The organism is Bradyrhizobium sp. I1.14.4 (assembly GCF_050435825.1).
GTDB lineage: Bacteria > Pseudomonadota > Alphaproteobacteria > Rhizobiales > Xanthobacteraceae > Bradyrhizobium.
Genome location: NZ_JBNDLA010000013.1, coordinates 1 through 168,052 on the forward strand (window position 1 = coordinate 1; position 168,052 = coordinate 168,052).

Consider the following 168,052-nt stretch of genomic DNA (forward strand, 5'->3'; position numbering starts at 1 on the left):
ATGAGATTAGGTTGAATCGTCATCACGCTCTAGCTTGTTGTCAAAGCATGATCTTTTCGGAAAACCGCTTCGCACTTTTCCGGATCATGCTCTAGGCCGGGACGACGGCGAGTGTGTGGCGCGGTCTGCGAGTCATACATCCGCATTCTCGCGACACAATCTGCCCGAGCTTTGCTCTTCGTCTCGCCCTCTCCGTAAACAGAGGGCGCAAGGGGGGAGCCCGGGAAGCGCGCTCACCTTACTGTCATGCAGCGACGCGCATTGTCTAACGATGACTGAGAGAGCGAGGTTCGCCTACTCCGCCCCATCACTGATCACGAAATCCCCGTCAGAATATTTCTGCCGGATTGCCTTCGCGGCCTGATATTCGGGGCAGGTGTAGCATTCCATCGCGGTGGCGCGATCCTTGAACTCGATGACGAAGTTGCGCTGGCGGGTAGCACCTTCCATCACCTCATACGGGCCATTGCGCACGATGAAATTGGCGCCGTATCTGGCGAATACCGGCATCGCGGCGGCGAGGTATTCGGGATAGCGGGCTTCATCGTGAACCGTGACGTGCACGATCCAGTAGGCTTTCGGCATGATGTTCTCCGGCTGAGGCTAGTCGCGGAACTGAGGCGCACCTCCCGCGGGACGCGCCACAGCATCAGAGAATTCCTGAAGCCGAGATTCAATTCACGATCGCGCGGGCGGTGTGTGACGTGCAGGTCAATTACCGCCCGCGAGCCGCGCGCTTGCGGAGATCGCCGTGACGACGTCACGGACCAGGTCGAATACGCCGTCCGCCTCGGGCGGCATGTTCGGCGAGCGGCCGAGCCGCACGATAACGAGCCGCCGTGACGGCACGATAATCACATATTGCCCGATCGTACCCTTGGCGAAGAAGGCATCGCGCGGCATGCCGTGCTCGACACGATAATTGGCGCCAAAGCTGTCGCCGAGATTGGTCCAGAAGCCCGCGCCGATGCCGACCCAGGCGTTCGGCGTCGGCGATGCCGAATATGTCACCCAGCCTTCGGGCAGGATGCGCTTGCCGCCGGCCACGCCGTCATCGAGATAGAGCTGGCCGAAGCGCGCCCAGTCGCGTGCGCTCGCCATCATCGCGCCCGATCCTTCTGGCGTGCCCGCAGCATCGAACTGCATCACGACATTGCGCATGCCGAGCGGACAGAAGAGCCTTTCACGCGCGAAGCGGATGACGTCCGCCGCGTGCCCGCCGGCGGCCTTGCGGATCAGATGCGAGAGGATGAGGTAGTTGCCATCATGATAATTCCAGACCTGGCCGGGCGCGCTCTCCAGCGGAGAGCTCTCAGCGAAGGCGGCCATATCCGATTCCATGAACTTCATGCGGTTGACCGGCTCGAGCACGGACGCCAGCGACGCCTGCAGCGAGCTGCCGAGAGCAAGGCCCGCGGTGTGGTGCAGCAGTTGATCGACCGTGATCGCGTGGCGCGGATCCTTCGGATCCTGCCAAGCGGCGATCGGCACCGGCTGGTCGACCGCAAGCTTGCCGTCGCGCACCAGAATGCCGATCAGCGCCGAGATCACCGATTTGGTCGCGGAGAAGCCGAGCAGCGGCGTGTCGGTGCCGATGCCGTCGGCGTAGCGCTCGGCGACGATGTGGCCATCCTTCATCACGACGACCGCGCGAGTGCGGCGAAACGGCGGCTCGGCCGGCTCCACGAAGGCGCGATCCAGCGCGGCCGCAAGCTGCTTGGTCTGCGGCGCGACAATCGCGGGACCCGCGATCTCGGGCAGCAACGCGGCTTGCGGCCTCGAAGGCGGCAGCGAGCCATCGGCAAGCACCGCGCCATGGTCGAGCGTGCAGCCCAAACCCTCGCGATAGACTGCGTGGCTGCGGCCGAGCCCGAACAAAGTCACGGTGACGTCCTTGCGATCGAGGTCGACCTCGGTGTCCATCGCCCAGGTGATCAGGCCGGCCCCCGGCATCGCGTCGGTGGTCTCGGCCAGGTTTCGCCTGGGGTCGAGCCCGCTGACGAAGGTCTCCGAGCAGATCACGTTGGCGACAAACCCGGTCGCGATATCAGGCACGTCGCGGGCGCGGGCGGCGGACAGCGCCAGCGCACCGCAGGCGGTGGCGGCAACGAGAACGAAGACGAGCTTTCGACGGGTCACGGGATCCTCCGGCATGATGCGATGGGTGCGTGGCCGGGATCAGGCCGGAGCGGACGCGGACACGCTCGCCGGATTTGGAAATGAGGCTAGTCGAGGACTCGGTGCGGCTCGCCGATTTTGGAATTATCGCGTGATTACAATAGGCTGCGTAGCGAGCCTCCTCTTCCTTTCTCCGCTTGTGGGAGAAGGTGGTGTGGACGCAGTCCACGCCGGATGAGGGTCTATATGCTACCGCATCGAATCCACCCTCTCCCACAAGGGGAGAGGGTGCAGCGGTATGCGCTGAAGCCAATCACACCACACCCGCCTTCAGCTTCCGGTACTCCGTCGGCGTCACGCCGGTGGTCGCCTTGAAGGCACGGTTGAAGGGGCCGAGCGACTGGAAGCCGGCGTCCATCGCAATGGTGATGACCGGGACCTCCACCTGCGCGGGATCGGCGAGCGCCGCCTTGGCCTCCTCGATCCGGTGGTTGTTGAGGAAGACGTTGAAATTGCGGTAGCCGAGCCGCTGGTTGATCAGCCGCCGGAGACGATATTCGGGGATCTTCAGCCGGGTTGCCAAGGTGCCGATCGTGACGTTGTCGTGGCGATAGACCCGCTCGTCCGCCATCAGCCGCATCAGGGCATCGACCAGTCTCTGGTCCGCCGCCTCCTCGACCGCGGCCGGCTTCGTCAGCACGACGGCCTCCGCCGGCGCCGTGAACAGGTCGGCGCCGTCGACGTGCATCATCGCCCAGGTGATTGCGGCCACGATGGCGGTGAGTACGGCCGCGTTCAGCAAATTGGCCCATTCCACGGTCACGCGGCTGCCGGCATAGGCGATCTGAAGCAGCGCGTTCATGCCGCCGTAGAGCGCAGATGCGGCGACGATGAAGACACGGACACGGCGGCGGCGCTCGACCAGATCCGCCGACCACGATCCGATGGTTTGCACCACCGCGAGCGCAAGGAATACGAGCGTGAGCGAATTGACCATGATGATCGCGATCCGCGCGTGACCGGCGGGTGCGATCCACATGCAATTGACGAAGCTGTAGGCCACGACCGCGGTCCAGATCAGACCGTGCCACCAGCGTAGCTGAAACGCGTCATCAAACAGCGCGCGCGTGAACAGCCAGAACACCACGATATCGCCGGTCGAGAGCGCGATGAGTGGCGCATGCCAGGCCGACGCCAAAGGCGCAGCGCCGATCGATGCGGTGACCGCATGCGCCGCCGAGCCGAGCGCGAAAGCGGCCGCAAGCCGCCCCGACAGTGCCTTGTGAAAATCAGTGAGCAGCAAGGCGGCAAGCACCAGCAGCAGCGCCACGCTGGCGCTGCGCAGGCAGAGTTCAAGTGCGGCCCAATCTGAAGCAGCCGATGTCATCGCCGAACAATCGTCGGTCGGACAAGGTTTTTCAAGATGGCTCGTGCTGCCAGCGCTGACGTGTCGTCACCCAGATATCGACGACATCACCCTCAAGCTCGCCCGGCCCCTCGTTCACGGCACCGAGCCGCCGCGCCACGGCCTGAGAGGCCACGTTGGCCGGACCGATGCAATGGATGATGCGGTCGAGCGTGAAGTTTGCGAACACAAAATCGATCGCGGCGCGCGCCGCCTCCACTGCATAGCCCTTGCCGCGGTGCTCCCTGGCGATGCCCCAGCCGACCTCGAAGCCCGGCCAGCCCGGCGGATAATATGGACCGACGCGGCCGATGTAGCGGCTGGAGGATTTCTCCTCGACCGCGAACATCCCGAAACCGTGCAACGCCCAATGACCTGAGATGATAGCGGCGTTGCGCCAGCCCTTCAGCTCCGACGTGACCGGCTGATGATCCGGCGTGATGAAGCGCGCCGTCTCGGGATCGGACAGCATCCGCGTGTTGTCGGCGACATCGGACGCCCGCCACGGCCGCAGGATGAGCCGGGCGGTCTCGATCACGGGACCATCGACCTGCAACAGCTTTGCGCCCGGCCTGATCAGAGAAACCATCGTCACTCCCGGTTTCCAAGTTTGCTCTCGCCGATATCGCACACGAGCCGCAAATAGACCATCGCGACCGGACAGTCGGTCGCGCGACGGGGCGATCAAATCCTGTTACGATCGCGGCAAACGAGAAGGAGTTTTTCCATGAGCTGGCAGCCCTCGACCGATCCCGAACTCGGCGATCCCCAAACCTGCGACGCGCTGGATCTGATCATCGTGCCGCGCACCCGCGATCTCGGCGACGGCTTTGCCGTGCGCCGCGCGCTGCCGCACGGCAAGCGGCAGATGGTCGGCCCCTTCATCTTCTTCGACCATTTCGGCCCGGTGCAGTATCTCGCCGGCAAGGGCATGGACGTGCGGCCGCATCCGCATATCGGGCTCGCCACCGTCACCTATCTGTTCGACGGCAGCATCATGCACCGCGACAGCGAGGGCAACATCCAGGAGATCCAGCCCGGTGCGATGAACCTGATGACCGCGGGCCGCGGCATCGCGCATTCCGAGCGCACCCCCGAGGTGCAGCGCCGCGACGGCCAGAAGATGCTGGGGCTGCAGAGCTGGATTGCACTGCCTGAAGGTAAGGAAGAGATCGCGCCGTCGTTCCAACATTACGGCGCCGGCGACCTGCCGATGATCTCGGAGCGCGACTTCACCGCGCGCATTATCGCCGGCTCGGCGTTCGGCATCAGCTCACCGGTCAGCATGGTCTCGCCGTGGTTCTACACCGAGGTGACCGCGCAGGCCGGCACTTCGGTGCCGCTCGACCCCGACCACGAGGAGCGCGCGATCTATCTCGTCGACGGCGAGGTCGAGATCGCGGGCGACCGCCATGAGGGGCCGCGGCTTCTGATCTTCCGGCCCGGCGACCGCATCACCGTGAAGACGCTGCGGCCGACGCGCATGATGTTCCTCGGCGGCGACGCCCTGGAAGGTCCGCGACACATCTGGTGGAATTTCGTCTCGTCCTCGAAGGAGCGGATCGAGCAGGCCAAACAGGACTGGAAAACCGGGCGTTTCGCGCAGGTTCCGCACGAACACGAGTTCATTCCGCTGCCGGCGTGAGCTATTTCCTGTGCTAGTCTCTGGCGCCCGCACGCCTCGTGCGGGCGCTCGTCTTTGCAAGCCACCGATTTTGAATAGCCACCCGGAAAGACCCCGCCATGACCGCGATGCTATCCAGCGATTTGCCCCTGCCCCGGGTCGGCCGCGGCAAGGTGCGCGATATCTACGCCGTCGGCGACGACCGCGTGCTGCTGCTCACCACCGACCGCATCTCGGCATTCGACGTGGTGATGGCGGAAACCATTCCGATGAAGGGTGCGGTGCTGACCCAGATCAGCGCCTGGTGGTTCCGGCAGCTCGAAGGCACCGTGCCGCATCACATGATCAGCGCCGACGCCGACGAGATCATCCGCGCGGTGCCGGCATTGAAGGATCATCGTGCCGACATCCTCGGCCGCGCGATGCTGTGCAAGCGCACCACCGTCTTCCGGATCGAATGCGTGATCCGCGGCTACATCTCCGGCTCGGCCTGGAAGGAATACGCCGCCGAGGGCACCCTCGCTGGTGAGAAGCTCCCGGCGGGCCTGGCCGAGAGCCAAAAGCTCGAACCCGCGATCTTCAGCCCGGCGACCAAGGCCGAGGCCGGCCATGACGAGAACATCACGGTGGCGCGGGTGCGCGAGATCGTCGGCCCCGACGTCGCTGCGGCGCTGGAGAAGATGGCGCGCGACGTCTATGGCTATGGCGAGCAGACCAGCCGCGCGCGCGGCATCATCATTGCCGACACCAAGTTCGAATTCGGCCGCGACAGAGATGGCCGCATCATCCTGATCGACGAGGTGATGACGCCGGATTCCTCGCGCTTCTGGGCGGTCGACGCCTACAAGCCCGGCCAGCCGCAGCCGAGCTTCGACAAGCAACCGCTGCGCGACTACCTCGACATCGAACGCCGCGCCGGCCGCTGGAACGGCGACGCTCCGGCCCCGCGGCTGCCCGCCAGCGTCGTGGACGCAACCAGCAAGCGGTATCTCGAGGCGTATCGCCGCGTCACCGGGACCGAGCTGAAGGTCTAGCTGCCGTCCCTGCACGGGGATGACGGAGACCAATGAGAGCTCGCCTCACTTTGCCCATCCTGCGCAATTGCGCTTTCTGTCGCGGGATTGCGCGCGCATCGCCACTGATGTCACTCTCCGGGCACAACAAGAACAGCCCAGGGAGCGCCCCATGTCTGATGCCGATACCGTGCTCGTCGAGCGCGATGGTCCTGTTACCGTCATCTCCATCAACCGTCCGCACAACCGCAACGCCGTCGATGGCGCCACGGCACGCAAGCTGTATGATGCGTTCCTCGCTTTCGACGCCGATGCGAGCGCGTCGGTCGTGGTGTTCACCGGCACCGGCGGCACTTTCTGCGCCGGCGCCGATTTGAAGGCGGTGGCGGCGGGCGATCCCGACAAGAAGCGCGAGATCGGCGGCCACAACACGATCGCGCCGATGGGACCGAGCCGGCTGCGCCTCTCGAAGCCGGTGATCGCCGCGATCGAGGGCTTTGCGGTCGCCGGCGGCATGGAACTCGCGCTGTGGGCCGACATGCGCGTCGTCGCGGAGGACGCGACCTTTGGCGTGTTCTGCCGCCGCTTCGGCGTGCCGCTGATCGATCTCGGCACCATCCGCCTGCCGCGGCTGATCGGCCATTCGCAGGCGATCGATTTGATCCTCACCGGGCGCCCGGTCGGCGGGCCTGAGGCTTATCGCATGGGGCTCGCGAACCGGCTGGTGCCGAAGGGCGAGACGCGGGCGCATGCCATTGCGCTCGCCAAGGACATCGCGAAATTCCCGCAAAACTGCATGCGCGCCGACCGGCTGTCGGCGCTGCGGCAGTGGGATCTCGAAGAGGAAGACGCGATCCGGAACGAGATGCGCGGCGGGCTCGAGGTGATCGCCTCGGGCGAAACCCTGGCGGGCGCGGCGCGCTTTGCCTCCGGCGTCGGCCGTCACGGCGCCTTCGGCAAGGACGACGGGCACGGCTGAAGGACTTCACTTTCCGCATCGCGTTGCGCCTGTCCCGTCGTGGGAAAGGTGAAGCGTGTGCGCACGTCGAGACCGCGCGGCAACAAAAATCCTGTTGTCGCCTGGCGCCGCGGTCGTCTACCACTGATTGCGGTAGTCTGGGGCATTTTTCAACGTGATCAATCGATCGCTTTATTTCGGCTTGCGGACGCGGCGGGCCATGCATGACGTTCTCGGCGGCAGCGCGGCCAGTGTGCTCGGCATCACCTTCGGCCTGTCCTACGCGCTGCTGATCTTCGCCGGCCCCTTGTCGCCCTATCTGTCCTACGGCGTGGCAGCGACATTCATCTCCTCAGCGGTGCTCGCGACCTTCATCGCGCTCGGCAGCTCGCTGCCGTTCGCGGTCGCCGGCCCCGATTCCTCCACCGCGGCGGTGACGGGAATCCTGATGGCCTCGCTGGCCGAGCGCATCGGTGCCGCCAACCCGGCGGCGCCGCTGCTCGCGCCGGTGCTGATCACGCTCGGGCTCTCGACCATCGTCACCGGTATCCTGCTGTGCTGCCTCGGGCTGACCCGGCTCGGCCGCGCCATCCGCTACGTGCCTTACCCCGTGGTCGGCGGATTCCTCGGGGCGACCGGGCTGCTGATCGTGCTCGGCGCAGTCCGGGTGATCACCGGTTACCCCGTGCAGCTCAGCACCCTCTTCCACTTCACGAATGTCATCACGATCTCCGAGCTCAGCGCCGCCTGCGCGATGGCGCTGGTGCTCTATCTGACCTGGCATCGCTCGCGCACCCCGTTTGGCCTGCCGATCATCCTGGTCGGCGGCGTGATCGTGGCGCATCTCGCATTCTGGATCATCGGCATCACGCCCGAGGAAGCTCATCTGACCGGCTGGACCTTCGAGCCGCCGCCGGCATCGACCTTCAGGCTGCCGTGGCACGCGGCCGAGCTTGCGCAGTATCCATGGTCGGCGGTACCGGACCTGCTCGGCAATCTGATTGCCGTCGTCTTCGTCACGGCGGCGAGCACGCTGTTCAACACCACCGGCATTGAGGTCGCGGTGCATCGCGAGGCCAATCTCGAGCGCGAGCTCAACATCACCGGCTTCGCGAATATCCTGACCGGCGCGCTGGCCGGCTACGCCGGCTGCATCTCGGTCAGCCGCTCGATCCTCAATTTCTCCAGCGGCGGGCGCGGCCGGCTGTCGGGGCTGACGGTTGCGGCGATCTCGCTGCTGATGCTGGCCGTGGCGCCGCAGCTGCTCGGCTACATGCCGAAATTCGTGCTCGGCGGGCTTCTGATCTATCTCGGCGCCGACCAGCTGCACAAATGGATGATCGAATCGCGCAAGCGGCTGTCGCAGACCGAATATCTGTCGCTGCTCGCGATCATCGTCATCATCGTGGCCTGGGGCTTCGTGCCCGGCATCCTGATCGGCGTCATCATCGGCTGCGCCACCTTTGCGCTCAGCGCGGCGCGGGTCGAGGCGATCAAATACGGTTTTGACGGCTCGGAATATCGCAGCTCGCTGGATCGCTCCCGCGACGACCGCGCGGTGTTGTCGGCCCATGGCGGCAAGATCCAGGGGTTGACCCTGCAAAGCTATCTGTTCTTCGGCTCCGCCAACCGGCTCTACCAGCACGTCAAGGCGCTGCTGCGCGAGCATCCCGAGTGCCGTTTTCTGCTGTTCGACTTCAAGCTCGTCACCGGCGTCGATTCATCGGCGGCCTACAGCTTTGCGCAGATCAAGCGCAGCGCGCACGAGGTCGGCGTCGAGCTGGTGCTGGTGCATCTGTCGGCCAAGGCCGAACAGGTGCTGCGCGCCAGCGATTTCATCACCGATGGCGTCACCGTGATCGACGAGCTCGATCACGCACTGGAGTGGTGCGAGAACCAGATCATTTCGCAGCACCAGGAGCTGGCGCAGGAGGAGGCCGACCTGCGCGGCTGGTTCACGGGAATGCTCGACAGCGAGACCGACGCCGACGCGCTGATCCGGCGCTGCCAGCGGATCGAGGTCGACGCCGGCGAGGTCATCGTGCACGCCGGCGACGCCGCCGATTCCATGCACTTCATCCTCGACGGCCGCGTCGGCATCATGGTGCCCGCCGAGGACGGCCGCACCACGCGCGTGCGCAGCCTCGGCCGCTACACCACGATCGGCGAGATGGGCCTCGTCGCGCACACCCCGCGCAGCGCGACCATCCAGGCCGAGATGGCGAGCGTGCTCTATGTGCTGAACACCCACCAGTTCGCCGCGATCCGCGACGAGGACCCCGACCTCAGCCACAAGCTGCTCACTTACTTCGTCGCCGTGATGGCGGAGCGGCTAACCTTCGCCAACCGCACCATCGCGGTGCTGCGGCGTTAGCAAGCGACGAGGTGAGTTTCGTTGTCAGCCAGGTCGGGATTCGGCTCCCGCTTGCGGGGGAGGGTTGGGGTGAGGGTTTTCACCACGCGTCGCCCAGTGGAGAGAGCCCCGACACGCACCGCGTCTTCGACGCGATGCGACCTCCTCCGCACGCGGGAGCAGGAGGCCGAAAACGTGGATGCACTACAGCAACCCGCGGCTTTCGCTTGCCGCAAGCTGATCCATCAGCGCCTTGTCGTCATAGCGCGCGAGCGAAAGGCTGCGGGCGAATTCGGGCACCGGCGCGCCGGCCACGGCGCGGGCGCAGAGGTCGCCGGTGGCGCAGGCGCCCATCGTGCCGTAGCCGGAGAGCGCGGTGGCAAGGAACACCCCCGGCGTCTTCGCTGCACCAATCAGCGGCCAGTTCTCCTTCGTCATCGGATAATAGCCGCCGTAATGCACGCGATCGCGCGGCAGCGCGCCGAGATACTGCGCGAGGCGGGGCTGCAGCCGGCTCGCCGCGCGCAGCACGACTTCGGGAAAATAGGGATTCAGCTCCGGCTCGCGGACCGGCGCCGTGGTCTGCTCGGCGTTGAAGGCCCAGCCGAGCTTGATCCACTCGCCGTGATCCCCGCGGTCGGGTCGGCAATGGATGCTGCCCGGCATCGGCGCCAGCAGGCGCGCGAATTCCGGCGCCGTTGACAGCGCCTCGCGCTCGTCATCGGACCAGGCCAGGGTCTGGCCGTCGAGATCGATCGCGAACGGCATTTTGCGATCGACCGCGCGGTTGCGATCGGCGAAAGCGATCTTCTGCTGCAGCACATTGACGATCGGAAGATCTTCGTCGTGCATCGCCGCGACGCGCGCGGCGAACGGGCCCGCGGCATTGACGATGATGTCGGCCTTGATGGTCTGCCTCGCGCCGTCGGCCAGCACATCGATGGTGAAGCGATCGGCCTTGGCGATACCGACGACCCTCGCCTGCTGGAACTGTGCGCCGAGCGGACGCATGGTCTCCAGCATGTACTGGCCGAGCTGCTGGCCGCTGATGTCGCCCGCCCTGCGGATATGCAGCGCGGTCGCGACCTCCTGGTCGAAGGTCGGGTAATACGCCCCGATCAGATCGCGGCCGAGCAGGACGTCGACGCCGTCGGGCGCCGTCTGCCAGTCGGCCGAATGCGGCGGCAGATAGCCGCGGCTTGCGCCCTCATGCAGGCGGATCAGCCTGGCGGCCTGCTCGCCGTAGCCGGCGTACAATTGCTGCAGCAATTCCTCGGGCTTCTCCTCGCGCGTGACCAGAAGATATCCGCGCCGCGTCATGTGGATGCGGTTGCCGCTGCGCCGCGCGATCTCCTCCATCAGGTCGGTGGAGTGATTGGTGAAATCGGCCATCGTCGGATGCGGCCACCAGTTGCGGTAGTTCTCGCCCGACTGCGCCGAGGTCAATGCCATCGGCTGGCCTTCATCAACGATCAACAGACGCGAACGCTTGTGCTGGACGGCGAGGTAGTAGGCCGTGACGATGCCGACGATGCCCGCACCGATCACCAGGATCTCGACGTCATTGGTCTTCACGTGCGTTCTCCAGAGGCCCGCAGCAGGCCCGCGATGGTTGACATTGTCCTGATGTCGATCAGACGGCGCGCTCCGGACCCGCATCGCGCAACACCTGGCGCTGCGCCGAGCGCAGCGTCTTCTGCGTTTCCTCGATGTGATCGCGCAACAGGCGGATGGCCTTCTTGACCTCGCCGTCGCGGCAGAATTCGAGCAACCGGTAATGCTCGCGTTGCGGACGCTCCTTGCCGGTCGCTTGCGACACCAGCGCCCGCGTGAAGCGGCCGACATGGCCGTAATTCGCCTCGATCATCGCGAGCAGCCGCGGGCGATTGCACGGCGCGTAGAGCGTGGCGTGGAATTTCCAGTTGAAGGCGCCCCATTGCGCCGGATCGGGCTCGGCGTCGTAGGCGCGGAGGATCTTCGCCGCTTCCTCGAGATCGATCTCGCCCATCGCCGGGATCGCCAATCGCAAGGCGTGGCACTCGAGCGCGATACGAATCTCGAGCAGCTCGATCACCTCGTCGATCGACAGGTCGGAGACGACAGCGCCGCGGTTAGGCAGGATGGTGACAAAGCCCTCGGCCTCGAGTTGGCGCAGCGCCTCGCGCACCGGGATGCGGCTGGTCCCGAACCGCGCGGCAAGCTCGTCCTGGCGCAGCTGCAATCCGGGGGCGAGCTCGCCCGAGCTGATCGCGGCCCGCAGCGCCTCACGCACGGCATCCGGCGCGGAACCGTGAGGTCCGGCTCCTCGATGGCTGGCAGCGGTTGCAGGTTCCATCCGGCCTCCCTCTCGCTGGGTGACCCCCGGCCGAGATATCCGACGGGGGCATTATTGTATAAAATATCTTTGCAGATTATGCAACAATAGGGCATAAAATCTGGCTGGATTGTATCCAATCTTGCCGACATTCACGAGCACCCTATGAATCAAGCCACCAAGCAATTGATCTACATAGTCTTTCTCGCGACGACGGCATCCGCCCCGGCGCAGGCCCAATCGCCCGGCGGCACGCTGGCGAAGATCCGCGACACCGGCGAAATCCGGCTCGGGCACCGCGATGTCTCGGTCCCGTTCTCCTATCTCGACGACAACCAGAAGCCGGTCGGCTTCGCGATGGACCTCTGCGCGCGGATCGTCGATGCGGTGAAGAGCGAGCTCAAGCAGCCCGCGCTGCAAACCAGGCTGCAGCCGATCCAGCTCTCCACCCAGATTCCGCTGATCGAGAACGGCACCATCGATATCGTCTGCGGTCCCGCCACCAACACGCTGGAGCGGCAGAAGGTCGTCGCCTTCAGCAACACGATCTTCGTGTCGAGCATCCGCGCGGTGGTGCAGAAGGACGCGCCGATCAAGACCTTCGAAGATCTCGGCGGCCGGCCGGTCTCGCTGACCTCGGGTTCGACCTCAATTGGTCTCTTGAGCGCGCGCGCCCAGGAGAAGAATTTTCAGACCAAGAACATCCTGACCCCGGACCATGCCGCATCGTTCCTCGCGCTGACCACCGGGCGCAGCGACGCCTTCGTGATGGACGATATTTTGCTCGCGAGCCTGATCGCCGGCAGCCGCAATCCGGCGGACTGGCGCATCATCGACGACAGCCTGCGCACCGAGCCCTACGGGCTGATCATTCGCAAGAGCGATCCGGAGTTCAAGGCGCTGGTCGACAAGACCCTGGTTGCCATGATGAAGAACAACGAGTTTCAGGAACTCTACGCGAAATGGTTCACGCGGCCGATTCCGCCGAAGAACCTGAACGTGAATTTCCCGATGACCGCACCGCTGAAGGACGCCGTCGCCAATCCGAACGACAAGGGCGTGTGATCGGCAATCGCGGGCGCGCGGCGGATGTTTCGCAGCGAAATCGCGACAACGAATGGCCACCGCGCACCAGCTTGTGGCACGCGACAGCCTTTCGACGCTTCCCTAGAAGTCAACCGTCATGGAAAGCCACAGCGTGCGCGGCATGCCGCTGATCACGTAGCCGGTTGGATTGCCGATCCAGTAGTGCTTGTCGAACAGATTGGTCAGTGACGCCCTGAACGTGGTCGGGCGCCCCGCGAGGCTCGTCGCGTAGCGCGCACCGATGTCGAAGGTCGCCCAGGCGGGGACGCTCTGGAAATTGTCGGCGCTGACATAGGCCCGGCTGGTGTAGATGGCGCGCGCCGTCGCGGTGAGGCCCGGCACGAAGGGCGTGTCCCATTCGACGCCCAGATTGCCCTGCAGGTCAGGCGCGCCGATCGCTCGATTGCCGTCGTAGAGGTGGCCTTGCGTCTGGGTGAGCCGGGCATCGAGCCAGGTCACGCCACCGAGGACGCGGACGCCGGGCGCGACCTCGCCAAAGGTATTGAGCTCAATGCCGCGGTTTCTCTGTTCGCCATCGAGGCTGTAGATCTTGGAGACGGGATCGATCACACCGCTCGGCAGGCTGATCTGGAATGCCGAGAGGCTCGCGCCGAAGCCTTCGAGATCGAGCTTCGTGCCGACTTCCACCTGTCGGGTCTTGAAGGGTGCGAACACCGCATTGGTGTTCACCGCGCCGGAAGGCGGCGTCGGTCCCGGCGTCAGGCCTTCGATGTAGTTGGCATAGAGCGAGAGCTGCTTGATCGGCCTCACCACCAAGGCAATCGAAGGCGACGTTGCGCTGTCGTCGTAGTGCGTCGTTTCCAGCCCGCTGACGGGATTGAAGCTGTTGGCGATCACCTGCTGTTGGCGCGCGCCCACGATCAATTGCAGCATGCCCCCCATGGTCGTGATGGTATCGGCAACGCCGACGCTGCGCAGTCCGAGGAATCCCGACTTGCCCTCCGGGAACGTCGATACCGGAGTGCCGGCGGTCGCCAGCAAGGTCGGTCGGTAGATGTTGGTCAGGTAGGTCGCGTAGTTGGTCTGGCCGAGCCAATCGGTCCGGTCGAGCGCGCTGCCGCTGACAACGACCTCGTGGCCGACGGGTCCCGTGTCGAAACGCGCGCGGACGCCCGCCTCGCCGGAGACGCCCTCCGACTTGCCAGTCTGGAATCGGGACGTGCCCAAGGCGTCGCCCGCGGTGTTGAGAATCGTCGCGCCCGGATCTTCCTGCTTGTCATAGCGGAACTGGTTGGCGCCGATCGCGCCAAACACGGTCACGCTGTTGCTGAGATCGTATTCGGCCCTGGTCAAGCCGGTCAGGCTCTGCGAGCGCGCACGGTCAAACGGCTGCGCGAGATTGATCCGCGGATCGGGAGCCTTCGGCATGGCGATGCCGGGCAGCGGCGTGTAGCCGCGCTGGGCCGCCTTCATCCAGTCGTCCTGGGAGATAATGTCCGCGGACCAGCGAAAGCGTTCGCCATGATAGTCGACGCCGAGCGAACCGACGCCGTTGCGCGTGGACTGCCGATCGATGGAGGTGTGACCGCCATCAATCCCGCCGTTGAAGCGAACGCCCCACTCCTTCTGTGCGCCATAGCGGCGTGCGAGGTCGAGCTCCGTTCCGAAACGTCCGTCCGAGATATAGCCCGCGGTCAGGCGCGTGAGGTCTTCCGCCGCCCGCTTGGTCACGACATTGACGGTGCCGCCGATGCTGCCTTGCGGGGCCATACCGTTGAGGAAGGCACCCGGTCCCTTGAGCAGCTCAATGCGCTCGATGGGAGCCGGGTTGACGCGATAGGCCGGAACGAGGCCGTAAAGTCCGTTCAAGGCGATTTCGCTGTTCTCGACCCGGAAGCCGCGGATGGTCAGCGCGTCGTAACGGTTGCTGCTGCCGATCGCAGCGCGCACCGACGGATCGGAATTCGTCAGCACTTCCGCAACGCTGGTTGCCTGCTGATCGCGGATCGTCTTCTCCGTGTAGCTCGTCAGGCTGTACGGCGTATCCATATAGTCCTTGTTGCCGAGCAGGCCGAGTTGTCCGCCGCGCGCGACCTGGCCGCCGATATAAGGCACGGGCAACGCCGCCTGCTGCGCGCCGGCTGTGAGCGTGGCCGCAGGTGCCTGCGCGTGCTCACGCCTGCTCGCTTGATGCGATGCCGACGAGCGCGCAGATCGTGTCGATGACGGCCTCCGAACCGGCGCGGCCCGATGCTGTGGCGCGGCCACGACGACCGGCGGAAGCGGCGCCGCGCTGCTTGCGGGTGGTTGCTCTGGCGACTGCGCGAGCGAAGGGACCGCAGTCAGGAGGAGAGACGCGCACGCGAGTCGGAATGCGCATGAAACATTTGAGGTGACGAGCATGAGGTCCCCGGATTCTTCTTGGCTTCGTCCCGAACATCGTCAGAGTTCGAGCGCGACCACCGGGGCATAAGCAGCATGCGCTGTGACACCAACTAGAACGCATCTAAGAGAGGGGATGAAGCTTGCTGCGCGAGGCGACATCGATGCGGAAGATTCCGCGTTTCGATTATTCTTTCGTTGAGTGGCGTCGCGCGTATGCAGCTTGATTCTGAAAGCTCGCTTCGAGATTAGAAAGATTCTTGATTGCGATCGCCGTCGCGATCGGAGCGCCATCATTCGGCGGACGCGGTGAATTGTCGCACGCCGGCCGCCGGAGCGATCGACGAGGACGACTGACGGGCTCGCCGGCATGCGTCCCCTCGCCCGCAAAGGGCGAAGGGACGCGGCTCGGCGATCAGACGCCAGCCATCATCACGTATTTGATCTCGACATATTCATCCATGCCGTGACGCGAGCCTTCGCGGCCGAGGCCACTTTCCTTGACGCCGCCGAACGGTGCGACCTCGGTCGTGATCAGGCCGGAATTGACGCCGACCATGCCCGCCTCCAGCGCCTCGGCGACACGCCAGACACGGCCGATGTCACGCGAATAGAAGTAGGAGGCGAGGCCGAACGGCGAGGCGTTGCACATCGCGATCACGTCGGCCTCGTCCTTGAAGCGGATCACCGGCGCGAGCGGGCCAAATGTCTCCTCATGCGAAACCAGCGCGTCCGGCCGCACATCCGACAGCACCGTCGGCTCGAAGAAGCTGCGGCCGAGCGACGAGCGCTTGCCGCCGGTCACGATCTTGGCGCCGCCCTTCACGGCGTCGGCAATGTGCCGCTCGACCTTCTCGATCGCTTCCATGTTGATCAGCGGCCCCTGCGTCACGCCCTGCTCGGTGCCGTCGCCGATCTTCATTTCCGCGACCTTCTTCGACAGCCTCGAGACGAACTGGTCGTAGATCTTGTCCTGGGCATAGAGACGGTTGGCGCAGACGCAGGTCTGGCCCATGTTGCGATACTTGGAGACGATGGCGCCTTCGACCGCGGCATCGATATCGGCATCGTCGAACACCACGAACGGCGCGTTGCCGCCGAGCTCGAGGCCGAGCTTCTTCACGCCGACCGACGCCTGCCGGTACAGGATCTTGCCGACCTCGGTCGAACCGGTGAAGCCGACGAAGCGCACCGCCGGATGCTCGCACAGCACCTTGCCGATCGGCGGCGCATCACCGGTGATGATGTTGAACACGCCCTTCGGCACGCCGGCCTTCTCGGCCAGCACCGCGAGCGCGAGTGCCGACAGCGGTGTCTCGTTGGCGGGCTTCAGCACCACCGTGCAGCCGGCGGCCAGCGCCGGCGACACTTTTCGCGTGATCATCGAGTTCGGGAAATTCCAGGGCGTGATGGCGCCGCAGACGCCGATCGGCTGCCGGATCGCGAGCAGGCGGGCATCCGGACGCTGCGTCGGGATCGTCTCGCCATAGACGCGGCGCGCTTCCTCCGCGAAGAACTCGACATAGGCAGCGCCGATATCGACTTCGCCGAGCGCTTCCGCCAGCGGCTTGCCCTGCTCGGAGGTCAGGATCAGCGCGAGGTCCTCGCGATTGGCGATGATCAGGTCGAACCATTTGCGCAGGATGTTGGAGCGCTGCTTGGCGGTCAGCTTGGCCCAGGCCGGAAACGCACGCTCGGCAGCCTCGACGGCCTTGGTCGCATCGTCGGCGCTCAGCTGCGGGATCTTGATCAGCTCGGCGCCGGTCGCCGGATTGTTGACGGCAAATTCGGGGGTGCCGACCCAGGCGCCGTCGATATAGCAGCGGTCGCGCAGCAGCGACGGGTCCTTCAGGCGGCCATGGAGGGAAGATGCTGCGGATTGCGTGGCGCGTGCGGCAACGGACGGGGTCATGGCGTTACTCCTGGAACTTCCTTGAACTTCCCTTGGGGGGTATTCGCCGCCTATATAAGCGGAAAGCCGCGGCGATGCACCGGCGGCCGACGCGACCCTGCTTCAAGCAATATTGAGGGCTGGTGCGCGATCGTTTTCGACGCGCCGCGCGGCGGCTGTCAGACGGCGCCGCCGGACATATAGGCTTCGCGGCGGCCGATCATGCGTTCGGCTGCGGCCTTGGCATCAGCCTTGGTCGAGGTCGCGCAGGTGCGGTATTCGAGGTCGGCCTGCGCCCGCGCATCACGGCGGCCGAACCAGGATTTGGTGCCGCTCAGCAGCAGCGCCAGTGCCCGTGCGACATTGTCGACTGCCTCGAACGAGTGCAGCGCGCCGGTACCCGCGTAGCGGACTTCATAGAGACCTGGGCTGATCGGCGCCTCGATATTCTCACCGCGGCCCGGCCGCGGATAGCGTTTCCATTCACTCCATGTCGAAATCATTGCTGCGTCCCCGCAAGGCGCTAAATGACGATGCTTTTCGTCAAATCCATCCCAATCCGCCGCACCGTTTATGCAGCGATCTGAATGCGTTAATGCAAATAATCAGGTACGAAAATCAATCTGCCGATCACGTTACCGTGGCCACCTTTCCGGGTCACCGGGACTTGTGTGGAGTCCACCGCAAAATCTGCGCGCGTGGTGAACACCTGTTGAGCGTGGCCGTTCCTAACGGCCCGGCCTTCACGACATCGCGACAGTATCGCATCGCGCCCGCCTTGCGGGAGCGGAAAAGCGGGAGGATGATCCGCCCACTTCAAAACAATAAACCCCACCGGAGGAAGCCCCCAATGCAGAGCAAGGCTCAGATCGATCAGGTACTGCGTCAGAAGAGCGAGGCAAAGGAGATTCCCGGCGTCGTCGCAGTCGCGGCCACCGGCAACGACGTGATCTACGAGGGCGCATTCGGCAAGCGCGACCTCAGCAAGAGCGATCCGATGACCGCGGACAGCGTGTTCTGGATCGCCTCGATGACCAAGGCGGTGACATCAGCGGGCGCGATGCAGCTCGTCGAGCAGGGCAAGCTGTCGCTCGATGAGCCGATCGGCAAGCTGCTGCCCGATCTTGCCGCACCACAGGTGCTGGAAGGCTTCGACGCCAACGGCGAGCCCAAGCTGCGGCCGGCGAAAACGCCGATCACACTGCGCCAACTCATGACCCACACCGCCGGCTTCTGCTACGACCTGTGGAACGCCGACATGGGCAAATACATGGAAAAGACCGGCACGCCCGGGATCATCTCGTGCCTCAATGCCGCCCTGAAGACGCCGCTCGCCAACGAGCCCGGCACACGCTGGGAATACGGCATCAATATCGACTTCGTCGGCAAGGCCGTGGAAGCCGCATCCGGCAAGAAGCTCGATGCCTATCTGCGCGACAACATGTTCGCGCCGCTCGGCATGAGCGACACCGCATTCAAGATCTCGGACAACATGCGCAAGCGCCTGGTCGCCATGCACGCACGCGGTGAGGACGGCACGCTGGCGGCGATCCCGTTCGAGCTCGAGCAGAACCCCGAATTCCACATGGGCGGCGGCGGCCTCTATTCGACCGCTGCCGACTACATCAAGTTCTGCCAGATGATCCTCAACAAGGGCAAAGGCAACGGCAACCAGCTGCTGAAGCCGGAGACCGTCGCGACAATGGGGCAGAACCAGATGGGCGACATCAATGTCGTCAAGATGACGACGGCGGCGCCGCCCTACACCAACGACGTCGATCTCTATCCCGACATCGTCAAGAAGTGGGGACTGAGCTTCCTGATCAACACCGCCAAGACGCCGGAAGGCCGCAGCGCCGGCAGCCTCGCCTGGGCGGGCCTTGCCAACACCTATTACTGGATCGATCCGTCGCGCGACGTCTGCGGCGTAATCCTGACCCAGCTGTTGCCGTTCGCCGACAAGCACAGCCTGGAGGCGTTCGCAGGCTTCGAGAAGGGCATCTATGCCGGGCTCGACGCCGGCAGCGGGCAGAGAGCGGCCTGAAGTTCCAAAGGTCGAACGACAGAATCGGTCGCTCCATCAACTCGTCATGCCAGGCCTTGTGCCGGGCACCCACGTCTTTGCTTCCCCGTGAGGAAGACGTGGATGGCCGGGACATAGGCGAGCGGAAGCGACGCCGTCCTTCAGACGGCTATGCCCGGCCATGACGAGCCTGGAACAGCAAGCTTGCAGGAAGGGATTCTTTACACCCGCCATAGGTCGGGCCTGTCCCATCGGTGCCAAACGACTAAAATCGCGCAAAAAGGCGCGGCGACACGACACGACACGACACGACCACGACCACGACCACGAGGAGGACGATCTTGGCACCCAAGATCTTGATGCCCAAGGCAGACAGCTATGTCTGCGGCATTTCCGATACGCCGCTGCTCGGTGAAACCATCGGCCGCAGCCTCGACCGCGCACGCGCGCGCTGGGGCGATCGCGAGGCGCTGGTCTCGCCCAGCCACAATGTGCGCTGGACCTGGAACGAATTCGCCTGTCACGTCGAGGCCTTGGCGGCCGGCTTCCTCGCCCTCGGGCTGCAACGCGGCGAGCGGATCGGTATCTGGTCGCTGAACCGGCCGGAGTGGACGCTGACGCAATTCGCCGCCGCGAAAGCCGGACTGATCCTCGTCACCATCAATCCCGCCTACCGGCTGAGCGAGCTCGAATTCGCGCTCGGCAAGGTCGGCTGCGCGGCGATCGTGACCGCGACCGCGTTCAAGACCTCGGCCTATATGGAAATGCTGAACACGCTGTTGCCTGAACTTGCGAGCTCGGAGCCCGGCCATTTGCGATCGGCGCGGCTGCCGCAATTGCGCGCCGTGATCCAGATCGGCGGACCGGCGGCATCAGGTACGATTCCGTTCGACCAGGTGTCGCAGATCGGCGGGGAACGCCACCGCGAGCAGCTTGCGGCGCTCGGCGCGAGCTTGCAGTTCGACGATCCCGTCAACATCCAGTTCACCAGCGGCACCACCGGCTCGCCCAAGGGCGTGACGCTGACCCACCACAACATCCTCAACAACGGCTATTTCACCGGCCGCGCCATGCGCCTGACCGAGCAGGACCGCATCTGCATTCCGGTGCCGCTCTATCACTGTTTCGGCATGGTGATGGGCAACCTCGCCTCGGTCACGCTCGGCACCACCATGGTCTATCCTGGCGAAGGCTTCGATCCGCTGGCGACGCTGACGACGGCCGCACAGGAGAAATGCACGACGCTGTACGGCGTGCCGACCATGTTCATCGCCGAGCTCGACCATCCGGAATTCGCGCGTTTCGACCTGTCCTCGCTGCGCACCGGCATCATGGCTGGCGCGCCCTGCCCGATCGAGGTGATGAAACGCGTCAACACCGAGATGAACATGCGCGAGGTGACGATCGCCTACGGCATGACCGAGACGAGCCCGGTGAGCTTCCAGAGCGCGACCGACGATCCGCTGGAACGCCGCGTCTCGACCGTCGGCCGCATCCATCCGCATGTCGAGGTCAAGGTCGTCGATCTCGACGGCAAGGTGGTGCCGCGCGGCGAACGCGGCGAGCTCTGTACCCGCGGCTACAGCGTGATGCTCGGCTATTGGGATGAGAAGGAAAAGACATCAGACGTGCTCGACGCCAATGGCTGGATGCACACCGGCGATCTCGCCGTGATCGACGACGAGGGCTATTGCAACATCGTCGGCCGCATCAAGGACATGGTGATCCGCGGCGGCGAGAACCTCTATCCCAGAGAGATCGAGGAGTTCCTCTATCGTCATCCGAAGATCCAGGACGTGCAGATCTTCGGTGTCGCCGACCAGCGCTATGGCGAGGAGCTGTGCGCCTGGGTCAGGGTGCGCCAGGGCGAGACGCTGACCGCCGACGAAGTCCGCGCCTTCTGCCAGGGCCAGATCGCCCACAACAAGATCCCGCGCTATGTCGAGTTCGTCGACGAATTCCCGATGACGGTGACCGGGAAGATCCAGAAGTTCGTGATGCGCGACGCGGTCGAGAAGCGGCTGGGGCTGAAGGCAGCGAAGACGGCGTGACCGGTTTCTTCTCCCTCTCCCCGTTCTTTACGGGGAGAGGGTCGGGGTGAGGGGCTCTATCAGCGTACACCGCGAGTTCGAATCCGCGGCGACTCCCCCTCACCCGGAACGCATCTACGATGCGTTCCGACCTCTCCCGCAAGCGGGGCGAGGTAAGAAGCGCCAGCTACACCAGCAGCCCGTTCTGCTGCGCCAGATCCTTCAGCGACACCAGCGGGCGGGCGCCGATGTGCTGGATCACTTCGGCGGCGGCGAGCGCGCCGAGGCGGCCGGCGTTCTCATGGCCGACATTGCGCACGAGACCGACCAGGAAGCCGGCGGCGAACAGATCGCCGGCGCCAGTGGTGTCGACCAGCCTGTCGACCGGAGAGGCCGGCGCCGACGTGACGCCGTCCCCGGAGATCACCACGCAGCCCTTCTCGCTGCGGGTGACGACGCCGAGCTTCGTGTCCTTGCCGAACTGCTTCAGCGCGGTGTCGAAATCCGAGGTCTGGTACAGCGAATGCAGTTCGGACTCGTTGGAGAACACCAGGTCGACCGTACCCTTGCGCATCAGATCGAGGAATTCGTCGCGGTAGCGATCGACGCAGAACGAATCCGACAGCGTCAGCGCGACCTGGCGGCCCGCGCCATGCGCGATATCAGCCGCCTTCACGAAGGCGTCCTTGGCGTTCTTCGGATCCCAGAGATAGCCTTCGAGATAGATGATGCCGGCGGCTGCGATCTGGGCCGGATCGATGTCGTCCGGCGTCAGGTCCTGCGCGGCGCCGAGATAGGTGTTCATGGTGCGCTCGCCGTCCGGCGTCACCAGGATGTAGGAGCAGCCGGTGGCCGGGCCGGCCTTGGCCGGCGCGGTATCGAAGGCCACGCCGGCGGCGCGGATGTCGTGGACGTAAAGCTTGCCGATCTGGTCGTCCTTGACCTTGCCGACATAGGCGGCGCGGGCGCCGAGATTGCCGACGCCGACGATGGTGTTCGCGGCCGAGCCGCCCGACATCTCGGTCGCCACCCCCATGTCGCCGTAGATCGCGGTGGCGCGCGCTTCGTCGATCAGCTGCATCGAGCCCTTGGTCATGCCGTGACGGGCAAGGAATGCCTCGTCGGTCTGCACCAGCACGTCGAAGATCGCGTTGCCGATCCCGAGAACGTCATATTTTGCGTCAGCCATAGACCTGCCCTGTGTTAACGCCACCCAACAAGAGCCGCGACCTATCACGTTACGCCTTGGAGCAGCAAGCTGCGCCCTGCGTTCCGTCATCCTGAGGTGCGAGCGGAACGAGCCTCAGGATGACGGGTCTAACAGGGCGCTGGTGGCACCAATGAGCGCGACTGCTATACAGGCCCGATGTTCCGCTCCTTCCTCACGGTCTCCTCGGGAACGCTGGCCTCGCGACTGCTCGGCTTCGTGCGCGATTCCGTGATCGCGGCGCTGCTGGGCGCGGGGCCGGTGGCGGATGCCTTTCTGGCGGCATTTCAGCTTGTGAATGTCGTGCGACGGCTGCTGGCCGAGGGCGGATTGAATGCCGCCCTGGTGCCGGCTTGGCTGAAGGCACGCGATGCCGATGGCATGGCCGCGGCGACCGCCTTTGCCGGCCGCGTGCTCGGCACCGTCAGCGCCGCTGTCATCGCGGCAGCGCTCGTGATCGGCGTGCTGATGCCGCTGGTGATCGCGGCGATCGCGCCCGGCTTCGTCGGCCGCGACACGCTGCAATTTGCTGTCGACGACGCAAGGCTGATGCTGCCCTATCTCGCCTTCGCCGGCCCCGTCACCGTGATGATGGCACTGCTCAACGCGCAGGGACGCTTTGCGCTGACGGCGTTCTCGCCGCTGCTGTTCAACATCGCGCTGATATCAGTGATGGTTGTGCTTCTGGCGCGTCGGCAGGAGCCGGTGCAGGCCGCGCTTGTCATGGCGGCCACGATCGGCGTCGCCGGATTCCTGCAGCTGTCGATGCTGGCGCTGCGCGGCGCGAAACTCGCCGCGCCGCTCCGCATCTCGTTCGATTCGGACATGCGCAGCTTTCTCGGCCGCGCGGTCCCCGGCATGGTCGCGAGCAGCGCGCCGCAATGGCTCATGGTGGCGGGCGCGGTGATCGCCTCGACCTCGCCGTCGGCGGTGTCCTGGCTCTATTTCGCCAACCGTCTGCTCGAGCTGCCGCTCGGCATCGTCGGCGTCGCCACGGGCACGGTGTTGATCCCGGAGATGACCCGCGCGGTGCGCAGCGGCGAGCCTGCCGCTATCGCGCATGCGGAATCGCGCGCCCTCGAGCTCGCGGCCGGGCTGGCGCTGCCGGCAACACTCGGCCTGATGGTGCTGAGCGAGCCGATCGTGCGGATGCTGTTCGAGCACGGCGCGTTCACCGACCAAGATACCGCGGCCACCGCGCAGGCCCTGATCTGGCTGACGCTCGCGCTCCCGGCGCATGTGCTGGTGAAGGCGCTGTCGCCGGCGTTCTTTGCGCGCGAGGACACGCTGACGCCGCTGTTTGCGACGCTGAAGGCCGTCGTGGTTGCGATCGCGGCGGCCTTCCTGCTTGGCCATATGTTCGGCGCGGGCGGAATCGCCGCGGGCATTGCGCTCGGCGCCTGGAGCAATGCGCTGTCGCTGATCCGCAAGGGCGCCGCGACCTTCGGCTTTTCGATCGATGTCGAGGCGCGCCGCCGGCTGCCGCGCATCCTGGCCGCAGCGCTCGCGATGGGCGCCCTGCTCTGGCTCGCGGAAGGCGCGCTGCCGGCCGCCGGCAGCCACGGATTCGTGCAGGCGGCTTCCCTCCTCATGCTGATCGCGGCAGGTATCGCTGGTTACGGGCTGCTTTTGTCGGCTTTCGGCGTCACCGGCTGGCGCGCAGCGGTTAACGCCATCAGGCAAAGGCTCCCCGCCTGACTTGCGCGCGCAGGGCTTAAGTGGCAAACGACGCGGCAAAAGCGGCCATTTCCGGGAATCGAGACCATGGCGTTCGTTGAACGGGTTTTCTCAGGCGTCCAGCCGACGGGCAATCTGCACCTCGGCAACTACCTCGGCGCCATCGTCAACTTCGTGAAGATGCAGCAGACCCATAACTGCATCTATTGCGTCGTCGACATGCACGCGATCACCCAAGGCGTCGAGGTCTGGGGCGGCCCGGCCGAGCTCGCGCGCAACACCCGCGAGGTGACCGCGGCCTTCATCGCCGCGGGCATCGACGCGAAGAAGCACATCGTCTTCAACCAGAGCCAGATCGCCGGCCATGCCGAGCTGACCTGGATCTTTAACTGCGTCGCACGCATCGGCTGGCTGAACCGCATGACGCAGTTCAAGGAAAAGGCCGGCAAGGACCGCGAGAACGCGTCTATCGGCCTCTATGACTATCCGGTGCTGATGGCCGCCGACATCCTGCTGTACCGCGCCACCCATGTGCCTGTCGGCGAGGACCAGAAGCAACATCTCGAACTGTCCCGCGACATCGCACAGAAATTCAACAACGACTTTGGCGATTCAATTCGTGGTCATGGCTTTGCCGACGGCCTGTTGTTCCCGCAGCCGGAGCCGTTGATCACGGGGCCGGCGACGCGGGTGATGAGCCTGCGCGACGGCACCAAGAAGATGTCGAAGTCGGATGCGTCCGACAATTCGCGCATCAACCTCACCGATGACGCCGACACCATCGCGCAGAAGATCCGCAAGGCAAAGACCGATCCGGAGCCGCTACCGTCGGAGGAAAAGGGCCTCGAGACCCGCCCCGAGGCCGACAATCTGGTCGGTATCTACGCGGCGCTCGCCGGCGTCTCCAAGCAGGAGGTGCTGACGCAGTTCGGCGGCGGGCAGTTCTCCAGCTTCAAGAACGCGCTGGTCGAGGTTTGCGTTGCAAAACTGGCGCCGATCGCCTCCGAGATGAAGAAGCTGGTCGCCGATCCCGGCCATGTCGACGCGATCCTGGTCGACGGCGCCAACCGCGCCCGCGGCATCGCCGACGAGACCATGCGCATCACCAAGGACATCGTCGGCTTCATCCGCCCGCGCTGACACGCAAGGCAGGAACTGCGCACTCCCTCTCCCAAACGGCGAGGGAGTATGGCACCATGGATTGGTTTGGTTCAGCACCGGGACATGCATGACCACCCAGCGACGAAGCTACGAGACAGGTCACAAGCCGAAGTGCCTCGTCATCGTTGACGACACTGCGGAATGGGACCGCGCGGTCTATTACGCCAGCCGGTGGGCCATCCGGGTCGGCGGCGGCGTCGTGATGCTGCGGGTGATCGAGACCGAGGACCAGAACCAGCAATGGCTCGGGGTCGCCGACATCATGCGCGCCGAGGCCGAGGAGGCCGCCAATGAGGCGCTCGACCGCGCCGCCGGCCGCGCCAACGGGATTGCCGCGATCACCCCGGAGCGGGTGATTCGCGAGGGCGACCCGATCGAGCAGATCCTCGATGTGATCGACAAGGACTTCGATATCGCGATGCTGGTGCTGGCCGCCAATCCGGGCGCCGAGGGGCCCGGCCCGATCATCACCACCATGGCCAAGACCATGGGGGCGTTCCCGATCCCGGTGACCATCGTGCCCGGCGGCCTGACCGACGCCGAGATGGACGCCTTGTCCTGACGTTATCGGCCCCAAAACGCTCCAGAGCATGGATGCAGGCCCGGAACCTTGGTTTTGCGGCTTGATTGCCGGCTTTTTAGTTGCCATCTGACTCCTTGATTTGACGCGTTTTCTTCCGCGAACCGGTGTCGCTTCGCTGGAAAACGCTATAATGGAACCCAACGCGCCGGCCTTGAACCGGTGACGCCGGAGACAGCAGATGTTCATTCAGACCGAAGCCACGCCCAATCCCGCCACCCTGAAATTCATCCCGGGCCGCATGGTGCTCGACAGCGGGACCCTGGAGTTTTCCTCGCCCGAGTCGGCTCACCGCTCGCCGCTCGCCGAACGGCTGTTCGCGGTGTCCGGCGTCACCGGCGTGTTCTACGGCACCGACTTCGTCACCGTGACCAAGGCGGACGGCGACTGGCAGCACCTCAAGCCCGCGATCCTCGGCGCGATCATGGAGCATTATATGTCCGGCGCGCCGCTGCTCGCCGACGGCACCGCTGGAAGCGACGACGCACGCGATGAGGCAGACGAGTTCTTCAATGAGGAAGACGCCGAGACCGTCGCGCAGATCAAGGACCTGATCGAGACTCGGGTGCGTCCCGCGGTTGCCAATGACGGCGGCGACATCACCTTCCGCGGCTTCAAGGACGGCATCGTCTATCTCAACATGAAGGGCTCCTGCGCCGGCTGCCCGTCATCGACCGCAACCTTGCAACACGGCATCCAGAATCTGCTCCGGCACTTCGTGCCCGACGTGCAGGAAGTCCGGCCGATGTGATGGAGGCGAATGGTGGGTAGCGAATGGCGAATAGGGATCTACCCTGATAGTCCATTCGCTATTCGCTATCAGCCATTCGCCCTCCCATGATGATTCTCGCGATCGATACGGCGCTCGACGCCTGCTCCGCGGCGGTGCTCGACACCACCTCGGGCAATACCATCGCGATCGAATCGCAGGCGATGCAGCGCGGGCATGCCGAGGCGCTGATGCCGCTGATCGCGCGCGTGATGAACGAGAGCGGCATCGGCTTTGCCGGGCTTGACCGCATCGCCGTCACCACCGGCCCCGGCAGTTTCACCGGCCTGCGCGTCGGCCTCTCGGCAGCGCGCGGCATCGCGCTCGCCGCTGCAAAGCCGGTGGTCGGGCTGTCGACGCTCGCGGCCTACGCCGCGCCTGTGGTCGCCGAGAATGGCGGGCATGCCATCCTGTCGGCGATCGATGCGCGGCACGATCACGTCTATTTCCAGCTGGTCGGCGGCGACGGCGGACCACTGCTCAAGCCGAAGGTGGCACCGATCGCGGAAGCGCTCGAGGCCTCCCAATTCGGTGCGCTGCACCTGGTCGGCAACGCCGCAAATATCCTTGCCGAACGCTGGCCCGCCGACGCAACGCCGCCGGTCAAGATCGACCGGCAGCCCGCGCCCGACATCATTTGGGTCGCCTGGGTCGGCGCAGCCGTGGATCCCGAAACTGCGCCGCCGCGGCCGTTCTATCTGCGCGCACCCGACGCGAAGCCGCCGAAGGATCGGCTCGAAATCAGCGCGCCGCCATCGTCATGATCGGCTGGCTTTCACGATGGTGGGGCGGCGGCACCCCCGCGGTCGAGCCCGCATCCCTGCGCGATGCGGCGCGGCTCGCGCAATTGCACGGCGCGTCGTTTCATCGCGGCTGGGGCGAAGGCGAGTTCGAGGCGATGCTGACCGAGCGCAACACGCTGGTGCACCGGCTGCGCCAGGGACGCAAGGTGATCGGCTTTGCCGTCTCGCGGATGGCGGCGGACGAAGCCGAAATCCTGTCGATCGCGATCGACACCGGCCAGCGCGGGCGCGGCCTGGCGCGCGACCTGCTCCTGACCCATCTCGGCCATCTTGCCGGCCGGGGCATCCGCACCATCTTCCTCGAAGTGGAAGAGAACAATCAGCCGGCGCGACGGCTCTATGAAAGGGCCGGATTCGGCGTGATCGGCCGCCGCGAACGCTACTACAAGCAGCCCGGTGGGGAACATTTGAACGCGCTTCTGATGCGGCGCGACTTGTCGTAACATCGGCGCAATGGCAGAAGGGCGCCTGCTCTGCGATCCAAGGCCCGAGGACTCGGCAAGGACCCATGACGACGGTGAAAATCACGCCTGCGCAGAAGAATAATACCGGCATCGAGGCGCGCTGCGCCGCGACCGGCATGCGCATGACCGAACAGCGACGTGTGATCGCGCGCGTGCTGGCGGAGGCCATGGATCATCCCGACGTCGAGGAGCTCTACCGCCGCTGCGTGGCGGTCGACGACAAGATCTCGATCTCGACGGTCTATCGCACCGTCAAGCTGTTCGAAGATGCCGGCATCATCGAGCGTCACGACTTCCGCGAGGGCCGCGCGCGCTACGAGCAGATGCCCGAGAGCCATCACGATCACCTGATCAATCTGCGCGATGGCAAGGTGATCGAGTTCACCTCCGAGGAGATCGAGAAGCTGCAGGCCGAGATCGCGCGCAAGCTCGGCTACAAGCTGGTCGATCACCGTCTCGAGCTCTATTGCGTCCCGCTCGACGACGACAGCAAGTCGTAGGCGCGTGCGCTCCAACAAAGCAAGCGCCGGATCGCGTGAAAGAAACGCATCACCAGACCATGGGCTTTGATCTCGTCATCTTCGATTGCGACGGCGTGCTGGTCGACAGCGAGGTGATCTCCTGTCGCGCGCATGCGGAAACGCTGACGCGGCACGGCTTTCCGATCACGCCCGACGGCGTGCTGAAGCGTTTCATCGGCGTGTCCGACCGCGAGGCGCGGCGGATCGTGGAAAGCGAGATCGGCCGCGCGCTGCCCGACAGCTTCGAGGCCGAGGTCAAGCACGCGACGCTCAGTCTCTATGCCGACGATCTGAGCGCGATCGCGCATGTCGGCGAGGCGATTGCCGCACTCGACTTGCTGAAATGCGTGGCGTCCAGCGGCACGCCGGAGAAGATCCATCACGGCCTGACCTGCGCCGGGCTTTTCGACCAGCTCGCGCCGCATATTTTCTCCGCCACCCAGGTCACGCGCGGCAAGCCGGCGCCCGATCTCTTCCTGTTCGCGGCCGAGCAGATGGGCGTGCCCCCTGCGCGCTGCGTCGTGATCGAGGACAGCGTGGCCGGAGTCACCGGCGCCCGCGCCGCCGGGATGATCGTGCTCGGTTTTTGCGGCGGCAGCCACTGCACGGCGGAACACGAGGACATGCTGCGCAAGGCCGGCGCGGCCATAATCTTTGCCGATATGCGCCAATTGCCAGATTTGATCGCCCAGGCCGGCCAAAAACACGGCTCGATCGCTGGATTTTCGCCCGTTTAAGCTATATTTGAGCCCCGGCGCCCTGATGGCGCCGTTTCCTTTCGCATTCAGGGTTCCATGACGACGCCGCGCAAGCTGCATATCAAGTCCTATGGCTGCCAGATGAACGTCTACGATGCCCAGCGCATGGTGGACACGCTGGCCGGCGAGGGCTTTGTCGAGACCGCGAGCGCCGAAGACGCCGACCTCGTGATCCTCAACACCTGCCACATCCGCGAGAAGGCGTCGGAGAAGGTCTATTCCGAACTCGGGCGGCTCCGCGTCGTCAAAGACGAGGCAGCCCGCCAGGGCCGCGAGATGAAGATCGCGGTCGCCGGCTGCGTCGCGCAGGCCGAGGGCGCCGAGATCATCCATCGTGCGCCCACCGTCGATATCGTGGTCGGGCCGCAGAGCTATCATCATCTACCTGCGTTGCTGAAGCGCGCCAGGGAAAGCGGCCGCGCGCTCGAAACCGAATTCCCGGTCGAGGACAAGTTCGGCTTCCTGCCGCAGCCGAAGCCCGCTGCGATCCGCGCCCGCGGCATCTCCGCCTTCGTCACGGTGCAGGAAGGCTGCGACAAGTTCTGCACCTTCTGCGTGGTGCCCTATACGCGCGGCACGGAAGTCTCGCGTCCAGTTGCGAAGATCATCGACGACGTGAAGCAGCTCGCCGACAACGGCGTGCGCGAGTTCACGCTGATCGGACAGAACGTCAACGCCTATCACGGCGAGGGCCCCGACGGCCGCGCCTGGCCGCTTGGCAAATTGCTGCAGCGGCTCGCCGGGATTCCAGACGTCACGCGGCTGCGCTATTCGACCAGCCATCCGCGCGACGTCGACGATTCCCTGATCGCAGCGCATCGCGATTTGCCCGAACTGATGCCGTTCGTGCACCTGCCGGTGCAATCGGGGGCGGACCGGGTCCTTGCCGCCATGAACCGCAAACATACCGCCGACGACTACCGCCGTGTCATCGACCGTTTCCGTACTGCGCGGCAAGACATTGCTTTTTCATCAGATTTTATCGTGGGCTTCCCCGGCGAGACCGCGGAAGAATTTTCCGCCACCCTCGCGCTTGTCACGCAAATCGGGTACGCTGCGGCATATTCATTCAAGTATTCGCCACGGCCGGGCACGCCGGCGGCGGAGATGCGGGAGACGGTGTCAGCAGCCGAGATGGACGAGCGCTTGGGGCGGCTTCAGGAACTGATCGACAGCCAGCAATCGGCTTTCAACCGTGCTGCGATTGGCACAACGGTCGATGTGCTGTTCGAGCGCGCCGCGCGCAATCCGGGCCAGATCGTCGGCCGGACCGCCTATCTGCAGCCCGCCCATGTGATGGCATCGCCTGACATCATCGGCCAGGTCCTCCCGGTGAGGATCGACAGCCTCGAGCGCTATAGCCTGATCGGCGAGCTTGCGGCGCCGACAGCGCCGCACCTCATTTCGCAGACCATTGGAGCCTGAACTCCTTGCCCAAAAGCGCATCGGATTCGCCTTCGCTCGCTCCCAGCCGCAAACCTGACCGCGACATGCAAATTCCACCTGAGACCCAGGTCGTCATCGATTTCGACGACAACCGCGCCGCATCCGCGCTGGTCGGCCCCTACGGACAGAATCTGGCGCTGATCGAGCGGCGGCTCGGCGTCGTGGTCGATTCCCGCGGCAACCACGTCAGTATCGCAGGCTCCCGCGACGGCTGCGACGCGGCGCGGCGCGTGCTCGAGACGCTCTATGCCCACGCCGTCGCAGGGCACGATCTCGATCAGGGCGAAGTCGAAGGCGCGATCCGCGCCGTGCTCGCGCAAGGTTCGCTGTTCGAGTTCGACAACAAGACCGCCAAGCCGACTTTCGAGACGATCAATCTGCGCAAGCGTCCGGTGCGCGCCCGTACAGCGGCGCAGGATTCCTACATCCGCGCGCTGAAGCGGCATGAATTGGTGTTCGGCATCGGCCCGGCCGGCACCGGCAAGACCTGGCTCGCGGTCGCCCACGCGGCGCAGCTGTTCGAGCGCAAGGAAGTCGATCGCATCATTCTGACGCGGCCCGCGGTCGAGGCCGGCGAGCGGCTCGGCTTCCTGCCCGGCGACCTCAAGGAGAAGGTCGACCCGTATCTGCGCCCGATCTATGACGCGTTGTACGATTTGATGGATGCCCGCGTCGTCGAGCGCGCGCTGCAGGGCAACGAGATCGAGATCGCGCCTCTCGCCTTCATGCGCGGCCGCACCTTGACCAATGCCGCCATAATCCTCGACGAGGCTCAGAACACCACGTCGATGCAGATGAAGATGTTTTTGACGCGTCTCGGCGAGAACAGCCGGATGATCGTCACCGGCGACCCCTCGCAGGTCGACCTGCCGCATGGCCAGACTTCGGGGCTCGCAGAAGCCGCGAAGCTGCTCGACGGCGTCGATGGCATCGCGCAGGTGCATTTCAAGGCCGAGGACGTCATCCGCCATGAATTGGTGGCGCGCATTGTGGCCGCCTATGAGGGATTGCCGCAAAAGCCGGCAAACGCCAGATCTTGAGACCAACAGCTTCGGCCGCGGGCCCGCGCGATGCGGGTTCCGGCCATAACGCAGATTTTGAAACGAACGTGTCTGCTTTTCCTGCAACCGAGGTTCTCGTCACCGCCGAATGCTGGCAGGCCGAGCCCAATGCCGACGCGGTGATCCATCGCGCCATCGAGGCTGCCGCCGAAATCGCCGACGCCGATGTCGCCGGCGCCGAACTTGCGGTGATGCTGACCGACGACGCCGGGATCCGCACCCTGAACGCCAACTGGCGCAGCATCGACAAGCCGACCAATGTGTTGTCGTTTCCGGCACTGCAGCCGGAAGGCGCCGGCCGACCAGACGATGCTCCGCGCATGCTCGGCGATATCGCGATCGCCTATCAGACGACGCGGCGGGAGGCCGATGACGAACAGAAACCGTTCGATCATCATTTGAGCCATCTCGCGGTGCATGGCTTCCTGCATCTGATCGGCTACGACCACGAGAACGATGGCGATGCCGAGGACATGGAGGCGCTCGAGCGCGAAATCCTCTCCTCCCTCGGCATTCCCGACCCCTATGCGGATCGGATCGCCTGACATGCCGGATTCCGACCCGACCCATGACAATCCGCGCAACGTGAGCAACCTGCCTGCCGTGGTGCACGAAGGCGAGGTGCAGCGCCCGGCGGCCGAAGGCTGGCTGGTGCGCGCGATCCGCACGCTGTTCGGCTGGAAGGCCGGCTCGGTGCGCGACGATTTGCAAGTGGTGCTCGACGCCTCGACGCCCGACGATGTCGGCTTCTCGGCGATAGAGCGCACCATGCTGCGCAACATCCTGTCGCTGAACGAGCGGAGAATCGCCGACGTCATGGTGCACCGCGCCGACATCGTCGCGGTCAAGCGCGACATCCCGCTCGGCGAATTGATGAGCCTGTTCGAGAGCGCGGCGCATTCGCGGCTCGTTGTCTACAACGAAACCCTCGACGATCCTGAAGGCATGGTGCACATCCGCGACCTGCTCGCCTTCATGACCGCGAGGGCGCGCGTCACCGATACGACCAAGACGAAGCGCAAGAAGCCGTTCCCGGCGGGGCTCGATCTGCGCAGCGTCGATCTTGCGCTGCCGCTGTCGGAAGCCAATATCATCCGCAAGCTGCTCTACATCCCGCCATCGATGCGCGCGATCGACCTGCTGGCGCAGATGCAGGCCTCGCGCATCCATCTCGCGCTGGTGGTCGACGAATATGGCGGCACCGACGGGCTGGTATCGATCGAGGATATCGTCGAGCAGATCGTCGGCGAGATCGACGATGAGCACGATTCCGACGAGCCGCCGTCCATTGTCCGCCAGCCGGACAACTCCTTTATCGCCGACGCGCGCGCCAGCCTCGACGATGTCCGTTCAGTGATCGGCGAAGACTTCGTGACCGGCGAGGCCGGCGAGGAGGTCGAGACGCTGGGCGGCTATCTCGTGTCGTTCGTCGGCCGTCTGCCGGTCCGTGGCGAGGTGATCTCGGGACCCGGCAATTACGAAGTCGAGGTACTCGACGCCGATCCGCGGCGGGTGAAGCGTGTGCGAATCACGACGCGCAAGGAACGGCCGGCGCCGCGCAAGGAACGCGAGCGGCGCCGTGAGCAGGCACCGGACTCCGGAAACCCGCAGGCGAATGACAACATGCCGCCGCCCGGCGAGGAAGCCGGTCCGCAGTGAGGCTCTCCGACAAGCTCCGATCGATCGGCCTTGCGGTCATCCTGACCTGGGGATGGAAGCGTGCCGTCCTCGCGCTCGCGGCGGGCGCTTTGTCCTCGCTGGCGATGGCGCCGTTCAATGCCTGGCCGGTCCTGTTTCTGACCTTTTCCATCGCGGTCTGGCTGATCGACGGCAGCGCAGCCGGGCGTTGGCGCGGCGTGCCTGCCGCGGCACTGTCCGGTTTCTGGTTCGGCCTCGGCTATTTCGTACCGGGACTGTACTGGATCGGCTACGCCTTCTTCGTCGATGCAGACACCTTCGCCTGGCTGACGCCGTTCGCGGTGCTTGGCCTGCCCGCCTATCTCGCCTTGTTCACCGCCTTCGGCTTCGCGCTGGCACGGCTGATCTGGCCGCGCGACGCCTCGCGCGTGCTGGCGCTGGCGGTCAGCCTGACGATTTCGGAATGGCTGCGCGGCCATCTCCTCAGCGGTTTTCCGTGGAATGCGTTCGGCTACGCGCTGACCGAGCCTCTGGCGCTCGCGCAGACCGCGTCGCTGATCGGGCTGTGGGGCATGACGTTCCTCGCGGTTGCGATCTTCGCAAGCCCGGCCGTGCTGATCGACGGCGTCTCACGCGGCCGCAAGCCGTGGCGCGCGCCGGCGGCCGCGGTGCTGGTTCTGGCGGCGATGCTGGCATTCGGCGCGGTCCGCCTCTCGCGAGAGCCGACCAGAATGGTCGACGGCGTCAAGCTGCGCATCATGCAGCCCGATTTGCAGCAGGACGCCAAGTTCAACTACTCCGCCAAGGCGGCGGTGATGCAGAAATATCTCACTCTGTCGGATCGTGCGTCCGGGCCGCACTCCACCGGCGTGAGCGACTCCACCATCCTGATCTGGCCGGAATCCGCGTTTCCATTCTTCCTGACGCGGGAAGCCGATGCGATGGCGCAGATCGCCGACCTCCTGCCGAAGGGAACCGTGCTGATCACCGGCTCGGTGCGGGCGCCGGATCTGCCGCCCAACGTCCGCGTCACGCGCGCCTACAATTCCATCTACGTCATCGACCATGACGGCAGCGTGCTCGCGGTCTACGACAAGCTGCATCTTGTGCCATTCGGAGAATATCTGCCGTTTCAGGACTGGATGGAGAAGCTTGGCTTCGTGCAGCTCACCAAGGTGCAGGGCGGCTTCATTCCCGGCACGATCCGCCGGACGCTCGATATTCCGAATGCGCCGCGCGCACTGCCCTTGATCTGCTACGAGGCGATCTTTCCCGGCAATGTCGTGAGCCGCGACGATCGCCCCGGCTGGATCATCAATGTCACCAATGACGGCTGGTTCGGAATCTCGACCGGCCCCTATCAGCATCTGCAACAGGCCCGGCTGCGCTCGATCGAGGAAGGCCTGCCGATGGTGCGTGCCGCAAATACGGGCATCTCGGCCATCATCGACCCGCTTGGGCGGATTGTCGCGCAACTCGGGCTCGGCATCGAAGGCGTTCTCGATTCCGGTCTGCCAACGGCGATCGCGCCGACGATCTACGCGCGTGTCGGGAACATCCCGGCCGCTGTGATTGTGATCACAGCACTGGCGCTCGTGTTGCGGCGCCGGTTTGTAAGGCGAAAAGCCTGACGGCTGCATATCGCCGGTTGTCGCGAACCCGAAAAGACGTCGAAATTTACCTCAGCGCGATTCCACCAGTTGACAGATCGACCGTACACTTCGCATTGTACGGGTCCACGCGAAATCACAAGCCAAGTCAGCCCCTTTGCGCAAATTGTCCGCATTTCGTCCCGATCCTCCTTGCAGGATTTGACGGCACCGGCGCCTGAGGCATACTCCACGTCCAACTTGCCTCAACCCCCGGGCGCGCAATCCCTTAGGAGAGTTGGAGATGTCCATCAAAGCGCCCAATCCTGTTGACAAATATGTCGGCAGCCGCGTCCGTATGCGACGCATCATGCTCGGCATGAGCCAGGAGAAACTGGGCGAGGCATTAGGCCTGACGTTCCAGCAGGTGCAGAAATACGAGAAGGGCACCAACCGCGTCGGCGCCAGCCGGCTGCAGCAGATCTCGGAAATCCTGCAGGTGCCGGTCTCCTTCCTGTTTGACGGCGGCCCGAGCGGCGTCAAGACCGCCGACGGCTTCAGCGAGGGCTCTTCGCCGACCTACGTCTCCGATTTTCTGGCAACCGCCGAAGGCCTGGCCCTGACCCGCGCCTTCACGCGCATCGCGGACGCCAAGCTCCGCCGCAGCATCGTCGAACTGGTCGAGCAGATCGCAGCACGCGAGGCGGCCGAACAGGTCTGATTCGGCCATATCCGTTTGAGAGATTGTCAAATCTGGAATATGTCATTGCGGCGCACGCTCAAGCGCTGCGCTCAGGATGAAGTGTCATCGCGCTCTAGCTCGTTGTTTGAGCATGATCTTCTCGGAAAACCGCTTCACGCTTTTCCGGATCATGCTCTGAGCGCGTGCGCTGAATGACAAGGCGAATTCAGAGGCGACGACCACAGCATGGCCAGCAACCCGTTCGAAACCGCTGATATTCTCGACGGCATCCGCCGGTGGGTCGAGATCGAGTCTCCGACGGAGCGGCCAGATCAGGTCAACAAGCTCGCTGATCTCGTCGCGTCGGGCTATCGCGACCTGCCGGCCAGCGTCGACCGCGTTGCGGGACGCGACGGCTGCGGCGACCACCTGGTCACGCGCTCGTCCTGGGGGCAGGACGCGCCGGGCATTCTGGTGTTGAGCCATCTCGACACAGTTCATCCAATGGGATTCATCGAACGGTTACCATTCAAGATCGAAGGTGACAGCGCGTTTGGCCCGGGCATCTACGACATGAAGGGCGGCGCATATCTCGCCTATCATGCGTTCCGGCAGATCTGCGCCGACGGCGCGCGCCCGCCGCTCGGCATCACCCAGCTCTACGTATCGGACGAGGAAATCGGCAGCCCGACCTCGCGCAGGCTGATCGAGGCCGAGGGACGCAAGGCCAAATACGTGCTGGTGACCGAACCCGCGCGCGACGGCGGCAAGATCGTCACCGGGCGCAAGGGCGTCGCGCGCTTCGACGTGTTCATCAAGGGCGCGCCCGCGCATGCCGGCACGCGCCCCGAGGATGGCCGCAGCGCGATCCGGGAACTCGGCAATGTGATCCAGACGCTGGAGGCAATGAACGATCTGAAGCGCGGCATCACCGTCAATGTCGGCGTGGTCCGCGGCGGCACCAAGCCCAACGTGATCGCCGAAGAGGCCTATGCGGAAGTCGACATGCGCGTGCCGACCATGGCCGATGCCGACGAGTTGGTGCCGAAGATTCTCGCGATCTCGTCGCGCACCGAGGGTGTCACCGTGAAGGTTACCGGTGAACTGAATCGTCCGCCCTACGAGAAGAGCAATGCCGGCGCCGCGCTCTACGAGCACGCCAAGGGGCTTGCCGCCGAACTCGGCTTCGAGCTGATCGACGTCTTCACCGGCGGTGGTTCCGACGGCAATTTCACCGCACCGCATACCGCGACCCTCGACGGCCTCGGCGTCGACGGCAAGGGCGCGCACACCCATTACGAGCAGCTCTACATCTCGTCGATCGAGCCCCGCGCGCGCCTGCTCCACCGCATCTATCAGACGCTGCGATGACTCCAGCTCCGAACGACACCGGCGATCGCGATTCCCCCGACGACGGCGCAATGGCCCATTCGCGCGGCTCGTTCTTCGGGCGGCGCAAGGGCCACAGACTGCGCGCGCACCAGGCCGACCTGATCGACAATCTGCTGCCGCATCTTTCGATCGACATCTCGGTGCCCGCGCCTGAGGCGTTGACCGAATTGTTCGATGACGGCACCGAGAATGTCAGGCTCGAAATCGGCTTCGGTGGCGGCGAGCATTTGATCGCGGAAGCGCAGGCATTTCCGACGACCGGCTTCATCGGCTGCGAGCCCTATGTCAACGGGATGGCGAAGATCCTGACCCGGATCGAGGCGCAGAATATCGGCAACATCCGCCTGTTCGCCGGCGATGCGGCGGAGCTCTTGGCCTGGGCGCCGGCGCGCTCGCTCGCGCGCATCGACCTGATTCATCCCGATCCCTGGCCGAAGCGGCGGCACTGGAAGCGGCGCTTCGTGCAGGATGCAACGGTCGCCGCAATGACACGATTGCTCCCGCCCGGCGGCGAATTCCGCTTCGTCAGCGACATCGACGATTATTGCGCATGGACTCTCGCGCATCTGATGCGCTCGCCCGACTTCGCCTGGCTCGCCGAGCGCGCGATCGACTGGCAGCAGCCGTGGCCGAACTACACGATGACGCGCTACGGCGCCAAGGCCGAGCGAGAAGGGCGCAAGGCGGCGTATCTGCGATTCAAGCGCTTGCCTTGACGCGCCTTCCGCGCTCGACCCCTATCGCGACTTCCAGAAATCGACGACGCGCTGCGCGGTCGATGGCATCAGCCGCACGAAGTTCACGCGCGCACCTTCGATATCGGCCGGTGACGGCACGCGGTTGGGCCCGAGCCGCATCAGGATCAGGACGCGCACGGTCGGCCATTCGAAGCCGATCGTCTTGCTGGCGATCAGGATCGGATCGTAACGGTCGCCGGAGATCAGGCGATCGAGCGAGACGATCTTCACGCCGGTCATCGCGGCGAGCGCCGCCACGCATTCCTCGTATTTGAAAGCCTTGGCGAAGCCTGCCACCGCGGCTTCGTTCAATTCGCCGGCGCGATGCAGCGCCAGGATCGCGTGCTGCGCGGCCGCGAAATCGCGGCCCTCGACCTGCGCGACGACGCCTTCGATCTCGTTCATGGCCAGCTTGATCTCGGCCTGCCGATCCGGCTTGGCGACGTCATGCAACCGGCGGCGGATCACGTCGATCGAGCCGGCCAGCAGGCTCTTCAGATGTTCGGCCGGAAGATCGTCGCGGCGGCCGATCCTCAGCGTCAGCACGCCGTCCTGGCCGGCGCGGCGCACCAGCGTCGCGAAGGATGCATCCGAGAACGCCGCGCCCGCATTGCCGGCCGCGCATCGGATCACATCGCGATCGCCACGTCGGACGAGGACATCGGTCAGCGCGGTCGAGAGCCTTGACCGTTCCGCCATCGCAAGCAGATGGCCCTGGCCCTTGGCAGTGGCGATCTCGACAAGCACCTGATCGTCGATGATGGGCGATCGCCGCAACAGCGGGCCGGCAATCGCGACATCGTCCTCGCGGGCGAGTTGTCCGACCAGGTGCCGCGGCGCGTTGGCGAGCAGCGCGAGCCGTTCGGCGAGATCGATCCGTGCAGCAAGCTCGGCATGCGGAACCAGGCTGGTCAGCACCCCGTCGAACAGGTCGATATGGTCGGGACGGAAGCTCGCGGCGCCCTGCAGGAACAGCTCGCCGAGCCGCCGCGCGGCCTCGGCGCGGCGCTTGGGGTCGCCGCGGCGAACGATGTCGTCGAGTTCCGGGATCAGCGCGGGGGCTGTCGTCATGAGCCTTGTCCAAACCGGCGACTTCTGCCGATTTTCGGCAATCTATGGTCCCGTTCGTAAACGGAGGGTTAGATCGAACCTGGCCCCAGCGAGCCGCAAAATCGCCTTCCGCCGGGCCCGGAGGCCTTGCCGGACCCCGGCAAAAGAGCTATATCCACCGCAACTTATGGTATCTCATACGATCGCGTAGGAGAGTGGGCCCCCCGGGACCCGCTCTTTTTTATTACCTGACGGGACCCAGCGAGGCCGGGTCCAGTTTGGGTAGCGTTAGCGGCCCCTTAAGGCCTCCAGAACAACACAACAGACCTCAAGCTGCCTTTGACACTGGATATGACTGATCCGACCGCTGCGTCCGTGGACACCGAACTGCTCGCCGAGCCGCGGCTCGTCGTCGAGCCCGGGGTCGCGGCGCGCGTCGCCGCGGTCGCCATGCCGGTGTTGCAGGGCATGGGCTATCGCCTGGTGCGCATCAAGGTGTCGGGCGACGCCGGCTGCACCGTGCAGATCATGGCGGAACGGCCCGACGGTTCGATGCAGCTCGAGGATTGCGAGGCGATCTCGCGCGCGCTGTCGCCGGTGCTCGATGTCGCCGACCCGATCGAGCGCGCCTACCGGCTGGAGATCTCATCGCCCGGTATCGACCGCCCGCTGGTGCGCCGCTCCGATTTCGAGCGCTACACCGGACACCTCGTGAAGATCGAGATGGCGGTGGCACATCAGGGCCGCAAGCGGTTCCGTGGCCTGCTCGCCGGCGTCGAGGGCAATGCGGTGCGCGTCAAGCGCGACGATCCGCGCCCCGGCGAGGACGCCGAGGTTCTTCTGGTCATGGAGGACATTTCCGACGCACGGCTGGTGCTCACCGACGAGCTGATCGAGGAATCGATGCGCCGCGGCAAGGCCGCCGAGCGCGAGCTGCGCCGCGAGCTCGGCCTCGTGCCGCCGCAACCGGCTCACGCCAAGAAGAGCGATCCCGCGAAGAGTCAAAAGCCGAAGCCGAAGCCCGGCAAGATGCCGGCCCCGACCAACACCAAAAAGCACCGCCTGGCCGCCGAACGCGCGCGCCGTGGCGAGATCGATCCATCCGAAGGAGACTAAGCCATGGCAGTCAGCGCCAACAAACTCGAACTGCTGCAGATCGCAGACGCAGTTGCGCGCGAAAAGTCGATCGACCGCTCCATCGTGATCGCGGCGATGGAAGATGCCATCGCCAAGGCCGCGCGTGCCCGCTACGGCAGCGAGACCGACGTCCATGCCGAGATCGATGCCAAAAAGGGCGAGCTTCGGCTGACGCGCCACATGCTGGTGGTCGAAATCGTCGAAAACTCCTCCAACCAGATTTCGCTGGCCGACGCGCAGCGCGCCAATCCGGGCGCCCAGGTCGGCGACACCATCGCCGACACGCTGCCGCCGCTGGAATATGGCCGCATCGCCGCGCAGTCCGCCAAGCAGGTGATCGTGCAGAAGGTGCGCGAGGCCGAGCGCGACCGGCAATACCAGGAATTCAAGGACCGCATCGGCGACATCGTCAACGGCATCGTCAAGCGCGTCGAATATGGCAGCGTGATCGTCGACCTCGGCCGCGGCGAAGCGATCGTGCGCCGCGACGAGATGCTGCCGCGCGAAGTATTCCGCAACGGCGACCGCGTCCGCGCCTATATCTTCGACGTCCGCCGCGAGACCCGCGGTCCGCAGATCTTCCTGTCGCGTACCCATCCGCAGTTCATGGCGAAGCTGTTCGCGCAGGAAGTGCCGGAGATCTACGACGGCATTGTCGAGATCAAGGCGGTCGCCCGCGATCCGGGCTCGCGCGCCAAGATCGGCGTGATCTCGCGCGACTCCTCGGTTGACCCGGTCGGGGCCTGCGTCGGCATGCGCGGCTCGCGTGTGCAGGCCGTGGTGAACGAGCTGCAGGGCGAGAAGATCGACATCATCCCGTGGTCGCCCGACATCGCGACCTTCGTCGTCAACGCGCTGGCGCCGGCTGAAGTCGCCAAGGTCGTGATCGATGAAGACCGCGAGCGCATCGAGGTCGTGGTTCCCGACACCAACAACCAGCTGTCGCTGGCGATCGGCCGCCGCGGCCAGAACGTCCGCCTCGCCTCGCAGCTAACCGGCTGGGACATCGACATCCTGACCGAGCAGGAAGAGTCGGAGCGCCGCCAGGCCGACTTCGAGAACTCGACCCGCGTGTTCATGGAAGCGCTCAATGTCGACGAGGTGGTCGGCCAGCTGCTCGCCTCCGAAGGCTTCACCTCGGTCGAGGAACTCGCGCTGGTCGACGTCAAGGAACTCGCCGGTATCGAAGGTTTCGACGAGGAAACCGCCACCGAGCTGCAGACCCGCGCCCGCGAATATCTGGAACAGCTTGAGGCCGAACTGGAGGTCAAGCGCAAGGAACTCGGCGTCGAGGACGCCATGAAGGACGTGCCCGGCGTCACCGGCAAAATGCTGGTGAAGCTCGGCGAGAACGACGTGAAGACCGTCGAAGATCTCGCCGGCTGCGCCACCGACGACCTGGTTGGCTGGACCGAACGCAAGGAAGGCGGCGAGCCGACCAAGCATGCCGGGTTCCTCGATGGCATCGAGATCTCGCGCGACGAGGCCGAGGCCGTGATCATGCAGGCCCGCCTGAAGGCCGGCTGGATCACCGAGGCTGACCTCGCCAAGCCTGCCGAGGAGGCCGAGGCCGCCGAAGCAGAAACCGCGTCGTAAGGAGATGTTCCACGGATGCTCGCTCAGGCTGACCCCGATCTCGACGATGGCCCGCGGACGCAGAAGTCCGCGACCACGCGGATGTGCGCGGTCAGCCGCGAGGTGCGTCCGATCGACGAGCTGATCCGGTTCGTCGTCGCGCCCACGGGCGAGGTGATCCCGGATCTGAAGCGCAAGCTGCCCGGCCGCGGAATGTGGGTTTCCGCATCGCGGCGCAGCGTTGCGGAAGCGGTCCGTCGTCACCAATTTAGCAAGGGATTCAAGCGCGATGTCCGCGTCGCGCCGACCCTTCCCGACGACACCGACGCACTCCTGGTGCGCAGCGTCACCGAGGCCCTGGCGATGGCCGCCAAGGCCGGTCAGGTCGTTTCGGGCTTCGGCAAGGTCGAGGACGCACTCAACCGGAACGAAACCGCAGCCCTGATCCACGCTTCCGACGGCGCAGCGGACGGAATCCGCAAATTGGACGCGATCGTCAGGCAAAGGGGCGAAAAACGTGGTGAATCGCCGGTAATCGCCGTCGTCAATGTTTTGACGTCGGAAGAATTGGATTTGGCACTTGGGCGATCAAATGTGATACATGCTGCGCTGCTCGCGGGCCCGGCGAGCAAGACGTTCCTGTCGCGCTGCCAGATGCTGGTCCGATACCGGATGGCCGACGACGACAAGACCGCCGAAGCGGCCAGAAATTCCAGAGCCTGATCCAGGAAGGCGGACGCAGTCTTTCCGACCGGATCATGCTCAGCAAAAGACGAGCCTTGAAAACGATTTGTGCGAAAGCGCACAGCGAAAAACGAGATTAGGACTGCTGAATGGTTGATACCAAGACCCCTGGCGACAAGACTCTGAGTGTCCCGAGCAAGACGTTGTCGCTGAAGCCGCGCGTCGAAACGGGCACCGTGCGCCAGAGTTTCAGCCACGGCCGGACCAAGCAGGTCGTGGTCGAGAAGCGCGGCAAGCGCCGCGTCGGTGGCGATGGCCCGGGCGAGGCGCATGTGCCGGAACCCGTGGTCGCAAAGCCTGCGGTCCCGCCGCCCCCTGTCGCCAAGCCGCCGCTCGGCCGCCCCGGGGCGGCGCCGCAGCGTAACACCCGCTCCGGCGTGGTGCTGCCGACCCTGACCGAGGATGAGCGTTCCGCGCGCGCCAACGCGCTTGCCGACGCCCGTCAGCGCGACATCGAAGAGCGCCGTCAGGCCGAAGAGGAAGCCAAGCGCCGCGCCGTCCGCGAAGCTGCCGAGAAGACAGAGCGCGAGGCCGCCGAGGCCCGCCGCAAGGCGGAAGAGGAGCGCCACCGCCACGAGGAGGAGGCCAAGCGCAAGGCCGAAGTCGAGGCCAAGCGCCGCTTTGGCGAGGGCGAGGCCAAGCCCGGCGCGGCAGCCGCTGCCGCACCGGCCAGGCCGGCCGCAGCTGCACCCGCATCTGCTCCGGCAGCCCGGGCGCCGGGAGCCCGCACGACGACCACAACGCCTGCGCGCACGCCGGCCACTGCGCCGAGGCCCCCGGGGGTTGCCGCAGAGGCGGCGGACGAAGACGAAGGTCCGCGCCTGGTGCGCCGTCCCGGCGGCGCCGTGCGTCCCGTCGCGGCCCCGAAGACCACCCAGAAGCCCGGCCCGCAGAAGCAGCGCGGACGCCTCACCGTCGTCACGGCACTCACCGCCGACGACGTGCGCGAGCGCTCGATCGCCTCGTTCCGCCGCCGTACCCAGCGCCTGAAGGGTCACGCCGCGAACGAACCGAAGGAAAAGCTGATCCGCGAAGTCATCATTCCGGAAGCGATCACGATCCAGGAACTCGCGAACCGGATGTCGGAGCGCGCGGTCGACGTCATCCGCATGCTGATGAAGCAGGGCGCGATGCACAAGATCACCGACGTGATCGACGCCGACACCGCACAGTTGATCGCCGAAGAACTCGGCCACAGCGTCAAGCGTGTTGCCGCGTCCGACGTTGAGGAAGGCCTGTTCGACGTCGTCGACGATTCCACCGACACCGAGCCGCGTTCACCCGTGGTCACGGTCATGGGCCACGTCGACCACGGCAAGACCTCGCTGCTCGACGCGCTGCGACACGCCAACGTGGTGTCGGGCGAAGCCGGCGGCATCACCCAGCACATCGGCGCCTATCAGGTGACTTCGCCGGAAAGTGGCAAGAAGATCACCTTCATCGATACGCCCGGCCACGCCGCGTTCACCGCGATGCGCGCCCGCGGCGCCAAGGTCACGGACATCGTGGTGCTGGTGGTCGCGGCCGATGACGGCGTGATGCCGCAGACGATCGAGGCGATCAACCACGCCAAGGCGGCCAAGGTGCCGATGATCGTGGCGATCAACAAGATCGACAAGCCCGATGCTCGGCCCGAACGCGTCCGCACCGAATTGCTGCAGTACGAGGTGCAAGTCGAATCGCTCGGCGGCGACGTCGTCGACGTCGAGGTCTCGGCCAAGAACAAGACCAATCTCGACCGGCTGCTCGAGATGATCGCGCTGCAGGCCGAAATCCTCGACCTGAAGACCAATTCGCAGCGTCCGGCCGAGGGCACCGTGATCGAAGCCAAGCTCGATCGCGGACGCGGCCCGGTCGCGACCGTGCTGGTGCAACGCGGCACGCTGCGCATCGGCGACATCATCGTGGCCGGCGCCGAGATGGGCCGTGTTCGCGCCCTGATCTCCGACCAGGGCGATAATCTCGAAGAGGCCGGTCCGTCCGTGCCGGTCGAGGTGCTCGGCTTCAACGGTCCGCCGGAAGCGGGCGACCGTCTCGCGGTCGTCGAGAACGAAGCCCGCGCCCGCCAAGTCACGAGCTACCGCGCGCACCAGAAGCGCGAGAACGCGGCGGCCTCGATCTCCGGCATGCGCGGCTCGCTCGAGCAGATGATGTCGCAGCTCAAGACCGCGGGCCGCAAGGAGTTCCCGCTGATCGTCAAGGCCGACGTACAGGGCTCGCTGGAAGCGATCCTGGGCTCGCTCGAGAAGCTCGGCACCGAAGAAGTCGCCGCCCGCATCCTGCATGCCGGCGTCGGCGGCATCTCGGAGTCCGACGTCACGCTGGCGGAAGGCTTCAACGCCGCGATCATCGGCTTCTCGGTCCGAGCCAACAAGGAAGCGGCTGCCGCAGCCAAGCGCAACGGCATCGAGATCCGCTACTACAACATCATCTACGACCTCGTGGATGACATCAAAAAGGCGATGTCCGGCCTGCTCGCGCCCACCCTGCGCGAAACCATGCTGGGCAATGCGCAGATCCTGGAAGTGTTCAACATTTCCAAGGTTGGCAAGGTCGCGGGCTGCCGCGTCACCGACGGCACCGTGGAACGCGGCGCCAACGTTCGCCTGATCCGCGACAACGTCGTGGTGCACGAAGGCAAGCTGTCGACGCTGAAGCGCTTCAAGGATGAAGTGAAGGAAGTGGTCGCGGGCCAGGAGTGTGGCATGGCATTCGAGAACTACGGCGACATGCGTGTCGGCGACGTGATCGAATGTTACCGCATCGAGACGATCCAGCGCTCCCTGTAAGTCCAAATCTTACGAAGCGCAGATCTTACAGATCTTACTAAGCGTCTGGGTCCATTTAACTGAAAATGCGACGACGTGGCCGGACTTTAGTCCGGCCACCAGCGCATTGTCCGATTGAACGCAAAGCTAGACATTGATGCCCGCGGCCGAGGCCTGCGGGCGCGACGGTCTTGGAAAAAGGTCATGCCCCGTCAAAAGAAGAGTTCCAGCCCCGGCGGATCACAACGTCAGCTGCGCGTCGGCGAAACGGTTCGCCATGCGGTTGCCGAGATTCTGTCGCAGGGTGACGTCCACGATCCCGATCTCGAAGGCCACATCATCACCGTTCCCGAGGTGCGTATGTCGCCGGACCTGAAGCTCGCGACGATCTATGTGATGCCGCTCGGCGGACGCGACACCGACACGGTGATCGCCGCGCTCGAGCGCAACAAGAAGTTCCTTCGCGGCGAGATTGCGCATCGCGTCAACCTGAAATTTGCACCCGACATTCGCTTCCGCGTCGATGAGCGGTTCGACGAGGCGGAGCGCATCGAGAAACTACTGCGGACACCTGCGGTGCAGCGAGACCTTGCACCCGATTCGGACGACGAGTGATGACTGTCATGACGACCAACAGCGTTATCGACGCGAAGGATGCCGACGCGCGCGACGCTGAGCGGGATGCTTTTGCCGGGCCGCGCACCGACGATGCGCGCCGCACCAACAACGACCCGCGCCACAAGCAGGGCAGACAGAATCAGCAGCCGCGCCGCGACAAGCGCGACGTCCATGGCTGGGTCGTGCTCGACAAGCCGATCGGCATGACCTCGACGCAGGCCGTCGCCGTGCTCAAGCGCCTGTTCCAGGCCAAGCGCGCCGGCCATGCCGGGACGCTCGATCCGCTCGCCTCCGGCGGGTTGCCGATCGCGCTGGGCGAGGCCACCAAAACGGTGCCGTTCGTGATGGACGGCCGCAAGCGCTACCGCTTCACGGTGTGCTGGGGCGAGGAGCGCGACACCGACGACACCGAGGGCCGGCCGGTCAGGACCAGCGAGAGCCGGCCGACCGCCGATTCGATCCGGGACCTGTTGCCGCGCTTTACCGGGGTGATCGAGCAGATCCCGCCGCAATATTCGGCCATCAAGGTACAGGGCGAGCGGGCCTACGATCTGGCACGCGACGGCGAGACCGTGGAACTGAAGCCCCGCCCCGTCGAGATCCACGAGTTAACCCTTGTAGAACATGGAGATAACGGACAATCCGTGTTCGAGGCCGAATGCGGCAAGGGAACCTATGTCCGGGCCCTGGCCCGCGATATGGGCCGGATTCTGGGCTGTTTCGGCCATATCTGCGCCCTGCGGCGGACCCTTGTCGGTCCGTTTACCGAGCGGGATATGATTCCGCTGGAACAGTTGGAGGCTTTATGCAATAGAGCCGCGTCGGGCGAGGGCAGCCTCGCCGACGCGCTTTTGCCCGTTGAGACCGCGCTGGACGACATCCCGGCACTGGCCGTCACACGGGCTGATGCGGCAAGGCTCCACAGGGGCCAGGCCGTTTTGTTGCGCGGACGGGATGCGCCCAATACTAGCGGCACAGTCTATGTCACGGTGGCAGGCCGGCTTCTCGCGCTTGCCGAAATTGGCAATGGCGAACTCATCCCCAAGCGCGTGTTCAATCTGAGCGGACTGACTGCCAGTCCGGCTCGCAACCATGAAAGTAGCTGACGATGTCGATTACCGCAGAGCGCAAAGCGGAAGTCATCAAGACGAATGCCAACAAGGCCGGCGACACCGGCTCGCCCGAGGTTCAGGTCGCGATCCTGTCGGAACGCATCAATAACCTCACCGAGCACTTCAAGAGCCACGTGAAGGACAACCATTCACGCCGCGGCCTCCTGAAGCTCGTGTCGACGCGTCGCTCCCTGCTCGACTACATCAAGCGCAAGGACGAGGCGCGCTACAAGGCGCTGCTCGAAAAGCACAACATCCGTCGTTGATTTGAGAAGCACGCGCGCGAGGTTCGCGCGCGTTTTCGCATGGTCGTCCGCGAACTCGGACTTTCGAATTGCCGAAAGATGATCATGCGCAGCATGGCAATCGCGCCATGCCAACTAGCGTCCAGCAGCAATCCGGCCGCTGGACCGGGCAAGATGCCCAGATGACCGAAAGGATGGACGCCATCCGAAATTCAGGGACCATGGCAGGATCGCCGGATGCTGATCGCAACAGCGCGTCAGTGTCTCGCCGTCTTGGCATGGTCGTTGTGTTTCAGGGCGCTATGCTTTCGTGAAACCATGAAAGAAGACCGAAATGTTCAATACGCATTCCGTCGAGATCGACTGGGGTGGACGTCCCCTCAAACTTGAAACCGGCAAGATCGCCCGCCAGGCCGACGGCGCCGTGCTGGCCACCTACGGTGAGACCGTGGTGCTTGCCACCGTCGTCGCGGCGAAGGCGCCGCGCGAAGGCGTCGACTTCCTGCCGCTCACGGTCGACTACCAGGAAAAGACCTATGCCGCAGGCCGCATTCCCGGCGGCTATTTCAAGCGCGAAGGACGTCCGACCGAGAAGGAGACGCTGGTCTCCCGTCTGATCGACCGCCCGATCCGTCCGCTGTTTGTCGACGGCTGGCGCAATGAGACCCAGGTGATCGTCACCGTCCTGTCGCACGACATGGAGAACGATCCGGACATCGTGTCGCTGGTCGCCGCCTCCGCGGCCCTGACGCTGTCGGGCGCGCCGTTCAAAGGCCCGATCGGCGCCGCGCGCGTCGGCTTCGCCAATGACGAATACGTGCTCAACCCGACGCTGGACGAGATGACCGAGACTCAGCTCGACCTCGTCGTCGCCGGTACCGCCGACGCCGTGCTGATGGTCGAATCGGAAGCCAAGGAGCTCAACGAAGACGTGATGCTCGGCGCGGTCATGTTCGGCCACCGCCACTTCCAGCCCGTGATCAACGCGATCATCGAGCTCGCCGAGAAGGCCGCCAAGGAGCCGCGCGAAGTCACCACGATCGACAATGCGGAGATCGAGAAGGAAATGCTTGGCATTGCCGAGCAGGACCTCCGCAAGGCCTATGCGATCCCGGTCAAGCAGGAGCGCTATGCCGCGGTCGGCGCCGTCAAGGAGAAGGTGCTGGCGCACTTCTTCCCGGAGGGCCAGGAGCCGAAATACGACAAGCTGCGCATCGCCGGCGTGTTCAAGGAACTGGAAGCCAAGATCGTCCGCTGGAACATCCTCGACACCGGCAAACGCATCGACGGCCGCGACGTCAAGACCGTGCGCAACATCATCGCTGAAGCCGGCGTGCTGCCGCGCGCTCACGGCTCGGCACTGTTCACCCGCGGTGAGACCCAGGCGGTGGTCGTGACCACGCTCGGCACCGGCGAGGACGAGCAGTATGTCGACGCACTGTCGGGAACGTACAAGGAAACGTTCCTGCTGCACTACAACTTCCCGCCCTACTCGGTCGGTGAAACCGGCCGCCTCGGCGGCACCAAGCGCCGCGAAATCGGCCACGGCAAGCTCGCCTGGCGCGCAATCCACCCGGTGCTGCCGCCGCATCACGAGTTCCCGTACACGATCCGCGTGGTCTCCGAGATCACCGAATCGAACGGCTCGTCCTCGATGGCCTCGGTCTGCGGCGCCTCGCTGTCGCTGATGGACGCCGGCGTGCCGCTGAAGCGGCCGACTGCCGGTATCGCCATGGGCCTGATCCTCGAAGGTCAGCGCTTCGCGGTGCTGTCGGACATCCTCGGTGACGAGGATCATCTCGGCGACATGGACTTCAAGGTCGCCGGTACCGACCAGGGCATCACCTCGCTCCAGATGGACATCAAGATCGAGGGCATCACCGAGGAGATCATGAAGGTTGCGCTTGGCCAGGCCAAGGAAGGGCGCATCCACATCCTCGGCGAGATGTCCAAGGCCCTGACCGCGGCCCGCGCCGAGCTCGGCGAATATGCGCCGCGCATCGAGACCTTCAAGATCGCCACCGACAAGATCCGCGAAGTGATCGGCACCGGCGGCAAGGTGATCCGCGAGATCGTCGAGAAGACCGGCGCCAAGGTCAACATCGAGGACGACGGCACCGTGAAGGTCGCGTCCAATGACGGCGAGGCGATGAAGGCTGCAATCAAGTGGATCAAGTCGATCGCCTCCGATCCGGAGATCGGCCAGATCTACGAGGGCACCGTCGTCAAGGTGATGGAGTTCGGCGCATTCGTGAACTTCTTCGGCGCCAAGGACGGCCTCGTCCACATCAGCCAGCTCGCGGCCAACCGCGTGCAGAAGACCTCCGACGTCGTCAAGGAAGGCGACAAGGTCAAGGTCAAGCTGCTCGGCTTCGACGACCGCGGCAAGACCCGGCTGTCGATGCGGGCGGTCGACCAGCAGACCGGCGAGGACCTCGAGGCCAAGCAGAAGGCCGAAGCGCCGGCTGCGGCTCCGCGCGAAGCCGCCGGCGAGTAAACGAGGCAAATCGATTGCGTGAAAAGGGCGGCCCAGTGGCCGCCCTTTTAGTCTGTCGAGACCGAACGCAAATCAATCTCCACTGATCAGCCTGCGCGGTTTTGCCCCGGCGTTGTGACCGGCATCGTTGGAACCCCTTCACAACTCGCGCCTAACATCAGGACGACTTATCCCCAGCACGGAGAACCACGATGTCCTCGATGTCCAGACGCCATTTGATCATCGCCGCAGGCAGCATCGCCGCAGCCGCCGTCTCGTCGCGCGCAGCATTCGCGCAAGCCACGGCGCCGGCGCCGAGCGGACCGTTCAAGATCGATCCGCTGACGTATCCCACCAATGCGCTGGAGCCGCATATCGACGCCAAGACGATGGAAATCCATCACGACCGGCATCACCAGGCCTACGTCACCAACCTCAACACGTTCGCCAAGGACAATCCGCAGATCGCCGAAAAGCCGGTCACCGACGTGCTCGCCAATCTCGGCAGCGTGCCGGAAGCGATCCGCACCGGCGTACGCAACAATATGGGCGGCCACGCCAACCACACGATGTTCTGGCAGATCATGGGACCGAACGGCGGCAAGCCCGACGGCGAGGTGCTCGCCGCGATCGACCGCGACCTCGGCGGCCTGGAAAAATTCCAGACTGATTTCAACGCCGCCGGCGGGCGCGTGTTCGGCTCCGGCTGGGTGTTCGTCACCGTGACCAAGGACGGCAAGCTCGCGATCGAGACGCGTCCGAACCAGGACAATCCGATCATCGACGGCAAGCGTGCGCTGCTCGGCAACGACGTCTGGGAGCACGCTTATTATCTGACCTACCAGAACCGCAGGCCTGATTACCTCAAGGCGTGGTGGAATACGGTGAACTGGAAGGCTGTCGCCGATCGCTATGCAGCAGCAAAGGCCGGCACGCTCGGCGTGTAAGCCGCTGGGCTCGCCGGTCGCCAGGAACTGCGTTACGTTCGAGAGCCCGCGATCGCTTCGCGGGCCTCGGACGACAGCTGCTCGTCTTCACCCGCGAGCGACTGCCCGACGAGATCCGGCTGAAATGCGTCCGCGAGAACGAAAAGGCCTGGCGCTGGTACGAGCGCGAGGGATTGGTGCTCGAGAAGGAAGAGCTCAACCCGGTGACCGGCTTCATGTTGAAGCATTATCGGTGGAAGCGAGCAAACGGCAGATAGGAGCTTAAGCCATGATCAAGCTGTACTGGTCGCCGCGCTCGCGCTCGTTCTCCGCGATCTGGCTGCTGGAGGAATCCGGCCTGCCTTACGAACGGGTGCTGACCGATATCAGCACCGGCGCGCAGAAGTCGCCGGACTTCCTCAAGATCAACCCGATGGGCAAGGTGCCGGCGCTGACCGACGGCGACATCAAGCTCGCCGAGGCGGCGGCGATCTGCGCCTACATCGCCGACCGCTATCCCGAGACCAGGCTCGCGCCGGCCACGAACGATCCGAAGCGCGCACGCTATCTGCAATGGTTGTTCTTCTCGCCGAGCTGTATCGAGCCGGCGCTGATCCAGCTCTTCACCAAGCTCGAAGTGCCCACCAGCACCGCGTCCTGGGGCAGCGCCGCGCAGGTGTTCGATGTGCTCGATGCCGAGTTGCAGAAGGGGCCGTGGATCCTCGGCGATCAGTTCTCCGCGGCCGACATCGCGATCGGCGCGGGGCTGAACTTCGCGGTCCGCGTGTTCAAGATGGTGCCGCCGCGGCCGTCGTTCGAGGCCTATATCGACCGCTGCGTGGCGCGACCGGCGTTCCTGCGCGCGGAGAAGATCGCGGCGGGGCAAGACACACCTCGGCCATCACGTCTGAGCAAGTGATGATCCCCCGGTTGGGTTAAGCCGGGACGACGCGCGGATCGACGTCCTGCGTGTAGTCGACGCCGTCGATGCCGAAGCCGAACAGGCGCAGGAACTGGCTCTTGTATTCTCCGAGATCGGCCAATTCGCCGAGCGTCTCGGTGGTGAGCAGCGGCCAGCACCGCGAAACTTCCGTCTGCACTTCGGGCGAGAGCTCCCAGTCGTCGACCCTGATGCGCTGCGCGTCATCAAGCTCGACGCCCTTGCCGAGACGGGTGCGGAACAGGCGGTCGATCTGCTCGATGCAGCCTTCATGGAGGCCGAGCTGCTTCATGACCTTGAACAGCACGGTGCCATAGAGCGGCACCACCGGAATGGCCGAGCTCGCCTGGGTGACCACGGCCTTCAGCGCGACGACGCGGGCCGCGTCCGCACCCAACCGTCCCCGGATCGCTTCGGCCTTGCTGTCGAGATCGACCTTGGCGCGGCCGAGCGTGCCGTTCCAATAGATCGGCCAGGTCAGCTCGCTGCCGATATAGGTGTAGTTGAGCGTCCTGAAGCCCGGCGCCAGCACACCGGCATCCGCGAGCTGGTCGATCCAGCGCTTCCAGTCATCGCCACCCATCACCGCGACCGTGGCTGCGGTTTGATCCTCGTTCGCCGGCTCAAGCGTCGTCTGAAACACCTCGCCGGTCTCGGTGTCGAGTGTCTTGATCTCGACGGGCGCGCCGAGCGGCTTGATGACCGAGCGGTAGGTCTTGCCGGTGTCGGGATCGGTCCGGACCGGCGCGGCCATGCTGTAGACCAGCATGTCGAGCTGTCCGAATTTTTCGCGCACGCGTTCGATGAAGGCTGCCTTCAGCTCGTTGGAGAAGGCATCGCCCTCCAGCGTGAGCGGAGCTCGTCCGATCTTCTGGGCCTCGATCTCGAAGGCGCGGTTGTTGTACCAGCCGGCGCTGCCCGACTTGGTCGCCGTAGGCTCGCGCTCCAGCGACACGCCGATGGTGTCCGCGCCGCCGGCGAAGGTCGCGACGATGCGGCTCGCGAGGCCATAACCCGTCGAGCAGCCCAGCACGGCGACGCGCTTGGGACAGTCCGCGACCGGGCCCTGACGAAGAACGTAAGCGATCTGTTCGCGGACATTCGTGGCGCAGCCGACGGGATGTGCCGTCGTGCAGATGAAGCCTCGCACGCGCGGTTCAATAATCATTCCCACCCCATTCCAGATCGTTGCAATGTCCCCATTCGCTGCCTTTGACCTTCCTCAGCAAGCGAGGAGAGGCGAAATCACGCGTCAAGCCGCCTGAACACCAGCGTGGCGTTGGTGCCGCCGAAGCCGAACGAGTTCGACAGCACGGTGTTGAGCTTGGCGTTGTCGATCCGTTTGCGCACGATCGGCATGTCGGCGAAGATCGGATCGAGCTCGGTGATATGCGCGCTCTCGCAGATGAAGCCGTTGTTCAGCATCAGCAGCGAGTAGATCGCTTCCTGCACGCCGGTGGCGCCAAGCGAGTGGCCGGTCAGCGCCTTGGTCGCCGAGATCGGCGGGCACTTGTCGCCGGCGCCGAACACCTTGCGGATCGCCTCGATCTCCGGCGGATCGCCGGCCGGCGTCGAGGTGGCGTGCGGATTGATGTAATCGACCGGCGTGTTCACCGTCGACATCGCCATGCGCATGCAGCGCTCGGCGCCTTCACCCGACGGCGCCACCATGTCGTAACCGTCCGAGGTCGCGCCGTAACCGACGATCTCACCGTAGATCCGCGCGCCGCGCGCCTTGGCACGCTCGAGTTCTTCCAGCACGACGACACCCGCGCCGCCGGCGATGACGAAGCCGTCGCGATTGAGGTCGTAGGGACGCGAGGCGGTGGCCGGCGTGTCGTTGTATTTCGAGGACATCGCCCCCATGGCGTCGAACAGCACCGACAGCGTCCAGTCGAGTTCCTCGCAGCCGCCGGCGAAGATGATGTCCTGCTTGCCGATCTGGATCGTCTCATAGGCGTTGCCGATGCAGTGGTTCGACGTCGCACAGGCGGAGGAGATCGAGTAGTTCACGCCCTTGATCTTGAACCAGGTCGCGAGCGTCGCAGACGCCGTCGACGACATTCCCTTCGGTACGGCAAACGGACCAACGCGCTTCGGGCCCTTGGCGCGCGCGATGTCGGCGGCTTCCACGAGGGTGCGCGTCGACGGTCCGCCGGATCCCATGATGATGCCGGTGCGCACGTTGGAGACCTCGTTCTCCTCGAGGCCGGAATCGCGGATCGCCTGTTCCATCGCGACGTGATTCCAGGCAGCACCTTCGGCAAGGAACCGCATCGCGCGGCGATCGATCACCTCGGCGGGATTGAGCGTCGGCGCACCGTGCACCTGCGAACGAAAGCCAAGCTCAGCGGCCTTCTCCGCACGCGAAATGCCCGACCTCGCCTCGTAGAGGCTCGCAAGCACTTCCTGGGTGTTGTTACCGATGGACGAGACAATGCCCATCCCCGTGATGACAACCCGCCTCATGTTCGCCTCGCCCTGCCTTTATGTTGCCGTGTGATGGTCCTGCTCAAGATGGCGCCGTGCCCTGCTTGAACAATCCGACCTTCAAGTCCTTGGCGCGATAGATAATCTCGTCATCCATGGAAAGCCACCCGTCGGCAATTCCAAGCACGAGCTTTGACCGCATCACGCGCTTGATATCGATGTTGTACACAACCTTGCGCGCTTGCGGCAGCACCTGTCCGGAGAACTTCAGTTCGCCGAGGCCGAGCGCGCGGCCATGACCTTCGCCACCTATCCAGCCAAGGTAAAAGCCGACCATTTGCCACATGGCATCGAGGCCAAGGCAGCCCGGCATCACCGGATCGTTCTTGAAATGACAGCCGAAGAACCAGAGATCAGGCTTCACTTCGAGCTCGGCGCGCACCAGCCCCTTGCCGTACTCGCCGCCGGTTTGCGAGATATCGCTGATGCGATCAAACATGAGCATCGGCGGCAGTGGCAACTGGGCGTTGCCGGGACCGAAAAGCTCGCCCCGCCCGCAAGCCAGCAAATCCTCGTATTCATAACCGCCGCGCCGATCCAGCATCCTCTTTCCACCTCTAATATCCCGATGAAGCGCTTTTGCTTGGTCGGACCTTAATCTACCCACGGGAACCGGAATATCCCGTCCCGCATCTTGGCGCTACCTGGGTACGCTACCGGCGTGTTATCCCTGCCGAAAGCGCATATGTGGTCCGCGCGCTCTCTAACATAGGGCTAAGTTGGCGGCAAAGCGGCATTCGGGGGATAAATGACCGCCTCTCCTTAGGTTTCTAGCGCAGCTTGGATTCGTTCTAGTTGCGAAAAACTTGCATCTGATGGGCATCCTTTTTATATTTATGAGGAATATTGCCTGAGTTGGGTGCATAGAGTGGATATGAACGACGAAGTACCGGCTGTGAACGATGATGCCGTGCACACGGCTGCGCGGGGCGCTGGGCACCACCCTGCCCTGACCGGCTGTCCGTGGCATGACGTCAACGAAATGCTGCAGTCTGCCGGTCTTCGGCCGACCCGCCAGCGCATGGCGCTGGGTTGGCTGCTGTTCGGCAAGGGCGCCCGCCATTTGACCGCTGAAATGCTCTACGAGGAAGCCACGCTGGCCAAGGTTCCGGTGTCGCTGGCGACCGTCTACAACACGCTAAACCAGCTGACCGATGCCGGCCTGCTGCGCCAGGTCAGCGTCGACGGCACCAAGACCTATTTCGACACCAACGTGTCGACGCATCACCACTTCTATCTCGAGCATAACCACGAGCTGGTCGACATTCCCGACCCGAACCTTGTGCTGTCAAAAATGCCCAACGTGCCGGAAGGCTACGAGATTTCCCGCGTCGACATGGTCGTGCGGCTGCGCAAGAAGCGCTGAACCCCAACACCGCTTGTCATGCGCGGGCTTGACCCGCGCATCTATCGTTCTCGATCAAGATTTTCTTTGATGGATCGCCGGGTCAAGCCCGGCGATGACGCATGGCCGGTTGCGTCAGTCCACCTTCTCGTCGGCGTAGACGCCCCACAGGCGCTGCTGCTCGATCCAGCCATCAAATCCGTTACCGGTGACCCGGCACCAGTTGTTGGCGCATTTCTTCACTTGCGCGACCACGCCGGCCTGCAGCCGCGCCGCGATGGCGCTGGTGGCGTCGGGGCGATCGTAGAGCGACGCCAGATCGTCCTTGTTCTTCATCGTGACGACCGCGGTGCGGCGGCCGGACAGCAGGGAATGATAGACCCAGCCTTCGGCGCCTTCGGAATCGCGTACCCGCCGCCAGTTCTCGAACTCGGCGGTGATTTCAACCGGCAGCCCCGACCGCGTATAGACCCAGGCGACGTCATTGTCCTTGGTCGGGCCGGCCCTGACGTTCACATGATCGGATTTCAGGCTGACATAGCGGGGGATCGGCAGGCCGCTGGTGGTGGGGCTCAAATCCTTGGCGGAATGTCCCGGCATGATCGATGCACTCAGCATGCTTCCGACCAGCGCCACCAATGAACCGAAACGCCAGACCATCAACTCGTCTCCTGCCGAGATGCCCAACCGCATTCGGCGAGCTGCAACCCGAAACCCATGCCCGAAGGCCCCCTGCACCTGCGCCATCCGTTCCCTGTGCCCGTGGATCCGGGGGTTCTTGTCTTGGCCCGGCCTTCTGCTAGAGAGGACGGAACGCCTGAGAGCCAGAACACCCGAATTTCCCGTTGTCTCCCCTTGGCGACAGCCGGGGCAAGTATCGGGGAACCCTAGGAAACGCGAAGGAAACGCCGGGACAGCGCGGCTATCAGCAGTGTCGAACAACCGGGTTAATGAGGCCTCAACGGCTCGGTTTTTGGCGAGCCGTGCGCCCCATGAAAGCAGGACATGTCGGTGAAGAAAAAGCCTCTCGTCGTCGTCACCCGCAAGCTGCCGGACTCGATCGAGACCCGGATGCGCGAGCTGTTCGACGCCAGACTGAATCTCGACGACACGCCGATGACGCCGGAACAGATCGCCGAGGCGGCGAGGACAGCCGACGTGCTGGTGCCGACCGTGACCGACATGGTCCGCGAGGACGTGATCAATCAGCCCGACTGCAAGCTGAAGATGATCGCCAATTTCGGCAACGGCGTCGACAATATCGACGTGACCGCCGCGCATGCCCGCGGCATCACGGTGACCAACACCCCGAAGGTGCTGACCGAGGACACCGCCGACATGACCATGGCACTGATCCTTGCGGTGCCGAGGCGCATGATCGAAGGCGCCTCGATCCTGACCGAAGGCAAGCAGCACTGGGCAGGCTGGTCGCCGACCTGGATGCTCGGCCACCGCATCGGCGGGAAACGACTCGGCATCATCGGCATGGGCCGCATCGGCCAGGCGGTGGCGCGCCGCGCCCGCGCCTTTGGCCTGCAGATCCACTATCACAACCGCCGCCCGGTGGCGCCTGTCATCGCCGACGAGCTCGGGGCGACCTATTGGGAAAGCCTCGACCAGATGCTGGCGCGGATGGACATCATCTCGGTGAACTGCCCGCATACGCCGGCGACCTATCACCTGCTCTCGGCGCGGCGGCTCAAGCTGATCCGGAAAGAGGCCTATATCGTCAACACCGCGCGCGGCGAGGTGATCGACGAGGACACGCTGATCAAGCTGATCGAAGCCGGCGACGTCGGCGGCGCCGGCCTCGACGTCTACGAGCACGAGCCCGCGGTAAACCCGAAGCTGGTGCGGCTCGCCAGAGCCGGCAAGGTGACGCTGCTGCCGCACATGGGCTCGGCCACCATCGAAGGCCGCGTCGAGATGGGCGAGAAGGTGATTATCAACATCCGAACCTTCCTCGACGCCCACAAGCCACCGGACCGCGTGCTGCCGAGCATGCTGTAAGTGCACGTAGCCCGGATGGAGCCAACGGGTCGCGCGAACGCGCGCCCGATGACAGGCTCCGCGCAATCCGGGGCCCGTATCCGCGGACAGACCGCCCCCGGATTGCGCCGCGCTTCATCCGGGCTGCGGGGCTACGGGACGTGGATAGCCATATGCGATAGCCCTGCCGTCGCAGGCGCGAGCTGCCAAAATATCGAAAACAACCCCATGCAAAGTAGCCGGTGCGGCCGGCGCTCGACCAGGCAACTTGATACGTCGAGCTACGGCGCTTACTTGTTTCGCCGCGCCTGCTTGCGCCAGTCGGCAACGAACGCCACGAACGCGGCGAGCGCCGGCGGCGGCTGGCGCCGGCTCGGATAGTAGAGAAACGGTCCGTCAAACGGCGGACACCAGTCATCGAGCACGCTGACCAGCGCGCCGGATTTGACGCCGTAGCGAACATAGCCCTCGAACGTCGCCCAGTAGCCGACGCCGTCATGGACCGCGCGCAGCGCGAGGCCGAGATGGGTCGCGGTCAGCCTGGCCGGCGGCGATACCTTGACCACCCGCCCGTTCTTCTCGAACTTCCAATCGAGGATCGCACCGCTGCCGAAGCGGGTACGGATGCAGGCATGCTTCAGCAGATCCTTCGGGTGCATCGGCCGGCCATGCTTTGCGACGTAGTCGCTCGACGCCACTACCGCGAAGCGCTGCGGCGCGCCGAGCGGGACTGCCACGATGTCCTGCGCCAGGTGCTCGCCATAGCGCACGCCGGCGTCAAAGCCCTGCGCGACGATGTCGACAAACGCACTCTCGGCGACGATGTCGAGATCGACCCGCGGATATCTGGCGAGGAACGGCGCGATCATCGGCGCCAGCACGAGATCGACCGCGGGCGGCGGCGCGTTGATGCGCAGGCGCCCCGACGGCTCGGCGCGCAGACCGCGGACCTGCGTGATCGCGTCGGCGACGTTGACCATTGCCGGCGCGACGCGGGCGAGCAGCAGCTCTCCGGCCTCGGTCAGCGCGACGCTGCGGGTGGTGCGGTTCATCAGCCGGACGCCGAGCCGCTCCTCCATGTCGCGCAGGCGCTGGCTGAGGCTCGAAACCGAGACGCGGCTCTCCAGCGCGGCGCGCCGGAAATTTCGCGTGCGCGCCACCGCCACGAAGGCGTCGAGGTCGCGAAGCTCGAAATCCTGCATTGTTCGACATAGTGAACAAGCTATTCGGGATTGTCCAGCTTGTCCGCGCGCTCGACGTGAAGCTGACCGATGCGCATCTTGCGGCACTGGCCGAGGCATTCCCGCCCGGCGCAGCCGCCGGCGGACGCTATCCGGAGGAGCACCTCCGGCACATGGACAGCGAAAAGCCCGCGGCCGCGTCCTAACGAACTACAGATGTCCGCTCAGATCGGTGATGCCGGGTGCATCACCGTTGAGCGGGTTCTGCGGATCGCGCACGTAACGCAAGGTCTCGAACCGCATCGCGCGCGCATCCACCATCAGGAGGCGGCCGACCAGACCCTCGCCGAAGCCGACGAGCTCGCGGATCGCCTCCAGCGCCATCATCGATCCCATCACGCCGGCGAGCGCACCCATCACACCGGCCTCGGCGCAGGCCGGCACCGTGCCCGGCGGCGGCGGTTCTGGAAACAGGCAGCGATAGGTCGGGTTGAACACCCCCTCCGCATTCTTCTCATGGGCGCGGATCGTGGTCAGCGAACCGTCGAACTGCCCCAGCGCTGCGGTGATCAGCGGCCTCTTCGCGAGGAAGCAGGCATCGGCGACGAGATAGCGGGTCTCGAAATTGTCGGAGCCGTCGAGCACAAGATCGTAATTCGCGATCAGCTCCATCGCATTGCCGGCGGTGAGCCGCTCCGGATGCGGCTCGAACGTCACATGCGGGTTGAGCGCGTGAATCTGCGCCGCCGCGCTGTCGACCTTGCGCTTGCCGATGTCAGACGTCGAATGGATGATCTGGCGCTGCAGGTTGGAGAGCGAGACAAGATCGTCATCGATCACGCCGAGCCGGCCGACGCCGGCGGCAGCCAGATACATCAGCACCGGCGCGCCGAGGCCGCCGGCGCCGATCACCAGCACCGACGCCTGTTTCAGCGCATTCTGGCCGGGGCCGCCCACCTCGCGCAGCACGATATGGCGGGCATAGCGTTCAAGTTCGTCGGCACTCAGCATTGTCTCATCAGTCCTACCCCTATCCCCTCACGGTGAGGAGCGCGGCACGCGCGTCTCGAACCATGAAGGCCCATCCGTGGCCTCATCCTTCGAGACGCGGCTGGCGCCGCTCCTCAGGATGAGGGTTTGAAACCTGAACCGGAGCGCGGTTGTTGCCGACCAAGCAGATGTGATTAATTGCGTGGACGTCAATGGTATCAGTCATTTCCCCGGATTTGTCATGAGATTGGTGCTTTCGGCAACATTGACGGTCGCGGCCATGATGGCCGCAGGCGTGGGCGCCGCGCACGCCCAGATGACGCCACCGTCGACGGCCGGGGCGAAGCCGAAAACGGTGACGACAGTGCCGGTTCGTCCCGCGCTGCAGAAGCCGGAGGATACCGCCAGCGCGATGGCGCAGGCCGAGCGGCTGGCGCTGCAATCCGACCTTGCCTGGGTCGGCGAATATAACGGTGCGATATCAGGCGATGTCAGCGAGCGCATGGTCAATGCGATCAAGGAATTCCAGAAGAAGCGCGGCGGCAAGCCGACCGGCGTGCTGAACCCGCAGGAGCGCGGCGCGCTCGCCGACACCGCGCGGCGGCGGCAGGAGAGCGTCGGCTGGAGGATCGTCACCGAGCCTGCGACCGGGGCGCGGCTCGGCGTTCCCACCAAGCTGGTGCCGCAACTCACCAGCGACGCGTCCGGCGCCAAATGGACCTCGCCGACCGGCACCGTCCAGGTGCTGCTGACCCGGCGCAAGGAAGCGAGCCCGACCACCGCAAAGCTTGCCGAGCAGGAAAAGAAGGGGCCGGCCGGCCGCACCGTCGACTACACCGTGGTGAAGCCGGATTTCTTCGTGCTGTCGGGCATCCAGGGGCTGAAGAAGTTCTATCTGCGCGGCACCCTGAAGGGTGACGAGGTCCGCATCCTCACCATTCTCTATGATCAGGCGATGCAGACCACCGTCGAGCCGGTGGTGATCGCGATGTCGAGCGCCTTCAACGCATTTCCGTCCGGCGTACAGGCCGGCCCTCCGCCGCGCAAGACCGTCGAATATGGCACCGGCGTCGTGGTCAGCGACGATGGCGCTATTATCACCGACCGCGTGGTGACCGACGACTGTATCGCGCTGACGATCCCGGGCTACGGTAATGCCGATCGGATCGCCGACGACAAGGATCACGATCTCGCGCTGCTGCGCATCTACGGCGCGCGCGGGCTGAAGCCGCTCGACATCGCGGGCCAGGCGACGCAGACCGCGCTCGACATCACCGGCATCGCCGATCCACAGAGTCAGGGCGGCGGCGCGGCCGCGAGCAGCGTCAAGGCTTCGGTGGCGCAACTCGGCGACGGCGATGCAGCGCTGTCACCGGCGCCAGCGGTCGGGTTCTCCGGCGCGGCAGCGCTCGACGGTGGCGGCAAATTTGCCGGCATCGCGGTGCTGAAGCCCGTCATCGTCGCGGGCGCCGCAAACGCGGCCCCGCCGGCGCAGGCCGCGCTGGTGCCGGCCGACACGGTGCGCAACTTCCTCAAAGCTCATGGCGTCAACGCGGCGGGCGAATCGGCGGACGCCAAAGCCGCCGTGGTCCGCGTCATCTGCGTGCGGAAGTAAGGTCACCTCGCCCCGCTCTTGCGGGGAGAGGTCGGATTGCGCAGCAATCCGGGTGAGGGGGTACAGGTCCGTCGACTTGCCCCGCGCGCGGAGGCAGCCCCTCACCCCAACCCTCTAAGAGCGAGCTGCGCTCGTCTCGACCCCGCAAGAGCGGAGCGAGGGAGCGCAGTGGTGCTCACCTCAACGCAAACCGCACCCCTGCACGGGCCAGACCGCCGGCAATGCCGACCGGCGTACCGTCGGCGCGCCAGCAGGCGGCGCCCGACATCGTGCCGTCGGCGTGAAACTGGATCGCGTTCATGCCGCCGGCCACCGTCGGCACGACCTGCACTCTGTGGCCTTTCGCGGCCAGCGCGGCGCGGATGGTCTCCGGCACCGCCTGCTCGACTTCCAGTGCATTGCCCTCGGTCCAGACCCGTGGCGCCTCGACCGCCTCCTGCAGGCTCATGCCGTGGTCGATCAAATTGATCAGCGCCTGCATCGCACTCGGAAAGATGCGCTTTCCGCCGGGCAGGCCGAGCGCGTAAACCAGTCTGCCGTGGTGCAGCGCCATCATCGGCGACATCGAGGTGGTGACGCGCTTGCCCGCGGCCAGCGACAGCGCGTGTCCCGGCCGCGGATCGAACAGGTTCATGTAATTGTTCGGCACGGTGCCAAGGCCCGGGATCAGGATCTTGGCCCCGAACAGATTGTTGATGGTCTGGGTGGTCGCGACCACATTGCCCATCGCATCCGCCGCGGTCATGTGCGTGGTGTGCGCGCTTTCGACCTGCGTGACGCCGGCGCTCCAGGCCTGTGCACGATCAGGATCAATTGCGCGGCGGCGCTCCTCGGCATAGGCCTTCGAGGTCAGCCGCTCCACCGGCACGTTGATATAGGCGGGATCGCCGCTCGCGGCTTCGCGGTCGGCAAAGGCGATCTTCAACACCTCGGCGAGATGGTGGATCGTATCAGTCGTGCCGAAGCCGAGGCGCGTGATGTCATAGCCTTCTAGGATATTGAGCATCTGCGTGATGTGCACGCCCGACGCCGCGGGTGGCGGCGGGCCGAGGATTTCCCAGCCGCGGTAGTCGCAGCGGATCGGCTGCCGCTCGACGGTCTTGTAGGTCGCGAGATCCTCTTGCGCGATGAAGCCGCCGTTCCTCTTCATGTAGTCGACCAGGATATCGCCGAGCGGCCCCTGGTAGAGAGCGTTGTCGCCATGGTCCGCGATGTATGTCAGCGTCTCGGCATATTCGGCCTGCACGACGCGCTCGCCCGGCCTCAGCGGCGTGCCGTTGGGCAGGTAGATCGCCGAGATCGGCTTGTCCTTCAGCATCTCCTCGGCGCCGTCGGTGATGCATTCGTGCAAATAGGGCGTCGCCGCATAGCCGCGCGCGGCATGCTTGATCGCGGGCTGCATCACGTCGGCCAGGCTCATGGTGCCGAAGCGGCGCAGCGTCTCGCACCAGGCCTTCAACGAGCCCGGCACGGCGACCGCCTTCGGCCCGTTCAAATTCTCGTTGCCGACAGTGTCGAACACGTCATGCGCCGAACCGGGCCTCGAGGTATAGGTATCCGGCCGCACCGCTTTCGGCACCGTGCTCTGGCCATCGATGAAGCGATGGCTGCCGTCGGCGAGGCGGATATGCGCCATGCCGCCGCCGATGATGCCGACCATCATCGGCTCGACCACGGTCAGCGTGAACAAGGTCGCGACCGCCGCATCGATTGCGTTGCCGCCGGCCGCGAGCATCTCGGCGCCCGCGCTCGATGCCAGCGGATGATTGCTCACCACCATGCCGCGGCTGCTGGTGGCCGGCTGCTTCTCGCATTGAAAGCTTGTCGCGGCGCGATCGCGCCAGTTGCCATTCATCGCCATGCCGTTCATCGTCATTGTGTTCTCGTTCTTGATGGAGCGATAGGACTGATGCTCGCCGGCCTCGCATGCGCGGTCAAGGCGCCGCGATTTTCCTCACTGCGGCATTCGCCGTTGCGGTCATGCGGTCGTGCGATCGCGTAACCAGGTCTCGCGCGTGACCTTCCATTTCTCCGCCGTGGATTCGCCGTTGTGGTGCGGAAGCTCCACGAAACCGACGAACTCGGCTCCGGTCTTCTGCTTGACCCGCCGCGAGGCGACGTTGGACTGCGCATTGCAGACATGGAAGCTCTCGAGGCCGAGCGTCAGGAAAGCGAAATCATTCACCGCTGCGATCGCCTCGGTCATGAGGCCGCGATTCCAGTAGGGTTCGGCGAGCCAGAACCCGCGATTGCCCTTGCGGTCATCGGCGCGCGGCCGGAAATTGATGTTGCCGATCGCCTCGCCGTCGCCGGCACGGAGCATCAGCACCCATTGATAGCTCTCCTCGCCGGCCGCGATCTTCGAAAGCTCCCGCTTGATGAAACTTTCCGCGCCGTCGCCGGGATAGGGCCACGGCACCACCGTGGCGAGATTTTTGATCACGTTCCAATTGTTGAAATGACGCTGAATCGCCGCGGCATCCGACAGCGCAAGCGGCCGCAGGATCAGCCGCTGCGTCTCGATCAATGGCGTCTCGAACATGTTACTTCTGGCATTTCGGACACCAGAACGTCGAACGGCCGTTCTGGGTGAACCGTCTGACGATGCCCTCGCAGCCTGAAGTGCGGCACGTCTCGCCTTCGCGGTCGTAGACCTGGAACGAGTGCTGGAAGTAGCCGAGATCGCCGTTGGTCAATCGATGGTCGCTGATCGAGGAGCCGCCGGCCTTGATCGCCTGGTTGAGCACCGAATGGATCGCGTCGACCAGCCGCTTGGCGTGGTCGGTGGGCTCGCCCCCGGCCAGGCCCTTGCGTTGTCCGGCCTTGGTCGCAAGCGTCGCGGCCAATCGCCGCGGCGACAGATGCGAACGAAACAGCGCCTCGCAGACGTAGATGTTGCCAAGTCCCGCGACTACGCGCTGATCGAGCAGCGCCGCCTTCAGGCTGGTCTTCTTGTTGTGGCAGGAGCGCGCCAGCATCGCCGCGTCGAACTCGTTGCCGAGCGGCTCGGGACCGAGCCCCTTCAACAGCGGCTCATCCTCGATCGCGTTGCGGGCGATGATCTTCATGTAGCCGAAGCGCCGCGGATCGTTGAAGACGACCGCGGCCCCCGAGGACATATGGAACACGACGTGATCGTGCGCGCGATCCTCGCTGCGCGGATGGTGGAATTGCCCCGGCGTCGCCCCGCCTTCACCCTTCCGCACACGAAATGAGCCCGACATGCCCAGATGCATCAGCAGCACGTCGCCGGAGTTCAGGTCCGCCATCAGATATTTGGCCCGGCGGCCGAGCCCGGTGATGGTTTGGCCCTCGAGCCGGGCGATAAAGTCTTTTTGAAACGGAAACCGCAAATCTTTGCGGCGGGCCTCGGCCTTGACGATTTTGGACCCCTCCATGGCCGGTTGCAGGCCGCGGCGGACGGTCTCGACTTCGGGTAATTCCGGCATGGCAGGCATTCACCTTTTGGAAGTGACGTGATAGCGCCATTGCGGCCGCCGCGCTATGGTTTGGCTGGAGCGTTTTCGAGCGAAGCCTGTCCCGCACTTGATGCGGGATTGGTCCCGGTTCGCGTGAAGATAACGCGGCCAAAAAAGGTAGAGTTCTGAGTGATGGATCGGCCGGATCAAACCACCCATTTCGGCTTCAGGGACGTGCCCCTGGGCGAGAAGCAGACGCTGGTGAACGAGGTGTTTCACAGCGTGGCGTCACGCTACGACCTGATGAACGATCTGATGTCGGTAGGCCTGCACCGGGCCTGGAAGGACGTCATGATCACGACGCTCGATCCGCCAAAGGGCGACCGGCCGTTCGCGCTGCTCGACGTCGCCGGCGGCACCGGCGACATCGCGTTCCGGGCCGCCAGGACCGCGGGCACCGGCTTCCATGCCACGGTCTGCGACATCAATACCGACATGCTCGCCGTCGGCCGCGAGCGCGCCGCCAGGCAGCACCTCGATGACCGCGTGTCGTTCGTCGAGGGCAATGCCGAGGCGTTGGGCTTTGCCGACCGCGCGTTCGACGCCTACACCATCGCGTTCGGCATCCGCAACGTGCCGCAGATCGACCACGCGCTGCGCGAAGCCTACCGGGTGCTCAAGCCCGGCAGCCGCTTCCTGTGCCTGGAATTCTCTACAGTCGATGTGCCCGGCCTCGACCGGATCTACGATCTGTTTTCCTTCAAGGTGATCCCGCCGCTCGGCCGCGCCGTCACCGGTGACGCCGAGTCCTATCAATATCTCGTCGAGTCGATCCGCAAATTCCCGCGGCCGAACGCGTTCGCCGAAATGATCGGCGCCGCCGGCTTTGCGCGCGTGAAGTGGCAGAGCCTCTCCGGCGGCATCGTGGCGCTGCATTCGGGCTGGCGTTTGTGATCTCTGCACTGACCCACATCGCGCGCCTTGCCCGCGCCGGTTTCGTGTTTGCGCGCGAAGGCGTGTTCGGCGTCGTTGATCCCGCATTGGTGCCACCGCCCGGGCAGCTCGCGCTGAAGCTGGCGCGGCTGATCGAGCGCCGCTCCGCCAAATCCGGTCCACGGCTGTCGCGCGCGCTGACACGGCTCGGGCCCGCTTATCTCAAGCTCGGGCAATTCCTCGCCACCCGGCCCGACGTGGTCGGCGTGGCGATGGCGCTCGATCTCGAAAGCCTGCAGGACCGGCTGCCGCCATTCGCGCAGGAAGAGGCCGAAGCTGTCCTCACGCAATCGCTGGAACGGCCGCTGGCGCAAGCCTTTGTGCATCTCGGTCCTGCGGTTGCTGCAGCCTCGATCGCGCAAGTGCATCGCGCCGAGGTCGAGCGCGACGGCGTGCGGCACCAGGTTGCGGTCAAGGTGCTCCGGCCCAATGTCGCCGCGCGCTTCCGCCGCGACCTCAGCGACTTCTTCTTTGTTGCGCACAAGGCGGAAGCACATTCCGCCGAAGCGCGGCGCTTGAGGCTGATCGAGGTCATCAACACGATGTCGCGCTCGGTCGCGATTGAGATGGACCTGCGGCTCGAGGCGGCCGCGCTGTCCGAGATGGCCGAGAACACGCGCGACGATCCGGATTTCCGCGTGCCCGCGGTGGATTGGGATCGCACCGCCCACAGCGTGCTGACGATGGAGTGGATCGACGGCATCGCGCTGAACGATCACGCCCGGCTGGCGCGGGCCCAGGTCGATCTGCCGGATCTCGGCCGCAAGGTGATCCAGAGCTTCCTGCGCCACGCGCTGCGTGACGGCTTCTTCCATGCCGACATGCATCCGGGCAATCTGTTCCTCGACGAAGCCGGCCGGCTCGTCGCGGTCGATTTCGGCATCATGGGGCGGCTCGGGCTGAAGGAGCGGCGTTTCCTTGCCGAAATCCTGCTCGGCTTCATCACCCGCGACTATCGCCGCGTCGCCGAGGTGCATTTCGAGGCAGGATACGTGCCGGGCCACCATTCGGTGGAGAATTTCGCGCAAGCGATCCGCGCCATCGGCGAGCCGATCCACAACCGGACCGCCGAGGAAATCTCGATGGCGAAGCTCTTGACGCTTCTGCTCGAGGTCACCGGCCTGTTCGATATGCAGACGCGGCCGGAGCTGATCCTGCTGCAGAAGACCATGGTGGTTGTCGAGGGTGTGGCGCGTGGCTTCGACCCGAAGCTCGACATCTGGAAGGTCGCCGATCCCGTGGTGCGGGAATGGATCGCGCATAATCTTGGCCCCATCGGCCGCATCCAGGGTGCGATGTCGGGCGCGGGCGAGATCGGCCGCATCATCTCCAACCTGCCAGCAATCGCCAACCGCGCCATGACGGTGCTCGAGCAGCTGGAGACCATGACCCGGGAGGGCCATATGCTGTCGTCGGACACGATCGACGAAATGGCCCGCGCGGAGGCCCGCAAGGCGCGGCTGCAGACCGTCAGCCTGTGGGTCATTGCCGTCGCCCTCATTGGAATCTTTTTCGCCATCAGGGGGCAGTGATTGCAATGCATGCACGGCATGATAGCATCGCAATCATATTGGGGACATGTCCATGGCCAGCCTGACCATCCGCAAACTCGACGACACACTGAAGGCCTATCTGCGGCTGCGCTCCGCCAAAAACGGGCGCTCGGTCGAGGAGGAGATCAGGGTGATCCTCCGGGAGCTGGCGGAGGGCGGTGCGGAACCCGCAGAGACGCCGAGGACGGGTTCCACGACAGTTGCAGCTCCTGTTGCACGGATCATCGGCGCGGCCGGCGAGCCCCGTGTCACGTTGATCATCGGCGGCGGAATTGCGGCCTACAAGGCGCTGGATTTGATCCGGCGGCTCAAGGAGCGGCACATCGAGGTCCGGTGCGTGCTGACCAAGGCGGCCCAGCAGTTCGTGACCCCGCTCGCCGCCAGCGCGCTGTCGCATGAGCGCGTCTACACCGACCTGTTCGACGCCGAGAGCGAATTCGACGCCGGCCATATCAGGCTGGCGCGGGACTGCGATCTGATCGTGGTGGCGCCGGCAACCGCGGACCTGATGGCCAAGATGGCGCAAGGCCATGCCGATGATCTCGCCACCGCCACTCTGCTTGCGGCCAATCGGCCGATCCTGCTGGCGCCGGCGATGAACCCGCTGATGTGGAACAACCCGGCCACCCGCCGCAATGTGCTGCAGCTCCGCCGTGACGGCGTCCATACCGTCGGCCCCAATGCCGGGGAAATGGCCGAAGCCGGCGAAGCCGGTGTCGGGCGGATGGCCGAGCCGACCGAGATCGCCGCCGCAGCCGATCGTATGCTGCGGCCGCCGCAGCCGCGTCCCCTCTCCGGCAAGCGCGTGCTGATCACGGCCGGTCCGACCCATGAGGCGATCGATCCGGTCCGCTACATCGCCAATCGCTCGTCGGGCAAGCAGGGCTTTGCGATCGCCGCCGCCGCCCGCGCCGCCGGCGCCGAGGTCGTGCTGGTGACCGGTCCGGTCGAGCTCGCCGATCCCCAAGGCATCTCCGTCATGCGCGTGGAGTCCGCGCGCGACATGCTGCACCGGGTCGAGGCCGCGCTGCCGGTCGATGTCGCGATCTTTGCCGCCGCGGTCGCCGACTGGCGGGTCGCCACCGAAGGCGCCCAGAAACTGAAGAAGACCGCAGCCGGCATGCCGCCGCTGCAGCTGGTCGAGAACCCCGACATCCTCGCGACAATCTCCAAGCTGAAGGAGAAGCGGCCGCCGCTGGTGATCGGCTTTGCCGCCGAGACCGAGCATCTGATCGAGAACGCCAAGGCGAAGTTCGCGCGCAAGGGCTGCGACTGGATCGTCGCCAACGACGTCTCGCCGGCAACCGGCGTGATGGGCGGCGACCGCAACACCGTTCACCTGCTCTCGCGCGAAGGCAAGGACGTCACCGTCGACTCCTGGCCGGTCATGACCAAGGAGGAAGTCGCGACCGCGCTGGTGTCGCGTATCGCAAGAGCCGCAGGAACCGCATCGTGAGCGCCACCATCAAGGTTGAAGTCCGCCAATTGCCGCACGGCGCAGATCTTTTGCTGCCGATCTATCAGACCGCCGAGGCGGCCGGGCTCGACCTCCTGGCCGCGGTGCCGCGGTCGGCGCCGCTGCTGCTGCTGCCCGGCCGCTACGAGATGGTTCCGACCGGGCTGACGATTGCGCTGCCGCCGGGCTATGAGGCACAGGTCCGGCCGCGCTCCGGGCTTGCCGCGAAATACGGCATTACGGTGCTGAACTCGCCCGGCACGATCGACGCCGACTATCGCGGCGAGATCAATGTGCTCCTGATCAATCACAGCGAGGTGCCGTTTTCGATCCGGCGCGGCGAGCGCATCGCGCAGATGGTGATCGCACCGGTCACCCGAGCCGAGCTGGTTCCAGTCGACGTGCTGCCGGCAACCGAGCGCGGCGGCGGCGGCTTCGGCTCGACCGGACGCTAGAGCGCGCCGGAGAAGTGTGCGGACTTCTCCGGGCGATCACGCTTCAAGCGCGCTCCCCGCACGCCTACGGACTCAATTCGCGTAAAATCCACATCAGCCAGCCGCATTTTTTTACAGCTGATTCTGCGTTCACGGTCTGGACTCTTACTCGCCGAGTCCCGTTGGGACTATTCTGTTTTGATTCGAGCGCGACGGGGGGTCTTCGTCGGGCTGTCTGGTCCTGCTTGGGCATGATCCCCGGACAAACGTTATACGTTTGCCGTGAGGGAACACCGGTCTCCTCTTTTCCGGATCATGCCTGGGGTTTGTGCGTTCTGGGGCAACATATGTCGGGCGTAGTCGCGGCAATGCGTCGAACCCTGCTGTCATGCACCTCACTGGCGCGCGACGGCATGCTTGGGCTCGCCATCACCGCATTGCTGCCGGCCCGTACGTCGTTTGCCGCCGAGAGCCTGGTGGCCCAGGCGATGTCGGATCATTTCGGCTTCAATCACCAGGAGGTCGCGGTTCTCGCGACGTCGTTCGCGCTGGTCTGCTTTTCCGCCGTGGCTGCGATCCTCTTGATGCGCACCCGCCTGCGCGCGACCCGGAACGAGGAGCAGCTTCAGTCCGAGATCACCGACCTGCAGGCGCAATCGGACCGCCTGCGCGCACTGCTGTTCGTCGAGCCGCAGGTCCTGATCTCCTGGGCCGCGGGCGACAACCGGCCACAGATCTCGGGCGACATCTCGCTGGTGATGTCGCAGGAAAGCTCGCCGCAGCGCATCCTCGCTTTCGGAACCTGGCTGCCGCCCGAGCCGGCACTGCAGATGGACCACTCCGTCGACGCACTGCGCGAGAAGGGCGAGGCGTTCCTGCTCAACCTCTCGACATCGGCCGGCCGCGCCATCGAGGCGATGGGCCGCGCGATCGGCGGCCAGGCCATCGTGCGGATCCGTGAGCTCGGCGGCCTGCGCCGCGAACTCGCGGAAGCGAACCTGCGCCACAAGGCGCTGCAGGAGGAGACCGAGCTGCTGCGCGATTTCGCCGCCGCCGCGCCGTGGCCGATCTGGGCCAAGAGCCTCGAGGGCAATCTGCGCTATGCCAACGCGGCCTATGTCCGCGCCACTGAAGGCAAGAGCGTCACAGATGCGCTCCAGCGCAATCTCGAACTGCTCGAAAGCGACCAGCGCACTGAATTGACCCGCGCGCTGAACGACAATGCCAATTACGCCGCACGGCTGCCGATCGTCGTCAGCGGCGAGCGGCGGATCTACGACGTGCAGGCGCTGAAGCTCTCCGGTGGCAGCGCCGGCATCGCGATCGACGCCAGCGAGGCCGCGGCGTTGCGCGCGGCGATCGCACGGATGGTCGAGGCGCACCGGCGCACGCTCGACCAACTGTCCTCTGGTGTCGCGGTGTTCGATGCCGACCGACGGCTCACCTTCTACAACGAGTCCTATCGGCGGTTGTGGGGCCTCGACCAGGCTTTCCTCGACGGCAATCCCGACGATTCCAGCGTGCTGGACCGGCTGCGCGCCAACCGCAAGCTGCCCGAGCAGCCGGACTTCCGCGCCTGGAAGGCCAAGCTGCACGAGGCCTATCGCGCGGTCGAATCCGAAACCTACACCTGGTTCCTGCCCGACGGCCGCGCCATCAGCGTCGTCACCACGCCGAACCTCGAGGGCGGTGTCACCTATCTGTTCGACAACGTCACCGAGAGCCTCGACCTCGCGCGCCGCTACGACCGCCTGACGCGGGTGCAGCGCGAAACCCTCGACAATCTCGGCGAAGCGGTCGCGGTGTTCGGCAGCAACGGCCGCGCGGAATTGTTCAACCCGCCCTTCGCCAAGATGTGGAAGCTGCCGGCCGATGCGCTGCAGGACGAGCCGCATATCGAGGCAGTGGAAGCGCTGTGCAGGCCGTTGTTCGACGATGCGCTGACCTGGCGAACGCTGCGCGAGCAGATCACCGCGATCGAGAACCGCGCCCAGGTCGCGCTGAAGCTCGAGCGCAAGGACGGCAGCGTGCTGAATTGCATGACCATCCCGCTGCCCGACGGCAAGACCCTGCTCGCCTTCCAGGACATCACCGACACCGAGAATGTCGAGCGGGCGCTGCGCGAGCGCAACGAGGCACTGGAAGCCGCCGACCAGATGAAGGTGGATTTCGTCCACCACGTCTCCTACGAGCTGCGCGCGCCGCTCACCACCATCATCGGCTTCGCGCATTTCCTCAGCGATCCCTCGACCGGACCGCTGACGCCGAAGCAGGCCGAATATCTCGACTACGTCACCAAATCGACCAATGCGCTGCTGGCGCTGACCAACAACATTCTCGATCTCGCCACCATCGACGCCGGTGCGATGAAGCTCGAGCTCGGTCCGGTCAATATCGGCCAGGCGATCGAGGCCGCCGCCGAAGGCATCCAGGACCGCCTGGCGACCGACCGCATCACGCTCAAGGTCGATATCGAGCCCGACATCGGCGCTTTCGTCGGCGACGAGCGGCGCGTCGTGCAGGTGCTCTACAATCTGCTCGCCAACGCGGTCGGCTTCTCGCCGCATGACGCCACCGTCACGATCAGCGCGCACCGCACCGAGCACAGCGTGGTGTTCGCGGTGACCGACGCCGGTCCCGGCATTCCGGCCGAGATGCGGGACAAGGTGTTCGACTGGTTCGAGAGCCATTCCCACGGCTCGCGGCATCGCGGCGCGGGGCTCGGCCTGTCGCTGGTCCGCTCCTTCGTCGAACTGCATGGCGGACGGGTGCGCGTCGATTCGACGGTAGGCCGAGGCACGACCGTGACCTGCGACTTCCCGATCGACCAGACCGCACATCGCAACGCCGCGGAATGATCGCGACCTCGACATTCTCGGTGGCGCTCGCGAACGAAACCGCGACGTCAGAGCTGATGGCAGACCTCGCCCTCCTGATCGGGGCCGGCGACGTCATCACGCTGTCGGGCGACCTTGGCGCCGGCAAGACCGCGGCCGCTCGCGCGCTGATCCGCTACCTCGCCGCCGACGATACGCTGGAAGTGCCGAGCCCGACCTTCACGTTGGCCCAGAGCTACGAGCTGCCGTCGTTTCCGCTGGTCCATGCCGACCTCTACCGCATCAACGACGCCAGCGAGCTCGAGGAGATCGGGCTGTCGCCGCTGCCCGACGACATCGTGGCGCTGATCGAATGGCCAGAACGCGCGCCCGACGCGATGCCCGCCGATCGCATCGACATCGCGTTCAGCCACCGCCCGGCGCTCGGATCAGCCGCACGCGCGGCCGAGATCACCGGCCATGGCAAAGGCGCGGCGAAGGTCGCGCGACTCAACGAGCTGCGCCAGTTCCTCGAGCGCGCGGGCTTCCTCAACGCCCGGCGCGAGCGCATGCCGGGCGATGCCTCGACACGCTCCTATGCCCGGCTGCGCAACGACGACGGCACCGTCATCCTGATGAACTCGCCGCGCCGACCCGACGGTCCGGCGATCTACAACGGCAGGTCCTACAGCGCGGCGGTGCATCTCGCCGAGGACGTCCGCCCCTTCGTCGCGATCGGAAACGGCTTGCGCAAGCAGGGTTTCTCGGCGCCTGCGATCCGGCACACCGATCTCGAAGCCGGCTTCCTGATCACCGAGGATCTCGGCGCCGAAGGCGTGATCGAGGGCGATCCGCCGCAGCCGATCGCCGAGCGTTATGAGGCCGCCGTCGACATGCTGGCGGCGCTGCATCGCGAGGCGCTGCCCGACACGCTGCCGCTGACCACCGACGAGAGCTACGCTATCCCGGTGTTCGATATCGACGCCTGGCTGATCGAGATCGGGCTGATGCTGGAATGGTACTTGCCCGACCACGGCGTGCAGCGGAGCGAGGATCTCCGCGCCGAATTTCTCGGGATGTGGCGCGGGCTTCTGCAAAAGCCGGCCGCCGCACCGCGGACCTGGGTGATCCGCGACTTTCATTCGCCGAACATCATCTGGCTTGCCGAGCGTACCGGCATCCTGCGTGTCGGCATCATCGACTTCCAGGACGCGGTGCTCGGCCCGGCCGCCTATGACGTGGTGTCGCTGCTGCAGGATGCGCGGATTGCCGTGCCCGAGCAGCTCGAACTGGCGCTGCTGACCCGCTATATCAAGGCGCGGCGCGCGACCGACGAAAGCTTCGATCCGGCTGCCTTCGCCGAACTCTATGCGATCATGTCGGTACAGCGAAACACCCGCCTGCTTGGCACCTTCGCGCGACTCAACGGCCGCGACGGCAAGCCGCAATATATGAAGCACCAGCCGCGAATCTGGACCTATCTCGAGCGGTCGCTGGCTCATCCGGCGCTGGCTGCTTTCCGCGTCTGGTACACAGCCAACGTCCCTCCCCCGGTACCGTAGTTTACGGGTTATTAGCCTCAGGTCCCCTAAGGTTGCAGCGGCCGCACCTCATCCAAGGCGCGGCCGGATCGGGAGCAGGACCACACCATGGGGACGGAACGACGCAGGGGCGATCGTGTCACGTTTGAGCGCGGCATAGCGGCGCACATGATGGGCATTGACGGCACCTGGCGGCGCGACTGCACCATGGAAGACGTGTCGGAGACGGGCGCCAAGCTCTCCGTCGACGGCTCGGTCGAGGGCCTGAACCTGAAGGAGTTTTTTCTGCTGCTGTCGTCCACAGGATTGGCCTATCGCCGCTGCGAGCTGGCATGGGTCAATGGCGACCAGATCGGCGTCAACTTCCTCAAACAAGGCGACAAGAAGAAGAAAACTGCCCGACGCGGCGCGCAGGCTGCCGACGTCTAGGCCATTGCCGTCTTAAGGCCGTCATGTCCCGTGACTATGGCGTCTGATTGATGTGCTTGCCGAATCGCCGTGATATGATCGGCGCATGAGAGATGATGACCGAGAATATCCGGAAGATGCCCGTCACTCCCCATAAAGCCATGGTGCTCGCTGCGGGCCTCGGCGTGCGCATGCGCCCGTTGACCGACACGATGCCGAAGCCGCTGATCAGCGTCGCCGGCCAGCCGTTGCTCGACCATGTGCTCGACAAGCTCGCCGGTGCCGGCGTCGGCGAAGCCGTCGTGAACGTGCACTATCTGCCCGACCAGATCATCGAGCACGTCAAGACTCGAAGCCGCCCCCGTGTGATCATCTCCGACGAACGCGACGAGGTGCTCGGCACCGGCGGCGCAGTGGTGAAGGCGCTGCCGCTGCTCGGCGATGCTCCGTTCTATCATGTCAACGCGGACACGATGTGGATCGATGGCGTGCGCTCCAATTTGGCGCGGCTGGCGGAAACGTTCGATCCCGCCCGGATGGATATCCTGCTGCTGATGGCGCCGACCGCCTCGAGCATCGGCTATAGCGGGCGCGGCGATTACACGATGTTGCCGGACGGCGCGCTGCGCAAACGGCGGGAGCACCAGGTGGTGCCGTTCGTCTATGCCGGCGCCGCGATCATGTCGCCTGCGCTGTTCGCGGACGCGCCGGTCGGCGAGTTCTCACTGACCAAGATGTTCGATCGCGCCAACGAGCAGGAGCGACTGTTCGGCCTGCGCCTCGACGGCGTCTGGATGCATGTCGGAACCCCCGACGCAATCCAGGCCGCGGAAGAAGCCTTCCTGGAAAGCGTCGCTTAAACGACGCCGTCGTCAGCCATCCAGATCGATGGCGAGCACCGCAAAACTCGCAAGCCAGTGTTCACCCATATAGTCGCTGGCGATATGCGGCAGGCCGGCGTCGAGATGGCGGCGCGCGGCATCCAGCAGGATCGGACGGCGCGCATCACCCTCCGGCAACGCGCCGGCCAGCGCCCGCCAGCACCATGCCCGGCTGAGATTGAGCCCATCAAGATGCGCAAGCTTGCCGTCAGTGCGATCGGTGACCATGGCCGGCCGGAACAGTGTTTCGGGTTCATGTTGTGCCAGCCGTGGCAGGAAGCGGTCGAACCAGGGCAGGAAGTCGCCCGGCCCCAGCAGCCGGCGTATGCATTCCGCCTCGATCAGCGCGGAGGACTGGAAGTCGTCGCCGCTCGGCTCACCCCAGGCGGGGCAGTCCTGATCGGCTCCGTACCAACGCAGGGCCGTCTCGCGTAACAGCGCGTGGAATGCATCGTCCTGCGTCGCCGCGGCGTAGTCGGCGGCCATGCGAAGCCCGAACGCGGTGTTGAAATGCGTCCCGACCCGCACCGGATAGGTGGCGAGCGGCAGGAAATCGCGAAAGCGCTGCGCGAAAATCTCGGCAAGCGGCGCGATGCGGTCGCGCCAATTGATGTCGTCGAGCAGCGCGAGCTCTGCCGCGAGTTTCAGGAGCCAGCCCCAGCCATAAGGCCGCTTGAAGCCGCGTGCGGTCGGGGCCGCGAGATAGGCGCATTCGGCCGCGATCTTCTCCGTGACGAACTGCGCGTCGAACAGGGTGCGGATATCATCCGCAGCTTCGGATGCCGGATAGCGGCGCAGCAGCCGGGCGAGCATCCAGTAGCTGTGGACGCAGGAGTGCCAGTCGTAGCTGCCGAAGAACACCGGATGCAGCTCGCGCGGCGTGCGCGCGTCCTGCGGCCCCGCCAGCACATGATCCGGCTTGTTCGGATATTCGCGCGTGACATGGCCGAGCGCGATGCGGGCGAAACGGACGGCGAGGTGTTCGGTCAGGATCGTCGCGCTCATGGTGAGGTATTCTCCGTTTGTGCGCGCCGAACCAGCATCTCGATCAGGCGCGGCGTCATATAGATCGGAAACTGTGTGGCCGCGAAGAACAACGCCGTCATCGGCGACACCGCCGCGCCCATCGCCGACCAGACCAGTCCGACATTGCGGTTGCCGAGAATGAGGCCGCTGGTCAACCGCGCAGCGAGCGGCCCCGGCGTCAGCAGGGCACCGAGCATTTGCAGCGCGAGATTGCAGGCGAAGGCGAGGCCGACACAGGTCATCGCGGCGATCGGCTGCGTCTCGATCTGCGCACGCACCCCGGCCATGGTGGCAACGGCGAACAGCAACAACGAGGCGAGCACGACGGCGTCGATGATACGGGAATGCTGCACCAATTGTGCAGCGGCCCGACGGCGAAACAGCAACGCCAGCGCGCCCGCACCGCCAACCAGCCGCGCCAGCCGCGTCGCGAGCGCCAGCGGATCGAGCGCGAGATCAGCAAATCCCGCTGCGATCAGCGGCACGGTGATCGGCGCCAGTGCCATCGACAGCAGCGTCACGGCAAGCGGAATGGTCGCGTTGAGGCCAAGCATGCGGGCGACCGCCGCCGTGCCGCTCGACGGCGGCGCGCAGACCGACAGCACCAGCGCGACGATCAGTTCCGGTCGAAATCCGGCGCCTCGCGCTGCGAGGCCGACCGCAAGCGGACACACCAGCATCGCGAGCGCAGGTAACAGCAGCCAAACCAGCGGACGCCGCAACGCGCGCCGGAAAGCCAAGCCGTCGACGTGCAGAAAGGTGCCGAGCACCAGGATGAAGATCGCCGCCGCCATCAGCGGGCGCACGCTGTCCGCCAAGGCAGGGAAAGCCAGCCCGGCCAGGACGCCGATGATCAACAAGGTCGGCCCGCGCGGCAGCAGCCCGGCGAATGATCGCGCCAAATCGTTGGGTAGGTCTTTGGAAACGTCTCTGGGTCTCGTCATGGTGTCCTGCCCAGGATCATATGTCCGGGCAAATCATTGTTGAAATTGATTATTACTATAAGCACTATTGTTGTTATGAATTTAGCTGCCGTCGATCTCAACCTGCTGGTCGCCTTCGAGGCGCTGATGGAGGAGCGCCACGTCACCCGGGCGGCCGGGCGCATCGGGTTGGCTCAGCCGTCCATGAGCAGCGCGTTGCGGCGACTGCGCGCACTGTTTGCGGACGAATTGTTCCTGCGCGCCGGTGCAGGCATGCAGCCGACCGAAAAGGCACTCGCGCTGGCCGGGCCGATCGGCGAGGCGTTGCGGCAGATCAGGGGCGCGCTGGCGCCCGATCAGGCCTTCGATCCGTCCACCGCGCGACGGCGCATCACCATCGCCGCGACCGACTACGGCGATCTCGTTCTGGTGCCGGAACTGACGCGCCTGTTGCGCAGGGAAGCGCCCGGCATCGACCTCGCCGTGCGTCCGCTGACCGACGCGACGGCGGCGCTGGCGAAGCTGGAGCGCGCCGAACTCGATGCACTGATCGGCGGCCACCTGCCCGGCTCGCCGCGCTGTGTCCGGCACCGGCTGTTCGAGGAACGCTTCGTCTGCATCCACGACGCCGCGCGCGCGAGCCGATCGGAGCGCCTGAGCCTGGAGGACTATGCGACCCTGCCGCACGCGCTGTTCTCGGCGGCCGGCGGCGATGGCCTGCCGAGCGTGATCGACGCGCTGCTGGCGCGCCATGGACTGAAGCGACGGGTGGCCGTGACGCTTGCGCATGTGGTGGCCGTTCCCTTCGCCGTGGCTGGCACCGATCTCATCGCCACGATGGCGGAGCGCGTCGCCCTCCGCTTCACGCATCTCGCCGAAATTGCCGTCATCATGCCGCCGATCGACATCCCTGCCTTCGTGATCGACCTCATCCATCTCAGCCGCGCCGCTGATGATCCGGCGCTGCGCTGGTTCCTGGATGCCGTCGATCGCTGCGCCGGCCGGCTGCGATATTGAGCGGTGACGGTTGACTGACAGGGGTGGCTAACGACGGCCGCCGCTCCCTATATTGGCGCCTGATCCGAATCAGGCAGCTCATGCGCATCTTCAGCGTTCCCGTTTCTGCGCCGTTCCTGCGCACCGTCATCTCGGCGCTGGTCGACGGCCGGCTGGTCGCGGGATTCGAGGCACGCAACGATCTGGCAAAGCTCGCCAATGCCACGCTCTATCTGCCGACCCGCCGCGCGGGACGCCTGGCGCGCGAAATCTTCCTTGATGTGCTCGATTCCGACGCCGTGGTGCTGCCGCGCATCGTCGCGCTCGGCGAGATCGATGAGGACGAGCTCGCCTTCGCCGGCCAGGGCGACGATGTCGGCGGCGCTGCGCCGCTGGAGATCCCGCCGAGACTCGGCGAGCTCGAGCGCCGGCTGACGCTGGCGCATCTGGTCGCGGCTTGGGCGAAGACGCCGGTATCGGCGCCGCTGGTGGTCGGCGGCCCGGCCTCGACGCTGCAGCTCGCCGGCGACCTGGCGCGGCTGATGGACGACATGGTGACGCGCGGAGTCGACTGGCGCGCGCTCGACCGGCTGGTGCCGGACCAGCTCGACAAATACTGGCAGCACTCGCTCGACTTCCTGCGCATCGCGCGCGATGCTTGGCCGAACTACCTCAAGGAGATCGGCCGGATCGAGCCCGCGGCGCGCCGCGACCAGCTGATCGAGGCGGAGGCGGCGCGACTGACCGCGCATCATGCCGGCCCGGTGATCGCGGCCGGTTCGACCGGCTCGATGCCGGCCACCGCAAAATTCCTCCATGCGGTGGCGAAGCTTCCGAACGGCGCCGTGGTACTGCCCGGTCTCGACACTGATCTCGACGAGGACTCCTGGGACACGATCGGCGGCGAACGCGGCGACGACGGCAGATTCACCACGCCGCCCTCGTCGAACCACCCGCAATTTGCGATGCACGCCTTGCTCGACCGCTTCGGCATCAAGCGCCGCGATGTCGAGAGCCTTGCCGAGCCTGCGCCGCTCGGCCGCGAGGTGCTGGTGTCGGAGACGATGCGTCCCTCGACCGCGACCGCGCAGTGGCACGACCGGCTGGAGCGGCCCGAAATCGTGGCGCGGATTTCTGCTGGGATGACCAATCTTGCCGTGGTCCAGGCGCCCAACCCCGAGATGGAAGCGCTGGCGATCGCGGTTGCGATGCGCGAGGCGCGGCATCTCGGCAAATCGGCCGCGCTGGTGACACCGGATCGCGCGCTGGCGCGCCGCGTGATGGCCTCATTGACCCGCTGGAAGCTGGAGTTCGACGATTCCGGCGGCGACGCGCTGATGGAGACGCCAGCCGGCGTGTTCGCCCGCCTCACCGCCGAGGCCGCGGCCAAGGGCCTGGAGCCACCGACATTGCTCGCGCTGCTCAAGCATCCGCTGTTCCGGCTCGGCGGCGCCCATGGCGCGCTGAAGCGCGCGATCGAGGTGCTGGAGATCGCGCTGTTGCGCGGCACGCGGCCGCAAGCTGCGACCAGCGGCCTCGCCCGCGACTTCGCCCGTTTCCGCGCCGAACTCGTCAAGCTGCATGGCGGCGAAACCTCGTCGCTGCACGCCATGGAGCCGCGCGCCCGGCTGCGCGACAATGAGCTCAACCAGGCCCAGGACTTGATCGCCAGACTGCAGGCGGCGCTGTCGCCGCTGGAAGGCATGGCCTCGTCAAAGCCTTATGACTTCGCCGAGCTGGCCGCGCGTCATCGCGAGGCGCTGATGGCGCTGTCGGCCGACCAGAACGGTGTCGCAATCGTGTTCGAGGAGCGCGCAGGGGCTTCTCTCGCGTCTGCCTTCGACGAGCTGCTCGCCAAGCAGCAGCCGAGCGGATTGATGACGCCGCTCGCCGATTATCCCGAGGTGTTCCAGACCGCGTTCGCCGACCGCATGGTGCGACGGCCAGAATCGGCGCGCGCGCAACTCAACATCTTCGGCCAGCTCGAAGCGCGTCTGACCGAGTCGGATCGCGTCATCCTCGGCGGTCTGGTCGAAGGCGTCTGGCCGCCGGCGCCGCGGATCGATCCGTGGCTGAGCCGTCCGATGCGGCACGAGCTCGGGCTCGATCTCCCCGAGCGGCGCATCGGCCTCTCCGCCCACGACTTTGCACAGCTGCTCGGCCATGACGAGGTGATCCTCACCCACGCCGCCAAGGTCGGCGGCGCGCCCGCGGTCGCCTCGCGCTTCCTGCACCGGCTCGAAGCGGTTGCCGGCGAAGCGCGCTGGAAGGCCGCGACATCGGCCGGCGAAGCTTACGTGCAATACGCCGCCGAGCTCGACCGGCCCGACTCAGTTCAGCCAATCCCGCAGCCGGAGCCGCGGCCCCCGCGCGAGGCGCGGCCGCTGAAAATGTCGGTCACCGCGATCGAGGACTGGCTGCGCGATCCCTACACGATCTATGCGCGCTATATCCTGAAGCTCGATCCGCTCGATCCGGTCGACATGCCGCTGTCGGCAGCCGATCGCGGCTCGGCGATCCACGAGGCGCTCGGCGAGTTCACGCAGGTCTATGCCGACGCGCTGCCCGCCGACACCGTGCGCACCCTGCGCGAGATCGGTGGCAAATATTTCGCGCCGCTGATGGAGCGGCCCGAGGCGCGCGCGCTGTGGTGGCCGCGCTTCCAGCGCATCGCGGCGTGGTTTGCCGAATGGGAGCAGGCCCGGCGCGGCAGCATTGATTCGATCAAGGCCGAGATCCGCGGCGAGATCGGCATCCCCCTCGACGAGGCCAGGACGTTCGTGCTTTCCGCGCGCGCCGATCGCATCGAGCGGCATGCTGACGGCAGCTTTGCGATCCTCGACTACAAGACCGGCCAGCCGCCGACCGGCAAGCAGGTGCGCATGGGCCTGTCGCCACAGCTCACACTGGAAGCCGCGATCCTGCGCGAGGGCGGCTTTGCCGACATTCCGGCGGATTCCTCAGTTGGCGATCTCGTCTATGTCAGGCTGAGCGGCAACAACCCGCCGGGTGAGCAGCGCTCGCTGGAACTGAAGATCAAGACCAACGACACACCGCAGCCGCCCGATGAAGCCGCCGACAGCGCGCGGCACAAGCTGGAAGCCTTGATCCGCGCATTCGACGACGAGCAGCAGGCCTACACCTCGCTGAACCTCTCGATGTGGGCCAACCGTTACGGCGCCTATGACGACCTCGCGCGCATCAAGGAATGGTCCGCGGCCGGCGGTTTGGGGATCGAGGAATGGTGAAAGCGCCCCGCCCCATCCCATCAGCGGTGCGCGAGGCGCAGGCGCGTGCATCCGATCCGAAGGCGTCGACCTTCGTGTCGGCCAATGCCGGCTCCGGCAAGACGCATGTGCTGGTCCAGCGCGTCATCCGCCTGCTGCTGTCAGGCGTGCCGCCGGAAAAGATCCTGTGCATCACCTTCACCAAGGCCGCCGCGGCGAACATGGCCGAACGCGTGTTCACGACGCTCGGCCATTGGGTGACGCTCGACGACGAGGCGCTCAACGTGGCGATCCGCGAATCCGGCATCGCGCATCCAGATACAAAGCTGCGGCGCGAGGCACGAAAACTGTTTGCCTGCGCGCTGGAGACGCCCGGCGGGTTGAAGGTGCAGACCATCCACGCGCTGTGCACCCGCCTGCTGCAGCAGTTTCCGTTCGAGGCCAACGTCCCGGCGCGCTTCGCCGTGCTCGACGACCGCGACCAGAACGAGATGATGGAGCGCGCCAATCTCGCCGTGTTCCTCGAAGCCTCGCGCAATCCCGACAGCCCGATCGGCCGCGCGCTGATGACCGCGATGGCGAATGCTGCCGACGTCACCTTCAAGGACGTGGTCCGCGAAGCCTGTCTCAGCCGCGATCATTTCATGGCCTGGACCGATGCCGCCGGCAACGCCGCGGCCGCCGCCGCGCAGATGTCGGCTGCGCTCGGCGTCTCCGCCGATATTCACATCGAGGATGTCGAACGCGAGATCGTCGACGGGCCGAACCTGCCGCGGTCGAGCTGGAAGGAGTTGGCCACGCTCCTCGACACCAGCAGCAAGGCGGATCAGAAGCAGGCCGAGAGGCTGCGGAGCGCGCTGACCTTTACCGGTGCAGCCCAGGTCGACGAATATCTCGGCGTCTTCCTGACCGATGACCGCGCACCGCGCGCGTCTGTCGTCACCAACAGCTTCATCAAGAAGAATGCCGTCGCGGGCCACAGGTTCGAGGCGGAGGTCGACCGCCTCGGTCCGTTAATCGAGCGCCGCCGCGCCGTGGTCGCACGCGATCGTACTGAAGCGCTGATCCACATCGCGACCGCAGCGGCCGCGCATTACCGGCGCGAGAAGCTGGAGCGCGGCCTGCTCGATTACGACGACCTGATCGACAAGACGCTGGCGATGCTCGACCGCGTCTCGTCGGGCTGGGTGCATTACAAGCTCGACCGCGGCGTCGATCACGTGCTGATCGACGAGGCGCAGGACACCAGCCCGCGGCAATGGGACATCGTCGCGCACATCATCGCGGAGTTCACCTCCGGCGCCGGCGCGCGCGACGGCCTGGTGCGCACGGTGTTCGCGGTCGGCGACGAGAAGCAGTCGATCTTCTCGTTTCAGGGCGCCGCACCACGCGAATTCGACCTGCGGCGGCGCGAGCTGAAGCGGCGGTTCGAGGAAGCCGGGCTGAAGTTCGATCCGGTGTCGTTCACCTATTCATTCCGCTCCGGACCGGTGATCCTGCATTCGGTCGACCATGTCTTCCGCGAGCAGGAGATCTTTCGCAGCATTCACGCGGTCGAAAACGGCTATCCGATCCACAATGCGATGGCCGATGCCAGCCCCAGCCTGATCGAGCTCTGGGATCTCGCTGTGGCCGATGACCGCCAGGACATCGAGGGCTGGCGCGCGCCGTTCGACGGCGTCTCGGCGACGAGCCCCGAGGTGAAGCTCGCACGGCGCATCCAGGCCGAGATCAAGCGCCTCGTCACCAGCGGCACCATGACCGGCAGCGCGGGCGGGCGTCGACCGTTGCGTTACGGAGATATGCTGATCCTGGTGCGACGGCGCGGCAACGCCTTCGACGCGGTGATCCAGGCGCTGAAGCACGCCAACATCCCGGTCGCCGGCGCCGACCGGCTGAAGCTGACCGAGCACATCGCGATCATAGACCTGATGAACCTCGCCGATGCGCTGCTGCTGTCGCAGGACGATCTTGCGCTCGCGGTGGCGCTGAAGAGCCCGCTGTTCGGCCTCGACGACGACGACCTGTTCAAGCTGGCGTACCAGCGCCGCGGCTCGCTGCGCGAGGCACTGACCGCGCAGGCGCCGACTGACGAACGATTCTCGGCCGCGCTGCGCCGCCTCGAACAATGCGAGCGCCGCTTTACCCAGGAGACGCCGTTCGCCTTCTACGCCTGGCTGCTCGGCGGCGACGGCGGACGGGGGCGCATCCTGCGCCGGCTCGGCCACGAGGCCAATGATGCGCTCGACGAATTCCTCGAGCTTGCGCTGAGCTATGAGCGCAAGGCGCCGGCCTCGCTGCAGGGCTTTGTCGCCTGGCTGCGCGCCGCCGACACCGAGGTGAAGCGCGACATGGAGATTTCGCGCGACGAGGTCCGCGTGATGACCGTGCACGGCGCCAAGGGCCTCGAGGCATCGGTGGTGTTCCTGGTCGACACCACGACCTCGCCGTCGGACACGCAGCGGCTGCGGCTGATCCATCTGCCGCAGGGCAATGCCGCGCCGGATGCGCCCGGCGTCGTGGTGTGGGCGGGCAAGAAGGCCGAGGATCCCCCTAATGTCGCCGACGCGCGCAAGGCGATGCTCGGCGACACCGAGGACGAATATCGCCGCCTGCTCTATGTCGCGATGACGCGCGCGGCCGACCGGCTGATCGTCGGCGGCTGCATGCCCGGCAACATGAACACGGTGCGGAAATCCTCCTGGTACGATCTCATCACCAAGGGGCTCGCCAATGCCGGGCTCAAGCTCGAGGAAGAGAACACGCCAGCCGGCAAGGTGATGCGCTATTCGCGGCCGGATGATGTCGCCGATCTCACCGGCGCGGCCGCATCGACGGCGGCGGCACCGATCGCGCTGCCGTCCTGGCTGCGGACCGCGGCTGCACCCGAAGCTTCCGCCGCGGGCGTGCTGCGCCCGTCCGATCCGGCCGATGGCGACAGCCATCCGATACGAACCGGCGAATCGGTGCTGCTGCGCGCCCGCGCCCTGCAACGCGGCACGCTGGTGCATCGCCTGCTGCAATCGTTGCCCGACGTTGCCACCGAACGGCGGCGCACCGCCGCGCTTGGCTACCTCGCGCGCAATGCCGGCAGTTGGAGCGAGGCGGAGCGCGCTGCGCTCGCGGAGCAGGTGCTCGCGCTGATCGCCGATCCGCGCTTCGCCGCCGTGTTCGCGCCGGGCAGCCGCGCGGAGGTCTCGATCGTGGGACGGCTGGAGCGGCCGGGCCAGCCGAAGGCGCTGGTCTCGGGCCAGATCGACCGGCTGGTGGTGACGCCGAATGACGTCCTGATCGTCGATTTCAAGACCAACCACGCCCCGCCCAAGACCGCCGCGGAGGCGCCGCGGGGCTATGTCCGACAACTGGCGCTGTACCGCGCGGTGCTTGCAAAGCTTTATCCCCAGCTGCCCGTCCGGGCGGCCCTGCTCTGGACTGAAACACCTGAAATCATGGAGATTTCTGCCCCCGCGCTGGACGCCGGGCTGGCATAAGGTCATGTCGGCGTGAGCAAGCTTGACCCGGCAAGGGGGCGTTCATACGTTTGCCCCATGCTCCCGGGCGCGATTCTCCACCGCGCCCTTTTGTCTCAACCGAACGAGGTACTCACATGGCCGTTGGCAAGGTTTCTGACGCCGATTTCGAAGCCGAAGTGCTCAAGGCGACCGGGCCAGTGGTCGTCGACTTCTGGGCCGAGTGGTGCGGCCCCTGCCGCATGATTGCGCCCGCTCTCGATGAGATTTCCGGCGCGATGGGCGATAAGGTCAAGATCGTGAAGCTCAACGTCGACGAGAGCCCGAAGACCGCATCGAAGTATGGCGTGATGTCGATCCCGACCCTGATGATCTTCAAGGGCGGCGAGATGGCGTCCCGTCAGGTCGGTGCCGCTCCGAAGGCGAAGTTGCAGCAGTGGATCACCGCTGCGGTCTGATCCGCTTCGAATTAGCTGATTTGTGAAACGGCCGGCGAAAGCTGGCCGTTTGTTTTTGCGTGAGCCGATTGATTCTGGCTCGTCGTGGCCGGGCTTGACCCGGCCATCCATCCGCTTTGGAAAAGAGGTTCTTGCGAAGATTGATGGACACACGGGTCAAGCCCGCGTGTGACGAAAGCTGCACGATGGGCGGATTACCTGATCCATCCCGTTGCGAGCGCCGACGCCAGCTCCGGCTGGCCATTGCGCCGCGCCAGCGCCGGCATCGCCTCGTGATCGTACGGGATGTGGCGGAAGGTCACGTCCCAGTCACCATCGACCCGTTCGAGGATCGCATAGCGCGCATCGGGCGAACCGGCCTCGACGACATGCGGATGCGGCTTGCCGGCGCGATAGCCGGGAGAGCCGACGCTGCCGGGATTGACGATCAGCCGGCCGTCGCGCAGCCGCACTGCGCGGGCGATGTGGGTATGCGCGCAGAGGATCAGTGATTGCGTCACGCCGGCCGCCTTCGCCTCGATCGCTTCCAGAGTGGACATGCAGACCTCGCCGCTCGGCAGCACCGTCTCGAGCCAGTAGGTTTCGTCATCATTGGGCGTTGCGTGACAGAGGAAAACCTCATCGCGATAGACCGAATTCGCCGGCAGCGTGCGCAGCCAGTCGAGATGCCGCGGTTCAAGCTGGGTGTAGGTCAGCCGCTCCCAGGAGCCCATTTTCCCGTGCGGGCGGTCGATCAGGTAGCGGTCGTGATTGCCGAGCAGATGGACCGCATCGAGCTCCATCAGCGTGTCGATCGTCGGCCGCGCGTCGAGCGGCCCGCTCACCATATCTCCGAGATCGACGATGTCGGAAATGCCCTGCGCACGAATGTCTGACAGCACGGCTTCAAGCGCGAGATGGTTGCCGTGCACGTCGGCGATCGCTGCAAAACGCATGGTGTCTCGTCCTCCCAGCAGCGTTTTTGAGCGAAGTGGGTACCGGTTCGCGTGAAGAAAACGCGTCAAACAAAGATCCGGAGCCCTTTCCGTTCCGATTCAATCGGAGCGGAAATGGCTCTGGTGCGCACCGCATCCGGGACGCGGGACCACTTATGCAGGAGGCGTGCCGTTGGCCGCAAGCACGGGACCGGCAAGATACAGCGAGCCGGTGATCAGGATGCGCGGCGGCACCTCGTAGGCCAGCGTGGCAAGCCGCTGCAACGCGGCGTCGACGCCGCTCGCGATCTCGACCCGCATGCCGAGCGCACGCGCCGCGTCCGCCACCCGGTCGGGTGGCATGCCGTTGTCGCGGCCGGGCACCGGGACTGCGATGATGTGGCGCGTCAGCCCGGCGAAATTGGCAAGGAAAGCATCGGCGTCCTTGTTGGCCATCATGCCTGTTATCACGACCAGCGGCCGCGACACGCGCTCCTCGAGATCGCCGAGCGCCGCGGCCGCAACGCGGCCGCCCTCGGCATTGTGGCCGCCATCGAGCCAGACCTCTGAGCCCTGCGGCCCCTGGCAGACCAGCGCGCCGGAGACCAGACGCTGCATTCGCGCCGGCCATTCCGCATTGACGATGCCGGCCTCATAGGCCGCGATGTTGAGCTTGAACGTGTCGATCGCCCGCAACGTTGCAATCGCAAGGCCCGCATTGTCGAATTGGTGCCGGCCGAACAGCTTTGGCGCGGCGAGATCCAGCAAGCCGCGCTCGTCCTGATAGACCAGCCGGCCGCGCTCGACGCCGACATGCCATTGCTGGCCGGCGGCATGCAGCGGCGCGCGCATGCGGTTCGCCTCCGCCTCGATTACCGCCATCGCGTCCGGCGCCTGCTCGGCGCAGACCACCGGCACCTTGCGCTTGATGATCGCGGCCTTCTCGCCGGCGATCGCCGTCAGTGTGTCACCGAGGAATTCCATGTGGTCCATGCTGACCGGCGCGATCACCGAGGCGAGCGGCGTCTCGACCACATTGGTGGAATCAAGCCGGCCGCCGAGGCCGACCTCGAGCAGCGCGACGTCGGCCGGATGCTTCGCGAACAGGCAGAACGCCACCGCCGTTTCCATCTCGAAGATGGTGATGGGGTTGCCGGCGTTGATACGTTCGCAATATTCGAACGTCGCGCGCAGCTCATCATCGCCGACGAGCTTGCCGCCGCCGGTCGCGCCCAGCCGGTAGCATTCGTTGATCCGCACCAGGTAGGGCGAGGTGAAGACGTGCACGCGCAGGCCTGATGCTTCCAGGATCGCGCGCAGATAGGCGATGGTCGAGCCCTTGCCGTTGGTGCCGGCGACATGGATCACCGGCGGCAGCTTGCGCTCGGGATGATCGAGCCGCTCCATCAGGCCGCGCATCCGATCGAGGCTGAGATCGATGCGCTTGGGATGCAGCGCCGATATCCGCGCGATCAACGCCTCGAACGAGGGTTGTGATGGGGCGGCGCTTCCGGTCACGCGTGCGGCGCGGCCGGCACCGTCTCCGGGGCCGTGACGATCTGGGCCGGCTCGGTGACCGGGGCGGTGGGCTTCGATGCGGTTTCAAGCGCCGGTGCCTTGGTCAGCAGGCGGCACAGCCGCGCCAGTGTGGCCCTCATGTCGTGGCGATGCACGACCATGTCGACCATGCCGTGCTCGCGCAGATATTCGGCACGCTGAAAACCGTCGGGCAGCTTCTCGCGGATAGTCTGCTCGATCACGCGCGCGCCGGCAAAGCCGATCAGCGCACCGGGCTCGGCGATCTGGATATCGCCGAGCATCGCATAGGATGCGGTGACGCCGCCGGTCGTCGGATTGGTCAGCACCACGATATAGGGCTGGCGTGCCTCGCGCAGCATCTGCACGCCGACGGTGGTACGCGGCATCTGCATCAGTGACAGAATGCCTTCCTGCATCCGCGCGCCGCCGGATGCGGCGAACACGATGAAGGGCGACTTCTTCTCGACCGCGAGCTCAAGCCCGCGCACCATCGCTTCACCGGCGGCCATGCCGAGCGAGCCGCCCATGAAATCGAAATCCTGCACCGCGACCACGACGCCGGCGCCTTCGAGCTTGCCGTAGCCGACCTTGATCGCATCGTTCAGCCCGGTCTTGGTGCGGGCGTCCTTGATGCGGTCGACATATTTGCGCTCGTCGCGGAACTTCAGCGGGTCGGGCGTCACCTCGGGCAACGCAACGTCGAACCAGGTCTCGTTGTCGAAGATCGACTTCAGCCGCGCCACCGCGCCCATCCGCATGTGGTAGTTCGAGCCGGGGATCACGAACTGGTTGGCCTCGACGTCCTTGTAGAACACGAGCTGCCCGGAATCCGGGCACTTGATCCAGAGGTTTTCCGGCGTCTCGCGACGCAGGATGTTGCGGATCTTCGGCCGGACGACGTTGGTGAGCCAGTTCATGGTTCGCTCCGAAATGCGGGTCGGTCCCGCACCAGCTGGATATATGGCGGGCCGGACGAACCCGGCAAGCCGCCGTCGGCGGCCTTGTTGCCGCAAAATGTGGCTTATTCAGCGGCCTGCTTGGCGCCCCGGACCCCCTGCGCCAGCGCGGACACCAGGTCCGCCACCGCGCTCACGGTCTTCGGCGTCGCGCGGCCCCCGGCATCGAGATTCGCGCGCACCGCATCGACGATCGCGGTGCCGACCACGGCGCCGTTGGCGCTTTCGGCGATCGCGCGCGCCGCCTCCGGGGTGCGGATGCCGAAGCCGACGCAGACCGGCAGCTTGGTGTGCCGCTTGATGCGGGCGACCGCTTCCGCAACCGCGTCCGAGTCGGCCGCCGCGCTGCCGGTGATGCCGGTGATCGAGACGTAGTAGACAAAGCCCGAGGTGTTCGCGAGCACCGCCGGCAGGCGCTTGTCATCGGTGGTCGGTGTCGCCAGCCGGATGAAGTTCAGCCCGGCCTTCATCGCGGGGATGCAGAGCTCGGTGTCTTCCTCCGGTGGCAGGTCGACGATGATCAGGCCGTCGACGCCGGCCGTCTTGGCGTCGGCCAGGAAGGTGTCGACGCCATAGATGTAGATCGGATTGTAGTAGCCCATCAGCACGATCGGCGTGGCATTGTCGTCCTTGCGGAAGTCGCCGACCATCGCCAGCGTCTTTCGCAGCGTCATGCCGCCCTTGAGCGCGCGCAGGCCCGCGGCCTGGATCGACGGGCCGTCGGCCATCGGATCGGTGAAGGGCATGCCGATCTCGATAACGTCGGCGCCGGCCTTGGGCAGCGCCTTGAGGATGTCGAGCGACGTCCTAGCGTCGGGATCGCCGGCCATCACGAAGGTGACGAAGGCGGAGCGGCCCTGCTGTCTCAGCTCGGCGAAACGTGCGTCGATACGGGTGCTCACTTCTTCCTGCCCTTCAAGATGTCGCCGACCTGCGGCACGTCCTTGTCGCCGCGGCCCGAGAGGTTGACCACCATCAGGTGATCCTTCGGCCGCTGCGGCGCGAGTTCGGATAATTTCGCGATGGCGTGTGCGGATTCCAGCGCCGGGATGATGCCCTCCAGCCGCGACAGCAGCTGGAATGCGGCCAGTGCCTCCTCGTCGGTCGCCGAGAGATATTTCACGCGGCCGGTCTCGTGCAGCCAGGCGTGCTCGGGGCCGATCCCGGGATAGTCGAGGCCCGCCGAGATCGAATGCGCTTCCTCGATCTGTCCGTCGGCGTCCATCAAAAGATAGGTGCGGTTACCGTGCAGCACGCCGGGACGCCCGCCGGCGAGCGAGGCGGCATGCAGCTGCGTCAGCCCGTGACCGGCCGCTTCGACACCGAAGATCTCGACCGAGGGATCGTCGAGGAACGGATGGAACAGACCCATCGCATTGGAGCCGCCGCCGATGCAGGCGATCAGCGAGTCCGGTAGCCGGCCCTCGGCCTCCTGCATCTGCTTGCGCGTCTCGTGGCCGATGATCGACTGGAAGTCGCGCACCATCATCGGATAGGGATGCGGGCCCGCCACCGTGCCGATGCAATAGAAGGTGTTGTGCACGTTGGTGACCCAATCGCGCAGCGCGTCGTTCATGGCGTCCTTCAGCGTGCGCGCGCCCGACTGCACCGGGATGACCTTGGCGCCCAGCATCTCCATGCGGATTACGTTCGGCTGCTGCCGCTCGACGTCGACCGCGCCCATGTAGACCACGCATTCGAGCCCGAAGCGCGCGCACAGCGTCGCCGTCGCCACGCCATGCTGGCCGGCGCCGGTCTCGGCGATGATGCGCTTCTTGCCCATGCGGCGCGCGACCATGATCTGGCCGAGCACGTTGTTGACCTTGTGCGAACCGGTGTGGTTGAGCTCCTCGCGCTTTAGATAGATCTTGGCGCCGCCGAGATGCTCGGTGAGCCGTTCTGCGAAATAGAGCGGCGAGGGCCGGCCGACATAGTCCTTCAGGTAGACGTTCATCTCGGCCTGGAACGCCGGATCGGCCTTGGCGTCGGCATAGGCCTTCTCGAGATCGAGGATCAGCGGCATCAGCGTTTCCGCGACGAAGCGTCCGCCGAAAATGCCGAAATGCCCGCGCTCGTCGGGGCCGCTGCGGAAGGAATTGCGGAGGTTTTGATTCATCGAACTATCAGTTCTTTATGTCGTTGAGCGACGTCGCCTCGTCTCCCTCGCCCCGCCCTTGCGGGGAGAGGGTCGGGGTGAGGGGCTCTCGCCTCAAATTGGTTGAGAGTTGTGACCGCGGAGGCTGCCCCTCACCCGGATCGCCAACGCGATCCGACCTCTCCCCGTAAACGGGGAGAGGTGAAGTGGGATCGGTTGCGCGTGCGGCGCGGATGAAGGCGCGGATCAGCTCGGGATCCTTGACGCCGGGCGTGCGCTCGACGCCCGACGACACGTCGACGCCGCCGGCCCGGGTGACGCGGACAGCCTCGGCGACGTTACCGGCGTTGAGCCCGCCGGAGACCATAAAGGGCAGCGCGAGATCGAGATTTTCCAGCACGTGCCAATCGAAGGGCGCGCCGAGACCGCCCGGCCGCGTGGCATCCTTCGGCGCGTGGGCATCGAACAGGATGCGGTCGGCGACGCCGGCATAGCCCGGCAACGGGGCGAGGTCGGCTGATGTCTCGACAGGCAGCGCCTTCATCAGCGGCAGGCCGAACTTCTGCTTGATGTCGCGCAGTCGCGCCGTGGTCTCCTTGCCGTGCAATTGCAGGATATCCGGCCGGAGCGTCTCGATGATGTTTTCCAGGGTCGCGTCGTCGGCATCGACTGATAGCGCGACCTTGACGGCGCGGCCGGTAGCCTGCTTGCCGAGCTCGCGCGCGGTCTCGAGGCTGATATGGCGCGGCGACGGGGAGAAGAACACGAACCCCACCATGTCAGCACCGCCCTCAAGCGCGACGTCGAGCGTCTCGCGCGTGGACAGGCCGCAGATTTTGACGAGCAGGGGCATGGTCTCGAAACGGGTCTCTGAAAACGGGTTTTCGGGCGGCCGGAACAGGGCTGGGCCCGGTCCGACGGGGCGGGTTCTACAACGTCGCGCCCTGCTTGTCTCGCCCATTGGGCCCGTAAAAGCCGAGTTGGGCCGGGGCCGAACGACGCTGCGCGTCGCCCCGGGAGGCGGCGGCCCTGAGGTCGGCGAGCTCGGCGCGGACGTGGCGGACGTCGGCCTCGTGCTGCCGGGCGGCGCGGCGCCAACGCCCCTGCCGGAACCAGGTCGCGATGCCGCCCGCGATCACGCCTGATATCGCGGAGGCGATGATGACGACGAACAGCGGCAGTGTGACCGCGACCGTCGGCGTCACGGAGTTGAAGGGATCAAACGACACCGTCACCCAGTGACGGTTGGCGACTGCAAAAATGATGAAGATCAGTCCGAGCGGAATGACGACCACTGCCGTGAAAAACCTTCGCATGACCATCTCTCGCAGCGCTGGAGAAAGTGCGGACACATCGCCCGCAGCACGGCAACGCCTGTCGTCGCGCCCCAGGCGTCAGCCTTGTTAGGCGTCAGCCTTGGGCGCGTCGATCTTGGAGGCTCCCACCTCGGTCACGTCGCGGTTGAGACGCTCGCGCATCTCCTTGCCGGTCTTGAAGAACGGCACGCTCTTCTGATCGACCGGCACATGCTCGCCGGTGCGCGGATTGCGGCCGGCGCGAGCCGGGCGATGCTTCACCGAGAATGCGCCAAAACCGCGCAGCTCGACGCGGTCGCCACGCGCCAGCGCCGCGACGATTTCATCGAGAATCGCATTCACAATATTCTCGACATCCCGCTGATAGAGGTGCGGGTTGTGCTCGGCGATACGCTGAACAAGTTCGGATTTAATCATCGAAAGTGGGATCCGGGCTCTTGCGGAAGTCCATTTCCGTGAAAATGCCGTGCACTGTCAAGACGCTAAATCGATTTAGGCCGTCGTGAAATCACGTGACAAATAGCCCAATTGGGGCATGCGGCGATTCCCGCAGAGCGAGAATACCCTGATCAGCACGCCTTTCGCAGCCGACTAGTCGGTTCCTCCCGGGGTCCACAGCGCCAGCATGCCGTCGAGCCCGAACCGGTCGACCGCCTGGGCCACGCCACCCTGCTCGATCCGCCGCGCGATGGCGCCAAGGCCGAGCGCATCGAGCGTCATGGACGCCGCGGTGCGCAGGAAGGTCAGGTCGCTGAGTCGCGGGTTAAGCTTGTAAGTGCGCACCGGCAGGTCGCTTTTGACGTTCTTCTCCGCAACCAGCCAAGCGATCGCGGTCTTTTCATCTCCTAGTTGATCGATCAGCTTGAGATCGACCGCCTGCCGACCGGTAAAGACGCGGCCATCAGCGACTTTGTCCAGCAGAGCGTCGTCCATGCCGCGCCGCTCCTTCACCAATCCACGGAACCATGCATAGGAGTCCTTGACCAGACCGTCGATCGCGGCGCGGGCCTCGGGGCTGGTCGGCTCAAAGCCGTTGGGCGCTGCCTTCAACGGCGAGGATTTGATCTCCTCCATCTTCACGCCGACGGTCTTGAGCAATTCCGAAACGTTCGGAAACTGGAAGAGCACGCCGATCGAGCCGACCAGCGAGGTCTGCTGGGCGACAATATGGTCGGAGGCGACAGCCGTGATGTAGCCGCCCGAGGCGGCCAAGCCCTCGACCACGACGACGAGCGGCTTCTTCGCCTTCAACTGCATCAGCGAGTCGTAGAGCTGCTCGGAGCCCGCGGTGGTACCGCCGGGCGAATTGATGTGCACGACAACGGCCGCATAGCTCGACTTGCCGAGCCGCTCCAGCGCCTCGACGCGCTCCTGGTCGCTGCGGATCAATCCCTCGATATTGATCCGCGCGATCGTGTTCGACGTCGAAAAGGTGCCGCGTCCGCCGGCGGCGACCACGCCCACGCCCACTACGGCCGCGATTGCGATGACCGCAGCGGCCACGCGCCAGAACGTCAGCTTGCGTCTGATACGGCGGCGGTCGACGATCACGTCCGAATCCAGCGACATCAGATCTCTCCAGAAATGGTCAGCGCACAACCCGCGCGTTTTGCAGTCGCAGCGTCACTATCAGCTTAGCCAAATACATCAATTGCGATGCAATATGAAGAAAACAAGGCCCGTAGTTCGGCAAACAAAAGGGCCCCGGCTTGCGCCGGGGCCCGATTGTTCGCCTGAATCGAGCGAATGCTTACTTGTCGGTACCGCGGTTCTTCAGCGCGGTGCCGAGGATGTCGCCAAGCGTCGCACCCGAATCGGAGGAGCCGTACTGCGCGATGGCTTCCTTCTCTTCGGCGACTTCCAGCGCCTTGATCGAGACCTGCACCTTGCGGGCCTTCTTGTCGAACTGGATGACGCGGGCATCGACCTTCTCGCCGACGGCGAAGCGCTCGGCGCGCTGGTCGTTGCGGTCGCGGGCCAGCTCTGACCGCTTGATGAAGGTGGTGAACTCGGTGCCGGAGATCCGGACCTCGATGCCGCTTTCCTTCACTTCGAGCACTTCGCAGGTCACGACCGCGCCCTTCTTGACGTCGCCCGGTTCGGCGAAGGGGTCGCCTTCAAGTTGCTTGACGCCGAGGGAAATGCGCTCCTTTTCGACATCGACATCGAGCACCACGGCCTTGACCACGTCACCCTTCTTGAAGTTGTCGATGACCTGCTCGCCCGGAAGCTTCCAGTCGAGGTCGGAGAGGTGGACCATGCCGTCGACATCGCCGTCGAGACCAAGGAACAGACCGAATTCGGTCTTGTTCTTGACCTCGCCTTCGACGGTCGAGCCGACCGGGAACTTCTCGACGAAGACTTCCCAGGGATTGCGCATGGTCTGCTTGAGACCGAGGGAGATGCGGCGTTTGACCGAATCCACTTCCAGCACCTGCACTTCGACTTCCTGCGAGGTCGACACGATCTTGCCGGGGTGCATGTTCTTCTTGGTCCACGACATCTCGGAGACGTGGATCAGGCCTTCGATGCCCGGCTCGAGCTCGACGAACGCGCCGTAGTCGGTGATGTTGGTGACGCGGCCGGTGAAGCGGGCACCCAGCGGGTACTTGGCTTCAATGCCCTGCCACGGATCATCAAGCAGCTGCTTCATGCCGAGCGAGATGCGGTGCGTCTCGTGGTTGATCTTGATGATCTTGACCTTCACCGTCTGGCCGATGGTCAGCACCTCGGTCGGGTGATTGACGCGGCGCCAGGCGATATCGGTCACGTGCAGCAGGCCGTCGATGCCGCCGAGATCAACGAACGCACCGTAATCGGTGATGTTCTTGACCACGCCGTCGATCACCTGACCCTCTTCGAGGTTCTGCACCAGCTCCTGGCGCTGCTCGGCGCGGGTCTCTTCGAGAACCGTGCGGCGCGACACCACGATGTTGCCGCGGCGGCGGTCCATCTTGAGGATCTGGAACGGCTGCGAATTGTTCATCAGCGGCGCGACGTCGCGGATCGGACGAATGTCGACCTGCGAGCGCGGCAGGAAGGCCACCGCACCGTCGAGGTCGACCGTGAAGCCGCCCTTGACCTGGTTGAAGATAACGCCGTTGACCTTTTCGTTGTTCTGGAACGCCTTCTCGAGCTTGCCCCAGCTTTCCTCGCGGCGCGCCTTGTCGCGCGACAGCACGGCTTCGCCGAGCGCATTCTCGATCCGGTCGAGAAACACCTCGACTTCGTCACCAACCTTCAGATCGCTTTCACGGCCGGGGCCAGCGAATTCGCGCAGCGCGACGCGGCCCTCAGTCTTCAGGCCGACGTCGATGACGGCCATGTCCTTCTCAATTGCAACCACCTTGCCCTTGATGACAGAGCTTTCCTGCAAATTGCCGCCGGCAAAGGATTCATCAAGCATCGCCGCGAAGTCGTCGCGGGTCGGGGTATAGGAAGACACAGTATTCGAAGCCATTTGTTCTCCAAATGCGGGATCTTGCCGGCCGTTCGGGTTGATGGGCGCACCGCGCGTGAAGTGTCAGGGTTCCGCAAACCCTGACGACCGCTCATTGCAGGAGGTGCAACAGCGGGCCGGCAGCAAAACTGCACGTTCGGTACGTTTGAATGATCCGGAGCCTGAAACGAAAATATCGACTTCAAGGACCTGGGAGCGGGCGTTCCTCCAGATGCGGCGAGGGCTCAAACCCGGCGCCGGCCCGCTCAGACACGGCCTCGACATCGTCGATGGCGCTCCGAACGGCGCTGATATAGCCCTGTAAGCCGCTTTCAGCAAGCAGGAAATGCCCAATTTTGCTGGGTTTTCGGGCCGAAACCGCCGCCGTTGCCTGCGATTCTAGCGCCTGGCGCGCGCGGCCTCGACGATGGCAATGGCGGCTTGGACGCCGGCCTCGATGTCGAGGTTGGAATTGTCCAGCGTGTGGGCATCCGGAGCCGGCCGCAAGGGCGCAATCGCCCGGTTCTTGTCCCGCTCGTCGCGTTTGACGATGTCGGCGAGCACCGCTTCCTCGTCGGCGTCCTCGCCGCGGGCGCGGGCTTCAAGGGTGCGTCGGCGCGCGCGTATGCGGGGATCGGCGATCACGAAGATCTTCACATCCGCATCCGGGCAAATCACGGTGCCGATGTCGCGTCCATCCAGCACCGCACCGGGCGGATCGGCGGCGAACTGGCGCTGGAAGTTCACCAGCACCTCGCGAACCTCCGGAATCGCCGACACCACCGAGGCGGCATCGCCGACCTTCTGGGTCTTCAGGATCGGATTGCCGAACTTTTCGGGATCGAGCTCCAGTGCCGCGGCCACCGCCAGCACCTTATTGCTGAGGTCGGCACCGGCCTGAATCATCGAATAGGCCACCGCGCGGTAGATCACGCCGGTGTCGAGATGGCGGTAGCCGTAGTGGTGGGCGAGCCGCTTGCCGAGCGTGCCCTTGCCTGAGGCGGCGGGTCCGTCGATGGCGATGATCATGTGAAATCAGCTCCGAGCGCGCGCATCATCGGAATGAAATCCGGAAAACTGGTGGCGATGAACGCGGTGTCGTCGATCTTCACCGGCCGATCGGACGCGCAGCCCATCACCAGCGCCGACATCGCGATGCGGTGATCCATATGGGTGGCAACGAGGCCGCCGCCCGGAACATGGCCGCGGCCCTCGACGATCAGATCGTCGCCGGACACCTCGACCTCGACGCCGTTGACGCGCAGCATGTCCGCGGTGGCTTCGAGACGGTCGGATTCCTTGACGCGCAACTCCTGCAGGCCGCGCATGATCGTGGTGCCCTCGGCAAACGCAGCCGCAACCGCCAGCACCAGATATTCGTCGATCATCGATGGCGCGCGCTCCGGCGGAACCTCGACGCCCTTAAGCTTCGAGGCGCGCACGCGCAACTGCGCCATCGGCTCGCCGGCATCGCCGCGCACGCCGCTCTCCTCGATCGAGGCGCCCATTTCGCGCAGCGTGGTGAACAGCCCGGTGCGCAGCGGATTGGTCATCACGTCGGAGAACACGACGTCGGACCCGTCGACGATCAGCGCCGCCACGATCGGGAACGACGCCGAAGACGGATCGGCGGGCACCACGACGTCTGCACCGTGCAGCTCGGGCTCGCCGTTCAGCGAGATCCTGCGGCCGTGGCCGCCTTCCTTTTCCGAGGAGATCTCGGCGCCGAAATGCTTCAGCATCAGCTCGGTATGATCACGGCTCGCCTCCTGCTCGATGACCGTGGTGATGCCAGGCGCGGACAGGCCCGCCAGCAGCACCGCGGACTTGATCTGGGCCGAGGCGACCGGCGTCTTGTAGACGATCGGCACCGGATAGCGGGCGCCGTGCAGCGTCAGCGGCAGCCTGCCGCCCTCCCGGATGTCACTGGTCCGGGCCCCCATCAGTTCCAACGGGTCGAGAATGCGACGCATCGGCCGCGAGCGCAGCGAGGCGTCGCCATCGAAGACGGCCGCGATCGGACAGCCGGCGACGGCCCCCATCACCAGCCGGCAGCCGGTGCCGGAATTGCCGAAATCGAGCGGGACGGAAGGTTGGGCGAAGCCGCCGACCCCGACGCCGGAGACCGACCAGGTAAATGGCGCCGTCCGCTCCACTTTCGCGCCCAGCGCCCGCATGGATTTGGCCGTATTGAGCACGTCCTCGCCTTCCAGAAGGCCGGAAATGCGGGTTTCTCCGACCGAAAGCGCCCCCAGGATCAGGGCGCGGTGGGAGATCGATTTGTCGCCGGGAACGCGGACCTTGCCGGCCAGGGGGCCGCAGGCGCGCGCTTCCAGCGGGGTCGGGGTGTCAGAATGGGCCAAGATTGTGTCCTCTCGCGCCGGCGCAGGTATCACATAGGCAACACCGCGTCACGCGCCCGTCACTTGCGTGCAAACCGCTATTGACAGCGGCTCCTCAACTAGCCAAGTGAAGCTCCGTTTTTCAGCAAAATTCTGGGATTACCACGTGGCCAAGTCCGAGCTCGGAACCAAGCGCATTTGCCCAACCACGGGCAAGAAATTCTATGACCTCAACAAGAACCCGGTGATTTCGCCCTACACCGGCGAGGTCGTGCCGATCGCGCCCGTGGCCCCGCCGCGGGGTCGTGGCGCCCCCGTCAGTTCGCCTGCGACCGCCGCCGAGATGCCCGAGGCAGCCGAGACCGAAGAGTTGGTCTCGCTCGAGGAAGCCGATGCCGAGGAGAACACCGGGAAAGTCAAGGCCGTGGTTCCCGAATCCGAGGACGACATTGAGGTCGACGAAACCATCGACGACGACGACGACGACGATTCCACCTTCATCGCCGACGAGGAAGAGGGCGATGAGGACGTGACCGACATCATTGGTGACGTCGGCGGCGACGAAGAGACTTGAGATCGGCGCCGATCTATGATCAACGGTGCTGCCGCGCGAGTCGTCCAGGCCGCGCGGGCCAGGATTGATCCCCCAGGATCATCCCAACTGGATAAGGGGCCATAGCTCAGCTGGGAGAGCGCTTGCATGGCATGCAAGAGGTCGGCGGTTCGATCCCGCCTGGCTCCACCAGCCTTCGCTCGCTTCGCGAGCTTCGGCTGGGCAAGCCCGGGAAGTCCATCGTAGCGAAGTGAGCGAAGGCTGCCCCGCCATAGCCCAAAGGGCGACGGCGGGCCGAAGCAAGCTGCTTCTACTACTTCCGATTACCGATGCATTGTTCCGCAGAAACTCGCTCGCTTCGCGAGCTTCGGCCGGGCAAGCCCGGGAAGTCCCTCGTAGCGAAGCGAACGAAGGCTGCCCCGCCATAGCCCGAAGGCGACGGCGGGCTGAGGCACGGCGTTTTCTGCGAGTTCCGATTGCTGATGTATCCTTTCTACGGAGGGATACGCCATGAAATATGTCTACATTCTCGAAAGTCTCGATGCCGAGCATTTCTACGTCGGCATAACCGACGACGTGCACGCTCGTCTGGCAAAGCATAACGCGAGGGAGGTCCCGCATACCTCGAAGTATGGGCCCTGGCGGCTGAGAACCTATATCGCTTTCAGCGACGAACGGCTCGCCATTGCATTCGAACGCTATCTAAAGTCCGGCTCGGGACGGGCATTCGCAAAGAAGCATTTCTGACCCGCAAGTCGCCGCGCCCCCTAATCGCCCAGCACCGCATTCAGCCGGTCGCGCAGCGCCACGATCTCATCCTTCATCGCCAGCAATTCGCCGACCGAGCAGGCCGAGGCCGCGAGGATCGACTGCGGGACGGCCTTCGCCTTTTCGCGCAGCGCCTGGCCCTGTGGCGTCAGCGCGATCAGCACCACCCGCTCGTCTTCGGTGCTGCGGGTCCGCTTGACCAGCTCCGCCGCCTCCAGCCGCTTCAGCAGCGGCGTCAGCGTGCCGGAATCCAGAAACAGGCGCTCGCCGAGGTCTTTCACCGGCACGTCGTCGCGCTCCCATAGCGCCAGCATCACGAGATACTGCGGATAGGTCAGCCCGAGCCGGTCGAGCAGCGGCTTGTAAACGCGGTTGAAGGCGTGTGCGGTCGAATAGACCGCAAAGCAGATCTGGTTATCGAGCCGCAGCGCCTGATCCGCCGCCGTCTGTTTCCTGACCATGATTCCCATCGAAGCCATCTCGTTTCCGGGTCATTCTGGGCTCACGGGACCGCGGATTCAATTGCGAACAATTAAATGTGAGGCCGCATATTTTATATTGTGCACAATCTATTTGCGTGCAATACACAAAGCGTCGAATTCAAAGCGAAGTCCAAACCCAAAGGGAGACCACGATGTCTGTGAACGTGCTCTACAAGACCAGCGCCAAGGCAACCGGCGGCCGCGACGGCCATGCGGCAACGCTCGACGGCGCGCTCGACGTCAAGCTCACGACCCCGAAGGAGCTCGGTGGCGGCGGTGGCGCCGGCAACAATCCAGAGCAGCTGTTCGCGGCCGGCTATGCCGCCTGCTTCATCGGCGCCATGAAGTTCGTGGCCTCGCAGGGCGGACCGAAGGTTCCCGCCGACGCCTCGGTCACCTCGACCGTCGGCATCGGCCCGCGCTCGGAAGGCGGCTTTGGCCTCGCGGTCGACCTCGTCGTCTCGCTGCCCGGCCTTTCCCGCACTGAGGCCGAAGCACTGGTCGAAAAGGCCCACCACGTGTGCCCCTATTCCAACGCGACCCGCGGCAATGTCGACGTCAAGCTAAGCGTCGTCTAATTCACCTTGCGCCAATAGTCCGCCACATCGGCGTGGCGGACTATTACGTTGTCGACGAACCACTGCATTTCAGATGCCGGTTCGCTTGGCGAACGCACGCGCGGCCCGCTGCATGGGCCTGCGCCGACGGAAGCATTGCTGCCTCGCCTGAAGACCGTTAGCTCTGGGACCTCGTTTTCGAACCCAACTGAGCGAAGGTTGTTTCCATGAATACCCCAGCGGCTACGGGCGCGATGACCGGACTGCGCGTGATCGATCTGACGCGCGTGCTCGGCGGCCCGTATTGCACCCAGATTCTCGCCGACCACGGCGCCGACGTGATCAAGGTCGAGCCGCCCGCCGGCGACGAGGTGCGCGACTGGGGCCCTCCCTTCCACGAGGAAGACGCGGCCTATTTCGTCGGCATCAACCGCAACAAGCGCTCGATCGGCCTCGACCTCGCCTCCGAGGGCGGCCGCGTGGTGCTGATGAAGATGCTCGAGACGGCCGACGTGCTGATCGAGAACTTCAAGCCGGGCACACTCGACAAATGGGGCATCGGCAACGACGTGCTGCGCGCGAAATTTCCGCACCTCGTGCATTGCCGGATCTCCGGCTTCGGCGCCGACGGCCCGCGCGGCGGCAATCCCGGCTATGACGCGATCATCCAGGCGATGACCGGCATGATCGCGGCCACCGGCTCGCCGGAGAGCGGCCCGATGCGCATCGGCGTGCCATTGGTTGACATCACCACCGGGCTCTACGCGGCGATCGGCATCCTGATGGCGCTGTCGGAGCGGCAGCGCTCGGGGCTCGGCCAGTTCATCGAGACGACGCTGTACGAGACCGGGCTTGCGATCATGCATCCGCACGCCGCGAACTATTTCATGCATGGCAAGCCGCCGTCGCTCACCGGCAACGAGCATCCCAACCTCGTGCCCTACGCGATCTTCCCGACCAGGACCGACAACATCTTCATCGGCGTCGGCAATGACGGCACCTTCCGCAAGCTCGCCAAGGAGATCAGCAAGCCCGAGCTCGGCACCGATCCGCGCTTTGCCCGCAACAAGGATCGCATCGCCAACCGCGATGCGCTGCGCCTCGAGCTTGCCGCGGTGTTCAGCCAGCACGAGGCCGAACCGCTCTGCAACCGGCTGCTCGCCGCCGGCCTGCCGGCAGGCCCGGTGCAGAAGATCGACCAGGCGCTGACCAACCCGCACACCATCCATCGCGGCGACGTCATCGAAAAGGATTGGTACAAGGGCGTCGCCTCGCCGATCCGCCTCGAGCGCACCAAGCCGAGCCTGCGCCGCACGCCGCCGAAGTTCAGCCAGCACGCCGCGGAAGTGCTGGGCGAGTTCGGCTACTCCAGGGACGAGATCAACAGCCTGGTTGAAAAGGGCGTGGTCTGCGGTCCCCAGCGCAAGCGCTAGATCGTTTCGAGCGAATCGGGCACCGGGTCGCGTCAACGCAGCGCGACCAGCCATCGACACTGCGGTGCAACGTCGCGTCCGGCGTTGCACCGCACGGACGCGGCTACGATCTCCGCCTTTTTTACCGCTTCCCTTTGCCTCGACTTCCCCCCTACCATGACTTTCGATTATACGGTCATTTGAACGTCATCCGGCGCTGTTAACGCGCGCAACGAAAGACGATGTTCCAACCGGGAGGGGCTTTTGATGATTTTTCGACGACTCGGCGCTGCTGCGGCAGCCGCTGCCACACTTGTATTCGCGTCGCCTGCGTTTGCGGTGACGGAGATTCAGTGGTGGCACGCGATGACCGGCGCCAACAATGACGTCATCGTCAAGCTGGCCAGCGACTTCAACGCCTCGCAGTCCGACTACAAGGTGATCCCGACCTACAAGGGCGGCTACGCCGACACCATGAACGCCGGCATCGCCGCATTCCGCGCCGGCAACGCGCCGCACATCATGCAAGTGTTTGAGGTCGGCACCGCGACGATGATGGCCGCCACCGGCGCCGTCAAACCAGTCTACAAGCTGATGGCCGACGCCGGCGAGAAGTTCGATCCGAGCGTCTATCTGCCCGCGATCACCGGCTACTACTCGACCACGAAGGGCGAGATGCTGTCATTCCCCTTCAACTCGTCGTCCACCGTGATGTGGGTCAATCTCGACGCGCTGAAGAAAGCCAACATCACGGAGATCCCGAAGACCTGGCCGCAGGTGTTCGAGGACGCCAAGAAGCTGAAGACGGCCGGCTACACCACCTGCGGCTTCTCCGGCTCCTGGGTCACCTGGGTCAATCTCGAGCAGCTCTCGGCCTGGCACAACGTGCCGCTGGCCAGCAAGGCTAACGGCCTCGACAGCTTCGACACCGTGCTCGAGTTCAACGGCCCGCTGCAGGTCAAGCATCTCGAGAACCTGGTCGAGTTGCAGAAGGACAAGACCTACGACTACGCCGGCCGCACCAACACCGGCGAAGGCCGCTTCACCTCGGGCGAGTGCCCGATCTACCTGACCTCGTCGGCCTTCTTCGGCAACGTCAAGGCGCAGGCCAAGTTCAACTTCACCGCCGCGCCGATGCCCTATTATCCCGACGTCAAGGGTGCGCCGCAGAACTCGATCATCGGCGGCGCCTCGCTCTGGGTGATGGGCGGCAAGTCGGCCGACGAATACAAGGGCGTGGCCAAGTTCCTGACCTTCCTCTCGGACACCGACCGCCAGATCTGGATCCACAAGGCCTCGGGCTATCTGCCGATCACCAAGGCGGCCTACGCCAAGGCCAAGGCGGAAGGCTTCTACAAGGACCAGCCCTATCTGGAGACCCCGCTGCTCGAGCTCACCAACAAGGAGCCGACCGAGAATTCCCGTGGTCTGCGCCTCGGCAACATGGTGCAGCTGCGCGACATGTGGTCGGAGGAGATCGAACAGGCACTGGCCGGCAAGAAGACCGCGAAGCAGGCGCTCGACTCGGCCGTCGAGCGCGGCAACCAGATGCTCCGGCAGTTTGAAAAGACCGCCGTCCGCTGACATGATGCCTTCGGGCATGATCCGGAAAAGTGCGCCGCGGTTTTCCGAAAAGATCATGCCCAAACAACGAGCCAAAGCGCGATGACGATTCAACCTAATCTCATCGCGCTTTAGGGCCATCAACCGGCTGGCCGCGACAAGCGGCCTGCCACTTTTCTCAGATCATGCAAAAGCAAGCGACTTTTCAATCAAAGCTGTTGCCTTACGCGCTGGTTGCCCCGCAACTCGCGGTCGTCCTGATCTTTTTCTACTGGCCGGCCGTGCAGGCGGTGATCCAATCCTTCCTGCTGCAGGACGCTTTCGGCCTTTCCACCACCTTCGTCTGGTTCGAGAACTATCTCGATCTGTTCAAGGAGCCGGCCTATTTTGCCGCGATCATCAGGACCTTCGCGTTCTCATTCGCGATCGCGGTGTCCTCGCTGTCGTTTGCGCTACTGCTCGCGGTGATGGCCGACAAGCCGCTGCGCGGCTCGACGCTCTACCGCACGCTGCTGATCTGGCCCTACGCCGTCGCCCCGCCGGTGGTCGGCGTGCTCTGGGTGTTCATGCTGCACCCCTCGCTCGGCGTGCTGTCGCGCTATCTGCGCGGCATGGGCATTGACTGGAATCCGCTGCTCGACGGCGATCAGGCGGCGGCCCTGATCATCCTCGCCGCGGCCTGGAAGCAGATCTCCTACAATTTCCTGTTCTTCCTCGCGGGGCTGCAGAGCATCCCGAAGAGCGTGATCGAGGCCGCCGCGATCGACGGCGCCCGCCCGATGCGGCGGTTCTGGACCGTGATCTTCCCGCTGCTGTCGCCAACTATCTTCTTCCTGCTGGTCATCAACATCGTCTACGCCTTCTTCGACACCTTCGGCATCATCGACACCATGACCCGCGGCGGTCCCGGCAAGGCGACCGAAACGCTGGTCTACAAGGTCTATACGGACGGCCTGCTCGGCGGCAATCTCGGCTCCTCGGCCGCGCAGTCGGTCATCCTGATGGTCATCGTCGTCATGCTGACGGCGATCCAGTTCCGCTTCGTCGAGCGCAAGGTGACCTACTGATGGTCGAGGAAGAGGGCTTCCAGCGCTATCTGGCTCACGCCATCCTGTGGATCGGGATCGCCATCGTCGCCTTCCCGGTTTATCTGGCGATCGTTGCCTCGACCCAGGACAATGCCGTCATCGCCAACGGCCAGATGTCGCTGCTGCCCGGCGGCCATTTCCTCGATACCTACTACCAGACGCTGTTTGTCGGCACGAGCGGCTCGACCCGCGAGCCGGTGCTCAACATGATGCTGAACTCGCTGATCATGGCGCTCCTGATCGCGGTCGGCAAAATCGCGATCTCGATCATCTCGGCCTACGCGATCGTCTATTTCCGATTTCCCTTCCGGATGGCGATCTTCTGGACCATCTTCATCACCTTGATGCTGCCGGTCGAGGTGCGCATCTATCCGACCTACAAGATCGTCGCCGATCTGCATCTGCTCGACAGCTATGCTGGGCTGTCGCTGCCGCTGATTGCCTCGGCCACCGCGACGCTGCTGTTCCGGCAATTCTTCATGACCGTGCCGGATGAATTGCTGGAGGCCTCGCGCATCGACGGCGCGGGCCCGTTCCGATTCTTCTGGGATACGCTGCTGCCGCTGTCGCGCACCAACATGGCGGCGCTGTTCGTGATCCTGTTCATCCTCGGCTGGAATCAATATCTCTGGCCGCTTTTGATCACCACGCGCGACGACATGCAGACCATTCAGGTCGGCATCCGCAAGATGATCACCACGACCGATGCGCTGACCGAATGGCCGGTGGTGATGGCGACCGCGCTCCTCGCGATGCTGCCGCCGGTGTTCGTCGTCGTCGTGATGCAGAAACTGTTCGTGCGCGGATTGGTGGAGACGGAAAAGTGATTCATGGCTAACGTCACCCTGCGCAACGTCCGCAAGACGTATCCCGGCGGCTTCGAGGCCATCAAGGGCGTCGATGTCGACGTCGGCGACGGCCAGTTCTGCGTGCTGGTCGGTCCGAGCGGCTGCGGCAAGTCCACGCTGCTGCGCATGGTGGCGGGGCTCGAGACCATCACCGGCGGCGAGATCGACATCGGCGGCCGCGTCGTCAACCAGGTCGAGCCCGCCGATCGCGACATCGCGATGGTGTTCCAGAACTACGCGCTCTATCCGCATATGAGCGTCTATAACAACATGGCCTACGGCCTGCGCAACCGCGGCATGGCCGAAGCCGAGATCAAGACCCGCGTCGAGGAAGCCGCCCGCGTCCTCGAGCTCTCGTCGATGCTGGAGCGCAAGCCGCGCCAGCTCTCCGGCGGCCAGCGCCAGCGCGTCGCGATGGGCCGCGCCATCGTGCGCCAGCCGAAAGTGTTCCTGTTCGACGAACCGCTGTCGAATCTCGACGCCAAGCTGCGCATCGCGATGCGGGTCGAGATCCGCAAGCTGCAGCGCCGGCTCAGCACCACCTCGATCTATGTCACCCACGACCAGCTCGAGGCGATGACGCTGGCCGACATCCTGGTGGTCATGAACGGCGGCCAGGTCGAGCAGATCGGCAATCCGCTGGAGATCTATCAGAAGCCGGCGACCACCTTCGTCGCTTCCTTCATCGGCGCCCCGCCGATGAACCTGATGCTGCTGCATTCGGACGAGCTGAAATCCCAGGTGCTGAAATCCGAGATCACGGGCGCCGACGGCGCCGGCATTGTCGGGATCCGGCCGGAGGATTTCGTGATCTCCGACCAAACGACGTCCGGCGGCGTGACGCTCGACCTGACGGTCGAGGCGATCGAGCATGTCGGTGCCGAGACCTTCGTCTACGGCAGCCGCCAGCGCGAGGAGCAGGGCGTTGCCGCCAATCCGGGCGAGCTGCCGCCCGGCGAGGTGATCGTCCGGGTTCCCGGCGCCACCGGTCCCGCGATCGGCGAGCGGATCCGGGCGCTCGCCCCGCGGGACAAACTGCATCTTTTTACCGCTGACGGCCGCAAACGGGTCGCGGGGTAACCGATCAGGAAGAATTTGCCCCCATGTTGCGGGCGTTTAGGCTGGTTTCGGGGCTGCTTGAACGCTATCCAGATCGCCCCCATATCCCTCACTGACCGGAGGCCAGACGGCCCGCCGGTTGCATGGGGTGCCGCAAGGGCCCCTCAAAGTCGCTTCGAGAGGACTTTGTAATGTCTCGTGTTCCATCGTTGTCCAGCCCGTTCCTTCTGGGATTCGACGAGATCGAGCGTGCGCTCGACCGCGTCGTAAAGGGCGCCGACGGCTATCCTCCTTATAACATCGAGCGGTGCGACCGTACCAACGGCCAGCCCGAGCGGCTCCGCATCACGCTTGCGGTGGCGGGCTTCACCCGCGACCAACTCGATGTAACTATTGAGGAAAATCAGCTCGTCATCCGCGGCCGCCAGCAGGACGACAAGGCTCGGCAATACATCCATCGTGGCATCGCCGCGCGCCACTTCCAGCGCACCTTCGTGCTGGCGGAGGGGATGCAGGTGCTGGGCGCGGATCTGAAGAACGGGCTGTTGTCGATCGACCTGGCCAGGCCGGAACCTGAACGGGTCGTTAAGACAATCGCTATCAGTGAGCACGAATAATAGAAACAAGGAGCGGACTCGACCGCTTATCTGACTGAGGAGTCGAGACCATGAGTGAATTGAGTACCACCACCATCGAATCCAGCAGCGTGACGCCAGAAGCGCTGGCCCATCTGGGCGAGGGTCATATCGCCTATGTAAAGCAGGTCCGCTCCGAGGACGTGCCGGGATTGTTTCCGGAGGCACCCAAGGTTGCGCCGGGCCTCAAGCTGTTCGTGCTGCACGCCGCCGACGGCACCCCGATCATGCTGACCGACAGCCGCGAAGCCGCGGTCGCGAACGCCTGGAGCAACGAACTGCAGGCCGTCAGCGTCCACTGACGCAGGGCCGAGCAAGACCTCCGCGAGTTCAATGCGCGGGCATGCCTCGATACCGAGGCGGCCCGCGCATTTTTATTGGGACGACGCCGTCGGTGTGGCGAGCAGCGGCGCCATGCTGAGCTGCACCTCGCCCGGAACGTTGTAGTCGCGCATCAGCATGCGGTTGTTGCGCAATCCGCAGGCCTCCCGCTGCACCACGAACATCCAGAGCGCATGGCCGGCTTCCCGCACCAGGATGCGTCGCGCCTGTTGTGCGAACGCCGGTGCGTCAGAGCGCGGATGGGCGGCGTCGAACTCCTGCAGCTTGACGAGGGCCTGTTCCAGCGCGCGGCCAATGCGTCCGAGCGCGGAGGCCTTCTCCTCGGCGAGCTCGTAAGCGAGAACGTCGACGGGAATGCGATCAAGGCGAAAATCGCGGGACATCAGTCATCCCTGGTTCGCACACGCAAATGTTGGGCACGCCCCTCTTCTGGCGTCATCCGCCGGATGTCAATAGGCGCTCGCGCTTCGATTACTCCAAGGACGCGGGCCTGATTTCGCTCCGCGCAATTCCGTGCTGTAATTGGTTCCCGCTACGGTTCGCGCAGTCATGACCTCACAGAAGGCAATGCGATAAGAGGATTTCAAAGCAAGATTTATCCGCCGCCAAATCGAATGAAGGAGATGCGACCATGCAGAAGAGCTCGCTGATCAATCTCGTTGCTTCGGTGTCGATTTCCGTCCTCGCGACTGGTGTCGCGATTTCCGCGCAGGACAAGTACAGCCTACAAGTGCCGAACGGGCTCGCGTTCTCCGAGTTCAGGGGATACGAGGACTGGCCGGTGATCGCGATCAGCGAGAACGAAGGCGTCATCGCCGTGATCCTGGGGAATCCGGCAATGATCGGCGCCTACCGGGACGGCGCGCCCGGCAATGGCAAGCCGTTCCCGGATGGCGCCAGGATGGCGAAAATTCATTGGATCCCGAAAAAGCAAGAGGCGTATCCCGGTCAGCCAACGGTGCCGGGCGCCCAACACGACGTCGATTTCATGGTGAAGGACGGCAAGCGGTTCGCAGACAGTGGCGGATGGGGATACGGCGCGTTCGAGTATGACGCGGCGTCGGATATGTTCAGGCCGGCCACCGCGGCGGACAATCCGCCGCAGGAAAACGACGCGAAGTGCGGCTACGTGTGCCACACGGTGGTGCAGAACCGCGACTACGTATTCACCGAGTACGGCAAGCGGTGAATCTCGGATCGCGCGAGCTAACGCTCCGTTAGCCGCGCGGATGTCCGGCTTCAGCTTCTCGTTGAAGCTGGGTTCTCTGCGCTTATGGCGCGGTCCAGAGCTTCGATCAACGCTTGAACCTCGACGAACTTGCTGCGTGCCCGCTCTGCCTTGTCGCGATCAAAGGGAGCGGCCAGCACTTTCGCATGCGTATCTCTCTCTTCGATCATGCGATCACGGGCCTTCTTCAGCGCTTCAAGTCGCTCGCTCATCTTTCTCCCGTACCTACGTTCTCATTCCTAACCAAGGGCTCAACCGAAGTTTGCCGGAAGCTCACCCTTCCGGAAGAAGACCATAGGCTCATCATCATAGTCCTCTATTTCGGGATCGCCGGTGGACGAGAATGCAACGACGGCGAGCTTGCTCAACGCCAGTCTCTCCGCCGTTCGCAGTGCGCCATTTGCCGTCTTGCATACGATCGGAGAGTCGGGCTTCAGATGCCCGCCCTTGCCGGCGTTGAATGCCTGCACGACGTAGGTCGTTTCGCGGGCCATGAAGGCTCCTTTGTGCTGCCAAGAGACGTGGTAGACGCCAGCGACCGCAGACGTCGCGCGTAGCGCTTGATCGCCTCTGCGGGCGCGGAAATCGTGATCGTTGCGAAGCCGGAAAAGGTGTCGGACACCGCATTTCGCAAAACGACCGGCCGCCCTCGTTGCCTCCCGCTCCCGTGCTTGCCTTGTCGCAGTCCCCTCAGCAGCCGCGACAGATATTCTTTAGCTTGGCCGCGATTCGAGCGTCTTCCGCAATCATCGGATCCTTGTATTCAGTTTGCGGCGCGCGGTTGTCGATCGTCGGAGGCTCCTTCGGCTTCGGCGGAAACGCCGCGTCGTAGCAGGTGAGGCGCGCGCCCGTGCTTTCGATCGCGCGACAGTTCGGTTCTGCGGCGAGAGCGCCTTGCGCAAAGCTGCCAAGCGCCAAAGCGAGGACAAGCGCCCTCATGCAGGTACCCTTCCGGGCAATAGTCAGACTGGACATGCCATCATCTTTCCTTTTGCTCGCCTTCGGTCGAGCCGTGCTCCGGCGGGCTATCGACGCAGCCATTGAGGAACGCCGGCGTTCTTCGCGTTTCGAGCTGATCGAACTCGTCAGGCATCAGGACCCGACCTCGTGGCGTGCATATCCGCACGTCCATATAGCTGTCCTGCAGAAGCTCCCTCGCCTTCGACAAGGCAGCAGCCATCAGAGTGCGGCCAAGGTTGACGCGGCCGAACTGGTGGTTTCCGCTGACCAAGTATTGGAGCTGCGTCGTCCTATCCACGCAGGACGGCCGCAGCAGCCACCAGCAGCAGAAGAAACAACGGGACGATCACCGGCGGCACGATCCAATCGGCCAGGCGAAATCGAGACACGTGCACTCCTCCACTTCCGGCGGGAGCGCTTCGTTGCCCTCAGTCACCGATGGACGCCGTGGGAAGGGCGGTGATGACGCGACCCTACGCTGGCACCCACCGAATAGCGAGCGTTAAAACGGCGTGCGCATCAACCCGGATCCATCAGTGTCCAGAGCCCCTAGCTGCCTGAACGCTCCGCCAGCCGCGCGCGAATATCCGGCTTCAGCACCTTGCCGACCTTGGAACGCGGAAGATCATCCCAGACCTCGATCTGCTTCGGCGTCTTGATGCTGCCGATCTGCTGCTTGACGAAGGCCGCCAGCGCTGTTGCATCGACCGTGTGGCCGGCGCGCGGCTGCACCACCGCGACGATCCGCTCGCCCCATTTGTCGTCGGGCAGCCCGATCACCGCACAATCCTGCACCGCTTCGTGGGCTCGCAACGCGTTCTCGACTTCGATCGAGTAGACGTTGAAGCCGCCGGTGATGATCATGTCCTTGGCACGATCGACGATGTAGAGATAACCGTCGCCGTCGATGTAGCCGATATCGCCGGTGTGGTGCCAGCCGTGCGCCGAGGCTTCGCGCGTGGCCTCCGGGTTCTTGTAGTAGCCATCCATCACCAGCGAGCCGCGCACCACGATCTCGCCGCGCGACCCCGCGGGCAGCAGCTTGCCATCGCCATCCATGATGCCGGCCTGCACCAGCGGGCCGATCCGCCCCGCCGAGGCAAGGCGCTCCATTGCGATCGAGCCATCCGGATTGTAATGATCCGCAGGCGCCATCATCGAGATCATCATCGGCGCCTCGGTCTGGCCGAACAGCTGCGCCATCGGTCCGATCCGCTTCAACGCTTCCGCGAGCCGCGCAGCCGAGATCGGCGCCGCGCCATACCAGAAGCATTGCAGCGAGCTGAGATCGGCTGCATCGAGCTTGGGATGATCGAGCAGCATGTAGATCACGGTCGGCGGCAGGAAGGTGTGGGTGACGCGATAGCGCTCGATCAGCGCCAGGAACTCGCCGATATCGGGATGGTGCATGATCACGACGCGGCCGCCGAGCGTCATGATCGGAAAACAAAGCACGCCTGCGGCATGCGTCAGCGGCGCCAGTGCGAGATAGACCGGACGGCCCTTGAACGGGTAGCCCATCAGGGTCAGCGCAGTCATCGTCTCGATGTTGCGGCCCGAGAGCATCACGCCCTTGGGCTTGCCGGTGGTGCCGCCGGTGCCCGGAATCATTGCGAGATCATCGATCGTGTCGCGCTGATAGACATCATCGGCGAGACCGCTGAGCCAGCGGTCGAACGACGGCGCGAACGGCAATTCGACATCGAGGCAGACCAGCCCACGCAGCTTGGGCAGATCCTGCCTGACCGCCTCGACCATCGGGGCGAAGCTGGAATGAAACAGCAGCAGACTGCAATCGAACTGGTCGAGGATGAACTTGTTCTCGGCCGCCTCATTGCGCGGATTGATCGGGCACCACACAGCGGCAGCGCGCGAGATGCCGAACACGCAGGCGAAAGCGAGCGGATCGTTGCCAGACAGGATCGCGACCTTCTCGCCCGGAGCGATGCCGGATCGATCGAGCCCGCGCGCAATCCGGTAGCTCAGCCGCTGCACCTCGCCATAGCTGAGGTCGCGCCCGTCCATGGTGAGGCACGGCGCGTCGGCGCCGAGCGAGGCGCCCTTGTCGAGATAATCGATGAAGCGCATGGCGGGCCTCGCGCAAAAGGCGGGTGACGCGCGACGGCGTCACCCGCGCTTTGTTTAGTCATGCACGGTCAGGATCGGCTTGCTGACCAGTCCGAAGCTGCGCAGTTGCCCAAGCAGCTCGCGGTGGCCGAACGCCTGGCATCCTGACGCGAAGCCGGCGCGTTTCGGCGGCTGCTGCAACAGCGCGAACGCTGCATAGGCCTGCAGCATGCCGGTCTGCTTGTAGTTGCTGTTGCCGTAGATGACGCAGTGTGCGCGCCCGAGCGGGCCGGAGGCATGCACCGAATCCATCGACTTGTTGACACGCGGGTTCTCGCGCGGAGGCATGGTGTTCATCACGCCGGCAGCGGTCTGCGCCAACGCGGCGTAGCGGTCGTCGGGGTTCATGTCCTTGGTCGCCTCCAGCGCGGCGGCGACGATCTGCGGCACGCCTAGCATCAGCGCGCGGTTGAACACGCCGCCCAGCACCTTCACGTTGGCCACGCGCGGATCGTGCTTGAACCACACCGGGTGCGAGGTACCGCCCCAGGGCAGCGCCAGCGCCAGCTCGTGCTGGCCGGGGATGGCGAGGTTGTAGAGGCCGGCATCGGGCTGATGCTCGACGTACTTGTTCTGCTCCAGGTAGTAGGCCTTGGCCATCGCGGCGTTGACCAGGATGGTCTGCGTCGAGGCGATGGTCGGGCTCCCGCCCCAGAACACGGCGATATCAAGCGTGTCGAGGCCGGGCGTCTCCAGGCACAGCTGCGCGGCGATCTCGCCGGTGGTGTACATCTGCGCGATGCCCGGCGCCAGCAGCAGACCGGCATTGGCGAACTTGGTGCCAAACTCCTGTTCGAGCGTGATCAGCCAGTCCTGCTCGCCGGTGGTGTCGGTATAGTGGCACCTGGAAGCCAGGCAGGCCTGCACCACCTCGCCGCCGAACTTGGCGAACGGGCCCACGGTGTTGAGCACCACCGAGGCGCCCTTGAACAATTCGGTCAGCGCGGCCACGGTGTGCGGCACCGCCACCACCTCGTAGTCGGCGGTCTCGATGCCGGCCACGTTCGACTTCATCGCGGCGCTGAGCTTCTCGGCGCTGCGCCCGGCGGCGATGAAGGGGATGTTGTACTCGCGCAGATATTCGCAGACCAGCCGGCCGGTGTAGCCGGAAGCGCCATAGACGATGACGGGCTTCTTCTCGCTCATTGCGTTCCTCCGAAATGCTTGTTGTCGGCTTTGTTGCTACATGCCCATGCCGCCGTCGACCGGCAGGCCGATGCCGGTGATGAAGCGCGCATCGTTCGAACACAGGAACACCGCGGCGTCGGCGATGTCGGAGACTTCCGCGAGCTTGCCGAGCGGCGTCTGCTCCACCACCGAGCCGACGGCGGCATTGACGTCGGGCGCGAGACCGATCTTGACGATGTCATTGGCGAGCTGCAGGCCCATGTCGGTCGGAATCAGCCCGGGATAGATGCAGTTGACGCGCACGCCATAGCCGAGCTTGCCAGCCTCCATCGCGCCGACGCGCGTCATGCGGTCGACCGCGGATTTGGTGCCGGAGTAGACGGCAATGCTCGGAAAGGCGATCGTCGCCGCGACCGAGGCGATGTTGACGACCGCGCCGCCTTTGCCCGCGGATCCGCCCGGCCGCATCGCGCGGAATGCGTGCTTCATGCCAAGCACAGTGCCGACGATGTTGACGTCGCACATGCGGCGCGCATCCTCGGCCTTGATCTCTGCGACCAGCGAGGTGATCTCGATGCCGGCATTGTTGATCAGGATGTCGTAGCCACCGAGGGTTTCGACTGTCGCAGCGACGGCCCTCTCCCATTGCGCATCGTCGGTGACGTCGAGCTTGACGAAGCCGGTTTTCACCCCGGCGTTGGCGATCTCGGCGGCGCTGGCCTTGCCCGCATCATCGAGAATGTCTCCGATCATGACCGCGGCGCCGGACCGCGCCAGTGCCTGTGCGATCGCCGCGCCAATCCCCCGGGCGCCGCCGGTGACCAGGGCTTTCCTGCCTTCAAGGCTCTTCCCACTCATGACGTAGTCCTCCCTTTGCTTGGTGATTGATGGTGCTACGGAGATCGGCGGTACGGGGCCGGACGCGCGGTTCTGTGCGCATTGTGGTCGCAGCCGGCGTCGGCAGGGCGCAGCGCTGGCGCGCCCCGGCGGGCATTTCCTCCTGCTTGTCGATTGGTCAGCCGTCTTGACGGTTGTCCAAATTATTTCGTCAACCCTCGTCCAAGAACTTGACACTTGTCAAGCGTGAATTTGACAAGCGTCAAAGAGAGTGATTGTGAAAGGATGGAGCGCTTCGCGGTCGCCGCGGTATAAGTCGCTGACAGAAGAAGTAGAGGAAAGGCACGAGATGGCGCGGCAAGCGACAGGAGCGGCCCAACGCGTGGCTGTGGCGGCCGAGGCGCTGCGCGACGAGAAGTTCAACGCACGGCGCGTCGAGCTTGCGGAAGCCGCGCTGGAAACGCTTGGCGAGCTCGGCTTCGCGCGCACCAGCCTGCGCGAGATCGCACAGAACTCCGCTTTCACGCACGGCGTGTTTCATTACTACTTCAGCGACAAGCTCGACCTGATCTGCTGCTGCGTCCGTCACTACAAGGCGAAATGCGTGACGCGATACGACGAGGTGGTGACGACAGCACGAAGCCGCGACGAATTGACCGAAGGCTTCCTCGCCAAGCTCGCCGCGACGCTCGAGAACGAAGCACGCATGCATCGGCTTTGGTACGATCTGCGTTCGCAGGCGATGTTCGAGGCCGCGTTTCGCAAGGACGTGCTCGAGATCGACAAGAGCCTGGAAGCGATGATCTGGCGCATCGCCACGCGCTACGCCGAACTCGGCAACAGGAAGCCGGCCTCGTCTCCGGCGGCGCTCTACGCGCTGTTCGACGGCCTGTTCCAGAGCGCACTGCTCAGGCACCTCGCCAATGACGAGAAGGCAATCCCAGATCTGCTCGACGAAGTCCGCCGCCTGCTGCCGACAATCTGCTGAAACGTTTGCGAGGCCCCCGGCCCGCTCGTCAGGCGATATACTCGACGCCGAGATCGGTACCGATCTGCCATCGGACCTGAACCCGTTTCCTGACGCCCTCTCCGGTGATCAGGAGCTCGAACTCCTTCGGGACCGCGAACGGCGCGTCGATGCGAATTCCCGCTCCGTGCCTGGACTGATTCCTCACGGTGCAGTCGATCGTCGCCCCCAAACCCGCAAGGAAGATTTGTCCGCGCTTGAAAACCCTTTGGCGCGGCTCCCGTCGGCGATCCGACATTCGTAACTGATCTGCGGCCGGACGAACGCCGGCGTCTGCCGGGACTGGCTCCGTCGACGTTGCATTGCCAGACGACGGTGCGGACGATCGCCGGTCCGATATCTTGAACCTTGATCCGGCCGCTCTGGCGGCGTTCAGCGCGTCTTGCGCAGGTCTTATCAAATCCGCACCGGCCGTGCCGCCGCTCGCACTTTCGGCGCCCAATGTCGCACCGATGCACGCGGACAAATCAAGACTCGCCGTATTCAGATCGATTCGGAAAGCAAGCTCGCCGGCCAATCTCTCGCAGAAGCTCTGGAGCTGGCCAGGATCCGATCTCACATCGATAACAATCAGAAAGCTGCTTCCGGAATAGCGCCCACAGATATCGCTCGACCTGGCGGCCTTCGACAGCCGTTCCCCGAAAGCTCGCAGCGCCTGATCGCCGGCTTTCAGCCCAAAACTCTCGTTGACGGTATGCAGCTCATTCATTTCGACGAGAATGAACGCGTATGCCGATCGGGCGCCGTGGCCCATTGCCGCGAGTTGCGCGAGCCGCCCGTCGAGCTTCGCTCGCCCGATCAGCCCGGTGACAAGATCCACGCCGGACATGTTGGCAAGACGCTCATGTTCGGCTTTTGCTCGCTGTTCATCCCGGTCCCGTTGCACGACGCGGCCGATCGCGGAGATCAAGGCACCTGGGGTCAACTCGCGCTTTGCCAGATAGTCGTTGAAGCCAAGGCGAAGAGCCTTGATGACGGTGCTTTCGCGGCCGTCTCCCGTCAGCATGACGATCGGTGGAACAGCGTGGTAGCGTTCGCCCAGGCGATCCCTGACGGCGAAGCCGCTTTCGGTTCCGAGATTGTAGTCGAGGATGATGCAATCGATTCTCTGGCTGTCGAGAATTCGACACAGCTCTTCCCCCGAGGATGCTTCGAAGACGGCAAAACTGGTGTTCTTCGATACGAGCGCCGACAGGTAGCTCCTGTAGACGTCATCGTCATCTACGAGGGCTATGCCGAGATGCTCGTGCGAGGGAGTGCTCATGTCGGTACTTTTTTATATGATTCTCGTTCTTGCTTAGGATCAGCTGCGGGGCGTTCTCCGGCGCTAAACTGGAATTCCCGGCGTCTGGTCTGGAGTCCCTGAACCGCTAGACCGGCGCCGCGCAGCAGGCACAGCTCCGTCGCATCAACTCTCCTCGCAGGTGATGGTTAGGAATGATCTACGAGCCGCCCACTACGATCGCGACGTGGTTAATGATTGATGAAACGTCATTCCATTGCGCAGCTGACGCTTCGCGCCGGCTCATCCCGACGCAAGGGCAGCCAATCGATGGCATTCCTTAACGACGCAGTGGCAAGATTTCCGAGAGAACTGCCAGACGGACCGACAAAGGCCGGGCTCGAAAACGTCACCGTTCACGAGAGCCGGTCTCAAGCGTGACATGAAATCCAGCACGATCAAGCTGACCGTGTTCGGCGACAGCCCGGTCCGCTGTGGCATCACGGCCCCGGGATCGGGCTGGCCTCCGACGACGCAAAGATGCGGTGAAGTATGATGCATCGGAAACTGAACGATCGCACGCGCTACGGTTTGCCGGCGCTGATCGGCCTCGTCACCATTGGCATCCTGCTATTCCTCGGTGATCTGCATAGCCGCTATTCATCCGCGATCACCGATGCCGAGCGATCGAATGCGCGGCTTGCGGACGTGCTGGCCGAACAGGCGAGCAGCACCTTCGAGGCTCTGGACCGTACCTTGACCGCAGCGGAGCTGGTTCGCACCAACTCCTCGGCGGGTCTTTATCCCATGGCAATGGCGTACCGCGCGCTACGGTTGTTGCGGAGCAGTAATCCGCTGGTGACGGGGATCGAATGGACCAACGCCGAAGGCGACGTCCTTGTCCACTCCTTTGACGGCGATCCGGCACGCCCGAGCCTTGCCGGCAGGCCGTATTTCGAAGCGCAACGCAACGGGAAGGGCGAACGCTTCCTGATCGATCGGCCCATCCGCTCGGTTGAGACCGGCCAATGGAGCACCTCGGTCTCGAGGCGGTTGAGCAATGCCGATGGCAGCTTCGCCGGTATCATATCCACCACGCTCGACCTGTCGTATTTCGCTCCCGTCTTCAAGGCGCTCAAGCCGGAAAGCAACGGCTCGGTCGTGCTCATGGACCGCGACGGTGTCGTCCTGACGAGAGAGCCTTTCGTCGACATCGCGATGCAGACATCGTTCAAGAGCGACAGCCCGATTCTGAAATATCTGTCGAAGATGGATTCGGGCACGATCGCGGCCGTTAGCCAGATCGACGGGATCAGTCGGCTGATCGCATTCAAGGCCGTTCCGGGCTTTCCTCTGGTCCTGATCGTCACCTCGGCCCGAACGCTCGCGTTGGGTCCGGTATACGAGCACGTTCGCGCCATTGCCCCGGTAGCGACAGCGCTGATCGTGCTTGTGGTGTTGGGGGGTGCGCACCTGCTGAGGCAGGACCGCGCAATCGCGCGGCAGGCTGCGTTGCTTCAGGCGGCGCTCGAGAACATGGAACAGGGCCTGATCGTCGTCGACAACAAAGGTACGCTGCCGGTTTGCAATCGCCGCGCGATGGAGCTGCTCGATCTGCCACCCAGTCTCATGGGCTCGAATCCGAACGCGGACGACCTGATCGCGTATCAAACCAGGCAGGGCGAGTTCGCCAATCTTCCGGAGGACGTCAAGAGGCGGCTTCTGCCACGGATCTTCAGCGAATCGCGCAACGTCTATGAGAGAAAACGTCCGAACGGCACGATCCTCGAGATCCAGACGGTCCCGTTTGCCAACGGTGGCGTGGTTCGAACCTATACCGACGTCACGGCGCAACGCGCGGCGGAAGCGGCGCTGAAGGACAGCGAAACGCGGTATCGGCTTCTCGCCGACAGTTCCACCGACATGATCTTCCGCCTCGACCTCGACCTCATCCGTCGATATGTCTCGCCCGCCAGCTACGAGATACTCGGCTACGCGGCCGAAGAACTCATCGATCGCAAGCCGCTCAATATGATCCACCCCGACGACGCCCAGGACGTCGAGGAAACCTATCAGGCTGTCCTGAATGGCCGGGAACGAGCGTCGGTCACGAACCGCATCCGGCACCGCGACGGGCACTGGGTGTGGGTCGAGGCCGAACTGCGCCTGGTGCGTGACCAGGATGGCCGGCCAGGCGGAATCCTGGGCGCCCTGAGGGATGTGTCCGCCCGCAAGGCTGCGGAAGACGAAGCGATTGCAGCACGAAAGCTCGCCGAACAAGCGGCCGCGGCTCAGGGACAGTTTTTGGCCACCATGAGTCATGAATTGCGCACACCGCTCAACAGCGTGCTTGGTTTCGCCGATATCATTCTTGATCGGAACGACCTCGATCCGGAAGTGCGGCGACAGGTTGGGCTTATTCAGACAGCCGGCGCGTTTCTGCTGACGGCGGTCAATGATGTTCTCGATTTCTCCAAGATCGAGGAAGGCAAGCTCGAGCTGGTGTCGACCGAATTCTCGCTGACGTCGCTGATCGACGGCAGCATATCGGTCCTGCGAGACGCCGCATCCAAGAAGCACCTTGAGCTGACCGTCGAGACGGACCGACGTATCCCCCAATTTGTCTGCGGGGATGAAAGCCGGCTGCGGCAGGTGCTGCTCAACCTGCTCAACAACGCAATCAAGTTCACCCCGTCAGGTCATGTGGCGCTTACGGTCGAACACATCGAATCTCGGAGCGACGGAGAACGACTGCGGTTTACCGTGTCCGACACCGGCATTGGCATTCCGGACGACAAGCTGCATCGCCTGTTTCAAAGGTTCAGCCAGGTCGACGGCTCGACCAGCCGCGAATATGGCGGGACAGGGTTGGGGCTTGCGATTTGCAAGCGTCTCATCGGGCTGATGGGCGGCGAAATCGGGGTCGAAAGCACTGTCGGAAAGGGCTCGATCTTCTGGTTTGCCGTACCCCTTTCGCCCGCCACTGGGGTCGGCGCGGCGCGCGCTCCCCGTCAAGGCCGGTCGCCCGTTATGCGGCCTTGTCGCATCCTCGTTGTCGAGGATCTGGACGTGAATCAGGAAATCGTTCGGTCGATGCTCGCAGCCTCGGGACACCATGTCGATGTGGTGTCGGATGGGTCTGAGGCGATCTCGGCCGTCGAGGCTTGCACATACGACGTCGTGCTGATGGACATTCAAATGGCCGGCATGGATGGCGTAACGGCAACGAAGCACATTCGTTCGCTTGGCGAACTGGCGGGGCAAGTCCCGATCGTCGCGATGACCGCAAATGTGCTCCCTCAGCAAATCGAATCGTTTCGTGCCGCCGGCATGAACGGACACGTCGGCAAGCCGCTCAGGCGGGATGAACTGCTTGCGGCAGTAGACCGGGCTGTCTCGCAGAGAATGTCCCCCGCTCTTGCAGCGCAGCCGGATCCGGGCCATTCGGCTGTGGTGCTGGACGCCGAAGCTTTCGCCGCGGTGTCCGATCTGCTGGGAAACCAAAAAGTCAACGAACTGCTCGGCAAATTGCGCACCCGGTTGGCGAACCAGTTTCCCGACAATCCCGAAACCGACGAGCAGTGGGCGGAAGTCGCGCGGGAGGCCCACAAGTTGACTTCCTCGGCCGGAATGCTTGGCTTCACCGCGCTTTCAGGCACGTGTGCAGAACTCGAAGCCGCCGTTCACGACAACTCGCCTGACCTGGCGAGAATCCTCGCTGCCACGCAAGTGGCTTGCAAGGCCGCGTTGTCGGAAATCGCATCCCGCTCGGCGTTCCCGGAGACCGCTGCGAGAAGCGCTTGATCTTCTCCCGCGCTCTCGTCCTTCATCGCTCGTTAACCGTGCGAAAATTGTCTTCGACGCTTCACAGGCAGGCCTGTAACCATTGCAGAACAAGGCCCGTAGTGTGCGGCTTGCAACGAGGCTTGCGAGATGAACAACCTTTCCGCCCGGTCTCTTACCGCTGCCTATACGATCGCTTTGTGCGTGATCGCCAGCATGACATTCGCCTCGCACTGGACCTTGAACGGCGTGTTAAGAGCGCACGAAGGCGCAGCTTCGGTCGTCAACGTCAGTGGACGGCAGCGCATGTTGTCGCAGAGGATTTCGAGCCTGGCCGCGCAATATGCGCTCGGCGATGTCACCGCGCGAACCGATCTGGCGGCGGCGATCGATCAGTTCGAGGCCGCGCACCAGCGGCTTCGTAGCGGAGACGACGCCTAAAAGCTGCCAGCACCGACATCGACCAAACTATACGACCTCTATTTCACCGGCTCTCCCTCGCTGGACGAATTCGTTCGCGCCTATGTTGCGGATGCCCGGACGTTGGCGGCCATGAAGCCTGACGAACTGAGATCGAACCCTGCGCTCGGCCGGCTGTTCGCGGCCGCAAGATCGCCGCTGCTGGCAAAGCTCAACGAGGTCGTCAGCGCTCACCAGCAGACCAGCGAGCGGCAGCTTGAGACTCTTGCGCGAATCCAGATCGGCTCGCTTGTCGTGGTTCTCATCACTCTGCTGGCGGAAGCCCTTGGAATATTCCGTCCGATGGTGGCTCGCATCGTGCGATACACAAGGGAATTGGTTCGCATGGCGACGACGGACCCGCTGACGGGCGGATTGAACCGGCGCAGCTTTACCGAACGCGGTCTGGCAGAGCTGGAACGTGCCAGGCGCTACGACAGGGCAACGTCGATCCTCATGATCGACATCGATCGCTTCAAATCGATCAATGACACCTACGGTCACAGCGGCGGCGACGCCGTGCTGAGGGAACTCGTGGCTCACCTTCAAGCGCATATTCGTCCCTCGGACATTCTCGGACGCATCGGTGGCGAAGAGTTCGCCGTTATTCTAGCCGAGACGGACCTGGCGGGCGCCGAGATTGCCGCAGAGCGAATTCGGCAGGACATCGCTTTGCTAAGCCTGCCTCTGGAAGCGGCGAGTGTCAGGTTTAGCGTGAGCATCGGCATCGCTCTGTTCATGCGTCAGGCGACAGCGCTGAAGCCGGCAATGGACCGCGCTGACCGCGCACTCTATCAAGCCAAGGCAGCTGGCAGAAACTGCGTGATCGTCAGCACTGAACCAAGCATCGACGCGGCGCAGGGTCTGTCGCCGGGCTCCCCGGATGGCCCTGCCGTTGAACGCGGCGACGCGCTGGCGTCCGCGTCGTAGCCGGCCCAAAACTCTCGCGGCAGGTGGCCAGAACCCGTGTTACGCCGCGCTGGCCGGCGGCAGGGCGAGCACCGAGTAGATCGCCTGTGCGTCGCGCGAGGCACGCAGCTTCTTGGCAACATCCTGATCGCGCAGCAGGCGGGCGATCCGCGCCAGCGCCTTGAGGTGATCGGCGCCGGCGCCTTCGGGTGCCAGCAACAGGAAGATCAGGTCGACCGGCTGGCCGTCCATCGCCTCGAAATCGATCGGGCGCTCGAGGCGGGCGAAGAAGCCGAACAGCTTTTCCAGCTTGGGCAGCTTGCCGTGCGGAATGGCGACGCCATAGCCGACCGCCGTGGTGCCGAGCTTCTCGCGCTGCAGCAGCACCTCAAAGACCGCGCGTTCGTTCTGCCCGGTCAAAGCCGAAGCGCGCGCGGCGAGTTCCTGCAGCGCCTGCTTCTTGCTGATGACTTTCAAAGCCGGGAGAATCGCCTCGGGTGCGACCAGATCGGTAATCGGCATTGGGACGTTCCGAGGTGAATGAACCGTCAGGTTGCGAAATAGGCTTTACAGCGGCGGCGTCAAGAAGATGAGGTGGGATGCGGGCTTAGCCCGGGTCCGGTTGGCAGGGCTTCTACTCCAACGTATCGGCGGTGCCAACACCTGCGAACCCTGTTCCGCCCCCTTGTTCCTGGAGGCGGCGGACCATAAGCAGGGCTGGCTTCGGACGTCAATGCCATCTGCCAACTATCCTCAGGGGCTCACCGCCGGCGGATCGACCCAGCCGACATTGCCGTCCGTACGGCGGTAAATGATGTTCAACCGGCCGCTGCCGCCATGCTGGAACACCAGGCAGGAGGCGCCGGTCAGATCGAGCTCCATCACGGCCTCGCTGACCGACAGCCGCTTCAGCGCGGTAGTTGCCTCGGCAATGATCACGGGGCTGTATTCGGTGACTTCGTCCTCGTTCTCGGGCGCCTCGATGACGTAGCTCGGCGCGTCGAGCCCGACGCCGTTCAATTCGGCAAGCGCAGCGTTCGCGGCGTAGGTCTTGCGGGCCGAGCGGTCCTTGAGCCGGCTCTTGTAGCGGCGCAGGCGCTTCTCGATCATCAGAAGCGCGGCATCCGCGCTCGCATAGGCGTCGGTGGCGTTGGATTCGGCTTCCAGCGTGATGCCGGAATCCAGATGCAGCGCGCAGTCGGTTCGGAAGCCGAAGCCATCCTTGCTTAGTGTGATGTGACCGGAATAGTTGCCATCAAAATACTTTCGCAGGACCTCGTCGGTGCGCTCGCTGACGCGCGCCCGAAGCGCCTCGCCGATGCTGATGCTCTTTCCCGAGATTCGAAGGGTCATTTGATGCCTCAATTGCTGGATGCCTCGATCACTCTTGCAGGAGCATGGTGCTTGCTGGCTTCCGGTTACCTCCCCTTCTGGACGACGCTTCACCAGGAAAGATTGAGACTATCGCGATTTGACGCGAACGCAACGAGCGCTTGGCCCGCTCCGTACTCGGACGGGGTCATGCTCAAAAAGTAACCTAAGCGGGGGCCGTATCGCGCGATCGGTCGGACGAGGAGGCAGGAGCCGAAAGGGCATTACCAAGCATGCTCTGTTTGTCACGGCGGCGCTGCACCGAGGATGGTATCCGCATCGCCTCACGGTACTTCGCAACGGTGCGGCGGGCGATATCAATGCCCGAAGCGCGCAAACGTTCCACGATCGTGTCGTCGGACAGGATCGCCGACGGCGCCTCGCCGTCGATCAATTGCTTGATATGGTGACGCACCGCTTCGGCCGAATGCGCCTCTCCGCCGTCGGCGGACGCGATCGACGCGGTGAAAAAATACTTCAATTCAAAACTGCCGCGATTGGTCGCCATGTATTTGTTGGCTGTTACGCGCGACACCGTCGATTCGTGCATCTGGATCGCATCCGCCACCGCTTTCAGATTGAGCGGCCGCAGATGCGCGACGCCATAGGTGAAGAAACCGTCCTGCTGGCGGACGATTTCGGTCGCGACCTTCAGGATGGTGCGGGCGCGCTGATCGAGTGCGCGCACCAGCCAGGTCGCGTTCTGCAGGCAGTCGGTGAAGTACGACTTGTCACCGTCCTTGCGGATCGTCTTCGACAGCTCAGAGTAATAGGTCTGGTTGACCAGGACGCGCGGCAGAGTGTCGCTGTTGAGCTCGACATGCCAACCGCCGTCGGGACCGGGACGCACGTAGACGTCGGGCACCATGGTTTGCGTCCGCGCGGTGCCGAATTTCAGGCCGGGCTTCGGATCAAGCCGGCGGATCTCCGCGATCATGTCGGTGATGTCTTCGTCGTCGACGCTGCACAGCTTTCGCAACGCCGCGATGTCGCGCTTGGCAAGCAGATCGAGATGCTCGACCAGCGCCTGCATCGCCGGATCGTAGCGATCGAGCTCGCGCAGCTGGATCGCCAGGCACTCGCTCAGGTTTCGCGCGCACACGCCCGGCGGATCGAATTTCTGCAGCACATCGACGACCTCGTCGACCGCTTGCTGCGACGCACCGAGCCGCTCGGCGGCCTGGCCGAGATCGGCCGGCAGGTAGCCGGCGTCGTCGACCAGGTCGATCAGATACTGCCCGATCATGCGTTGCGCCGGGGCCGAGAACGCCACCGCGAGCTGTTCGGCGAGGTGGTCGGCGAGCGTCAGCTCGGCGGCCACGAACGCTTCGAGATTGTACGCGTCGTCGCTGGAGGCGCCGCCGCCCCATTCGGTGTAGACGGATGGCGGCGCGTCCTGCGCGGCGCGCGCGGCCGCTTCGGCGGGCTCCTCGGAAAACACGTTGTCGAGGCCTGTATCGAGCGTCTGCTCGATCTCGGCGCGGGTGCCGAGGTCGCGGTTCAGCCATTCCTCCTGGCCGGGTTCGAAAGCGGCCTCGCCGCCCGAACCTGCGGCCATATCGGACGCGCCACCCTCGTCCCCGTAGCTGCCGGAGGCATCGGAATCGCCGTAGTCCGGCCGCTCCATCGCCGGCTCGCCCGCCACCGGCGTCTCCGGCCCGTCGGCTGCCCGCTCGAGCAGCGGGTTGCGCTCCAGCTCTTCTTCGACAAAGGCCGACAGATCCAGGTTCGACAGTTGCAGCAGCTTGATCGCCTGCATCAGCTGCGGCGTCATCACCAGCGACTGCGACTGGCGGAACTCTAGTCTTTGCGTCAGTGCCATGGAGGCAAGATCGACCTTAAAAGTTGGCTCGATTCTTGCTTAGCTTAGTCCGTGAAGCTTGTATACGGCTTGACGGATGCAATTTTGGGGCTACAGGCGGAATTCCTCGCCAAGGTAAAGCCGACGTACGTCGGGATCATTAACGATCTCCTCCGGGCTTCCCTCAGTCAAGATCTCACCGGCATAAACGATGTAGGCGCGGTCGGTCAGGCCGAGCGTTTCGCGGACATTGTGGTCGGTGATGAGCACGCCGATGCCGCGGTTGGTGAGATGGCGCACGAGATCCTGGATGTCACCGACCGCAATCGGATCGATGCCGGCGAACGGTTCGTCGAGCAGCATGTAATTGGGGCGCGTCGCCAGCGCGCGCGCAATCTCGACGCGGCGGCGCTCGCCGCCGGACAGTGCGATCGACGGGCTCTTGCGCAGCCGCGTGATGTTGAACTCGTCGAGCAGCGAATCCAGCTCGTGCTCGCGCTTCTTCTTCGAGGGCTCGACGACCTCGAGCACGGCGCGGATGTTCTGCTCGACCGTCAGGCCGCGGAAGATCGAGGCTTCCTGGGGCAGATAGCCGATGCCGAGGCGCGCGCGCTGATACATCGGCAGCTTGGTGACGTCGTGGCCATCGAGCTCGATCGCACCGCGATCGGCTTTGATCAGGCCGGTGATCATGTAGAACACGGTGGTCTTGCCGGCGCCGTTGGGCCCGAGCAGGCCGACCGCCTCGCCGCGGCGCACATAGATGCTGACGCCGCGCACGACCTGGCGGCTGCCAAAACTCTTTTCCACGCTATGCACAGCAAGATAGCCCGGCCGCTTGATGAGCTGCGGCGCAGCCGCAGCCTTGTTCCTGGCAGGCCTCGCCCGCGCCGGCGCGGGAGCCGGCTGCGGCAGCTCGACGCCCGGAACGGGGGCGGCGCGCGCCATCGGCGGCGCGTCGCGCACCGCGCTCGTCAGCATCTCGCCGAACTGGTCGTCGAGCGCCGTGATGTCGTCATGCGAGCGCGCAAAGCCGGAACTGCGTTTCGCAGGGCGCCGCCGGAACATGCCGAGAAAATCCACCATCCCCGCTTCGCTTCAGCCTTTCACGGTGATCCCGCGACTTTGCCTGCGGACCGATCGATTCGCATGCGAACCCGCAAGCATGAACCGGAAAACCGGATATCGGCTTTCCCTCGCGACAAATGCGGACGCGTTTGCGCGGAGATCATGCTCAAACAACACGGCAAAGCGCGATCACCCGCGCCTTGAATGAATGGATGCCCCTGTCCCGGCCAACATATTCCCCCTCGAGGCGCATCGTTCGGCCGGGCCGCTGCAGTAGATACAGTCTTGCCCCGCACGCTTCAACCTCGCGGCCGCAAAATATTATCTAACCGGTTGATTTTACTCGCCCTTACGTGAAGCTTACTTGGGCTTTCCCGGAATGAGCTGAAGTGGCGACGGGGCCGGGGCCGACCCTGGAGCGACCGGAGTCCCGCATTTGCCGTTCTGTCCGCCCTGCGACTGGATGAACAGGCCCTGCACCTTGCCGTTGTCGGATTCCACGCGCGAGACGCCGGTGGTCATGTCGACCAGCAGGCGGTCGCCACGCAGCACGTTCTGGCACTGGGTCAGCACCACCTGGCCGCCGCCGCCGCCGAGCATGGTGATCAGGTTGGTCTTGGTGTCGAAGATGGCGGTCTCGCCGGTGACGACCTGGTCCTTCTGGGTCACGACGACATTGCCCTTCGCCTCCAGCCGCTTGATCGAGGACGCGCCGCCAGGGCCGGGCGTCGCCGATTGCATCGGCGCGCCTTTGGCGGCCGCACCCTTGGTGCCGGTCGGAGCAGGCGCCGGCGTCTGGGTCGACTTATCCTCGTAGAACACCACCAGCGTCTTCGACGTCATGGTGGTGTCGCCCTGCACGACCTTCACATTGCCGGCGAAGGTCGCCTCCTTCTTCTTGTCGCGCATCTCGAGCGAGGCCGCCTCGATCTGGATCGGCTGGTCACGGTTCTGCGAAAAGCCCTGCATGGCGTTGGGAACGCCGCTCATCGAGCCCTGCGCGTTCGCAGCACTCGCCGCGAACAGCGCGATCAGAAGGGCCGCAATCGCCATGCCGTACGGAAAACGTCTCATCATTAAAATCATTTCGGGTTAGCGGATTTGCGCGCCTTCGGTGGCGGCGGTGGAGCGGGCTCGGCGGGCGGGCTCGCATTGTTGTCGCCGAGCTTGTCGAGATTCATCACGACATTGCCTTCGAACCGCACGAGCTCGCCGCTGTTGTAGATCCTGAGCCTGTCGGCGGTCAGCGTGCCGTCGAGCAGCTTGACGTCGACGTGCTCGTCCGACGACACGTTGCCCTTGTTGATGTCGACGAAGGCCTGCGTCAGCTTGGCTTCATAGCCGGTGGACGACTGCAGGAAGATATCCTGGCGCAGGTCGAGCAACTGCTTCTTGTTGTCGAAGAAGCCGGTGCGCGCATCCATCGTCACGGTCGACTGATCCTGCTGCGCCACCTTGGCGCGAATCGTCTTCAGCTCGACATGGTCAGGATCGGTGACGTCCTGGATCGCCGCCTTGGCCCACATTTCGTAAGGCCGTCCGTCGGCCGAGAAGCCGGCGATATGCGGCGATTCCATCGTGATCCTGGTGCCTGACACCACGAGATTATCCATCTCGACCGGCAGCTTGGGGATCAATTCGCGGAATGGATTGTAGACCGAGACGAAGATGATCGAGGCCATCGCCAGCCCAACCACCGCAGGCACGGCGACGCGCATGATCCGCACCATGCGGCTGTGCCGCGCGGCGGCGGCAAAGCGCGCCTCGAGGCCCGTGACATAGGCTGGATTCTGAACCGAATTCACCTGAGCTCCAGAGGCGCGAAATTGCCCCTATTCTAGCCGGAGCCGCCCAAATATGCAGCCCGGACCTCGCGTCGCGCCCCCCAAGCCGACTTCAACCCGGACCACGCGTGAACAGTTTGGCCGAAACGGGGCGGAACCGCCCCCGACGCGACGAATTCGGCGCCCATCATGAATGGGCGAAATCATGAATGGGCGAAAATATCCTCGGCCTCCCAGCCGTCGAGATCGAGCTTGGCACGGGTCGGCAGGAAATCGAAGCACGCCTGGGCGAGATCAGTGCGTCCTTCGCGCGCGAGCATCACATTCAACTTGTCGCGCAGCGCATGCAAATGCAGCACGTCGGAAGCGGCGTAGGCGAGCTGGGCCTCGCTGAGGCCTTGCGCGCCCCAGTCGCTCGACTGCTGCTGCTTCGACAGTTCGACGTTCAAAACTTCGCGCACCAGATCCTTCAGGCCATGGCGATCGGTGTAGGTGCGCGACAGGCGCGAGGCGATCTTGGTGCAATAGACCGGTGCCGGCATCACGCCGAAGGTGTTGTAGAGCACCGCGACGTCGAACCGTGCGAAATGGAAGATCTTGGTGATCTTCGGGTTGGCGAGCAGCGCCTTCAGGTTCGGCGAATCGGTGTGCCCTTTCGGAATCTGGATCACGTCAGCGGTGCCGTCGCCGTTCGACATCTGCACCACGCAGAGCCGGTCGCGATGCGGATGCAGTCCCATGGTCTCGGTGTCGATCGCCGCTGAATCGGTGTAGCGGGACAGATCGGGCAGGTCGCCGCGATGCAGGCGGATGGTCATGCTGTCAAAAACCTCGTCGAATCGCTGTCGGGACAGGCTATCGCCCAATGTCCCGACAGGCGAGCGTGCATCAAGCTTTGGGTTGAGTCTCGGCATCAGACCTGAACGGCCCAACGCCACCTCTATTCCGCCGGCACAGATGGTTCAGGGTGTAGCGCTATTGTGCAGCCGAGACAATGGCTTGGGTAGCCCACCGCGTCCATGCGCGCGGCGTTATTGCCAGCTGACGCGAAGGCCGAACCGGCCGGTGATGTCCTCGCGATGGAGGCTGTCCACCGAGGTCGTGTAGCCGGCGCTCGCATAGGCGCTGATCGTGCGATTGAGCTGCGCGGCGACGCCGGCACCGATCTCGACGGCGGTGCCGCGGCTCTGCACGCCGATCAGGTCGGTCGTCGCGAAGGCGATGCTGCGATCGTTCGCGGCGGTGTGCCAGAGATTGGCCTCGAGATAGGGACGCAGTTCGGCCGTGCCGACAATGAAGGTCGCGGGAACGCGCACACCCAGCCGGCCAGTCAGCGTATCGGCGCTACCGGGTGCGACACTGGAGAAGATGTCGTTGAAGCTGTCGAACGACTGCCGCTGCCAGATCAATTGCGCCTGCGGCTCGATCGCGAGGAAGCGGTTCAGTGGAATCGGCACGCCGGCTTCCAGCGACGCTGCGACGCCGGTGCCCGACACCCGCGCGCCGACCTGACGATCCGACTGCGGACTTGCACCGTAGAAGCTGCCCATCAGCACGGCGTCGACGTACCAGCCCGACGGGCCGATATGGGTCCAGTAGCCGCCGATATTCTGACTGTCGATCGAAAGCGTGCCGGTGCGGATGTTGTTCATGCCGAGCGCGAAGCCGTTGATGGTGCCGCTGGCCCAGCCATACGCGTAGAAGAAGCCGGCGCGATCATGATGCTCGGGCGCGGACTGGAAGCGCAGGATGTCGACGCCGACCTGTACGCCGGCCATGGTGCCGTCGAAGGAGGGACTGACCGTGCCGGCCCAGCTCTGCGAGCTGTGCGAACCATAGGCGCGCGCCCACGCCGCTGGCTGTTCGCCACCGCTGGTCAGCAAGGCCTGATCGCCCTGGCGTTGATGGAAGGTGCCGAGCGTCGCCAGCCCGAGTTTCTGCGCCACCTGCGGCAGCGCCGAATAGACCGCGACTTCCTCGCGATAGAGCTGGACTGGCGCGGCGCCCGCCGGCGGCGCCGTCAGCGACGACAAATCCTCCGCAGGCAGCCCCGGGGGCGGCGGCACCACGCTGGGCGATGAAGGCGGCGCCGGTGCGGGCGTAGCCGGGGGCGCAGGCGACGCTGTGCCGGGCAACAGCGTCGAGCGCAGATACCAGTTGTCGGCGCTGCCGGCGGAGACGCCGCCGCGGAACAGCAGATATTCGTGTGCGCCTGCCACGACGGCGTTGGAAAGGCCGAATGCGCCTGCGGCCGTGGTGCCGCCATTGACGGCCTGCACCACCATGATGCCGTCGGCCGTGGTGAGCGCGCCCGCGCCACCGGCATTGGTGACGGTCACGGCGGTCGAGCCCGATGCGTTGCCGCTGGAGATGACAAGACGATCCGACGGCGAGCCGTCGCCGCCGAGCACGGTGCGCAGATAGAGGCCCCCGCCATTGCCGACATAGTTGCCGGCAATCGTCAGGCTGTTCGCTGCGGTGGCGCCGCCATTGGTCAGGTTGATCACGCCGGCATTGGTGACGGTGATCGGCGGTCCGCCCGGAAACGGCGTGATCGACGGATTCGCACCGTTGCCGGCCAGCAGGCTGGTTCCGGCTGCAATCGACACATTGCCGGTCAGCGAGGTCTGCAGCGTCAGCGAACCGCTGTTGATGAAGGTATTGGCGAAGGTGCCGGTGCCGGCCCAGGTCCAGTCGGCTCCCTCCATCGTCAGCGTCTGAAATCGCGCGAAGGCATTGTCGGCCGTGCCGCTGCCTTGCAGCCGCACCTGGTTGTTGCCGCCGCCGCCGTCGGCAAGACCAACGATCTGCGAGCCGGTTTGCAGGATCATGGTCACGGCACCGCCGCCGCCGGCGAGCGCCGTGCCGCCGTTGCCGGCGATCAGACCGGCATTGACGATGGTGGTGGCGCCGTTGAGCGTGCGGATCGCAGGCCCGGACTGGCTGATGATCTTGCCGCTGGCGAGGTTCTCGATGCGGGCGGTGAACGACGATCCCGCGGTGTTGGAGAACACGCCATCGGCGTTGACGCCACGGGCCTCGATCGTGCCGCTGTTGCGCAGCACGCCCGCATTGCCCTGCATGAAGACGGTGTTGTTGGCGGTGCCGCCGGCATCGCCGCCGGTTGTCAGCAGCGTGCCGGTGTTGGTGATGGTCACGAACTGTCCGGCGGAGAAGATCGCACGCGCGCCCGCCCCCGCCGTGGTGATGGTGCCGCTATTGGTGAAGGTGTTGCTGTCGCCGGTCTGCACATAGAGGCCGTGTGACTGCGGGCCCTGGGTGGTGATCGTTCCGGTGTTGATCAGCGTGTTGTTGTTGTGCTGCGTGAGACCGGTGATGGCAAGCCCGCGCGAGGTGCCGTTCTGCGTCGTGATGGTGCCGTTGTTGATCAGCGTGTTGCCGTTGCTGCTGGCGGCGATCGCATTGCTGCCGGCGCCTGTGGTCGTGATCACGCCCGACGTACCATTGGTAAAGACATTGCCGTCGCCGCTGCCGAAGATTCCCGTGCCGCCGCCGCTGACGGTCAGCGTGCCGTTGTTGGTGGCAGTGCTGCCGGCGACAAGGCCGATCGCGGTCGCGCCGGCGCCGGGCGTGATGCCGGCGCCTTGCAACACGTTCACGGTGACGTTCGAGCTGCCGGCAGCGGCCTGCACGCCTGCCGTCGAGGGATTCGGTGGCGTCGTCGAGCAAGTCACCGTCTGACCGCTCGCCGGCGCGAGACTATCGCACGCTGCAAACGCTTGCGAAGCCGACAACAGACAGCCGCCACCCAGAGTGCACGACAGGATCGCCGCGAGCCGCGAGGAAACCATGCCCATCTCCACCATCGGCGTGAGCCCGAGCCCCCGGCCTCGCGCCACCTGCTACCCCCGCCCCGCTGTCAGCTTCGGCTGATCCGCTCCATTCAAGCTTGAAACGATTTGCAGCGACTTGTTGCGCGATCGCCACAGACGGAACCATGAGATGCATCAGCATGATTCACACCCTTGACGTGCGTACGCTTGCGAGGTTGTGAAGTACACCACTCACCCGTTGCAGTTATCGATCGACACAACCGGAAACAATCGCCCTGGCGTGTCGGATGCGCCGCTGCCCCATTTTCTCGCCGAGTTCGACGTGGGGTGCGCGGCCAAGTCATTACCGGTACGCGTTCAATTTCGGCGGAACTGTTGCCCCTGCGCCCCATGAAATCCTTGCGCGCCCTCCCTATCTGTTGCCGGCCCGCACCCCCTTCTGTGAAATGAGCCTCATGTCGGAACAGACCATCGCCGCGCCGATCGACGAGCCGCAGGAACGCGGCTTTTCGCGCTATCAATCGTTCCTGATCGCGCTGCTTGCGTTCACGCAATTCACCCTGATCCTCGACTTCATCATCATGTCGCCGCTCGGCGCCATCCTGATGCCATCGCTCGACATCACGGCCGGGCAGTTCGGCGTCGCGGTCTCGGCCTACGCGTTCGCAGCCGGCATTTCCGGCATCCTCGCCGCGGGCTTTGCCGATCGCTTCGACCGCAAGCGGCTATTGCTGTTCTTCTATGTCGGCTTCACCTTCGGCACCGTGCTCTGCGCGCTGGCGCAGGATTTCCACGTGCTGCTGCTCGGCCGCATCGTCACCGGCCTGTTCGGCGGCGTGATCGGCTCAGTCGTGCTCGCGATCGTCACCGACCTGTTCCCGCTGCATCTGCGCGGCCGGGTGATGGGCTTCATTCAGACCGCGTTCGCCGCGAGCCAGGTGCTCGGCGTGCCCGCCGGACTTTTCTTGGCCAATCACTGGAACTGGCACATCTGCTTCGTGGCGATCGTCGGCCTGTCGGTCGCTGCGATCGCCACCATCGCACTGGTGATGGAGCCGGTCGACGGGCATCTCAAGCTGCAGCACGACAGCAACCCGTTCCAGCACCTGATCGCAACCGTCGCGCAACCACGCTACACGCTTGCCTTCCTGGTGACGACGCTGCTGGCGACCGGCGGCTTCATGCTGATGCCGTTCGGCAGCGCCTTCACCGTGCACAATCTCGGCATCGACATCGTCCATCTGCCGACGATCTATCTCGTCTCCGGCCTGTTCAGCATCCTGATGGGACCGCTGGTCGGCCGCGCCAGCGATGCGTTCGGCAAATATCCGACCTTTGCCTTTGGCTGCGTGGTGTCCGTCATCATGGTGCTGATCTACACCAATCTCGGCCACGTCTCGCTGCTGACCGCGATCGTGGTCAATGTGGTGATGTTCGTCGGCATCTTCTCGCGCATGATCCCGTCGCAGGCGCTGATGTCGGCGATCCCCGACGCCAGCCAGCGCGGCTCGTTCAGCGCGGTCTCAGCATCCGTGCAGCAGCTGTCGGGCGGGCTGGGCTCGGTGTTCGCGGCGGCGATCATCGCGGAGAACCCGGACGGTTCGCTGCTGCATTTCGATCGGCTCGGCTATGTCGTCGTCGCAACAACCATGATCTCGCTGATCGCGATGTATTTCGTGCAGCGGCCGATCGCGCGGCGGGCTGGACGGCGCGTGGTGTGACGGCAGGCGCTGGGAGCGGCCAGAATGAAGATCGGAGACAGCGTCGAAGTCGTGGCGATTCCGGATGCGCTACCGGATGACACGGAGACGCGGGCGCTATTGATGAAGTACACTGGCCGGCATTTTCCAGTCGTCGATCTCAAAGGAGATCTGGTCGAACTCGAAGTCGGCGAGGTCGTGGAGGAGCCAACGGTATAATCGCCGTTTTGCCCACCCTCGGCGGGTTACGGCTTCGCCGCACCCACCCTGCGGATGTTGAGCGATTTCAATCGCTTGAAAAGGGGGTGGTGCCCAGGAAAGGACTCGAACCTTCACGGCCGTTAAGCCACTGGCACCTGAAGCCAGCGCGTCTACCAATTCCGCCACCTGGGCATGTGGAGCGGCTTAGTAAGGATCGGTTACGCGCTTGTCAAATTCGCGATTGGAAATTCAAATAGCCTGTACAGGATTGGGCTGATGGCGTATCGCCAGACGCCTAACCCACGTCAATAGCTCTCGAATCCCACAGGAATCACCCCCATGGCATCGAACCTGGACACGCTCGTCACGGTCTTCGGCGGATCGGGTTTTCTGGGACGGAACGTGGTCCGGGCGCTGTGCAAGCGCGATTACCGCATCCGCGTCGCGGTGCGGCGGCCTGAACTGGCCGGCCATCTGCAGCCGCTCGGCCGCGTCGGGCAGATTCATGCGGTCCAGGCCAATGTGCGCTATCCGGCCTCGGTCGAGGCGGCGATGCGTGATTCGCATATCGCCATCAACCTGGTCGGCATTCTGGCCGAGGGCGGCGGGCAGAGTTTTGACGCCGTGCAGGTGAAGGGCGCCGAGACCATCGCCAAGGCGGCGGCCACAGCCGGCGCGCGGATGGTCCACGTCTCGGCGATCGGGGCCGACGCGGATTCGTTGTCGGGTTATTACCGTGCCAAGGCGGAAGGCGAGAAGGCGGTGCAGGCGGCCCTGCCAGAGGCCACCATCATGCGGCCGTCGCTGCTGTTCGGGCCCGAGGATCAGTTCACCAACCGCTTTGCGTCGCTGGCGCGGATGTCGCCCGTGTTGCCGCTCGTCGGCGGCGGCGTGAACAGGTTGCAGCCGGCCTATGTCGGCGACGTCGCCGACGCCGTGGCCGATGCCGTCGACGGCAAGGCGAACCCGGGCGGAACTTACGAGCTCGGCGGCCCGGAAGTGCTGACCATGCGCGAGGTGATGCAGATCATCCTCAAGATCACCCAGCGCGATCGCATGCTGGTGCCGCTGCCGTTCGGCCTCGCCAAGCTGCAGTCGTATGTCCTGCAGTTCGCGCCGGGGCCGTTCACGCTGACCCCGGACCAGGTCGCGATGCTGCGCTCGGACAATGTGGTGTCCGACGCCGCCAAGGCTGCCGGCCTGACCTTCGCGGGCCTCGGCATCACGCCCGATTCGATGGAAGCGATCGCCCCGCAATATCTCTGGCGGTTCCGCGCCGCCGGGCAGTTCCAGAAGAAGAGCGCGTAAGCGCTCTCTCCACTTGTCGTCCCGGCCAAGCGAAGCGCGAGCCGGGAGCCATAACCACGAATGTCCGAGGTGTGAGGAGTTGTGGCTACAGCCCTGCGCCACTGGGAGAATTGTGGTTATGGGTCCCTGCTTTCGCAGGGACGACAGCCGCGCTGTGTTGCTACCTTCCCATCGCCAGCGCGATCAGGCCGAGCGTGCCGACGATCACGCGCCACCAGGCAAAGAAGGTGAAGCCGCGGCGGGTCACGAAATTGAGGAATGCCCGCACCACGATCATCGCCGTGATGAACGACACCACGAAGCCGACCGCGACGATACTCAGATGGTCGGTCGTCATTTCGGCGCGGTTCTTGTAGAAATCATAGGCGAACGCGCCGACCATGGTCGGGATCGCGAGGAAGAACGAGAACTCCGCCGCCGAGCGCTTGTCGGCGCCGAGCAGCATCGCGGCCACGATGCTGGCGCCGGAGCGCGACACGCCGGGGATCATCGCCAGGCACTGCGCGACGCCGATCCAGAAATACATCAATAGCGGGAACCGGGTCGCATCGTCCTCGTACACTTTGAGATCGAGCTGATCGATCCAGAGCAGAACGGCGCCACCGACGATCAGCGTGAAGCAGACTATCCACGGATTGAAAAGCGCTTCCTTAATATATTTGCCGGCGAACAAGCCGATCGCCACAGCGGGCAGGAACGCCACCAGCACGCCGATCACGAAGCGGCGGTCGTCGGGATTGGAGAACATGCCGAGCGCCACGCGCCACAGTTTGGTGAAGTAGATCACGACGATTGCGAGGATCGCGCCGAGCTGGATCAGCACGATGAAGCTATCCCAGAAATCTCCTTCACCGAGACCGAAGAACCGTTTTGCGAGCAGCAGGTGGCCTGTCGAAGAGACCGGCAGGAACTCGGTGACGCCCTCGACGATGCCGAGAATCACCGCCCGCAGCATATCCGTCATCATGATCTGATCTGCCCTGTGTGGAAAACCGAATTCTTCTCGCTTATTCGCACATAGGCCGCAATCGCAAAGAATCGTCAAACAATGGGTTACCCGGCCGATTTGCTGGGCTATAGCGTTTTTGTGACCCGCACCATCTGCGGGGGTGGCTACCGGTTTGCGCGCCGACGCGACATAGAGACGAGCGGAACTGGTCCGGCCAATTCACAGGTCAGGTCGCACAGGTTGATGGTTTCTTAAGCGCCGCGAAACTACCAAGGGCTTCATGTATACGCTGTATCACCATCCGTTTTGTCCGCATTCGCGCTTCATTCGCCTCGTGCTCGGCGAGTATGGCCTCGATCTGCGCCTGGTGGAGGAACGGGTCTGGGAGCGGCGCGAGGCGTTCCTGGCGCTCAACCCGGCGGCAAACACGCCGGTCCTGATCGCCGAGGGCTTTCCGCCGATCCCGGGGGCGCCTGTGATCGCCGAATATGTCGACGAGACGCACGGCCTCGATGCCGGCGAACGTCGGCTGCTGCCGACGTCGACGGCCGAGCGCGTCGAGGTGCGCCGGCTGATGGCGTGGTTCAACGAAAAATTCTTCGAGGAAGCCTCCAACCCGCTGGTGACCGAGCGGATCTACAAGCGCTTCATGAGCGAGGACAATGGCGGCGGTCCGCCGGCGCCCGACATCATGCGCGCCGCCAAGGTCAATGTGCGCTATCATCTGAGCTATATCGGCTGGCTGGCGAAGACGCGGAACTATCTCGCCGGTGACCGCCTGACCTACGCGGATCTCGCCGCCGCGGCGCATCTTTCGGCGATCGACTATCTGGGCGACGTGCCATGGAGCGAGGACGACGCGGCAAAGGCGTGGTACGCGCGGGTGAAATCCCGCCCGTCGTTCCGCCCGTTGCTCAGCGAATGGCTGGCAGGGGTGCCGGCGTCGCGGACCTATGTGGACCTCGACTTCTGAACCAGGCGGCCACGCTCTCTCCGTCCGATCTCAAGGCGGCACTTGGGCGCGAGGCGCGCGCGCTCGGCTTCGACGCCATCGGCTTCACCGGTCCTGATGCGACCAGCGAGGCCGGAAAATATTTCCTCGAATTCCTCGGCTCCGGCGGCTACGGCGACATGGACTGGCTCGCGGCCAATCCGGAGCGGCGCACTGAGCCGCGCGTGCTGTGGGGTGGCGTGCGCTCGATCATCATGCTCGGCGTCAATTACGGGCCCGACGACAATCCGCTCAAAATTCTCGCGCGTCGATCGCATGGCGCGATCTCGGTCTATGCGCAGGGCGACGACTATCACGACGTGATCAAGAAGCGGCTGAAGATTCTGGCGCGCTGGCTCGCGGCCATGACCGGCGACGAGGTGAAGGTGTTCGTCGATACCGCCGCCGTGATGGAGAAGCCGTTGGCGCAGGCCGCAGGCATCGGCTGGCAAGGCAAGCACACCAATCTGGTGTCGCGCGAATTCGGCTCGTGGCTGTTTCTCGGCGCGATCTATTCCGCCACCGAGCTGCCGCGCGATGCCGGCGAAGCCGATCATTGCGGCAGCTGTCGCGCCTGTCAGGACATCTGTCCGACGGCGGCGTTTCCCGCACCCTACAAGCTCGATGCGCGGCGCTGCATCTCGTATCTGACGATCGAGAACAAGGGCCCGATCCCGCATGAATTCCGCAAGAGCATCGGCAACCGCATCTATGGCTGCGACGATTGCCTCGCGGTGTGCCCGTGGAACAAGTTCGCGCAGGAAGGACGCGAGCAGAAGCTCGCCGCACGCGATGCGTTGCGCGTGCCTGATCTCGGCGAGCTGGCACGGCTCGACGATGCCGCGTTTCGCGCGCTGTTCACGAAATCACCGGTCAAGCGCATCGGCCGCGACCGCTTCATCCGCAATGTGCTGATCGCGATCGGCAATTCCGGCGATGCAAACCTCGCCGGCGAAGCCCGGCGGCTGCTCGATGATGCAAGCCCGCTGGTGCGCGGCGCCGCAGTGTGGGCGCTGTCGCAACTGATCGCCCGCGACGTGTTCGCGGCGCTGGCGTCACGCGCCGGCGGCGAGCCCGACGTCAGCGTGCAGCAGGAGTGGCGCGCGGCGGCCTCTTGATTTCAGCGCGCCGTTCCCGTCATGGTCGCGGGCCATGACAAACCAGCCCTTCTTCACCAGGCACGGCGACGGCTTCATGCCGACGGCTGTTGCGAACGGACCGTGGAGCCCGGAATCGATGCACGGCCGCGTCGTGATCGGCCTGCTCGCCTTCGTCATCGAGGAGCGCCACGGCTCCGACGATTTCGTCCCCGCGCGGCTGACGGTCGACATGTTTCGGCTGCCCAACATCACGACACCGATCGAGGTGACGACGAGGCTGGTGCGCGATGGGGCTCCGCATCAAGATGATCGAGGCCGAGTTTTTCTCCGGCGGCACCAGCATGGCGCGTGCCTCCTGCCAGATGTTACGCAGAACGGAAAATGCGCCGGGCAATGTGTGGTCGCCGCCGAACTGGCAGGTGCCTCGGCCTGTGGACATTCCGAAGCCGGCCGATCCCAGGCTCGGCATGAACGGCAAATGGGAGACGCGACCGATCGTCGGTCACATGGGTTCGCTCGGCGAGCGCCGGCTCTGGATGAGCGAGGTGCGCGAGCTCGTCGCGGGCGCGAAGATGACGCCGTTCGTCCATGTCGCGACCGGCGCGGATTTCGCGAGCCCCTTCGCCAACGCCGGCGACCAGGGCCTCGGCTACATCAACAGCGACGTCACGATCTATCTGCACCGCTTGCCGGTGACCAACTGGATCGGCTTCGAGGTCGTCAACCATCACGCCACCGACGGCATCGCGATCGGCGAATGCTGGCTCTATGACGAGAAGGGCCCGATCGGCACGTCCACCGTGGCGGCGCTCGCACAGCGCAAGCCGATGACCAGTCCGCCGCCGCCGTAAGTTCTCTCCGTTGTCATTGCGAGCGAAGCGAAGCAATCCATCTTCTGATTTGCGGCGGCATGGATTGCTTCGTCGCTTCGCTCCTCGCAATGATGGCGTATTACTCGGCCAGATGCCGCTTCATCTCCGGCCGCGCCCTCAGCGCAGCGCCCTGCTTGCCGACGATCTTGGCGATCCGCTCCGGCGCGAAGTTCAAATCGACGAACGCCGGCGCGGTGTTGGCGACCTCGTGGTACTCGGTGATCTTGCCGTCGCGCAGCCGCATGATCGCGACGCCCTCGAACATCGCGCGGACGCCTTTGGCTTCCGGCAAGGTCGAGCGGTAGCTGAACGTGTAGCGCGCGTAGAGCGTTGCGCCGTCGCTGACGGGATCGTGCATCACCCAACGGAAATCGGTCGCGGTCCGGTAGAACCAGTCGTCGATCATCTCGGTGATCCCAGTGTGGCCCTCGAACGCGCCGTAGAACACATCGTGGTAGACGCCGTCCTCGGTGAAGAGGCTTGCAAAGGCCTTGCCGTCGCGCGCTTCGACCGCGTCGCAGAACGCGCGCAGCATCGTTGTCGTATCCATCGGCGTCTCTCCCAACCGCTTCTGTCATGCCCCGCGCATGCGGGGCATCCAGTATTCCAGAGCAATTGCCTTGAATCGAGAGGCCGCGGCGTACTGGATCATCCGCTTTCGCGGATGATGACATCATGCAAGGTGGGAAACCTTAGCCGATCTCCGCTACCGCGGCGATGATCCGTGCGATGTCCTGTGGCCGCGACAGCCGGTGATCGCCGTCCTGGATCATGGTCAGCACCACGTCGTCGGCCGGCAGCCGGTGCACCAGCGCGAACGCGTGCTTCCACGGCACGTCGGGATCCTGCGCGCCCTGCAGGATGCGCACCGGGCAGCCGACGTCGATCTTGCTTCCGAGCAGGAGGTGGTTGCGGCCCTCCTCGATCAGATTGCGGGTGATCGGATAGGGCGAGCCGTCGCCATAGTCTGATGGTCGCAGCCACATGCCTTTGGTTTCGATCTCGGCGCGGATCTCCGGCGAGAAGGACTTCCACATCAATTCCTCGGTGAAGTCGGGCGCCGGCGCGATCAGCACGAGGCCGGCGAGCTGTGCTTTGCCGTTCCCGCCAGCACTGCCACGTCTGGCGAGCTCGCGCGCCAAAAGCAGCGCCATCCAACCGCCCATCGAGGAGCCGATCACGACCTGCGGCCCGCTGCAGAACTGCGAGAACACCGCGACGCTCTCCTCGAGCCAGCGGCCGATCGTGCCGTCGGCGAATTCGCCGCCGGATTCGCCGTGGCCGGAATAGTCGAACCTGACCGAGCTGCGGCCATGCTCGGCAGCCCACGCATGGAGCGCGATCGCCTTGGTGCCGGCCATGTCGGACTTGAAGCCGCCGAGCCAGAACAGGCCCGGCGCGCCACTTGCGCTGCCCGGACCACCGCCGGCACGGGCGCGCACCGCGATCCGGCGAACCCCACTGACCTCGCCGACCTCGATGAAGGCGGGTTCCGGCTCGGATGCGGGGGTTTGGCTCATGGTTCGGTCACTCGCGTGTCAGACATCTGCTTTTCAATCGTCGCACGGCACCGGTCAACGGCGGCAAGTCCCGCCTTGCGGAGCCGATGCGCCCGCTATATGTGCCGGGCGTGGCCAAAATGCCTCGCAATTGGCGGTTTTGCCGCTTAGAAGGCGAGTTCGCTTGCCCGTTGCAGCGTCTTGCTTCAAAATATCCGCCTTCCCTTTCACAACTTTGGAGAGTTACCCATTCGCCGTCCCAATAGAGCCCCGCCGACAGTCGCAAAAGACGGGCCGCGCACCAATGATGAGATTCGCAACGCGCAGATCCAGCTGATTGATTCAGATGGTGTCAACCAGGGCACCGTCGAAACCATGGTGGCCATCAAGATGGCCATGGAAGCCGGCATGGACCTCGTCGAAATTTCGCCGAACGTCAGTCCTCCGGTCTGCAAGATCATGGACTACGGCAAGTACAAATATTCCGCGCAGAAGAAGGCCGCCGAAGCCCGCAAGAAGCAGAAGGTCGTCGAGATCAAGGAGATCAAGCTCCGCCCGATGATCGACGATCACGACTATGACGTGAAGATGCGCGCGATGCAGCGCTTCTTCGAGGAAGGCGACAAGGTCAAGATCACCTTGCGCTACCGCGGTCGTGAGATGGCGCACCAGGAGATCGGCACCAAGCTCTTGGACAAGGTGAAGGCCGACGTTGCCGAGTTCGCCAAGGTCGAGCAGGACGCGAGGTTCGAGGGTCGCCAGGTCGTGATGGTGCTGGCGCCGCGCTAAGGCGCTTGAACGCGCTTTAGCTTCTTATTTGAGCATGACCCTTTTCGGAAAACCGCATTGCACTTTTCCGGGTCATGCTTGAGTTCGAATTTGTCGCTTTGTTGAAATGGAACAGCCCGTCAGAACCTCTGGCGGGCCGTTTCGCATTTGAGCCGTGCGCTGCCCCGATTTGCCGCTTCAAACGTTGCAAAACCGCCGATCCTCTGTCATAAGCCGGGCCTTCGTCGCCCGGCTGATCAAGGGCTGCCGTGGCGACGTTTAGTGCAGGTTCTTTCAATTCGGGAAAAACCACAGCACTTTCAACGCTCTAACGAGCATTTTAGCCGGCCGAACGCCTCTGCGGGCGATATTCGTGCTGTGCGACAGGAGAGCTAAATGCCCAAGTTGAAGACCAAGTCGGGCGCTAAAAAGCGCTTCAAGGTGACTGCCACTGGCAAAGTCATGCACGCCCAGCGCGGCAAGCGCCACGGCATGATCAAGCGGACGAAGAAGCAGATCCGTCAGCTCCGCGGCACCCGGGTGCTGTTCAAGACCGACGGCGACAACGTCAAGAAGTACTTCTTGCCGAACGCCTGATCGCGAAACCTGCTTGAACCTGGCCCGCGACCAAAGCGAGGCCGCCCGTCACCTCTTCTAGATCTCAAGGATTTCAGTCATGTCTCGCGTCAAACGCGGTGTGACCTCTCACGCCAAGCACAAGAAAGTCTACAAGGCCGCCAAGGGCTATTACGGCCGCCGCAAGAACACGATCCGCGCCGCCAAGCAGGCCGTCGAAAAGGCCGGCCAGTACGCCTTCCGCGACCGCAAGCGCAAGAAGCGCACCTTCCGCGCGCTCTGGATCCAGCGCATCAACGCCGCGGTCCGTCCGTTCGGCATGACCTACAGCGTGTTTATCAACGGCCTCTCCAAGTCGGGCATCGTCGTCGACCGCAAGGTGCTGTCGGATCTTGCCATCGCCGAGCCGGCTGCGTTCCAGGCGATCGCCGAGAAGGCCAAGGCCGCGCTGGCTGCCTGATCCCGCCGGGCGATCCTAGCGGGCTTTCGGGCCCGCTTTCAGCGCCTTCTGCGAATAGCGCTGCGAGACCTCCGCCCGGCAGAACGCCGTGAACGAGCGGTACATCGTGCCGCTCTCGTTGCGGTATTTGCCGTCACAGCGCTTGAGCTGGCCGGCATAGACCTTCTTTTGCGATGCTCCGAGGCCAGACAGGAAGTCCGCCTCGCACTTCTTCTCGACGGCGGCGCCAAGCAGAACGTCGCCGCTCGCCCCGAACTCGCAATCCCTAAAGACCTTCATCGCGCCCCCGCAGCCGCTCTGGGCGTTGATGGCGTCGATGATCTCGTCCTGCGTCATGGACTTGTCCATGCAAACGGCCGACAGCGCCGGGGAGGCGGTGATCGACACAATGGCGGCCAAGGCGGCCAGGCAGGATCGCAAGGGCATCGCACAGTCTCCTATTCCACTTGGGTAACCCGGCCTCCGCGTGGGGTTCAATGCAGCCGGCCATGCGCCCGAAATGACCGGCTTTTTGCTTGACGTTACGGCCTTCGGGCGGCGACAACCCAGCCGAATTTTGGCGCATGGTCCGGAAAGAGCGAGCACCGGTTCGCGTACCGGTCTTTCCCACCAGATCATGCTCCGCTCAAGCGCAGGAATTGACCGTGTCCGACCTCGCAACGCTCGAACAATCCATCCTCGACCAGATCGCCTCAGCGGGTGACGAAGCCGCCCTCGAGGCGGTGCGCGTCTCAGCCCTCGGCAAGAAGGGCTCGATCTCGGCCTTGCTCGCCACCCTCGGCAAGATGTCGCCGGAGGAGCGCAAGACCGAGGGCGCGAAGATCAACCTCGCCAAGGACGCGGTGACGCAGGCGCACGCGGCAAAGCGCGACCTGCTCAAGCAGGCCGCGCTCGATGCGCGCCTCGCCGCCGAGACCATCGACGTCACGCTGCCGCTGCGCGAGACTCCGGCGGAGACCGGCCGCATCCATCCGCTGAGCCAGGCGTGGGACGAGCTCACCACGATCTTCGCCGACATGGGTTTTGCAGTCGCCGAAGGCCCCGATATCGAGACCGACGACTACAATTTCACCAAGCTGAATTTCCCGATCGGCCATCCCGCCCGCGAGATGCACGACACCTTCTTCTTCAACCCGAAGGAGGATGGCTCGCGCATGCTGCTGCGCACCCACACCTCGCCGGTGCAGGTGCGCACGATGCTGACCCAGAAGCCGCCGATCCGCGTGATCTGCCCGGGCCGCACCTATCGCATCGACTCCGATGCGACCCACACGCCGCAATTCCACCAGGTCGAGGGCCTCGTGATCGACAAGGGCTCGCATCTTGGTCACCTCAAATGGATCCTGCACGAGTTCTGCAAAGCGTTCTTCGAGGTCGACCACATCAACATGCGGTTCCGGCCGTCGTTCTTCCCGTTCACCGAGCCGTCGCTCGAAGTCGATATCCAATGCCGCCGCGACAAGGGCGAGATCCGCTTCGGCGAGGGCGAGGACTGGATGGAGATTCTCGGCTGCGGCATGGTGCACCCGAACGTGCTACGCGCCTGCGGCATCGATCCCGACGTCTACCAGGGTTTCGCCTGGGGCATGGGCATCGACCGCATCGCGATGCTGAAATACGGCATCGCCGATCTCAGGCAGCTGTTCGAGAACGACATCCGCTGGCTCAACCACTACGGCTTCAAGCCGCTCGACATCCCGACGATTGCGGGAGGATTGAGTACGTGATGTACGCACTTGAATAAGCACACGCGGGGACTCTCTCCGTTCCCTCCCCCACAAGCGGGGAGGGAACGGAGAGACCGACCAAGATAATCTAGTCAACACCAACAAGAACCGAGGCATGCGGCCGTGAAGTTCACCCTCTCCTGGCTGAAGGAACATCTCGAGACCGACGAGCCGCTGGAAAAGCTGGCCGACAAGCTCACCATGATCGGGCTCGAGGTCGAGAACATCGAGGACAAGGCGAAGGCGCTGGCGCCGTTCACCATCGCGCGCGTGATCTCGGCCGAGCAGCATCCGAATGCCGACCGCCTGCGCGTCTGCATGGTCGACACCGGCGACGGCGGCGCGCCGGTGCAAGTGGTGTGCGGCGCGCCGAATGCGCGCGCCGGGCTGATCAGCGTGTTCTCACCGCCTGGCACCTACATTCCCGGCAAGGACATCACCCTCGGCGTCGGCACCATCCGCGGCGTCGAGAGCCGCGGCATGCTGTGCTCGGCGGCCGAATTGCAGATCTCCGAAGACCACGACGGCATCATGGAGCTGCCGGCCGACGCACCGCTCGGCAAGGGCTATGCCGACTGGGCCGGGCTCGGCGATCCCACCATCGAGATCAATTTGACGCCGAACCGGCAGGACTGCACGGGCGTGCATGGCATCGCGCGCGACCTTTCCGCCGCCGACATGGGCAAGTTCAAGGACCCCGGCATCAAGCCGATCAAGGGCGAATTCCCCTGCCCGGTCCAGGTCAAGGTGGAAGACGCCACGCTGTGCCCGGGCTTCGCGCTGCGGCTGGTGCGCGGGGTGAAGAACGGCCCGTCGCCGGAATGGCTGCAGAAGCGGTTGACCTCGATCGGCCTGCGTCCGATCAACGCGCTGGTCGACATCACCAACTTCATGACCTACGACCGCGCGCGCCCGCTGCACGTGTTCGACGCCGGGAAGGTGAACGGTAACCTCAGCGTACGCCGCGCGAAAGATGGCGAGACGCTGCTCGCGCTCGACGGACGCACTTATACGCTCGACAGCAACATCTGCGTCATCGCCGATGAGCATGGCGTCGAATCGCTCGCCGGCATCATGGGCGGCGAGGCCTCGGGCTGCGACGACAACACCACCGACGTGCTGATCGAATCGGCGCTGTGGAACGAGATCAACATCGCGCAGACCGGCCGCAAGCTCGGCATCAATTCGGATGCGCGCTACCGCTTCGAGCGCGGCGTCGATCCGGCCTTCATGGTGCCCGGGCTCGAGCTCGCGACCAAGCTGGTGCTGGAGCTATGCGGCGGCACGCCGTCCGAGAACGTCGTAGTCGGCAAGCAGTTCGGCGAGGACCGCGTCATCGATTTCCCGCTCAGCGAGGTCAAGCGCCTCGCCGGCATCGAGGTGCCGCTGGTCGAGGTGAAGCTGATCCTGACCCGGCTCGGCTTCATGCTGGCCGGCAACGGCCCTGTGGTGAAGGTCGCAGTCCCGTCTTGGCGCACCGACGTGCAGGGCAAGGCCGACATCGTCGAGGAGATCGTGCGCATCGTCGGCGTCGACAAGGTGCCGATGACGCCGTTCGAGCGCGGCGAGGAACCGCGTAAGCCGGTGCTGACGTCGATGCAGCTGCGCACCCGCCGCGCCAAGCGCGCGCTCGGCGCGCGCGGCATGGTGGAGGCCGTGACCTGGTCGTTCATCACCAACGACGCGGCAAAACTGTTCGGCGGCGGCCAGAGCGAGCTCGTGCTCGCCAACCCGATCGCGGCCGATCTCTCCGACATGCGGCCGAGCCTGCTGCCCGGCCTCGTCGCGGCCGCCCAGGCCAACATCAACCGTGGCACTCCCGATGTCGCACTGTTCGAGGTCGGCCAGGTGTTCCGCGGCGATCGCCCGGAGGACCAGCTGGTGGCCGCCTCCGGCGTGCGCCACGGCTACGCCTCATCGCAGGGGATCGGGCGGCACTGGACCGGCTCGACGACGGCGGATGCGATGGATGCCAAGGCCGACGCCTTTGCTGTGCTGGCAGCCGCCGGCGCGCCAATGCAGGCGCTGCAGATCGTCCCTGGCGGTCCGGCGTGGCTGCATCCGGGGCGCTCCGGGACCATCCAGATCGGCCCGCAGAACGTGCTCGGATACTTCGGCGAGCTGCATCCGCGTGCCGCCGAGGCGCTCGGCGCCGATGGTCCGATGATCGTGTTCGAGGTGATCCTCGAGCGCATCCCGCAAGGCAAGCAGAGGGCGACCCGCGCCAAGCCGGTGCTGGAGCTCTCGGCGTTCCAGCCGGTGTCACGCGATTTCGCCTTCATCGTCGACCGCAGCGTCAAGGCCGGCGATCTCGTTCGCGCAGCGCAGAGTGCCGACAAGAAGCTGATCACTGACGTGACCGTGTTCGACGTCTACGAGGGCAAGGGCATCGATCCCGACAAGAAGTCGATCGCGATCGCGGTGACGATCCAGCCGCGCGAGAAGACCATGACCGACCAGGAGATCGACGCCGTGGCTGCCAAGGTCGTCGCCGAGGTGACCAAGAAGACCGGCGGCACGCTGCGGGCGTGATGCCGACGCAGACGATGGATTGCTCCCTCGCCCCGTTCTTACGGGGAGAGGGTTGGGGTGAGGGGCTTTCTCCACGTGTACGGTGATAGTTGCTTTGCGGAGACTCCCCCTCACCCGAAATTCAAGCTGTGCTTGAATTTCGACCTCTCTCCGCAGGCGGGGCGAGGTAAGAGACGCCTCCCATGACCTCCCTCTCGCTGATTCCCTCCGACATCTCGACCAGTATCGCGCTTGCGATCTGCGCGATCGCTTTCGTGTCGGGCACGGCGCGCGGCTTTTCCGGGTTCGGCTCGGCGCTGATCTTCATGCCGCTCGCGAGCAGCGTCGCGGGACCGCGGCTGGTGGCGGCGCTCTTGCTCATCATCGACTTCGCCGCCGCGGCACCGCTGCTGCCGAACGCCTGGACCCACGCCGACCGCAAGGCCACCGCGGTGATGGTCGCCGGCGCGCTGGTCGGCGTTCCCATCGGCACCTATTTCCTCACCGTGCTCGAGCCCGTGACCACGCGCTGGACCATCTCCTGCTTCGTCGCGGCGCTACTCGCACTGCTGCTGTCGGGCTGGCGCTACCACGGCAAGGATCACGCCGCGCTCTCGATCGGCGTCGGCGGCCTGTCCGGCTTCTGCAGCGGCCTCGCCCAGACCGGCGGCCCGCCGATCGTCGCCTATTGGCTGGGACGCCCGATCTCGTCGGTGGTCTCGCGCGCCAACATCGTGCTGTTCTTCGGCGCCTCGGATTTCTTCTCGCTGGTCAGCTACTGGTTCACCGGATTGATCACGATCGAGTCGGTCAAGTTCTCGCTGATCGTCGGCCCGGTCTACGGCATCGGCGTCTGGTTCGGCGCCTCGCTGTTCGGCAAGGCAAGCGAGCAGGTATTTCGCGCGATCTGCTACGCGCTGATCGCCGCTGCCGTCATCGTCGGCCTGCCGGCGCTTGATGGCATTTTGCGCGGCGGGTAGGGTCGCGAAGGTTCAGAAGAAGACCGCTGGAGGAACACCATGATCGATCGCCGCAATGCATTGAAACTGGCGCTCGGCAGCGCTGCCATGCTCGCGGCGCCGACAGTGCGCGCGCAGGGCACCAAGCCGCGCACGCGCATCGTATTCCTCGGCACCAAGGGCGGCCCGCGCGTCGGCAACGGCGCCTCCAACCCCGCTAATCTCGTCGTCGTCAACGACACGCCGTTCGTGATCGATTGCGGCATGGGCGTCAGCCGGCAGCTGGTCAACGCCGGCGTGCCGATCCCGTCGGTGAAGTACATCTTCATCAGCCACCATCATTCCGATCACAATCTGGAATACGGCAATTTGTTCTACAACGCGTGGGCGGCGGGCCTCTCGACGCCGATCCATTCGTTCGGTCCGAAGGGCATCGAGGCGATGACAAAAGAATATTGGGAGCTGAACAAGTTCGACGTCGAGACCCGGATCGAGGACGAAGGTCGGCCCGATCCGCGCAAGCTGCTGATTGCGAAAGACATCACCGACGACGGCGTGGTGCTGAAGACGCCTGATGTCACTGTCACCGCGTTCCGCACGCCGCATCCGCCGATCACGGACAACTTTGCCTACAAGTTCGAGACGCCGGATGGCACGATCGTGTTCTCCAGCGACACCGCCTACAATCCGAAGCTCGCCGAGTTCGCCAAGGGCGCCGACGTGCTGGTGCACGAATGCCTCTACATTCCCGCGGTCGATCGCCTGGTTGCCAAGACCAAGAACGGCGCGACGCTGAAGAAGCATCTGCTCGACAGCCATACCTCGACCGAAGACGTCGGCCGCATCGCAGCTGCCGCCGGCGTGAAGACGCTGGTGCTGAGCCACTTCGTGCCCGGCGACGACCCCACCGTCACCGACGATGACTGGACCCGGGACGTGAAGACGAATTTCAAGGGCCGGATCGTGGTGGCCAAGGATCTGATGGAGCTGAAGCTGCCGGTGTGAGGGAGCGACCGGCTCCATCCGGCGTCATTCCGGGGCGTGTGTAGCACGAGCCCGGAATGACGGGAGGAGAGAGCGGCGAAACGACAGGCAAGACTCGGACAAAATCATGTCGCGAGAACGCGAAATCGTGCTCCATATGACGCTGTCATCGCCCGGCGTGACGGGGCGACCCAGTATTCCAGAGGAGCCGCTATTGAGCCGATGGGCCGCGGCGTACTGGGTCACCCGCTTTCGCGGGTGACGACACCGGTCGGGTTCCGGACCGGGTGCCCGCTGTGACCGTCGGCCCGCCCCTTCCCTCACCTTCAGCAGCGGTAGGCCATGACCATTTGGCAGGCCCCAAGCCGTTGACCCCGCAGGCGCTTTTGTGGCCTAGTCCGCCGTCCCCGAACGGGACCCGAAAATCACCCAAAAGCCACCCAGAATTCTTGCGATTTCATGACCGCCGAACGCTACAACGCCCGTGAATCTGAACCCCGCTGGCAACGCCTGTGGGACGAAAAGGCGATCTTCGCCTCCAAGAACGACGATCCGCGACCGAAATACTACGTGCTCGAGATGTTCCCCTATCCGTCCGGGCGCATCCATATCGGCCATGTCCGCAACTACACGCTCGGCGACGTGCTGGCCCGCTTCATGCGCGCCAGGGGCTACAACGTGCTGCATCCGATGGGTTGGGACGCGTTCGGCCTGCCGGCGGAGAATGCCGCAATCGAGCGCAAGGTGGCGCCCAAGGCCTGGACCTACGACAACATCGCCGCGATGAAGAAGCAGCTCAAGTCGATCGGGCTGTCGCTCGACTGGGCACGCGAATTCGCGACCTGCGACCCCAGCTACTACAAGCATCAGCAGAAGATGTTCCTGGACATGCTGCGCGCCGGTCTCGCCGAGCGCGAAAAGCGCAAGCTGAACTGGGACCCGGTCGACATGACCGTGCTCGCCAACGAGCAGGTGATCGACGGCCGCGGCTGGCGCTCGGGCGCTGTCGTCGAGCAGCGGGAAATGAGCCAGTGGGTCTTCAAAATCACGAAATACGCGCAGGAGCTGCTGGAGGCGCTGGACGGTCTGGACCGCTGGCCCGACAAGGTGCGGTTGATGCAGCGCAACTGGATCGGCCGCTCCGAAGGCTTGTTGATCCGCTTTGCGCTTGATCCGGCGACCACGCCGGCCGGCGAGAGCGAGTTGAAGATCTTCACCACGCGGCCGGACACGCTGTTCGGCGCTAAGTTCATGGCGATCTCGGCGGATCATCCGCTGGCGCAGGCGGCTGCCGCGAAGAACCCTGATCTCGCCGAGTTCATCGCCGACATCAAGAAGATCGGCACCGCGCAGTCGATCATCGACACCGCCGAAAAGCAGGGTTTCGACACCGGCATCAAGGCGGTGCATCCGTTCGATCCGAACTGGAAGCTGCCGGTCTATGTCGCGAACTTCGTGCTGATGGAATACGGCACCGGCGCGATCTTCGGCTGCCCGGCGCATGACCAGCGCGACCTCGACTTCGTCAACAAGTACAATCTCGGCAACACGCCGGTGGTCTGCCCCGAGGGCCAGGACCCGAAGACGTTCGTCATCACCGACACCGCCTATGACGGCGACGGCCGCATGATCAATTCGCGCTTCCTGGACGGCATGACGATCGAAGAGGCGAAGGAAGACGTTGCCAAGCGCCTCGAGAGCGAATTGCGCGGCAACACTCCGGTCGGCGAACGGCAGGTGAACTTCCGGCTGCGCGACTGGGGCATTTCGCGCCAGCGCTATTGGGGCTGCCCAATCCCGGTGATCCACTGCCCCACATGCGACGTGGTGCCGGTGCCCGACGACCAGCTGCCGGTGACGCTGCCGGAGGATGTCAGCTTCGACAGACCGGGCAACGCGCTCGACCATCATCCAACCTGGAAGCACGTCACCTGCCCGCAATGCGGCGGCAAGGCGGTGCGCGAAACCGACACGATGGACACCTTCGTGGACTCGTCCTGGTATTTCGCGCGTTTCACCGATCCATGGAACAAGACCGCGCCGACCACGCCCGCGGTCGCCAACCGGATGATGCCGGTCGACCAGTATATCGGCGGCGTCGAGCACGCGATCCTGCATCTGCTCTACAGCCGCTTCTTCACCCGCGCGATGCAGGCGACCGGCCACATCGACATGAGTGAGCCGTTCGCCGGCATGTTCACCCAGGGCATGGTGGTGCACGAGACCTACCAGAAGGCCGACGGCTCCTGGGTGACGCCGGCCGAAGTGAAGATCGAGGTCGGCGGCAACAGCCGCCGCGCGGTGCTGATGGCGACCGGCGAAGACGTCGCGATCGGCCCGATCGAGAAAATGTCGAAGTCGAAGAAGAACACCGTCGACCCCGACGATATCATCGCGAGCTACGGCGCCGACGTCGCGCGCTGGTTCATGCTGTCGGACTCGCCGCCGGATCGCGACGTGATCTGGAGCGACGAGCGCGTGCAGGGCGCCTCGCGCTTCGTGCAGCGGCTGTGGCGGCTGGTGAACGAATCGGCCGAGATTGCCAAGGTGGCGCCGGCGCCCCGGCCGGCCAATTTCGGTCCCGAGGCGCTGGCGCTGCGCAAGGCGGCCCATGGCGCGCTCGACAAGGTGTCGTCCGGGATCGAGCGGCTGCATTTCAACGTCTGCCTCGCCCATATCCGCGAGTTCGCCAATGCGCTGTCCGAGGTGCTGGCCAAAGGCGACAACCCGGCGCCCGATGTCGCCTGGACCGTCAAGGAGGCCGCGACCATCCTGGTCCAGCTGTTCTCGCCGATGATGCCGCACCTGGCCGAGGAGTGCTGGGTGGTTCTGGGCCGGGAAGGCCTGGTTTCCGAGGCCGATTGGCCGCAAATCGAACGCGATTTGCTGGTCGAAGACAGCGTGACCCTGGTCGTCCAGGTCAACGGTAAAAAACGAGGTGATGTTACCGTGCCACGGACGGCGCAAAATGCGGATATAGAGGCTGCCGTTTTGACGCTCGATGCGGTAAAAGCCGCCTTGGGCGGCAAACCCGTCCGCAAGGTGATCGTGGTGCCCATGAGGATCGTCAATGTTGTCGGCTAGGATCAGGATCGCCGCCCGGCTCGTGGCCGTGGCTGCCTTGGCCGCGCTGACGGCCGGATGCTTCCAGCCGATGTATGCCGAGCGCACCCTCGACGGCTCATCGTCGGCCTTGCGCGAAAAGCTGATGGGCGTCGAGGTTCCGCCGGTCGACAAGGCGAATGCTTCCCGCGAGGCCCGGGTCGGCGTCGAGGTCCGCAACGCGCTGGCCTTCAAGCTCTACGGCACCGCCACCGGCGCACCGCCGACGCACCGGCTGGTGCTGCGCTTCAATACCAGCCGCTCCTCGCTGATGATTGATCCGACCACGGCGTTGCCGACCAGCGAGAACTACGGCATCGACGCCCAGTTCAACCTGGTCGAGATCGCCTCGAACAAGTCTGTCATGACCGGCACCACCTTCTCGCGCGTGTCCTATGACATGCCGGGCTCCTACCAGCGCTTCGCCCGTACCCGCGCCCTCCGCGACGCCGAGGACCGTGCCGCGCAGGAGATCGCCGACAACATCCAGACCCGGCTCGCCTCCTTCTTCTCTGCTGGAACCTGATCGCCGCATTGGTCGCACTTCGCGGAAAAGAGATCGACAGCTTCCTCGCCCGGCCTGACGCCGGTCGCCCGATCATCTTGCTTTACGGCCCGGACCTGGGTCTGGTGCGCGAGCGCGCCGACGCCCTGATGGCATCCGCCGTCGACGATCCCAACGATCCGTTCTCACTGGTGCGGCTCGATGGCGACGAGCTCGCTGCCGAACCGTCGCGGCTGGTCGATGAAGCCATGACGGTGCCGCTGTTCGGCGGCCGCCGTGCCATCCGCGTCCGTGCCGGCTCGCGCAATTTCGCAAGCGGCGTCGAGACGCTGACCGAGACCGCCGCGCTGAAGGATTGCCGCATCGTGATCGAGGCCGGCGAGCTCAGGCCGGAATCGCCGCTGCGCAAGATCTGCGAGCGCGCGAAAAATGCGGTGGCGATCGGCTGCTATCCGGACACCGAACGCGACCTCGCAAAACTGATCGAGGACGAACTGCGGGTTTCCAACCTACGGCTGGCCGGCGACGCGCGCGCGGTGCTGATGTCGCTGCTCGGCGGCGACCGCATGGCCTCGCGCAACGAGCTGCGCAAGCTTGCACTGTTCGCGCATGGCAAGGGCGAGATCACGCTCGACGACGTGATGACCGTGGTCTCCGACGCCTCAGAGCTGAAGCTCGATCCGATCATCGACGGCGCCTTCGCCGGCAACGCCGCGCTGGTGGAAAGCGAGTTCACTAAAGCAATGGTCGCCGGCACCTATCCTGGCGTGATCATCTCAGCTGCGCAGCGCCAGGCGGCGTGGCTGCACAAATCGGCGCTGGCGATCGCCGACGGCACGCCGGCCTCAGCCGTGCTCGAAGGCGGATTTCCGCGGCTGCATTTCTCGCGCAAACCTGCCGTCGAGATCGCGCTGCGCAATTTCACTCCGCCGCGGCTGGTGAACGTGATCGAGCAGCTCGCGACCGCCGCGCTCGACATGCGCAAGCAGGCCTCGCTCGCCGCCGTGATCGCACAGCGCGCGCTGCTCTCGATCGCGGCGAATGCGAAGCGGCGGGGGTGAGACGAAACATTGGAGCGATCGTCATTGCGAGGAGCTCGCGACAAAATTGCAAAGCAGATTTTGCGCTGACGCGACGAAGCAATCCATCGCTCCGCGCATGCAGAGAGATGGATTGCTTCGCTTACGCTCGCAATGACGTGGAGAGATGTCTGAAGAACTAACCGCCTTCCAGCCGCCGCACCACCTCGTCGAGCTGCTCGAGGTTGCGATAGCTGATCTGGACGGTGCCGCCGGGATCGCGATGGCTGACGGTGACGGCAAGACCGAGCGCATCGCTGACGCGCTTCTCCAGCGCCAGCGTATCGGCATCCTTGTCGACCTTGGCGGCGCTGCCACTGCGCGCCTTCTGCGGCTTGCGCTCCGGCACGCCCTCCTCATGCGCCAGCGCCTCCGTCTGGCGGACGTTGAGGCCTTCGGCGACGATGCGCTTGGCCGCGGCAAGCGGATCCGGCACGCCGATCAGCGCGCGGGCGTGGCCGGCGGAGAGATCACCCTTCGAGATCAGCGCCTGCACCTCGGCAGGCAGTCTGGTCAACCGCATCATGTTGGCGACGTGGCTGCGGCTCTTGCCGACGGTCTTGGCGATGTCTTCCTGGCTGCGTTTGAACTCATCGGCGAGCGCGTGATAGCCCAGCGCCTCTTCCATCGCGTTGAGGTCTTCGCGCTGGACGTTCTCGATGATCATGATCTCGAGCGCGTCGGAATCGCTGACCTCGACCGGCACGATCGGCACTTCGTGCAGCCCGGCGAGTTGCGAGGCACGCCAGCGGCGCTCGCCGGCGATGATCTCGTAGCGGTCCTGCGCGCCCTTGATCGCGCGTACCACGATCGGTTGGATCACGCCGCGCTGCCGAATCGAATCGGCAAGCTCGCTGAGCTCGGTATCGGCGAAGCTGCGTCGCGGATTGCGCGGGTTGGCCTTGAGGAATTCGATCGGCACCTTGCGCTGCGTGCGCGGCCGCTCGACATGCGCGGCAGCCTCGCCGCCGACATCTCCGATCAGGCTTGCCAGCCCGCGCCCCAGTCGCGAACGCGCTTCATCGGCCATAGTTGCGAGCTCCCTTGGATTCACACGCAGTACTCCAGACTTGAATTTCAGAATCGTCGGATGGGTCGCGCGCAGCGAAACCCATCACTCTCGTTGCGTGCCGCGACGGGGTTCGCTTCGCTCCACCCATCGACCGCATCGTCAAGGCGTGCGCAGCTCGCGCTCGCGCTGGATCACTTCGGTGGCGAGCTTGAGATACGCATCGCTGCCGGCGCATTTGAGATCGTAGACCAAGACCGGCTTGCCGTAGGACGGCGCTTCCGAGATGCGCACGTTGCGCGGGATCATGGTGTCGTACACCTTGTTGCCCATGAACTGGCGTACGTCGGCAACGACCTGGTTGGAGAGATTGTTGCGCGAGTCGAACATGGTCAGCACGATGCCGTGGATCGACAGGGTCGGATTGAGCGTCGAGCGCACCTGCTCCACGGTCTGCAGCAACTGCGACAGACCTTCGAGCGCGAAGAACTCGCATTGCAGCGGCACCAGGATCGCGTCCGACGCCGCCATCGCATTCACGGTGAGCAGATTGAGCGAGGGCGGGCAGTCGATCAGCACATAGGTGTAGTCGGCTTCCGGCGAGACGTTGTTGTTCAACCCAGCGATCGCGTCGCGCAGCCGGAACGCGCGGCCCGGCGTGGTGCCAAGCTCGAGTTCGAGGCCGGAGAGGTCCATGGTGGAGGCTGCGATATGCAGCCGCGGCACGGCGGTCGCGACCACGGCATCACGCAGCGGCGCTTCGCCGATCAGGACGTCGTAGGTCGAGCAGCTGCGGTTGCGGCGATCAATGCCGAGCCCGGTCGAGGCGTTGCCCTGCGGATCGAGATCGACGATCAAGACACGCTCGCCAATCGCAGCGAGCGCGGTGCCAAGATTGATCGCTGTGGTGGTCTTGCCGACGCCGCCCTTCTGATTGGCGAGCGACAGGATGCGCGGATGGCCAGGCGGCTGGGACGCCTTATCCTCTTGATAAACCTCGTCCATCACAGTCATACCAAAATACCATTTGCTCTCGCGGAATGCTCTAACGCCGCTCGATTGACCCGAGTTCGACGATCCAGCCCTGTCCGCCGGTCCGGCTGGAATGCAACTTTGGTTCAATATTCCAATATTTAGTGGCCTCGGTCAATTCAGCCTCTACATCTTGGCCCTTCAAAAACAGCGCTTTGGCGCCCTTTTTGACCCACGGCTCCGCAAAGCCGATCAGTTGATGTAGCGGAGCCAGCGCCCGCGCGGTGACGCAATCGATGGGGCCTGCGATTCTATCCACAATATCCCCGATATCAGCCAGATGTACCGTCCCGGGAGACGCCGTCACCCGAATCGCCTCGCGCAAGAATGCGGCCTTCTTGGCGATTCGTTCAACCAGATGGATCTGTGCGCCGGGCGTCTCGGCCAGTGCGCAGGCCAGCACGACGCCCGGAAAACCGCCGCCGCTGCCGAGATCGACCCAAGACTTCGCCGTCGACGCGAGGCTCAGAAGTTGCAGCGAGTCTGAGACATGGCGCGTCCAAAGGTTCGGCAACGTGGATGGCGCGACGAGGTTGGTTTTGGCCTGCCACTCCAGGAGGAGGGCGACGTAGCGATCGAGTCGCGCCTCTGTTTCACGTGAAACAGAGGTCAGCGCGAGCGCGGCGGACTTGTCCTTGGCGGAAACGTTGAGTTCGGCGGATTGGGGAGCTGGAGCCATTTGGGTGCGAGGTCGTGCCGTCTGACGATGGGAAGTAACCGTGGCGAAGTCCGGCAGCGAAGAGATTTGCTGGTCGCTTCCGCCTCGCAAAAGATAGGCGCTCAGCCCTCGCGTTTCACGTGAAACGTCAGGCGCTCGCCTTGGCCGATTTCCGCCGCGCCTCACGCCGCAGATAGGCGGCCAGGATACCCAATGCCGCCGGCGTCATGCCATCGATCCGGCCGGCCTGCCCGACCGTCCGCGGCTGCGCCCTCTGCAGCTTGACGCGCGCTTCATTCGAGAGACCGGGCACATCGGCATAGTCGACATCAGTCAGGACCAGGCCCTCATCGCGTCGGAAGGCGTCGACATCGGCGGTCTGGCGCTTCAGATAGACGTCGTATTTGGCATCGATCTCGAGATGCACGGCGATAACAGGGTCAATGGCCGATAGCTCCGGCCAGATCGCCCGGACCGCCGACCACTCGATCTCCGGATAGGCCAGCAGCTCGAAGGCGGAGCGGCGATGACCGTCGCGATTGAGCGCGAGCCCGTGCTTGGCGGCCTCATTCGGCGTGATCGCAAGCGACTTCGCCAGGGTCTTGGCTGCGTCCAACGCCGCCATCTTGGTCCGATGGCGCGCCACGCGCGCCGTTCCGACGCATCCGAGCGCAATCCCCTTGTCGGTCAGCCGCTGGTCGGCATTATCAGCCCGTAGCGTCAGTCGATACTCGGCGCGCGAGGTGAACATGCGATAGGGCTCGGTGATCCCGCGGGTCACGAGGTCATCGATCATCACCCCGAGATAACCATCGGCGCGGTCGAATACGATCGGGTCGGCACCGCTGGCAGCAAGAGCGGCATTAAGCCCGGCAACAATGCCCTGCCCCGCGGCTTCTTCGTAGCCGGTGGTGCCATTGATCTGGCCGGCCAGGAAAAGCCCGCGCAGGCGCTTGGTCTGCAAGGTCGGATCGAGCTCCCGCGGATCGACGTGGTCATACTCGATCGCATAGCCCGGCCGGACCATCTTCACCCGCTCGAGACCAGGGATACTGGCAAGGATCGCCAGCTGGACTTCTTCCGGCAGCGAGGTGGAGATGCCGTTGGGATAGACCGTGCTGTCATCGAGCCCTTCCGGCTCCAAGAAGATCTGATGGCCGTCGCGGTCGCCAAAGCGGACGATCTTGTCCTCGATCGAGGGGCAATAGCGCGGTCCGGAGCTCTTGATCTGGCCGGAATACATCGGCGAGCGATGCACATTGGCCCGGATCACCTCATGGGTCGCCGGTGTGGTCCGGGTAATCCCGCACTGGATCTGCGGGATCGTGATCCGGTCCGTCATGACCGAAAACGGCTCCGGTGGATCATCTCCGGGCTGCATTTCGACAGCCGACCAGTCGATCGTGTTGCCGTCGATGCGAGGTGGCGTCCCGGTCTTGAGCCGGCCGAGCACAAAACCTGCCCGCTCGAACGAGGCAGACAATCCCATGGCCGGCGCTTCGCCGACCCTGCCGGCCGGCCAGTTCTTCTCGCCGAGATGGATCAAACCGCGCAGAAAGGTCCCGGTCGTGATCACAACTGCACCAGCAGCGAGCTCACGGCGGCCATTGCCGAGGCGAATGCCGGTCACGCGCCCATCAATGACGATCAACTCGTCCGCCTCACCTTCGATGACGCTAAGGTTCGCGGTCTCGGTGATCGCGGCCTGCACAGCCGTCGCATAGAGCTTGCGGTCGGCCTGGGCACGGGGGCCACGGACCGCCGGGCCCTTCCGGCGATTGAGCATCCGAAACTGGATGCCGCCCGCGTCGGCAACTCGACCCATCAAACCGTCCAACGCGTCGACTTCGCGGACCAGATGGCCCTTGCCGAGCCCGCCGATGGCGGGATTGCACGACATCGCGCCGATGGTCGCGAAACGATGGGTCACCAAGGCCGTCCTTGCGCCAATCCGCGCAGCCGCGCTCGCGGCCTCGCAGCCGGCGTGGCCGCCGCCGATGACGATGACGTCAAAAGAGTCTGCCTTGGAAGTCATGGCGGGACTTCTATCGCGGAGTGATGAAGGCCGGAAGAACGAAGTTGCGATCGACTGTCTGAAACCCAACCAGCCAAGCGAGATATGGATCGCCTGGCTTCGCTCGCAATGACAGCTGCTTCACGTGAAACAACGCTGTCGCGCGGCACCAACTGTTTCACGTGAAACGGCCCGGGTCTTAACCAGCTCGAAACCATGTTTCACGTGAAACAGATGAAATCCGGATCTGGCTACTTCCCGACGCAGAATTCGCGGAAGATGACGTCCAGGATGTCCTCGACATCGACCCGACCGAGCAGACGGCCAAGTGCGTAGGCCGCCCTGCGCAGTTCCTCCGCCGCCAGTTCCTCGCCCTGCGCGACCACATCGAGGCTGCGCTGAAGGGATTCAACGGTCTCCTGCAGCAGACCGCGTTGCCGGGTCCGGCTGATCAAGCCGCCTTCGCTGGTTCCAAAATAGTCGTGAGCGAAACCGACCAGTGCCGCGATCAGCTCGGAGAGGCCGTCGCCGCGGGCCGCCGAGATCCTGAATTCGGGATGACTGCCGCCCTCACCCGCCGGCGTTCTGACGAGATCGATCTTATTCCGAACCAGCCAGGTTGGCGTCGCACCACCATGTCCGGCTTTTGCCTCGCCGCTGTCGGCCAGCCACAGCACGAGGTCGGCCTCCGCGGCGCGAGCCCGGGCGCGGCGGACGCCTTCCTTCTCGACCGGGTCGTCGGTCTCGCGGATGCCGGCGGTATCGATGACCGTGACGGGATAACCGTCGAGATCGAGCTGCACCTCGATCACGTCGCGTGTCGTGCCGGCGTGCGGCGAGACGATCGCGACCTCGCGCTTGGCAAGCTGATTGATCAGGGTCGATTTGCCGACATTCGGCGGACCCGCGATCGCGACCACCAGGCCGTCACGCAGCCGTTCACTTTGGCCCTGCCCCGCTAGGACTTCCTTGATCTCGTCATGCAGCGCCCGGATCCGCTCGAGCGCCGGCACCATCAGCTCTGCCGGTACATCGCCTTCATCCGAGAAATCGATGCCGGCCTCGATCAACGCCGACGCCGCGATGATCCGCTCGCGCCAGTCACGCGCACGATCGCCGAGCAACCCCTTCAGTTGGCGCAGCGCCTGGCGCCGCTGGCGGTCGGTATCGGCATGGATCAGATCGTCGAGGCCCTCGGCCTCGGTCAGGTCGAGCTTGCCGTTCTCGAATGCCCGCCGCGTGAATTCGCCGGGTTCGGCCGGCCGCACATCGTCGAACGCCGCGATCGCATCGAACATCGCCGACAGCACCGCGCGCCCGCCATGGACATGAAATTCAGCGACGTCCTCGCCGGTCGCACTTGCCGGGCCTGGAAGCCACAGCACAACCGCGTCATCGATTGGCTGGTGGTTCGAGTCGTGGAGCAACGCCAGGGTCGCCATCCGCGGCACCGGCGTCTTGCCGGTCAGGCTCGAGACGACCGACTCGGCCATTGGGCCAGACAGCCTGACGATGGCGATCGCACTTGGTGGCCGTCCTGAGGACAACGCGAAGATGGTTTGGTCGCGCGGATGCATCGCCTATTTCTTCCCAGCAAATCGGCAAAGGCAATGCTGCTTCGGTATCGCGCCATACCGTAAAATGCTGCGGCGCAGCATAACCGAGTTTCGTTGCGGCAACCGCGCAGCAATTTTGTTGCACCAATGTCGTCCTGGGACGCAGCCCTAAGATACAAATATAAGCTACATCAGATAGTTATGTGAATATTCGTAAGCCCAACCATTTTTATTCATGCTGTACTCTGCTGCAGCAAATCCGCAGCATGAAAAAAGCGCCCCGCTTGTGCGGAGCGCCCTCTCCTTTTAGGCCGTGGCCTCAGGTGTTCATGGAATCGAAGAATTCCGAGTTGCTCTTCGTGTTCCGGAGTTTGTCGAGCAGGAAGTCGATCGCGTCCATGGTGCCCATCGGATTGAGGATGCGGCGCAGAACGTACATCTTCTTCAGCACCTGCGGATCGGTGATGAGTTCCTCCTTACGGGTGCCGGAGCGCGCGATGTCGATCGCCGGGAACGTCCGCTTGTCCGAGACCTTGCGGTCGAGGATCAGTTCGGAGTTGCCGGTGCCCTTGAACTCTTCGAAAATGACTTCGTCCATGCGGCTGCCGGTATCGACCAGCGCGGTCGCGATGATGGTCAGCGAACCGCCCTCCTCGATGTTGCGCGCCGCACCGAAGAATCGCTTCGGGCGCTGCAACGCATTGGCATCGACACCGCCGGTCAGCACCTTGCCGGATGACGGCACAACGGTGTTGTAGGCGCGGCCAAGGCGCGTGATCGAATCGAGCAGGATCACGACGTCGCGGCCGTGCTCGACGAGCCGCTTGGCCTTCTCGATCACCATCTCGGCGACCTGGACGTGACGCACGGCGGGTTCGTCGAAGGTCGACGACACCACCTCGCCCTTCACCGAGCGCTGCATGTCCGTGACTTCTTCCGGACGTTCGTCGATCAGAAGCACGATCAGATAGCAGTCGGGATGATTGGCGGTGATGGAGTGCGCGATGTTCTGCATCAGCACCGTTTTGCCGGTGCGCGGTGGCGCCACGATCAGCGCGCGCTGGCCCTTGCCGATCGGCGCGACGATATCGATCACGCGGGCAGACAGGTCTTTCTTGGTGGAATCCTCAAGCTCCATGCGGAAACGCTGATTGGGAAACAGCGGCGTGAGGTTGTCGAAATTGACCTTGTGCTTCGACTTTTCCGGGTCTTCGAAATTGAGGGTGTTGACCTTCAGCAGCGCGAAATAGCGTTCGCCTTCCTTCGGGCTGCGAATATGGCCTTCAATCGTGTCCCCGGTGCGCAGGCCGAAACGGCGGATCTGCGACGGCGAAACGTAGATGTCGTCGGGGCCGGGCAGGTAGTTCGCATCAGGCGAACGAAGGAAGCCGAAGCCGTCGGACAGCACCTCGACAACGCCTTCACCGATAATGTCGGTCTCGGCGATCGCGAGCTGCTTGAGAATTGCGAACATCAGCTCCTGCTTGCGCATGGTGCTGGCATTCTCGACCCCATTCTCTTCCGCAAACGAGACGAGCTCGGCCGGCGTTTTCGATTTGAGGTCCTGGAGTTTGATTTCCCGCATTGGGGTAGTCCTGTGAGGAAGTAAGTAGGGAAGGGGTGCGAGGTGGCTTTGGAAAAAGCGGACGCCAAAGGGAAGGTCCGCAGGTCTCAGCCAGGAAAGGTGCCGTTTGGGCTTTCAAACCTGATGCGGCGCCGGTCCGAAAAGAACCGGAACGCGACCACATCCGCCTGCGTGGGGTGGGATAAAGCCTATATAGAAAATCGATCCGTCCTTCGCAAGAAGGACTGAAGCATGCGTCTTGAGCATTGCAATGTCTAGAACGGCTTCACGACGACCATGATCACGATCAGGATCATCAAAAGCGTCGGCACCTCGTTGATAATGCGGTAGAATTTCTGGCTTCGCTGATTCCGGTCCGCGGCGAAATCCTTCACGCAGCGGGACAAAAAGCCGTGGATACCCGACATGATGACCACCAGCGTAAATTTGACGTGAAACCAGCCCGATAGGTACCAGTGTCCGGCCCAGACCAGATAAAGCCCCGCCAGCCAGGTCACGATCATCGCGGGGTTGATAATCGCCTTCAAAAGCCGCCGCTCCATGACCTTGAAAGTCTCGGACTGCTTCGATCCGGCTTCAGCTTCGCAATGATAGACGAACAACCGCGGCAAATAGAGCATTCCGGCCATCCACGAGATGACGGCAATGATGTGCAGCGCCTTGATCCAGTCATACATCGCGGGGTTGCCTTTCAGGGAAGATAGCTCGGCCGGTCTCAGCGTTGCGAGCAAAGCCCTGCAAGTGAGGGACCGATACATATCCGCACACACGGCTTTCCTAAACTTAATTAAGTTTAGAATCTAAGGTTTGAGTCTTATTGGCCGTGAATTTGACTCATGCAAAACGATCCAGTCGTTCTTGCGGGCTTGTTCACATCTCTCAACATTCCTGCCGGCAGGGCCGGATGTCGGGAATCCGTCGCTCAACTCAATTGCTTGCGCTGGTCTGTGGCCAGCTTATGAAGAGACAAATCCACACTGGTTCACTATCATTCGGGCCCACGACGTCGAATTATCCTTTTGCGGAGTGCTGTGAAGAAAGGGGCGAGATATACAGGAGCCTGGCGGCGGACCCGGATTCTCCTCCTCGACCTCCACATGGATTCACAGGATAGACAGGGGTTCCGGTGCCGACGACTTCCAATTATTTCCACCTGCATCTGGTGTCGGACTCGACCGGCGAGACGCTGATCACCGTGGCGCGCGCGGTCGCCGCGCAATACGCCAACGTGACCGCGGTCGAGCATGTCTATCCGCTGGTGCGCAGCCAGAAGCAACTCGATCGCGTGCTCGACGAGATCGAGGAATCGCCAGGGATCGTCCTGTTCACGCTGCTGGAGAAGGACCTGGTCGGCCGGCTCGAGGGCAAGTGCAAGGAAATCAATGTTCCAAGCCTGTCGATCATCGGGCCGGTGATGCAATTGTTCGAGGCGTATCTGGGGGCTGCGACGACCGGGCGTGTCGGTGCGCAGCATGTGCTAAACGCGGAATATTTCAGCCGGATCGACGCGCTGAATTACACGATGATCCATGACGATGGTCAGCACGTCGAAGGCCTCGAGGAGGCTGATGTCGTTCTGGTCGGCGTGTCCCGCACATCGAAGACCCCGACCTCGATCTATCTTGCCAACCGCGGCATCCGCACCGCGAATGTGCCGCTGGTGCCGGGCATTCCGCTGCCGCACCAGCTCGAGACCTTGAAGAAGCCGCTGGTGGTCAGCCTGCATGCGACGCCGGAGCGCTTGATCCAGGTCCGGCAGAATCGCCTGCTCACCATGGGCGACCGCGACAACGACACTTATATCGACAAGCAGGCGGTGGCCGACGAGGTGGCGTTTGCGCGGCGCCTGAGCGCGAAATTCAATTGGGCATTGCTCGACGTGACGCGTCGCTCGATCGAGGAGACGGCCGCTGCGATCATGAAGCTCTATAACGACCGCCAGCGCGCGCGGCCGTCGGAATGATCGCCAAATCTTGAGCATCAAGTCTTGAGCACTAGGTCATGAGCATCTGGCGCGGGCCACAAAAACTGATCCTTGCGTCGCAAAGCCGCGCGCGGAAGATGCTGCTCGAAAACGCCGGGCTCGATTTCGATGCGCTGCCGGCCGATATCGACGAACGCGCTGTGCAGAAAAATTCCGGCCTTTCGGCGCCGGGCGAGATTGCATCGCTCCTGGCGCGCGAGAAGGCGCTGTTCATTTCTAGGCAGAAACCCGGCCAATATGTCGTCGGCGCCGATCAGACGCTGGCGCTGGGGCCGCGGATGTTCAGTAAGCCTGCCGGCCGTGCGCAGGCTGCCGAGCAGTTGGGCCTGCTTGCCGGACAGACCCACGAGCTGCATTCCGCCGTCTCAGTCGCGCGCGATGGCAAAGCCCTGTTTGACGATGTGAGCGTGGCCCGGATGACGATGCGGCGGCTCGCTGCCGGCGAGATCGAGACCTATCTCGATCAGGCCGGGGAGGCGGTAACGACCAGCGTCGGCGCCTACCAGCTCGAGGGCCTCGGCGTGCATCTGTTCGAGCGGATCGAAGGCGACCATTTCACCATTCTCGGCCTGCCGCTATTGTCGCTGCTTGCATTCCTGCGCCGTGAGACGCTGCTCGCGGTATGAGGTGCCGAGGCATGGCGACGGAGAGATGCTGAACCGATGTTGATCCAATGCTGATTCTGGGACTGACCGGCTCGATCGGGATGGGGAAATCCACCACCGCCAAGCTATTCATGGAGGCCGGCGTGCCGGTGTACGACGCCGATGCGGCCGTGCATCAGCTCTACGAAGGCGAAGCCGCGCCGGCGATCGAGGCCGCCTTTCCCGGTACGACCGCCGATGGCAAGGTCGATCGTGCAAAGCTGTCGGCGCGCGTGGTCCATGACGCCGCGGCGATGAAACAGCTCGAGCAAATCGTGCATCCGATGCTCGGCGCGTCGCGCCAGAAATTCTTTGCCGATGCGGAAGCCGCAGGTGCGCCGATCGTCGTCGTCGACGTGCCGCTGCTGTTCGAGACCGGCGGCGAGAAGCGCGTGGATGCCGTCGTCGTTGTCACCACCTCGCCGGAACTGCAGCGCGAGCGCGTGCTGGCGCGGGGCACCATGGATGCGGCCAGGCTCGACGCCATCATTGCCAAGCAGATGCCCGACGCCGAGAAGCGCAAACGCGCGGATTTCATAGTGGATACCTCGCACGGACTTGATCCGGTGCGGGCGCGCATCCGCGACATTCTGGCCGAGGTTGCTAAGATGCCGAAGCGGCGCGCCTGATTCGCCCGCTTTTTCGGATTCCCTCACGTGCGCGAAATCGTTCTCGATACCGAAACCACAGGCCTCGATCCGCTGCGCGGTGACCGGCTGGTCGAGATCGGCTGCGTCGAGATCTTCAACCGCATGCCGACGGGGCAGACTTACCACGTCTACATCAATCCCGAACGCGACATGCCGGCGGAAGCGTTCGCCGTGCACGGGCTGTCGACCGAGTTCCTGGCCAGCAAGCCGCTGTTCCATGAAGTGGTCGACGAGTTCCTGGCCTTCGTCGGCGATACCCCGCTGGTGATCCACAACGCGTCGTTCGATATCAGCTTCATCAACGCCGAGCTCGACCGCATCAAGCGTCAGGTGATCCCGAAGGACCGGCTGGTCGATACGCTGCTGCTGGCGCGACGCAAGCATCCCGGCGTGTCGAATCGGCTCGACGATCTCTGCTCGCGCTATCAGATCGACAATTCCCGCCGCACCAAGCACGGCGCCTTGCTCGACGCCGAGCTGCTGGCCGAGGTCTATATCGACCTGATCGGCGCGCGGCAGTCGCAGCTCATTCTGGCGTCGGAAACGTCGAATGCGCGCGCGGGCAGCCATGGCGATACGCCGCGGCGTCAGCGCGAGACCCCGCTGCTTGCGCGGGTCAGCGACGCGGATCGAGAAGCCCACAGGGCCTTCGTCGCCACGCTCGGCGACAAGCCGATCTGGAACGATTACCTGCCGCCGCCAGCGCCTGCTGAAGCACCGGCGGCGTAGGGCTCAAAGCTTTCCGGATCAGCTCGGCTTGACGCCGGAGGCGGCTTGGGCGGCCGCCTGCCGCTCCATGTTCTGGCGGTAGAGACCGACGAAATCGACGGGGTCGAGCAGCAGGGGCGGGAAGCCGCCGTCGCGAACCGAGGTCGCGACGATCTCGCGCGCGAACGGGAACAGCAGCCGCGGGCACTCGATCATAACCAGCGGGTGCAGGTTCTCCTGCGGCACATTCACGATCCGGAAGACGCCGGCATAGGCGAGATCGAAGCTGAACATCACCTTGCCTGCCGTCTCGGCCTTGCCCTCGACAGAGAGGATCACCTCGTACTCATTTTCCGATAGGTTGTTGGCGGAGACGTTGATCTGGATGTTGATCGCCGGCTGTTGCTGCTGCTGGCCGAGCGAAGCCGGCGCATTCGGGTTCTCGAACGACAGATCCTTGGTGTACTGCGCCAGCACGTTGAGCTGGGGAGCGGCCTGTTCGACGGGGGCGCCGTTGCCATTGGTCATGAAAATGTCTCCTGGAGCGGCGCTCGGAACAGAATGTCCGACGGCACGCGTTAAGGTGTTGGGAATGCCGATGCCGGCGAGTGGCTATCATACGCCCGGCTCGGTCCACAAGGACGACGAGCGGGCGCATCCCGGCGGCCTGCGACCAAATCTCCCGGCGATGGGGTGGTGAGCGCAACCCCGCCCAATCTCTTAACGGCTTCCTAAATTATTGAAGATGCGCGATTTCCAGGCAGGAACGGGTTTCCCCCCGGGGTCAAAACGCGCTACACTTGCCCGTGCCAAAAAGCGCCATTGGCCGGGCATAGTTTCGTGCCTACATGCTGCGGACTCGATCGGCGATGCAATCTCTGCCGTTCCCGACCGGGAACGCTTTGATGCCCGGCCCGTTGCCGGCAGAGACCAGAAAGCGAATTCGACGTGGATATCTACACCATCATCTTCCTGGCGCTGGCCGTGTTCATCTTCCTGCGCCTGCGCAGCGTTCTCGGTCAGCGCACGGGAAGCGAGCGGCCACCGTATGATCGTGCTGCCCCCAACGTCGTGCAGCGCGGTCAGGATAACAACGTCGTTCCGATCCCGGGATCGGTGATCGACCAGCCGGCCTCGGCCGCGCCCGCCGAGCCGGTCGAACCGACGGAACGCTGGAAGGGCATCGCCGAACCCGGCACGCCGCTGGCGCAGGGTCTCGACACGGTGGTTGCCCAGGATTCCTCGTTCGATCCGCGGCATTTCCTCTCAGGTGCTCGCTCGGCCTATGAAATGATCGTGCTGGCCTTCGCCAACGGCGATCGCCGCGCGCTGCGGGACCTGCTGTCGAGTGAGGTCTATGAGAGCTTCGAGGCCGCGATCAAGGATCGCGAGAAGCACGAGCAGAAGACCGAGACGCGGTTCGTCTCGATCGACAAGGCCGAGATCGTCAGCGCGGAGACGCGCGATCGTTCGACCCAGCTTACCGTCCGCTTCGTGTCGCAGATGATCTCGGTCACGCGCGACAAGACGGGCACCATTGTCGACGGCAGCCCGGACAAGGTCGCCGACATCACCGACATCTGGACATTCGCCCGCGACTCGACTTCCCGCGATCCGAACTGGAAGCTGGTTGGTACTGGAAGCGCTCACTAAACATCTTAGCTACGGGCGCCTCGCGGTCGCGTGCTGCGCGCTCGCGGTGCTGTGCTCCACGGCGGCGATCGCCGCGCGCTACAGGTCGAGCCGGCACCCTCCGCCGCGACACGAGCATACCCACCCGATCCCCTATCCCGATCTGGAATTGCCGCTGCAGCTCAGCGGCAGCCAGTATGAGCCGCTCGCCTGGGCCAACGTCTCCGGCTGGAACGATGACGATCATCTCGCCGCCTACAAGGCGTTTCGCACGAGCTGCAAGCCGATCGCGGCCCAGCAGGGTGCGCCGGCGGATTCGAAAGCGCTCGGCAGTTCGCTGCGCGATCCCTGCCGGATCGCCAAGGGACTCGATCTCGGCGACGGTGCCAAGGGAAATGACAGGGCGAGGGAATTCTTCGAGCAGAATTTTGTGCCGCTGCGCATCTCCCGGCTCGGCGAGGACGCCGGTTTCGTCACCGGCTATTACGAGCCTGTGCTCGATGGCTCGCGGACCCAGACCGACGTCTACAACGTTCCGGTCTATCGCCGCCCGTCCAACCTGTTCGTGCGCGGCAAGACGCAGAATTCGGTCGGCCTGCCCAACAGCGGTCCCGTGTATCGCAAGATCGGCCGGCGCAAGCTCGTGCCCTATTACGACCGCGGCCAGATCGAGGACGGCGCAATCGCCGGCCGCGGGCTCGAGATCTGCTGGCTGAAAAGCCAGACCGATCTGCTGTTCGCGCAGATCCAGGGCTCGGCGCGGATCAAGCTCGATGACGGCACCACGCTGCGCATCAATTACGACGCGCATAATGGCTATCCCTATACGCCGGTTGGACGCGTCCTGATCGACCGCGGCATCATCCCGAAGGACCAGATGTCGATGCAGAAGATCAGGGAGTGGATGGAACAGAACCCCGACGGCGCCAAGGAACTGCGGCGCCAGAACCGCGCTTACGTGTTCTTCCGAGAGGTTCCGCTGTCCGACAAGGACGAGGCCGTCGGCGCGCAGGGCGTGCCGCTAACGCCGGGCCGCTCGATCGCGGTCGACAAGGCGCTGCATGTCTATGGCACGCCGTTCTTCATCGCGGGCGAGCTGCCGATTGAATCCGAGCAGTCCAGGACGCCGTTCCACCGGCTGATGATCGCGCAGGACACCGGATCGGCGATCGTCGGCCCGGCGCGCGCCGATCTCTATTTCGGCGCCGGCGCAGACGCCGGAAAGGTCTCGGGGCGGCTGCGGCACAATATGCAGTTCGTGATGCTGGTGCCGAAGGGTCTCGACCCCGTCGCGCGCGGCCACAAGCTGCCGATTCCGGACGAGCGGCCGTCGGCCAAGATCGCCAAGCTGTTTCCGCAGACCGATCCGCAGAAGGCCAAGCCGGCGGATCTGCCGACAGCGACCGTCGCCAAGGGCACGGGGAAAGACGCGCGCAATAGTGTCGCCAAGAGCCCGCCCGCGAAGGATGCATCGCCCGCGATGCAAGCAGCAACAACCCCTGTTGCGCAGGCCGCACCCGTGGCAGAACCAGTGCCGTTGCCGGCAGCCCGGCCTGACATTCCGCAACCGGAGAAGCGGCGCACCCGGCGCTATCGCCAACACCGCTATCAATGAAACGTCCCGCGCCGGTCCCCGATCTGTCCGCTCCATCGCGGCGCAAGCGTGCGCTGAGCGAAGAGGAGCGTGCGCTCTGGGAAAGCGTGGCCAAGCAAGTCAAGCCGCTGCGCAAGCGACCGGCCGCTGCGAAAGCCCACGCCGGCGCCTCTGATCAGGCCACCCGTCACGCCGCGGCCAAACCCATCCCGGTCAAGGCGGTCACCGCGGCCAAGGCCGCGCCGGCGCCGCGCCCGCAGGTGCCGCCCCTGGCGCCGATTGGCCGCCGCGAGCGCGCAAAACTGTCGCGCGGCCGGCAGGAGATCGATGCGCGGCTCGATCTGCACGGCATGACGCAGACGCGCGCGCATCGTGTGCTGTTCGCCTTCCTGCAACGCGCGCACAGCGACGGGCTTACCTTCGTGCTCGTGATCACCGGCAAGGGCAAGGTCGGTGACCTCGATTCCGAGCGCGGCGTGTTGCGCCGCCAGGTGCCGGAATGGCTCAGCCTGCCGGAATTCCGCTCGCTGGTCGTCGGTTTCGAGGAAGCGCATATCGGCCATGGCGGCAAGGGCGCCCTCTATGTGCGCATCCGGCGCGCGCGCTGAACCTAAAACGGTCTGACGATCCCGACGCGCGGGATCAGCGTCACGATCCAGCCGAGGATCGTCGTCTTGCGATCGTCTGACGAGATCAGCGGCGCCTCCTTCGACGCCGGCAGCATCTTCACGGCGTGCAGGATCAGGAACATGCAGACCGCCCAGTTCGAGATCCAGCGCGAATAGTCGAACACCGTCACGAACATCACGAGATAGCCGGCGCTGATCATGACAAGCGTCGCGACGACGATCCGCCGATGCAACTCACTCGCGAGCGCGCCGGTCAGCCGCGCGAAATAGCGCCACAGCGGCATGTGCAGCCAGATCAGCAGCGCAAACGCCGGCACGCCCAGGATGTTCGAGGGCATGCGCGCCCAGGTGTCGGCGAACTCCTTCGACAGCGGCTGGTACCAGATGTAGCCGAAAGCCAGCAGGTCGGTCCGTGACGGATCGGCCATCCGGCTTTGCAGATGACGGATGAACTCGTCATAGGGCACGTCGACCGTGCCCGCGAACTGCGCGACCAGGAAGAGGATGCCGACTGCGCCGAGCGCCGCGATGCCGAAGACGGCGTTCCGCAATGTCACGCCCTGCACCAGATAGAAGCGCAGCACCACGATCGCCGCGATGGTCGGCACATACATCAGCACGTTGATGTGATGGACCAGAATCAGCACGATCGAGAACAGCGCTGCAATCAGCACGAACACGACCGAGCGCGCCGGGATCAGCAGCAGCACGATAGCCAGCGCACAGCCATAGATGTCGAAATGGCCGAGCGTGTGCATGAAATTCTTCAGGAAGAACGGCGATCCCGCGGTGAAGACGAACAGCGGCCAATGCGCGTCGTCGAAGCCGAATGTCCGGTGAAACAGTTTGACGAACAGTCCGAGCGTGACCAGCCAGATGGCGCCGGCCAGCGCGAATACCAGCCACACCGGCACCTTGTCGGTGAACAGCGACACGATCGCGCCGATCAGCGCGCGCTTGGTGAAGCCGTAGTGATAGTCGACCAGCAGGTGGATGTAGGGGACAAAGGGCGGCAGCGCGATCTTGTGCAGGAACACCCCGACCAGCACGGCCGCATTGACGGCCAGCATCAGGCGCCAGGGGTTTTGCCAGACTCGCAGATTCATCGATCGCCCACTCACGTCGTCCCGGGCAAGCGGAGCGCGACCCGGGACCCATATGTGGACGGCCCCCGTGGCACAAGAGCTTTTTGAGTAGATCGGATCGCTTGCATCC

The 168,052-nt window shown here is 64.6% G+C and carries 149 protein-coding genes, 2 tRNA genes and 3 pseudogenes; 89 read left to right on the forward strand and 65 right to left on the reverse strand.

Annotated elements, in window-relative coordinates:
- Positions 1-294 precede the first annotated feature (294 nt).
- The 4 genes from ABIB78_RS24135 to ABIB78_RS24150 all read right to left on the reverse strand — a co-directional run bounded on the left by ABIB78_RS24135 (position 295) and on the right by ABIB78_RS24150 (position 4,112).
- Positions 295-585: a DUF1330 domain-containing protein gene (locus ABIB78_RS24135; RefSeq protein WP_429029097.1), complete on the reverse strand. Its 291-nt coding sequence runs from the start codon at positions 583-585 to the stop codon at positions 295-297.
- Between the two features lie 126 nt (positions 586-711).
- Positions 712-2,139 (reverse strand): serine hydrolase domain-containing protein, encoded by a 1,428-nt coding sequence (locus tag ABIB78_RS24140; RefSeq protein WP_429029098.1) that lies wholly within the window; start codon positions 2,137-2,139, stop codon positions 712-714.
- Positions 2,140-2,431: 292 nt separating this feature from the next.
- A complete protein-coding gene (locus ABIB78_RS24145; RefSeq protein ID WP_429029099.1) occupies positions 2,432-3,505 on the reverse strand; it encodes a helix-turn-helix domain-containing protein in 1,074 nt (357 codons plus the stop codon).
- A 31-nt stretch (positions 3,506-3,536) separates the two neighbouring features.
- Complete coding sequence (locus ABIB78_RS24150; RefSeq protein ID WP_429029227.1) at positions 3,537-4,112, reverse strand: GNAT family N-acetyltransferase; 576 nt, start codon at positions 4,110-4,112, stop codon at positions 3,537-3,539.
- 138 nt (positions 4,113-4,250) lie between these two features.
- Between ABIB78_RS24150 and ABIB78_RS24155 the strand changes: the two genes are divergently transcribed.
- The 4 genes from ABIB78_RS24155 to ABIB78_RS24170 all read left to right on the forward strand — a co-directional run bounded on the left by ABIB78_RS24155 (position 4,251) and on the right by ABIB78_RS24170 (position 9,492).
- On the forward strand, positions 4,251-5,168 hold the full coding sequence (locus ABIB78_RS24155; RefSeq protein WP_429029100.1) for a pirin family protein: 918 nt from the start codon (positions 4,251-4,253) through the stop codon (positions 5,166-5,168).
- A gap of 98 nt (positions 5,169-5,266) precedes the next feature.
- Positions 5,267-6,181 (forward strand): phosphoribosylaminoimidazolesuccinocarboxamide synthase, encoded by a 915-nt coding sequence (locus ABIB78_RS24160; protein WP_429029101.1) that lies wholly within the window; start codon positions 5,267-5,269, stop codon positions 6,179-6,181.
- Between the two features lie 151 nt (positions 6,182-6,332).
- Positions 6,333-7,139 carry a crotonase/enoyl-CoA hydratase family protein gene (locus tag ABIB78_RS24165; protein ID WP_429029102.1) on the forward strand — a complete coding sequence of 269 codons (807 nt, stop codon included), beginning with the start codon at positions 6,333-6,335 and terminating at the stop codon, positions 7,137-7,139.
- Between the two features lie 199 nt (positions 7,140-7,338).
- A complete protein-coding gene (locus ABIB78_RS24170; protein ID WP_429029103.1) occupies positions 7,339-9,492 on the forward strand; it encodes an SLC26A/SulP transporter family protein in 2,154 nt (717 codons plus the stop codon).
- A gap of 183 nt (positions 9,493-9,675) precedes the next feature.
- On the opposite strand, the gene ABIB78_RS24175 is transcribed toward ABIB78_RS24170, so the two are convergent.
- On the reverse strand, positions 9,676-11,046 hold the full coding sequence (locus ABIB78_RS24175) for an NAD(P)/FAD-dependent oxidoreductase (RefSeq protein WP_429029104.1): 1,371 nt from the start codon (positions 11,044-11,046) through the stop codon (positions 9,676-9,678).
- A gap of 58 nt (positions 11,047-11,104) precedes the next feature.
- Complete coding sequence (locus ABIB78_RS24180) at positions 11,105-11,806, reverse strand: GntR family transcriptional regulator (RefSeq protein WP_429029105.1); 702 nt, start codon at positions 11,804-11,806, stop codon at positions 11,105-11,107.
- Positions 11,807-11,950: 144 nt separating this feature from the next.
- On the opposite strand from ABIB78_RS24180, the gene ABIB78_RS24185 reads away from it, so the two are divergent.
- Positions 11,951-12,850: an amino acid ABC transporter substrate-binding protein gene (locus tag ABIB78_RS24185; RefSeq protein WP_429029106.1), complete on the forward strand. Its 900-nt coding sequence runs from the start codon at positions 11,951-11,953 to the stop codon at positions 12,848-12,850.
- Between the two features lie 102 nt (positions 12,851-12,952).
- Here the strand turns inward: ABIB78_RS24185 and ABIB78_RS24190 are convergent, their stop codons facing one another.
- The 3 genes from ABIB78_RS24190 to ABIB78_RS24200 all read right to left on the reverse strand — a co-directional run bounded on the left by ABIB78_RS24190 (position 12,953) and on the right by ABIB78_RS24200 (position 17,608).
- On the reverse strand, positions 12,953-14,947 hold the full coding sequence (locus ABIB78_RS24190) for a TonB-dependent receptor (protein WP_429029228.1): 1,995 nt from the start codon (positions 14,945-14,947) through the stop codon (positions 12,953-12,955).
- A gap of 682 nt (positions 14,948-15,629) precedes the next feature.
- Positions 15,630-17,126 (reverse strand): NAD-dependent succinate-semialdehyde dehydrogenase, encoded by a 1,497-nt coding sequence (locus ABIB78_RS24195; protein WP_429029107.1) that lies wholly within the window; start codon positions 17,124-17,126, stop codon positions 15,630-15,632.
- Between the two features lie 158 nt (positions 17,127-17,284).
- Positions 17,285-17,608, reverse strand: coding sequence for a hypothetical protein (locus tag ABIB78_RS24200; RefSeq protein ID WP_429029108.1), 324 nt, complete (start codon positions 17,606-17,608; stop codon positions 17,285-17,287).
- 347 nt (positions 17,609-17,955) lie between these two features.
- On the opposite strand from ABIB78_RS24200, the gene ABIB78_RS24205 reads away from it, so the two are divergent.
- Together ABIB78_RS24205 and ABIB78_RS24210 are read left to right on the forward strand one after the other, a co-directional pair.
- Positions 17,956-19,149 carry a serine hydrolase domain-containing protein gene (locus tag ABIB78_RS24205; RefSeq protein ID WP_429029109.1) on the forward strand — a complete coding sequence of 398 codons (1,194 nt, stop codon included), beginning with the start codon at positions 17,956-17,958 and terminating at the stop codon, positions 19,147-19,149.
- Between the two features lie 338 nt (positions 19,150-19,487).
- Entirely contained in the window at positions 19,488-21,179 is a 1,692-nt protein-coding gene (locus ABIB78_RS24210; protein WP_429029229.1) for an AMP-binding protein, read from the forward strand.
- A gap of 166 nt (positions 21,180-21,345) precedes the next feature.
- Here the strand turns inward: ABIB78_RS24210 and ABIB78_RS24215 are convergent, their stop codons facing one another.
- Positions 21,346-22,347 (reverse strand): adenosine kinase, encoded by a 1,002-nt coding sequence (locus ABIB78_RS24215; protein WP_429029110.1) that lies wholly within the window; start codon positions 22,345-22,347, stop codon positions 21,346-21,348.
- Between the two features lie 177 nt (positions 22,348-22,524).
- On the opposite strand from ABIB78_RS24215, the gene murJ reads away from it, so the two are divergent.
- From murJ to trmB, 16 genes are all read left to right on the forward strand, one after another.
- Positions 22,525-24,063 carry a murein biosynthesis integral membrane protein MurJ gene (gene murJ, locus ABIB78_RS24220; protein WP_429029111.1) on the forward strand — a complete coding sequence of 513 codons (1,539 nt, stop codon included), beginning with the start codon at positions 22,525-22,527 and terminating at the stop codon, positions 24,061-24,063.
- Positions 24,064-24,129: 66 nt separating this feature from the next.
- Positions 24,130-25,182 (forward strand): tryptophan--tRNA ligase, encoded by a 1,053-nt coding sequence (trpS, locus tag ABIB78_RS24225; RefSeq protein WP_429029112.1) that lies wholly within the window; start codon positions 24,130-24,132, stop codon positions 25,180-25,182.
- 88 nt (positions 25,183-25,270) lie between these two features.
- Positions 25,271-25,765 carry a universal stress protein gene (locus tag ABIB78_RS24230; protein ID WP_429029113.1) on the forward strand — a complete coding sequence of 165 codons (495 nt, stop codon included), beginning with the start codon at positions 25,271-25,273 and terminating at the stop codon, positions 25,763-25,765.
- A 199-nt stretch (positions 25,766-25,964) separates the two neighbouring features.
- Complete coding sequence (locus ABIB78_RS24235) at positions 25,965-26,534, forward strand: NifU family protein (RefSeq protein ID WP_429029114.1); 570 nt, start codon at positions 25,965-25,967, stop codon at positions 26,532-26,534.
- 86 nt (positions 26,535-26,620) lie between these two features.
- Entirely contained in the window at positions 26,621-27,316 is a 696-nt protein-coding gene (gene tsaB / locus ABIB78_RS24240; protein WP_429029115.1) for a tRNA (adenosine(37)-N6)-threonylcarbamoyltransferase complex dimerization subunit type 1 TsaB, read from the forward strand.
- Complete coding sequence (gene rimI, locus ABIB78_RS24245; RefSeq protein WP_429029116.1) at positions 27,313-27,798, forward strand: ribosomal protein S18-alanine N-acetyltransferase; 486 nt, start codon at positions 27,313-27,315, stop codon at positions 27,796-27,798. Before tsaB ends, rimI begins: the two co-directional genes overlap by 4 nt.
- A 65-nt stretch (positions 27,799-27,863) precedes the next feature.
- Positions 27,864-28,319 (forward strand): Fur family transcriptional regulator, encoded by a 456-nt coding sequence (locus ABIB78_RS24250; RefSeq protein WP_429029117.1) that lies wholly within the window; start codon positions 27,864-27,866, stop codon positions 28,317-28,319.
- A 59-nt stretch (positions 28,320-28,378) separates the two neighbouring features.
- On the forward strand, positions 28,379-29,077 hold the full coding sequence (locus ABIB78_RS24255; RefSeq protein WP_429029230.1) for an HAD family hydrolase: 699 nt from the start codon (positions 28,379-28,381) through the stop codon (positions 29,075-29,077).
- A gap of 57 nt (positions 29,078-29,134) precedes the next feature.
- Positions 29,135-30,523: a tRNA (N6-isopentenyl adenosine(37)-C2)-methylthiotransferase MiaB gene (gene miaB, locus ABIB78_RS24260; RefSeq protein ID WP_429029118.1), complete on the forward strand. Its 1,389-nt coding sequence runs from the start codon at positions 29,135-29,137 to the stop codon at positions 30,521-30,523.
- A gap of 65 nt (positions 30,524-30,588) precedes the next feature.
- Positions 30,589-31,584 (forward strand): PhoH family protein, encoded by a 996-nt coding sequence (locus tag ABIB78_RS24265; protein ID WP_429029119.1) that lies wholly within the window; start codon positions 30,589-30,591, stop codon positions 31,582-31,584.
- Between the two features lie 68 nt (positions 31,585-31,652).
- Positions 31,653-32,150: an rRNA maturation RNase YbeY gene (gene ybeY / locus ABIB78_RS24270; protein WP_429029120.1), complete on the forward strand. Its 498-nt coding sequence runs from the start codon at positions 31,653-31,655 to the stop codon at positions 32,148-32,150.
- Position 32,151: 1 nt separating this feature from the next.
- Positions 32,152-33,264 (forward strand): hemolysin family protein, encoded by a 1,113-nt coding sequence (locus ABIB78_RS24275; protein ID WP_429029121.1) that lies wholly within the window; start codon positions 32,152-32,154, stop codon positions 33,262-33,264.
- A complete protein-coding gene (lnt, locus tag ABIB78_RS24280) occupies positions 33,261-34,874 on the forward strand; it encodes an apolipoprotein N-acyltransferase (RefSeq protein WP_429029122.1) in 1,614 nt (537 codons plus the stop codon). Before ABIB78_RS24275 ends, lnt begins: the two co-directional genes overlap by 4 nt.
- Positions 34,875-35,136: 262 nt before the next feature.
- Complete coding sequence (locus ABIB78_RS24285; protein WP_429029123.1) at positions 35,137-35,553, forward strand: helix-turn-helix domain-containing protein; 417 nt, start codon at positions 35,137-35,139, stop codon at positions 35,551-35,553.
- Between the two features lie 207 nt (positions 35,554-35,760).
- Positions 35,761-36,885, forward strand: coding sequence for a M20 family metallopeptidase (locus ABIB78_RS24290; protein WP_429029124.1), 1,125 nt, complete (start codon positions 35,761-35,763; stop codon positions 36,883-36,885).
- Positions 36,882-37,622 (forward strand): tRNA (guanosine(46)-N7)-methyltransferase TrmB, encoded by a 741-nt coding sequence (gene trmB, locus ABIB78_RS24295; RefSeq protein ID WP_429029125.1) that lies wholly within the window; start codon positions 36,882-36,884, stop codon positions 37,620-37,622. The genes ABIB78_RS24290 and trmB overlap by 4 nt, the downstream gene beginning before the upstream one ends.
- 21 nt (positions 37,623-37,643) lie before the next feature.
- Here trmB and ABIB78_RS24300 read toward each other — a convergent pair whose 3' ends face one another.
- The gene (locus tag ABIB78_RS24300) at positions 37,644-38,714 is read right to left on the reverse strand and encodes a DUF2336 domain-containing protein (RefSeq protein WP_429029126.1); all 1,071 of its coding nucleotides are present in this window, start codon (positions 38,712-38,714) and stop codon (positions 37,644-37,646) included.
- A 330-nt stretch (positions 38,715-39,044) separates the two neighbouring features.
- Here ABIB78_RS24300 and rimP point away from each other — a divergent pair, with 330 nt between their 5' ends.
- The 11 genes and pseudogenes from rimP (at position 39,045) to ABIB78_RS24355 (ending at position 51,213) form a co-directional block, all read left to right on the forward strand.
- Entirely contained in the window at positions 39,045-39,809 is a 765-nt protein-coding gene (rimP, locus tag ABIB78_RS24305) for a ribosome maturation factor RimP (protein ID WP_429029127.1), read from the forward strand.
- Between the two features lie 3 nt (positions 39,810-39,812).
- Entirely contained in the window at positions 39,813-41,426 is a 1,614-nt protein-coding gene (nusA, locus tag ABIB78_RS24310; protein ID WP_429029128.1) for a transcription termination factor NusA, read from the forward strand.
- Positions 41,427-41,441: 15 nt separating this feature from the next.
- Complete coding sequence (locus tag ABIB78_RS24315; protein WP_429029129.1) at positions 41,442-42,128, forward strand: RNA-binding protein; 687 nt, start codon at positions 41,442-41,444, stop codon at positions 42,126-42,128.
- A gap of 110 nt (positions 42,129-42,238) precedes the next feature.
- Positions 42,239-44,938, forward strand: a complete 2,700-nt coding sequence (infB, locus tag ABIB78_RS24320; RefSeq protein WP_429029130.1) for a translation initiation factor IF-2 — start codon at positions 42,239-42,241, stop codon at positions 44,936-44,938.
- 183 nt (positions 44,939-45,121) lie between these two features.
- The gene (gene rbfA / locus ABIB78_RS24325; protein ID WP_429029131.1) at positions 45,122-45,532 is read left to right on the forward strand and encodes a 30S ribosome-binding factor RbfA; all 411 of its coding nucleotides are present in this window, start codon (positions 45,122-45,124) and stop codon (positions 45,530-45,532) included.
- Entirely contained in the window at positions 45,532-46,641 is a 1,110-nt protein-coding gene (gene truB / locus ABIB78_RS24330) for a tRNA pseudouridine(55) synthase TruB (RefSeq protein WP_429029132.1), read from the forward strand. Before rbfA ends, truB begins: the two co-directional genes overlap by 1 nt.
- A gap of 2 nt (positions 46,642-46,643) precedes the next feature.
- Positions 46,644-46,913, forward strand: a complete 270-nt coding sequence (rpsO, locus tag ABIB78_RS24335; RefSeq protein WP_016844725.1) for a 30S ribosomal protein S15 — start codon at positions 46,644-46,646, stop codon at positions 46,911-46,913.
- Between the two features lie 313 nt (positions 46,914-47,226).
- Positions 47,227-49,389 (forward strand): polyribonucleotide nucleotidyltransferase, encoded by a 2,163-nt coding sequence (gene pnp, locus ABIB78_RS24340; RefSeq protein WP_429029133.1) that lies wholly within the window; start codon positions 47,227-47,229, stop codon positions 49,387-49,389.
- 191 nt (positions 49,390-49,580) lie between these two features.
- Positions 49,581-50,315 (forward strand): superoxide dismutase, encoded by a 735-nt coding sequence (locus tag ABIB78_RS24345; protein ID WP_429029134.1) that lies wholly within the window; start codon positions 49,581-49,583, stop codon positions 50,313-50,315.
- A 65-nt stretch (positions 50,316-50,380) separates the two neighbouring features.
- A pseudogene (locus ABIB78_RS24350) lies at positions 50,381-50,572 on the forward strand (GNAT family N-acetyltransferase); the annotation flags it as partial.
- An 11-nt stretch (positions 50,573-50,583) separates the two neighbouring features.
- Entirely contained in the window at positions 50,584-51,213 is a 630-nt protein-coding gene (locus ABIB78_RS24355) for a glutathione S-transferase family protein (protein WP_429029135.1), read from the forward strand.
- 16 nt (positions 51,214-51,229) lie between these two features.
- On the opposite strand, the gene fabV is transcribed toward ABIB78_RS24355, so the two are convergent.
- The 3 genes from fabV to fabA all read right to left on the reverse strand — a co-directional run bounded on the left by fabV (position 51,230) and on the right by fabA (position 54,268).
- Entirely contained in the window at positions 51,230-52,402 is a 1,173-nt protein-coding gene (gene fabV, locus ABIB78_RS24360; protein WP_429029136.1) for an enoyl-ACP reductase FabV, read from the reverse strand.
- A 77-nt stretch (positions 52,403-52,479) separates the two neighbouring features.
- Positions 52,480-53,703, reverse strand: coding sequence for a beta-ketoacyl-ACP synthase I (gene fabB / locus ABIB78_RS24365; RefSeq protein WP_429029137.1), 1,224 nt, complete (start codon positions 53,701-53,703; stop codon positions 52,480-52,482).
- Between the two features lie 43 nt (positions 53,704-53,746).
- Positions 53,747-54,268, reverse strand: coding sequence for a bifunctional 3-hydroxydecanoyl-ACP dehydratase/trans-2-decenoyl-ACP isomerase (gene fabA / locus ABIB78_RS24370; RefSeq protein ID WP_429029138.1), 522 nt, complete (start codon positions 54,266-54,268; stop codon positions 53,747-53,749).
- A 330-nt stretch (positions 54,269-54,598) separates the two neighbouring features.
- On the opposite strand from fabA, the gene irrA reads away from it, so the two are divergent.
- Positions 54,599-55,090, forward strand: a complete 492-nt coding sequence (gene irrA / locus ABIB78_RS24375; RefSeq protein WP_429029139.1) for an iron response transcriptional regulator IrrA — start codon at positions 54,599-54,601, stop codon at positions 55,088-55,090.
- Between the two features lie 114 nt (positions 55,091-55,204).
- Here the strand turns inward: irrA and ABIB78_RS24380 are convergent, their stop codons facing one another.
- A complete protein-coding gene (locus ABIB78_RS24380) occupies positions 55,205-55,729 on the reverse strand; it encodes an SH3 domain-containing protein (RefSeq protein ID WP_429029140.1) in 525 nt (174 codons plus the stop codon).
- A 345-nt stretch (positions 55,730-56,074) separates the two neighbouring features.
- Here ABIB78_RS24380 and ABIB78_RS24385 point away from each other — a divergent pair, with 345 nt between their 5' ends.
- Positions 56,075-57,079, forward strand: a complete 1,005-nt coding sequence (locus tag ABIB78_RS24385; protein ID WP_429029141.1) for a 2-hydroxyacid dehydrogenase — start codon at positions 56,075-56,077, stop codon at positions 57,077-57,079.
- Positions 57,080-57,348: 269 nt separating this feature from the next.
- Here ABIB78_RS24385 and ABIB78_RS24390 read toward each other — a convergent pair whose 3' ends face one another.
- Entirely contained in the window at positions 57,349-58,260 is a 912-nt protein-coding gene (locus ABIB78_RS24390; RefSeq protein ID WP_429029142.1) for a LysR family transcriptional regulator, read from the reverse strand.
- Between ABIB78_RS24390 and ABIB78_RS24395 the strand changes: the two genes are divergently transcribed.
- Positions 58,260-58,445: a hypothetical protein gene (locus tag ABIB78_RS24395; RefSeq protein ID WP_429029143.1), complete on the forward strand. Its 186-nt coding sequence runs from the start codon at positions 58,260-58,262 to the stop codon at positions 58,443-58,445. The genes ABIB78_RS24390 and ABIB78_RS24395 overlap by 1 nt on opposite strands.
- Positions 58,446-58,449: 4 nt before the next feature.
- Here ABIB78_RS24395 and ABIB78_RS24400 read toward each other — a convergent pair whose 3' ends face one another.
- A complete protein-coding gene (locus tag ABIB78_RS24400) occupies positions 58,450-59,250 on the reverse strand; it encodes a HesA/MoeB/ThiF family protein (RefSeq protein WP_429029144.1) in 801 nt (266 codons plus the stop codon).
- A gap of 220 nt (positions 59,251-59,470) precedes the next feature.
- Here ABIB78_RS24400 and ABIB78_RS24405 point away from each other — a divergent pair, with 220 nt between their 5' ends.
- Entirely contained in the window at positions 59,471-60,844 is a 1,374-nt protein-coding gene (locus ABIB78_RS24405) for a serine protease (protein WP_429029145.1), read from the forward strand.
- A gap of 175 nt (positions 60,845-61,019) precedes the next feature.
- Here the strand turns inward: ABIB78_RS24405 and ggt are convergent, their stop codons facing one another.
- The 3 genes from ggt to mutM form a co-directional block, all read right to left on the reverse strand.
- Positions 61,020-62,699 carry a gamma-glutamyltransferase gene (gene ggt / locus ABIB78_RS24410; protein WP_429029231.1) on the reverse strand — a complete coding sequence of 560 codons (1,680 nt, stop codon included), beginning with the start codon at positions 62,697-62,699 and terminating at the stop codon, positions 61,020-61,022.
- A 123-nt stretch (positions 62,700-62,822) separates the two neighbouring features.
- A complete protein-coding gene (locus ABIB78_RS24415) occupies positions 62,823-63,386 on the reverse strand; it encodes a GNAT family N-acetyltransferase (RefSeq protein ID WP_429029146.1) in 564 nt (187 codons plus the stop codon).
- A 1-nt stretch (position 63,387) separates the two neighbouring features.
- A complete protein-coding gene (mutM, locus tag ABIB78_RS24420) occupies positions 63,388-64,293 on the reverse strand; it encodes a bifunctional DNA-formamidopyrimidine glycosylase/DNA-(apurinic or apyrimidinic site) lyase (RefSeq protein ID WP_429029147.1) in 906 nt (301 codons plus the stop codon).
- 162 nt (positions 64,294-64,455) lie between these two features.
- Between mutM and ubiE the strand changes: the two genes are divergently transcribed.
- The 8 genes from ubiE (at position 64,456) to ABIB78_RS24460 (ending at position 74,324) form a co-directional block, all read left to right on the forward strand.
- Positions 64,456-65,217, forward strand: coding sequence for a bifunctional demethylmenaquinone methyltransferase/2-methoxy-6-polyprenyl-1,4-benzoquinol methylase UbiE (gene ubiE, locus ABIB78_RS24425; RefSeq protein ID WP_429029148.1), 762 nt, complete (start codon positions 64,456-64,458; stop codon positions 65,215-65,217).
- The gene (ubiB, locus tag ABIB78_RS24430; protein WP_429029149.1) at positions 65,214-66,788 is read left to right on the forward strand and encodes a 2-polyprenylphenol 6-hydroxylase; all 1,575 of its coding nucleotides are present in this window, start codon (positions 65,214-65,216) and stop codon (positions 66,786-66,788) included. Before ubiE ends, ubiB begins: the two co-directional genes overlap by 4 nt.
- A 52-nt stretch (positions 66,789-66,840) precedes the next feature.
- On the forward strand, positions 66,841-68,265 hold the full coding sequence (coaBC, locus tag ABIB78_RS24435; RefSeq protein WP_429029150.1) for a bifunctional phosphopantothenoylcysteine decarboxylase/phosphopantothenate--cysteine ligase CoaBC: 1,425 nt from the start codon (positions 66,841-66,843) through the stop codon (positions 68,263-68,265).
- Positions 68,262-68,720 carry a dUTP diphosphatase gene (gene dut / locus ABIB78_RS24440; protein ID WP_429029151.1) on the forward strand — a complete coding sequence of 153 codons (459 nt, stop codon included), beginning with the start codon at positions 68,262-68,264 and terminating at the stop codon, positions 68,718-68,720. Before coaBC ends, dut begins: the two co-directional genes overlap by 4 nt.
- 326 nt (positions 68,721-69,046) lie before the next feature.
- Positions 69,047-71,557 (forward strand): ATP-binding protein, encoded by a 2,511-nt coding sequence (locus tag ABIB78_RS24445; protein WP_429029152.1) that lies wholly within the window; start codon positions 69,047-69,049, stop codon positions 71,555-71,557.
- Positions 71,554-73,077, forward strand: coding sequence for a tRNA (adenosine(37)-N6)-threonylcarbamoyltransferase complex ATPase subunit type 1 TsaE (gene tsaE / locus ABIB78_RS24450; protein WP_429029153.1), 1,524 nt, complete (start codon positions 71,554-71,556; stop codon positions 73,075-73,077). The genes ABIB78_RS24445 and tsaE overlap by 4 nt, the downstream gene beginning before the upstream one ends.
- A gap of 87 nt (positions 73,078-73,164) precedes the next feature.
- The gene (locus ABIB78_RS24455) at positions 73,165-73,485 is read left to right on the forward strand and encodes a PilZ domain-containing protein (RefSeq protein WP_429029154.1); all 321 of its coding nucleotides are present in this window, start codon (positions 73,165-73,167) and stop codon (positions 73,483-73,485) included.
- A gap of 116 nt (positions 73,486-73,601) precedes the next feature.
- A complete protein-coding gene (locus ABIB78_RS24460; RefSeq protein ID WP_429029232.1) occupies positions 73,602-74,324 on the forward strand; it encodes a nucleotidyltransferase family protein in 723 nt (240 codons plus the stop codon).
- A 12-nt stretch (positions 74,325-74,336) separates the two neighbouring features.
- On the opposite strand, the gene ABIB78_RS24465 is transcribed toward ABIB78_RS24460, so the two are convergent.
- Both ABIB78_RS24465 and ABIB78_RS24470 read right to left on the reverse strand, forming a co-directional pair.
- A complete protein-coding gene (locus ABIB78_RS24465) occupies positions 74,337-75,350 on the reverse strand; it encodes a DUF2891 domain-containing protein (protein WP_429029155.1) in 1,014 nt (337 codons plus the stop codon).
- Positions 75,347-76,315, reverse strand: coding sequence for a hypothetical protein (locus tag ABIB78_RS24470; RefSeq protein ID WP_429029156.1), 969 nt, complete (start codon positions 76,313-76,315; stop codon positions 75,347-75,349). The genes ABIB78_RS24465 and ABIB78_RS24470 overlap by 4 nt, the downstream gene beginning before the upstream one ends.
- A 39-nt stretch (positions 76,316-76,354) precedes the next feature.
- Between ABIB78_RS24470 and ABIB78_RS24475 the strand changes: the two genes are divergently transcribed.
- The 4 genes from ABIB78_RS24475 to trxA all read left to right on the forward strand — a co-directional run bounded on the left by ABIB78_RS24475 (position 76,355) and on the right by trxA (position 84,445).
- Positions 76,355-77,311, forward strand: coding sequence for a LysR family transcriptional regulator (locus ABIB78_RS24475; RefSeq protein ID WP_429029157.1), 957 nt, complete (start codon positions 76,355-76,357; stop codon positions 77,309-77,311).
- A gap of 80 nt (positions 77,312-77,391) precedes the next feature.
- Positions 77,392-80,538, forward strand: coding sequence for a double-strand break repair protein AddB (gene addB, locus ABIB78_RS24480; protein WP_429029158.1), 3,147 nt, complete (start codon positions 77,392-77,394; stop codon positions 80,536-80,538).
- The gene (addA, locus tag ABIB78_RS24485) at positions 80,532-84,008 is read left to right on the forward strand and encodes a double-strand break repair helicase AddA (RefSeq protein ID WP_429029159.1); all 3,477 of its coding nucleotides are present in this window, start codon (positions 80,532-80,534) and stop codon (positions 84,006-84,008) included. The genes addB and addA overlap by 7 nt, the downstream gene beginning before the upstream one ends.
- Before the next feature lie 116 nt (positions 84,009-84,124).
- Positions 84,125-84,445, forward strand: a complete 321-nt coding sequence (gene trxA / locus ABIB78_RS24490; RefSeq protein WP_016847387.1) for a thioredoxin — start codon at positions 84,125-84,127, stop codon at positions 84,443-84,445.
- A 194-nt stretch (positions 84,446-84,639) separates the two neighbouring features.
- Here trxA and ABIB78_RS24495 read toward each other — a convergent pair whose 3' ends face one another.
- From ABIB78_RS24495 to aroA, 12 genes and pseudogenes are all read right to left on the reverse strand, one after another.
- A complete protein-coding gene (locus ABIB78_RS24495; protein ID WP_429029160.1) occupies positions 84,640-85,380 on the reverse strand; it encodes a metallophosphoesterase family protein in 741 nt (246 codons plus the stop codon).
- 153 nt (positions 85,381-85,533) lie between these two features.
- Entirely contained in the window at positions 85,534-86,778 is a 1,245-nt protein-coding gene (locus tag ABIB78_RS24500; protein WP_429029233.1) for a bifunctional folylpolyglutamate synthase/dihydrofolate synthase, read from the reverse strand.
- A gap of 95 nt (positions 86,779-86,873) precedes the next feature.
- The gene (gene accD / locus ABIB78_RS24505; protein WP_429029161.1) at positions 86,874-87,815 is read right to left on the reverse strand and encodes an acetyl-CoA carboxylase, carboxyltransferase subunit beta; all 942 of its coding nucleotides are present in this window, start codon (positions 87,813-87,815) and stop codon (positions 86,874-86,876) included.
- 104 nt (positions 87,816-87,919) lie between these two features.
- The gene (trpA, locus tag ABIB78_RS24510; protein ID WP_429029162.1) at positions 87,920-88,756 is read right to left on the reverse strand and encodes a tryptophan synthase subunit alpha; all 837 of its coding nucleotides are present in this window, start codon (positions 88,754-88,756) and stop codon (positions 87,920-87,922) included.
- Positions 88,753-89,970 carry a tryptophan synthase subunit beta gene (trpB, locus tag ABIB78_RS24515; protein ID WP_429029163.1) on the reverse strand — a complete coding sequence of 406 codons (1,218 nt, stop codon included), beginning with the start codon at positions 89,968-89,970 and terminating at the stop codon, positions 88,753-88,755. The genes trpA and trpB overlap by 4 nt, the downstream gene beginning before the upstream one ends.
- 181 nt (positions 89,971-90,151) lie before the next feature.
- Positions 90,152-90,802 (reverse strand): annotated as a pseudogene (locus ABIB78_RS24520) (phosphoribosylanthranilate isomerase); the annotation flags it as partial.
- A 76-nt stretch (positions 90,803-90,878) separates the two neighbouring features.
- Complete coding sequence (locus ABIB78_RS24525; RefSeq protein WP_429029164.1) at positions 90,879-91,265, reverse strand: LapA family protein; 387 nt, start codon at positions 91,263-91,265, stop codon at positions 90,879-90,881.
- An 87-nt stretch (positions 91,266-91,352) separates the two neighbouring features.
- On the reverse strand, positions 91,353-91,682 hold the full coding sequence (locus ABIB78_RS24530) for an integration host factor subunit beta (protein ID WP_429029165.1): 330 nt from the start codon (positions 91,680-91,682) through the stop codon (positions 91,353-91,355).
- Positions 91,683-91,856: 174 nt separating this feature from the next.
- The gene (gene sppA, locus ABIB78_RS24535; RefSeq protein ID WP_429029166.1) at positions 91,857-92,834 is read right to left on the reverse strand and encodes a signal peptide peptidase SppA; all 978 of its coding nucleotides are present in this window, start codon (positions 92,832-92,834) and stop codon (positions 91,857-91,859) included.
- 181 nt (positions 92,835-93,015) lie between these two features.
- Positions 93,016-94,725 carry a 30S ribosomal protein S1 gene (gene rpsA, locus ABIB78_RS24540; protein WP_429029167.1) on the reverse strand — a complete coding sequence of 570 codons (1,710 nt, stop codon included), beginning with the start codon at positions 94,723-94,725 and terminating at the stop codon, positions 93,016-93,018.
- Between the two features lie 378 nt (positions 94,726-95,103).
- The gene (gene cmk, locus ABIB78_RS24545; RefSeq protein ID WP_429029168.1) at positions 95,104-95,733 is read right to left on the reverse strand and encodes a (d)CMP kinase; all 630 of its coding nucleotides are present in this window, start codon (positions 95,731-95,733) and stop codon (positions 95,104-95,106) included.
- The gene (gene aroA, locus ABIB78_RS24550; protein ID WP_429029169.1) at positions 95,730-97,067 is read right to left on the reverse strand and encodes a 3-phosphoshikimate 1-carboxyvinyltransferase; all 1,338 of its coding nucleotides are present in this window, start codon (positions 97,065-97,067) and stop codon (positions 95,730-95,732) included. The genes cmk and aroA overlap by 4 nt, the downstream gene beginning before the upstream one ends.
- Positions 97,068-97,212: 145 nt before the next feature.
- On the opposite strand from aroA, the gene ABIB78_RS24555 reads away from it, so the two are divergent.
- From ABIB78_RS24555 to ABIB78_RS24565, 3 genes are all read left to right on the forward strand, one after another.
- Positions 97,213-97,620: a TIGR02300 family protein gene (locus tag ABIB78_RS24555; protein WP_429029234.1), complete on the forward strand. Its 408-nt coding sequence runs from the start codon at positions 97,213-97,215 to the stop codon at positions 97,618-97,620.
- Positions 97,621-97,715: 95 nt separating this feature from the next.
- Positions 97,716-97,791 (forward strand) — tRNA-Ala (locus ABIB78_RS24560).
- 318 nt (positions 97,792-98,109) lie between these two features.
- On the forward strand, positions 98,110-98,346 hold the full coding sequence (locus tag ABIB78_RS24565) for a GIY-YIG nuclease family protein (RefSeq protein WP_429029170.1): 237 nt from the start codon (positions 98,110-98,112) through the stop codon (positions 98,344-98,346).
- A 20-nt stretch (positions 98,347-98,366) separates the two neighbouring features.
- On the opposite strand, the gene ABIB78_RS24570 is transcribed toward ABIB78_RS24565, so the two are convergent.
- Positions 98,367-98,828 (reverse strand): MarR family winged helix-turn-helix transcriptional regulator, encoded by a 462-nt coding sequence (locus ABIB78_RS24570; RefSeq protein WP_429029235.1) that lies wholly within the window; start codon positions 98,826-98,828, stop codon positions 98,367-98,369.
- A 173-nt stretch (positions 98,829-99,001) separates the two neighbouring features.
- On the opposite strand from ABIB78_RS24570, the gene ABIB78_RS24575 reads away from it, so the two are divergent.
- From ABIB78_RS24575 to ABIB78_RS24610, 8 genes are all read left to right on the forward strand, one after another.
- Positions 99,002-99,427: an organic hydroperoxide resistance protein gene (locus ABIB78_RS24575; RefSeq protein WP_429029171.1), complete on the forward strand. Its 426-nt coding sequence runs from the start codon at positions 99,002-99,004 to the stop codon at positions 99,425-99,427.
- 206 nt (positions 99,428-99,633) lie between these two features.
- The gene (locus ABIB78_RS24580; RefSeq protein ID WP_429029172.1) at positions 99,634-100,839 is read left to right on the forward strand and encodes a CaiB/BaiF CoA transferase family protein; all 1,206 of its coding nucleotides are present in this window, start codon (positions 99,634-99,636) and stop codon (positions 100,837-100,839) included.
- Positions 100,840-101,085: 246 nt separating this feature from the next.
- Positions 101,086-102,402 (forward strand): sn-glycerol-3-phosphate ABC transporter substrate-binding protein UgpB, encoded by a 1,317-nt coding sequence (ugpB, locus tag ABIB78_RS24585; RefSeq protein WP_429029173.1) that lies wholly within the window; start codon positions 101,086-101,088, stop codon positions 102,400-102,402.
- A gap of 164 nt (positions 102,403-102,566) precedes the next feature.
- Entirely contained in the window at positions 102,567-103,448 is an 882-nt protein-coding gene (gene ugpA / locus ABIB78_RS24590) for a sn-glycerol-3-phosphate ABC transporter permease UgpA (protein ID WP_429029174.1), read from the forward strand.
- A complete protein-coding gene (gene ugpE, locus ABIB78_RS24595; RefSeq protein ID WP_429029175.1) occupies positions 103,448-104,296 on the forward strand; it encodes a sn-glycerol-3-phosphate ABC transporter permease UgpE in 849 nt (282 codons plus the stop codon). The genes ugpA and ugpE overlap by 1 nt, the downstream gene beginning before the upstream one ends.
- Positions 104,297-104,299: 3 nt before the next feature.
- Complete coding sequence (locus ABIB78_RS24600; protein ID WP_429029176.1) at positions 104,300-105,397, forward strand: sn-glycerol-3-phosphate import ATP-binding protein UgpC; 1,098 nt, start codon at positions 104,300-104,302, stop codon at positions 105,395-105,397.
- A gap of 170 nt (positions 105,398-105,567) precedes the next feature.
- On the forward strand, positions 105,568-105,993 hold the full coding sequence (locus ABIB78_RS24605; protein ID WP_029082490.1) for an Hsp20 family protein: 426 nt from the start codon (positions 105,568-105,570) through the stop codon (positions 105,991-105,993).
- A 50-nt stretch (positions 105,994-106,043) separates the two neighbouring features.
- A complete protein-coding gene (locus ABIB78_RS24610) occupies positions 106,044-106,313 on the forward strand; it encodes a DUF1150 family protein (RefSeq protein ID WP_429029177.1) in 270 nt (89 codons plus the stop codon).
- Positions 106,314-106,385: 72 nt separating this feature from the next.
- Here ABIB78_RS24610 and ABIB78_RS24615 read toward each other — a convergent pair whose 3' ends face one another.
- Entirely contained in the window at positions 106,386-106,736 is a 351-nt protein-coding gene (locus ABIB78_RS24615) for a DUF6665 family protein (protein ID WP_429029178.1), read from the reverse strand.
- A gap of 248 nt (positions 106,737-106,984) precedes the next feature.
- Here ABIB78_RS24615 and ABIB78_RS24620 point away from each other — a divergent pair, with 248 nt between their 5' ends.
- Positions 106,985-107,542 carry a cytochrome P460 family protein gene (locus ABIB78_RS24620; protein ID WP_429029179.1) on the forward strand — a complete coding sequence of 186 codons (558 nt, stop codon included), beginning with the start codon at positions 106,985-106,987 and terminating at the stop codon, positions 107,540-107,542.
- A 50-nt stretch (positions 107,543-107,592) separates the two neighbouring features.
- Here the strand turns inward: ABIB78_RS24620 and ABIB78_RS24625 are convergent, their stop codons facing one another.
- From ABIB78_RS24625 to ABIB78_RS24650, 6 genes are all read right to left on the reverse strand, one after another.
- Entirely contained in the window at positions 107,593-107,793 is a 201-nt protein-coding gene (locus ABIB78_RS24625; RefSeq protein ID WP_429029180.1) for a hypothetical protein, read from the reverse strand.
- Positions 107,794-107,832: 39 nt separating this feature from the next.
- Entirely contained in the window at positions 107,833-108,075 is a 243-nt protein-coding gene (locus tag ABIB78_RS24630; RefSeq protein ID WP_429029181.1) for a hypothetical protein, read from the reverse strand.
- 196 nt (positions 108,076-108,271) lie between these two features.
- Positions 108,272-108,622: a hypothetical protein gene (locus ABIB78_RS24635; protein WP_429029182.1), complete on the reverse strand. Its 351-nt coding sequence runs from the start codon at positions 108,620-108,622 to the stop codon at positions 108,272-108,274.
- A 468-nt stretch (positions 108,623-109,090) separates the two neighbouring features.
- Complete coding sequence (locus tag ABIB78_RS24640; RefSeq protein ID WP_429029183.1) at positions 109,091-110,629, reverse strand: acyl-CoA synthetase; 1,539 nt, start codon at positions 110,627-110,629, stop codon at positions 109,091-109,093.
- 54 nt (positions 110,630-110,683) lie between these two features.
- Positions 110,684-111,814, reverse strand: coding sequence for a DUF5938 domain-containing protein (locus ABIB78_RS24645; protein ID WP_429029184.1), 1,131 nt, complete (start codon positions 111,812-111,814; stop codon positions 110,684-110,686).
- A gap of 36 nt (positions 111,815-111,850) precedes the next feature.
- Entirely contained in the window at positions 111,851-112,654 is an 804-nt protein-coding gene (locus ABIB78_RS24650; protein WP_429029185.1) for an SDR family NAD(P)-dependent oxidoreductase, read from the reverse strand.
- Positions 112,655-113,015: 361 nt separating this feature from the next.
- Between ABIB78_RS24650 and ABIB78_RS24655 the strand changes: the two genes are divergently transcribed.
- Positions 113,016-113,621 carry a TetR/AcrR family transcriptional regulator gene (locus tag ABIB78_RS24655; protein ID WP_429029186.1) on the forward strand — a complete coding sequence of 202 codons (606 nt, stop codon included), beginning with the start codon at positions 113,016-113,018 and terminating at the stop codon, positions 113,619-113,621.
- A gap of 28 nt (positions 113,622-113,649) precedes the next feature.
- Here ABIB78_RS24655 and ABIB78_RS24660 read toward each other — a convergent pair whose 3' ends face one another.
- On the reverse strand, positions 113,650-114,924 hold the full coding sequence (locus ABIB78_RS24660; RefSeq protein ID WP_429029187.1) for a GGDEF domain-containing response regulator: 1,275 nt from the start codon (positions 114,922-114,924) through the stop codon (positions 113,650-113,652).
- A 513-nt stretch (positions 114,925-115,437) separates the two neighbouring features.
- Here ABIB78_RS24660 and ABIB78_RS24665 point away from each other — a divergent pair.
- The 3 genes from ABIB78_RS24665 (at position 115,438) to ABIB78_RS24675 (ending at position 120,054) form a co-directional block, all read left to right on the forward strand.
- Positions 115,438-118,686 carry an ATP-binding protein gene (locus ABIB78_RS24665; protein ID WP_429029188.1) on the forward strand — a complete coding sequence of 1,083 codons (3,249 nt, stop codon included), beginning with the start codon at positions 115,438-115,440 and terminating at the stop codon, positions 118,684-118,686.
- 129 nt (positions 118,687-118,815) lie between these two features.
- Positions 118,816-119,106, forward strand: coding sequence for a type IV pili methyl-accepting chemotaxis transducer N-terminal domain-containing protein (locus ABIB78_RS24670; protein WP_429029189.1), 291 nt, complete (start codon positions 118,816-118,818; stop codon positions 119,104-119,106).
- 111 nt (positions 119,107-119,217) lie between these two features.
- Positions 119,218-120,054 carry a GGDEF domain-containing protein gene (locus tag ABIB78_RS24675; protein ID WP_429029190.1) on the forward strand — a complete coding sequence of 279 codons (837 nt, stop codon included), beginning with the start codon at positions 119,218-119,220 and terminating at the stop codon, positions 120,052-120,054.
- A gap of 39 nt (positions 120,055-120,093) precedes the next feature.
- Here the strand turns inward: ABIB78_RS24675 and ptsN are convergent, their stop codons facing one another.
- The 8 genes from ptsN to ABIB78_RS24715 form a co-directional block, all read right to left on the reverse strand.
- Complete coding sequence (gene ptsN / locus ABIB78_RS24680; RefSeq protein ID WP_029082506.1) at positions 120,094-120,555, reverse strand: PTS IIA-like nitrogen regulatory protein PtsN; 462 nt, start codon at positions 120,553-120,555, stop codon at positions 120,094-120,096.
- A 231-nt stretch (positions 120,556-120,786) separates the two neighbouring features.
- Positions 120,787-121,386 (reverse strand): ribosome hibernation-promoting factor, HPF/YfiA family, encoded by a 600-nt coding sequence (gene hpf, locus ABIB78_RS24685; RefSeq protein WP_429029191.1) that lies wholly within the window; start codon positions 121,384-121,386, stop codon positions 120,787-120,789.
- Positions 121,387-121,570: 184 nt separating this feature from the next.
- On the reverse strand, positions 121,571-123,226 hold the full coding sequence (rpoN, locus tag ABIB78_RS24690) for an RNA polymerase factor sigma-54 (RefSeq protein ID WP_429029192.1): 1,656 nt from the start codon (positions 123,224-123,226) through the stop codon (positions 121,571-121,573).
- 90 nt (positions 123,227-123,316) lie between these two features.
- Positions 123,317-124,291, reverse strand: a complete 975-nt coding sequence (lptB, locus tag ABIB78_RS24695; protein ID WP_429029193.1) for an LPS export ABC transporter ATP-binding protein — start codon at positions 124,289-124,291, stop codon at positions 123,317-123,319.
- 342 nt (positions 124,292-124,633) lie between these two features.
- Complete coding sequence (locus ABIB78_RS24700) at positions 124,634-125,359, reverse strand: LptA/OstA family protein (RefSeq protein WP_429029194.1); 726 nt, start codon at positions 125,357-125,359, stop codon at positions 124,634-124,636.
- Positions 125,356-126,078: an LPS export ABC transporter periplasmic protein LptC gene (gene lptC, locus ABIB78_RS24705; protein WP_429029195.1), complete on the reverse strand. Its 723-nt coding sequence runs from the start codon at positions 126,076-126,078 to the stop codon at positions 125,356-125,358. The genes ABIB78_RS24700 and lptC overlap by 4 nt, the downstream gene beginning before the upstream one ends.
- Before the next feature lie 182 nt (positions 126,079-126,260).
- The gene (locus ABIB78_RS24710) at positions 126,261-126,875 is read right to left on the reverse strand and encodes a ribonuclease D (protein WP_429029196.1); all 615 of its coding nucleotides are present in this window, start codon (positions 126,873-126,875) and stop codon (positions 126,261-126,263) included.
- A gap of 213 nt (positions 126,876-127,088) precedes the next feature.
- Positions 127,089-129,917: an autotransporter outer membrane beta-barrel domain-containing protein gene (locus ABIB78_RS24715; RefSeq protein WP_429029197.1), complete on the reverse strand. Its 2,829-nt coding sequence runs from the start codon at positions 129,915-129,917 to the stop codon at positions 127,089-127,091.
- 389 nt (positions 129,918-130,306) lie between these two features.
- On the opposite strand from ABIB78_RS24715, the gene ABIB78_RS24720 reads away from it, so the two are divergent.
- Together ABIB78_RS24720 and ABIB78_RS24725 are read left to right on the forward strand one after the other, a co-directional pair.
- Positions 130,307-131,572 (forward strand): MFS transporter, encoded by a 1,266-nt coding sequence (locus ABIB78_RS24720; protein WP_429029198.1) that lies wholly within the window; start codon positions 130,307-130,309, stop codon positions 131,570-131,572.
- Positions 131,573-131,596: 24 nt separating this feature from the next.
- Positions 131,597-131,770 carry a hypothetical protein gene (locus tag ABIB78_RS24725; protein WP_429029199.1) on the forward strand — a complete coding sequence of 58 codons (174 nt, stop codon included), beginning with the start codon at positions 131,597-131,599 and terminating at the stop codon, positions 131,768-131,770.
- Between the two features lie 87 nt (positions 131,771-131,857).
- Here the strand turns inward: ABIB78_RS24725 and ABIB78_RS24730 are convergent.
- Positions 131,858-131,944 (reverse strand) — tRNA-Leu (locus ABIB78_RS24730).
- A 147-nt stretch (positions 131,945-132,091) separates the two neighbouring features.
- Between ABIB78_RS24730 and ABIB78_RS24735 the strand changes: the two genes are divergently transcribed.
- Positions 132,092-133,060 (forward strand): complex I NDUFA9 subunit family protein, encoded by a 969-nt coding sequence (locus tag ABIB78_RS24735; protein WP_429029200.1) that lies wholly within the window; start codon positions 132,092-132,094, stop codon positions 133,058-133,060.
- Between the two features lie 160 nt (positions 133,061-133,220).
- Here the strand turns inward: ABIB78_RS24735 and ABIB78_RS24740 are convergent, their stop codons facing one another.
- Positions 133,221-134,027, reverse strand: coding sequence for an undecaprenyl-diphosphate phosphatase (locus tag ABIB78_RS24740; RefSeq protein ID WP_429029201.1), 807 nt, complete (start codon positions 134,025-134,027; stop codon positions 133,221-133,223).
- A gap of 262 nt (positions 134,028-134,289) precedes the next feature.
- On the opposite strand from ABIB78_RS24740, the gene ABIB78_RS24745 reads away from it, so the two are divergent.
- The 3 genes and pseudogenes from ABIB78_RS24745 to ABIB78_RS24755 all read left to right on the forward strand — a co-directional run bounded on the left by ABIB78_RS24745 (position 134,290) and on the right by ABIB78_RS24755 (position 136,951).
- Positions 134,290-134,982: a glutathione S-transferase family protein gene (locus ABIB78_RS24745; protein WP_212312627.1), complete on the forward strand. Its 693-nt coding sequence runs from the start codon at positions 134,290-134,292 to the stop codon at positions 134,980-134,982.
- Positions 134,931-136,118, forward strand: a complete 1,188-nt coding sequence (gene queG / locus ABIB78_RS24750; RefSeq protein WP_429029202.1) for a tRNA epoxyqueuosine(34) reductase QueG — start codon at positions 134,931-134,933, stop codon at positions 136,116-136,118. The genes ABIB78_RS24745 and queG overlap by 52 nt, the downstream gene beginning before the upstream one ends.
- Before the next feature lie 34 nt (positions 136,119-136,152).
- Positions 136,153-136,951: pseudogene (locus ABIB78_RS24755) on the forward strand (acyl-CoA thioesterase domain-containing protein).
- A gap of 100 nt (positions 136,952-137,051) precedes the next feature.
- Here the strand turns inward: ABIB78_RS24755 and ABIB78_RS24760 are convergent.
- The gene (locus ABIB78_RS24760) at positions 137,052-137,522 is read right to left on the reverse strand and encodes a nuclear transport factor 2 family protein (protein ID WP_429029203.1); all 471 of its coding nucleotides are present in this window, start codon (positions 137,520-137,522) and stop codon (positions 137,052-137,054) included.
- 142 nt (positions 137,523-137,664) lie between these two features.
- Positions 137,665-138,492 carry an alpha/beta hydrolase gene (locus ABIB78_RS24765; RefSeq protein ID WP_429029204.1) on the reverse strand — a complete coding sequence of 276 codons (828 nt, stop codon included), beginning with the start codon at positions 138,490-138,492 and terminating at the stop codon, positions 137,665-137,667.
- 228 nt (positions 138,493-138,720) lie between these two features.
- Here ABIB78_RS24765 and infC point away from each other — a divergent pair, with 228 nt between their 5' ends.
- The 3 genes from infC to rplT all read left to right on the forward strand — a co-directional run bounded on the left by infC (position 138,721) and on the right by rplT (position 140,275).
- Complete coding sequence (gene infC, locus ABIB78_RS24770; protein ID WP_092126381.1) at positions 138,721-139,260, forward strand: translation initiation factor IF-3; 540 nt, start codon at positions 138,721-138,723, stop codon at positions 139,258-139,260.
- Between the two features lie 375 nt (positions 139,261-139,635).
- Entirely contained in the window at positions 139,636-139,836 is a 201-nt protein-coding gene (gene rpmI / locus ABIB78_RS24775; protein WP_008539890.1) for a 50S ribosomal protein L35, read from the forward strand.
- A 79-nt stretch (positions 139,837-139,915) separates the two neighbouring features.
- Complete coding sequence (gene rplT, locus ABIB78_RS24780) at positions 139,916-140,275, forward strand: 50S ribosomal protein L20 (protein WP_429029205.1); 360 nt, start codon at positions 139,916-139,918, stop codon at positions 140,273-140,275.
- A 15-nt stretch (positions 140,276-140,290) separates the two neighbouring features.
- Here the strand turns inward: rplT and ABIB78_RS24785 are convergent, their stop codons facing one another.
- A complete protein-coding gene (locus tag ABIB78_RS24785; protein WP_429029206.1) occupies positions 140,291-140,701 on the reverse strand; it encodes a hypothetical protein in 411 nt (136 codons plus the stop codon).
- 218 nt (positions 140,702-140,919) lie between these two features.
- On the opposite strand from ABIB78_RS24785, the gene pheS reads away from it, so the two are divergent.
- The 7 genes from pheS to holA all read left to right on the forward strand — a co-directional run bounded on the left by pheS (position 140,920) and on the right by holA (position 151,124).
- Positions 140,920-142,002 carry a phenylalanine--tRNA ligase subunit alpha gene (gene pheS / locus ABIB78_RS24790; RefSeq protein ID WP_429029207.1) on the forward strand — a complete coding sequence of 361 codons (1,083 nt, stop codon included), beginning with the start codon at positions 140,920-140,922 and terminating at the stop codon, positions 142,000-142,002.
- Positions 142,003-142,125: 123 nt separating this feature from the next.
- On the forward strand, positions 142,126-144,534 hold the full coding sequence (pheT, locus tag ABIB78_RS24795; protein WP_429029208.1) for a phenylalanine--tRNA ligase subunit beta: 2,409 nt from the start codon (positions 142,126-142,128) through the stop codon (positions 144,532-144,534).
- A 182-nt stretch (positions 144,535-144,716) separates the two neighbouring features.
- A complete protein-coding gene (locus ABIB78_RS24800) occupies positions 144,717-145,493 on the forward strand; it encodes a sulfite exporter TauE/SafE family protein (protein WP_429029209.1) in 777 nt (258 codons plus the stop codon).
- A gap of 39 nt (positions 145,494-145,532) precedes the next feature.
- Complete coding sequence (locus ABIB78_RS24805) at positions 145,533-146,477, forward strand: MBL fold metallo-hydrolase (protein ID WP_429029210.1); 945 nt, start codon at positions 145,533-145,535, stop codon at positions 146,475-146,477.
- Between the two features lie 438 nt (positions 146,478-146,915).
- A complete protein-coding gene (leuS, locus tag ABIB78_RS24810) occupies positions 146,916-149,540 on the forward strand; it encodes a leucine--tRNA ligase (RefSeq protein WP_429029211.1) in 2,625 nt (874 codons plus the stop codon).
- Positions 149,527-150,084 (forward strand): LPS assembly lipoprotein LptE, encoded by a 558-nt coding sequence (lptE, locus tag ABIB78_RS24815; RefSeq protein WP_429029212.1) that lies wholly within the window; start codon positions 149,527-149,529, stop codon positions 150,082-150,084. The genes leuS and lptE overlap by 14 nt, the downstream gene beginning before the upstream one ends.
- An 8-nt stretch (positions 150,085-150,092) precedes the next feature.
- Positions 150,093-151,124: a DNA polymerase III subunit delta gene (gene holA / locus ABIB78_RS24820; protein WP_429029213.1), complete on the forward strand. Its 1,032-nt coding sequence runs from the start codon at positions 150,093-150,095 to the stop codon at positions 151,122-151,124.
- Between the two features lie 157 nt (positions 151,125-151,281).
- Here the strand turns inward: holA and ABIB78_RS24825 are convergent, their stop codons facing one another.
- From ABIB78_RS24825 to hemJ, 7 genes are all read right to left on the reverse strand, one after another.
- A complete protein-coding gene (locus tag ABIB78_RS24825; protein WP_429029214.1) occupies positions 151,282-152,172 on the reverse strand; it encodes a ParB/RepB/Spo0J family partition protein in 891 nt (296 codons plus the stop codon).
- A 141-nt stretch (positions 152,173-152,313) separates the two neighbouring features.
- Positions 152,314-153,165, reverse strand: a complete 852-nt coding sequence (locus ABIB78_RS24830; RefSeq protein WP_429029215.1) for a ParA family protein — start codon at positions 153,163-153,165, stop codon at positions 152,314-152,316.
- Positions 153,166-153,196: 31 nt separating this feature from the next.
- Entirely contained in the window at positions 153,197-153,862 is a 666-nt protein-coding gene (gene rsmG / locus ABIB78_RS24835) for a 16S rRNA (guanine(527)-N(7))-methyltransferase RsmG (RefSeq protein WP_429029216.1), read from the reverse strand.
- Positions 153,863-153,989: 127 nt separating this feature from the next.
- Positions 153,990-155,876, reverse strand: a complete 1,887-nt coding sequence (gene mnmG, locus ABIB78_RS24840) for a tRNA uridine-5-carboxymethylaminomethyl(34) synthesis enzyme MnmG (protein ID WP_429029217.1) — start codon at positions 155,874-155,876, stop codon at positions 153,990-153,992.
- A 230-nt stretch (positions 155,877-156,106) separates the two neighbouring features.
- A complete protein-coding gene (gene mnmE, locus ABIB78_RS24845) occupies positions 156,107-157,432 on the reverse strand; it encodes a tRNA uridine-5-carboxymethylaminomethyl(34) synthesis GTPase MnmE (protein WP_429029218.1) in 1,326 nt (441 codons plus the stop codon).
- Positions 157,433-157,730: 298 nt separating this feature from the next.
- On the reverse strand, positions 157,731-158,996 hold the full coding sequence (gene rho, locus ABIB78_RS24850; protein ID WP_021078151.1) for a transcription termination factor Rho: 1,266 nt from the start codon (positions 158,994-158,996) through the stop codon (positions 157,731-157,733).
- Between the two features lie 254 nt (positions 158,997-159,250).
- Entirely contained in the window at positions 159,251-159,673 is a 423-nt protein-coding gene (gene hemJ, locus ABIB78_RS24855; RefSeq protein WP_429029219.1) for a protoporphyrinogen oxidase HemJ, read from the reverse strand.
- A 449-nt stretch (positions 159,674-160,122) separates the two neighbouring features.
- Between hemJ and ABIB78_RS24860 the strand changes: the two genes are divergently transcribed.
- The 4 genes from ABIB78_RS24860 to dnaQ are packed head-to-tail and all read left to right on the forward strand — an operon-like array spanning position 160,123 to position 163,003.
- Complete coding sequence (locus ABIB78_RS24860) at positions 160,123-160,959, forward strand: pyruvate, water dikinase regulatory protein (RefSeq protein WP_050627995.1); 837 nt, start codon at positions 160,123-160,125, stop codon at positions 160,957-160,959.
- Positions 160,960-160,997: 38 nt separating this feature from the next.
- Positions 160,998-161,606: a Maf family protein gene (locus tag ABIB78_RS24865; RefSeq protein WP_429029220.1), complete on the forward strand. Its 609-nt coding sequence runs from the start codon at positions 160,998-161,000 to the stop codon at positions 161,604-161,606.
- 47 nt (positions 161,607-161,653) lie between these two features.
- Positions 161,654-162,253 carry a dephospho-CoA kinase gene (coaE, locus tag ABIB78_RS24870; protein ID WP_429029221.1) on the forward strand — a complete coding sequence of 200 codons (600 nt, stop codon included), beginning with the start codon at positions 161,654-161,656 and terminating at the stop codon, positions 162,251-162,253.
- A 27-nt stretch (positions 162,254-162,280) separates the two neighbouring features.
- On the forward strand, positions 162,281-163,003 hold the full coding sequence (gene dnaQ / locus ABIB78_RS24875) for a DNA polymerase III subunit epsilon (protein WP_429029222.1): 723 nt from the start codon (positions 162,281-162,283) through the stop codon (positions 163,001-163,003).
- An 18-nt stretch (positions 163,004-163,021) separates the two neighbouring features.
- On the opposite strand, the gene secB is transcribed toward dnaQ, so the two are convergent.
- Positions 163,022-163,510, reverse strand: a complete 489-nt coding sequence (secB, locus tag ABIB78_RS24880) for a protein-export chaperone SecB (RefSeq protein WP_429029223.1) — start codon at positions 163,508-163,510, stop codon at positions 163,022-163,024.
- A 420-nt stretch (positions 163,511-163,930) separates the two neighbouring features.
- Between secB and ABIB78_RS24885 the strand changes: the two genes are divergently transcribed.
- The 3 genes from ABIB78_RS24885 to ABIB78_RS24895 are packed head-to-tail and all read left to right on the forward strand — an operon-like array spanning position 163,931 to position 166,816.
- On the forward strand, positions 163,931-164,635 hold the full coding sequence (locus ABIB78_RS24885; RefSeq protein WP_429029224.1) for a Tim44/TimA family putative adaptor protein: 705 nt from the start codon (positions 163,931-163,933) through the stop codon (positions 164,633-164,635).
- Positions 164,619-166,229, forward strand: coding sequence for an MltA domain-containing protein (locus ABIB78_RS24890; protein ID WP_429029236.1), 1,611 nt, complete (start codon positions 164,619-164,621; stop codon positions 166,227-166,229). Before ABIB78_RS24885 ends, ABIB78_RS24890 begins: the two co-directional genes overlap by 17 nt.
- Positions 166,226-166,816 (forward strand): Smr/MutS family protein, encoded by a 591-nt coding sequence (locus ABIB78_RS24895; protein ID WP_429029225.1) that lies wholly within the window; start codon positions 166,226-166,228, stop codon positions 166,814-166,816. The genes ABIB78_RS24890 and ABIB78_RS24895 overlap by 4 nt, the downstream gene beginning before the upstream one ends.
- A gap of 2 nt (positions 166,817-166,818) precedes the next feature.
- Here ABIB78_RS24895 and ABIB78_RS24900 read toward each other — a convergent pair whose 3' ends face one another.
- Positions 166,819-167,943, reverse strand: a complete 1,125-nt coding sequence (locus ABIB78_RS24900) for a hypothetical protein (protein ID WP_429029226.1) — start codon at positions 167,941-167,943, stop codon at positions 166,819-166,821.
- Positions 167,944-168,052 lie beyond the last annotated feature (109 nt).

Coding starts and splice junctions, on each gene's coding strand:
- rimI (WP_429029116.1), top strand. CDS start 27,313: ATGATCGGCTGGCTTTCACGATGGTGGGGCGGCGGCACCCCCGCGGTC.
- ABIB78_RS24300 (WP_429029126.1), bottom strand. CDS start 38,714: ATGACGACAGCCCCCGCGCTGATCCCGGAACTCGACGACATCGTTCGC.
- ABIB78_RS24600 (WP_429029176.1), top strand. CDS start 104,300: ATGGCTAACGTCACCCTGCGCAACGTCCGCAAGACGTATCCCGGCGGC.
- ubiE (WP_429029148.1), top strand. CDS start 64,456: ATGGATCGGCCGGATCAAACCACCCATTTCGGCTTCAGGGACGTGCCC.
- ABIB78_RS24805 (WP_429029210.1), top strand. CDS start 145,533: ATGATCGATCGCCGCAATGCATTGAAACTGGCGCTCGGCAGCGCTGCC.
- ABIB78_RS24625 (WP_429029180.1), bottom strand. CDS start 107,793: ATGAGCGAGCGACTTGAAGCGCTGAAGAAGGCCCGTGATCGCATGATC.
- ABIB78_RS24355 (WP_429029135.1), top strand. CDS start 50,584: ATGATCAAGCTGTACTGGTCGCCGCGCTCGCGCTCGTTCTCCGCGATC.
- ABIB78_RS24895 (WP_429029225.1), top strand. CDS start 166,226: ATGAAACGTCCCGCGCCGGTCCCCGATCTGTCCGCTCCATCGCGGCGC.
- ABIB78_RS24700 (WP_429029194.1), bottom strand. CDS start 125,359: ATGATTTTAATGATGAGACGTTTTCCGTACGGCATGGCGATTGCGGCC.
- rpoN (WP_429029192.1), bottom strand. CDS start 123,226: ATGGCACTGACGCAAAGACTAGAGTTCCGCCAGTCGCAGTCGCTGGTG.
- ABIB78_RS24565 (WP_429029170.1), top strand. CDS start 98,110: ATGAAATATGTCTACATTCTCGAAAGTCTCGATGCCGAGCATTTCTAC.
- ABIB78_RS24230 (WP_429029113.1), top strand. CDS start 25,271: ATGACCACCCAGCGACGAAGCTACGAGACAGGTCACAAGCCGAAGTGC.
- ABIB78_RS24265 (WP_429029119.1), top strand. CDS start 30,589: ATGCAAATTCCACCTGAGACCCAGGTCGTCATCGATTTCGACGACAAC.
- trpS (WP_429029112.1), top strand. CDS start 24,130: ATGGCGTTCGTTGAACGGGTTTTCTCAGGCGTCCAGCCGACGGGCAAT.
- addA (WP_429029159.1), top strand. CDS start 80,532: ATGGTGAAAGCGCCCCGCCCCATCCCATCAGCGGTGCGCGAGGCGCAG.
- ABIB78_RS24185 (WP_429029106.1), top strand. CDS start 11,951: ATGAATCAAGCCACCAAGCAATTGATCTACATAGTCTTTCTCGCGACG.
- ABIB78_RS24250 (WP_429029117.1), top strand. CDS start 27,864: ATGACGACGGTGAAAATCACGCCTGCGCAGAAGAATAATACCGGCATC.
- accD (WP_429029161.1), bottom strand. CDS start 87,815: ATGAACTGGCTCACCAACGTCGTCCGGCCGAAGATCCGCAACATCCTG.
- irrA (WP_429029139.1), top strand. CDS start 54,599: ATGAACGACGAAGTACCGGCTGTGAACGATGATGCCGTGCACACGGCT.
- ABIB78_RS24830 (WP_429029215.1), bottom strand. CDS start 153,165: ATGACTGTGATGGACGAGGTTTATCAAGAGGATAAGGCGTCCCAGCCG.
- rho (WP_021078151.1), bottom strand. CDS start 158,996: ATGCGGGAAATCAAACTCCAGGACCTCAAATCGAAAACGCCGGCCGAG.
- ABIB78_RS24255 (WP_429029230.1), top strand. CDS start 28,379: ATGGGCTTTGATCTCGTCATCTTCGATTGCGACGGCGTGCTGGTCGAC.
- pnp (WP_429029133.1), top strand. CDS start 47,227: ATGTTCAATACGCATTCCGTCGAGATCGACTGGGGTGGACGTCCCCTC.
- secB (WP_429029223.1), bottom strand. CDS start 163,510: ATGACCAATGGCAACGGCGCCCCCGTCGAACAGGCCGCTCCCCAGCTC.
- rplT (WP_429029205.1), top strand. CDS start 139,916: ATGTCTCGCGTCAAACGCGGTGTGACCTCTCACGCCAAGCACAAGAAA.
- rpsO (WP_016844725.1), top strand. CDS start 46,644: ATGTCGATTACCGCAGAGCGCAAAGCGGAAGTCATCAAGACGAATGCC.
- ABIB78_RS24415 (WP_429029146.1), bottom strand. CDS start 63,386: ATGTTCGAGACGCCATTGATCGAGACGCAGCGGCTGATCCTGCGGCCG.
- ABIB78_RS24465 (WP_429029155.1), bottom strand. CDS start 75,350: ATGAGCGCGACGATCCTGACCGAACACCTCGCCGTCCGTTTCGCCCGC.
- fabV (WP_429029136.1), bottom strand. CDS start 52,402: ATGATTATTGAACCGCGCGTGCGAGGCTTCATCTGCACGACGGCACAT.
- ABIB78_RS24745 (WP_212312627.1), top strand. CDS start 134,290: ATGTATACGCTGTATCACCATCCGTTTTGTCCGCATTCGCGCTTCATT.
- trxA (WP_016847387.1), top strand. CDS start 84,125: ATGGCCGTTGGCAAGGTTTCTGACGCCGATTTCGAAGCCGAAGTGCTC.
- cmk (WP_429029168.1), bottom strand. CDS start 95,733: ATGATCATCGCCATCGACGGACCCGCCGCCTCAGGCAAGGGCACGCTC.
- ABIB78_RS24285 (WP_429029123.1), top strand. CDS start 35,137: ATGTCCATCAAAGCGCCCAATCCTGTTGACAAATATGTCGGCAGCCGC.
- ABIB78_RS24195 (WP_429029107.1), bottom strand. CDS start 17,126: ATGACCCCGTCCGTTGCCGCACGCGCCACGCAATCCGCAGCATCTTCC.
- ABIB78_RS24825 (WP_429029214.1), bottom strand. CDS start 152,172: ATGGCCGATGAAGCGCGTTCGCGACTGGGGCGCGGGCTGGCAAGCCTG.
- truB (WP_429029132.1), top strand. CDS start 45,532: ATGACTGTCATGACGACCAACAGCGTTATCGACGCGAAGGATGCCGAC.
- hemJ (WP_429029219.1), bottom strand. CDS start 159,673: ATGTATGACTGGATCAAGGCGCTGCACATCATTGCCGTCATCTCGTGG.
- mutM (WP_429029147.1), bottom strand. CDS start 64,293: ATGCCGGAATTACCCGAAGTCGAGACCGTCCGCCGCGGCCTGCAACCG.
- ABIB78_RS24650 (WP_429029185.1), bottom strand. CDS start 112,654: ATGAGTGGGAAGAGCCTTGAAGGCAGGAAAGCCCTGGTCACCGGCGGC.
- ABIB78_RS24345 (WP_429029134.1), top strand. CDS start 49,581: ATGTCCTCGATGTCCAGACGCCATTTGATCATCGCCGCAGGCAGCATC.
- ugpA (WP_429029174.1), top strand. CDS start 102,567: ATGCAAAAGCAAGCGACTTTTCAATCAAAGCTGTTGCCTTACGCGCTG.
- ABIB78_RS24710 (WP_429029196.1), bottom strand. CDS start 126,875: ATGACCATCCGCCTGCATCGCGGCGACCTGCCCGATCTGTCCCGCTAC.
- ABIB78_RS24455 (WP_429029154.1), top strand. CDS start 73,165: ATGGGGACGGAACGACGCAGGGGCGATCGTGTCACGTTTGAGCGCGGC.
- ABIB78_RS24525 (WP_429029164.1), bottom strand. CDS start 91,265: ATGCGAAGGTTTTTCACGGCAGTGGTCGTCATTCCGCTCGGACTGATC.
- ABIB78_RS24390 (WP_429029142.1), bottom strand. CDS start 58,260: ATGCAGGATTTCGAGCTTCGCGACCTCGACGCCTTCGTGGCGGTGGCG.
- trpB (WP_429029163.1), bottom strand. CDS start 89,970: ATGAATCAAAACCTCCGCAATTCCTTCCGCAGCGGCCCCGACGAGCGC.
- leuS (WP_429029211.1), top strand. CDS start 146,916: ATGACCGCCGAACGCTACAACGCCCGTGAATCTGAACCCCGCTGGCAA.
- ABIB78_RS24445 (WP_429029152.1), top strand. CDS start 69,047: ATGTCGGGCGTAGTCGCGGCAATGCGTCGAACCCTGCTGTCATGCACC.
- ABIB78_RS24380 (WP_429029140.1), bottom strand. CDS start 55,729: ATGGTCTGGCGTTTCGGTTCATTGGTGGCGCTGGTCGGAAGCATGCTG.
- ABIB78_RS24640 (WP_429029183.1), bottom strand. CDS start 110,629: ATGCGCTTCATCGATTATCTCGACAAGGGCGCCTCGCTCGGCGCCGAC.
- sppA (WP_429029166.1), bottom strand. CDS start 92,834: ATGTCGCTGGATTCGGACGTGATCGTCGACCGCCGCCGTATCAGACGC.
- rpmI (WP_008539890.1), top strand. CDS start 139,636: ATGCCCAAGTTGAAGACCAAGTCGGGCGCTAAAAAGCGCTTCAAGGTG.
- ptsN (WP_029082506.1), bottom strand. CDS start 120,555: ATGCCGATTACCGATCTGGTCGCACCCGAGGCGATTCTCCCGGCTTTG.
- tsaB (WP_429029115.1), top strand. CDS start 26,621: ATGATGATTCTCGCGATCGATACGGCGCTCGACGCCTGCTCCGCGGCG.
- fabA (WP_429029138.1), bottom strand. CDS start 54,268: ATGCTGGATCGGCGCGGCGGTTATGAATACGAGGATTTGCTGGCTTGC.
- rsmG (WP_429029216.1), bottom strand. CDS start 153,862: ATGGCTCCAGCTCCCCAATCCGCCGAACTCAACGTTTCCGCCAAGGAC.
- ugpB (WP_429029173.1), top strand. CDS start 101,086: ATGATTTTTCGACGACTCGGCGCTGCTGCGGCAGCCGCTGCCACACTT.
- ABIB78_RS24200 (WP_429029108.1), bottom strand. CDS start 17,608: ATGATTTCGACATGGAGTGAATGGAAACGCTATCCGCGGCCGGGCCGC.
- ABIB78_RS24290 (WP_429029124.1), top strand. CDS start 35,761: ATGGCCAGCAACCCGTTCGAAACCGCTGATATTCTCGACGGCATCCGC.
- ABIB78_RS24580 (WP_429029172.1), top strand. CDS start 99,634: ATGAATACCCCAGCGGCTACGGGCGCGATGACCGGACTGCGCGTGATC.
- ABIB78_RS24500 (WP_429029233.1), bottom strand. CDS start 86,778: ATGCGCGGCCTGATGGAGCGGCTCGATCATCCCGAGCGCAAGCTGCCG.
- ABIB78_RS24460 (WP_429029232.1), top strand. CDS start 73,602: ATGCCCGTCACTCCCCATAAAGCCATGGTGCTCGCTGCGGGCCTCGGC.
- queG (WP_429029202.1), top strand. CDS start 134,931: ATGGCTGGCAGGGGTGCCGGCGTCGCGGACCTATGTGGACCTCGACTT.
- ABIB78_RS24865 (WP_429029220.1), top strand. CDS start 160,998: ATGAGCATCTGGCGCGGGCCACAAAAACTGATCCTTGCGTCGCAAAGC.
- rbfA (WP_429029131.1), top strand. CDS start 45,122: ATGCCCCGTCAAAAGAAGAGTTCCAGCCCCGGCGGATCACAACGTCAG.
- ABIB78_RS24150 (WP_429029227.1), bottom strand. CDS start 4,112: ATGGTTTCTCTGATCAGGCCGGGCGCAAAGCTGTTGCAGGTCGATGGT.
- ABIB78_RS24210 (WP_429029229.1), top strand. CDS start 19,488: ATGCCCAAGGCAGACAGCTATGTCTGCGGCATTTCCGATACGCCGCTG.
- ABIB78_RS24670 (WP_429029189.1), top strand. CDS start 118,816: ATGAACAACCTTTCCGCCCGGTCTCTTACCGCTGCCTATACGATCGCT.
- ABIB78_RS24800 (WP_429029209.1), top strand. CDS start 144,717: ATGACCTCCCTCTCGCTGATTCCCTCCGACATCTCGACCAGTATCGCG.
- ABIB78_RS24135 (WP_429029097.1), bottom strand. CDS start 585: ATGCCGAAAGCCTACTGGATCGTGCACGTCACGGTTCACGATGAAGCC.
- ABIB78_RS24530 (WP_429029165.1), bottom strand. CDS start 91,682: ATGATTAAATCCGAACTTGTTCAGCGTATCGCCGAGCACAACCCGCAC.
- ABIB78_RS24170 (WP_429029103.1), top strand. CDS start 7,339: ATGCATGACGTTCTCGGCGGCAGCGCGGCCAGTGTGCTCGGCATCACC.
- ugpE (WP_429029175.1), top strand. CDS start 103,448: ATGGTCGAGGAAGAGGGCTTCCAGCGCTATCTGGCTCACGCCATCCTG.
- ABIB78_RS24785 (WP_429029206.1), bottom strand. CDS start 140,701: ATGCCCTTGCGATCCTGCCTGGCCGCCTTGGCCGCCATTGTGTCGATC.
- ABIB78_RS24205 (WP_429029109.1), top strand. CDS start 17,956: ATGCAGAGCAAGGCTCAGATCGATCAGGTACTGCGTCAGAAGAGCGAG.
- ABIB78_RS24165 (WP_429029102.1), top strand. CDS start 6,333: ATGTCTGATGCCGATACCGTGCTCGTCGAGCGCGATGGTCCTGTTACC.
- ABIB78_RS24675 (WP_429029190.1), top strand. CDS start 119,218: ATGAAGCCTGACGAACTGAGATCGAACCCTGCGCTCGGCCGGCTGTTC.
- ABIB78_RS24235 (WP_429029114.1), top strand. CDS start 25,965: ATGTTCATTCAGACCGAAGCCACGCCCAATCCCGCCACCCTGAAATTC.
- ABIB78_RS24665 (WP_429029188.1), top strand. CDS start 115,438: ATGCATCGGAAACTGAACGATCGCACGCGCTACGGTTTGCCGGCGCTG.
- ABIB78_RS24405 (WP_429029145.1), top strand. CDS start 59,471: ATGAGATTGGTGCTTTCGGCAACATTGACGGTCGCGGCCATGATGGCC.
- miaB (WP_429029118.1), top strand. CDS start 29,135: ATGACGACGCCGCGCAAGCTGCATATCAAGTCCTATGGCTGCCAGATG.
- ABIB78_RS24315 (WP_429029129.1), top strand. CDS start 41,442: ATGCTCGCTCAGGCTGACCCCGATCTCGACGATGGCCCGCGGACGCAG.
- infB (WP_429029130.1), top strand. CDS start 42,239: ATGGTTGATACCAAGACCCCTGGCGACAAGACTCTGAGTGTCCCGAGC.
- rimP (WP_429029127.1), top strand. CDS start 39,045: ATGACTGATCCGACCGCTGCGTCCGTGGACACCGAACTGCTCGCCGAG.
- ABIB78_RS24160 (WP_429029101.1), top strand. CDS start 5,267: ATGACCGCGATGCTATCCAGCGATTTGCCCCTGCCCCGGGTCGGCCGC.
- ABIB78_RS24635 (WP_429029182.1), bottom strand. CDS start 108,622: ATGGCTGCGTCGATAGCCCGCCGGAGCACGGCTCGACCGAAGGCGAGC.
- ABIB78_RS24720 (WP_429029198.1), top strand. CDS start 130,307: ATGTCGGAACAGACCATCGCCGCGCCGATCGACGAGCCGCAGGAACGC.
- ABIB78_RS24740 (WP_429029201.1), bottom strand. CDS start 134,027: ATGATGACGGATATGCTGCGGGCGGTGATTCTCGGCATCGTCGAGGGC.
- hpf (WP_429029191.1), bottom strand. CDS start 121,386: ATGACCCTTCGAATCTCGGGAAAGAGCATCAGCATCGGCGAGGCGCTT.
- ABIB78_RS24145 (WP_429029099.1), bottom strand. CDS start 3,505: ATGACATCGGCTGCTTCAGATTGGGCCGCACTTGAACTCTGCCTGCGC.
- ABIB78_RS24645 (WP_429029184.1), bottom strand. CDS start 111,814: ATGAGCGAGAAGAAGCCCGTCATCGTCTATGGCGCTTCCGGCTACACC.
- ABIB78_RS24400 (WP_429029144.1), bottom strand. CDS start 59,250: ATGCTGAGTGCCGACGAACTTGAACGCTATGCCCGCCATATCGTGCTG.
- ABIB78_RS24570 (WP_429029235.1), bottom strand. CDS start 98,828: ATGGTCAGGAAACAGACGGCGGCGGATCAGGCGCTGCGGCTCGATAAC.
- ABIB78_RS24615 (WP_429029178.1), bottom strand. CDS start 106,736: ATGTCCCGCGATTTTCGCCTTGATCGCATTCCCGTCGACGTTCTCGCT.
- ABIB78_RS24725 (WP_429029199.1), top strand. CDS start 131,597: ATGAAGATCGGAGACAGCGTCGAAGTCGTGGCGATTCCGGATGCGCTA.
- ABIB78_RS24660 (WP_429029187.1), bottom strand. CDS start 114,924: ATGAGCACTCCCTCGCACGAGCATCTCGGCATAGCCCTCGTAGATGAC.
- coaE (WP_429029221.1), top strand. CDS start 161,654: ATGCTGATTCTGGGACTGACCGGCTCGATCGGGATGGGGAAATCCACC.
- mnmG (WP_429029217.1), bottom strand. CDS start 155,876: ATGACTTCCAAGGCAGACTCTTTTGACGTCATCGTCATCGGCGGCGGC.
- lptE (WP_429029212.1), top strand. CDS start 149,527: ATGTTGTCGGCTAGGATCAGGATCGCCGCCCGGCTCGTGGCCGTGGCT.
- coaBC (WP_429029150.1), top strand. CDS start 66,841: ATGGCCAGCCTGACCATCCGCAAACTCGACGACACACTGAAGGCCTAT.
- ABIB78_RS24215 (WP_429029110.1), bottom strand. CDS start 22,347: ATGGCTGACGCAAAATATGACGTTCTCGGGATCGGCAACGCGATCTTC.
- ABIB78_RS24470 (WP_429029156.1), bottom strand. CDS start 76,315: ATGACGAGACCCAGAGACGTTTCCAAAGACCTACCCAACGATTTGGCG.
- ABIB78_RS24735 (WP_429029200.1), top strand. CDS start 132,092: ATGGCATCGAACCTGGACACGCTCGTCACGGTCTTCGGCGGATCGGGT.
- ABIB78_RS24765 (WP_429029204.1), bottom strand. CDS start 138,492: ATGAGCCAAACCCCCGCATCCGAGCCGGAACCCGCCTTCATCGAGGTC.
- ABIB78_RS24620 (WP_429029179.1), top strand. CDS start 106,985: ATGCAGAAGAGCTCGCTGATCAATCTCGTTGCTTCGGTGTCGATTTCC.
- fabB (WP_429029137.1), bottom strand. CDS start 53,703: ATGAGGCGGGTTGTCATCACGGGGATGGGCATTGTCTCGTCCATCGGT.
- ABIB78_RS24630 (WP_429029181.1), bottom strand. CDS start 108,075: ATGGCCCGCGAAACGACCTACGTCGTGCAGGCATTCAACGCCGGCAAG.
- ABIB78_RS24155 (WP_429029100.1), top strand. CDS start 4,251: ATGAGCTGGCAGCCCTCGACCGATCCCGAACTCGGCGATCCCCAAACC.
- ABIB78_RS24760 (WP_429029203.1), bottom strand. CDS start 137,522: ATGGATACGACAACGATGCTGCGCGCGTTCTGCGACGCGGTCGAAGCG.
- lptB (WP_429029193.1), bottom strand. CDS start 124,291: ATGGTGGATTTTCTCGGCATGTTCCGGCGGCGCCCTGCGAAACGCAGT.
- ABIB78_RS24180 (WP_429029105.1), bottom strand. CDS start 11,806: ATGGAACCTGCAACCGCTGCCAGCCATCGAGGAGCCGGACCTCACGGT.
- ggt (WP_429029231.1), bottom strand. CDS start 62,699: ATGAATGGCAACTGGCGCGATCGCGCCGCGACAAGCTTTCAATGCGAG.
- ABIB78_RS24495 (WP_429029160.1), bottom strand. CDS start 85,380: ATGCGTTTTGCAGCGATCGCCGACGTGCACGGCAACCATCTCGCGCTT.
- ABIB78_RS24900 (WP_429029226.1), bottom strand. CDS start 167,943: ATGAATCTGCGAGTCTGGCAAAACCCCTGGCGCCTGATGCTGGCCGTC.
- tsaE (WP_429029153.1), top strand. CDS start 71,554: ATGATCGCGACCTCGACATTCTCGGTGGCGCTCGCGAACGAAACCGCG.
- trmB (WP_429029125.1), top strand. CDS start 36,882: ATGACTCCAGCTCCGAACGACACCGGCGATCGCGATTCCCCCGACGAC.
- addB (WP_429029158.1), top strand. CDS start 77,392: ATGCGCATCTTCAGCGTTCCCGTTTCTGCGCCGTTCCTGCGCACCGTC.
- ABIB78_RS24575 (WP_429029171.1), top strand. CDS start 99,002: ATGTCTGTGAACGTGCTCTACAAGACCAGCGCCAAGGCAACCGGCGGC.
- nusA (WP_429029128.1), top strand. CDS start 39,813: ATGGCAGTCAGCGCCAACAAACTCGAACTGCTGCAGATCGCAGACGCA.
- rpsA (WP_429029167.1), bottom strand. CDS start 94,725: ATGGCTTCGAATACTGTGTCTTCCTATACCCCGACCCGCGACGACTTC.
- ABIB78_RS24385 (WP_429029141.1), top strand. CDS start 56,075: ATGTCGGTGAAGAAAAAGCCTCTCGTCGTCGTCACCCGCAAGCTGCCG.
- ABIB78_RS24605 (WP_029082490.1), top strand. CDS start 105,568: ATGTCTCGTGTTCCATCGTTGTCCAGCCCGTTCCTTCTGGGATTCGAC.
- ABIB78_RS24275 (WP_429029121.1), top strand. CDS start 32,152: ATGCCGGATTCCGACCCGACCCATGACAATCCGCGCAACGTGAGCAAC.
- murJ (WP_429029111.1), top strand. CDS start 22,525: ATGTTCCGCTCCTTCCTCACGGTCTCCTCGGGAACGCTGGCCTCGCGA.
- ABIB78_RS24610 (WP_429029177.1), top strand. CDS start 106,044: ATGAGTGAATTGAGTACCACCACCATCGAATCCAGCAGCGTGACGCCA.
- mnmE (WP_429029218.1), bottom strand. CDS start 157,432: ATGCATCCGCGCGACCAAACCATCTTCGCGTTGTCCTCAGGACGGCCA.